Below are 225,836 nucleotides of genomic sequence, written 5' to 3' on the forward strand. Positions count from 1 at the left end.
GGACCCGCTCACGTGGTTGAGGGTCCACCAGTGCGGCTGGGTGAGCTGTTCGACCGCCAGCTGTCCGCGCAGGGCCCCGATGATCGCGCGTGCGGCAAGGTCGGTCCAGTAGCCCATCGGTTGGGCGGCAATCACGTCGTCGGGGTAGTCGATCATCGTCATGTCGTTTGTCCTCTCGGGTTTGTTGTTGCGCGGATCAGTAGGCGGCGGTGAACCGGACCCGGTGATGCCGTGGCCGTTCCGCCTCGTCGAGCAGCGCCACCGCCAGGTCCTCCATGGAGAGCACCGAGGCGCCGTCGGCGTCGACCAGCAGGTCATCCGTGCCGAGCCGGAACAGTCCGGTTCGCGTTCCCGGCTCGAGCAGCGCGGGCGGGCTGAGGTACGTCCACTGCGCCGCCGCGTCGGCTCGGCACACCTCGAGCTGGTCGGCGCACGCCCGGGCGATGCCCCGCAACGCGGCGGGGAAATCGGGTTCGTCCATCACGGTCACCCCAGCCGTGCCGGGAACGGTCAGGGTCGCGGCGCCGCCGACGACCAGCAGTCGCACTCGGGTCCGGGCCAGCCCCGCGAGCAATATCCTTGTGGTCGAGACCAGTTCGTCCTCCCGGCCCGGTGTCGGCCGGGTCGCGCTGATCACGAGGTCCTGGCCGACGCTGAGGTCGATGACGTCCTCGATGTTCGCCGCGTCGCCGATGCGGACCTCGGCTCCCGCCGGCACGTCGTGTGCCCGCGCGGGGCTCCGGAGCACGGCCGTCACCTCGTGGCCGCGATCGAGGGCCTCGGCAACCGCCCTGCTGCCGACCTGTCCTGCCGCGCCGAAAACTGTGATGCGCATGGTTGTTTCGCTCCTGTGTTCTTGTTGCCGATGAATGTCGAGGTGATCCGTTGCCTACAGTCAGGTCGTGGGGGTGGGGCCGCGCCTGGTGGTGCTCACGCGCTCGGCGACCCAGACCAGGAAGGTGGCGAGGGCGAGCGCGCCGCCGAGGGCGCTCACCCCGGCCCATCCGCCGCGTACCCAGGCGACGGCGGTCAGCGCCGAGCCCGCGGCGCCACCGACGAAGAAGGCCGTCATGAACGCGGAGTTCAGCCGGTTGCGGATCTCGGGGGCCAGGGCGTAGATGACGTTCTGGTTGCTGTTGAGCACCGACTGCTGCGCCACCGTCAGGGCGATCGCGCCCGCCAACAGCCACACCAGCGACGTCGCCCCCGCGGCGATCGCCAGCCAGGACATCGCCAGCAGTGCGGTGCCCACGCCGGACACCCACTGCACGTAGCCGCGGTCGGCGAGCCGGCCGGCTACCGGGGTGGCGATCGTCCCCGCGACGCCGACCAGTCCGAAGAGACCGATCACCGCCTCTGACCACGAGTAGTGATCCCCGACCAGCAGGAAGGTGACGGACGTCCAGAACACGTTGAACGAGGCGAGCGAGAGCGCGGCGATGACCGCCCGCCACCGCAGCACGGGTTCGGTTCGGAACAGGACGACGGTCGAACGCAGTAGCGACGGGTAGGACATCCCGGCGGGAGTGTGCAGGCGGGGCAGGACGCGCCACAGCAACACCGCGACCACGGTCAGCAGCACCGCGTTGACCCAGTAGACCGTGCGCCAGCCACCGAACTCCGACAACATCCCCGAGACGGTCCGCGCCAGCAGTCCGCCCAGCAGGAGGCCGCTCATCACGGTGCCCACCACGCGGCCGCGATGTTCCGGATTGGCGAGCGCCACCGCGAAGGTCACCAGCACCTGCGCGGCCACCGAGGTGATGGCGGCGAGTGCGGTGCCCGCCAGCAGGACCGCGCCGTTGGGGGCGGCGGCCGACACCAGCAGGAATACCGCGGTGGCCCCGAACAGCACCACCGCGAGGCGTCGACGCTCCAGGAGATCTCCGAGGGGAGTAGCAGGATCAGGCCGAGGGCGTAGCCGGCCTGGGCGGCGGTGACGACCATCGCCGCCGTCGAGGTGCTGAGCTGGAGGTCCTGGCGGATCACGTCCAGGAGCGGCTGTGCGAAGTAGTTGCCTGCCGCGACGAGTCCGGTCGAGACCGACATGAGAAGCAGCAGCCCGCGGCTCAGGCCGCCCGGGGCCTCGGGGGCGGCGGCGCGCGGTGTGGTTCGCGTCATCACGTTTGTCATGACCGAAAGCCTGGCCACAAAAGATCAATGAGTCCAACACATGTTTGTCACCGAAACAATCGTGATTCAAGATAGATGGATGGAGCTACAGCAGATGCGGTACGTCATCGCCGTCGCGGAGGAGAAGAACTTCACGCGAGCGGCCGAACGGTGCCTGGTGGTCCAGTCCGCGCTGAGCCACCAGATCGCGCGCCTGGAAAGGGAACTGGGCGCAAAGCTGTTCGACCGGACCAGTCGCCGGGTCGAGCTCACGCCCGCGGGCGAGGCATTTCTCCCCGAGGCCAGGCAGAGCGTGGAGGCCGCGGAACGGGCCCGCGCGGAGGTCACCGCCGCCGCGGGCGAGATCCGGGGGCGTCTGGCGATCGGTGCCATCCCGACTGTCGGGGCGGTCGACCTCGCCGCGTCGCTACGGGATTTCACGGCACGTCACCCGCAGGTGCAGATCAGTCTCCGAATGGGGGCGAGCGGCGATCACATCGACCAGATCCGCCAGGGCACACTGGATGTCGCCTTTCTCGGCCTGCCGCCCAGCATACAGCCGACCGGGGTCCGGGGCGTGGAACTGGGGCGAGGAGAACTGGTCGCGTTGATGGCGCCGGGTCACCCCCTCGCCGAGGCGAGGGGTCTCGACCTGCAGGGTCTCGCCGACCAGGTGTTCGTCGATTTTCCGGCGGGCTCAGCCGGTCGAGCGCAATCGGATCAGGCGTTCGCGGCGGTTGGCGTCCAGCGTCGCGTCGCCTTCGAGGTGATGGCGGTGGACTTCTTCGCTCGGCTGATCCGGCAGGGCCTGTGCATCGGGTTGCTCCCGGCGTCCATCGTGTCGGAGTTTCCAGACCTGTGCGCCGTCGAGCTGCGCGATCCCCCTACCCGGGTCGAGCACCTGGTGTGGAGTCCGCGGCGGCCCACACCCGCGGCTGCGGCCTACCTGTCCGGGCTGGGGGTCGCCGACGAGCAGCTCCTGTCGTCGCCGGGGCGCCGGTAGCGAGCCCGCTCAGCGCGCTCGAGCCGACTCGATCAGGCGTGACCGACTGATTCCCAGAAGCTCCAATGTTCTTGCGGCGGTTCCGTGCTCGAGTTCCGCGACCCCGGCGACCACGTCCGCGCCCGAGATCGGCCTGCGCTCGGACTTGGCCAGCGCGGTCGCGCTCCTGAATGCGGCCTGCGCGGGTTCGGCCAGTCGCAGCGGACCGGTCCTGGGCCGCTCGAGCGCCTGCGCACCGGAGCGACCGGTCTCGCTCAAACCCGCTGCGGTGAGGGCTTCTTCGTGCACCCGAGCGATCGCGTCGCGGAGCGCGTCCCTCGACACTCCTTCTTCGTCGAAGACGCGCTGCGCGGAACCGTCGGGTAGGGACAGGGCCGCGAGGAGCAGGTGCTCGGCTCCCGGGTTCTGATCGCCGAGACGGTCGGCCTCGGCCTCGGTCTCCGCGAACAGCTGCTTCATGGTGCGCATGTCACGTAGCGCGCGAGTGATCCTCATCGACTACTCCTTGTCTGCCTGGCGGTTGAGTCGCCGAGTGCGTGGGGGCCCAGTCGCTTGTGCGCGGCCTGGCCGGAAATGCCGAGCGCCAGCCCGATCTGGGCCCAGGTCCAGCCGGCATCGAGCGCCTGCTCGACGGCGTCGATCTCGAGCTGATCGGCCCGTCGCCGAAGGGCGACGACGGACGCGAACGCCTGATCGGGACTCTTGCTCATGCTCATCAACTTATGTTGATGAGCATGAAGCTGTCAACCTTTGTTGATGGTCTGGGGCTCGCCATCCGGGTCGTGCCACACGAACAGCAGTTGGTCCCGTTCGAGGGTCGGCCAGGCGCGGGTGGGCGTCGGGTGCGGGGATCCGCCGGCCGCCTCGCCGTTGCCGTCCCAGCGCCAGCGGTGGATCGGACAGTCGATCGTGTCGCCCACGACGGAGCCGTGACTCAGGTCGCCGCCCATGTGCGGGCAGCGGGCGTCGAGGATCCTGATCTCGCCCCGGCGGTCGGCGAACGCGACGAGCTTGGTGCCGAACGCCTCGATGGCGTGCGGCCTGCCGTCGCGATAGTCCTCGGCCGGTCCGAGGCAGTGCCAGCCGGTCTCGACAGCGGTCACGGTGCGTCCCTTCGTATTGCTCGGAGGCGCAACCGTGCCAATCCGAAGGCCGGGCGTCAACAGGGTCGATCCGCTGGGCGGGAACGCGCGAGGATCGGCGTCGAGTCCGACGTCAGCTCACCAGTCCCAGCGGGGCACTTCCTGGCAGGGATGCAGGTCGACGTCGCCGGTCGCATGCGAGTTCAGTACGGCCACTTCGGTGCCGAAGCGGAGGTAGTCGAGCAACGCGGTGCGGAATTTCGTGTCGGAGGGCAGCCCGGCGTCGTCGGCGGCGGTGAGGAACAGGTCGACGAACCGTTGGCGCTGCTCCTCGCTGATCTGCTTGCCGCGGTGCGCCTCGAGCAGCGCGGGGAATCCGCCCAACTGGTCGGTGTAGACGGTGGGACCGCCGAACACCTCGGCGAGGAAATCCGTCAGGTGGTCGATGTGGCTGGGGCTGCCCGCGCCGAACAGCGGGTGCAGGAGCGGGTCGGCGAGGACTCGCGGATACCAGGTCGCGACGAGGCGGTGCAGTCCTTCCCTACCGCCGACGTGCTCGAATAGGGATTCGGTGGTGTTCCTGTCCGCTGTCATGGCACTCCTCGGTGAGGGACGAGACGCTGATTACATGATTACAGAATTACCGTCGTCCCGCGAGGGAAAGGGTCGCGGCCGTCACCAGCGAAACATGGGCAGCGGACTCCATGGCCTGGTGAGTGCTCGTCTGCCGCCAAGCTCGAGCAATCGGCGATGGAAGCCGGCATCCGGGAACTCCCGCAGCAGTTCGCGGTAGTCCCTGCGCGGCAGGCCGAAGTTGCGCAGGCCCAGCGAGACATCGATCCAGTCGGCCCTGCGGAAGATCTCCGCGGCGTCCCGCGCTGCCCCGGCCGCGGTCACCTTGTGGTGCTGCTGAATCAACACGGTGACCAGGTCCGTCTTGTCGGCGTGGCCGTGTTCGCGCAGCCACCCGACGGCGCGCGTCGTCGAGGGGTCCAGGTAGTCGAAGGTTCCGTCGCTCCAGATGCCCAGGTCGTGATAGACGGCCGCCACCGGGAATGCGACCGGATCCGGCAGTTCGCCGCCCGCCAGCGTCGTGCAGAGACGAAGCACGCGCTCGACGTGATTGCGGTAGGCGTTGCGGTCCTTGCCCAGGGCCTGGTTCCACGGCTCGAAGAGACTGTCGAGATCGATCGGATCCATGACTGGGCCTCCCGGGCCTGCGGCGGACTATGAGACGGAGCTCCTGTCGAAACGGTAGCGGCCGTGCCACGGCATGGCCGCCTCCAGCATCGCCGCGGCCGTCAGCAGGTCCGCGTCGGCGCCCCATTTCGCCGAGATCATGACGCCGAGCGGGACCCCCTCATCGGTCCAGCCCAGCGGCAGGCTGATGGACGGGAAGCCCGTCGCGTTAGCGACGATGGTGTTTCCGGTGAAGGCAACCATGTCCGCGAGCTCGGTGGCCGGGTCGGCGTCGTTGCGCAGCTCGCCGAGGGCGACGGGCGGCAGGGTGACGGTCGGTGTGATCACCAGGTCCACGTCCTGGTGATCGAGGCTCCATCGGCGCGACCACGCCTGCACCAGCCCGACCGCGGCCGCGAGGTCGCCGGACGACGTCTCCCGCGCCCGAATCCGCAGGTGCCGCACGATGGGCCGCAGCAGGTGCTCGTATTCCTCCGGGATGGGCTTGGTGCCGGCCAGGGACGAGAACATCGTGATGAACGCGTCCGAGAACGCTGTGTCGACGGCCTGCGGACGCTCGACCACGGTGTGCCCCAGCGACTCCAGGACGGCGCCCACCCGCGTGACGGCGGCCGACACCTGCGGGTCCACGCGGCCCCGCGACACCGACCCCTGGGCCAGCGCGATGGTCAGCCTCCGCGACGATCCGTCGGCGCCGCGTACGACGGCGTCCTCGAAGGAGTCCGGCCGCGGAGGGTGCATGGTCCCCGCGCCGGGGCGGGTCGCGAGCACGTCAAGCAGTGCGGCGGCATCGCGCACCGTCCGGGCGATCGGGCCCTTGCTGGCGAAGCCGAAACCGTCGTGCCCGGCGTACCCCATGGTGAGCAGTCCCCGGCTCGGCTTCAGCCCGACCACGCCGCACGCGCTGGCCGGTGACCGCAGGGAGCCCGCGGTGTCGCTGCCCTGTGCAATCGGGACGAGGCCAGCGCCGACGGCGGCCGCGGCGCCGCCGCTGCTCCCTGCGGCACTGCGGGCGGGGTCGAACGGGCTGCGCGCGGGCGGGGCCACGTCCGGTTCGGTGTAGCAGGCGGCGCCGAATTCCGGGACGGTGGTCTTGCCGATGTCGACGAGCCCGCCGTCGCGGATCGCCTCGACGATCTCGTCGTCGATCTCGGGGACGAAATCGCGGAAGATGGCCGAGCCGAATGTTGTTCGGATCCCGCGAGTGGATTCGAGGTCCTTGATCGCGGTGGGGACGCCGAAGAGCCGAGGCAGGCCCTCCTCGCGGGCGTCGAGCCGGGCCTGTGCGCGATCGGCGAGTTCGAGCGCGTGCTCGGTCGCCACCGTGGTGAAGGCGCCGACGTCATCCTGCGTGGTCGCCCGATCGAGGAAGTGGCGCGTCACCTCGGGGACGGAGAGCTGCCGACGGGCGATCGCCTCGGCGAGTTCGACGGCGGAGAGCTGGTGCAGATCTGTCACGGCGGCCACCCTTGTCATTCCGTTACGCGTATCGTTATGGTGGAATGCATGGTAACCGAATCCGGGGACACCGCAAGGGTGGGACGACGAAAAGCTGTGAGCCACAGCGAGATCCTGGAGGTCGCGACCCAGATCGCCGATGACGAGGGGCTCGATGCCGTCACGTTCCGCGTGCTCGCGGACCGGCTCGGGACCTCACCGATGGCCGTGCATCGCACCTCGGGCGGCATCGCCGCGCTGCGGCATGACCTGGTGTCCACCCTGGTGGGCGAGGCCGTCGCGGCCATCGAGTGGCCCGAGGAGTGGCGCGCGGTCGCGCGGACCTTCGCCGACACCCTGCACGACCTGCTCATGCGGCACCCGCTGGTCCTCGAGGCGCACCGCCAGGCCGCGCTGGAGGCGCCGGGCGCCGACGACACCTCGCATCGCGTGGTCCGCGCCTTTCGCGAGGCTGGGTTGGGAGACGAGCAGGCCACCTATGCCTACGCCACGCTGCACGACTTCGTGACCGGGCACGTCGCCATCCGGCTCAGCCGAGGGGATTTCGGCACCGTCCCGGCCGAGCGCCGGGCGGTCTCGGTCTATGCCGATCACCACGACTACGACCGGCGCTTCGCCGCGGGGGTGAGGCTGATCCTCGATGGTGTCGCCGTCGCCGCAGGCGCCGAGGCCCGCTCGTGACCACGACGACGCCGAGCGTCGAGTTCCGCGATGTCGCCGGGCTTCATGCCGGAGACCCCGGGTGCCCGTGCGGCACCCGGGGTCTCCGGCAGGGCAGGGCTAGGCGACGAGCTTCGCCTTCAGTGCGGTGATGGTGTCCTGGCTCAGTCCGAGACCCTGGGTGAGGTAGTTGCTCACGCTGCCGTAGTCGGCGGTGATCTGGGCGAGACCGGCCTCCAGGTAGGTCGCGTCGACGCCGAGAGTCGGGTCAGGTTGGTGGCGACCTGCGGGCCGAGGGCGGCCGTGATCTGGGCGAGGGTCTTCTCGTTGGTCGCCTGGAGGTAGGTGTTGCTCAGCAGGTAGTCGCTCATGGTGGTGGCGGCGGGGACGCCGGCGATCGAGTGCAGCAGCATGGTGGTCCAGCCGGTCCGGTCCTTGCCCGAGGTGCAGTGGAAGAGCTGAACGCCGTCGCCTTCGGCGATGTCCGACAGCACCTGGGCGAAGCCCGCGCGGCGCTGGGCGTCGGTGACGAAGCTGCGGTTGGCGTCCATCATGAATTGCCTCGCCTGTTCGGGCGATTGGATGGTCTGGGCGAGCTGGATCAGGTCCGCGAACTCGATCGGGATGTTCTTGTACGCGACGCCATCCGGGAGCTTGTCCTGGCCACCGATGAACGGGTTGCTGATCTCGTTGGCGCCGCGCAGGTCGTAGACGTCGGCCAGGCTGAGGGTGGCGAGGGTCTGCTTGTCGGCGTCGCTGGTCGCGGTGAGCGCGTTGGCGCGGTAGACGATGCCGCGCTTGAGGTGCTTGCCGTCCGCGGTGGCGTACCCGGCGCCGTCATTGCCGGCGACGTCGCGGAAGTTGGAGACGGAGGCCAGCTTTGGGGTCGGGGCGAGGACCGGGTTGCTGGAGCCCGGGTCGAGCAACCCGCCGAGCGACCCGGTGTCGATCGAGCTCAGATCGATGGCGCCCGCGGTGGCGGGGGCGGTGAACAGGAGACCGCCGGCGACCAGTAAGGCGGCGGCCCTCGCGGTGCGGGTGGACAGCGTTCGGGAGCGTGTGGACATCTGAAGTTGCCTCTCTTTATCTGCGTGGAACTGACCGACGGAAGGGATTCCGGTCGGCGGTCGTACCCGGCGAGGGCCGGGCCGGTCAGGGTGCGACGTCACCGACCCCGGTGAACCCGTAGCGCTGGTGGGGCCCGATGACGGCTACCTCGAACAGGCCCTCCCCTGTGCGGGAAACGCCGTCCTCGGTGACGGTGAACCGGGCGAGGTTGTCCACCGGGCACAGCATCTTCTTCCAGGGCTCGATGTCCGGGACCTTCTCCCGCAGCCCCTGGACCACCAGCTCGCCCTGCCACATCCCGTGGCGCCAGTCCTGCTCGAGGCCGTAGCCGGTGCCGACGCCGATGTAGTTCGGCAGCACCGGTTCGCATGCGACCGAGAGCGTGTTGTCGGGCTCGCCGGGCGCGCCAGGGCGCCGGAAGTGCAGGGTTCCGGCGGCGATCTCGCGGGTGCCGGAGACGAAGGTCAGCTCGTGGTCGGGTCGGCCAAGCCACTCCGGTTCCCGGCTGCGGTCCGACCAGACCCGGGTCGCGTCCTCGACGATGCGGCGACCCTGCTGGTCCTCCTGGATGACCGTGACGATGCTGTAGTCGCCGAACTGCATGATCGAGTAGATCCAGAAGAAGTTCTGGCTCCCCGCGAGCGCCGGATCCGCCTTGCGCCCAGGCGGTTCCGCCTCGCCGACCGGCCGGACACCCCAGGAGCGGTCACGGTTGCCGCGCCAGGTGTCCGCGGTGACGGGCATGACCTCGCCGTCGACGGTGAGGGAGCCGGACCAGGTGCCGGTCTGCACGAACCGCTGGGTGTCGAAGGTGACCCGTTCGAGCTGGCGGTGGAAGTGCCTGGCCTCGAGGTTGGCAGGCCCGTCGGACTCGAAGACGAGATCGAAGCTCAGGTCGGGTGCCTCGGGGCTCGGGTCCAGCACCACCCGCAGGCGGTGCAGGCCCTCGAGGATCTCGATCCTCAGCGGCCCGACGGACAGGTCCATGCGATCGTCGCCCAGCGCGCGGGACGCCCGGAAGACGATGTGGTCGTCTCCGCGCCGCAGCACCGCAAAGCCGTCGCACACACCGAGATTGGGGTATTGGCCGAGTCCGATGATGAGAAACAGCGGCTCGCTGTCGCCATCGACGCCTGCGTGGCAGTTGAAGTAGTAGCGGTCGTAGAAGTTCCGATCGGAGGTGCCGACGTGCCGGATCGTCTCGGCGATCTGGTGCACCGGGTAGTCGTCGAGCGGGGACAGCGTCATTCGGTTCCTCCGGGTGTGATCGACGCCCAGTAGGTGCCGTCGAGCATGGCCTCGAGCGTGGCTCGGTGCAGGATCATCTCGTCCGGGTTCTCCGGCTGTGCGGCCTGGCCGAACGCCACGGCGCGACTCTGCACGCGGAACATGATGATCGCGTGCCGCAGCGCGGCGTAGAGGGTGTAGAAGTCCAGGTCTGCCGGTCGGTGCCCGGTTAGCTCCAGGTAGGTGTCCGCCACGTCCTCGCGGCGCAGGAAGTCCGGTAGCCCGGGGAGGCCGGCCATCCCGGCGAGATCCTCGAAGAACCTGTGCTGGAAGATCATCCAGCCGAGGTCGAGCTCCCTCGGTCCGAGCGTGGCCATCTCCCAGTCGAGCACGGCCGCGGGCTCGAAGTCCCGGTACATCATGTTGCCGATGCGGGAGTCGCCCCAGCAGAGCACCGCCGGACCGGCCTCGGTCGGGAGATTCTCCTCGATCCAGTCGAAGCCCCGCTCGATCAGCGGGGACCGCGGGCCGTCGGCGGTGGCCCACTGGTAGTAGTGCCGCTGCGCCTTTACGTGCGCGCGCAGAGCCGCAGCGCCGGTCGGTTCGGTGTCCTCTGCGAGGAGGTCCGGGCACGCCAGGTGCGGGTTCGCCATGGCGTGCAGATCGGCGAGCACCCGGACCGAGGACTGCTGGAGCCGGGACCGGTCCGCGGCCGAGGCCTCCGAGACCCAGGACCCGAAGGTATAGGGCATGACGTCGGGCGGGACCTGCCCGTCGAGCCGCTCCATCACGAAGAACTCGCCGCCGAGCGCGTCGGGTGTGCCTTCCGACCAGTACACCCGAGGGATCGGCACCGAGGTATGAGTGGCAACGGCCTCCATCACCCGGAACTGCCTGTCCAGGTCGTAGGACGGGAAGAGCGGCGCAGCGCTGACGGGCGGGGCGATCCGTGCGACCAGGCGGTGTTCGGACCGACGTCCATCCTCGGTCCAACTCGCGTCGAACAGCACGGTCTCGTTCGACATGCCGTTGGCGGCCGGGATCTCGACCGAGGACACCATCGGCTCCGCGTCGGGTGCGAGCACCGTCGCGAGCCAGCGTTCGAGGCTCGCCTTCATCACGGCGGGGTCGTTGCGGGATTCGCCGGGGCGGGCGAGTTCGGCGTAGTCGGGATCTACGCCGACAGTTTCAGAGGTCATCACCACTCCTCGTGGTTCGGGTGGCGCCGATGCGCACGTGGCGTTAGCCGATACACTTTGTATCGACTAAAGTCGTGACAGAATGTAACGGCCATCACACGAGGACGCAAGGGGTTTGTAGAAAATGCCGAAGGAACCCGAGGCCAAGCACCGGCTCGGACCGCAACGAAACCCGGCGATCGACGCGGCGGTGCTGGAGGCCACCAGGCAGTTGCTGGTGGACAAGGGGTACGCGGGGACCTCGATCGACGCCATCGCCACCCTCGCGGGCGTCGGGCGGCCGGCGATCTACCGGCGTTGGCCGTCGAAGGCCCACATCGTCAACGAGGCGATCTATCCGGTGCTGGATGCGGAGCAGGGCGCCGACCTCACCGAGCTCGGCGCCGAGGGCTCGATCGCGGACCAGGTTCGCGCGCTGGTCCAGGGGGCGGTCGCCCTCTTCGCATCCCCGGCCACCCGGGCTGCGGCCCCCGGACTGATGAGCGAGGTGCGGAGCAATGGGGAGTTGCGTGAGGTCCTGGTGGTGCGTCAGCTCGCCGGGGTGCGGGTGGAGCTGAAGCGCCGGCTCGAGGCGGCGAGGGAGCGGGGCGAGATCCGCGACGGGGTCGACGCGGACACCCTCCTCGACATCATGGCCGGCGCGGCCATCTTCGCGCTGTCCGTCCGCGATGTCGACGACCCCGGGCCGCTCGCCGACTCGCTTGCCGACATCGTCCTGCACGGCATCCTTCCCGTCGGGCGGTAGGCACGGCCGGGCGCACACCCGTTGCCGAGCTCGCACCCCTTCTGGCGCCGCAACGCGTGTGCGTTCGCGTCAGAAGGTGTGCGCGACGGGGCGTCCGCTGGACGGAAACTCGGATTCACCCGGCGCGATGGTGAAGAATGGATCGGTACCTCGCGGGAGAGTGCGCCCTGGCCGCTGGTCCGGCCCGGCGGCGTCGACATCCCGATCAGCAACGCCTGCGCGGCCTCCGGCCTCACCGCATCGCCGTCGAAAACGCTCGGCGCCGAGGAAGTTTCGCAACCTCCAACGGCGGTGCGACACCACGATTCTCGTGATCTCCCGACTCGTGCGAGCGCAGGAACCTTCGTCGAAGGGGGCACGATGAGATTCACCCGATCCGCCCGAGCCGTTCTGCTGGTGCTGACCATGCTCGCGACCGCGTTCGTGGCGGGCGTGGTGCCGGCCTCCGCCGCGCCGCGCCCGACGATCGTGCTGGTGCACGGCGCCTTCGCCGACACCACCAGTTGGGACGGCGTCGCGGCCGACCTGCGGGGGCGCGGCTACACCGTCGTCGTGCCAGACAATCCGCTGCGCGGACCCGGCTACGACTCCGCCGCGATCGAGAAGACCCTGGCCGGGATCTCCGGCCCGGTCGTCCTCGTCGGTCATTCTTACGGTGGCGCCGTCATCACCAACGCCCAGAACCCGAACGTGAAGGCCCTGGTCTATGTCGCGGCCTTTGCGCCCGCGCAGGGCGAGCCGGTGATGCTGGCCCTCGATCCGATCCGGTTCCCCGGCAGCCAGCTGCTCCCGCCTGCGCTGCAGGTGAAGGTGGTCGACGACGCCCAGGCGATCGGTGGGAAGAACCTCGACGGCTACATCGCCGACGACGCGTTCCATCGCGTCTTCGCGCCCGACGTCAGCGACGCGACGGCCGCGACCATGCTGGCGCACCAGCGCTCGATCGCGCTGTGGGCCAACCTCGAACCCTCCGGGCCGACCTCCTATTCGGCCACACCGAGCTGGTACCTGGTCTCCGCGGGCGACACGGTCATCCCGCCCGCCGCGCAGCGATTCATGGCCAACCGGATCGGCGCACGCACTAGCGAGGTCCAGGCCTCCCACGTCGCGCTGGTCTCCCAGCCGCGGGTCGTGGCCGACACGATCGTCGCCGCCGCCGACGCCACGTAGGCGGGCGTGGGCCGTCGAACAGGTGCCCGACACCTGCTCGACGGCCTGTGACCGCCGTTGACCTACCTGGTGCGGTAGCGCTCCTTGAGTGAGCGCGACAACACCTTGACCTGGCGTGTCCGTTCGGCCTGCAGGCGTGCATCGGTCCGCGCGGCCATCCACTCGTTCTCGCGTTGCAGCTTGCGGTAGCTGTCGAGCCGGCGCTGCGGCAGATCGTCACACTCGACGGCCTCGCGGACCGCGCAACCCGGTTCGGCGTCGTGGTTGCAGTCGCCGAACCGGCACTGCTCAGCGAGGGCGTCGATCTCGCTGAACGCCCGGCCGATTCCGTCGGCCGCGTCCCACAATCCGACGCCACGAAGCCCAGGGGTGTCGATGAGGGTGCCGCCGCCCGGCAGCGGCACCAGCTCGCGGTGCGCGGTGACGTGACGGCCCTTGTGGTCGCCGTGCCGGACCTCGCCGGTCGCGAACAGGTCCTCGCCGAGGAGTGCGTTCGCCAGTGTCGACTTGCCTGCGCCTGACTGCCCGACGAGCGCGACGGTTCCGTCGGCCGCCGCGATCAGAACGTCGAGGCCGTCCCCGGTCCTGGCGCTGACCGCGAGCACCGTGGCGCCGGGTGCGATCGCCGCGACGTCGGCGACTGCGCGGGAGACATCCAGGGCCGCATCGGCTTTCGTCAATGCGACCACCGGAGTCGCCCCGCTCTCCCAGGCGAGGGCGAGGAAGCGTTCGATGCGGCCGAGGTCGACGTCGGTGTCGAGCGCGGCCGCGATGACGACGGTGTCCACGTTGGCGGCGAGCACCTGACTCTCGGAGCGGATCGACGCCGAGGCGCGCACGATCGCGCTGCATCGGGGCAGGACGTCCACGACGACCGAGCCGCCGACGGTGACCCAGTCGCCGGTGCAGATCGACTGGGCGCCGGTGCGCGCACGGATCTGCCCGGATTCGGTGACGACGTCGCATTCGCCGCGGTCGACGCGGACGATGCGACCCGGTTCGTAGAGGTCGAGGTCGAGGGTGCTGAAGGCGTGGGAGACCGACTCGTTCCAGCCGAAGCGGACGAGGTGATGGGGATTGAACATGGGTGATCCTTCGACGAGGGCGCCGACCGGGTCACCTCACGTGGGGCCTCGGTCAGGCGGGAGGGCAGGGGAGCGAGACGGCGCACGCGGCGCCGAACGGCCATGCGGCCATGCGGTTCCCCTCCCTGAAGTCGACTGTCGGATCGGACCCATCGATGGTGCGGCAAGCGCCGGGGCTGCCGCAACCGAATTTTCTCCACCCTTGATGCCTCAGCGGGTCTAGGGCACTATGTCCAAAGCTGTACACCATGTCTATTAATGGTCTACGAGTCGTCAGGAGAGGCCTGAGCGACGGAATCAGTGGATGTTCGCCGGCGGAGAGAGAGATTGATCGTGAAGCAGCAGGGTGGGTCATGGAACAGGCGGGCGTTCCTCGCCAGGACGGGTGGAGCGGCAGCAGCCGCGGCAGCGGCGCTGGTCACGGTCCCGGCGAGCGCGCAAGCGGGCGTGGCCGGCGGTGGTGCGGCCGATGCGGAGGGGTTCGAGGCGGGCGGCGTCCGGCACATCCTGCCGTCGGCGACCCATGAGCGGTTCGTGGTGAAGGTGTCGTTCCGCGGTCCGCAGCAGGCGGAGCCGGTGTTGCTGGTCGACAACCTCCGAGTGCCCGGGCGCATGACCGACACCATGGGCGAGTGCTTCGAGTTCGATGCTCGCGGGTTGTCCGCCGACCACGAGTACACGCTGCGGATCGTGGACTCCGCCGGCGCTGCTGTGACCTCGACATGGCCGCTGCGGACCTTTCCCGCCCCGGACAGTCGGGCGTCGAGCTTCCGCCTGGCGTGCATCACCTGCGCGGGTGGGCCGGAGGAGTTCCTCGGTCCGAACGCGGGTGCGTTCCCGCCGCTCGTCCCACAGTTCCAGCCTCTTCGGGTCAAGCGTCGCCTGCTCGATCGCATGCTGTCGTTCGCGCCGGACGCCATGCACGCCAACGGTGACCACATCTACTGGGACACCCGCTCCATCCCGAGCAGCATCGCCCAGGGGCGTTCGCCACAGGCCGCGGTCATCGGCGGCGGATACTTCGACCGCAATCAGCCGGTCAAGGGCACCGCGAACGAGCAGATCCTCAAGCGGGATTTCGGTCCCCAGATCGCCGACCTGTACGGGGTCCAGTGGCGCTCCACCCCGGTCTACTTCGTCCGCGACGACCACGACTACCTCGACAACGACGAGGCGACCGATGCGGCGCGGACCTTCCCGCCCGATCGGTTCGCCTTCGATACCGCCCGCGCGACACAGGATTTCTACTACCCGGAACTCTTTGCGGGATACGACATGCCGTCCGAATTCGCGAACGCCGACGGCCGGTCACCGGACTTCGGGGTGCTGCGTTACGGCGATCTGTTCGAGGGCTGGATCTACAACGCCAAAGGCCTGCTGAACAACACCCGCGACCCGGCGCAGCCCGACTACAACAACAACCCGGGTCGCGACGGCCATCCCGAGTCCCGCCTGGTGCCGAAGCCGGTCGAGCAGTGGCTGATCGAACGCACGCGCAGCACCACGGCGACCCACATCGCGCATATCCCCAGCTCGCCGATTCTCTGGGGTGCCGGGAAATTCGCCGAGTGGTACCCGGACCTGCTCGGCAAGGACGGCGAACTCTCTGCCGATCTGGACAAGCCGTTCTGGCCCAGCGGCTGGCACGACCAGCACGATCGACTCGTGGTCGCTGCCTCCGAGCGTCGGGACCGAATTCCGTTGTGGGTCAGCGGAGATCTGCACTGTTCGGCGCTGGGCACGATTTCCCGGACCCGTGGCCACGATCTGTCCGCGAACCCCGTCGTGAGCCTGTGCGTGGGCACGCCAGGCAGCAGCACCCCCGGCTTTCCCTCGTCGTTCCGGGGAACGCCGCCGATACCGTCGACCACCCTCAGCGCGAAGGAGATCGTCCGACCGCTCGAGGAGAACGGTTTCACCCTCATCGATTTCACCCAGGAAGCGATCACCATCTCGATGTTCCGCTGGAATCACCGCACCCAGGCAGAGGAGGCGATCGATACTCTCGAGCCCTTCCTCGTCCACCGCATCCCGCGGCGATCCCAGTAGAACTCGGCGTGAACCTCGGTGGTCAGCAGGGCGGGGACAGTGCCGACGCTCTGTACGGTAGTGGGTACTCTGTCCAGCTCCGACCTCAGGCAACCCAGGGAGTACCGCGTGGCAAGCGAAGATCGTCGGGTCCGCAGGAGTCGCGGACTTCTACGGGACGCGCTGGTGTCGTTGACCCTGGAACGCGGCTACTCGGCTGTGACGGTCGAGGACATCACCGAGCGAGCAGACCTCGGCCGAGCCACCTTCTACACCCACTTCCCGGACAAGGACGCCCTGCTCGCGCAGGTGGTCACCGGCCTGATCGATGATCTGCAGGAGCGCCTTCGCTCACTGACCCCGGAATCGTCGGTGGGGTTCACCGGAAAGCCGGTGCTCGAGATCTTTCGACACGCGGACGAGGAACGCGACATCTATCGAATGATCCTGCGGGGTGAGGGGGATGGCCGTGCACTGCGGCGGTTCGTCGACGACTGCAGCGCGGCCGCGGCAGAGATGTTCGGGGCCAGGGCCGCGGCACTCGGCGTCACCCCGCGCTTGGACCTCACGGTGCTGTCACGGGCCTGGGTCGGGGAAGTGGTCGGCGTGCTGCAGTGGTGGCTCGACCTCGACCCACCACCCCTCACACCCGAGGAGGTCACCGAGATGCTCTTGAACCTGTCCCTGCGGGTCGGTACTGGGCGGCCGGGTTCGACGACGGCATCGACCAGTAGCTGCGACGCCGCTGCGGGAGGTTCGCCTATCCGAGCGGTCCGGCTCCCCGTTGCTCGAGCAGGGCTGTCATCAGCCCGGTCTCCGAGCCCTGTTCCAGAATCATGCTGCGCGCAGTTTGCTTGACCGGGCCGTCGTCGAGCAGGTGGTCCGCGGCCTGTGCCATGGCGACGCCGCCGAGGTGGTGGCGTTGCATCAGTTGCAGGAACAGCGTTTCGGCGTCGCGGCCGCGGGCGGCGGCGAGGGCATCGAGCTCGGCGGTGGTGGCCATGCCGGGCATGAGCGCCGCCGATGGGTCCGCCTGCTGGTCAGCGGGTGGGACTGTGGCGCGATGCGCATGGGCGCCGCCGGTTTCGTGGTCGGCCCCCATCCAAGCCATCGGTGCGGGGTTGGCGGCGGTGACGCCCGCGAGTCGGAGCCAGCCCAGCAGGGTGCCGACCTCGATGCGCTGGGCGTCACCGATCTGCTGGGCCAGGCGCGCGACGCCCGGATCGATCCCGGGGTCCAGCCGCTGGACCATCATCAGCGCCTGCTGGTGATGCCCCGCCATGTCCTGGATGAAGCCGATCTCGGTGTCGTTCAACACCGGGGTGGCGACCGGCGGCTCGTCGACGACGAGTGGACGGAGCGCCGCGCCAAGGGCGAGGAAGAGCAGCGCCGCCGCCCCGAACGCGGCGACCCGAATCCAGGTTGCCTTCGTCATGATCCGAGCGTGGACTTCTGGTTCGCCGGCGGATCGTAGACGTCGTTGTCGAGTTGCAGGGCCATGAATCCGTTGTCGGAGCAGGTGACCCAGAGCTGGGTGCCGCGCCACTGCGGCGGTGAGAAGCACCAGTCGGTGGTCAGGTCGCCGCCTGCGATCATCCCGGTGCGCGTGGTGAGCGCCTCGTCCATGTTGAACTTGCCCTGTTCCTGGGCCTGCATCGCGGCCGAGATGCTGAGCGCCGGGATTCCCAGGACCGATGCCAGAGCGTGCGGCGAGTTCCAGCGTTCGAGGTTGCGACCCTTCATCGCGGGCGGGTTGTAGTAGGCGATCTCCCGCACGTCGAAGGGGTCGCTGACATCGAACACCCGGATTCCGGAGGAGCTCCAGCCGCAGGCGAGGGCGGTCGGGTTGGTCGGCCGGTCGGCCGAGCAGTAGTGCGACTCGTAACCGAATGCCGAACCGCCGGAGGCGGACCCGATAGCCGAGTCCTGGTTCTCCGGGAGGTTGATCTCGAGCTTGATCGTGTTGACGATGCGGGGGTTGGCGTCCTCGGAGACATCGATCAGTTTCACCCCGCCGGAACCGCCCTCGTTGGGGGTGAACAGATAGGGCGTGCCGTCGTAGGTGACCGGGACACTGTGCTGCGTCGCCATGCCGTCGGTCCATGTCAGCTGAGCGAGCTGGGGGACCTGGGGATTGGGGTCGCGACGTTGCACCGCACTGGTGTCGAGCACGGTGATGCCACCGCCGTTGTCCGACAGGTACATCCGGTTGCCGTCGGGGGTCATGCCGAACCCGTGGGCGGACTGGCCGATCAGGCCCTGCCAGATGACGCGCGGGTTTGCCGGGTCGGTGAGGTCGACGGCGCTGACCGTGCTCGGGGCGATGCCCGAGGACCAGTAGGTGTTGCCGTCGGGGGAGAAGCCGCCTTCGTGGGAGGTGATGGGCAGGGGCATCTGCAGGTTCGTGCCCGGACCGGGGTTCAGCAGGCGCGGGTGGGCGCAATCCGAGATGTCGTACACAGAGAGCAAGCCGTTGCCGGTGAGCGCGGGGACGCCGGTGCCGACCAGGAGCTTGCGCTTCTCGTTGACCTTCAAGCTCTCCCAGGTGCCTGCGAGCATGGCGGGTTCGGTCAGGTTCGCGGTGGGGACCGGGTGGGCCGGGTCGGACACGTCCAGGACCTGCACACCGGGGGAGGGGCCGAGTAGGTCGCCGGGAAAGATCGTGCCCAAGTATGCGCAATGGTCGTAGGAGGCCGAGACGATGCCGGCCCCGCGCCCCGCGAACCCGCCGAGCGCGGAGGTGTTACATCGGTATCCCTTGGTGCTGCGGCCGTTGTCGCGCTCGGCGGCGGGGACGTCGCCCTGCAGTCCGGTTTCGGGCAGCGAACCCGGTCCGCAGTCCGCGGGCGTGGCCGTGCTGGTTGCGACGGTGTGCTCCTCGAGCACCTTGCCGGGCACGCCCGCCTGGGGTGCGGCGGCGCCGCTGACCATGGGCAGCAACAGTGCCGCGGCCGCGGCAAGGGCGACTGCTCGACCGGCGCGCACGACAGACCTGGAGTTCACGCTTTGTTTCCCCTCTAACCGGACACCGTTGTCCGGATGGTTCTGTAGTGTGCGTCACACCGGTCGCCGCGTCAAGCTTCGAATCACCGTTCAGTGCACTGCACGCGGCGGCCGATGTCGGAAATCCTCGCCTCCGTAGGGTGGTCGGCGTGAACACAGAGCGCCGAGTCAATCGAGGCCCCCAGGCCGCGGCGGGAAATCGCGCGGCGCTGGTCGACGCGGCCCGCCGGGTGTTCGCCGAGAACGGCGTCGACGCGCCGCTGAGCCTGATCGCGCGCGCCGCCGGGGTCGGCCAGGGCAGCCTCTACCGCCACTTCCCGAACCGGGAGAGCATCATCCTGGCGGTGTTCGAGGACAACATCGCCGAGATCGAGGAACTGGCCGCCCGGCCGGAATCGACGCTCGATGAAATCCTCGAGTTCATCGTCGAGCAGATCACCGCCTCAACGGCATTCGTCGCGATGCTCAGCCCCACCGGAATCGATGACCCCCGCATCCTCGAGATCAGCAGGCGGCTGACCGGCCTACTGGTCGACAAGGTCGAGGGTGCGCGTCGGTCGGGCGCCGTCGCCGCCGACGTGGACGCGGCCGACGTCGTGCTGGCGCTGGCGATGTTCGCCCCCATCCTGCTTCAGACCGACGAGTCCTCCCGGCGTGACGTCGCCGCCCGTGCGTGGCGATTGCTGCGTCGCGGGCTGGGAGCGTAGCGAGGGGCGGACGGCAGTTCGTCAGCGATCATCATCATGATGGGCCGCAGGTTCTTTCGGCCGTGCTCGCACCTGGGCCCGCTCGCCCTGCGGCCCGAACAGGTGGAGTATCTCGACCGGCTGATCGCCTGCCGGGCCGAACCAGTGTGGCTCGCTGGTATCGAATTCGGCCACCTCCCCAGGACGCAACAGCACCTCACGCTCGCCGAGGATCAGGCGAAGGTCTCCCGCGAGGACATACAGCCACTCGTATCCGGCGTGGGTCACCAGCTTTGGCGTGCAGGGCCCGATCACCTGCTTGAAGACCTGAACCCGGCCCGGGTAGTTGGTCAGCGAGATGACGACGCTGCCGTTGCGGCGTCGCCGCGGCGTGAGGTGGACGCGCGGATCACCGGTGGCCGGAGCTCCGACGAGCTGGTCGAGTGCCACCCGGTGCACCCGGCCAAGGGGCACAAGAAGGTCCAGGGTCGGGCGCCGCTTCCCCGATTCGAGCCGTGACAGCGCGCTGACGGAGATGCCGGTCGCGGCGGAGAGCACCTCGAGGGTCATACCGCGATCGCGGCGGAGCGAGCGCAGTCGCGGTCCGACGTCGGCGAGCATCTGCTCGAGCTCGGTGTCCATGCCGCCCATCTTTGCAGTCTTCGCAAATTTCCTACCGGGTCCGAGCCATCGGCTGCAACGATCCCCGACGAATGGGGATCGGCGCAGCGGGGATCCGCGCGCGGTCCGGACGAACCGACCGGAGGAATTGATCGTGCGACCTCAGCCCGGAATCAGCACCACGACGCCGCCGAACCCGCCACCGCATCCGCGGCAGGGACACTCGGCGGGGCCGGTCGATCCCGGGGGTAGCAGCGGCAGGAGGGGCTGGGTCGTGCTCGCCATCTGCTGCATGAGCCTCTTCGTGGTCGGGCTGGACACGACCATGGTCAACGTGGCCCTGCCGGCGATCGGGCAGGACATGAACACCGGCACCTCCGGCCTCGAATGGACGGTCAATGCCTACACGTTGGTCCTCGCGAGCCTCCTGATCTCGTCCGGCGCGGTGGCCGATCGGGTCGGGCGGCGACGGGTCTTCAAGCTCGGGCTGCTCGTATTCGGTGTCGCGTCTGCCGCGTGCGCGCTGGCGCCGTCCATCGGTCTCCTGATCGGTGCCCGGGTCGTGCAGGGCGTCGGCGGGTCCATGCTCAGCCCGGTCGCGTTGGCGATCGTGGTCAACGTGATCACCGATCCCAAGGAGCGGGCCCGAGCGATCGGGGTGTGGGCGGCGGTCTTCGGCGTCAGCATGGCCGCGGGGCCCGTGACCGGTGGCGCGCTGGTCGAGAGCTTCGGCTGGCGATCGGTGTTCTGGATCAACGTACCGGTGGTCGTGGCCGTCCTGCTGTTGACGGCATTCTTCGTCCCGGAGTCGAAGGGCCAATTGCCCAGAAGGCTCGACGTGCCCGGTCAGTTGCTGTTGATCGTCATGGTGGGCGGCACGGTGGCGATGCTCATCGAGGGCCCGCGAATCGGATGGGTTTCCCCCGTCGCGCTGATCGGATACGCGGTGGTCGCCGCCGCCACGGCCGGTTTCGTGTGGGCCGAGTCCCGGCGGCGCGAACCTCTCGTGGATCTTGGACTGTTCCGGCGAAAGCCGTTCACCGGAGCCGTCGTCGGAGCCGTCGTCGTGTTCGTGGCACTTAACGCGACCTTGCTGCTCGGTACGCTCTACCTGCAGGATTCGCGGGGGATGAGCGCCCTCGCCGCGGGCGCCGTCACCCTGCCGATGGCGCTCGGCGCCACGGTCTGCGCGCCGCTGTCCGGGATCCTCGTCGGACGGGTCGGCCCTCGGCGCCCGCTGCTGATCGCCGGTACCTTCACCACCCTCGGCGGCCTCTGCCTGGTGGCGCTGGACGACGACACCAGCATCCTGGTGTTGCTGGTGGCCTACCTGCTGCTCGGCATCGGCTTCGGATTCTCGAACGCCCCCATCACCAACACCGCGGTCAACGGCTTGCCGGCCGACCGTTCGGGAGTTGCGGGTGGGCTCACCTCCACCGCACGTCAATTCGGCGCCGCGCTCGGGGTCGCCCTCGCCGGTGGCGTCATCGCCACCGCCACACCCGCGGATCTGGCCCATGCCTCCCGGCCCGGCTGGATCCTCGTGGCCTGCTGCGGACTGCTGGTGCTCCTCGTCGCCCGGGTGTCGCCGACGGCGGGGAAGTCGAGCTGACCGACCCTGCGACGCCCGAACTCGGATCGCCGCGAAAAAGTTCGTGGCGGTGTCGATCCACGACCTTCCCCGTTCGACCTTTGGATGAGAGGGTCCGAGAGGGACCCGGACCACCGAGGGAGACAACGATGAAGTACATGCTGATCATGCGAGCCACCGACGAGGCCTTCGCGGGAATGATGAACACCGACTTCAACGAGATGCTCGAGACCGTCGGCAAGTACAACGACGAGATGATCAGGGCGGGGGTGCTGCTCGCCGCGGAGGGACTCGACGATGCCGCCGAGGGTGTGGTCGTCGACCACACCTCCGAGCAGCCCGTGGTCACCGACGGTCCGTACGGCGAGACCAAGGAGCTGTTCGGCGGGTTCTACCTCCTCAACGTGGCGTCGAAGGAGGAGGCGATCGAGTGGGCGAAGCGGTCGCCGATCACCGGCCCCGGCTTCAAGACCGAGATTCGCCGGGTCCCCACGATCGACGAGTTCCCGCAGGACAACGAGTGGATCAAGAAGGAGCGGGCGTGGCGCGAGGCCACGGGTCAGCTCTGAGTGGATCGACGGGCGATGGCAGATCCCACCGGCCGTGAGGCCGTCGCCGCAGTCTGGCGGATCGAGTCCGCGCGGATCGTCGGCGCGCTCGCGCGATACACCGGCGACTTCGCGCTGGCCGAGGATCTCGCCCAGGAGGCCCTGGCCGAGGCGCTCGTGACCTGGCCCCGCGACGGCGAACCCCGCAACCCCGCGGGGTGGTTGCTCACCGTCGGCCGTCGCCGCGCGATCGACGCGTTCCGCAGGCGCTCCGCCCTCGACGAGAGGTACACCGCCCTCGCCCACGACCTGGGCGAGGGTGGCGCCGTCTCGGGGAGCGCGCCGGTCGATCCGGCCCGGGATGCCGAGGACGTGCTGTGGGATCCGGACCAGATCGACGACGATGTGCTCGCCTTGATGTTCATCTCCTGCCACCCCGTGCTGTCGCGGGAGGCGAGGGTGGCGCTCACCCTGCGGGTGGTCGGCGGTCTGACCAGCGACGAGATCGCCAGGGCGTTCCTCGTCCCGACCGCGACCGTGCAGGCGCGGATCACCCGTGCGAAGAAGACCCTCGGGGCGGCCCGGGTGCCGTTCGAGGTGCCGTCGGCGCAGGATCGCGCCGAGCGGCTCGGCTCGGTGCTCAGCGTGGTCTACCTGATCTTCACCGAAGGGTCCTCGGCCAGCTCCGGTGGCGATCTGATCCGGTTCGACCTCGCGAGCGAGGCGCAGCGCCTCGCCCGGGTGCTGGCCCGGCTGATGCCGAAAGAGCCGGAGGCCCACGGCTTGCTGGCGCTGCTCGAGCTGACCGCTGCGCGATTCCCTGCCCGCACCGGCCCGGACGGCGAGCCGGTGCTGCTCGAAGACCAGGACCGCCGCCGCTGGGACCGCGCCGCGATCCGCCGGGGCCGCGCTGCTCTGGCCCGGGCGGGGCGGGTGGGCAGGGGACTGGGCGCCTACGGCCTGCAGGCGGCGATCGCCGAATGTCATTCCGTCGCAATATCGGTCGACGCGACGGATTGGGAGCGCATCGTGCTCATCTACGAGGCGCTGGGCAGGCTCGCGCCGTCACCGGTGGTGGAGCTCAACCGCGCGGTGGCGGTCTCGATGGCACAGGGCCCCGCCGCGGCGCTGCCGATCGTGGACGAGTTGGCGGCGGCCGGGGCACTGTCGACCTCGCAGCTGTTGCCGACCGTTCGAGGCGAGCTGCTCACCAGACTGGGACGCACCGAGGAGGCGCGCACCGAGTTGGAGCTCGCAGTTCGGCTGTGTGGCAATGCGCGCGAGCGGGCGGTGCTCGAGCGCAAGCTCGCCGACCTCGGCTGACCGCTCCGCCTCGACGTGTCCAGGTTGGCCGGATTGTCGCAATTTGCTCGTAATCTACTCGCCGACAACATAAATCGCATGCCCGGTACGACCCTCCATCGGCTGCGGCCGGGCCTGTGGTCCGGTAGGTTCCCGTGCTGTGACGAGCGCCAGCCAGAACCTTCCGTCCGTACTCATCTGCGGCGGAGGCATCGCCGGCAATGCCCTGGCGCTGCAGTTGACGCGCGCGGGCTTCCTGGTGACCGTCGTCGAGCGCGCACCCGTGCCGCGGCCAGGCGGTCAGGCCGTCGATCTGCGCGGCCCCAGCCGGGACGTGGCGGAACGGATGGGCCTGATGCCCGGCATCCGTGACCACCAGCTCGACGAGCGGGGCATGGTCTTCGTGGGCGACGACGGCCGTGAGCTGCTGCGGATGCCCGCCGAGATGTTCGGCGGTAATGGGGTGGTCGCGGACATCGAGATCACCCGCGGGGACCTGAACCAGGTGCTGTTGGACGCGATCGATGCCGCTGGCGGCGAGTTGGAATACCGCTACAACGAGTGGGTGGAGGAACTGAGGCAGGAGCCGAGTGGCATCGAGGTCACGTTCGCCTCCGGCGCCTGCGCGCGCTTCGACCTGGTCGTCGGTGCCGATGGCGTGCACTCGGCGACCCGTCGGCTCGTGTTCGGAGCCGAGGACGAGTTCGCGACCTACCTCGGCGGCTATATGTCGTTCTTCACCGTGCCGACCCCGGCCGGCATCGATCCGCACTGGTTCGCCATGCACTCGGTGCCCGGTGCCAGCAATGTCGGCCTTCGTGCCGATTTCGACCCCGCGACGTCGAAAGCCGTTGTCATGATCCGGATGCCGGCGGATCCGGCGTTGCACCGTGACACGGATGCTCAGCAAACGCTGATCCGCGAGCGCCTCGCCGAAGCCGGCTGGGAAGCGCCAGCCATTCTCGATGCCATGGCCGTCACGCCGGACTTCTACTTCGACGAACTGGCCCGGATCGACATGCCGACCTGGTCGAAGGGGCGGGTGACGCTGCTCGGCGACGCCGGTTACTGCGGTTCACCGCTGTCGGGCCAGGGCACCGCGATGGCGCTGGTCGGCGCCTACGTGCTGGCCGGGGAACTCGTCGCCTCCCCGGACGACCCGGCACGGGCGCTGGCCCGCTACGAGGAGGTCCTGCGGCCGTTCGTGGCCGAGGCCCAGAAACTGCCTCCGGGTGGCCTACGCTCGATGACGCCCAAGTCCCGCTTGGGGATTCGCGCCGGGAGGATGGTCAGCAAGCTGATGATGTCCCGTCTGCTGCAGCCCGCGATGGCCAAGGCGATGGCCAAGGCCGAGACCTACAGCCTTCCGGAGTATGCGAGCGCACCCGTCAGGGAGTGACCGGATCGACCTGCGGCGACAACAAGCCAAAACCACATAATGGTTCTGTGAAACCGGCTAGCGGTCTACTGTGAGGTGATGGTTGAAGCGGGACTGGCGGCGGACAAAGTGGACGGCGGGGTGCGCAGCATCGCCCGGGCAGTCGACGTGCTTCAGTTGTTCGACGTCGATCATCCGCGCCGCACGCTGCGCGAGATCGTGGCGCTGACCGGGCTGCCGAAGACCACCGCGGTGCGGGTGCTGGCCACCCTGGACGCCCTCGGTCTGATCGTCGATTCACGTGATTCCACCTACAGCCTGGGCGCGGGTTTCCTGCGCTGGGTCGATCTCGCGGGGTCCTTGTGGGAGGTCGGTGCGGACGCGCGACGCGTGATGACCCGTCTCGTCGACACCTGCGGTGAAACGGTCAACGTGTACATCCGCCGGGACCTCAGCCGAGTCTCGATCGCGCAGGTCGAGGGAACCGCCACCGTGCGCAGCGTGGTGAAGACCGGCGTCCCGTACCCCTCGAATTCGGCGCAGCCGCGAAGATCCTCCTCGGCGGTGCGCCCGAGTCGGTCCTGAGCCAGCTCGTCGAGTGCCGCACGGACCTCGATCTCGAAGCGCTTGGCAGCGAAGTGCTCGGCATCAGGAAAGCCGGATACGCGGTGACCCACGGCGAGCGCGAACTCGGCGCATCGGCCGTCGCGGCACCCATCCTCGCTGCCGATGGACGCGTGCTGGCTGCGCTGTCCATCGGCGGTCCCACCTCCCGATTCACCGCCGATCGGGTGGGCAGCTACGTCGACGCGGTCACCGAGTCCGCGGCAGAGATCAGCAGCATCGGTCTGGGAAGTGTGGAGGCGTTCCTGTGAACGAAGAGCACGAACACGACATCGAGGGCCGGGACTCGGGCACGAGCGTCGGACTGCTCGCGGGCGTCCGGGTCCTGGACATGACGAACGTCCTCGCGGGCCCGTTCGCCGGCTATCAACTCGCGCTCATGGGCGCCGATGTCATCAAGATCGAGACACCCGGGACCGGTGATCTCGCGCGCCAGCTCGGCGACAGCGCCGAGCTGAGCAGCGAGCGTCTCGGGACGTCCTTCCTGGCGCAGAACTCCGGGAAGCGTTCTGTCACGGTCAACCTCAAGACCGCGGGCGGCAAGGCAGTGTTCGAGAGGCTGGTGACGGGCGCCGACGTCCTGCTCGAGAACTTCCGGCCCGGTGTCCTCGAACGACTCGGATTCGGTTGGGACCGGCTACGTTCCATCAATCCCCGCCTGGTGTACTGCGCAGTCTCCGGGTTCGGCGCCGACGGACCCATGCGGACCAGGCCCGCGTACGACCAGGTCGTCCAGGGGTTATCGGGGATCATGTCGGTCACCGGCACTCGCGACACCGCGCCGCTGCGGGTCGGCTACCCGGTGTGCGACAGCTTCGGTGGTCTCGCTGCGGCCTTCGCCGTGTCCTCGGCGCTGGTGCGGCGACAGCGCACAGGGCAGGGTGCCTACCTCGACACCTCGATGCTCGATGCCGCCCTCACCTCGATGGGATGGGTGGTCTCCGATCACCTCATCGCCGGCCGCGAACCGACACCGATGGGGAACGAGAACATCACTTCGGCGCCGTCCGGCACCTTCCGGACCGCCGACGGAGCCCTCAACATCGCCGCGAACAAGCAGGAACAGTTCGAGATCCTGTGCCGAATCCTCGACCGCCTCGAGCTTGTCGACGATCCGCGCTTCGCCACCCGCGAGGACCGCAAACTCAACAGGGACGTGCTGCGCGAGGAGCTCGAGACATCGCTCAAGGCCAGGTCGGCCGCGGAATGGGACGAGATCTTCCTTGGCGCCGGAGTCCCCGCGGCCCCGGTGGTGTCGGTACCCCAGGCCCTGCGCTCGGAACAGGTCGCCCATCGCGGTCTGGTTGCCACCGTCGAGTCGCCGGCTGTCTGCGGCGGCACCTTGCAGGTTCTCGGGCTTCCCACACATGTCGACGGACATCCGGTGTCACCCGCCTCGCCCGCACCGAGGCTGGGTGAGCACACCGACGAGATCCTCGCCGAGATCGGCTACGGCCGGTCCGAGATCGACCGTCTCCGTGAGGATCACGCGATATGAGCGACGCGCGCGACGACGCGCTGTCCCGCACCAGCACCCGTGACGTCGTCGGCTGGTGGTCCACCGCGATCAGCGACATCGAGCCGGGCATCATCCGTCTGCGTGGGTACCCCGTCGAGCAGCTCATCGACGGGGTCGGATTCGTCGAGATGATCTGGCTCATGGTGCGGGGCGACCTACCGGCGCGTGGGCAGGCATCGCTGCTGGAGAAGGCGCTGGTGTCCGCGGTCGACCACGGTCCGCAGGCGCCGTCGATCGCGGCGGCCCGCATGGCCGCGACCTGCGGGGTCGGCCTGCACGGCGCCATCTCCACGGGAGTGGGCCTGCTCGGCGACGACCATGGCGGCGCCGGGCAGCAATGCGTGGAGGTCCTCGACGGGATCCGCCGAGCCACCCTCGAGGGTGCAGGCCTCGGGCAGGCCGTGCAGCGTTCCCTCGACGAGTTCGCTTCCGACCGCCGTTACGTACCCGGTTTCGGACACCGCTTCCACCCACGCGACCCCAGGCGTGACCCCCTGCTCGCCGCGGTGCGGCGTCATGTCGAGCTCGGCACGGTCACCGGGGAGCACCTCGTCGTCGCCGAGGAGATCGAACGTCAACTCGCGCAACGACATGACCGCCCGGTGCCGATGAACATCGATGGGGCCACCGCGGTCATCTACGCGGAGCTCGGATTCGCGCCGGAGCTGGCCCGCGGCCTGTTCATCCTGTCCCGATCGGTCGGGATCCTCGCGCACGCCTGGGAGGAGCGCGAGGGCGGTCGCCGCATCAAGGGGCCGCTGCCACCGCCACTGCTCGCCGCCTACACCGGGCCTGGTGCACGGGCGGTGCCCCGTCGCGAGAATGCCGACCACCGCGCTGGCTAGCCTGGGTGGGTGCCCGGAAACTCGAGCTTTCGAATCACTCGCCTGCGAACGTTGATCGAGCATCCACGCACCGGCGCCGGTGAACGGGCTGCGGCGCAGCGGATGCTCGATCGGGTCCTTGCGAAGGACAACCGGAACGGCGCCGGTGGCCGCGCCCACGGTGCGCGGCACGATCGAGTCGGCAGGCATGCGAGTCTCTCGCACATCGCGGACGCGATCCGCGACGACATCGCGTTCGCGCGAGTGGTCTTGGCGACGGACACCGCGCCGGGGCAGCTGGCCGTGCACGATCCGATTCGCGATGCCCCGCCTGGGATCACCTACCTGGTCGAGACGCCGCACGATGCCGGCGTCGTCATCACGATCGACGACGTCCCTCGGGACTGGGGGTGGGTGTCCGAGGACGGCATCGAGACCGTCAGCCCGGCGCTGCGGGCGCTCGCCGACGAACTGGCCGAGATCATGAACGGCTACAACCGCGGTGGTGCGGGCATCGAGCGGCGGTTCTTCGGAAGTGTTCGTGTGCGCGGCGAGACGCTGGTGTGGGGGTCACCCGGCTCCTGACGCCGTCACCGCACGCTGGAAGTGCGCGCACTGACTGAAATCCTCGTGGTCACAGCCCAATGCGCATTCGATGAGCTCGAGTGAGGCCTGGGCCGCGGAGATGCGGGCGCGCAGGGCGTCGGCCTCCGCGCGCAGCAGGTCTCGCCGCGCGGCAGGAGAGGTCGTGGCCACCAGTGTGCCGATGGTGTCCAGGGAGAGACCGGCGTCCTTGGCCCGCAGGATGACGGCCACGCGGGTGAGGTCGGATTTGTCGTAACGGCGGCGGCCGGCGGCGTCGCGTACCGGGCTCAGCAGTCCCATCGCCTCCCAGTGCCGCAGCACGTGGCCGGCCAGGCCGAAGCGCTCCGCGAGCGCGCCGATGCTCATGGTCTCGTCGTCCGTCACAGTGCTTCGCCCCCTTGACTTCATGTCCACCTTAAGTCGCAGCCTGGCAGTCATGAACACGGAAACTCAACAGAAGCAGCGATCGACCGATCAACTGATCGCGCTGCTCGACGCTGCCGACCGGCTGCCTGCTGCTGTGGAACTGCGCGAGCTGTCCTATCGGTTGCTGGGCGCAGGCCCGCACCTCTCCGTCGTGGATGTGGGCTGTGGCGCCGGCCGTGCGGTCGCGGAGCTGGCCGAGCGCGGGGCGCACGCGCTCGGCGTGGATCCGGACGTGCGAATGATCGCGGCCGCGCGTGGCCGCTGGCCCGAGGCGGATCTCCGGATCGCGGGCGCGTACGAGCTGCCCCTCGCGGATGCATCGATGGACGGCTACCGGTCGGACAAGGTCTTCCATGAACTGGCCGAGCCCGAGCGGGCCTTGGCGGAGGCGAGGCGGGTGCTTACTCCGGGCGGACGGATCGTCCTGATCGGACAGGACTGGGACACCTTCGTCGTCGACTCCGACGACCCTGGCCTCACCCGCGCCATCGTGCACGCCAGGGCCGACCTCATTCCGGGCCCGCGCGCGGCCCGCCGCTACCGTAACCTGCTGCTGGACGCCGGTTTCGGCGGTGTGACCCTCGAGGTACACACCGGGGTCTTCACCGGGACGCAGATGTTGCCGGCGCTGGTCCGGCTGGCTGAGGGTGCTCGCTCCGCCGGCGCGGTCACCGCCGAGCAGGCGGATTCGTGGATCGGTGAACAGCGTGCTCGCGCAGATGTGGATCGGTTGTTCCTGGCCCTGCCCGTGTTCGTGGCCGCCGCGACCGCCCCTCGCTGAGCGGTCGGCCTAGGCGGGTTCCTGGCCGGAGCCCCAGCCCTGTCGGTGTAGCCGCTCGACACCGTCGAGCAGGAGATCGAGGGTGAACTCGAACTCGAACTGGTCGTCGCAGCCGGTGCCCACCACCGAGTGCTCGTCGTGCGGGCGGCTGGCGGCGACCGCCGCGATGTGGGGGTAGGCCTCGGCCAGCCGCGCGGCGGCGGCCGCGGGGACTTCCTGATCGGCGCGGGCGGGGTCGTCGTAGAGCTCCTGGGTGAACCCGAAGATGCGGCTGCCCAGTGCGTGCATGACGTGATGGGTGAGGTCGATGGACAGGCCTCCGGCGATGAACGCCGCGATGGTGGAGTCCATGTAGGCCAGCACCGCCGGGGTCGGGGCGGTCCTCGACTCCATGACGCGTCGCGCCCACGGATGCCGGAGCAGCATGGCGCGGGCGGACAGGATGCGGGATCGGATCGCCTTCCGCCACGGCAGGTTTGGGTCCGGGGCGTCGATCTCGGTCACAACGGTGTCCACCATGGCGTCGAGGAGCTCGTCCTTGTTGGCCACGTGCTTGTAGAGCGCCATCGGGACCACACCCAGCTCCTGCGACAGTCGGCGCATGTTCACCGCCTCGATCCCGTCCGAGTCGGCCAGGGCAATGGCGGTGGCCAGCACGCGATCTCGATTCAGGGGCGTGCGGCGGGCATCCGTCTTGCTGCGGGCCATCGGCTCCGTCCTCTCCTGCAGGCCACCCGCCATCGGTTGACAGGTGTACTTCGTACACCTTAGCGTTCTGGCTGATGGTGTACTACGTACACCTCTGGATTCCTAGGGAGTTGCGCAATGACCTCAGCACGAAGGACCGCAATGGCCGCCGGTGTGTGGTTCCTGATCACCGAGGTCTCGGCGATCGCGGGGCTGGCCCTCTATCAGCCGGCACTCTCGGATCCCGGCTATGTCGGCGGCGCCGTTGCCGACGGCCGGGTGCTGCTCGGCGCCCTCTGTGAACTCGTCCTGATCGCGGCCATCATCGGCACCGCCGTCACGCTGTACCCGGTCATCCGCAGGCAGAACGAGGGCCTCGCCCTCGGTCACGTCGCCGGTCGCATCCTCGAGGCCGCGATCATCACCGTCGGCATCGTCAGCGTGCTGTCGCTGGTGACGCTGCGGCAGGGCGGCGCGGCCGCAGGCGCGGACGAGGGCGCACTCGTCGCGGTCGGGCAGTTGCTGGTCGCCATCCACGACTGGACGTTCCTGCTCGGCCCGAGCGTGGTGCTGGGTGTGAACAGTCTGCTGCTGGCCTACCTCGTGTACCGGTCTGACCTCGCGCCGCGACCCATCGCCGTGCTCGGGCTCGTCGGCGGACCGCTCGTCACCGTCTCCGCGATCGCCGTGCTCTTCGGGCTCTATGGCCCTGCCGCCCATGCCATTTCCGCGCTACCGGTATTTGCCTGGGAGGTCAGCCTCGCCGTCTACCTGATCGCCAAGGGCTTCAAGTCGATTCCCGTCGCGGATCGCACCGTCGGCTCGGGCAGCCTGCGCCCCGAGCCGTTGGTGGTGTGAGTTCGGTGCCGTTTGGCGGTGGGGCTGATGGTCCGGCGGCCGCGCGACTAAATAGTTAACTCTTGGCATTGCCAATCATTGGTTTGCATGTGTACCGTCGCCTCGGAACAACCAAACGTCGGGCATGACGCGACTACTCAGTTGGATGGGTAGAGCTGTCGCTGCCCTCGAGCGGAGGAGTCGGTCGCATGATTCAAGAGTTGTCCTATGTCGGAATCGGCTCGCCCCGGTCCGAGGAATGGCGGACTTACGGTACGAAGCTCCTCGGGGCGATGCTTGCTTCGGACGGGCCGGACGGTGCGGTCCGTCTGGCGGTCGACGACATCAACTTCCGGATTGCGATCCACCCCGGCGAGGAGGACGAGTTCCGTTACGCGGGATGGGGAATGGCGAATGAGACAGACCTACACGCATTCGTGGAACACCTCGAATCGCACGGGGTGGTGGTCCACGCGGGTGATCCCGAACTCCTGGCCGAGCGAGAGGTTGCCGAGCTGGCATGGTTCGAAGACCCCTGGGGCATTCGGCACGAGCTGACGTGGGGAAAGGCGGCTACGCCCCTGTCGTTCTCGACTGGCCGGACGATGCGCGGGGGCTTCGTCACCGGCGACCAGGGGCTTGGGCACGTTGTGTTTCAGGTTCCGGACATCGAGAAGGCCAATCGGTTCTACGTCGATATCCTCGGCTTCCGGCTTTCGGATCGGATCACGACCAAGTACTTCAGCGTGCGCTTCTATCACATCAACGGTCGCCACCACTCGCTCGCGCTGTCGGAGTTTCCTGGTCACGTCGGCTTCAATCATCTGATGCTCGAAGTCGAGCACATGGATGACCTCGGCCGTCTGATCGATCTACTCGACACACGCGACACCGACGTGATGCAGTCCCTGGGCAGGCACACCAACGACCTCATGACTTCCGTCTATATCGGGAGCCCTTCGGGATTGCAGATCGAGTATGGATACGGAGGGTTGACCGTCGACGACTTGAGTTGGGTCGCTCGGACCTACGGCAGGCCCAGCTATTGGGGGCACAAGCTCTCTGATGTCGCGAAGTCTCGCCTACCGGGAATCGTCAAGCCCATCGCCGCTGGTGCCTAGTGGCAACGAGGTCCCGGCATATCCGATGTCCACGCCCAGCGTCGAATGTCGCCAAACTCCGCTGCGTACAGAGCTATCGCGTGGCGCTGACCTCTGCGGCCGCGTCATAGATCCGAGCGGAGAGCTTGTCGAGGAGCGTTCGATCCCGGGCGGTCAGGGAAGCGAATATGGTGGCCTCCACCTCGTCCAGCGCCTTGTCTGCCTCACTCAGCTTGGTACGGCCGGCTTTGGTGATCGTCACGATCTGGCGGCGCCGGTCAGCGGGATCGCGCTCCCTAACGATGAACTGGCTCTCTTGCAGGCCGTCGAGATAGGCCACGATGTCGCCCGGGTCGATTACGACGCGAAGCGCGAGTTCCTTTTGGTGAGAAGGGCCGAGTTCGTGCAGCGTGCTGAGAATTGCGTGGTGGTTCGGCAGTAACCCCGTGCCTGCCAGCGTGTCTGCATAGCATTGGCGAACCCGTAAAGCCGCTCTGACCAGCACGTACCCTGGCCGACTTGAAAGCTGGGGTGCGCTGGAGTGGTTAGACGAACTCATGCAGGCATTATAGGGATGCCAAGTATTGGAGCAGCCAATTATTGGTTGACCTGATGCTGGCCATGGGTCGGGCATTCCGCCGCGAGTCTGGCAAGCATGCTCCATTGTCGATCTCGGTCATGCCGCAGCGCTGATGCTCATCTCCGTGCACAGGCGACTGTCTTATGGTTCAGTATGGTGAATCATTTACTGCTTCGATCGGAGTTGCTATGGACCTGTTGATGGCCGGGGTGACCGGCGGCACGGGGAGGCTGGCGTTGGAGCGGGCGCTGGACGCCGGGCATCGGGTGGTGGCGGTCGCCCGTAGGCCGGAGTCGGTGGCGGCCCGGCCGGGGCTGCGGGTGATCGGGGGCGACGTGCTGCAGGGCGGGCAGTGGCAATCGGAGGTCGGCGACTGCCGGGCCGCCCTGTCCTGCCTGGGCAGCACGGATCGCAAGCATCCGACGACCGTCTACTCGCAGGGAACCGCGAACCTGTTGGACGCACTGGCCGGCGGGCCGGAGCGGCGGCTCGTCTGTCTCTCCTCGGCGGGCCTTGAGATCGCCCCCGGCACCCCGTGGGCCCAGCGGATGGTGACCCGGCTGGTGATCCAGCCGCGGTTCCGGCACGGATACGCCGACATGGCCCGGATGGAGGAGTTCGTCTCGGCGCAGGACGTGCGGTGGACCATCATCCGACCGCCGATGCTGACCGATGCCGCCTCGGCGGGTGAGGCCCGGGCGGCCGTGAACCGGCACCTGGACGAGCCGCGGTCGATCGGCCGTGCCGCCCTGGCCGACTATGCGGTTCGGATCCTGGGAGACCCCACGACCTGGAAGGGGACGGTCGAGGTCTCGGCCTGACCGAAACGTCGGCCCTGCGCCGCGCGACGCTTTCCGTCGCGCGGCGCAGGCGGGTGGGGCAGGCGGGTGGGGCAGGCGCGGGCCGCTCAGGATTGGGCGCGGTAGCCGGGGTGCACGTCCGGCTCGATGCCGTGACTGGTGGCCACCTTCGCCAACAACTCGCCGAGGGTGTGTTGCTCCTCGGCCGACAGCGCCTCGACCAGGTCGGCCTCGTGTGCCTCGCCGATCTCACGCATCTGCGCCATCACCGCGCGGCCGCCCACCGACAGGTGCAGCTCGTAATTGCGACGATCCCGGGCGCTGCGTTGACGCTCCACCAGCCCCTTGGTCTGCAGGCCATCGACCAACGCCACCACCCGACTCGGCACCACGCCGAGCTTGGTCGCCAGCGCCTGCTGGCTCATTCCGGGATCGGTCGCGATCAGCCGCAGCAGGCCGACGTCGCTGGGCTGCAACTCCAGCGCGGACAGTCGCTCCGCGAACCGGGCGGTGGCGTACATGCCGAGCTGGGACAACAGGAAGCTCACCCGCTGCGCGGGCGGTCGGAACGGCTGCGCCGCGGGGTCGGTGGCCATGTCCGCACCATACCATTGACACGCAATCATTCTGTGCTATGAATGATTGCATGACTGGAATCAATAAGCTCGACGGAGCCGACCTCACCGGTCGGGTGGCGTTGGTGACCGGCGCGTCCGGATCGATCGGGGCCGCGGTCAGTCGCGCCCTCGCCGACCGCGGCGCGGCGGTGGCCGTGCACGGTCGCACCGAGGATCGGCTGACCGCGCTGGTGCAGCAGATCCGCGGGTCCGGCGGCACGGCCACCGCTCACCTCGGCGACGCGCGCGATCCCGACCATCTGGCGGAGCTGACCGAACGGGTGTCCGCGGACCTCGGGCCGATCGACATCGCGGTCCCGCTGGCCGGGGGTGCGGGCGCGCCGGAGCCGTCGGCGGCGATGAGCGCGCAGCGCTGGCGCGAGGTCATCGAACTCGACCTGACCTCGACGTTCCTCACCCTGCGGGCCGTCCTACCCGGAATGGTCGGGCGCGGCGACGGGCGGATCGTCACCGTCGCCTCCAGCGCCGGACGCCGAGCGTCACAGGCCAATGCCGCCTACGCCGCGGCCAAGGCGGGCGTGGTGATGCTGACCGAGCACCTGGCAAAGGAGCACGCAGGCAACGGCATTCGGGTCAACTGCGTGGCGCCGTCCATCGTGGAGACCGACACGCTGCGGGACCGAATGCCCGCCGCGCAGCTGGCCGCCATCGCCGGACACGTGCCGCTGCGCCGCATCGGCCAACCCGCCGACATCGCCGAGACCGTCGCGTTTCTCGTCTCGGACGCGGCGGGCTGGATCACCGGGAACACCATCGACATCACCGGAGGGATGACGCTGTGAACGAGAACGCGTATGACACGAATAGTGCCGTCGGACAGCGACCGAGCGGACCGTCGGGCGGCGTGCAGACGCTCGACCGGGTTCCCGGTCCTGCGCCCGGGAGGCGGCCGCAGGACGGGCCGCCGCTGCCGCCGGTGGCGATCGCCGCCGTCGCGCTGTTCATGGCCTCGCTGGTGCTGCCGATCGTCCTGGGTGGCGGGGCCGTCTACCCCTCGCCGTTCGCCTCGGGGGAGGAGATCGTCGGCTACTTCCGGGACCACTCGGACCAGGTGCTGGTCGCGAGCCTGCTGCAGTTCGCCGCCTCGCTGCCGCTGGCCGTCTTCGCCGCGGTCGTGTCGGTTCGGCTCAATCGTCTCGGGGTGCAGGCGCCGGGGCCGCGGATCGGTTTCGCGGGCGGCATCCTGGCCGCGGTTGCGCTGGCGATGTCGGCCGGCTTCAGCTGGGCGGTGACCCGGCCGGAGGTCCTTGCGCACGAGGAACTGATCCGGCTGCTGCACGACCTGGCCTTCGTCACCGGCGGGGCCGGGTTCGTGGTGCCGCTGGGCCTGCTCGTGGCCGGCATCGCAGTGCCCGGGCTGCTGGCCCGGTTGCTGCCCCGCTGGCACGCCTGGGCGGGCCTGGTGATCGCGGCGGTGGCGATGGTCGCGACGCTGTCCGTGGCGTTGCCCGGCCTGTCGATCCTGCTGCCGATCGCTCGCTTCCCGGCCTTCGCCTGGATCGTGTCGGCGGCCTTCTTGTTGCCGCGCCGGCGAGCCCGGCGTGGCGAAATCACTGCGAATCAAGGGAGTTCACGATGAGCAATCCGATGTTGCCCAAGCTGGTGCGGTTTCAGCGGCCGGATCGGGCGCTGCCATGGGCGCGGCCGGACCGGGCCACCGAGGCTGCGGTGTTCGGTACCGATCTGGCGGGATATGAGGCCGCGTTGGCCGATCTGGATCGTCAGCGGGACGAGGCCGCCGACCGGCTTATCGCGGACGCGGGGGTGGCGGATCGGTTGCGTCGCCTGCCGTTCGCCGCGGGGGAACGCATCGTGGCGATCGGCGAGAGCACCACGGCCGACCGATTGTCCTGGTTCGAGGTGCTACGCACACTGATCGCTCGGCACCGGCCCGACCTGGGGTTGGAGCTGACCAACCTCGCGGTGTCGGGGGCGTCCACCGCAGGGACGCTGGCCGGACTGGCCGGGATCCGCAGGCAGCCGGCCGATCGGGTGTTCATCCTGTTGGGCGGCAACGACATCCAGCGGTACGGTGTCGACGGGCCACGGCTGGTCAGCGAGGCCGAGACCGAGCGGAACCTGAGGCTGCTCCGCGAGCGAGCATCCGGCGATGCGGCGCAATGGATCTGGCTGACCCCGCCGCCGGTGGACGAGGCGGCAGTCGCCGCGTTCCCGTTCTTCGGCGGCGCGGGACTGCACTGGTCCAACGACGACGTCCGACGCACCTCCGGTGCGGTCCGCCGGATCGCGGGGACCGGGACCTGGTGATCGACACGAGCCCGGCCGTCACGGGGCCCGAATCGTTGCTCGAGGACGGGGTCCATCCCCAGGCCGCGACCCAGGCGGCCGTGGCGGGCCTGGTCTTGGACGCATTGACCCGGTGACGAGGTGGCGGATGGGTCAGGATGGTCCGCATGCGTGAGATCACCCTCGACCTCGACGAGGTCCGGTTGCGGGCCCTGACCTGGGGCCCGCAACCGGACGGTTGGCGGTTCTGCTGCACGGCTTCCCGGACACCGCGCACACCTGGCGGTACCTGGGACCCGCACTGGCCGAGGAGGGTTGGCGGGTGGTCGCCCCGTTCACCCGCGGCTACGCCCCCTCGGCGGTGCCGGCGGACGGCAGCGGACACATTGCGGCCCTGATGGACGACGCCGTCGCCATCCACGCCCGGCTCGGCGGCGGGTCCGACGCCGCGCTGGTCGGACACGACTGGGGAGCGGTCACCGCGAATGCGCTGGCCGCCCACGCCGAGAACCCCTTTGTCGCCGTGGCGGCGCTGTCGGTCCCGCCGTTCGCGACAATGCGGACGCCTGCCGCGCTCCGGGTGCTCCCACGCCAGCTGCGCAACAGTTGGTACGTCCTGTTCAACCAGATCCCGATGCTGCCCGAGCGCGTCGCGGAGCCGCTGATCCGCCGGTTGTGGGCCGACTGGTCACCCGGGTACGACGCGAGCGAGGACCTGCCTGCCGTGTTGGGGGCGATCGCCCTTCCTGCGCACCGCCGGGCCGTCTTCGCGTACTACCGGAACGTGGCCCGGCCGTTCCCGCGCCTGCCCGCGCGTTACCGGCGCTGGGCCGGTGCCGAGATGCGGCTGCCGTTGATCCCGACGCTCTACCTCCACGGCGAAGACGACGGCTGCCTCGATCCGCGGCTCGCTGCCCTTGTGGGGCCAGGCCTCCCACCGGGCAGCGAGGCCCACCTGATCGCGGGCGCGGGCCACTTCGTCCAGCTCGAGGAGCCGGCGGCGGTCAACGCCCGCATCCTGGAGTTCCTCGGCCGGCGGTGAGGCCGTCAGCTCGAGACCACGCGCAGCCCACCGGGCGAGCGGTCCCCGTCCTCGCGTGATCTACCGAGCGAAGTCGATCTGCCTGCGGCCGTTGGACAGCGCGGTGACGACGCAGGTGCCGAGCGGTCCGGTGCGGTCGTAGAGGGTGGCGGTACCGATCGAGACGCCCTCGGAGGTGACCGTGTTCTCGGCGCGGAGGCCGAGTTCGTACCCGACCGGGAGTCTCGACAGGGTGAGTGTCATGTCGGTGTTGATGTAGCCGGCGCCGTGGGAACCCCAGTGGCAGACGTGGTTCGTGGTGTCGCCGAGCACCGCAGCGCGCTGGAACGGCGAGATCGGTTCGCCGTCGACGAGCGGGGGAAGGCTGTGCCACGAGGTCTTGCGGTCGGCGTTCTGGTTCGCCGCGAAGTCGTGGGTCCACTCCCGGTCGCCGCTCTTGAACAGCGGCGGAGCCCCGTCCGGGGACACGCACCCCTCCGACGGCACCGGCAGGTCCGCCTCCGGGCTCCACATCCGGCCTGCGGGCTCAGGGCCGGTGGTCAGGAACACCGCCGAGGCGCGTGTCCGCACCTCTCCGTCCTGCACGATGGAGGCGTCGGCGACGGTGATCCGTGTGCCCTGACGGACCACCTCGCTGCGCACCTCGATCGGGGCGTTGAGTACCGGCCTGAACAGGTCCGCGGTCATCCGGGCCGGGACGAACCCAGCGGGACAGTGCGTTTCGAGGCTCCGGGCGAGCAGGCCGCACACGGCGTGACCACCCACCTGGGTCGGTGTCCAATGGCTCACCGCGAACTCTTCCGCCTCGAACCGATCTCCACGTCTGGTGAAGAAACTGACCATCGTCGCCAAACCCCCTGTTGGATACGCCTCGAGTGTATGTCTGTCGCCTAACTCCCTGCGGGCGAACGTGTCTGGGCGCTGATGGTCGTTCCCATCCAGCGGCGCAGGTATCCCCGCAGCTCCTCCTCGCTGCGGGGCGGGTCGCTGGGCGAGATGAAGAACGACTGCATGGTCCGCAGGGCGTACTCGACGAGCTCGCGGAGCGAGTTCTCGTCGTACCCGTGGCCCTCCCAGTCGACGTCGAAGCGCCGGATCATCGTCATGCCGAAGGCGCGCGCCTCGTCCGACGTGAGCCCGTAGGCGCCGACGTTCGAATGCGAACCCGAGAGCAGGATGCCCAGGTGAGGGATGCGATGTACCTCGTCCAGCGTGTAGATCACGCCCTCGGTCATCGCCTCGGCGGGGTCATTGAGGCCGTGCACGTGCTGCGTCAGTCGATCGAGGAAACCGTCGACGGATGCGATGGCCGCGGCCCGCATGAGGGCCTCGGCGCTGGGGAAGTAGCGGTACACCGTCTGACGAATGACGCCGAGCGACTCCGCGACGTCCGCGATGCTGATCGCCGACCCGGTGCGCGAGATCACCTCGACCGCGGCATCGACGATGCGGCGCGCGGCCTCCTCATCGTCGACCGGCGGCCGGCCACCCCATCCACGTCTGCGTGCCACCGAGCGGACGGTACCAGCACCGCATCCGGCCGCCTCGCGAACAGCGGTGGATTCGACCAAAGTGATCATACACAAATCGGATAGTTTGTATGATCACTGCGAATGCGACCCCACCTGCCCTGACAGGGGTTCGCCGGCGCCAACGGAAACGAGGAATCGCGCATGACAGATCTGAAACCCCGGAAGATGGACTTCGGGTTCGAGGGCGAGGACGTCCCATTCCTGTGGAACCCGGACAACCCGGCGTGGTCGAGCATGTCCAACGCGGTCTCGTTCCTGGCGATCGGCTTCGAGAAGATGATCGTCAAGCTGATTCTGCAGGCGAAGCCGCTGATCACAGATCCGGAGGTCGCGGCGGAGGCAGTCGCGTTCATGCGTCAGGAGGGGCACCACTCCACCGCACACCGCCAGCATGTGAACGCGCTGATCCGGCGCTACCCCGGCCTGCAGAACACCCTCGACGCGGTGACCGGCGAGTTCGACCTCCTCACCGAGCGGACCTCGATCAACTACAGGCTGGCGTACACCGCCGACCTGGAGGCCACGTTCACCCCGGTGTTCAAGCTGATGCTCGACAACGAGGCCACCCTGTTCCGGCCCGGCGACGACCGGGTCGCGTCCCTGTTCATCTGGCACTTCGTCGAGGAGGTCGAGCACCGCAGTTCGGCGCTGATCATCTACGACTCCGTCGTCGGAAACGAGCTGTATCGGATGCGGATGGCTGCGTCGATCTTCGCGCACGTGATGAAGTCGATCCGGATTGCGTGCGCCGGCTTCAACCAGCACGTTCCGCTGTCCGAGCGGAAGGTCGACTCGATGTCGATGTTCGCCCGGCACCGGGCCAAGCAGAAGGTGCTGACCGCCTTCGCGCCGTACCTGACCAAGGGGCCGATGCCGCGCGCGTTCGACGGCCTGCCGATCGGTGAGCAGCTCGCCGCCCTGTCCGGCGCCGTCCGCAGCCAGATGCCCGGACACAAGCCCGAACACGAGAAGCTGCCCGTCCTCGCCGACGAGTGGTTCACCCGCTACGACGCCGGCTACGACTGCACCCGCTGGTACACCGCGGACTCGCAGAAGCCCGAGGCCGAGCCGGTCTCCGCGGGGGCGAACTGATGTCGGACCACTGTTCGCCCACCTTCTCGGATCTCGCGACCCGCCTTGGCTTCTCGTGTGAGGAGGCCGGTGGGCTGGTCGAGGTCCGCAACCCGTTCGCGCTGGAGAACTGGACCCTGCCGGTCCTCGAGTTCACCATTGTCCTCGGGGCGGTGCTCGCGCTCGTCTACGCGATCCTGCGGCTGCGCAGGCACGGTGATCCCACCAACCTGGTGCTGTGGTTCGGTGCCACCGCGTTCCTGTTCGTCATCGAGCCGCCGATCTACTTCCCTGCCACGTTCGGCACCGAGGACTACCTGGGCACGATGTTCGCGCACAACGTGTTCACCGTGGACTTCCTGTGGGGTCGCCTGCCGCTGTACATCGTCGCGATCTACCCGTTGATGGCCACCATCGCGTTCGAGATCGTCCGGATGCTCGGAGTGTTCCGGAAGTACGGTGTGCTCCTCGGCGCGGTGTGCGTCGGCTTCGTGCACCACGCGTTCTATGAGATCTTCGACCAGCTCGGGCCTCAGCTGCGCTGGTGGGAGTGGACGCTCGACAACAAGGTCAACCTGCCCTTCTTCGATTCGGTTCCGCTGCCGAGCGTCGTGGTGTTCGCGGCGCTGTGGCCGATGTCGTTGGCGCTGTGCGTCCAGTTCTTCGTCGGCAGGCACGTCGATGCGGGCCGGCGCTTCTCCGGCCTGCAGCTGGTGTGGCGCACCGTGGTGATCGGCCTCGCCGCCTCTGTCGGGGTGTTCGTGCTCCCGCTGCCTGCGACAGTCTTCGGCATGGGGAGCGACACGGCCCGCGGGTTCCTCTACGCCGCGGAGTTGGCCGTGCTCTCGGTCGTCGCGGTCATGGTCCTGGTGCGGCAGTGGTCGCACCTGCGGCAGGAACCGTCGGATGCGCCCGGGTACCGGGATGGCTTCGCCCAGTGGTACGCCGTCGTGTACCTGGCCGTGATGGGGGTGTTGTGGATGTCGGCGCTACCCGACTTCTTCGGCGCCGTCGACGGGGTCACCACGAACGGCGATCCGGTCGGGAACCTCTGGTACACCATCGCGTGTTTCGCCGTCGCGATCCTGTGTGTGGCGGCCACTTTCACCGTGGCGCGCGGGCAGTCGAAGGACGGTGGAGAGCCGGTGTCCGGCGAGAGCGCGGTGACGCAGCCGGCCTAGGTCGGTGTGATGCGTGGACACGGTTCGAGGCCCGTCGCGTGTGACGGGCCTCGAACCGTGTCCCGGGCCGTTCTCGGTCAGTCCGCGCACATCGCGGCGTCGACGACCTGCTGCGCCGCGCCGACGGAGTCCTCGCTCATCGGGATGTGATTGAGGGTGAGCGTGACCGCACGGCCGTTTGCGTCGACGCCGCCGGAGGTGCCGAACCCGGGGATACCCCCGCCGTGCCCCCAGATCTCGTTCCCACACGAGCTGTGCACGCGGACGAGTCCCAGGCCGTATGCGTCCTTCGGGCCGCGGTCGAACGGCACGGTCTGCTTCATCTCGGCGAGCCGGTCCTGCGATACGAGGTCGCCGCGAAGCAGCGCCGCGAAGAACGTGTTGAGATCGGCGCCGGTCGCGACCATGGCGCCCGCGGTATCCGCCCACGACACGTCGCCCACGGTGACGTCGACCTGCTGCTCGCCGATCCGGTGATATCCGTTGGCGTGCGGTCCGCGGATCTGTGTCTCCCCGGAACCCGGGAAGTAGGTGTCCTTCAGCCCGAGCGGATCGATGATGCGTGTGGCGATCTCCTGCGCGGCGGGGCGGCCCGTGACCTTCTCGATGAGCATCCCGAGCAGGATGTAGTTGGTGTTCGAGTAGACGGCCTCGTTCTTGGCGGCCGGACCGGGCGGCAGAGCCATCGCGATCCTCACGAGCTCGGTGGGCGTGTAGTGCCCCACGGGTTCGTCGTTCATCGCGATCCGCAGCTGTCCTGGCTTGACGTCCTCCGGCTTCGCTCCGCCGGGCGCGAGGTAGTCCGTCAGTCCGCTGGTGTGCTGCAGGAGATCGCGGACGGTGACCCGGTTACCGTCGTTCCCGTTGCCCGCCACGATTCCGGGCAGGTAGTGCTCGACGCTCGTGTCGAGGTCGACCGTTCCCTCGTCGACGAGCTGCATGACGACGGTCGCGACGAAGGCCTTTGTGTTGCTACCGATCCTGGCCCGTGCGTCATCGGGGATCGGCTCGCCGGTGGCGGTGTTGCCCACACCCGCGCGGAGGACGCGCGTGCCGCGGTCAGGATCTGTGATCACCAGCTGCGCGCCGGGAATCCCCCGCTCGGTGACGGCGTCGAGCCTCTGCTGTATCGGGGCATCGGGCGACGGGGCGGACTGCGCGGAGTCACCGCAGGCGGTCGCCCCCAACGCGAGGGCGGCGGCGGTGGTCACGGCGAGCACGGCGCGACGTCGAGAGACGGGCATCTGCACTGGTCCTCCTGGTCATCGGATCTCGAGGTGAGATCCGCACGACCAGAAGAGTATTGACGCGTGAGGGCGCTTCCCATGGTGCTGACCACCGTCTTTCCGGTGGACCTGCCTGGAGCATCCGGGGGTGGAGCGGGCTGTACCCCCCGGACGCTGCGGGCCTGGGCGATCAGCGCGCGAGGAACCCCTTGTCCACCGGGATCTGTGCGCCGGTGATCACGGCGGAGGCGTCGTCGGCGAGCCAGACGACGGCTTCCGAGATCTCCTCCGGCTCCACCAGCGCATCGGTCTTGAGCAGGTTCGGCGGGTAGCTGTAGACGTACGTCGGGTACTGCTCGAAGAGCTTGTACATCGAGGTGTCGTTGCCGAGTGCCGTGTTGGTGCCGTACGGCAGAACGACATTCGCGCGAATGCCGAACTCGCCCAACTCCACCGCCAGTGCCTTCGTCAGGCCGACAACCCCGAACTTGGCCGCGGCGTAGTGGCCGCAGCCGGGAGGCGCCTTCACGCTCGCCGACGAGCCGACCGTGATGATGGACCCGCCGTTGCCTGCCTCGATCATCGCGGGCACCGTCGCCTTGATCGTGTTCCACACCCCGGTCAGGTTCACGTCCACCGTCTCCTGGAACTGCTCGGCGGAGATCTCCCAGAGGCGGCCCCAGTTGCACACACCCGCGTTGGCGACCACGACGTCGAGGCGACCGAAGGTCTCGATGGTCTCGGCCACGACGGCCTGCTGGCCGGCCAGGTCGCGCACGTCGACCTGCCGGGTCAGCACCTTGCGCCCCTCGGATTCGATCAACCGCGCCGTCTCCTCGAGGTCGCCGGGATCGGCCATCGGGTAGCCACTGAACTCGGCGACCTGTGCGCAGACATCGACGGCCACGATGTCCGCCCCCGCCTGCGCCATTCGAACCGCGTGCGAACGGCCTTGTCCCCGAGCCGCTCCCGTCACATAGGCGACTTTCCCCGCGAGTGAGCTCATGTCGATACCTCCGTGAATGTGTAGTCGAATGTGTAGTCGTCGACCGATGAGAACCGGCTGAACCAGAAGGCGCCGCTGATGGTCTGCGGCCGGTAGTAGAGGGCCTCACCCTGCGAGTTGACGAAGTAGGTGCGCAGCCCCGGGTTGCTGTCCACGGTGTAGGCGCTGATCGCCTTGCCGTGGCGGCGCATCTTGTGCACCCATCGGGAGAACGCCTCGGTGCGCACCTGTGCCACCGTCGCACCCCTCCGCCCGGTCTCGGTGATCACCCGCACGGCGTGCCGGGCGGTCAGGTCCACGAATGTGTGCCACGCGATGCCGACGTATCCCTGAGGCGCGACCAGCGACCAGCGGTTCGGCAGGCCAGGGTGCGCGCTGCCGCCGTAGCTGCGCAGTCCGTTGCGTCGGTAGTCGTCGGCCAGGTCGAACCCGTCGCGACCGACGATGGCGCCGCTTCGGTAGGTCTCGGGGTCGGTGAACAGTTCGTATCCGGTGGCCGCGACGATCAGGTCATATGAGCGCTCGGTGCCGTCCGACGTGCGGATGCCGTCGGCTGTCACCCGTTCGATCGGGTCGATCACCAGCGACACGGACGGATCCGCGAGGGCCGGGAAGAAGCTGCTCGACAGCACCGGCCGCTTGGCGAGGATGCCGTAGTCGGGAACCAGCGCGGCACGGATGCTCTCGTCATCGACGCTGCGCCGCAACAGGCGTCGGTAGATCGACTGCCAGATCCGGTCGTACTGCGGCATGACCGTGGCGAGGAACCTGCGCGGGAGCAGCGGCAGCACATTGCAGAGGAACTGCATCGGCAGCTCCATGGCGGCCAGTGCGGCCCCGTTGATGAGGGCACCCGCACCGGGAATCGAGAGAAGGCGGTGGGCTCGTTCGGACAGCTCGACGTCGGGCTTGGGCAGGATCCAGGACGGCGTCCGCTGGTAGATCTCGACGCTGCGGGCCTGCTGATAGATCGTCGGCACGATCTGCACCGAGCTCGAGCCGGTGCCGATCACCGCGACCCGTTTGCCGGACCAGTCGTAGTGGGGTCCCAGGAGTTCGGGCGAAGGACTGTTCCGGTGAAGTCGTCGATTCCCTCGATGTCGCCGGCCGGCTTGGCGTTGACGTAGCCGCCGACGGCATTGATGACGAACCGTGCGCGGACGGGGGCATCGTCTTCGATGTGCAGTACCCACAGGCGCTCCGCGTCGTCCCACACCTCCCGCTCGACGGTGCAGTTGCCGCGAAAGTACTTGTGCAGGTTCAGGTCTTCGGCGACCTGCTTGTTGTACTCCTGGATTTCCGCGCCCGTCGGAAAGAGGCGGGACCAGTCGGGCTTGCGCGCGAAGGGGAACTGATAGAACAGCGTGGGCACGTCCACGGACAGGCCTGGGTAGACGTTGTCGCGCCAACTGCCTCCGACTTCGTCACTGCGTTCGAGGATGACGAAGTTCTCGATGCCGGCCCGCTGCAAATGGTGCGCGGCGGTGATGCCGCCCGGCCCGGCGCCGATGATGGCGACGTCGACGTACTCGTGTGTCATTCCAACTCGCTTCTGTTGGTTGTCAGTGACGTGGTGCCAGCCCGTCGAGCATGAGGTCACCGATGCGCGTCCGAGCGTCATCTGCGCTGCTGAACCCGGCCACCGAGAACGGCAGGATCTCCAGACTCAGGAGAACGCGAACGATCAAGTCGCCCGCATGCATCGTGTCCAGGCCCGAATCGACCTCGCCTCGCCGCTGGGCATCGGCGACCAGCGTCGCCCAGAACGCGGCCCAGGTGCGGCACAGCGGATCGCCGTAGTGCTCCAGCAACGTCGCGATGATGCTGTCGGTGCGGAGCGGTGGCACGAGGGCCTGCGGAGTGGTGGCGTGTTCGTAGATGAGAGCGGCCGCCTCGCCGACCTGGCCTCGCAGCGTCGGTATGGGTGTCACGGCCGCGGCCAACCCGTCGATGAAGGCGCTGCACAGGTAGGCAAGGCCGGCGTTGATGGCGGCCTGCTTGTCGCCGAACGCGTTGTACACCGTGCCGCGGGACACCCCGGCCGACATGGCCACCTCGCTCAGTCGAAACCCTCGAACCCCGTTGCGCCGCACGCATTCCCCGGCCACCCGAACCAGTTCGAGGGTCGGTCCGGCCGCGGGGGCCCCATCGCTCTCATTGAGCATGTTGAACAAATTACGTCAAAGTGTTCAAGGCGGTGCCCGATTCGAAAAGAATGCCCCGCCACCGAGCCCTCGCCGTTTCAGGCAGCGGGCTCGGTGGCGGGGCATTCGTGACCATGCCCGGCCTTACCGCGAGGGACGGTGGGCCGGGGATGGTCTACAGGCCGGCCCACCGCGAGGGACGGTGGGCCGGCACGGCCTCGGGCCGGGTCGACAGCTGAACTGTCAGACGGCCGCTTCGATGGACAGGGTCAGGGGGCAGTCTGCGGAGGAGCCGCCGACCGTCAGGTCATACGCACCGGGGCGGTAGGCCCACTTCCGGCTCGTCTCCTCCCATGCCTCGAAGGCGCGCTGCGGCAGGGTGACGGTCGCCGTCACGGTTTCGCCTGCAGCTGCCTCCACGCTCGCGAAGCCGGCCAGCGCGCGAGCGGGCCGGGACGGGTCGCCGTCCACCGGGGCGAGGTAGACCTGCACGACTTCGCGTCCCGGCCGGGATCCGGTGTTGCGGACCCGGACCGTGACGGCGTCGCCGTCCCACTCGATGTCCTCGTATTCCCAGGTGGTGTAGCCGAGGCCGTGCCCGAACGAGTACGCGGGCGCGGCGTCGGACCGGTCCCAGGCGCGGTACCCGATGAACAGGTCCTCGGTGTAGACGAGCTTTCCGTCGGTCGGGGTGACCTCGGTGACCGGGCAGTCCGAGAGGGTGGCGGGCCAGGTGGTGGGCAGCCGGCCGCCGGGCTCGGCCGCGCCGGTGAGCACCTCGGCCAGCGCCGAGCCCGCCTCCTGGCCGGGGAACCAGCTCAGCAGCACCGCGGCAACATCGTCACGCCACGGCATTTCCACGGGGGCGCCGGAGTTGACGATCACAACGGTGCGGGGGTTGGCGGCGACGACGCGCGAGACCAGCTCGTCCTGACGTCCGGGCAGCTGGAGAGTTGTGCGGTCGAAGCCCTCGGACTCCACCTTGTCGGTGGTCGCCACGACGACGACGGCCACATCGGCCGCGGCCGCGGCGGTCTCGGCCTCGGCCATGAGCTCCTCGGGGTCGCGCTGCGGCTCGAGGTGCCCCAGGGCGAAGCTGACGACGGCGATGGGGGCGCCCTCCATCTTCATCGGGTCGTACCGCAGGACGACCTCGACGGGGCGCCCCGCCTCGAGCTCGACGACGGCGCGGTCCTTCGGCGAGCCGAAGAACATCTCGAACGGGTCGAAGCTCTCCAGTGCCTGGTCGCCCTCGAACACCGTCTCGCCGTCGACGGTCAGGGTGAACTGGCCGATTCCCTTGGTGCCGAAGCGATGCGGGCCGGACAGCTCCGGCGTGAAGGCGCCGAGGATCTCGACGGTCTGCAGCGTCGGGTAGTCGATGCCCTCGGGGAGGTCGCCCATCCACATGATGTTGCCGTCCGCCAGCGGGAGCTCGCGCTGCAGCGAGCCGTCGGCAGTGAGGCAGCGGGCACGCAGGTCGAACCCGCGGCCGGCGACACCCATGTCCTCGCTCAGCACCGTGCCGACGTTGTAGCTCAGCGCGCCCTCGGGCAGCGCGGCCGTCAGCCCGTCGAGCGGGGAGACGACGGTCTCGGGGAAGACCATGGCGGAGCCGCCACCGAGCACCCGGGCGTCGCGCGCGGCCAGGCCGATCAGGGCGACGGAGGTCCCTGCGGCGTCGATCGGCAGCACGGGATCGCCGTCGACCTCGGCGTTGCGGGCGAGCACGAAGGAGCGCCGGGCGACCTCGCGCGCGATCTCGCGGCCGTCGACCGCGGTGGGGAGCTCGGTGACGGCGGGCGCCGCGCCCTCGAGCAGTCCGACGCGAGCCGCGAGCAGCAGGACGTGACGGACGGCGTCGTCGACGACGGACTCGTCGACCTCGCCGTCCTGGACCGCCTTGACCAGGCGCTCGCCGTAGACCGACTGCGGGCCGGGCATCGCGACGTCGAGGCCGCCGATGATCGCGCCCACCGTGGAGCGCGTGCCCATCCAGTCGGAGACCACGATGCCGTCGAAGCCCCACTCGTCGCGAAGCACTCCGCGCAGCAACTCGGCGTGCTCGCTCATCGTGGTGCCGTTGACGCTGTTGTAGGCGGACATGATGGCCCATGGGCTGGCGTCCCGCACGATCGCCTCGAACGGGGCGAGGTACAGCTCGCGCAGGGCCTCGGGGGAGACGATGTTGTCGACGAACATGCGGTCGGTCTCGGCGTCGTTGGCCACGAAGTGCTTCACGGTGGCGCCGACGCCGCCGGACTGCACGCCGCGGACAAAGCCGGAGCCGATGGCGCCGGTGAGCAGCGGGTCCTCGGAGTACGCCTCGAAGTGCCGGCCGCCGACCGGGGTGCGGTGCATGTTCACGGTGGGGGCGAGGAGCAGGTGCACGCCCTTGCGGCGGGCTTCCTGCGCGAGCAGTGTCCCCGCCCGGGCGATCAGCTCGGGATCCCAGGACGCGGCCATCGCGGTGGGCGAGGGCAGCAGGACGGACGGGTCCTCGGGGCCCCAGCTGGACCCGCGCACGCCGACCGGGCCGTCGGACATCACGACGGAACCGAGCCCGATCTCGGGAAGCGGCGGCAGCGTCCAGATGTCCTGCCCCTGGAGCAGTCGTGCCTTCGCATCCAGATCGAGCTTGGCGAGCGCCGATTCCACGGCCTCGCGCGTTGCTTCGTCTTCCATCGTGAACTCCTTCGTCATCGGCCGGGTGTTGCCCGGCGTGCCGGCAGGGAGAAGTGGCCGTCGGCTCGCCGGCCCGCCGGAAGGTGATATTGCCAGTCTACCTTGTGGGCACTAGGCGTTGTTATCAAAACGTTATCTGCGGCGAGGGGAGTGCGCGGGGTCTAGCTCTGGTCGGCCCGGTTCCCGACGTGGTCGCCCGCGCTGAGTAGGGAGATGAAGTTGCGGAAGGCGGCGGTCATGTCCACCTCGTCCGGGGCCAGCAGCCACTGGATCTGCATGCCATCGAGCATGGCAATGAGCATGGGCGCGGCCTGGTCTGGCGTGAGTCCGCCCGGCAGGCGGTCGCCGAACTCCTTGCTCAGCAATTCCGCGAACGCACCGCGGGCGGCGGCGTAGCGCTCGGTGAAGTACTCGCGCGCCGGGTGCTGACCGGTCGTGCTCTCCGCGGCCAGTGCCGTGTAGGTCTGGACGACGCCGGGGCGTCCGGCGTTGAACTCCACGATCTGTTCGAGGTGGGACAGTCGCACGTCCGTCGACCTCGCGAGAAGGGCTGCGGTGTCCCATTGGTCGCGGGCCTCGAGTACGCCGATCAATAGGTGCTTCTTGCTGGGGAAATAGTGCAGAACGCCCGGCTGCGTCAGTCCGACGCGCTCGGCAACCGCGGCGAGGGTGGTGGCGCGGTACCCGCGCTCCGCGATCTCGGCCATCGCGGCGTCGAGGATGGCCTCGCGCCTGGCCTCTGCCCTGGCCGCACGTCCGCCCCGCTGTCGCTCCGTCACGAGGCGAGCCTAACGACGAGGGCGCGGCTCCGGCGCGGCGACCTGCATTGTTTGGGATATATAACGATTGCGTATCAAAGCCTTAGGGTCGTTAGGTGCTGTCGTTAGTCTCGGCCCATGAGAAGTCGCTTGAGTAGAGGCGTAGTCCTCCTCGCCGCAGCAACCCTGGCCGTGCTCGGTGCCGGCGCCACGGCGCAGGCCGGTGCGCCCGCACCGGGCAACGAGCCGGCCGCGTCCGTCGAAGCCACTTACTCCGAACGCGGACCGTGGGAGGTGACCAAGCAGCAGGGATTCGGTTGTTGCGACTCCACCGGCCACAAGTTCGACGTCTGGTACCCCACCGACCTCGGCGCGAACGGGGATCTGCACCCGATCATCACCTGGGGCGACGGCACCTTTGCGCACCCCTTCCAGTACGACTACCTGCTCTCGCACCTGGCGTCCTGGGGTTTCGTGGTGATCGCACCCGACACCACCAACTCGGGCTCCGGCCAGGAGATGCTGGACGCGGTGGAATTCCTCAAGCGCCAGGACAGCGATCCCACGAGCGTCTTCTATCAGACGCTCGACACCGAAAACGTCGGCGCGATGGGGCACTCCCAGGGCGCGATCGGCTCCATCAACGCCACTGTCCGTTCCGGCGGCACCGTCAAGACCACGGTCCCCATCGAGCTCCCCGGCCAGTACATGTGCACGCTCAACATGCCGAAGCCGGACGCGGCGATGACCATCTGCGCGGACCCTAAGGCGCTGACCAGTGGCTCCGTCCTGTACGTCAACGGCTCCGGCAGCCCCATCTCGCCGTCCACCCAGCCGCTTCCGTGGGAGCAGATCGGACCGCAGTCCGCGCAGGGTTACTACGGCGCCACCCCCGACTCGGTGGAGAAGGCGATGGCGACGCTGAACGGCCCGAACCACAACGACATTCAGGGCCAGCCCGGCTGCCCCGCGAACGATCCGGGCTGCGTCAGCGGCGTGCAGGGCTTCCTCGGTGTTCTCACCGCCTGGAACATGGACAAGCTGCGCGGCGACGCGCACGCGCACAGCGCCTTCGTCTCCGGGACCGGTGAGCTCTTCGGTCAGACCGCCTGGAGCAACCAGGCGAGCAACATCACCGGCTGATACCTGGTCGGCCGCACTCTCACAACTCCCACGCGATCGGTTCCCCCCCTCCCGAATGGATGGTGGGAACCGATCGCGTGTTTTGTCCATGGTCAGCGGGGCGCCATGCGGATTCCGCCGTCGAGCCGGATGGTCTCGCCGTTGAGGTAGCGGTTCTCGAGGATCGACACGGCGAGCTGGCCGAATTCGTCCGCGCGCCCCAGCCGGGACGGGTTCGGCACAGAGGACTCGAGGCCGGCCCGCATCGCGTCGGGCATCCCGGACAGCAACGGCGTGTCCATGATGCCCGGCGCGATGGTGCACACCCGGATGCGTCGTGTCGCCAGGTCGCGGGCCGCGGTCAGGGTCATGCCAACGATGCCGGCCTTGGACGCGGTGTAGTTGATCTGGCCGATCTGCCCCTCGAAGGCCGCGACGGAGGCGGTCATCACGATCGCCCCGCGTTCGCCGTCGACCTCGTCGGTCTTCGCGATGCGCTCGGCGCCGAGGCGTAGTGCATTGAAGGACCCGACGAGGTTGAGGCGGATGACGTGCTCGAAATCCTCGAGCGAGCCGGCGTTGCCGTGCTTGTCGAGGATCCGCATGCCGCGGCCGCTGCCCGCGCAGTGGACGAGGCCGCGGAGTTCTCCGTCCTCGGTCGCGGCGTCGAGTGCGGCGGCGAACTGTTCCGGATCGGTGATGTCGGCGGGTGCGAAGCGTGCGTTGGGTCCGAGATCCCGCGCCGCGGTGTCGCCGTCGGAGGTCGGCAGGTCGACGAGGGTCACGAAGGCGCCTGCGTCGATCAACCGTCTCGCTGTGGCGTTGCCGAGTCCGGAGGCGCCGCCGGTGACGGCGACGGAGGTTCCCTTGAGTTCCATGGTGGAGTTTCCTTCGAGGTCAGAGGAGTTCGACGATGGTTGCGTTGGCCATCCCGCCGGCCTCACACATGGTCTGGAGTCCGTAGCGGATTCCGTTGTCGCGCATGTGGTGGACGAGCCGGGTCATGAGAATCGCGCCGGAGCCGCCGAGCGGGTGCCCGACGGCGATGGCGCCGCCGAGCGGATTCAGGCGCTTCTCGTCAGCACCGGTCTCGGACAACCATGCGAGCGGTACAGGGGCGAAGGCCTCGTTCACCTCGAATGCGCCGATGTCCTCGATGGACAAGCCCGAGCGGGAGAGGGCCTTCGCGGTGGCGGAGATCGGGCCGCTGAGCATCATCACCGGATCGTCGCCGGTGACCGCGACGGTGCGGATACGGGCGATCGGGTCGAGGCCCCTCGCCGCCGCGATCTTACTGGTGGTGACGAGCAGCGCTGCCGCCCCGTCGGAGATCTGGGATGCGTTGCCCGCGTGGATGACCCCGTCCTCCTTGAACGGCGTCTTCAGCGTCGCGAGCTTCTCGAGCGAGCCGCCGCGGCGGACGCCCTCGTCGACGGCGAGTAGGCCGTCGATCGGCGCGAGCTGCGAGTCGAAGGCGCCGGTCTCGATGGCCTGGGCGGTGAGTTCGTGCGAGCGAAGCGAGTACTCGTCGAGGGTGCGGCGGTCGAGGTTCCAGCGCTCGGCCATCATCTCGGCGCCGAGTCCCTGACTGAAGCTCTCGATGCCATAGCGCTCCTGCACGCTGGGCGGCGTGGCCGAGCTCCCCTCCTTGGCGGCGCTGCCCATCGGCACCCGGCTCATGGACTCGACGCCACCGGCGACGACGAAGTCCGCGTGTCCGGCGATCACGGATGCCGCCGCAAAGCTCAACGCCTGCTGGCTGGAGCCGCAGGCGCGGTTGACGGTGGTGCCGGGGACGGACTCGGGCCAGCCGGCCGCCAGCGCCGCGGTGCGCGCGATGTTGCCCGCCTGCTCAGCGGCCTGGACGACGCATCCCCAGATCACATCGTCGATCTCGGCGGGATCGATGCCGACACGGCCGGTGAGGGCCGTCAGGACGTGTGCGGACAGGTCGGCTGGGTGCAGGTCCGAGAGGGACCCGCCTCGTTTCCCGATGGGCGTTCGAACGGCATCGACGATGACGGCGTCTTGCATGGGTGTTCCCTTCTTCGTATGGACTCTGTGGCTGTGTCCGGAGCGGACGGCGAGGTCTGTCAGTGCTTGATGACGCGGAGGTGGAGGAACTCGTCGATGGCGCGGCCACCGCGCATTCCGAATCCGGTGGCCGCGGCCGACTCGTGTGGTGCCGGGGTGTCGGTGATGTCGTGCCGGTTGACCGATACGGATTCGGCGTCGACGCGTTCGGCCACCTGGTCTGTCCGGTCGAGGTCGGCTCCCCACACCGACACGCTGAGAACACGAGAGTGCTCGTTGATGCGGTCGACGATCTGGTCGATGTCGGCGTACCCGATGACGGTGAAAACGGGGCCGGCTTTCCCCGCGTCCTCGAAGTCGGTCGATCCGTCGTTGTCCCGCAGCAGGGTCGGCTCCAGGAAGTACCCGGGCAGGTCGGTGCCGCGACCACCGCCGGTCACGAGCGCCGAGCCGGCCGTGATGGACTGGCGGAGAAGTTCTTCGGCGATCGACAGCTGGTGCGCGCTGTGCTGCGGGCCGACCGTGGTCTCCGGGTCCATTCCATCGCCGACGGTGAGCGTTCGCATCGCCCCGGCGAACGCCTCACAGAAGGCGTTGACCATGTCGACAGGTACGTAGGCGGATTTGGGGGCGCAGCGGGTCTGCCCCGAATTGGCGAAGGCGCACTCGGCCAGCGCGATCGCCGTGTTCTCGACGTCCGCGTCCGCGAGGACCAGCGCGGTTCCGCCGCAGGCCGTGGCCGCCGCCACGGGAGTGAGGGACCGGGCCGCTTGGCTGATGATCCTCCGCGCGTCCCCTCGGGAGCCGACGTAGGAGATCCGGCGGATCTTCGGGTGTGCGACCAGCGGGCTGCTCGCATCGCGGGTGCCGACCGCGATGTCGAGCACTCCTTCCGGGAGTACGGCTTTGAGGATGTCGACAGCGCGCGCGACGGACAGTGCGACGGTGCACGGGGGCTCGACGACGACGGTGTTCCCGGTCGCGAGGGCCGGGCCGACCTTCGCGGCCATGCGGAGGATCGGCAGGTCCCAGGGGGCGAGGACGGCGACGACCCCGACCGGGCGGTGTTCCATGACTGCCGCGCGATCGTCGTAGCTGTGTGCCGGGGCGTCATCGTCCCAATCGAAGTCGGCGGCCTCGGCCAGGAATTTGGCCGCCAACCGGATCTCGCCGTCGGCTTCGTCGAGCGGCTTGCCCTGTTCCATGGTCAGGAGGGGCGCGAGCGTGTCGGCCGAGCGATAGAGCTCGCGTGCGCAGTCCGAGAGAAACCTCCGCCGGGCCTCCCGGTCGGTGCGCCAGGCTGCGAAGGCGCCGTGCGCGCGCGCGACCGTGCCGTCGACCTGGGTGGCAGTGGTGATCGCGACGGTGCCGATCTGTCCGAGGGTCGCGGGGTTGAGGCTGCTCAGCGATCTACTCGACGGCCGCGGGTCGAGCCTCGGAATGTCGAGCGTTCGCACGGTGTGGGCGGAATTCGCGAGTTCGTTGTTCAACGTCTTCTCCTGGGTGCAACCACCACGGTCGGGGCGGAATCGAGGGTCGGCCGGGGTCTTCTCATGTCACGACTCCTAGGGGCGAAGGGCGAAGCGCCGCGACGACTAACGTAACGAGTTACTATGTAATAGTGAAGCATGAGAATCCGCCCCGCGCCGGGCGTCCCCGTGATCTGAGCAAGGACGAGGCGACGCTCGTCGCGACCCGCCGCCTCCTGGCGGAGGTCGGCTACCAGCAGACGACCGTCGCCGCGATTGCGCGGATGGCAGGCGTCAACACCCCCGCCATCTATCGCCGATGGCCCACTCGCGAGGCGTTGATCGAGGAGGCCGTCCACGGGACCGGGGGACACCCGCTGCCGGAGGAGTCGGGCGACCTACGAACGGACCTCGCAACGTGGGTGCGGATATTCCTGGTTCGTGCCGCGCGTCCCGCAGCGCGCGCCGGGGTGCCGGGCCTGCTCGCCGACTCCCAGACTCAGGAGGCGCGCCAGCGCCTGCTCGCCATCGGGGCGCCGGTGCGCAAGGCCTTCCAGGATCTGCTGGACGGCGCCGTCGCTCGGGGGGAAATCGCCGCCGGGGTGAATGCGATGTTCCTGTTCGACCTGCTCTCGGGCACCACGACAATGCGTGGGCTCACCCGGGAGTGGAGGACGAGGAGGACTTCGTCGACGCGCTCGCAGGCTCCCTGTACGTGCTGGCCGCGCACGCGACCGAGGCGGCGGACATCAAGTCGGTGCGCCGATGAAGGTCGACGTGCAGTTGGACGGCAGGCCCGAGGACGCGGCCGCGCGGGCGCGTGAGCTGGTCGCGCTCGGCGCGGACGGGCTGTTCACCTTCGAGGGGGCCCATGACGTGTTCGTCCCGCTTGTCGCGGCGTCGGGCGTCGTCGAGGCGGACCTGATGACGAACGTGGCCATCGCGCTGCCCCGCAGCCCGATGCACCTGGCCCACACCGCCAACGATCTGCAGACCCTGAGTCGCGGGCGGTTCCGGTTGGGCCTGGGCTCACAGATCCGGCCGCACATCGAGCGTCGGTACGGTACCGAGTGGTCGAAGCCCGCCGCCCACATGCGCGAGATGGTGCTCGCGATCAAGGCAATCTTCGCCGCGTGGGAGGGCGGTGGCCCGCTCAAGTTCCAGGGCGAGTTCACCACGCATACCCTCATGCCCCCGACCTTCAACCCCGGGCCCAATCCGTATGGGCCTCCGGAGATCTGTCTCGGGGCGTTGGGGCCGCTGATGACGCGGGCGGCCGCGGAGGTCGCGGACGGTCTGCTCGTCATGCCGTTCAACAGCGCCAGGCACTTCCGGGAACGGACCCTGCCCGCGATCGAGGCGGGTCTCGCGCTCGGCGGACGTTCACGATCGGACCTCGCGATCTACCCGCAGGTCATCGTGGGAACCGGCCGCACCCCGGAGGAACTGGACGCGGCGGCGCGTGGCGTGCGGCGCCTGCTCGCGTTCTACGGCTCCACCCCGGCATACCGGCCGGTGCTGGAGGTCGAGGGGTGGGCGGACGTGCAGCCGGAACTCAACGTGCTCTCCAAGCGCGGCGAGGTCGCCGCGATGACGGAGTTGATCGACGCTGACATGATGACCACCCTCGCGGTGCACGGGACCCCGAGCAGTGCGCGGCGGAGATCGTCGCCCGGTTCGGCGACCACGCGGACCGGGTGTGCTGCTACTTCCCCGGCTATCCGGTCTCGAACGAGCATGTCGCCGAGTTGATCTCGGCCGTGCAGGCGGCGCGGCCATGAGCGGGGTATCCGTGCAGGTGGACGGCGGAGTCGCAGTGGTGACCCTCGACCGGCCCGACCGGCGCAACGCGTTCACCAGCGCGATGGGCCGCGCGCTGGGCGAGGCCTATCGGACCCTCGACGAGGACGATTCGATCCGGGCCATCGTGCTCACCGGTGCGCCCCCGCCTTCTGTGCGGGCGCGGATCTCGCCGGTGGTGCCGACACCTTCGACGCTCCAGCTGCCGAGTTCACCGCCTCGCCGGTCAATCCACCGGCCTTCGATCTGCGTAAACCGGTGATCGCCGCGGTGAACGGGCATGCCATCGGAATCGGGTTCACGCTCGCGATGCAGGCCGACATCCGGATCGTCGCCGAGGACGCCAAGTACGCGATCCCGCAGGTCCGCCGAGGGGTGCTGCCAGACGCGATGTCCCATTGGACCGTTCCGCATTTCGCCGGCATGGCGGCCGCGGCGGATGTGCTGTTGACGGGCCGCACCTTCGACGGCGCCGAGGCTGTCCGGTTGGGTCTGGCGAGCCGGTGTCTGCCGTCCGGCGAGGTGCTGTCCGCTGCTTTGGAGGTGGCTCGTGACATCGCGGTGAACACCGCGCCGATGTCGGTCGCGCTGTCCAAGCGACTGCTGTGGCAGACCGCTCGACACGGGTACGGCCCGGAGAAGGTTGCGGTACTCGAGACGGACCTGCACCTGCGGGTGATGGGCAAACCCGATGCGGCCGAGGGAGTTCGCGCGTATCTCGACCGCCGCGACCCCCGGTGGACCTCGCGGCTGTCCACCGACTGGGAGGAGGTCTCGCCGGAATGACACAGCAGGGGGCAACCCTCGGCAGCGCGAGCACCACGGACGAGGTCCTCGACGGCGTCGACCTGAGCGGGCGCACCGTGCTCGTGACCGGGGTGACGAGCGGTCTGGGCGCCGAGACCGCCCGCGCGCTGGCCGGTGCGGGCGCACACGTCATCCTCACCGCCCGCGACATCGCAGCTGCCCACTCGGTGGCGACACAGATCCGTGAGGCGCATCCCTCATCGGAGCCGGAGGCGTTCGGGCTCGACCTCGCGGACCTGGAAAGCGTTCGTGCCCTGGCGGATAGGCTGTTCGAGCGGCGGACGCCGGTGGACATCCTGATCAACAACGCCGGGGTGATGTACACGCCGTTCGAACGCACCCGTGATGGGTTCGAGCTCCAGTTCGGCACCAACCACCTCGGCCACTTCGCGCTCACCACCCTGCTGCTGCCGTCGATGTCTGCCTCCGCCGATCGATCCGATGTCCCGGCCCGCGTGATCACGGTGTCCTCGGACGCGCACCGTGCGTACCCCGTCGATCTCGTCGATCCGAACTTCCAGAGCCGCACCTACGACAAGTTCGTCGCCTACGCCCAGTCCAAGGCCGCGAACGTCCTGATGACCGTCGAGATCGAGCGACGGGTCGGCGGCCAGGGCGTCCAAGCCTTCTCGGTTCATCCGGGAGTGTGCGCCACCGGCCTCGCGCGCCACATGTCCCGGGACGACATGGCGGAGATGAAGCGCATGTCGGCGGGCTCACCGAACGCGCTGACGAACCTCAAGTCCATCCCCGCCGCCGCGGCGACGTCGGTATGGGGAGCAACCGCGCCGGAGCTCGACTCGGTGGGCGGTGCCTACCTCGCGGACTGCGGGGTCGGCGCGGCCGCCGACCACGCCACCGATCCCGCCACCGCCGCTGCCCTGTGGGAACTGTCGGACGAGCTGACCGCCCCCAGCGCGCGGCAGCCCTAACCCACACGAACTTCGTTCCAGGAGGACACATGTCACTATCGATCGACGAGGATCAGCGGGCGCTCGCGGACTCCGTCGCGGCCTTCGCCCGCCGGACGGTGCCGATTACCGCCACCCGCAAACAGTTCGACGCCCTCTCCGCCGGTACCTGCCCCGCCTCGGTGTGGGATGCGGTGGTGCGGCAGGGCCTGCACAACATGCACCTGCCGGAGGCCGTGGGCGGTTCGGACTGCGGGCTCCCGGTGCTGGCGGTCGTGGTCGAGCAGCTCGGGAAGGCCATGTTCCCCGGCCCGTACCTGCCCACGGTCCTGACGAGCGCCGTGGCTGCGACGGCCTCGAACGGCGCCGACGATCTGCTCGCTGCATTCGCCGGCGGCGCCACTGGCGCGCTCGTCACCGGTAACCGGCTGACCGCACAGCCGGTGGCCGGCGGTTGGGAGGTCGAGGGGGCCTCCGATCCCACCATCGGGCTGCCGGGCGCCGAGCGGGTGTTGGTGCGTGCCCCACTCGAGGGCACCTCCGGCGGAAACCTGTGGTTCTGGCTCGAGCGGGCGGATCTCGACGAGGCCACGACCACCGCGAAGGTGGCGCCCTGCGAGGCGCTCGACCTGACGCGCTCGGTGGGCCGGCTCGAACTCGCCGGTCACCGGATTCCTCACGAGCGGGCGTTGTCCGGACTCGATGCGGATCGGGTCGACCTTGTCGCCACCTCGCTGCTGGGGGCCGAGGCCAGCGGGATCGCCGCGTGGTGTGTGGAGACCGCCGTGGACTATGTGCGCACCCGCCACCAGTTCGGACGCCCGGTCGGCAGCTTCCAGGCGGTCCAGCACAAGGCGGCGTTGATGCTGGTGCGATCCCAGGTGGCCTGCGCCGCCGCGTGGGACGCGGCCCGTGCGGCCGATGCGAGTGCCGATCAGCAGCGGCTCGCGGCGGCGCAGGCGGCGCTCACCGCGGTTCCGGCCGGTGTCGACCAGGCGCTGGACTGCATCAGCCTGCTCGGCGGGATCGGGTTCACCTGGGAGCATGACGCGCACCTGTACTGGCGCCGTGCCATCAGCATCTCCTCCGCGGTTGGCGCGCAGGACATCTGGGCGGCACGACTGGGAGATGCGGCCCTGCACACCGAACGCGACTTCTCGTTCATCGACGGGGATTCGCTGCCGGAGTTGCGGGAGCGCGTCGGGCGTGCGTTGGACGAGGTGCTGGCGCTTCCCGACGACGAGATCCCGTCGGAGGGATGGGCCCCGGCCCGGGGTGGATCCCGTCGCGCCCGGCTGGCGGCGGAGGGTCTGACCGCGCCGCACTACCCGCAGCCCTACGGGCTCGACGCCGGACCGGTGGAGCAGGCGGTTATCGGCGACGAGTTCGCCCGGCGTGGCCTCACCCAGCCCGACATGGGAATCGCCGAGTGGGTGCTGCCCACCCTGGTCGCGCACGGCAGCGAGGAGCAGCAGAAGCGGTTCGTCCCGGCCACCCTGCGCGGGGAGCTCATCTGGTGCCAGTTGTTCTCCGAGCCCGGTGCGGGATCGGATCTCGCCGGCCTGTCCACCCGTGCCCGCAAGGTCGACGGTGGCTGGGTGCTCACCGGACAGAAGGTGTGGAACTCCCAGGCGCAGGAGGCGGATTGGGGAGTGTGCCTCGCACGGACCGACGCGGACGTGCCGAAGCACGCCGGTCTGACCTACTTCCTCATCGACATGCACGCTCCCGGCGTCGACGTGCGGCCGCTTCGCCAGGTGACCGGAATCTGGGAGTTCAACGAGGTCTTCCTCGACGAGGTGTTCGTGCCGGATGACGGCGTCGTCGCCGGCCCGGGCGACGGCTGGCGGCTTGCGGTCACCACGCTGTCGAACGAGCGACTGAAGATGGGATCGGCCAAGCTGGGCCACGGATCGGCGAACATGGTTCGTCGGCTGCTCGACCGCGACGAGTACGGGAGCACCCGGGACGAGGCCATGCGTGTCCTCGGCCGAAACACCGCCCGCGAGCTGTCGGTGGCGGCGCTGAACCTGCGGAGCGTGCTGCAGCGACTCCACGGGTCGGAGGACACCACCGGGTCCCTGAACAGCGTGCAGAAGGTGTTCCACGCCATCGCCCAGCGCGAGGGTTCCCGCGCGGTGGTCGCCCTGCTCGGACCGCTCGGCTGTGTGGGCAGCCCGGAGGAGCCGTATGTCCGTGACTATCTGGGAGTCCCGGCCGTCATGTTCGGGGGCGGAACCATCGAGATCCAGCTCAATGTCATCGCACAGCGCGTGCTCGGCCTGCCGCGCTGAGCCATGTTCCGTGAACCCGGATCGGCGGGCGGTGCCAGTACGCCTAGCGCACCACCAGGTCGTGGTCGGTGGCGCTGAGGGTGATGGGTGACACCCGCTTGCCCTTCGACCAGTCCCGAACGAACGCATCGAGAGTCGGATCCGAGCCACGCGCGTCGTAGGCGGCGCGGGGCACCTCTATCGCACCGACCAGGTGCCTCGGCTGATCGTCGAGGCCGGTACCGCGTGGCCCCATGCGCAGGCCGTCGGCGGTGTGCAGGAGCACCGGGATGGTCTTCCCATCGGGTGCTGTGACCGTGGCGGGTCGGGTGGTCGTGGCCGGATCGAAGTGCTCGATGGACAGCCTGTACCCGGACGGCCCCGCCTTCAGGCCGGCCTGGTCGAGCAGGCGTGGGTCGAGGATCGAATACGGAACCTGCCAGTCGACGAGTAACTGCGCGTCGACGACGGTGTCGCGGCCGGGCAGGGGTGCAGACAGGTTCCACGGCGCAGGGGGCGCAAGGGTGTCCGAGGATCGGTCGGCAGGCGAGTTTCGCAGCGCGATGCCGGGTAGAGGCGCGCCGGTGGGTGCGAACTCCCACACCGGGGCCGTCACATCCTTGTGCCAGAATCCGGTGCGTCCGTCCTTCTCACCGGCCACGCGCAGCTCCCGGCGGTCCGGGCCTACGCCGGTGGAGTGCACACTGATCGCGGAGGTGATCTCGCCTGGGATCTTGGGCTGGTGCACCCAGTCCTGCGCCGGCAACTGGATTGCGGCGTAGTTCTTGAACCACGCTTCGAAGGCGGAGTTCGGCGCGGTGGGTTTGCCGCCTTGGTCGTCCCAGCTGTAGCGGAAGAACACCGAGTCCCCGCCGGTGCCGTCGATGTCGTAGTTGCGGGTGTACATGTCGCCGTACTTGTTCATCACGAAAGTGGTTGAGGCCGAGGAGGAAAGCGCGATCGACTGGAAGCGTCCGCCGACGGGACCGCCGATCTCGTAGCTGTCGTCGTCGGGTAGCCACGGGTCGGCGTAAGTGATGCGGCTGCCGTCCCCTGTCAGCGTGGGCACCATCGTCATCTTCGCGAGCCCGAAGAAGTGGATCCGGCCGGCGACATCCGCGTAGGTCTGGTTGTCCCATGGCGATCCGACGCTCAACGCCCAGGTGCCCGGATCGCCGCCGGGAAGCTTCTTGCCCTTGCCGGTCCACAACGGCGCCCCGAACGACGAGGTCCAGTTCCAGAAGACGGGGGCCTGTGAGGCGTTGTCCATGGTGTAGATCCAGCCGTCCTCGTCGACCGCGATCAGCTCGTCGTCGTCGACCGAGATTCCGACCAGGCGGTCACGCAGGCACGTCGGCAGCGGCGCGTATCGCCACGGTTCGGGACTGGCACCATTCCGCACTCGAGGCCGGGTGAGCAACGCGTTCCCCGCCAGCGCGTAGTCCCAGAACTTATTGAACTGGGTTGTCTGGGTGCGCAGTTCCACGCTCTCGGGGGCTCCGGAGTCGCGGAACTCCGGGAGATTCACCAATCCGTCCCTGGCTCCGAACGACGGTAGGCCGGGCGGCACCTGTGCGGTGCCGAAGGGCACGCAGTCGGCGGGTGCGCTCGAAGCCGGCGCGGCCATCACGACAGGTGCCGACGCGATGAGCGCCATAACCGCCATCGAGCAGGTGAGGGCGGTGCGAACGCGAAACCGTGGGGTGCCGTCGAGATAGGAAGGAATGCTCACGATCTGAAACATCAACTGACATTGATGATTTGTTACTTGCCGCAGGCAGAGGGTTTCGCTCGCCCTGACCTCCGACCCGATTCTCTCGGTGGTGGTCCCTGCTCCACATCCCCACGCCGACGACGTGACGGTGGCATGTTCCAATGGGAGAGGTTCGGCCAGGGGGAAATGGTCGAGGCAGGAGCGAGGTGTGCCGATGCGGCCGACTTCGCCACAGGGGAGGGGTTGTAGTGCGCATGGTCCTTCGGGGGCGGAAATCGCGGGTCGTCCTCGCGGCGGGGTCCGCGTTGCTCATCGGGTTCGCCGGGAGCGTCACTGCGACCGCGGCACCGGCGCCGGAGCTGGAGCCGGGCGTCCCCGCCGGGTATGCCGACCAGGAGCTCCGCTGGCATCCGTGTCCCTCGGACCTCCTCGACCACGCGCTGGCCGGCGACGGCTACGCGGCGGCCCGATCGGCGGTACTGCCCGGTCTCGACTGCGCCCGTATCCGCACTCCGCTCGACTGGGCGCATCCCGCCGACGGGCGCGAGGCGACCTTCTGGATCTCGAGGCTCCCCGGCACGGGCGGCGCGACCACACCGCTGCTGACAAGCACCGGCGGTTCGGGCGCCGGTACCCTCCTCGACCCTCATAGCTTCTCCGGCGGAATGCCGAAGCTCCGGGAATCGTTCGACCTCATCGGTTTCGACGCGCGGGGAACATCCACGTCGTCGACGGCGCAGTCGTGTGATCCCGCCGTCTCCGGGGATCCCGGTCTCCTCGCCACCGGCCCACGGGAGGGCTACGACGTCCTCGACTTCTCGGCGCCGTCCGTGGCCCGTCAGCTGGACGACGCGCGGCGGTGGACCGAGCGATGCCTCGCCGGGGCGGCCACGACCCCGGATGGCGCGTCGACGGCGCCCTACATCACCTACTGGCAGACGGTGCGCGACCTGGACCTGGTGCGGCAGCTCCTACGTGCGGACAAGTGGAGCTACCTCGGGGTGTCGCAGGGGACGGCGCTCGGGAGAGAGCTGGCGCGGACCTTCCCCGGCCGTGTCGACCGGTGGGTGCTCGATTCCGTCGTCGATCCGCTCAGGAGTCCGAACGAGGTTCTGCAAGAACGGTATCGGGCTCGGCAGCGGGCGGTGGAGGCCGAGTTCGCGCCCTGGGTGGCGACCCGCGGAACCGCTCTCGGCGACTCCGCGGAGCGGGTGCTGGCATCGATCACGACGCTCCGCGCCGACCTCGCGGCCCGGCCCATCCGGCTTCTCGGGGTCAGGCGTTCACCTCGAACGACCTGAACTCGATCCTGTTCGGGGTCGGGAACGCCGTCAACGAGGCCGTGTTGTCGAAGCTCCTCACGGTTCGCGCAGCGGTGTCGGGCGATCCGTCTCCCGCATCGGTCCAGGCGGCCGTCGGAATGATCTCCCAGTTCCAGCTCTCGCCGCTGATCGACCGCGAGCTCGGTGCGGTGCTCTCCGGCGGCCCGCGGCAGGGTTGGTGGACGGCCTACAACTGCAATGCCGCGGAATGGAGCCACGACACGAATGCCGTGCTCGCGGAGCAGCAGCGGGCGGCCGAGCAGGCGCCGCTGACGTACCTCGGGATGGGGTTCTCCGCCGTGTGCGCGCAGTGGCCGTTTCCCGGGCAAGCGGATTCGCGGTCGGGGTTGGGCGAGGTGCCGGGCATGCTGCTGGTCACCAACGAGCGCGACGCGGTCACACCGGCCGGCGGCGCGCGCGCCCTCCGCGACCTGGTCGCCGGTTCGCGACTGGTCACGGTGGAGGGCAAAGCCGCCCACCTCGTCCTGCCCCAGCGGACGCCGTTCGGGCTCCCCGGCGGCATCCCGGGAACCAGCTCGTGCGCCACGGACGTCGCCGTCCGCTACCTGACGACCGGTGAACTGCCGCCGAAAGACCAAACCTGCACACCCAATTGAGCCTGGAGGCCACAGTGAACAGCGTGACGTCGAAGCGATCCCGGCCGCGCCGCGTACTCCGTGTGGTCGGGCGGGTGATCGCCGGCGTCGTCGCATTGGCCGTCCTCGCCGTTGCGGTCTCGGCAGGCTTCCATCGGTGGCAGACACCGCGCGACAAGGCGGCCATCGAAGAAGCGATCGGCCCCGTCCATCGCTATGTCGAGGTGGACGGGCGCCGGATGAGTGTCGCGGTCCAGGGATCGGGACCGCGCACCATTGTCCTGATGCCCGGCCTGGGCACGCCGGAACCGATCCTCGGCTTCGCCCCGCTGGCTCGTCGCCTGGCGGAAAGAAACACGGTCGTCACCGTCGAGTACTTCGGGCTGGGCCTCAGCGACGGCACCGATGCCCCGCGCACCAGCGAAGCGATCGTGGCCGAGACGCGGGCCGCGCTGGAGGGCCTAGGACTGAGCGGTCCCTATGTGCTGATGCCCCATTCGATTTCGGGTCTGTACGCGACGTGGTGGGCCACGCATCTGCCGGGCGAGGTCGCCGCAGTGGTGGGCCTGGACGACGAGCGTTACACCTCGGAAGGTGCCCAGGGCGACGCGGACTGGCCGGGCTGGATGTCCACGGTCACCTCTGTCGGCGGCATTCGGGACCTGCTCGCCCTGGACAAGCGCACCGACTACCTGGGGCTGGTCGCCGACTACCGGGAGAGCCTCGGCGACGCCACCGACTACACGCCGGACCAGCAGGACCTGTACCTGGGGGCGTACTCGTGGGTGTTGAACCCGACCATGCTGGATGAGGTTGCCCGAGGAGCGGAGAACGTGCGAGCGGCCGAGGGGGCCGTGTTCCCGCCGACGCTGCCGGTCCTGTCGATTCTGGCTGCCTCCTCGCTCGAGCTGGAACCGGAATGGGAGTCCTCGCACCACGCGACGATCAGCAACCCCGCGATCCAGCAGGTCACGATTCTGGACGGCCATCACTATCTGTTCCACGCTCAGGCGGCGACGATTGCCGCGCTGACGGAGCGCTTCCTCGATGACCACGTCAAAGCGCCCTGAGCCGTCGAATTGTGGTCTTGAGGTTTGAGTGATTCTGGGCCTGTCGACGGTACCGGAAAGTGGGCACGATCTGGTGCATGGAGCAGATCAGGAGATATACCGACCTCGCCAGAAGTGACCGATCCGATCTCGACGCTGTGCTCGATGCCGCGGCGGTGGGCACCCTCTCGACCGTGGTGGACGGACTGCCGTGGGTGGTGCCCATGCTCTACGCCCGCGACGGTGACCGCATCGTGCTGCACGGGTCGACGGGCGCCGGCGCCCTACGGCACGTCGCGGCCGGCGCGCCGGTGGCGTTCTCGGTGACGATGCTCGACGGGATCGTGGTGGCGGACACCCTGTTCGACTCCACTGCCAACTACCGGTCGGCCGTCGTGCGGGGTCGCCTGACCGCGTTCAGCGGGGACGGTGCGGTGGACGCCCTCGACTTGTTGTCCGATTCACTGATCCCCGGCCGGAGCTCGGAGGTGCGCACCCACACGAAGAAGGAGCTCGCGGCGACCCTGGCGATCGCGTTGCCGATCGAGCCGGGCTGCTGGACGGTCAAGGTGCGCGACGCGCCGCCGCCCGCGCCGTCGGCTGCCTCCGGCGACTGGGCGGGCGTGGTCCCGCTGCGGACCGTGGCCGGTGAGCCGGAACCCGCACCGTGGGTGGGGGAGGGCGTCCCGGAGCCGGTGTCTGTGCGCCGACTGGTCGCTGCGGTGAGGGTGTGACGTATGCCTACCACAGTGACAGCATGCTGTCTATATGACAGAATGCTGTCATGAGGAATCAAGTGGTGCACCTGGCCGTCTACGACACCCTCGCGGACTGGGAGACCGGTCACGCCATCGCGCACATCAACCAGCGTCAGTGGCAGCGCGAACCGGGTCGCTACTCGGTGTCCACCGTCGGGCAGACCCTGGACCCGGTGACCACCGCCGGCGGCGTGCGCATGATCCCGGACCTCGTCCTGGCCGATCTCGACGCCGAGGACAGTGCGATGCTGATCCTGCCCGGGGCCGACGCCTGGATCGGCGGCGACGCCCTGGCCCCGTTCGCGGCCAAGGCGCGCGCGTTCCTCGATGCGGGCGTGCCGGTCGCTGCGATCTGCGGCGCGACCTACGGGCTCGCGGGCGAGGGCCTGCTCGACGACCGTGACCACACCAGCAACGTCGCGTACTTCCTGGCCATGACCGGCTACGCGGGCGGCGGCCGGTACCGGGACGAGCCCGCAGTGACCGATCGGGATCTGATCACTGCGGGCGCGACGAACCCCGTCGAGTTCGCCCGCGAGATCCTGGGGCGCCTCGATATCTACACCCCGGAGGTGCTCGACGCCTGGTACCGGCTGTACGCGCGTTCGGACGCGAGTGCGTTCGAGGTGTTGCAGGCGGCGACCGCGCAATGACCGAGCCGAAGCCGGCCGAGCTGCTCGCCGGCGCCGCCCTGACCGCGTTCCGGCTCAACGGCCAGTTCCTGGCGGTGGCGGAGGATCTGGCCCGGCCCGCCGGTCTCACCGCCGCGTGGTGGCAGGTGCTCGGCGCGGTCGTCGACGAACCCCTGCCGGTCGCGGGCATCGCGCGGGCCATGGGCATCACCCGGCAGAGCGTGCAGCGGATTGCTGACCTGATGGTGGACAAGGGATTCGCGGAGTACCTGCCGAATCCCGCCCACCGCCGGGCCAAGCTGCTGCAGCTGACCGCCGAGGGTCGGGCGGCGATGCAGCGCATCACGCCCGACCAGCGCGCCTTCGCCGACCGGCTCGCGAATCAGCTGGGGGTCGAGGAATTCCGTCGGGCCCTGGAGGCGCTGGGGCAGCTTTCGGCGGCCCTCGACGTGCTGGCGGACTGACCCGTCAGCGGGGTACGTCGCTTGCGTTGCGCAGCACGGCACGGTTCGATCCGATATCCACGCGCACCAGCGGCGGCGCCCCGTCCGCGTCGTCCTCGCGATGCATCAGGGACACCTGGCGCTGCTCGAACTCGTGATGCTTCGAGCCCTGGAACACCGCCGTGACCTCCTCGAAGCCGGTGGCCGACACCGTGCGGTGCCCACCGCGGCGGGTCCACGGCAGGAAACGGCCGCCGGTGAGGCGATTGAACAGGGTCTCGGCGAACGCGGCCAGGACGAGCAGGCACACCAGCCCCGGAATCGTCATTGCGAACATCATCCCCATGTGGTCCGAGTGTAGGCGCGATCTCGAGGATGTGGATCGGACCTCGGCGGTTCGGCATGCTGTTCCGGTGAGCACGCGATACCCGCCGATCGAGCCGCACGAATCGGGCCTACTCGACGTGTCCGACGGGCATGTCCTCTACTGGGAGAGCGTCGGCGACCCCGGCGGGGTGCCGGTGCTGTTCCTGCACGGCGGTCCTGGCTCCGGCGCTGCCGCCGGTGCCCGACGGTATTTCGACCCGTCGCGGAGCCGGGCGGTGCTGTTCGATCAGCGTGGCTGCGGCCGCAGCCGCCCGCTCGCGGACGGACCGGACGTGGACCTCTCCTCGAACACCACCGCTCACCTGGTCGCGGACATCGAGCGGCTGCGCGAACATCTGGGTATCGACCGGTGGATCGTGAGCGGGGTGTCGTGGGGCGTGACGCTGGCGCTGGCGTACGCGCAGCAGCACCCCGGCCGGGTGCTGGCGATGGTGCTCGGCGCGGTGACCGCAGGCACCCGCGTCGAGATCGACTGGATCACCCGCGCGATGGGGCGGGTGTTCCCGGAGGAGTGGGACCGATTCGTCGAGGGGGTTCCCGAGGCCGAGCGCGGTGGTGAACTCGCGGCGGCCTACACGCTGCTGCTGTCCGACCCGGACGCGGCGGTTCGTGAGGAGGCGGCCAGGAAATGGTGCGAGTGGGAGGACACGCACGTGTCCCTGGTGCCCGGCTGGCAGCCGAGCCCGCGGTACTCGGATCCGGTGTTCCGCAGCGTCTTCGCGCGCCTGGTCACGCACTACTGGAGCAATGACTGCTTTCTCGAGGAGGGGCAGATCATGGCCTCGATGGACCGGATCGCAGCGATACCGGCCGTTCTCGTGCACGGTCGATACGACGTCTCCAGTCCGTTGGACACCGCGTGGCAGATGGCCCGGCTGTGGCCGGCGAGTCGGCTCGTGGTCGTCGACGACGCGGGACACGGCGGCGGTGGCTTCGTCACGGAGTTCACGGCAGGCGTCGACGCAATGCTTGCCCACGTTCTGAATCCCTAGCTGATAGCCTCCGTGAGTCGCCGAAAAGACGACCGTGACACATTCGAGGAGGTGAGACCCGTGAACGCTGTATCCACTGGGTGCTCCCCCTCTTCTGCACGGTCGGGCGACTGAAATAGACGTCGCCGGGAGCGCCCCACAAGGCAATCCCGAAAGGCAACAACCTATGCATTTCACTGCGGAGACATCGTCGAACGGTGTCGTCGAACGCAATTTCACTCTGGGTGAGGTCACCGGCCTGCTCTGGTCGCCCGCATCCGGCTCCGAACCCGCGCCCCTGGTGCTGATGGCGCACGGTGGTGGCCAGCACAAGAGGGCTCCGGGAATCCTGGCCCGTGCGCAGCGCTTCGTGACGGCCTGCGGTTTCCACGTCGCCGCCCTTGACGCGCCCGGACACGGTGACCGGCCCCGAACTGCGGCGGACGAGCAGCACCTTGCCGTCTTGCGGCAGGCTCAGGCCGCGGGCGAGCCGCTGGGCCCGGTCGTCGTGGAGATCCACAAGGACCTCGCGATTCGTGCCGTGCCGGAATGGCAGGCGACCCTGGACGCCCTCCAAGCGCTGCCGGAGATCGGCGCCAATGGCCCGGTCGGATTCTGGGGCATCATGCAGGGCACCGGGATCGGGGTGCCGTTGACGGTGGCCGAGCCCAGGATCACCGCCGCCGTCTTTGGTTGCCTCGGGCATGAATCGCTGACCGATGCGGCGGCACAGATCACCGTCCCGATCGAATTCCTGCTCCAGTGGGATGACGAGCTTGTCGAACGTCAATCCGGTCTCGCGCTGTTCGATGCCTTCGCCTCGAAGGAGAAGACGTTGCACGCCAATGCGGGCGGGCATGTCGACATGCCCAGATTCGAGGTCGAAAGCGCGACCCGCTTCTTCGCCCGTCACCTCGGGCAGGTCGGTACGTCGCCGGCCTGACGTGACGGGAATCGGCTGATGCTGGTCGGAATCCGGCCCCGGGATTCGGCCGCTTAGGTATAAATGGGTCGTCCCTCGAGTCAGTCGAGGCGGCAGATCCCAACGGTAAGAAGGAGTCTCGATGCTGGTGTTCGACCCCGTCATCTCGTTCTTCAACGAGATCGCCAGTGCGCTCGGTTCTAGCGACTCGGTCATCGAGACCTAGGAACCCTCCGGGAACGGTGGGTCGAGTCACTGGATTCGACCCACCGTTTCCGTGTTCGGGGTGTCCGCGGTCGCGTCGCCCCGCGAGTTCAGATGTCGAAGTACGTGCCGGGCACCGGCGTGTGCAGGAGTGCGTCGAGTCCGGCTGACTCGAAGGCCGCCGTGAACCGGTCCGCTCCCTCGGTGAAATGCGCCCAGCCGTCGGTGTGTACGGGAATGACCACGGACGGGGCGAGGATTCGGGCAACCTCGACCGCCTCCGCCGACGTCAGGGTGACCGGCACCGGAAAGCGGCCTGGATCCGCGGCACCGGCGAAGAGGATCGCGATGTCGACGGGGCCGAGCCGCTCCCCGATCTCGCGGGTGAGCTCGACCGAGGCGTTGTCCCCGGAGACGTAGATCGTGGGAATTCCCTTGGCGCTGAGTATGAATCCAGTGACCGTGCCGGTGATCGGTTCGCATCCGGCGGGGCCGTGTAGCGCCGGGACCGCCGTGACGGTGAGCTCGCGGCCGTCCGGGGTGGCGATCATCGTGTGGTCCCACGGCGCGAGTCCGGTCACCCCGGGCAGCCGCCCGGCCGCCTCGGGCGTGGAGAGCACCGTCTCGACCCGGCCGAGCAGCCGGCGGCCCGCGTCGTCGAGGTTGTCCGCGTGCTGATCGTGAGAGAGGAGAACGAGGTCGATGGGGCCGAGCGACTCCTCGGGGAGCGCAGGCGGGGTCAGCTTGGTCAGGGTGACCCCGCCCTCGTAGCTGCCCGGCTCGTCGAATGTCGGATCGGTGAGGATGCTCAGGCCGGCCACCGTCAGGTGCAGGGTGGGGCCACCCACGAGGACCGCCCGAACGCCTTGCGCCGCTGTGGAACCGGTCGATGTCGTGCTCGCTGTTGTCGAGGTCATGTCACAAGCATCGGCCGATCGCCCCGGCCGGACCAGTGGCCCTCAGGACATGTTTCGCTAAGATCGGGCCATGGTCAGTTCGGTAGCGGTGATTGCCTTTCCCGACATCAGCCCGTTCCACCTCTCGGTACCCTCGCTGGTCTTCGGGCACGCGGAGAACCGCGGCACCGCGCCCCGCTACCGGGTCACCATCTGTGCAGAAGATCCGGGCATCCTGCCCACCAACGCCGGCTACGACATCGCGGTGCGCAGTTCCCTCGACGCGCTGGTCGAGGCGGACACGGTGGTGGTCCCCAGCTGGGTGCAGGCCCGTCGGCCGTCGGATGCGCTGCTCGAGGCGATCGGGCGGGCACACGGACGCGGGGCGCGCATCGTCGGACTGTGCTTGGGCGCCTTCCCGATTGCCGATTCCGGAATCCTCGACGGGCGCGAGGCGGCGACCCACTGGCATGCCGCGGAGGACCTCGCGCGCCGGCATCCGCAGGTGACGGTTCGGTCGGACGTGCTGTGGTCGGACCTCGGTGACGTGGTGACCTCGGCCGGCACTGCCGCGGCGCTCGACTGCTGCCTGCATCTGGTCCGATCGGACCACGGTGTCTCCGCCGCGACCGCGCTCGCCCGGCGGCTGGTGCTTGCTCCCCACCGCAGCGGCACCCAGGCGCAGTTCATCCCGGTCCCCGTGCGCGAGCAGGACGGTGAGGACGAGATCGAGCGGGCGATGGCGTGGGCCCGGATGAACCTGTCCGAGCCCGTCGACCTCGATCACTGGTCGCGCGTGGTCCTGATGACCAGGCGCACCTTCACCCGGCGGTTTCGCGAGCGCACCGGGTCGAGCCCGCAGCAGTGGCTGCTCGTGCAGCGGCTGGATCGGGCTCGGCTGCTGCTGGAAACGACGGAACTCGGCGTCGACGCGGTGGCAGGCGAGTCGGGCTTCGGGTCGACGGCGTCGCTGCGGCTGCATTTCGGGCGCGCGTTCGGAATCAGCCCGTCGGCGCATCGGGACCTGTTCTCGACCGCCGATCGATGACGCGCCCTCACATGGCTTCGTGCCCTTCCGGTAACTCGATCAGAGTTCCGGCAGCGCCCGCTGTCGCACCCGCCCATCTGTGCGGCAACCGATTGTCGATCGGTCACGCGTGTAGCGTTCCGGGTATCCCGCTCCGACATCCGGGGCGGGCGGTCGGAGGTCAAGGGGACGACGGTGGACCGGGCGCGAGAACGACGGCCGACCAGCGCAGACGTCGCGCGTCACTCCGGGGTGTCGAGGGCCACCGTGTCCTACGTGCTCAACGGCCGAGACGATCACCCGATCAGCGAGCAGACCAAGCGACGCGTGCTGGCGAGCGTCGACGCCCTCGGGTACACGCCGAATCTCACGGCGAGCGCCCTGCGCGCCGGGCGCAGCAACATCGTGCTGATGCCGATGCCCGACATTCCGCTCGGGTTCGCGGTCGACGCGATCCTGCAGGGGCTCGATCGCGGCCTGTCCGAGCGGGGGCTCCGGTTCCTCCTGCACGGCGACCGCAAGTCGGGCGGCGTGACCGGTGCCCGTGCGTGGGCGCAGCTCCGCCCGGCCGCGATCTTCACAGACACCGCGCGCTGCGACGCCGAGGCGACGGCCTTGCTGCGCAGGGCCGGGGTTCGGGCGGTGCTCCTCGCCGGGCCGGAGACGGTCCCGTACGCGCCGACCGCGCGGTTCCAATTCGATTCGCTGGCCGACTGTGCGGCAAGGTATCTCGCGGGCCGGCGCGGCCATCGACGACTCGCATGCCTGGTGCCGGGCGCCGAACTCGCCGAGCTCGGAGAGCGCCGGTTCGGGGTGTTCGTGTCGGCGGCCGCGCAGGAAGGGGCCTCGGTCGAACGGGTCGACTGCGCCCTGTCGATCGACAGTCTGCTTCCCGTCCTCTCGGCCTGGCGTGATCCGGGACGGCGCCCGGACGCCGTGTACGCGTACGACGACGAGTTCGCGTTGGTGCTGATCCAGGCCCTGCGGGAGGTGGGGCTGGAGGTGCCGCACGACATCGCCGTCGTCGGGTCCGACAACCTGCCGCTCGGCGCGATTCTGCGACCGCACCTGACGACGACCTGTGTCGACCTGCCTGCGATCGCGTCGGGCCTGGCGGAGTCGATTCACCGTCTGGTCGACGGGCTCCCCTTCGAACCGCTCGGCGATCTGTTTGCCCCGCGGGTGGTGGTCCGGCAGTCGGCCTGACGGGTCACCGAGAGGTGATGACGGCCCGGTTCCCGGTCTCGGCGCGGACGGCGATCACCCGGCTCGTCAGCGCCCAGCCGGTGTCGGTCCGGGTCCACGAATCGTTGTAGTCGCCGAGGCATTCGTAGACCGCGCCCTCATTCGTGCCCGCGCCGACGTGGAACGCGCGGAAGTACGACCGAGTCCGGGCGGTGTCCCCGTCCAACTGCACCTGCACGTTGCCCATGAGGTGTTGCGTCGGGCCGCACACGTCCAGGTGGGCCCGGACCACGGCGAGAACCGCGTCGGCGCCCTCGACGAAGTAGGCGCGGGCGTCCTCGGTCATCGCCGACCGGAGCCCGGGCCAGTCCTTCGTGTCGAGCCGGGCCTGAAACCGGTGCAGGCTGTCGACCACCGCCAGGTGATCGAGCAGCTGCCCGAAGTCGGCGGGCGGGGTCGATCGGAACGTCGAATCTGGCCCATCGGTTCGCACAGCCGCGCCGCCCTTCCCTGGTTGATGGTCATGTTTCCCCTGGCCCAGCGGGTGACACGTGTAACACTCTATGCGCCCGCCTCCCGGCGCCACGGGGTTTCCCGCTGAGTGAGACGGGTCACATCGGGTCCGGGTGTTCGGCCGCAATCTGGTGCACGCACCTGACCTCGACGGCCGACTCAGTCGTCTGCGCCGCGGTCCACCCGAACACATTGGAGGACTCCCATGACCCATCCCGATGTCCTGGCACCTGCGAAGCTGGGCCCGATCACCCTGCGCAATCGGATCATCAAGTCCGCGACGTTCGAGGGCAAGACGCCGAATGCTCTGGTGACCGATGAGTTGATCGAGTTTCATCGTCGTCCGGCGGCGGGCGGGGTCGGCATGTCGACGGTCGCGTACTGCGCGGTTGCGCCGGAGGGGCGGACGGAGCGCGGGCAGTTGTGGATGCGGCCGGAGGCCCTGCCGGGGCTGCGGCGGCTGACCGACGCGATCCATGCCGAGGGGCGGCGGCGTCCGCGCAGCTGGGGCATGCCGGGCCGGTGGCGAACGAGAAGTCGACGGGATTGCCGGCGTTGGCGCCGTCGCGGTCGTTCAACCCGATGAGCATGCGGATGATCCGGTCGGCGTCGAAGGATGACATCGTGCGGATCACCGAGGCGCACGGGACGGCGGCTCAGCTGGCCATCGACTCCGGGTTCGACGCGGTGGAGATCCACTTCGGCCACAACTATTTCGCGAGCTCGTTCCTGAGTCCGAAGCTCAACCATCGCAAGGACTCCTACGGGGGGTCGCTGGCGAACCGGGCGCGGGTGGTGCTCGAGACGGCGCGGACCGTGCGGGCGGCCGTCGGCGACAGGGTTGCCATCTTGGCGAAGCTGAACATGGATGACGGTGTGCCGGGCGGTTTCTGGGTGGACGAGGCGATCCAGGTCGCGCAGTGGTTGGAGGCGGATGGCAGCGTCGACGCGCTGGAGTTGACGATGGGCAGTTCGCTGCTCAACCCGATGTACCTGTTCAAGGGCGATGCCCCGGTGCGGGAGTTCGCTGCGGCGATGCCGCAGCCGGTGCGGCTGGGCGTGCAGTTGATCGGTAAGCAGATGTTCCACGCGTATCCGTATCGGGATCTGTTCATGCTCGAGCAGGCGCGGCAGATCCGGGCCGCGGTGAAGCTGCCGCTGGTGTTGCTCGGTGGGGTGACGGACAAGGCCGGCATGGACACCGCGATGGCGGAGGGGTTCGAGTTCGTGGCGATGGCGCGGGCGTTGCTGCGGGAGCCGGATCTGGTCAACCGGATCGCCGAGGACGCCCGTGCGAAGTCGCTGTGTATCCACTGCAACAAGTGCATGCCGACGATCTTCTCCGGCGCGCGATGCGTGCTGGTCGAGCGCGCCGGATAGTCGCAGCGCAGCTCGCCGACGGCGTCCAACGGCCGCCGGACACCGCGAGGGGGTCGACGTACGTGCGACCATGGAAGGGCCGACGCTCTACACCCGATAAGGCTGACCGGAGGCCGTGGCGATGGACGACCGGGCGAAGGACGAGCACCAGCGGGTCGTGGTCGAGACCGATCACGGCCGTACAAGCTACGGCGCGGGCACGGCCGTACGCATCGGCAGGGATCCGCAATTGGAGATCACGATCGTCGATCCGTTGGTGTCGCGGGAGCATGCACGGCTCAGGTGGGACGAGGGATGGCAGCTCGTCGACGCCGGCAGCAAGAACGGGATCTACGTCGACGGCGAGCGCCGAGAAAAGGTGCCCGTCACGAGCAACGTCCTCGTCCGCCTGGGGGACGCGGTCGAGGGGCCCGTCGTGCGGATCTCGATCGAAGATCCCGACGCGACGCGACTGGACGTGGGCGGTCGATGGGACGAGTCGACGATCGAGGTAGGGGCCTCGAGCGCCCCGCCCCCGACACCGCACGAGGCGGTCCCGGCGGGATCCCTCACGGTGGGACGGTCGCCCGACAACGACATCGTCGTCCGAGATGTGCTGGCCTCACGCCGTCACGCCATCGTCCACAACGCGCCGGCCGGCCTCGAGATCGACGACCTGGGGAGCGCCAACGGAACGTTCGTCGGCGGCGCCCGAGTGTCGCGCGCGCAGCTGACCGACGGCGACGTCGTCACGATCGGCAACACCGATTTCAGCGTGCAGGAAGGCCGGCTCGTTCCACGGCAGGCGGTGGCCCCGACCGCAGGGGGCTGCGGGTGGACGGCGTCGGACTCATCATCGAAGGCGGGCGGCGACTGCTCGAGGACGTCACCTTCACGGCGGGACCCGGCAGCCTCACCGCGGTGATCGGGCCCTCCGGCGCGGGAAAGACCACGGTCGCCAAGATCATCTCCGGTTCGGAAAGCCCCACGGAAGGCGTCGTCGAATTCGAGGGCCGCAGCGTGCACACCGACTATTCGGTGCTGCGCTCCCGCATCGGCATGGTCCCCCAGGACGACGTCGTCCATCGCCAGCTGACCATCCGGAGGGCACTCGGCTACGCCGCGGAGCTGAGACTGCCGCCGGACACGAGCCGGGCCGACCGTGAGGAGGTGATCGCAGGGGTACTCGACGAACTGCAACTGACCGAGCACGCCGACACCCGCGTCGATCGTCTCTCCGGCGGACAGCGCAAACGCGCATCCGTCGCGCTGGAGTTGCTGACGGGTCCATCCCTGCTCATCCTCGACGAACCGACCTCGGGTCTCGACCCCGCGCTCGACCGGCAGATCATGGCGACGTTGCGCCGCCTCGCCGATTCGGGCCGCGTCGTCGTCATCGTCACGCATTCGCTGTCGTACCTCGAGATGTGCGACCAGGTACTGCTCCTCGCACCGGGCGGCAAGACCGCGTATGTGGGCCCGCCCGACCGAGTCGGGGCCGCGCTCGGCAGTACCGACTGGGCCGACATCTTCGCCCGTGTCGCATCCGACCCGGACGGGGTGTTCGCCGAATATCGCGCCACCCGCCCCGAGGCGGTGCCGCCACCGAGCCCGCCCGGGCCTCTCGGTCGCCCCGCACACACGTCGGGGCGTAAGCAGCTGAGCACCGTCGCCCGCCGTCAGGTTCGGCTGATCCGCGCCGACCGGGGCTACCTGATCTTCCTGTCGCTTCTGCCCTTCGTACTCGGCGGGCTGGCCTTGCTCGTGCCGGGCGACACCGGGTTCGGGCCGTCGGGTACCGACGTATCCGGTGAACTCACCCAGATCCTGGTGGTGCTGATTCTCGGCGCCGCCTTCATGGGCTGTTCACTGACCATCCGCGACCTGGTCGGTGAGCGCATGGTCTATCAGCGCGAACGTGCCGCCGGGCTGCTGCCGTCCGCCTACCTGACGGCGAAGATCGTCGTGTTCTGCGCCGCCGCGATCGTGCAGTCGGTGATCATGGTGCTGATCGTCTTCGCGGGCAAGGGTTTCCCTGGCCGCGGCAGCTTGATCCCTTCCGGCTCCGTCGAACTGATCGTGGACATCGCCGCCACCACCTGTTGCTGTGTGCTGGTCGGATTGGCGTTGTCGTCGGTGGCGCGCTCGAACGAGCAGGTACTGCCGATGCTGGTGGTCACAATCATGGCGCAGCTGGTGATGTGCGGAGGATTGATCACGATCACCGGACGCGCCGTACTCGAACAGGTCGCGTGGCTCTTCCCGTCCCGCTGGGGGTTCGCGGCCGCGGCCTCGACGGTGGACCTGGTGACGAATTCCACCGGCACCGAGCCGGACACGCTGTGGCAGCACACCGCATCGTGGTGGCTGCTCAGCATCGCCATGCTGGTGCTCATCAGCTGTGTGCTCGCAGTCTTCACCTACAGCCGGCTCCGGCTGCGCCGTCCGCGCAGGGGCTGACCGCCGGCGCCGGGCCGACCCGGCCGGTGCAAGTGAGCGTTATCGCGGTCGGCCGGGCTCCACCAGAGCCGCGGCTCAATGCACGGCTGGACCGCGATCGCCGGCTGCTGCGACGGCATCGCGGACGAGGGCATCCGGATCCGTCGCCAGGCGGCGCAGATCGGCGTTGTACCGCTCTCGCAGGTTCGGGGTGAGCGCCGTGTCCGCCAGTACGAAGACGCCGTGCCGCCGCACCGCGGCCCAGGGCGAAGCGAGTCCCACGAACGCGGCCTCGGTCTCGTCCGTGTCGATCGTGCAGTACCCGCTGCCGGGAGACAGCCGATCGCACACCGCGTCGTGCAGCGCGGGATGCTCGGTCAGTGCAGCCTCCAACGGGCCGTAGTCCAACGGTTGGTGGACGCCGACGTCTCGGAAGGAGGTGTACGGGGCGGTGAGCCCGCGGACGGCGACCTCCCGGGGCAGCCGATCGAGTCGGGCCGTCACCAGATCCATCCGGCCGAGACGTGAGAGCGCCGCCGCTGCCCAGGCTCGGTCGGGTTCTCCCAGTCGACGGTTGCCCACGATCGCCTCCAGTGCGCTGACCACTTCCGTTGTGGGGATGCCGAGTTCGCCGAGCAGCTTCGCCCACAACCACTTCTCGCGGGCCACCGGAAGATGTTCCAGTATCGCGGGCACCGCATCGGGTCCCAGCTCACGGAGCCAGGCGCACGCGCGCTCGGCACCCGGGGCCGCGGGCACGGGGGAGTCGGCGATCGCGATCAACTCGATCACCCTCAGGTCGGGCGGCAGCGCGGTCAGCCGGTCCAGCGCCCGCTGCTCCTCGTCGAGTTCTGGGAAGTGCCTGCGTACCTGGGTCTTCGTCAGGCTCAGCGGAATCAGCTCCCACGCCTCGTCCATGGCCACCGCGACGAACTCCCGGCCGACGACCCCCTCGTCGATCAGTGTGCGGCGCGCCGCCTTGCAGGCCTTGGCGACAGTGCGCTCGAACCGGTCGTGGACGGCATGCCAGCGCTCGCCGTCATCGGCCGTCGCGGCTGCCTCGACGCGCTCGGCCAAGCGGTCCTCTGCCTCGCCCGGGTCTAGCTGCCACGGCCAGTCGGCCGGGCTCCATCGCAACGCGTCGGCATCGTGGTGGTCGGTCGCGACCGACGCGAGGGATTCCTCGCTGGCGACCCCGATCACCGGCCACGCGATCACGCCGCCGGCTTCGGCATAGAACTCGTGCACGGCGGCGCCGTAGATCCGGTCGTCGGGGTGTTCCACGCGCATCAGGCGCACGAATGCCACGATCTGATCCCGCACGGCCGCTTCCATGCTCGCCCAGTCCACCCGTCCGACCGTAGTGGAGGGCACGGGCGTCCCGGATAGGCTGCCCGGGTGAGACCGGATCTCGAACAGCTGCGTGACCTGCTCGAAGCATCGCCCGGACTGGCGAAGCGCCCGGCCGGTCCGGCGCCGCGGGAACTGATCGAAAGGGCGCAGGCCCGCCTGGGGCCGCTGCCGCCGTCCTACCGGTGGTGGCTCGGCGAGTACGGAGCGGGCTGGCTCGGTGGGGCCCCGATCGCGACAGCAGCGGCCGCGGAGGCCGACGACGCGATAACCGCCGCGTGGCGGTCTACGGGGACCCGGCTGTGCTTCCACGCCGAGGAGGACGGCGACACGCACCACTTCGCGCTCGATCGCCGGGGCACAGACGGCGAGTGGCCGGTGGTGCGCCGAGACCCGTTCGACGGCGCCGAGTACCCCGTGGCGGAGAACTTCGCGGGATTCCTCGCTGTCCAGGCCGCCCTTGCCCGTGGGCTCCGGGACGGCCCGAATCCGACGATCGCCGCGCTGTGGCGGTCGACGGCCGGGGTCCTGCGCGACGATGGCCTGCTCCTGTACGGACCGCACCAGATCCAGGAGCGCAACGAGACATTCGAGGTGCGAGAGTATGCACCCGACTGGGTGCTGGTCGGCGACGACAGTGGGGGGCGGGGACTGTTCATGCGGCGCCACGGACGGGACCGACGCAGCGTCTACCTGCTCGACCTCGGCGCGATCGGCGGGAACCTCGCCGTCGACGGCGAACTGCTCACCGACGACCTGCTCGGATGGTTGGCCATCGGGTGAACGGACGTCCGGGCCGCTCGGCCGTTACCGTCAGACGGACGCCAACGCTCGGGCGGCCCAACGACCATGATGCGCGCTGATCTCGATACCATGTTCGAAACATTCACTGATTCGGACGCTGGTGAGGACCTCCCCGATTGGTCCCTGCGCGAGGACCTGGCCCCGACGAATGAGGATCGCATGGGTGGTGGATGCCGGGATCTCCTCGATGTGATGGGTGACGAGCACGCTTGCAAGCCTGGGATTTTCGCGCCGAACCTGGTCGAGGGCCGTCAGTAGCTGTTCTCGGGCGGCGAGGTCGAGACCGGTGGACGGCTCGTCCAGCAGGAGCAGTTTCGGCTCCGGCATCAGGGCTCGGGCGATCAGCACTCGTCCCCGTTCGCCCTGGGAAAGGTTCGGCCATCGGGCATCGAGGTGGTCGGCAATGCCGAACGCCGCGATCAAGGCATCGGCCCTGTCGAGCTGCTGGGGGTTGGTGCCCAGCGTTGAATGAGCTCGGTCGTGTTGGTCAGGCCGGTGAGGACGACCTCGCGAACCGTGAGCGGATACTGCAATGGATGCCGGGGGTTAACGTGCCCGATCGCCGCGCGAAGGCTACGCATGTCCACCCGGCCGAGCCGATGACCGAGCACTCGGACGATTCCGCTCGTCGGATGGGTCTGGGCGCCGAGCAGGCTGAGTAGGGTGCTCTTCCCCGCCCCGTTCGACCCGAGCAACACCCAGTGCTGACCGGGCTCGATTGTTGCCGAGACATCCGAGATGAGCGCCCGCCCGTCCCGTACGACCGTGACGGCCTCGGTGGAAACGATCGGCGAAATCATGCGTGGTCCTCCATCTGCAGTGCCGTGATCACCGAGTCGATGTTTGCGGCCACTGCCGCCATGGCCGCGGCTCCGTCCTGCGCTTCGATGGCGGCCAGGAGATCGTCGTGCGCGCTCGAGGTGTCCGGATGTTCGGGCTCGTCCTTTTCGAGTTCGATGAGCGCGTCACGGAGCAAGGGGCGGACCGAGGCGAACAGCGACGCCAGGACGGCGTTGCCCGACAGTGCAACGATCGAGGCGTGGAAATCGAGGTCGGCATCGACGAAGTCCTCGATGTCGTTCCCCAGCAGGGAGTGCCGGACCGCGAGCCCCGATCGGATGGCACTGAGGTCGTGTGATCGGGCGCGCGCCGCGGCGAGCCGGGCCGCCTCGACTTCCAATGCGCGCCTGACTTCGAACACCTCGAGCAGGCGGGCGCGGCGCAGCAGCCGGGGGAGATCGGAGGCGCTCGGTGCGGCGCCGGACTCGGCGACGAACGTGCCGACGCCGTGACGCACGATCAGCTGGCCGTCCTGTGCCAACAGTCGGACAGCTTCCCTTATCGAGGATCGGCCGACCCCCAGCTCGGCGGCCAGGTCCGACTCGCGGGGCAGTCGTTGCCCCGCCGCCCAGTGGCCGCTCGAAATGCGGTCGCGCAGTAGTCGTTCCAGCTGTGGAACGAGTGGGCCGCTTCGCAGCTGAGAGTTCACAGGTGTCCTTTCGGTGGCACAGCCAGGCTACCAAAGAGATCAGACCTCTGATCTCTTTGGTGGGTGCCAAGCCCGTGTGCTCCCTGAGGTCGGTGAGAGGCGCACGCGGATCCTGGTCCGGATACCACGTGACCTGGCGGGTACCGCGCTGACGCGGCCCCGCCAGGCCCGGTGACTCAGACGATCGCGGGCAGCCGGACGACCTGGCCGGCGTAGGCCAGCCCGGCGCCGAAGCCGAGCAGCAACGCGGTGTCGCCGGGCTTGGCGCCGCCGGAACGGAGCAGCTGTTCCATGGCCATCGGAATCGATGCCGCGCTGGTGTTGCCGGTCTCGACGATGTCGCGGGCGACCGCGACTGTCTCGGGCAGTCCGAGGGTCCGGATCAGCGCGTCGGTGATGCGGCTGTTGGCCTGGTGCGGCACGAAGGCGTCCAGGTCGCCCGCCGTGATCCCGGATTTCTCCAGGGCGTCGCGGCACGCCTTCTCCAGGAAGGTCACCGCCCACCGGAACACCGCCGAACCGTTCATCCGGATGTAGGGCCGCTCCGTGGTGCCGCCGCTGGCTTCTGCGGCCGCGACCTCGGCGAAGTACTGCTTGAAGTCCTTGTCCTGCTTGATCGCTTCGGTCTGGGTTCCGTCCGAACCCCAGGCGACCGGACCGATTCCCTCTGCGTCGGCGGGACCGACCACGACCGCGCCCGCGCCGTCGGCGAAGATGAACGCGCAGGTCCGGTCGGTCGGATCGAGAAGGTCGGACAGTCGTTCGACGCCGATCACCAGGACGTGGCGGGCCTGCCCGGCGCGGACGAGGCTCGCGGCGTTGCCGAGCGCGTAGCAGAAGCCCGCGCACCCGGCGGAGATGTCGTAGGCCGCGGTGTCGTGCATGCCGAGCTCCGTGGCCACCACAGCGCCCGCCGACGGTCCCAGCACCATCTGTGAGGACGTCGCCAGCACCACGGCGTCGATCTGCCCGGCCTCGAGGCCCGCGGCGGCGAGCGCGTCGCGGGATGCCGCGACGCTCATCGAGACGATGGTCTCGTCGAGGTCGGCCCAGCCTCGGGACTTGATGCCGGAGCGGGTCTGGATCCATTCGTCGCTGGAGTTGATGGCGTCCACGATCTCGGCGTTGGGGACGACGCGTCGGGGTCGGTACGCGCCGAGGCCCAGCAGGGCCGTGTGCGTGACGGGATTGGCGGTGGCGATGGGGGCGGGCACAGCATCCTCTCCATGTGAACCGATCGGTCCATATAGTTGAGATCATCTAACATGAACCGATCGGTTCACACAAGCGCGGGAGGATTCGCATGACCACGGCACGACCGCGAGCTCGACTCCTCTCGAGCACCATCGCCACGGTGCAGGAGCTCGGGGTGAACGCGGCTGGGCTGACCGAGCTGCTAAAACGCAGCAATGCGTCGCGCAATTCGCTGTATCAACACTTCCCGGCCGGCAAGGGCCAGCTCGTGGAGACGGCGACACGGATCGTGTCGAGAGTGGTGCATTCCCACGTGAGCGTCATGGCGGAGAAGCTGGCGAGCGCGCCGTCGGTGGAGCAGTGGCTGGACGAGCTGTTCGCATTCTGGCGCGAGCCGCTCGAGTCCAGCGAGTACCGGCTGGGCTCGTTCATGATGGCCGCCGCGCTGGACGAGCAGAACCCGGCGGTGCAGGCCGCCGCGGGTCAGGCGTTCACCGATTGGACCTCCCGGCTCGCCGACGGGATGGTCGCGGCCGGCATCGAGGAAACGGCCGCGCGCTCGATGGCGGGGCTGCTGCTGTCGGTGATCGAGGGCGCCATCGTGCAGAGCCGCGCGCTCGAGTCGAGTCAGCCCTTCGTCGATGCACGCGCCCAGCTCGGCGTCCTGATGGGACATCACCTCACGCTCAGATGAGCGCCGGTGGTGCCGTCCGGTTGGCGGCACGCCGCCAACCGGACGGTCAGAAGCTATCCCCGCCCGGGCACTACCGAGATCGTGCCCTTGCAGACGGCCTTCTGGGTATTGATGAACCGCCATCCCCCACCGGTCTCGACGGTCACGGTGAAATCGACCGCTCCGACTCCCGTCCAGGTCCGGTTGATCGGGATTCCGGGCTTCTGCTGCAGGGCTGTCTCGTCGCTGACGCTGTGGCCGGTGGCTCCCGTCGTCGTGTTGGTCCAGTCGACCAGCACCCGTGTGCCGTACCAGTTGACTCCGATGCTCGGCAGGAGACCGGGGGGCGGCGCGGGCAGTTCGTTCCCGCCGCTCAGCAGGATTGCCGGCTCCAGCGCGGATCCGCCGGGTCGGAGCGACTCTCCCGACGAGGCATGGACGGTCCAGGTGAACGACGGCGCCCAGAAGAGCGGGTTCGCGCTCCCGCACGTCATGGTCGTCGACGTCGGCGGCGCGGGCTGAGCGTTCGCGACAGCGCCCCCGCCGGTCGCCACCGCGATACCCAGTCCGACAGCAGCGAGGGTCGCAGCGCACCCACGCCGCACCGATTGATTGCTCATGATCACTCCCCTTGATCCGAGAATGCGCGAACCGAGACGTCCGTCGCACCCTTCATTTCGGTTGCGCAACAGAATTCGTTACAAATCGTGCAACCTGGACCATACTCACACAACGGAATTCGGCAATCCCTGGCGCCCACGCGGTTGAGGTTTACCTGGGAGTGATCACCTGAGTCAGGGGGGTGATCCACCGCTATCGTGTCCGCAGCTTCGACGGAGGAGTTGACGATGAAGGCCGTTCTCTGTACCAACGCACAGCTGAGGGTGGCCGAGGTTTCGGCGCCAACACCGAAGGCGGGGCAGGTGCTCATCGACGTGCTGCGGTGTGGGATCTGCGGCTCGGACCTGCATGCGCGCGTCCATTGTGACCAGATGGCGGATCTGGCCGCCGAGTCCGGCTACGACGGGTTCATGCGCCCGCATCAGGATGTCGTTCTTGGCCATGAATTCTGCGGAGAGATCGTGGAGTACGGGCCTGGCTGCCGGAAGCGTTGGCCGGTCGGGACCCGGGTGGTCGCCATGCCGATCATCCGCCAGAACTCCAGCATTCACCTGACCGGGCTCTCTGCCGCGGCTCCAGGAGGCTATTCGGAACAGGTCGTCGTCCAGGAGGCGGTGATGATGGCGGTGCCGAACGGCCTGTCGGCCGAGAAGGCGGCCCTCACCGAGCCGATGGCGGTGGCCTGGCACGCGGTACGCAGGGGCGAGGTCGGCAAGCGGCAGACCGCTATCGTCATCGGCTGTGGACCGATCGGCCTGGCGGTGATCAGCATGCTCAAGGCGTCGGGAGTTCGCACCGTGGTGGCCAGTGACTTCTCGCCCAGCCGGCGAAGGCTGGCCGCGCAGTGCGGAGCCGACGTCGTGGTCGACCCCGCGACGCAATCTCCATGGACCTCGTACACCCAGCGGAACGAGTTCGTCCGGGTCCCCGACCTCCTCGATCTGGGTATCGGCACGATGGAGCGGCTACAGAAGGTGCCGAAACTGCCGTGGTGGCATGTCTTCCGGCTCGCCGACGCGGTCGGCGCGATGCCGTCCGGCCCGATCGTCTTCGAGTGTGTCGGTCTGCCAGGAGTGATTGACCAGATTCTGGCAAGCGCCCCGCTGCTCTCGCGTGTCGTCGTGGTCGGGGTGTGCATGGAGGTCGATCGAATCCGGCCGGCGATGGCGATCAACAAGGAGATCGACCTTCGATTCGTACTGGGTTATGACCCGGGGGAATTCCATCACGTGCTTCACATGATCGCCGACGGCAAGGTTGACCCGTCACCGCTGATCACCGGGACGGTCGGGTTGGCCGGGGTCGAGAACGCGTTCGCGGCGCTCGGCAACCCCGAGGAGCACGCGAAGATCCTGATCGACCCGAAAAGCCAAGCCGTCACGCCGTAGTCGGGGGCGCGCACCCTCTGGCGCGCATCCGATGATTGGCGGGAGGGATCCGCAGCGCAGGTGGATGACGCTCAACCGAGGCGCTCGACGATGAGGACGTTCGCGGTGCCGCCGCCCTCGCACATCGTCTGAAGCCCGTATCGTCCACCCGTGCGCTCGAGTTCGTTCAGGAGCGTTCCGAACAGCTTGGTGCCGGTGGCGCCGAGTGGATGCCCGAGCGCGATGCCGCCGCCGTTGACGTTGACGCGCTCCGGGTCTGCGCCGGTCTCGGCGAGCCAGGCGAGGACGACCGAGGCGAATGCCTCGTTGATCTCGATCACGTCGAAGTCGTCGATGCTCATGCCCGTCTTCCCGAGCGCGTACTCGGTGGCCGGGATCGGAGCGGTGAGCATGAAGACCGGGTCGGCGCCGCGTGCGCTCAGGTGGTGGATTCTTGCGCGCGGCACCAGGTTGTGTGTCTTGAGCGCTGCCGCGGACGCGACGAGTACGGCGCTGGCGCCGTCGGAAATCTGGCTCGCGAGTGCCGCGGTCAGGCGCCCACCCTCTCGGAGTGGTGGCAGCGCAGCCATCTTCGCCAGACTCGTGTCGCGGGGGCACTCGTCCACCTCGAACGAGCCGACCGGGACGATCTCGCCGTCGAATCGTCCGCCCGCGATCGCATCCCGTGCGCGCTGGTGGCTGCGCAACGCCCACTGCTCCATCTCCAGGCGGCTGATGCCCCACTTCTCGGCAATCAGCTCGGCGGCCCGGAACTGGGAGATCTCCGTGTTGCCGTAGCGGCGGCGCCAGTCTTCGGAGCCCGAATAGGGGTCGTCGAAACCGAACTCCCGGCCTGCAGTCATGGCTGCGGAGATCGGGATCCGGCTCATGCTCTGCACGCCGCCCGCAACGATCAGGTCCGCCGTTCCGCTCAGCACCGCCTGGGCGGCGAAATGCAGTGCCTGCTGGCTGGATCCGCATTGGCGATCGACCGTCACGCCAGGGACGCCCTCCGGCAGTCCGGCGGCCAGTGCCGACGTGCGTGCGATGTTGCCTGCCTGGCCGCCGATGGTGTCGACGCAGCCGAACATCACGTCGTCGATGGCCGCGGGGTCGATCGGGTTCCGGTCCGTGAGCGATCGGATCACGCTCGCGCCCAGATCGATCGGGTGGACGGCGGACAACGCGCCGTTCTTCCTGCCGACTGCGGTGCGAACTGCGTCGACGATATAGGCCTCGGCCATCGCGGGTTCCTCGTTTCCTCGGTCGCTTCGGGCATGTGTCAATCAGTTAGATGATTGCACCCTATCGCGGGCGGCTAGGTCGAGGGGGTGACCGGTGGAGATCGACCCGCGGCTGCGCACCGGGAATGCTCGCGGGAGGGGAGGCGTTACCGACGTGGAGTACCTGTCAGCGCGAAATGAGGAGTGGGGACATGGGTTCGCTTGAAATCATGGAGTGGCTTCGCGAGGGAGCAAACGCTGGAGACCCGATCCGGGGGCCGCTCTACGTCGTGACGTTCGTCGTCGGCGGACTGGTGAGCGTGCTGTTCGGTGGAGGAGTGATCTGACCGATCGACTGGTTGGACAGGACGGCCGCCGCCGGCTGCCTCGTCGGAGGCGATCGCGACGGCCGTCCGGTCCGGCAATCGCCGCACCCCAGGGCACATCCGGTCCCTAGGGTGTGCGTGCGAGCGTGACTCCGAGCCCGTCGATGCGGAGGTCGCGATCGGTGACGTCGACACCCGTGTCGGTGAAGCGCCGACCGCCAAGTGCGCCTGTGAGGAAGTCGCGGATCGGACCGTGCTGGGCGGCATTGGAATTGAGGGCATCCGGCGGTACCTCGATGGTGCCGTCGAAGTGACGGGCCTGCCCGGTGATGCCTGCCGGTTGCGGTGTCTGCCTGAGCGCGTCGACGGTGTGGAGGATCAGGTCGAGTCCGACGCCATTGCCGAAGTCCAGGCGCAGCGGCGTGCGAGAGCTCGCGACGTCGAACGATCCGACGGTGGCGGTCCAGCCCGCGGGGGAGCGGCCCGCGTAGCTGTACGGCGAGGTCGGTACGGACGGGTCGACGCTGCGGTCGTCGGCGGTATTGGCCAGACGCTCCCCGCTCAGAGGCACGTCGGTGGCGACGAAGGTCCACTTGTCCGCGGTGAGTTGCTTTGTCCAATAGCCGGTTCGGCCGCCGCTGGCGCCCTCGACGCGGAGTTCACGGGCGTCGGAACCGACGCCGGTCTTGTGGATCGAGATGCGGTCGGTGATCTCGCCGGGGACCTTCGGTTGGCGCAGCCAGTCGGGGGCGGGGAGCGAAATGGCGGCGGTGCCGACGTCGATGCGCTCGCTGAGCATGTCGGCGGCCTCGCGTAGGCCCGGCTGGTCCTCGTAGGAGTAGCGGAAGAAGACCTTGTCCGCGCCGGAGATGTCGAAGTCGTAGAGCCGGGTGTAGAGGTCGCCATGGCGATTCACCACGAGAGAGGTCGAGCCGCTGGTGGAGAGGGCGACCGCGCGGAAGCGGCCACCGGCGGGCATGCCGACTTCGTAGCTGTGATCGACCGGGAGCCAGGGGTCCACGTACCGAATGCGGGTGCCGCCGTCGGTGAGTGCGAAGACGTGGGAGACCTTGGCCAGGCCCACGGGGTGGTTGTTGCCCACGGCGTCGCGCCAGACATGGTCTTCGTTCGCGGACAGAACCGACCAGGTCCAGTCGAGCGTGCCCGGGGGAGGGTGTTTCCGGGGCCGGTCCAGAGCGGGGTGCCGTAGCGGGTGCTCCAGTTCCAGTCCTTGGGGGCCCTCAGGGCGTGGTCGAGGGTGTAGAAGCGGCCGTCGCGGTCCACCGCGAGCACCTCGTCATCATCCGCGGAGACCCCGACGACCTTGCCCGCCAGGCATCCGGGCAGCGGCATGGAGCGCCAACCGCCCTGCGCGGCGGCCTCCTTCACATAGATGCCGCCGTCGCGCGCGGTGAAGGACCACCGGCGGTTGAAGGTCTCGGTCGAGGTGCGGAAATGGATCTGATCGGGGAGTGCCGCGGTGGCGGGCGAGAAGGCCTCCAGCCCCGCGGTGCTCGGGTCCGCACCGATTTCGGGTGTGCCCACCGTGCCCACCAGCACGCATCCGGCCGGGTCGGCCGTCGCGCCGGGATGCACCGTGAGACCCGTGAAGACGATTCCGGCAACCGCGACGAGGGCGCCTCGCTTGGTAATTCGCTTCATCACACCCAGCCCAGGGTTCCGAAGATGATGAGGGCGAGGGCGTTGATGCTGAAGATCGTGCCGACGGTGATGGCCTTGGCGCGCACGGTCGCCATGTCGTGGACCCAGAAGCAGACGGCGAAGAACGGTACGTAGCCGATCAGCCAGATGAGGTAGGGGAAGCCCGGCTGCCACCACGACCAGTCCCAGGTCAGCACGCCCATCTTGTTCAGGACCACCTCGACGCCCACGGCAGCGGCGGAGTTGATCGCGATGAGGATCGGCCGGTTGGGGAGGCCGAAGATTCGGGTCTCCTTGGGCGGCAGCATTTTCGCCGCCGCGACGCCCATGACGGCGAACATGAAGCAGATCTCGATGTTCAGGCCGATGAGCAGCTGGTAGGCAGTCGGTCCGGTCGCGGCCCATACCGGCGCGCGGCCCGTGGCGTGGAAGACCAGCGAGTTCCAGATCTCGTTGAACAGGTCCATGCCCCACAGCGCGAGCCCGGCAAAGAAGACGTTCCAGTTCCGGCGCTCCACTTCCGTGGCATACACGTAGATGACCAGCAGCAGCAGCGGAATCACGTACCACTTGAATTGGCTGCTGTCGCGCAGCAGTTCGAGCGCCATCTTGGCGTGCTCGGTCATTCGCAAACCCTCTCCCCCGAGACCATCAGAAATCCCGAAGGAGTGTTACACATTGACGTCAGTTGTCACCCTGTAACTGTGAAACTGGGTTACGCCCAGTCAGCCCGGTGCGCGGATCAGGCCGTCGTGACCCTCTGCCACACGGTCCGAACCGGATCGGGGGAGGAGAGTGCCGTGGCCCCGGCTCGGAGCAGCAGAACGTCCTCGTTTCGGCGTGCCGCGAGCAACCCGGACTCCCAGAGCAGGATGCACTCCGTGGCGATGGCGCCGATCGCGTCGGATCTCTCGCCGCCGCCGAAGAGTCTGAATTCGGACTCGCACCCGGCCAGGCGCGCCAGCTCCGTGATGATCGGATACCACTTCAGTCTCGCGCCGGCGGCGCTCGTGTTCTTCGCGCCGAAGGCTCGCACGAACAGGTGCGCCGCAACGAGGGTCGGCTCGGCCGAGTCCAGCTGAGCGAATCCGTCGAATTCCGGTGGTGGGCGCTTCATGGTTCGATCGTCGCATCCGGAGGAAAGGACAGGGCAGTGAGTGTGCGCACCACCGGCCACTTCGACGGCGTCGACTTCGAGGGCTTCTGGGACGACGGCGACTACTCGCGGGAGAACTACGTCGAGCCCGCACCGACCGATGAGCTGATCGCGTCGCTCGAGGAGGAGCTGGGCGGGTATCGGCTCCCGGACTCCTACGTGGAATTGATGCGGATGCACAACGGCGGCATGGTCGAGCGACCGTGCCACCCGATGGACGAGTCGACGAGCTGGGCCGAGGACTACATCCAGATCAGCGGTCTGTATGCGATCGGCCGTACCGCCACCTGGTCGCTGTGCGGGGAGCTCGGCTCGACGTTCATGCGGGATGAGTGGGGCTACCCGGACATCGGCGTCGGTATCGCCGACACCCCGAGCGCCGGGCATGAGCAGATCGTGCTCGACTACCGTGCGTGCGGCCCTCACGGTGAGCCTCGGGTCGTGCACGTCGACCAGGAGGGCGACTACCGCATCACCGTGGTCGCGCCCGACTTCGCGTCCTTCGTCCGGGGCCTGGTGAGCGAGGACGAGTTCGACGACAGCGAGGAGACGCTGCAGGCCGATCTCGCGGTGGTGCGGCACGGCACGTTCTCGCCGATCGTCCGCCGCGCCCTGGAGGCGGCGGGACTGCGGGATGGCGAGGCACTGGTCCGCGGCCTCGCCGAGCGGATCGTGACGGAGAAGGGGTTCTTCGCGCTCCACGCGGACGGCGACTCGTGGCTGATGTACGACGTCATGTTCTGGCTGTACTCGCACCTGGCCGCCGCGTCATCGTTCGAGGACTTCGTGAACCGGGCCGAGGGGCAGGACGACTATGAGCGGCCCTGCTACACCCTCATGGTCACCACGTCGTTCGTGGCCGACCCATACGGTTTCTGCACGGGCGGATACGCGGAAGGGTTCCTGCGGGACTGGTGGGAGGCGAAGGTCGAACGCGGGAACCTCGTCGCCGCCGACGGCGGGTACCGGTTCGATCCGGAGTATGCGACACAGCTGCTGAGGGTTCTGCGTGCGACCGGCGGGATTCGCTGAGCGGCCGACGTCGGCGGACGGTCACGGTGATCCGATCCACGCTCGGGCGACGGTGCTCGAGCGTGGATCGGATCGTGTGCGACTAGGAGGTCGCCATTGCCGTCGCCCAGCGATAGTCCGCCTTGCCGGCTGGGGTTCGCTTGACCTCGTCCACCTGCACGATCGAACGCGGGACCTTGTAGCCGGCCAACGTCTTGCGGCAGTGCTCCTGAACCTCGTCGAGGGTCAGTTCGGGCGATCCGGGATAGGTCGCGATGACCGCGGCCACCTGTTGGCCCATGCGTTCGTCGGGTGCGGGCACGACCAGCGCGTCGGCGATCGACGGGTGCGCGTGCAGGGCGGCTTCGACCTCTTCGGCGAAGACCTTCTCGCCGCCTGTGTTGATGCACTGCGAGCCGCGGCCGAGGAAGACGATGGTGCCGTCCGCTTCCACCGTGCCCATGTCGCCGAGCACCGACAGGCGGGTGCCGTCGGCGCGAGTCGGGAACGTCCGGGCGGTCTTCTCCTCGTCCTTGTAATAGCCGAGGGGGACGTTGCCGATGCGGGCGATGTAGCCGATCTCGTCGGAGCCGGCCGGGATCTCGTTGAGCCGCTCGTCGACCAGGATCATGTTCGGCGAGGGCGGCATTCGCAGATTGCCGGCCTCGTCGATGGTGAAGGCGCCGTCGTTCCCGGACTCCGAGGCGCCGAAGTTGTCCCGCAACAGCAGGTCTGGCTTGACCGCCAGCATGCGGTCCCGCACGCTGGTGGACCAGATCGCGCCGCCGGAGGTGATCGAGAACAGGGAGCTGAGGTCGACCTCGCCCTTGCGTCGTTCCATCTCGTCGACCAACGGTAGCCCCATGCCGTCGCCGACGATGAGGATCACCTGGACCGAGTCCTTCTCGATCGATTCGACGACCTTCTGCGGGTCGAAGTCCCGCCTGAGGACCACGCGAGCACCGAGGGTGAAGAAGGTGAACAGTGAGTACAGTGCGGCGCCGTGCATCAGGGGTGCGGCGATGAGGAAGGAAAGTTCGGGGAATTCCTTTGCAGCGCTCGCAATCTCGGCGAGGTCCTGGCGCGTGCCCTCGCCGTACGGGTTCCCGCCGGAGAGCGGCTTGCGGAAGAAGTCGTCGTGCCGCCACATGACGCCCTTGGGGTATCCGGTGGTTCCTCCCGTGTAGAGCAGGTACAGGTCATCGCCCGTGCGGGAGTCGAAATCTGCCGTGGGCGACAGCTCGCGAGACTCGGCGAAGGAGACCACGGAAACTGTGCGCGCATTCGCGGCGGTGAGCAGCTCGTCGGCGATCTCGCCGACCACGAACACCGTCCGGATCATCGGGCAAGCATCGAGGAGGGCGGCGAGGGTGCGCTGATGCTCGGGGAGTTCGACGACCACCGCGGCCGAGTCGGAGTTGGTGAAGATGTACTCGAGCTCGGCGGGCGTGTACCGGTAGTTGACGTTGATCGGCACCGCGCGGATCTTGATCAACCCCAGGATGGACGTGACGTGCTCGATGCCGTTCTTCAGGAACAACGCCACGTGGTCGCCCCGGGTGACGCCGGCCTGGGCGAGCAGGTGGGCGGTCCTGTTGGCCTCTGCGTCCAGCTGGGTGTAGGAGAGGTTCTCGCCCTCGTAGGTCAAGGCAATGCGATCGGGTACTGCGCTGGCGACCGTCTCGAAAACGTCCGCGAGGTTGAACTGCATCTTCATTCCTTTCATGGCCGGTCCGCGATGTCGAGGGCGATGACCCGAACCTAGAACACGTTCCATCCCACCTGGGGGAAACGAATCGATTGGTGCATTTTCGGTGGTTCGGCTGCCGAACAGCGAGCTGCCGGTACTGGTGCCGGCGGCGGAGCTCGGTCCGCGCGAATCAGGACGAGCCAACTCCCGACCTACCAGTCGAACCCTCTGACCTGGCCCGACGCGTCGTTTGGTCTACTCTTGAGGCCTTGGCGGGGGCTAGTCCTCGGTGTCAATTTCTGGCGGCGACGATGCGGGTGGGCGATCAGTGAGTAGTGAGGGTGCGGACTCGGCCGGCTCCGCGCGTCGTCGAGCACGTCCCCAGCGCCACTACCTGCCCGGTGAGGCCAGGCGGGATCGGATACTCGACGTCGCGGTCGACCACTTTTCGCGATTCGGCTACGCGGGCTCGTCTCTGGCTCGGATCGCCGCAGGCGCGGGCGTCAGTGACGCAGGCGTGCTTCACCACTTCCGGACCAAGCGGGAGCTTTTCGACGCGGTGATCGACCTGCGGGAGCAGGCTTTTGTCGGAGAAGGTTTCGAGTTGCCGCAGACGGTGCACGACCTCTTCCGTCAGCTGGCCCGTTCTGTCCGCAACAGTGTTCAGCGGCCCGAGCTGGTGCGCTTGCGCGCGGTGCTCAGCGGCGAGGCGTTGCTCGAGTCGAACCCCGCCGGTGAGCGCCTGCGCGGCAACCTGGCGTGGATCATTTCGCATCTGGTGCCCATCGTCGAGCGCGGCGTCGAGAGCGGGGAATTACGACCCGAGGTCGAACCCCGCCAGGTCGTCCTCCAGCTGATGGCCCTGAATGACGGGCTGCGAAACCAATGGGTCACCAGTCCCGAGATCGTCGACCTGCCAAACGATTTCGAAGCGGCGGCGGATGCGCTTCTGCGCAGCATCACTGCCGATGGATCGGGCCTGTCCTCCTGAGTCAGTCCGGAGCTGTGCCGCCGGAGGCCGTTGACGGGGCCTCCGGTATCCGAATCATGCGGAACGAGTTGAGCAGCCCGAGGAGACCGGCCAGGATCGGAACGAGCAAGGCTAGTTGAAGGGCGAGGGGTCGTGCGTCCGTGTTGATGCGGATGATCTCGTCCTGAATCTCCTGGGGCTGGTCGACGAGCAATTCTTCGAGCTGGGTGTTGCTCATGACCTCCGCATCGTCCTCGAGCACCTGTGCCACGTGCTGCTGGTCTGCAGGCGGGAGTACGGTGCTCGATTGCGCCATCGAGGTGAACGCGATGGACAGCGTTGCCAGCAGAATGGCTCCGCCGAACGCCAGCCCGAACGAGAGCCCGAATGACCCTGCCGCCGAGTTGGTGCCTGCGGCCTCGCTGACCCGCTCATCCGAGATCGGGGCGAGCGTGTAGTCGTTGAGCTGCGACACCAACAATCCCAAGCCCGACCCCGCGACGATCAGGGGACCACCAGGGCCCAGCCGAATTCCGCCCGGGGCACGATCGGGATCAGCGCTGCGATCCCGATCGTCAGCAGAACGAATCCACACAGGATGATGCCGCTGGGGCGTCGATCGCCCGCTTTCTTCCCCGCGAGCACCGCCACCGCGAACATGCTGAGGGAGAGGGGGGCGAGGGACAAACCCGCCTGCATCGCGTTGTACTCGAGCACCATCTGCAGGTAGATCGGCAGCGCAATCATCGTGCCGCCCAGCGCTATCTGCTGCAGCATTTGCTGGGAGATCCCCAGCCTGAAGATCTTGGACCGGAACAGATCCGGGTCCAGCAGGGTTGTTTCGCCCCGTCGCTTGCGCCGCACCAGCCAGTACGCCAGTCCGGTCAGCGCGGTCGCACCGATCACGAGGAGAGCGGCCACCGCTTCGCCGCCCTCCTGCCACACCAGGATTCCCAGCACGATGCCGCCCATGCCCAGTACGGAGAGAGTCGCCCCGATCGTGTCGACGCCCCGAGATCCCGTGTACGGCACGTCCTGGACGAGTTTGATGCCGGACAGCACGATGGCGATGATGACGACCTCGAGTACGAACGCGATGCGCCAGGACAGGTAGGTGGTGATGAAACCTCCGAGCAGCGGTCCGACCGCCGCGGCGATGGCGGCCGCCGCCCCGACGAGGGCGTAGACCTTCTTCTGGGCGCCTCCTTCGAAGTTGCCGTGGATGAGGGACTGCATGGCGGGCAGGAGGAGTGACGCGCCGATCCCACCCAGCACGGCCCAGAAGATGACGACCGCTGTCAGGCTCTGCGCGAAGGCCATCGCCGACGCACCGACGGCGTAGCCGAGGAGGCCGAGCACGTAGGCACGTTTGCGTCCGATCAGGTCGCCGACCTTGCTGCCGATCAGGATGAATGCCGCCGACACCAGTGCCTCGAGGGCGATCGCCGCCTGGACGCCGCTGACAGTCGTGTCGAGATCTCGAACCACCGACGAGATCGACACGTTCATCAGGGACGTGTCGACGACCAGGACGAACATCGCCATTGCCAGCAGGACGGCGAGCACGCGTTGGCTGCCTGCCAGCTGCTCGGCACCGCTGTCAGTCGAGCCTTCTATCATCGGACACCACCATCTCGGCAGTCACTGTCGACGAGCAGTCTGAAGAACGAGCCAGGGATCCGCAGTATCGCATGTCGGGGACGACTGCGGCCCGGGCAGCAACCGAATCCCCGTCAGATAGATGGCCAACATCGACAAGGGCTGGGTGAGCCTGGAAGGTCGGCCCTCGTCGGTAACCGGGTCGCCGATTCCATCACGGCGCGACGATGCAGCCGGGCCCGATCGGCGTACCCGGGTTGACGGTGACCGTCTCGATCGGTCCGCCCGCCGATGTCTGGTAGGCCATCAGGGCGTGCTCTCCTGGCGCAGTCGGTGTCCAGAGCGAGAAGGCGTGACCAAGCACCACAGGCGGGACGTAGTAGGGGTCGACGGTGTCCCAGATCAGCTCGTGTGGGAAGAAGGTCGACGCGCGGTTGAGGTCGACGATCCCCACGCCGGGCTCGGCGAGGGTGCCCGTCCTGGCCACGACCAGGTAAGTGCAACCGGCCCCGTATGGCGTCGTCTGGCCCCCGCTGAGCCCGGGGACGACGGTGACGTCGACTACCTCCGCTGCGGCCGAGGGCGCGGACAAGGTGACCACCGCTGCGCAGACGGCCGCGGCGAGCGGGGTGGCGCGGGCGATCCTCGAAAGTTTCATACCAGTGGGTCGGTTTTGTGGGCAGCGCTGTTACAGAATCGAATCGGTCAGGGCCTGGCACCGGCCCGAGCCGGCAGCCCTTCGGCAAATGTGCGGGCGGACTCCAGGTCCGCGGCGTTCGGTCGTCCCTTTCGGATGCCGCCGACCAGCCTGAACGGAAGATAGGTGTCGAACGCGCGACAAGAGAAGGTGTCGATCACCTCGAAGCCCTTCTGTCCGAGACGACGTACGAGGGGGCGGGAGAAGGCATGGGGCCGCGCATCGGGAAATCCGCTGGTGGCGAAGACAAATGCCTTGTGCCGTTGCCCCTCCGGGAGTGACTCGACGAACTCGAGCAGCCGCGAGTGGAAGGACCCCAGGTAGATCCCTGACCCGAATCCCACGAGGTCGTAGGCGGCGAGTTCCGCGATGTCGACCTGCTCGGGTTCGACAACTCGGGCATCCAGCACCTGGCCCATGACGTCCGCGATCCGCTTCGTGTTTCCGTGAGACACGGAGGTGCACATAATGATCGACTTCATGAAGACGCTCCCCTCGATTTCGGGATGGCGCCGACACGCTCGCCTTCCCCACCCCGTCCCCTTCGAGCTGCGTCGTCAGACTAGCGGCTGTTGCGCTCGGGAGGACGCGGTGTTCGCATCGTCACAGAGGCCATCAGCGCGCACGGTCGTAGACCATCGCGATCTCGCCCAGTTCGCCGGTCTCCCGGTGCGTGAGCGTCCATGTCGAACTCGGCAGTCCGTCATCGAGCAGCCGCTGCCCGCCCCCGGCGATACCGGGGCAGATGTTCAGATACAGGCAAGCAATGAGTCCGGGTGCGACGAAAGCCCCGCCGTCTCCCCGGCCTCGGTTCAGGGGTGTCGAGCCTTTTGATTCTCGGCAATCCAGGCCGCGATCTGTGTCCGCGAGGTGAACCCGAGCTTGGACAGGACGTGCTCGACATGGCCCTGCGCAGTGCGGGGCGAGATCACCAACGTTGCGGCGATCTCCTTGTTGGTCAGTCCCTCTGCGACGAGTTCGGCCACCTCGGCTTCGCGGCGGGTCAACAGCGGAGCGGCAGGCGTCGCCCGGGGCTTGTCGGGCTGGCGGTCCCCGAGTGCGTAGGCGACCGCGTCGTCGACACCCATCTCGATGCCGGTGCGGAAGGCCTCGCCGTACGCGCGGGTCCCCAGTGCGTCGCGGGTGAGTCGCTCACATTCGTCGTGATGGCCTTGCAGGTACGTGAGGGTCACCGACTCGCTTCCCACCGCCTTCGCGAGCGCCTCCGCGGCGCCCATCAGGACGGCGGCACGCGCCGGCTTGTCTTCGCGTCTCTCCTTCCAGGCCAACGACTCCAGGCACCAGCCCGTCATGGCCGGGTCGTTGATCTTCCGGCTCAGCCGCAACGCCTGGGCCGTGAGGGTGGCAGCCCTGTCGTCGTCCCCCGCCTGCAGCGCTGTCTGTCCGAGAGCCCACGACGAGTGCGCGCGGAAGAAGGACTCCTCTCGCGGGGTGGTGATCGCCAGGATCTGCTCGTGACAGGCGACGGCCGTCTCCTCGTCCCCCAGCAGTCCGCTCGCGCCTGCCAGGCCGAGGAGGCCTCCCAGCTGTCGGGTGATCTCGTACCCGGCTCGCCTTGGGGCGGGCCCGATCTCGGACCGCACGCCTGCGCTGGCGAGAGCGGCGCGGAACGGTTCGATTGCGGCGGCGAGGTCTCCGGTGAACAACGCCATATAGCCGCTCGCGTAGTTCGCGGTCTCGAGCGATTCCGGGTCACCCAATTGATCTGCGAGCGAACGGCATTGCGCCGCCCTCGCCGCAGCCTCGTCGGGTTTTGCCTGCATCCCCGCCAACACGGTGTCGTCGTACAACGAGTTCAGGCGTTCCTCGGCCTGCGCGGTGACGGCGGTTTTCAGAGAGCGGTCCATCCAACGTCTGGCCTCCGCCAACTGGCTGCGGCACAACCAGAACGCAACAAACATGGCATTGGTGAGGCGCGCGTTCACATCTGGATCGGTGGTGACGACCGGCTCGGTCAGGCTGAACGCCAGCGCCTCCCGCAGGTTCGGCTGTTCGCGATCGAGCCGGGCGATCCAATCGGTCTGGCGAGGGCCGATCCACTCGGACTCCGCCCGCAGCACCAGTTGTTCGTACCACAAGAGGTGCCGCCGCTGAGCCCTGTCTAGGTCGCCGGATTCGCGCAGCTTCTCCCTGCCGTAGTCGCGGATCGTCTCGACCATGCCCAGGCGCACGACCTCCCCGACCTGCTCACGCACCAGCACCGACTTGTCCACCAGCGAGGCCACCGCATCCAGAAATTCTTTGCCGACCAGTTCCTCGGGACAGATGCCCTCGGCCGCATCCAGCTCGAAACCGCCCACGAACACCGACAGCCACGCCCAGAGTTGCTGCTCTCGCGCCCCGCACAGCTCATAGCTCCAGTCCACACACGACCGCAAGGTCTGTAGCCGGGTCGGCGCCACCCGGGATCCGACGGTCAGCAGCCGGTACCGGTCGGTCAGGCGGTCCATGATCTGTCCGGCCGACATCGCCCGGATCCGCACCGCCGCCAGCTCGATCGCCAATGGAAGTCCGTCCAGCCTGCCGCAGATTCCTGCCACCGCAGCACAATTGGCCTCGGTGAGCGCGAAGTCCGGCTGCCGGGCGGTGGCCCGTGTGACGAACAGCGCCACCGCCTCGTACTGGGCCATCGCCTCGAGCGGTGGGGTCTGCTGCGCGTCTGGAACGCTCAAAGGCGGGACCCGCACCACCCGCTCCCCGTCAATCCCGAGGACCTCGCGGCTCGTCGTGAGGATCCGCAGCCGCTGACATGCTCGCAGCAGGACTTCCGCCAACTCCGCGACGGCGCCGAGCAGATGTTCGCAGTTGTCCAGGACCAACAAGGTCTGCCTGGTGGAGAGGTGATCGATCAGCAGGTCGGACATCGATCGGCCAGGCTGATCCGGTAGTCCGAGTGTGGCGGCCACGGTCTCCGCCAGCAAGGCCGAATCGCGCAGTTCGCCGAGCTCGACCCACCAGACTCCGTCGGCGAAAGCGCGCCGCGAATCCTCGGCGACCCGCAACGCCAGTCTGGTCTTGCCCACGCCGCCGATGCCGGTCAACGTCACCAATCGGGAGGTGGACTGCAGCCGCCTGACCTCGGCTATCTCGTGGCGCCTGCCGATGAAACTGGTCAACTCCGACGGCAGGTTTCCTGCCTTCTCCTTCACGGAGGTCGTCATCGAGCAGGCCTCCCGTCTCGCAGGTCTCCGGTGTCTAACGCTACGCCTGTCGGGCTTCCGACCGGCTCATGGTGGCGATGTTTGTTGCCGATCGGAGCTTGACCGGACCATGGCGCCGCCCCGAATCGGGAGACGGCCTGCACGGTTGGGTATCGACCGGGTGTTGGGTGACGTTACGTGCCTCAGGGCCATGGGGAGGCCATTGGGTGATTTGCCTAAGGCTCAGCGCGGGGCCAGGTTTCGTAGCGCAAGGGCGAGAACGCGGTGCATGTCCTCGGTTTGATAGCCCGTACCGGGCTCGCATGTGTGGTCGGCGACTAGGTAGTTGGACATGGCCAGTCCGTGCAACAGGACCCAGAGCAGAGGGCCGACTTCTCGGATGTCGCCTGCGATGAGGGTGTTGCTCTGCTGTGCCTCGACAACGAGCTCGTTGAAGTAGTCGGTGAAGTCGTTTGCGGCGTCTACCAGCACCCGGCTCGGTTTGATCGTGTAGTCGCCTCCGAACTCGAGTCGGTAATGGTTCGGGTATTCCCAGGCGACGCGGACGTAGGCGAGGCAGGCGCGAAACAGCGGGGTGGAGTCCGCCGCGGTGTCCGCGACCGCGCGCTGCATCTCCGCCCTCAGCGCGGCCAGTTTCTCGGCGACCACCGTGCTGAGCAGGTCGTCCTTGTCCTGGAAGTGACGGTACGGTGCCGTCCGCGACACGTCGGCCGCCGCGCCGACTGCCCGCAACGTGACGTGAGCCGGTCCGCCCCGCGCCAAGAGGTCGCTGGCCGCGGCGATCAGGGTGCGGCGCGTGTCCCGGGTTCTGTCCTGCATCCCCTGAGGGTAGAAGCTTGTTGACGCCGTCAACAAGCCGCTGTTAGGTTGACGCCGTCAACCTGGTTTGTCCTAGATGGGGGCTCAATGGCATCGACAGCGCAGGCGAATCCGCTCGAACTACTCTGTTCGGATGTTGCTGCCTGGAATTCCCAACGGGCGGTTCGTGACTCGGGGAGCATCAGCCTCTTCGACGCCGATCTGGCGGGTGCAAGCCTCGCCGGTGCGAACCTGGCAGGCGCCGACCTCACCGGCGCCGACCTGTCGGGAGCCGACCTCACAGATGCCAGTCTCGTGGGAGCGAATCTGACCTCCGCCGAGTTCGTCGGGGCCGTCCTGACGAGGGCCGATCTCGCCGGTGCGGTCGCCCATGATGCCAACTTCACCGGCGCCTTTCTCACGCGGGCCGACTTGCGGGAGGCCGACCTGACGATGGCCTTTCTGACGTCAACCTTCCTCGGGCACGCGGATCTGACCGGAGCGGATCTCTCCGGCGCCTACATGACCAGCGCATTCCTCGGTGATGTCAACCTGACCGGCGCCACCCTTGTCGGTACCTACCTGGGCAAGGCCAACCTGACGGGCGCAAACCTCGCCGCTGCCGTCCTGGACGGCGCCGATCTCACCGGCGTCACGATGCCGGACGGCACGGAGGCCTGCTGACCGATGCATCCGACTGTGAAGACCGCATTGGCGTTCGTCAACCGAGTGACCGCCGCCCTGTACCGGAAATCAGACGGTCGTCTCGGTGGGAAGTCGGTAGGACTGCCCGTTCTCCTGTTGACGGTGCCCGGTCGAAAGACCGGAATTCCGCGAACCGCCCCCGTCATCTACCTCGAGCACGGTGATTCGTACGTCGTGGTGGGTTCCGCATTCGGATCGAAAACCGACCCCGATTGGATGAGGAACCTTGCGGCGGCCGACTCCGTCCGGATTCGGATCGCCGATCAGGAGTGGGAAGTATCGGCACGGATCGCGACGGGTCAAGAGCGAGACAGCCTCTGGCGAAACGTAATTGCGCCCGAACTGCCCTCGCTCGCGAAGCACGAGGCGAGGTCCGGGCGTACGTTCCCGGTGGGCGTCCTGACGCGACCATGAATCAGCTTGCGGGAGTGCCGATACCAACGGACCCGTCCCCGCCGGGCTGACCGGGCCCCGCGCCGCCGGCAGGTTCGCGCACGTAGGCGTACATCTGCGATGGGGCGGTCGACGTGCCGCCGAAGTAGAAGCCGGCGTACCACTTCCCGGTGCTGGTGGGGTTGGAAGGGCAGGACCGGGGGAGCGTGGCGGTTTCGTGGATGTCCCGGCCGAGGATGGTGCCATCGATGGCGAATCGGTAGGCGGACCCGTCGATCTGGATCGAGTACCTCAGGGGCGCAGCGGCAACGAGGTCGTCGTGGGAGAGGGTGACGAGCGCGCTTTCCGGGTATTGATGCACGCCATTGGCATTGGCATACGGCACGATCTCGAGTACGCGGGGCGACGTGTCAGTACGCCATCGCCAGCCGAACATGGCGCCGTTGCGAGCAAGGTCGAAGTCGCCGCAGTCCGAGAAGCCGGGCAGCTTGTTCCAGTCGAACTGGTCCTCGGGCTGGGTCGGCGCGGTGAGGACATACTCGGCAGTCGGGGTCAGTACGAAGTCGTAGGTCCGCGACGCGCCACCGGGGCTGACCCAGCCCTCGAGGGGACCGGTTACGCCGGACGGGCGACCCACCGACGCACTGTGTGCGCCCCGCTCGATGGTGTAGCTCGACCAGCCGGGGGCGTGCCCGGGGCCAGGCATCCGCTCAGCCCAGTGGCCGCCATCAACACGACTGCGGCGATGCCGGCCTTTCGGATGATCGTGCGGCGCATGGTTCTCCCTCCGGGTTTCGTCCGCACACCCTCCCATAAGCTCCGTTTGCCCGCCCCCATTTCCGCAGTGGCCGATCGTCGGTGGCCACCGCTTCACCGGTATTCGCCGGCATGGTCAGATCGAAGAATTGCAACCGCCGTCCATCACGGTCTGCCACCAGTCGTTGAGGGGGCTGGGTTCCGGCCATTGGATCTGCTCCTCGGCGGGCGGAACGTGGGGGTCTCGGCGGCTCGTATTCGACTCACCGACCCGGGTCTGCGTGTGATCGTCCTCGCGGGGCACAGCGCTGCACCTCCCTGCCGCCGGTGCGCCCGCCGAGCGCGAGCGCGGCCATTGTGCACTACGAAGCTAGCACCAAATGTGGGCCACCAGTGGGACCTGGGACCTGGGTCCGATTCTACGCCTGCACTATTCGATGATGCCTCGAAGGGAATGGCGTGCAGGCGCCGCGCTCAGCGCGGGGCGAGTGCGCGGTCCGCGAGTGCGGTGACGACCGGCGTGAGCGCCAGTGCGTGCTCGAGCGTCAGGTGGTTGTCGTCGCGGAACACCAGGTCTTTGCCGACGATGACGGGGCATCGGTCCGCGGTGCAGAACAACTCCGTGAGATCGGCGTACTGCCCGCCGCCTGCCGCGGTCGCCGCGGCCTCCGCCGCGACGCCGGCGGCATTCACCGCGACCGGGCGGAGCGGCGAGCATGCGGTCACGTCGTCGAGGTGAGCGGATAGGCACGTCGGCACGGTCGAATGCGGATCGGGCACCGGGCCGAGGACGAGGACGGCCGCCCCGGTGGCCCGCAGCTGCACCACCATGCGGGTCAGGCTGTCGAGCCAGGCGGGGCCGTAGACGTCGAACCCGAAGTCGCCGCCGTAGCGCCGGGACATGCTCAGCACGATCAACCGCGGCCGCTCGGCCTGTAGCCGCGCGACGACCTCGCCTCGCCACTGCTCGCACTCGCTGTACTCCCGACCGAGGTAGGGGCTGGTGAGCGGCAGGTCCAGCAGCGGGCAGGTCACCTTGCCCAGGGTCTGGAGCCGCCAATGTCGTTGCTCGGCAGCCGATTCGAATGCGGGATCCCACATCGCGGCGTGCGAGTCGCCGACCAGGGCCACCGTCGTCGTCGAGGTCGGGTCGCCCGAGGCGCACTCGATCGCACCGACCTCGAGCCAGGACCGCACGCAGCCGTTGACGAACACCTCCGGCTTGTCGGCCGGCGCATCGGCCAGCGTCGGGGAGAGATTCGACGGCACGGCGAGCGTCGCGGCCGACTCTGTGACCGCGGCGTGCACCTGCGCGGTGAGCTGCTGCACCGCGGCGTCGTGCGGGTCGACGGCCGGGGTCGCCGCCGCGGGCGCGGCGTTGACCGTCAGATCCGCGGCCGCCGCGCCGTGACCGACCGGGACGGGACGCGCGACCAGGAGCAGCAGCCCCGCGCACACGGCGACGGCGGTGATGGCGCCGCCGAGGGCGAGACTGCGCGATGCCGAATCCTGTAGCGGCGCGGCGAACCGGACCGGATTCTCGACGAGGTGCAGGGTCAGCATGGCCAATCCGGCGGACAACGCGACCGCACCGAGCCGCCCGAGCAGGCCGAGTGGATGACCGAGGAGTGCAGGCATCAGCAGGAGCACCGGCCAGTGCCAGAGATACCAGGAGTACGACACCCGGCCAACCGCTCGGATCGGCGGAAGTGAGAGCCCGCGACCGACCCCCAGTCGCGGTGCGGCGCAGCCGGCGCCGATCACCAGGACGGTGCCCAGCACCGGAAGCAGCGCGGCGGTGCCGGGATACGGGGTCGCCTCGTCCAGCCGGGTACAGGCGAGGACGAGCAGGGCCAGGCCCGCCCACCCGGTGACGGCGGCCGCGGCCGGGGGCAGCCGACTCCACCCGCGGACCGAGAGCGCCACCAGTCCGCCCGCGGCCAGTTCCCAGGCCCGCGACGGCAGCGAGAAGAACGCCCACGGCGGCAGCGTGTCGGTCCAGGCCGACGAGACTGCGAACGATGCCGCCGCAACCAGCGCGAGCACGAGCAGGAACGGCGCTGCGGAGGTCGTGCCGTCGCGACGCGAGATGCGCCTAACCAGCCACGCTGCCCCGATGATCAGGGCGGGCCACAGCAAGTAGAACTGCTCTTCCACGCCGAGCGACCAGAACTGCTGGAACGGCGACGGCGGCGCGTCGGCGGCCAGGTAGTCGGTGCCGTGCAGGGCGAACCGGTAGTTGCCGACGTAGAGCGCGCTCGCTATCTCGTCGCCGAGGACGTCCCGTGCCTGCAGCGGAGGCAGCAGCAGCGCCGAGCAGATCGCGGTGACGACCAGAACCAGCCCCCCGACAGGCAGCAGTCGGCGGGCCCGCGCGCCGTAGAACCGGGCGAGGCCGACCGTGCCGGTGGTCGACATGTCGCGCCACAGCATCCCCGTGATCAGGAAACCGGAAACGACGAAAAAGGTGTCGACACCGACGAACCCGCCGCCCACGCCGGGAACGCCTGCATGGAAGAGGACGACCATGACCACGGCGACGGCCCGCAGACCCTCGATGTCAGGGCGGAAACTCGTCCCGGATCGTATTGCAGCGGGATCGGTGCGGCGGTCACCGTCGGATCGGTGTTCTTGCTCTGCAGTGACAACGGTGCTCACCCCGACCAGCCGTCCTCCCCGAGAAGATCCAGCTACCCGTACATCCGGGCAGACGCACCGCACCGGAGTCCGGTGCAGCGGCCGGCCGCAGCGTTGGCGAAATCATTCCACCGAGATCCCCTCAAGGTCCCGAGCCACGCCGGGACCACTTTCCGGTCTGGCGGGCTTCGCTCAGCGGCTCGCGCGGCTTCGCGAGGAGGTCGTCCGTCGACGGCGGGCGACGAAAGCAAAGGCAGGGAGGTTGCCCAGTCCCTGCCACTCTCAACATATAGCGCGATGGGGGTCTTGCGGCAAGACCCCCATCGCGCGGCAGAATCGCCGGGCCAAGCCGGGACCTGCGGAAATCGCGGATTCACGAAGTATGTGTGCTCTTGTCGAGGGGGATTCCATGATCGATGTGATCATTGTCGGGGGTGGACCGACCGGCATGATGCTGGCCGGCGAGTTGCGGCTGCACGGCGTGCAGGCGCTCGTGCTGGAGAAGGCGGCCGAGCCGACTACGCATGTCCGGTCGCTCGGCCTGCACGTGCGCAGCGTCGAGGTGATGGACCAGCGCGGTTTGCTCGAGAGGTTCCTCGCACTCGGCACGAAGTACCCGGTCGGCGGCTTCTTCGCCGGCATCACCAAGCCGCGGCCCGACCGGCTGGACACCGCCCATCCGTACATCCTCGGCATCCCGCAGCCCGTCACCGAGCGCCTGCTGACCGAGCACGCCACCGAACTCGGCGCCCCGATCCGGCGCGGCTGCGAACTGGTCGGGCTGACCCAGGACGGTCACGGGGTGACCGCCCTGCTGGCCGACGGCACCCAACTGCGCTCGCGCTACCTCGTCGGCTGCGACGGCGGCCGCAGCACGGTGCGCAAGCTGCTCGGCGTCGGTTTCCCAGGCGAGCCCACCCGGGTCGAGTCGCTGCTGGGCGAGATGGAGGTGGCCGCGCCGCCGGAGACCCTGGACGCCGTCGTGGCCGAGGTCCGCAAGACCAACAAGGGATTCGGCGCCGGACCCTCCGGGGACGGGGTGTACCGCGTCGTCGTGCCCGCCGAGGGAGTGTCCGAGGACCGGTCGGTCCCGCCGACCCTCGAGGAGTTCAAGCGACAGCTGTGGGTGTTCGCAGGCACCGACTTCGGCGTGCACTCACCGCGTTGGCTGTCCCGCTTCGGCGACGCCACCCGGCTGGCCGAGCGCTACCGGGTCGGCCGGGTGCTGCTGGCCGGCGACGCGGCGCATGTCCACCCGCCGCTGGGCGGGCAGGGTCTCAACCTCGGCGTCCAGGACGCGTTCAATCTGGGCTGGAAGCTGGCAGCCGAGGTGGGCGGCTGGGCGCCGGAGGGGCTGCTGGACAGCTACCACACCGAACGGCACCCGGTGGCAGCCGACGTGCTGAACAACACCCGCGTGCAGTCCGAGCTGATGTCCACCGAACCGGGTCCCCGGTCCGTGCGCCTGCTGCTGTCGGAACTGATGGACTTCGAGGAGGTGAACCGGTTCCTGACCGAGAAGATCACCGCGATCGGGGTCCGCTACGACTTCGGCGAGGGGCATGAGCTGCTCGGCCGGCGTCTGCGGGACATGGGGCTGAAGAACAGAGGCCGGCTCTACGGGCTGATGCACGCCGGCCGCGGGCTACTCCTCGACCAGGCCGGCGGACTCTCGGTGGCGGGCTGGGCGGACCGCGTCGATCACGTCATCGATGCCAGCGAGGAACTCGACGTGCCCGCCGTGCTGCTGAGGCCGGACGGCCACGTGGCCTGGGTCGGTGAGGATCAACAGGATCTGATCGGCCAGCTGCCCACGTGGTTCGGCGCTGCGGCCGGCTGAGCGCGTGTGACCCGGGTATCCGCGTTCCGCTCACACCATCGGACCGTGCCAGAGGCGCACCACTCCTGATGGCCAGTCACAGCTCGCGCACAATCCGTTGACGCCACCGACAAGAGTGGCATCGGGACCGAGGCCGGACGGGAGATCGAGCCGCGTCCATGAACCGAGATCTGCTGCGCTGGAGGTAAATACCTGGTAGTCGTCGTCTCCGACGCAGACGACGAATCGATCCTCGGCACCAACCACCCAGTGGAATGGCATGCCCTCGTCGATGCCGGAATCGATGTCTTCAGAACGTATCGACATGAACGAATCCGAGTCCACGGTCGGCCGCACGCGCATGATGTCCGACTCGTGTGTCAGCGTCACCACCGAATCGACTCGGCCGACGTCCAAGACGATCTCTTCGTCGTAGACGAGCGGGTCGAGACGATCGCCGAGCCGAATCGGGTCGATCCAATAGACCGCACAGCCATCCTGCCCCGCGCCGATCGAGAGCCCGAGATGCCCACTGCGGGTGCGGGAAACGTGTGATCCTCCCGCTGTCAGGTCGGTGAGTTCGACGGATGCGACCATCTGCCCGGCGCGGACAAGGCACCAGCGATCACTGTCGTCACCCGGCTCGGTGAACGCGAATGTCTCGCTGGCCGAATCCCAGTACGCGGAACCGGTTCCCCACTCCGGCCAACCGTCGTGGACGTGCTCCCAGACGACTGATCCGTCCAGCCTGCGCAGCTGCGCTCGGTCTCGAAGACTGACCGCCGCATAGTCGAGCGCGCCGGACACCGTCGAAGCGCCGCATCCTTCGAAGTCGGCTGCGAACAGAGATCGACCGAATGTCGCGTCGAACACCTCCAGCCGTTCGGGCGACGAGACGAGCCAGCCGGCCGGATGTGAGGTGACCGTGCTTCGCTCCGGCATCGTCAACTCGGCGCCCGCAGGTGCCAGGAATGCGTTCGACATGGCGCCGAGCCTACAAAGCAGTAGCTGGCTCTCTGGCGCAGCCAGCCATGTCCCCCTTGCTAGCTCCGGGGGACCCGGAGGCGGTTCTGCCGCGCAATCAGTTCGGCAACACTGATCGTCGGTGCGCCTGCCGAACGCCGACTCCGCCGTGCTTCGGAAGCAGGGAAGAAGGACGGACCCGACTCGGCACCAACGGTCTTCAGCGGGATCGCGGTTTCCGAGCCGACTTCCAGTACGGGCGCCGGGCCATAAGATGCGGCGAGATCCGGGATGTCGGACGGCATCCGCTCGTCCGCGAGGACCGGCTCGCCCATGCCCAGCTTCTCCTGGATACGCTTCATCCATGCCGGCGCCCACCAGCAGTCCTCGCCGAGCAGCTTCATCGTCGCGGGCACCAGGAACATCCGGATCAGGGTGGCATCGATGATCAGCGCGGCGATCATGCCGTAGGCGATGTACTTCATCATCACCAGCTCGGAGAACGCGAACACACCGGTGACGACGATCAGGATCAGGGCCGCAGCTGTGATGATGCGGCCGGTGTGCGCGGTGCCGACCCGGACGGACTCGGTGGTGCTCGCACCTTGCGCCCGCGCCTCCACCATCCGGGACAGCAGGAACACCTCGTAGTCGGTGGACAGGCCGTAGACGATCGCCATGATCAGCACCAGGACCGGCGACATGATCGGGCCGGGGGAGAAGTTCATGAAACCGGCTCCGCTGCCATCGATGAAGATCCACGTCAGGATGCCGAGGGTTGCGCCAAGGCCCAGCGCGGTCATCAGCACCGCCTTGATCGGCAGCACCAGCGATCCGAAGGCCAGGAACATCAGCAACGTGGTCAGCAGCACCACCATGCCGATCATCAGCGGCAGGTTGTCCAGCAGCGCGGCGATCGAGTCCTGCTCGATCGCCGGGGTCCCGCCGACCATCATCGTGACCCCGTCGGGCACGTCCATCGCGCGGAGGTAGTCGATCGTCGCCTCGGAGTCGTTGCGGTCGACCAGGCCGGCCTTGAAGACCGTCACGCCATCCTTGGTTGCGTTGTTGATCGTGAACTTCTCGACCAGACCGGGCGCTCCGTTGGCCTCCTTGACGATCTGGGTGATCTGCTGCGTGCCCTGGGCGCCCTCGAACACCAACTTGATCGGCTCGGTGCGATAGCTGGGGAACAGCTCGTCGAACTGTTCCTGCGCGAGGCGGGTCGGGTTGTCCGGCGGCAGGTAGGTCTCGTTGATCCCGCCCAGCTTGATCCCCGAAATCGGGATGGTGAGCAGCAGCAGGCCGATCACGATGGGGATCGCGACCTTCAGTGGGCGCTTCATCACCCACTGGGTCAGCCGGCCCCAGATGCCGTTCTCGATCTCCTCGGTGGTCTTGGTCTTGCGAATCGACTTGAGTCCGAGCGCATCGACACGAGGGCCCAGGGTCCCCAGGATCGCCGGCAGCAGCGTGATCGAGATCAGTGCGGCCAGGATGACCGCCGCGATCGCGCCGTACGCCATGGATTTGAGGAAGCCCTGCGGGAAGATCAGCAGGCCGCCGAGGCTGGCGACGATCATCGTCGCGGAGAAGACGATGGTCCGGCCGGCGGTCATCACGGTGCGTCGCACGGCGTCGCCGGTGTCGTAGCCCTCGGCGATCTCCTCGCGGAAGCGGCTGACCATGAACAGGCCGTAGTCGATCGCCAGGCCGAGGCCGATCAGCGAGACCACCGACAGGACGAACCCGTTGACCTCGGTGAGTTGAGCCAGTGCCTTGACGACACCGTTGGCGGCGATGATGGTCAGGCCGCCGACGATGAGCGGCAGGGCCGCGGCGACGATGCCGCCGAAGATGAAGAAGAGCAGGACGCCGACGGCCGGGATGGCCAGGATCTCCATCCGGTGCAGGTCGTTGGCCATGGTGTCGTTGAGCGTGCCGGTGACCGGCTGCAGTCCGGTGAGCTGGACGTCGACCCCGTCGATGTAGAACTCGTCGCGGACCTTCTTGAAATTCGCGGCGACCTCGGTGTCGTTGTCGCCCTTGATCGCAACGCTCGCGATGGCGTGTTCCTTCGAGGGATCGGCCATCATGGCAGCAGCGATCTTGGTCTGCCAGTAGCTGGCGTTGATTTTGAGGATCTCGTCCGGGTTGTTGACAGCCAGCTCGTCGAGGCTCTTGGTGATCCTCGCGCCGAACGCCGGGTCGTCGACGGTCTTGCCCTCGGGCGCGGTGTAGAGGAGCACCACGTCCGCGCGGGTATCGCGGCCGAAGGTGCCGTCGGCCAGCTCTGCGGCGGCCACGGACTCCGATCCCGGGTCGACCAGACCGCTCTGGCTCAGCTGCTTCTCGACCCCGAGGCCATATGCCCCGAGCGCGAGCATCAGACCGACCATCAATCCGATCACAGTGAACCGCAGGCGATAAGCGATCCGTCCCACGTAGCGAACACCTGCTGCGCTCCCCCCTGGTGGTGCACGTACCGGCCTCACGAACGCCGAGCCCGATATGCCCCGCGCATGTCGAGGCGACTGTCCCCACCGGTTCTCGGCCTGCTCGGTACTGCGAGGCTCACGGTACGCAAGGTCTCCGGTTCTGGAGGGCAGTCAAATGCTGATCGGGCGGGGTCAGCCGACCGAAGCGCCGGCGGAAGGTGCACGGCGAAGGGTGAATTCCCTGGTGGTCAGGTGTCCAAGAGTGATTCACGGACGTCCTCTAAGAAGGTTCTGAGAATCCCGACCAACCGCCGCGCCTCTTTGTCGGGGCGAAGTGTCACGTGCGGCTGTCGGTGATCGATCGTAGGGTCGGCGCGACGGGCCGAGCGGCCCGCGGATCAGGAGGAGCGAGGCGTGGGGACATGGGGTTCGGGACCGTTCGAGAACGACGGAGCGGGCGATCTGCTCGTGGCGCTGCGGGCAGGTGACTTCGAGATCGAAGACTTCAGCGGGCATGTCGACGAGGGGTACCTCGAGGCCGACGACGCGCAGGCGGCCATCGCTCTTGCGGAGATCGTCGCGGTGGCCCACGGACTTCGGCAGGCGCCCCCGCAGCTCGAGGGCATCGACGCCGCCGCGTACGTCGGATCGTTGCCCCGGAGCAGCGCGCATGGATCCTCGCCACTCTCGAACGCGCGATCGCCGACAGCGACACCTCGGAGCTGTACGAATTGTGGGCTGAGAACGGTCCTGAGGATCTCGAGACGTGGCGGGCGCCGATCCAGAGCAGGTTGGAGAGCCTCATGGCGCTGAGCTGAGCACGGTCGATCAGCCCGCTGCCGCGGCACGGGGTCCAAGAGGACCCCGTGACGCGCTGCGGCTGCGTGGGTCTGCATCCGATCAGGCGGCGTCGAGGGCACCGGTGATCTTGCGGGCCATCTCGGTCATGGTGGGGCTGGGCTCGCCCTGATGGATCTGGGCGGCATCGATGGTGACGTTGATGGTGCTGCGGAAGTTCTCTGCCTCGGCCGGAGCCTGCTTCTCGAGCAGGCTCATGGCCGCCGTCAGCGCCGGGAGCACATGGTCGGCGAGTTCGGCTACGGACTTGCCGTTCAGGTCCTTGATCGAGGACTTCTCGGCGAGCACGCGCCCGACGAGGCCGGTCGCGGAGGAAAGGGCGATGGTGCCGTTGGTGGCGATCTTGTGGGGCGAGCGACCGGCGGCGGCCAGCAGCGACACGGCGCCGTAGGCGGCGGTCCGCAGGGTGATCTTGTCCTGGTCGGTGAGGGTGGTGGGCATGGTTGTGTGCTCCTTCGAATCTGTTGTGGTGAAAATGAATTGACTAGACGATGGTGGAAAGTGTTGAGCCCGTCCGCTGACGGACCGATCAGCCCGCCTGGTCGGCCGCCGTCGCACGGGCAGCATCGGCGACGGCCCGGAAGTCCTTCCGGAGAATGTGGGAGTGGTTGCTCGCGACCTTCGCGCTGACCTGGATGTTCGGGTTCCGGTCGAGCACGGGATCGAGTGAGGCCCGCACCGCTTCCATCTCCTCCTCGCCTCCGCCGAAGTTGGAACCCGTGGCCAGCACGTACCGCACTGGGCAGGTCACGCGGTCGAGGACCGGGGCGATGGCGTCGACGATCTCGTTGATCTCGATGTTGACCTCGGCGTGCTGGTCCGCCGTCATCCTCGCGGCCATACCGAATGGGCGCGCCAGCGGCAGGAAGAACCGCATCTTGCGGAACAGCTTCCGGATCCGCTCCTGGCCTTCCTCGCCGGTCAGGCCGTAGGGCATGGCGCCGTCCACGCACACCACGCCTGCGGCGCGCTCGGGATTGCGTTCGGCCCAGTGCGCGGCGAGTGTCGCACCGTAGGACCAGCCCACCAGAATCGGTCGCTCCACCCCACGCGCCGCGAGGATCGCGTCGACATCCCGGAGGCACGCCTCGAAGGAGTAGTCCGCCGACTGCTTCGACTTGCCACGGGCCCGTTCGTCGAAGGTGATGTGCCGGTAGCCGGGGCCGAGGTCGGCAATCACGCGCCGCCAGTGCGACTGGTCGGCGTAGGCACCGTTCAGATAGACGATGGGAGTGCCTGGCCCACCGGTGTCGGTCACGGCCAGCGCCGTGTCGTCGACGGAAACCATGCCGGTCCAGCTCGAAGTGGTCGAGTTCGCAACAGTCATTCTTCTCATCCTCCTTGCGGCGCCACCGGCACCCCGTCGATGTTCGGGAATCTCTGAACGATTGAGACAGTACGTTGCGTTTATAAATTCGTCAACAAACGGATTCGGATTGTTTAGGCAGTTCAGTTGGGTTTGGTGAGTATCCATTGCAATGAATGTGACGGTGAACGCAAAGGGTGGTTTGCCTTGATCTTTGCAATGGGCTGGGGCTGAATGCATACTGGGGCGGGTGCGGGCGCCGCGCTCAGCGCATGTCGACACGGAGGAGACCGGCACCGATGCCCGGAGGCAGACTCACCAATGAGGACCGTCAGCACATAGCGGCGGGGCTGGCCAAGGGGCTCGGATACGCAGAAATCGGCCGCCGTCTGGAGCGGCCCGCCTCGACCATCATGCGGGAGGTAACCCGCAACGGTGGACCCGACGATTACCGCGCGGACCGGGCGCACAAGGCCACCCGCCAGCGGGCGCGCAGGCACAAGCAGGCTCAGCCTCCCGCACCGCCGATCCCCGACAGCGGCCACGGGCGCGACCCCAAAGCGGTCCAGGAAGTCGCAGAATCCTTCACCGAACTGCTGATCCAGCAGGGTCTGCCCCGGATGGAGGCCAGGGTGCTGGCATGCCTGCAGATCACCGACTCCGGCGCTCTCACCGCCGCAGACCTGGTCGAGCGGCTTCGCGTCAGCCCCGCGTCCGTCTCACACGCCGTCGCATTCCTCGAACAGCAGGGAATGCTCCGGCGGGAGCTGGTTCCCGGCGGGCGTCGCGAACGCTACGTCATCGACGACGAGATCGGGCTCCGGAACCTCCTCGCCGCTGTGCAGATGAGCGTCGCGCTGGCGGCCGCATCGCAGCGTGCAGCCGAGATCCTCGGGCCCACGACCCCGGCGGGCGCCCGCTTTGAATCCTCCGCCGAACTGACTCTCCTTGTGAGCGAGGCCCTCCGGCAGGCCATGGAGCAGTGGCGGCAGCGCCTTGCCGCCCGCAGCGCCGGGCGAGAGTAGCTTTCCCTCGCTCGTGGTGACCGCGCGGACGCCCCAACTCAAGCGGAGGCGGAACACCCGGGCATCGTTGGGCTCGATGCCCGGGTGTGTCCGCTCAGCGGAGCAACAGGTCGGCAAGCGCGATCCACTGGTCCGGATGGACGAACGCCACCACAGTGTCGTGGGGGATGCCCGCCTGCGCGAAGGCATCATCCACCCCTCGGTGCCGCGTGGACAACGACGCGTGCAACGAGCCGCCGACGCCCGAGAAGCCCAGCTCCACCATGTCCCGGTAGGCGGGGCCCTCGGCCAACAGAGGCTCGGGCCGTCGCTCGATCCGGAGGATCGCCGAGTCGACCGAGGGCACCGGCCTGAAGCTCTCCCTGTCGATCCGTCCGAGCAACTCCCAGGTGAACCACGGCCAGCTCTGCACCGTGACCAGGCTCCAGCGGCCGTAGTCGCCGGACCGCTTGCGCGCGTACTCCAATTGGGTGACCAGTGTCGCCGATGTCAGCGACGGGGCCCGCAGGCACCAGTCGACGATCCTCGACGTGATCGAGAACGGGATGTTGCCGACCACCGCGAACGCCTCGCGCGGCGGCCGGGCGGCGGTGAAGTCGCCAGTGACGACCTTGAGACCGGTCCTGGCCTTGAGCATGACGGCCAGCAGCGGGTCGATCTCGTAGCCGACGACCTCGGCTCCGATTCCGGCAAGGGCGACGGTGAGCGCGCCCTTGCCGGAACCGGGTTCCAGGATCAGTCCCGCCGGTCTGGCCGCCTTGACCACCAGGTCGACGGCGTGCCGGTCGGTCAGGAAGTTCTGCGAGAGCTCCCGCCTGGCTCGGTCTCTCGGCGTGCGACCGCCCTTGGCCCGAGCCTTCTTCTGCGTGTGTGAGTAGTTTCCGTGTGCGAATGACTGTGACGCCACAGCTGCTGCCCTTCCGGGTCCTCGAGTGAAAGAAGGTCTCGAAGGGCCCTGGGCGCGCCAGCGCGACCGGGAGTCCGCTAGCGGGCCAGAGCCCGGCTGTGGCGGATGCGGATGAAGTGGAGGCAATGCATGCGACAGAACCTACGGAGTTGTCCCTCTCGCGGCAACGCAATTAATTGGGCTGCCGTGGGACGCAGATCGGATGAGTTCCAGGTTGTTCTATCGCCGTGCGGGGAGCGGTAGCCACACCGGCTCAGCCGGGATCCGTTCCAGCACACCGCCCGCGAAGACGTCGTACAACGGAAGCTGTTCGGCATGCACATAGCCGATGTGGCAGTCGCACACGTCCAGCGGGCAGGGTCGCGGCCGCAACGCGTCCCGGAAGGAGTCGTCGTAGAGGTTGCCCAGCACCTCGGGGACGAAATGACAGCGCCGGACGGTGCCGGCACCGTCGACGGACACCACCGAGTCCCCGGTACGACAGCCGCGCCCTCTCGTGCGATGCGGCCGCTGGCTGAACTCGAAGAGCGGGTCGATCCCGATCCAGCCGGCCGCGTCGGCGTCGGTGTACTCGTGCCCCTCGGCGGCGTTGACCCACAGGTATACCGAATCGGGCAGCTCGGCGCGCAGCCGACGGGCCGCCTCCAGGTGCTCCGGCAGTCCGACGACGCCAACGCTGAAGCGCACTCCGAGCGCGGTCAGCTCGGTGGTCTTGGTCAGGAACCGGTCGTGTGGCGTCTGGCCGGGGTGGTAGGTGCACCACAGCGCGACCGCGTCGCGGTCGGCGTCGTCGAGCCAGCCGGTGCGGCAGCTGAGGTTGGTCTGGATCGCCACCCTGCGAACCCGGGGAGCTGAGACAGCGTCACCAGGGCCCGCCGGTACCAGGATCGAACCAGGCCTTCGCCCCACGGCGTGAACAGGATCGACAGCTCCTGATCCTGATCCGCCACCCACGCGCAGAAGCGTTCCAGCGCGGCCCGGTCGGCGCGCAGCTGCTCGGGGTGTCCCGGCGTTTGGCGAACGGGCAGTACGGGCAGTCGTAGTCGCAGGACGCCAGGGGCCTCGGTACAGGATGGTCAGCACGTCAGCGGCCCTCGTACTTGGCCATCGCGGCCCGCACCTCCGGTGAGAACAGCTCCGGTCCGAGGGCGTCGGAGTACGCCAGGCCCAGTGCGGTCAGCCGCAGTCGGTCACCGTCGGAGAGAAGCCATCCGCGCTCCGTCCACCGGCTCAGCTCGTCGCCGAAATGCTCGTGCGGGTCGGCGCCGAACCGAGAACGATAGTCCGCCAACGGCATTCCCATTGCCTGCAGGACGGATTGCAGCAGGTGTCGGCGTCGGGCCTCGTCTCCGGTCATCGCGTGGCCCACCGCGGCGCGCCGGAAGTCCTCGATGGTGCCCGCGACGTAGTCGTCGATGATGGCCCGCACCTCGGTCGCGTCGACCGCGTAGTCGAAGGAGTAGTGCAGTTCTCGGGTGTACGACCTTGCGCCACAGCCGAGTCCGATCATGCCGTCGGTCTGACAGGCGTAGTCGTTCGGACCGAGATCGGGTGCGTCGGCGCGGCGGAACATGCGCATCGACTCCTGGATGTAGCCCGACGCGATCAGATGATCGCGGCCGCGCCGGTAGAGGTCCAGTCGGCGGGCGTCCCATTCGCGGTCGGGGCCGCCGCCGCGGCGGGCCAGACCCGTCAGCGGCCGCACGTACAGCGGGTACAGGTACAACTCCTCCGGGCGCCAGGCCAGTGCGGCGTCGAGGGAGGCGATCCAGGATTCCGTTGTCTGGCCGTCGATCCCGTAGATCAGATCGATGTTCAGGACCTCGATGGCGGCGTCTCGGATGCGCTGCAGGGCGGCCTCGACGTCCGCGCGTCGTTGCGGCCGGACCGCCGCCCTGGCATCGGTGTCGTCGAAGCTCTGGACCCCGAGGCTGAGCCGGGTGGTGCCGCGCTCGGCCAGCACCGCGAGCCGGTCGGCGGTGGCCGTGGCCGGGGACGCCTCCACGGACAGGGGGACGGCCCGCAGGTCGGCGCCCATGCTCTCGGCGATGTCGCACAGCCGGTTCAGTTCCGCCGCGGTCAGGTAGGTGGGGGTTCCGCCACCGAACGCCGCGGTCGCGAACCGGGCCGACGGCGCCAGGGCCTCGCGCACCGCCTCGGCCTGCCGCTCCAGAGCGTCCAGGTATCGGGTGGTCAGCGCGTCCGGCGCGCCGACGCGGGTGAAGAGGTTGCAGAAGCCGCACCGCACCTCGCAGAACGGCACATGCAGATACAGCGACAGTGCGTCCTGCGGTTCGCCCGCCCACAGGTCGGTCAGGGCAGGGCGCGGGTGCAGCGTCCGGTACGCGGTCTTGTGCGGGTACGCGTACACGTAGTTCTGGTACGGCGGAACGTATCCCGCCGGAGCCACGCCGGTCGGCAGGGGTAGGTCGACGGCGGTCATCGTGGTCCCTCGAGGAAGAAATGGGCGTAGGGCACCGTCCACACCGCGGGATGACCCAGCCGGTGCCCGGTGTACCCGTCCTCGCCGTACGTGGTGCCGTGGTCGGAGCACACGATCGCGAGGCACCGGCGCCTGCTGGACATGGCGGCGAACAGCCGCCCGATGTGCCGATCCACGTACTCCAGCGCCGCCGCGTGCGTCGCCCGGGTGTCCCCGTGCTCCGCGCAGGCTCCCTCCGTGAAGAACCAGTTCGGCTGGTGCAGCGCCGAGACGTTGACGAACAGGAACAGGCGGCGCTCGGCGGGAAGTCCGGCCACCACCTGCGCGGCCAGGTCCACCTGCGCCTCGAACGAGGTGGGCGACGTCACGCCCAGCTCGGGAGACCAGTGCGCCTCGTCGAACATGTCGGGCAGCACCGAGCCCAGCGCGCCGCGGCGGTTGAAGAAGCCGACACCGCCGATGCACACCGTGCGGTAGCCGGCGGCGGCGAGGCCGGCGGCCAGATTCGACTCCGCGAACACGAAGGTCCCGTTGGCAGTGGACTCGCTCCCGGCGAATTCGGCCGCGAACAGCCGCGGGTGCGGCCCCTGCCCGACCGGGGTGGGGAGGAATCCGGCGAACATCGCCTGGTGCGAGGCGTAGGTGAAGCTGCCGGGGGCATGGCGTTCCTCCCACCGGCCGCCGGGCAGATGTTCCGCCAGGTTCGGGATCCGCCCTGCGGCAGCGAGCTCGCACGCCACGTCGTAGCGCAGGGTGTCGAGCGTGACCAGCAGGATGTCGTCGGAGCCCACGACCGTGATCATGTCCGGCTGTGCCGCAGTCGATTCCGGCTGCGCGGCGGCCGCCCCGTCAGGCCGCGACATGGTCGGTCCATCCCTCGATCGCGGCCAGTTGCGTCGCGTAGGTGTCGAGGCCGTCGGCGCGGCCCGGGAGCCCGCTCAGGCCTGGGAGCAGGTCACCGAAGGCGTTCACCTCACCGACCGCGGCGCCGCGCCAGTTCGCGGAGGGCAGCAGGTCCACTCCGACGCACAGGGTGTGTGGGAACCGGGCGGCGGCACGTTCCGCAACGGCGAGCGCGTTGTCCCAGCCGTATCCCGCGGAGTCGAAACCCGCTCGCGCGGTGTCCAGGTCGCCGCGCTGCCCGCCGAGGTGCAGGTTGGTCATGGGGTGGGCGCTGGTGCGGAGCACCGCGTGGGTCGCCCGCCCGGCGACCACCACTATCCGCAGGTCGGCGGCGCGGCCCCGCCATGACGGCTTCGGCAACCACGCCTCGATGTGCAGGTGCTCGCCGGCTACTGCGTCGACCAGGGCGCCGACCTCTGCTTCTCCCGTGAGTCGGCGGACGCGCAGCGAGTTGTAGACACCGTCCGTGGTGAGCTCCGCGCTGCTGCGGGCCTGCACCCGGCCACCGGGCGCGGTCTCCACCGCGACCACCCCGGCCGCGGAGGATCCGTGCGCGGGTTTGACGAAGAACCGTCGCAACCCGGTGGCCGCGGCCAACTCGCGCACCTCCGGCCAATCCCGCGGCAGCGGTGCGTCGCCGCCCGAGGTGGGGGAGGGCGGTACCGGGACGCCCCCGGCCGCGAGGACCGCGTGGCACTGTCGCTTGTCGAACAGCACGGCCAGATCCTGTGGATCCGTCAGATGCCGCCCGCCGCGCAGCGTTCCGACCGCGGCGAGCAGCGACGCGTACCAGCGTGGGCCGCCTGCGATGCGGGTCGGGTCTCCGGCTCCACGAAGCAGCCCGTCCACTTCGGGGTCTTCGCCGGGCGAGTCGAGGCGCACCAACTCGTCGGGGTCGAACCGCGCCCCGCGCTCGGCGAGCACCTCGCGCCAGGACACCACCCGCGGGGCGGGAATGCCGTTGCGGGCCGCGGCATCCTGCAGCATCGTGACGCGTCGGTTCTCCGGGTTGCCCACGACCGCCAGGCGGAGAGGGGTCATTCGCTAACCGCGACCGACCGGTAGATCGTTCCGTCGTATTCGTCCTCGTCGGCGTCCTCGGCTTCGAGGTTCAGTTCCACACCCGACGGCTGGAGTGCCGCCCGAAAACGTTCCCGCATACCGTCGCTGAGGTAGTTGTGGTGCAGGTCGAGCGATTCGAGGTGGGTGAGCGACTGCCCGGTGAGCAGCGCCTCGGCGCCCGCGTCCAGCAGCACACCCTTGGACAGATCCAGGGCACGCAGCTGCGGGAGGATCGGTGCCGTCGAGACGGCGGCCGCGATCGCGTCCTGTTGGTCACTGTTCGAGAGTGCGAGGCGGGTCAACCGTGGGAACTTCGCGCCGGCAAGGATCGGGGCGAGGTCGTCGACGGTCGAATCCGCACCGTATTCCTCTGTGCCCAACCACAATTCCAGCTCGGTCAGGCTCGGTAGATCCGAAGCGGCCACTGCCCGGACGACGTCGGCGGGGAGGCCGCCCGTCTCGATCACCAGGCTGCGCAGGTTCTCGTGACGGACCGGGTTCAGCACCAGTTGGTTGCCGCCGCGCACCCCCAGGTGCTCCAGCCGAGGAAAGGCCGTCAGCAGGGCGGTGACGTCCGACTGCACGATCCACGAGATCTCGCAGTCCTCGGAGGTCATGTCCCCGATGAACAGCGACCGCAACGCGGGCAGTTCGCCTGCTGCCGCGGTGAGAGCCTCCACCACATGAGCTGAACTGTGGTCGTCTTCGTACGGATCGGACCAGCCGCCGACGACGATCGCCTGCACGGTCGACGGATCGACCGCGGCACGGAACTTCGCGAAGGCCTCCGGCCACTCGAAGGGCGGTTCGTACGTGGGGACGGAGATTCGCCAGGCGACCGGGCCCTGCGTGGGCACGGTGGGGCGGTGTCGATGGGGAACTCCACGACGGGAAGGCCGTGGACCTCGTTCTGCAGCTCGCTGATCACCTGGGGCGCTCCTGGTCTCGGGTGGGGTCGACGGGGATTATGCCCGACTTGCGAAGGTCGCGATGAACCCGCCGGGTCGACGCGGGGTGGGCGATCACCACCCCTCGGGGCACTATTCGCAGGCCGGGTATTCGACGGACGCTGGGATCTCGGAAATCGACCACTCGTTGAGAGAGCCACGGCCGAAAGGAACCCGCCGCCATGCCCCGCATCTTCGGTACGACCACCCCCGACGTGCACGAACACAGCCCGCCGGGCGCAGCCCTGCCCGCTGTCGACTCCGTCAGGAAGGCGGTCCGGCACCACTGGACCTTCGCCCGGATCGGCATGTACCTGCTGCTCGCGTCCCTACCGCTGCTCGCGATCTCGGCGCACGTCTTCGGCGTCGTGTCGATGAATGCCACCGGACCGCTGCTGATCATTCCGCTCGCGGCCACCCTCATCGTGTTGTGCGTGTTCGCTCCGCACCCGATCGACCGCATCGTCGGCCATGGCCTCGGCTGGGGGATGTTCGCGTGTCTGGTCTATGACGTCTTCCGCCTCGACACCGTGTACCTGCTCGGCCTCTGGGGCGACTTCATCCCGAAGATGGGTACGTGGCTCCACACCGGAACCGACGCCCGCACCGGCGCGATCGTCGGCTACCTGTGGCGCTACCTCGGCGACGGCGGCGGCATCGGGATCGCCTTCTTCCTCATCGCCCTGGCCCTCGGCCTCCAACATCGATCACGCCGCACCGTCCTCCTCGCGTTCGTCGCGTTCGCGGTGTTCCCCGTATGGTCCGGGCTCATCGGAACGGTCGCCTTGTCGCCGCACGGGCAAGATGACATGTTTCCGCTCACGCCGACGACGATCACGCTGTCGCTGATCGGGCATCTGATCTTCGGGCTCGTCCTCGGCCTCGGCTTCCTGCATGTGCGGGGCCGCCTCGGCCAGCACTGGCCGTGGCCGCCGCTGATCCCGGTGCGGTCGCCTGCCGGTGCGGAACAGCGAAACGGTTGACTTCGCTCTGTCCGCGCCATCAGATGGGCGTACCGCCGTTCGGTAGTTGAGACGCGGGCCTCACCTCGAGTCGGGGGTGAGGCTTCGCGCGGTCACCGTCATGAGCGCCTTGGCGAGTCGCTGACGGGGTAGCGCGGTGGTCTGCGTTATGTGTTCGGTGAGAACCGATTTCAGCGCCGCAATGAGCACATAGAGGTAGGCCTCCACGTCGAGATCCGGTCGGAACTGGTCCGGGTTGAGGGCGATGTAGGTGCGGCCGACGTCCTGGGCGCGCGTGACGACCTCGCTGATCATGTCCATGACCTTGATGTGCGGGGCCTCCATGAGCAGCGGTCGCAGCATCGGCCCGCGGTTCTCGAGGGCCTCGAAGGTCGCCGACAGCACCGCCTCCCCGAGGCTCTGCCAGTCGTCGCCCAGTCCGCGGTCGATCGCATCGCCGACATCCTGGTTGATCTCGGCGGCCATCCGCTCGGCGAGCGCGGTCAGCACCTCGTCCTTGTCGGCGAAGTACTGGTAGAGCGAGCCCTTGCTCACCCCGGCCCGGTCGGCGATCCGATTGGTCGAGCATCCGATGTACCCGTGCTCTGCCAAAACCTGACCGGCGGCGTCGAGAAGGCCGCTCTCGGTCGCGATCGAGCGGGCCTGCTGCGGTCGTTTCCGCTGGTTGGACTGCCTGGCCGTGGCCACCGGCTACCCCCTCCAATTATGCGACTTATATGCGTCCGCCATCGTCACGTTAGCTGGCCTCGAATCCACACGTACACGAGGAGACTTCAGATGACAGTTCTCGCGAACCAAGGCGATGTTGTCCGGGCGCGGCCGGAGCGCAGGCCCTTCACGCCGGGCACCCATCTGTGGGACGACGTCGGGCTGATCACCTTCTCGCTGACCGCGGGCAGCGCCTTCCTGCTGCAGACGATGCATCCCACGGTGGGGACGGTCGTCGCCGAGCACTCGACGTTTCGCACCGATGCGATGGGCCGGGCGCAGCGGAGCATCGCCTCGGTGATGACCTGGATCTACGGGGGCGAGGAAGCGCTCGCCGAGGCGGATCGGCTGCGGGTCATGCACAAGACCCTCAACTCGACGGACGAGCACGGCACGGCGCACCATGCGCTGGCCTCCGGTCCGTGGGCCTGGATCATCCTGACCGCGCCGTACGCCTACATCTCGACCTCCACGTACTTCGCGCGACGCCCGTACACGCGAGCGGATGCCGAGGCCGTCTACGCCGAGGTCGTCCAACTCATGCGCAACCTCTACGTCGCGGAGAAGGAGATCCCGCAGACGTATGGGGAGTACCTGGAGCGGTTCGATCAGATCATCGATGAGACCCTGGTCGCGCACCCGACCGCCTTCGCCTTCCTCGACACCCTCGAGGTCGTCCCGCCGCCACTGAACCTGCCGCGGTTGCTGCACCCGCTGTGGCGGGCTGCTGCGCACTACCCCGGCAAGGTGCAGCGCTTCGTCACTGTGGGGACCCTGCCGGAGAAGGCGCGCGCCAAACTCGGGATCGCGTGGACACCGGCGGACGAGCGCCGGCTGCGCGCGCTCGGCTGGGTGATCGCGCGGGTGGTGCCGCTGCTGCCCGAGCGGCTGCGGTACTTCCCGATCGCCTTCCGTGCCCGCCGGGCGGCGCGCGAGCAGCAGCGTCTGTCCGAGTTGCTCGTGCACCGGCCCATGTGATCGCGGTCGGGGCTCGGCCTCGCGGTGGTCAATCCAGGAGAGGCTCGGTGACCCCGAGCGATAGGGCGCCCATGATCTTCGGGGCGCCCTTCTCGTAGAACGTGTCGAGATCGCGGATCTCGAACCCGGATGCCCGCACGAGAGCGGGGATGTCGCGGGTGAGGTGGCAGCCGCCCGCAATTGTCTTCTGGATCGGTTCGAAGCGGTGCTGCCACCGTCGGACCTTCTCATGCGGGGCGCGGCCGTGTTCGACGAAATGCAGGGTGCCACCCGGCTTCAGAACCCGCCGCACCTCGCGCAACGCGGCGTCGACGTCGGGGATCGTGCACATCGTCCAGGTCGACAGGGCGGTATCGAAGGTGTTGTCGGGGAAGGGAAGTGACTGGCCGTCCAGCCCGGAGCGTTCGACACGGACCGGGGAGGTTGCGAGTCGCTTGCCGGCCAGTTTCCAGGCCAGGTCCGCCGGTTCGACGGCGCTGACGGACTCGACGGCGGCCGGGTAGAACGGGACATTGAGACCCGACCCGAACCCGATTTCGATCACGCGACCGTGCAGGCCGGAGCACACCCGTTCCCGTGACGGTTCGGTCAATGACATCCCACATGAGCTGTTCACCAGCCGCGGAACGATCTGATCCTCGTAGAACCCCATGACAGCCTCCCCAACGCTCGCGATTCCCGTCTGTCCCAGCATCGCACGGGTCACGCAGGGCACTGCGCGGTTCAGCCCGTGCCTGCGTACGGTCGTGCGGCCGGGTGCGGGCGTGCCCGCTCGGGTCGATGTGTCCATATCGACATCCACTAGCGTGTCGCCATGACCTCTTTGTCCTGTTTGCCCGGACCTCCTGCTGTATCGGCGGCGAGCGCATGAGTCGCGGAGTGAGGATCTCCCTGGCTCTGGTGGTCGTTTTCGTTGTGGGAGTGGCGGCGATCCTGCTGATCAATCGGTCCGGAAGCGGAGCCGACGGGTCCGCCTCGGATGCCGGAGCGAACACGGCGGTGGTGGTTCGGCCGGACAGCCACCGGATCTCGTCGGCGCCGGAGGGCAGTGTGACGTTCGTGGAGTTCCTCGACTTCGAGTGTGAGGCCTGTCGGTCGGTGTATCCCGCGATCGAGGAGCTGCGTGCCGAGTACGGCGACCGGGTGAGCTTCGTTGTGCGCTACTTCCCGATGCCTGGCCACTTCAACGCCGAGAGAGCGGCGCGGGCGGTGGAGGCCGCCGCGCAGCAGGGCAAGTTCGAGCCGATGTATCAGCGGATGTACGAGACCCAGGCCGAGTGGGGGAACAGCGCATCCCGAAGGACGACGTCTTCCGCGGATTCGCCGTCGACCTCGGGCTCGACATGGCGGCCTTCGACGCCGCCTACTCCGACCCGGCGACCGCCGAGCGGATCGCCGCGGACGTCGCCGACGGCGAAGCCCTCGGGGTGCAGGGCACCCCGACCTTCTTCCTCGATGGGCAGCGATTGAACCCCACTGCACTCCAGGACCTCACCGATGCGCTCGACGCCGCTCTCGGCTGACGTCGCCACCCCGGCGGCAGCAACGCGGCCCGGGGACAGTGTGCCGTTCGATCGATCACTGCCCTGGCTGCTGCTGATCGGCGGCCTCGTCGGACTGACGGCCGCCTTCGTGCTCACCGTGGAAAAGTTCTCCCTGGCAACCGATTCGAACTACATCCCGTCCTGCAGCCTGAATCCGGTGCTCAACTGCGGCTCGGTGATGTCCACAGACCAGGCATCGGTTCTCGGATTCCCGAACTCACTGCTCGGCATCGCCGGATTCGCGGTTGTCGCCGCCACCGGCGCCGGGTTGCTCGCCGGCGCCCGCTTCGCCCGCTGGTACTGGCTGGGCCTGCAACTCGGCGTGACTGTGGCGGTCGTCTTCGTGCACTGGCTGATCGCGCAGAGTCTCTACGTGATCGGCGCCCTGTGCCCGTACTGCATGGTCGTGTGGACCGTGACCGTCCCGATCTTCTGGTACATCACGCTCCGGAACCTGCACCACGGCACCTTCGCACGACCCATCCGCGCGGAAGCGGTGTCCGCGGGCGGGAACCACCTGGTCCCCGTGACGGTGTGGTTTCTCGCAGTCGCTGCCCTGGTGATCTACCGCTTCTTCTCGTACTGGTCCACTCTCCTGTGACCGCTCGCCGGTGAGCGCTTGACCCTGACACAGTGACAAGGACTCGAATGGTCGACGAAGGAGGTGGTTGTCGTGAACACAACCAACCATGGTGGGTCGAATGCCCATCTCGTCGACGCCCTGGCCGCCGCGGACCCGTCGGGTCGGCTGAAGGCGGCGCTCGCTGCGGGCACGCGCCCTGATCCCCAGCTGACGGAGGCCCTCGTCGCGCGGTGCGCCGTCGAACCGGACTTCTTCGTCCGCGACATGCTGACCTGGGCGCTGTGCCGCTTGCCCGCCGAGATCACGGTGCCGCGACTGGTCCACGAGCTGGGGTCCGACACCGCGCAGGCCCGCAGTCAGGCGCTGCACACCCTGTCCAAGATCGGGGACCGGCTCGCTTGGCCCGCGGTGTCGGCACTGTTGCACGACGAGCACGACGAGGTCGCGCGCAGCGCGTGGCGGGCGGCCGTGGCGCTCGTTCCGCCCGGCGACGAGGCCGCGCTCGCGGCCGACCTCGCGACCGAACTCGGGCGGGGCGACCGGCAGATGCAGCTCAGTCTGAGCCGGGCGCTGGCGGGGCTCGGGGAGGCGGGGCTCCCGGTTCTCGACGTGGCCGGGACGAGTTCCGATCCGTGCATTCGTGCGCATGCGGAGGCCACGAAGCAGCTCTGTCACGACCCCGACAGCGGGTTCACCGTCTCGCTCGAGATGGCGAAGCGCGTCGCGGTCGCCGGTCCGGACACGTAGGAGGAGGAGAGGGAATGTTGATCGGTGAGGTCTCGCGTCGTTCCGGTGTCAGCACGCGGATGCTGCGTCACTACGACTCGCTGGGGCTGGTGCAACCCACGGGCCGCACCTCGGGCGGCTACCGCGAGTACTCCGCCGACGACATCCGACGGCTCTTCCACGTCGAGAGCCTGCGAACCCTGGGGCTGTCGTTGAACGACGCCAAGCGTGCGCTGGACGAGGCCGATTTCGCACCGACCGATCTGGTGGGTGACCTCATCCGGCACACGCGCCGGCGGATTGCCGCGGAGGAGGAACTGCTCGCGAAGCTCGAGCGTGTCGACGCGGCCGCGCCTGTGGAGTGGGACGATGTCCTGCGCATCGTCGCACTGTTGCGCGCGCTGGAATCGGAGTCCGGGGCCCGCCGTCAGCAAGCGGTGTTGTCCCACGACGAAAGCGCCCCGCTGCCGGTCGAAGCGCTGGTCGAGGCAGCCCTGTCCGAGGACGACCCCAATGTGGCCGGGGCACTGCGTTGGTCGTTGGCGAGGGCCGCCGGTCGGGGACTCGCGGACCTGGCCGCCGGTCTCGAGTCGGAGGAGGTCGACGTCCGGCGCCGTGCCATTGCCGCGATAACGGCAGTGCACACCGCGGAGGCAACGGCACTGCTGAGAGGAGCCCTCGATGATCCCGACGCCACGGTCCGCGGACGGGCGGCCCTCGCCCTCGGTTCTCGGGGCAGCGCTGACTCGATTCCGGCCCTCCTCGACATGGTCGTGGCGGGGCACAACGATGTCGAGGCGGCGGAGGTGTTGGGCCTGCTGGCGGAGATCTCGCCGCGGGCCGACGACGTCGTCGGGGTCCTCCAGGGCAATCTCGACAACGCGGACGACGCGCCAACGCGGTTGCGGATCACGCAGGCGCTTGCGGAGATTCCCGGCCCGGCGGCACGGGAGGCCCTGGTACGGCTGACCCACGACGGTGACCCGACGATCGCCGCCACCGCGGCAGCGATCGTGAGTACGCAGGACCGCGGACGGGGATCCCGCCGACAATCGGAATGTTAGGGAAGGCCGACTCGACACCCAGTAGCTTCGGCTCGGGCTCCTTGTATCACCTGAGGGCGGGGCCTGATTCTCCTGTCATGTGAGGACCACCCATCCTGACCGAGCCATCCTCGTATGACAACGGTTCAGCAATGTCAGTTCCCATGCCGCGTAACAGGCTTCGCGTCAGCGAGCCCACTACCCGGGCCTGAAGTTCGAGTGCTGCATCTACAGCCGCGAGCGAAATCAAAGCAGGGCCGCCGATCCAGAGCGGAATCTTCATCGCTCCTCCTTTGGCATGGTGCCGTGCGGTGCCGGCTCCCGGGGCGGTGCATCCATCGGCGTCGATCCGGTGTAGATCCGCGTGACACGGCCGCCGATCCGGGCGAGGATCTCGTAGGCAATCGTCCCGGCAGCCTCTGCCCAGTCGGTGGCTGTGGGTTCGCCGTGGTCGCCCGGGCCGAACAGCACGACGTCGTCCCCCGCCACGGCGGGCTCGTTGCCGATGTCGATGACGAACTGGTCCATGCACACCCGCCCCGCCACCGCGCAGCGCCGTCCGTGGGCATGTACGGGCCCGATTCCGCTCGCGGAACGGGGCACTCCGTCCGCGTACCCGAGCGGCACCACGGCGAGGGTGGTGGTGTCGGAGGTCGCGTACGTGTGGCCGTAGGAAACCGGGGTGCCCCCGGTACTCGCTTGACCTGAGCGAGGCGGGCCTCGAGCGTCATCGCCGGGCGCAGCGCGACAGTGGGCGAACGATGTTCGGTGGGAAGTGGATCCACGCCGTACACCGCGATTCCGGGACGCACCATGTCGTAGTGGCTCTCCGGCAGGTACAGCGTCGCTGCCGAGTTGGCGATGTGCCGAACGTCGGGCCGCACCCCGCCGCGCGCGGCCACCTCCAGCGCCTCGTCGAACACCATGAGCTGCCGCCCGATGCTGGGTTCGCCAGGTTCGTCCGCGGTGGCCAGATGCGACCAGATGCCCGCGACCCGCACCAGTCCATCGAGCTCACGCGCTCGGGCCTGCTCGACGAGTCCGGGCCAGTCGTCGGTGGCTGCACCACCACGCCCCATCCCGGTGTCCACCTTGAGGTGAATCTGGGCAATGTGTCCGGAAACTGCTACTGCACTGGAAATCTCATGTAGCTGATCGATGGTGTGTACCGCCAGGTCGATGCTCTCGTCGATTGCCCGTCGGTACGGGGCGCCGGGGACCGCAAGCCAGGCGAGCACCGGTGCGGTGACACCTGCGCTGCGCAGCGCGAACGCCTCCCCGAGCACCGCCACCCCGAGTCGGGTTGCACCGCCGGCCAGGGCGGCGCGGGCGGACGGAACCAGTCCGTGGGAATAGGCGTCGGCCTTCACGACGGCCATCACCTCGCAGGTGCGGGCCCGCGACAGGAGTGCCGCGACGTTGTCTCGGATGGCATCGAGGTCGATGACGGCGCAGGCTTGCGGCGCAGCCGGCATCGCAGGGGATCTGTTCTCGTGGACCATGATTGCCTACTCTCGAGATCGAGTGCGGTCACCTTCGGTGGTGCCTCCCCAGACTCCGAACGGTTCTCGGGCGCGGAAGGCCTGGAGCCGACATGCCTGCAGGACAGGGCACCGAGCGCAGACGGCCATCGCGGCGCGTTCGCGGCGGGCTCGCGCTCCGCGTCCCTCGTCATCGCGGGGAAGAACAGGTTGGTGTCCATGTTCCGGCATCGTGCGCGGAGTTGCCAGTCCCACTCTTCGCTGACAGGGGCTGGGAGCTGCGGCACCGATCGTAACATCGTGGCGTTTGCGCGTCAGTGGCTGTGACGGAGTCCGGACTGAGCCAGCCGAGTGATGCAGAGGGTATCGAGTTGGTGCACTACATGTTCCGGCAGATTTGGGGCTGAGCCGCTGTGCAGGTAGTGGCGGAGACGCTGGAAGTACATGGTCGGGGTGAGGCCGAACTCCACCAGGATGTCGCCTGCCGAACCGCCTCCCCAATGCCTCCATTTCAGGGCGAATGCGAGGAGGTGGTCGTTGTCGGTCATGGTGCCTCCCATGGGTTTGTGATGCCAGCGATTCGGCGAATGGCGTCCGGATGGCGGTGTCGGACAGGTGATCGGGCCGCCCGACTGGCCGCAGGCGGCCCGATCGGGCGTGCGTCTCGGGGTCACGCGCGCCGGTAGGGGATAGCCGTTCGGCTGGGTGCGGCGCGTCAGACGGCGGCGGCCGCGTACCCGTGGGGCTTCCGCGACCTCGGCCAACGAGTCGCACGAATCGTCCGGGCGACCTGCGAGATGTGCGGGTCAGGCGACCTCGACGACGAGTTCGACCTCGACGGGTGCATTCAAGGGTAGTTCCGCGACGCCGACAGCTGAGCGCGCATGTGCCCCGGCGTCACCGAAGACATTCACCAATAGTTTCGAGGCCCCGTTGATTACGGCTGGCTGGCCGGTGAAATCGTCCGCGGACGCGACGAACCCGACCACCTTCACAACACGCACAACGGCATCGAGTCCAACGAGCGCATCGATGGCAGCGAGTGCATTCAGTGTGCAAGTCTCCGCCGCCCGCGACGCATCAGTCACTGAGACGTCTCGACCAACCTTTCCCGGCCGCTCGATCATTCCCTGAACCAACGGCAGCTGTCCCGAGGTATAGACCAGATTGCCAGCCCGCACGGCCGCCACATACGCACCGATCGGTGCCGACGCTACCGGCAGGGTGTACCCGGACTTGCTGAGGATCGCCGCTCCTGATGTCAAGCGCGCAGGGGCGGCACTCTTCGCGTCGCGGGGTGTATCGGGGGCGGATAGGTCCTCGTACATACATTGCTCCTGCTTCGAGTATTGTTGTTATTTAGGGGAATTGGTCCTTCGGACGAAGGACGTGCGCTGCCTGAGCTGGATTCAACATTCAGCGCCCATTGCCGTCGTTCGATGTGTCAATTGTGCTGCTCGTCACCCAGAATCGCATCGTCCCATCGGCACCAATCGCAGCGGAGATCTAGTGCGGATTCAACAATGAGAAGGGCTTTGGTCCGGGACCTGGCGACTGTGGTCAGTACTAGCAGTGGGGCCCCTGCCTGATCTGAAGCGCGCGTTGCGTTTTGCGTCCGGGGTTCCTGGCACGTAGCCGCTACGGTATGTCCTCGGACGTCTGGTCGCTCGGACCTTCAGATACCGCCCCATCTTCGGATGATCCAGCGGTGACGTCCCCGGCTGTGAGGTCCTTCTTGGCTTTCGTGTCGTTTCGGGCGTCCAGGATTGAGGTGAGATGGATTGCGATAGCAAGGCGGAGTCGGGTCTCAGTCAGGTCGAGTCCGGTGAGTTCGGTGATGTGCTTCATTCTGTAGCGCAACGTATTCGGATGGATATGGAGCGAGTGTGCGGCCCGCTTCGGTTCGCCGTAGTGCGCGAGGAATGTGGCCAGAGTGGTCACGTATTCGGTTCCGCGCTCTGCATCGTGCTCGACCAGCGTCTGGACAGGTCCCTCGCCGAGCGGCGTTCTCCCCGTGAGCAGAGCTGCTCGGGCTCTCGCGAGAACGATTTCGTGCCAGGCTTCTTCGAAGGTCGTCGCCGGAGACGCTACGCGCCCGGTGCGGGCCAGATGAATGAGTTCGGTTGCCTCGGTACGTGATCGGGGGAGATCCTTCGTCGTGTGCGCGGGCCTTCCGGCGAGGACCGCCACGCTACTGTCGTACGAGGAGGTCTCGGCGGCCAGTCCACGGAGCCATGCCCAGCTCCCCGTGGCCCGCGGCGCCCCATTTTCTGTGACCACGGCTATCGGAACGCCGTCTATGGCAGTGAGGAGTGGCTGTGTCCATCCGTGCCGGCGCATGACCGACTCCCACAGTTCGACCCGATAGTCCGGCGGCTCATCGGTACCGGTATCGGCCAAAGCGACGACCCGCCATGGGCCGGGAGGCAGTCGTAGGCCGGTTTCGTGGTCGGGTGTGAGCAAGGCGGCGCGAAGGCGGTCAGCCATCATGCGGCGTGCGGAACCAGATTGGGCGCGCAATCGCAGCAGGTGCAGGGCGATCACCGAAGCGGTTCGGGTCAGCTCGCGTACCTGGTCGTCGGGGACGGGTCCGGGGTCCACGGCCCAGATGGAGCCGAGCAGCTCGCGACCGGCGCGGATAGGAATGATGAGGCGCGGCAGCACGCCGTCGGGGCCCGCATCGACCCAGATCGGTTCGTCGGACTTTTGAAGTCGCCGGAAGGTTCCGCGGGAGCGAAAGTGGCTGATGATCCGGTCAGGGACGCGACGTCCGACGATGGTGGAGATGCGGGCGGGGTCGGCGGTGTCCTGGAGTTCGGAGTAGGCGAGTACGCGCGAGTCGGCGTCCTCGATCGTTACGGGTGCGGAGACGATCGCGGCGGCAGCGTCGGCGAACGCGAACAGTTCGCCGTAGCCGCTGGGATCACGCTGAATCTCCGATCCCGCGAGTGTCGTGGAGTGATCGAGGACGCTGCGTGTCAACCAGACCAGGTGTGTCCACGATGCCTGCGGCTGCAGCTCGACCAGTCCGATGCCCAGTTCGGTGGCGAGGCCGGCCACGTCCGGGTCGTCGGCGAGGGGTGCCTTGAGGATCACGGCAGCGGCGCCCGTGCGGTCTGAGCGATTCAGGAGGTCGACGGCGGCGGCCGTGCTGTCGATCCCGAGTCCCAGGACGAGGCCGCCGGAGTGCTCGAAGGACGGGTCGCCAGAGAGGGTGACGTCGCTGATCTGGTCTCGGTGACCGGAGACAACCTGGCGAAGCAGGGCTCCGCCGAGAGAGTCGATCAATGCACTGATGTGGATCATCGGTACTCCTCGGTGCCGGAGGCAACTCAGCTGGGCCTGTTCTCATTCGCTCAAAGGTGCAAGTCATGATCGAAGCCCAGCCGGCCGAACTGGTGTTCTTACGGTAGTGCCCAGCGGCTCGCTGCCGGTAGTCCGCTCGTACACCGCTGCTCCTGGACCGGGGGTCCGATCGCAGGCACATGTTTCAGCTCGGAATTGTGCCGTCACCTCGACACGACCTGACGCCTGGCACGGGAGATCGCCAAGCCGGAAGGCGCGTCGAGGGCGACGGCATGTGCCTAGTAATTAACCGCCGCTCGACTTATCGCAGGGGATTGAACGGTGCCAGCTCGGGCGCGATTCGCCCGGTGGTGATGGTGTCGGCAAGCAGACGCCCCGTCGCGGGCCCGAGGGTGATCCCCCACATGCCGTGACCGCCGGCCGCGAACACGCGCGGCGATCGGGTCGCTCCGATCACAGGCAGTCCGTCCGGTGTGCACGGTCGTGAACCCACCCATTCGTCGCGCCGCGCATCGAGGTCAGCGCCACGCAGCAACGGCCGCGCGGCCCGCACGATCGCGGCAATCCGCCGCCGATCCAGGGCAGCATCGGGGGCGCGGAACTCCATCATTCCAGCGACCCGGAGGCGGTCTCCGAGGGGGTGCAGGCCACCCGCTGTGCCGGGAAGTAGACGGGCCCGGCCGGAACGTGATCGATCGCGACGCTGAAGCTGTATCCGCGTCCCGCCTGTACAGGAATCCCGACGCCGAAGTCGCGGGCGGTGTCGCCGAGCCACGTCCCGGTCGCGAGGACGACGGCATCGAATCGCCTAACGTCGCCAATCGGACTCGAAACACGAACGGCGCCAACTTCATCGACGACACTAGAGACATCGTAGCCTTCGTGGATCGTGCCTCCGCGCTTGCGGACCGCCTCCGCAAGACTGTTCACGAAGTCACCGGGATTCATGAATCGCTGGCCGTGTAGCCGGATAGCGGCTCCGATCTCGTCGGACAGTGACGGCTCAACTCCGCGCGCGTCGTCGCCGGTCAGAACGTCGAATTCGATGCCCTGACCGGCAGCCCGAATGTGCTCGATCTCCTCGAGCAGGATGGCCCGTTCCGCTGGCGTCCGGTACGCAGCCAGAAAGGACTTCGCCTCATATGCGCTCCCCGTCACGCCGCCGTCCGTGAGTTCGTCGAACGCGGACAACGCATGTCGGTTGATTCCCACCAACGACTCCATCGCCACGCGCCACCGTGCGGCGGTGCTGTGTCGGGCGAACGATGCAAGGAACCGAATCAACCGAGGATTCAACGTAGGTGGCACATAGACGGGCGAGGACGGGCTGAGCATGGCGCGAATGCCGTATCGGAGCACCGCAGGTTCGGGTAGCGGAGTGCTGATGCCGGGCGTGATCCACCCGGCATTCCCCCACGATGCGCCGGCCGCAATTCCCTTGCGGTCGAAGACCGTAACCTCGATTCCCCGCTCCTGCAGGAACCATGCTGTCGACAGCCCGACCATTCCTGCACCAACGATGCCGACGCGTTGTGGGGCCGTGGAACTGAGCCTCATGAAGTACCTCTCCTCGAACGTGGTGGCCGTCACACAATCTTCGAGTGGGTCGTGCGGTAAGTCACGGTGCTGTCCTTCCAACACTTCGCCTGCAGTCAGTGCCGACAGCACAATCAGTCCCCTGACCAGCGGTGACACGATCGAGGTCTACGGCAGCGCCGCGATGCGCCCTTTGGTGATGCGCCTATGAAGGTGCGGGCCGCGACTGCACCGATTCGGCCGCCTGTGGCCAAATCGGTCCGCTGTGGGGAGGTTGCCGAACCCGTCGCTGGGGTGGAAGGAATGGCGCCGTCATTGGTATCGTAAGGCATTGTTGCACTGTGAATTTGGCCGGAATTGGGCGCAACCTCCGTGTGTTCACAACGAATCGATGTGACCTCGCGATTTGAATCGACCGTTGCGCTACAGCCCCGCCCGCCCTACAGTGTGATCCGCGGCACATGACTCAGGTGCGAGGCGCTGAGGCCAAGGGCCGGAACATCCTTCAGTCGCAGTGAGGGCTTGCGACCATTCTCCATCGGGCTAGATGCCGGAGAAATCGCGATGGGCAATGCCGGCGTTGTCGAGGACCATGGCCGTTCCTTGGCATCCGAGCAGTTGGGAAGCGTACCCGGGCTCTCCCACGACATCCCAGCTGCGATCGATCCGACCAGTCGAGTCGGGCCGTGTTTCGGCCCCGCCGTGGGCCCAGAGCTGTCGCTGTGCAGCACCCATCCCAAGCTAGGAGCATCTTGTGTCCGAGTACACGAAGCCAAGAGTCGCATCTGAGCCACCTACTGGCGCAGCCGATGAGTCACACGAGCCGGGACTGTCCCGGCAATTGTCCAACCGTCACATCCAGCTGATCGCGATCGGTGGGGCGATCGGCACTGGCCTGTTCATGGGGTCCGGAAAGACGATCTCCCTGGCCGGCCCATCGGTGATCTTCGTATACATGATCATCGGCAGCCTGCTGTTCTTCGTCATGCGGGCGATGGGGGAGCTGCTGCTGTCCAATACAAACTACAAATCGTTTGCAGACTTCGCTGCGGACCTGCTTGGACCGTGGGCCGGCTTCTTCACCGGATGGACCTACTGGTTCTGCTGGATCGTCACCGGCATCGCCGATGTCATCGCAATCGCAGGATATGTGTCTTACTGGTCGGGTTCGCTGCCGTTGTGGATCCCGGCCCTCGTCTCGGTAGCGCTGCTGATCGGCCTCAATCTGCCCACCGTGAAGGCGTTCGGCGAAACCGAGTTCTGGTTCGCGTTGGTCAAGATCGTCGCGATCGTCGGCCTCATCGTGGTCGGCCTCGCGATGGTCTTCAGCCACTTCACCGCGCCCGGCGGTGCGGAGGCCTCCTTCACCAATCTGTGGAATGACGGTGGGTTCTTCCCGACCGGCTTCATGGGCTTCGTCGCCGGCTTCCAGATCGCGACGTTCGCGTTCGTCGGAATCGAACTCGTCGGCACGACCGCCGCCGAGGCCAAGGATCCGGAGAAGAACCTGCCGAAGGCGATCAACTCGATTCCGGTCCGCGTGATGTTGTTCTACGTGGTCGCCCTCGTCGTGATCATCTCGGTCACCCCGTGGCGGGAGATCAGTGCCGACCGCAGCCCGTTCGTGGCCATGTTCACTCTCGCAGGGCTCGGCATCGCCGCGTCGGTGATCAACTTCGTGGTCCTCACCTCCGCCGCGTCGTCGGCGAATTCGGGTATCTACTCGACATCGCGAATGGTCTACGGCCTCGCCCAGCAGGGTGACGCACCCGCCTCGTTCGGCAAGCTCACCACCCGCCGAGTCCCGGCCAACGCCCTGTACCTCTCGGGGGTGTTCCTGTTGGCCGGTGTTGTCATGGTCGCCGTCGGAAGCTCGCTCATCGAGGCGTTCACCATCGTGACGACCATCTCCTCACTCTGCTTCATCTTCGTCTGGACGATCATCCTGATCAGCTACATCGTCTACCGCAAGCGCCGCCCGCACCTGCACGAGGCCTCCACGTACAAGATGCCCGGCGGCATCCCGATGTGCTACGTCGTGATGGCCTTCTTCGGATTCCTGATCTGGGCGTTCACCCAGAAGGAGGACACCCTCCAGGCGCTGCTGATCACCCCCGTGTGGTTTGCGGTACTGGGCGTCGCATGGGCGATCGTCCGCCGTCGACCCGTGCAGATGGCCCGCGCGGCCGCCTTCCAGGACGGAACGGACAAGCAGTGATCCGTCGGCTCCACCAGGCATGGATGTCATACCCCAGTCTGATGACGGGACACGTCCGCCACAGCAACCATGTCGGTGCAGACACGAAATGCCCACCCGGTGGGCCGACAAGAGAAGGGCATCAACATGTTTGACATCACCGCGTTCGGATTCGTCGTGATCGCCGCCTGCGCAGCCATCCTCGGCTATGCCGTGGCACAGGTCTTCTCATCCAGATCAGGACGACGGTCCTGGGCGGCCAGTGCAGCGATGATCGGAATCGGTGTGCTCGCGTTGACGGTCTACGTGGCCAACCCTGGCGAGGTGGGGCCGGACGGCGTACTTCACGAGCCGTTCTTCGCGCTCGCGCCCCTCGGGTACCTGCTGATGCTTGCCGGGGCAGGAGCCGTTCTGGCTCGGTTGGGTCGCCAGCTGGGCCACCGCATGCCGGCTACCGGTTAGGGTTCCCATCGGTGAACACATCCGAATCCCCGTTCGTCGCCGGACCCGGCGATGTCTTCGCCTTCCGCCTCGAACGGATCGGCCGCTTCGGAGCGTGCCAGGTCGTCGCGGTCGACCAGTCCCAGGATCTCGCGACGGTCGCGGTCCTCGCCTGGACGGGCACCGAGGTTCCGGACGTCACCAGGCTGGCAGGCGTGCCGCGGATGGTGCGGGACTACATGTTCTGGACCCCGGAGGAGATGCTCAGGAATGTCCCCCTCACGGTTCCCGACTCCTACCGCAGGATCGGTTCGCTCCCCGTGACCGGCGAGACCGTCTCCCGCGCGTACTTCTCGTGGGAGTTCGACCGCGACGTCGAGCGGCAGTACCGCTGGGACTCGATTCCCAGTGAGACGAGGACTGCGTTCGCGGCCGCGCTCAACGGCGAAGCAGTGGCTTCGATACCGGGCCTCACGGACTCGCGCAGCGGTGAACGGTACGAGGCCCGCCTGGCCCATTCCCGCCGATTCAGCGACGACGCCGGCTACCGGATCGGCGACGACTTCCGCCTGGAATCGCTGCGCGCCTGGCCCACCCTCTACCAGGTGGAGCTCCACGCGTGGCGCGACGACCTCCTGCCGTTCCTGGAATCTTCACCTCTGGTGAAGGAACTGAACCTCACGGGCCACGGGCAACGGGAACTGGATTTCTCCGGCACGCACCTCGACCAACTCGCGATCGACATCACCGGACTCCATCGGCTCGTGCTCCCGCAGAGCCTCGACCAGCTGATCCTGCGCGGTGACGGCGCGGTCAACAGCTTCGACTCGCTTGACGCGCTGGTCGACGAGCTGAGCGCGGAGGCGCCCACAGCGGAGCCGATATTGCAGGTGGTTGCCGAGCAGGACGGCCGTTGGATCACGGTGAACCTCACCGGCACCGTGCCGCCCGTGTGCGGCCTGGAGCGCACGCACGGACTGCGGATCAGTGTCATCGAGGAGCTCGAGCTCGGCGACGTCGCCGAGCATTTCCCGGACGTCTCCTGGTTGCATTTGTTCGGAGCCCCCGGACTACTCGACGAACTCGACGAACTGCGGAGGCTGCCGCACCTGACGACGCTGTGGATCTGCGACCTGTTCGGCTACGACCCCTCCGACTTCCCGGGCCCCGACGAGCTCCCGTCCCTCACAAGCCTCGACCTCGACAGCATCCCCGCCGCTGTCGCCATCGGCGTGCGCGCCCAGTACAGGAAGGTGCCCCGGGTCGCCCTCACCGTCCGCAAGGCTCGCAAACCCGAGTGGCTGGCCGAGAACCTCGAGAACCCGCTCCGCCACTGGGACGGGCGGGACGGCATCCCCGGCGCGGTCTCCAAGAAGGCCCGCACCGCCTTCGTCGCTGCGCTCCGTCAGGTCCGCGACGCGTCCGGCGGCGCCGAGCCCCCGCACACCGAAGCGGTCACCACGGCGGTCATCGAGTTTCTCGACACGATCGCCACCCTCAACCGCAAGCATCAATTCCTCTACACCCTGGAACGCGACGAGGTCATCGACGCCGTCGACGCCCTGACCGAAAGCCTTTCCCCCGAAGCCAATCGCGCTCTCGAACCGCTCATCGAGGAAGCGCTGGACGACTGAAGGGCAGATCGCACGGCAAGTTGCCGGCGGTCGTGGCACCCCATCGGCGATCATCGACGGCATGGAGACCAACACGAGCACGCAGCCAGGCGCCATCGTCCGAGAGTCATACTCGGCCAGGTCCCAGGAGTACGTGGATCTGTTTGGCTCGATGACTTCGACACACCCGTCCGATAGGGCCCTGGTGAGCAGCTGGGCCGCCACCCTGACAGGTCCCGTACTCGACGCCGGGTGTGGGCCGGGGCAGTGGACTGACTTCTTGGCCGAGTGCGGGTCGGCTGTGAGCGGGATCGATCTGGTTCCTGAGTTCGTTGAACGAGCTCGGTTGCAGTATCCAAGCCTCTTGTTCGACGTCGGCAGCTTCGAGGCGTTGGACGCCGCGACGGATTCATTGGGTGGCGTGCTGTCCTGGTACACGCTCATTCACCACCGTCCGCAGGACATCCAGACTCCGCTCGCCGAGTTCGCGCGCGTGATCCGGCCGGGGGGCGGGTTGTTGGTGGGCTTCTTCGAGGGAGAAGTCGTAGGGCCATTCGACCACGCGGCGACCACTGGTTATCGATGGCCGGTTGCTGAACTCAGCGGCGAGTTGGTCGCGGCCGGCTTCGAGGTGATCGAGGCGCATACCCGTACGGCGGTCGGCGCCAGGCCTCACGGCGCAATCACCGCACGCCGCCAGAGCACCCGGTGAGGGATCGATCGACGAAGGCCACGTCGGAGCGATCCCGCCTCACTGCCGATCGGCGGAACGTCGGTGGTGTCTGTTTCAATGTGGCCAGAATCGGACACGGGAGGGCGCGGACACCATGGGGACTTGGGGCAGTGGCAATTTCGACGACGACACCGCCGCCGATCATCTCTCGGACCTGACCGGCCGGCTCGTCGACGAGGTCGCCAAGGCGATGTCCGGCGACCCGGTCGAGATCGAGCCGGACGAATACTGGGGTGCCGCGGTGCCGTGCAACCTGGAGCTGCTCCACCTGATCGCGCAGCAGCCCTACGTCGGGGTCAGCCTGCCCGACCCGGAGACCATCGCCGGCTGGAAGGACCGGTTCCTGGCCGTCTGGGACGGCGCGATCGACGGGCTGGAGCCCAAGCCCGGCCACAAGGAGCGGCGACGCGAGGTCCTCGTGCGGACCTTCGACCAACTGGCCGAGGTGGCGCGGCGTGAGGGATGAGGAGCCTAACGGCTGATCATGTCGGGGTGGGCCTCCACGACGATGCGGTAGCCGATACCGACGGGAACACTGCCGGCGACGCGGACAGTGAGCTGCACCCAGCGCAGCTGAGCGCCCCGTGGGTCGGGCACGAGTTCGGCCTGTCCGGCGACGATAAAGGCATCCGGGCCGCTCGATACCCACGTGTGCGTGACGACCGTCGCCTCGCCGTCGAGGTACGGCAGGGAGTCAGGCAAGAACACCGACGCCACACGGGGCTTGGATGCCAAGACAGTGCGACGGAGGTACAGGCCGCCGGTGGGTGGCTGACCGCCGATCCACACCACACCGCCGTACTCGGTGCTGCGAATGGCCTGCCCTGTCGCAGCATCGGTGACCATATGGTCAATCCGGGGTTCGGTAAACAGGGGCGAGGTCATGCGCCCACCGTAGCGACGCGGCGACCTGCTCATGGCCCCAACTAGTGGCGATAGAAGTGCGAGGCGCCGAGCTGCTGTTGGCCGACCGAGAATGTCGAGGCAGCCTCGAACCGGTCGAGCGCTGAGGAACGCACCGAATTGACCAGTGCGGCTGGCACGCCGTGCAGAGGAGGTGGAGACATGGCAGGCGGGTTCCCCGTGTTTCGGCTTTTCGCCGCTGCGTCTGGGAGCGCGGTCCTTGTCAGATTTCGGATGCCGGACTTTTCGTCCAACAACGCTGACGATGAAGGCCACGCACACAACCAGGCTGACCGCATCACCGGTGACCTGCTGGACGCCATGCCTTCCGGGTGCGGGCCGTTCACCTTCATCGGCGCGCTGGAGGGTTACCCCGTCGGTGACATCCTCTTCGACGACACCGTGACATCCGCCGAGCTCTGGTGGGCGCCAACTCGATACGGATCCACGTGGCTGGTCCTCGGAACCTCAGTCGACGAATCGAGTTTCTGGCGCCTCGTCAACGACGACGATGACCTCAACACGCTCGGAGCCCACCGGCCCGCAAAGCGTCAGCGCGTCACCATCATCGGAACACTCGCCGCCCAAACCAACTGAAATTTCGGTGAATCGGTCTCAGCCGAGGAGGTTGACCGCGTTGGCGACGACCAGGCTGAGAATGACGATCGACAGGATCGATTGCACGGACATGGTGAGCTTCGCCCACCGCGCGAGCGGCATGACGTCGGTGGGGCTGAATGCGGTCGCGTTCGTCAGGGCCAGATATAGGTAGTCGACAAATACCGGCCGCCATCCGGGTGCCGCGAGGCCGGGATCAAGCTGCTGGGGGAACGCCAGATCTGGGTGGGGCCGGGGCTGCAGATGCCTGGTCACCGGTCCTCCGCCGTCGAGTTCCCAGTACAGGAATCCAAATGCGAGGACGGTCTGCGACCACACCAGCGCCCCCGATACGAGTAACTCGTTCGCCACGGTCGTTTGCGGGGCGCCGTGCAGCAGATCCCAGACGAGCCGCGCCGAACCCCACGCTGCGCCCGCGGCGATCGCCACCACGAGCGCTATCGACAGGGCCCGCACCCACCGTCCGGGCCGGTCGATGCGTCCCGGGTCGACCACGATCAGGGTGAGGAGCACGAACCCCTCGATCGCGGGCAGCAACCAGTCGGTGCCCGGTGAGTAGCGCGAGGGAAGCAGGAACGGCACGGCCATCGCAACCAGGACGAACGCCGACGCGGTCCAGCGCCGCTCTGCACGGGATTCGCCGACAGCGGGGGCATGGGAATCGTCGCTCATAGGGAGCCTCGTTCCTGGCGATGGGAGCCTTCACTCGGGTGATCCGAATGAAGGTTCCCATCACCGGTCGGTGAGGTCCAGCTGAATCTGCAGGGGTATGGACGGCCCCGTCTATTGGGGTGCCTCGCCGACAGCGGCGATCACGGTAGCGGGAGCCGTGACAAAGGGGATGCCGGTTCCTGTCGCCCGCCCGCATCCGTCGAGTTCGATGTCGATCCGCGCGCCACCGGAACCGTCCGCGCGGAACAACGGGATCTGTGCGGTTCGCGTGGCGGTGAGCGCACATGGCGGCGCGGGCGGCGCCTCGATCACCTCACGCACCAGATCGATGCTCTGGTCGAGCGTCAGCCGCGACCGTGATTGTTGGATTGAGCTGTCCGCTGATTCGATGAACCGGCATACCTGCAGCCGTCCGACATCTTCGATCGGAAACGCCAGCGCGTAGGTTTCAGCGAGCCGGGTACGCCGGTCGGCGCTCTCCGCTCTTTGCGTGTCTGTGTCGGTGGTGGTCATGAAGCCCGACCCGTATTTCTCGCTGCAGACGCCCGGGTTGTCCGCGGGCAACGGCTTCGCCTGCTGCTGCCGATCGACCTCGTGCAGTTCCGCGAGTACGACGATCGGGTGATCCTGGAACCCACACGGGGCGGCGGGCCAGGCCGGGCGCATCGCGCGGCCATTCGCGTCGACGAACCACAGGCCGGCTGGCACATTCTGGGCGACTGCGCAGCTGGCCTGAACGTTGTCGGGGAACCGCTTCGAGTCGACTCGGAACGCATCCCACACCGCCTCGACGTCGCCCTCGAGCCGGACACTGTCGATCGTCAACTCGCCAGCGGCGTTTGCGCCGCGTTCACAGCGCACGACAGCGACCGGCTCGAAGCGTCTGGGCGGATACCCGACCCCCACAGCGGAGGGGCGGCCCGGATCGATGCTGCTGAGGTTCAGCGCCGAGAGCCTGCTCTCGATGTCCGGGGCGTGACAATCGGCTCGTTCGGCGATCTCAGCCGTCGGCGGGCGGTAGGACACGGAGTCGCCGTTGCATGCGATGAGGACGGCGCCGGTAACTGCCAGGATTGCCAGCACCGGAGCGAGTCTGGCTACCCCGGCTGGAAGCGAGCGCGTCATGTCCATGGTCCGACCACGCACCTGACGGGCAGGCTGGCGGCCGCGGCGGCGGACTTGCGCCGCTCGTCAACATGATTGACGCCGACACACGGATCAGGGCCTACGCAGGCGAGGTCAAACCTGGGGTCGCCGGTCACCACGTCACCGTACGTGGCAGATCGCTCGAAGCAGGCAGTACGCCGATTTCTTCGACCGGATTCGTGGCCGCGAGAAGCGCCCAGAGAATACGATCCCCACTGAACACTTCAAGGGGGGGAGCTGCCCGCTGGCGGGAACAGCTGACAGTGGAATGGAAGTCGCATGAACACCATCGCGCGCGCGGACAGCGCCGAACGGTCCGAGATCATCCAACAGGCGAACAGTCTCTGGCGACGCGCCGGAGTCCGCGGGGCGGATCGCAGGACGCTGATTTCGGAACTCGAGGCCGAACTCCGCGGCGCCGATCGAGACGGTCATGGTTTCCCGGCGGTCCCGGATCCGGTGAGTGAGCAGATGCTCCAGGAGCGGGCGATCGAGCGGGGTATGTGCGGTCGCGCTATGCGGCTGGAATTGGCTGTTCCAGCCGCTCTTCTGGGCCTCGTGGCTGGTCTGGTAATTCCTTCGCTTGTGCTCTGGCTCGTGCTCTCGCTTTCGCTCTCGCCTCTATCGGCGATCCAGATGGGACAGTACGAAGAGATGGCGAATGCCTCGTCCGGGATCCTGGGGTATCTGGGCGCGCTGCTGTTCGTGTGGCGTTTCCTTCACAACTTCGGGGATCCTCGCGCAACGTCGACCGTGCGGTGGCTGGCTGTGCTGCTTCCGATTGGTGCCGCGTTCAGTGCAGGCGCGGTGGTTGTCATCGTGCGGACGACGAACTTCTTCGTGTCTCTCACGGCATACTTCGTCGGTGTAGGGCCGTCGTCGGAGTTGTGGTGGTCGGTATCGGGCTGACTGTTGGGATCGCTCGGTTCGTTGCGGTCAGGAACCCAAGCGATACCGAGCCCAATCGCATCTAAGGTCTCGACATGCCCACCACTCAGCTCCTCGAATCGCTCCCGGCGCCCCGCGGAAATACGGCGCCGCAGCATCGTGCTGGCCGCGCTCGACGCAGTCATGACCACAGGCTCTCCCAAGTACATGTATCGCCCCGGCTGGCGCGATGATGAGTCTCTGGCATCGATGGCCAACGGCGCCGGCGACGAATATTCAATCGTCTTCGGTCCCCACGGAACCTATATACGGGGATTCGACCATGAGTCAGAGATGAACACCTACGACCGGGCTGACGCTGCTCTCTGGCCGGGGCTCACCGACCACCTGCCCGCTGTATTCCGTTCCTACATCAACGATTTCACCCTCGATGACGTGCCGACGATGACGGTGTGCCTGTGGTGGGCGGTGGGCGACTCGTCGTGGAACTGCTCGGACTTCACCTATCCCGATGGGGATGTCTACTCGGATGGGGCCTCGTGGATGTTCGGGGCATTGACTGACTGGACCCTGGAGGACTTCCTCGACCACGCGACCTACTACGGGTGCGAGTTGAGTCCGGCCATCGCGCAACACCTCATGTCGTCGCTCCCGCTCACCGAGGAGCATATTGCCGCACTGAATCCCACGGCGGACGCCACCGGAGTCCTTGCCCAGGTCGCGGCCCTCGGGTATCCGGTGCAACCTTCATAGTCGTCAACTGGGTTCGCGCGGGACCAGGTGACGGTCGTCCCGACAGTTACCGTGAGTGACTGGGGGCAATCCGAACTTCGCTCGAGTCGACGCGGGTCTTGACACAGTGTCAGTCACGGCGTTTGACTGGGACGCAAGCTAGTTGCCTCGCCCGATGGTGTTCTGGGAGGTTGCCGTATGCGCGGCATAGGATTCGCGGGTTCGGGGCATCGACGCGGAGCAACCCCCGCCGCAGCACCACCTCGGTGCTGGCACTGGTTGGAGTGTGCCTTCTCTCCCTGGCGGCTACCCAGACAGCGAGCGGCGAACCAGCGGCAGACGCCGTCGACACCGGGTTCGCGATCCCCTTCTCCGGGGCGCCCGGCTACGAGCACCTCGCACCGACGCAGATGACCAGTCCGGGTCAGCTCAACCAGCCCCTCGGTCAGCAAGCGGCGGACGAGATTGCCGGCCAGATCGGGCTCAACAGGGCCGACGCCTTATCCGAGCAGCAGTATCGCGACCTCACTTCCGGCGGTGGAGTCGGCGGCAGCTTGGAAGATGCCGAGGTGATCAATGCATGCGTCCAGATCCTGACCAATACGAACGGCCGCCCCGTCTATTCCAACGTCGACGGCAACTCCACACCGTCGGTTCTTGCCAGCTACGGGCTTTACGTGAACCCCAGCGGACTGCTGGAGAGCCCGGCCAATGCGGACGCGCCGACGAGGCAGGTGAACCCTCTGCTCGCTCCCGGCGGGTTTGTGGGCACATGGATGCGGAACAACGGTGCGACCCAGACCCTGATAGCGCTCTACCAGTCGGCATACACGGTACAAGCGGTCTATGGCTTTGCATCGCAACAGATTTCGGGCGCAGCTCAACTGGTCGCCAACACCAAGGGGGTGTGAGTTCGGAGGTGGGCATGTCGATGGCGCCGCCGCTCTGGATAGTGAACTTCGCCCTGCTCTACATATTGAATCCGTCCCTGGCGGCCGCGATGCCTGCCCACTGGGCTCCCATTCCTTCGGCGGTTGCCGACGCCGTGAGGTCGAGCCCCACCGGCCAGGTTCCTTTCAGCGACTATGCGTCTTACTTTCAGTGATCGATCACGGAGCCCCAGGCCGCACACAGCGGCGACCGTTGGGGCCATCCTGACTTCGGAAACTTCACCAGCGGGTGACGCTACGTCGACCTGATGGAACGGCTGATCGCGCCGGAGGCCGCCGGCCTGCGCGGCCGACGCGACGGCACCGACCAGCCGGCCGAGTCGCGTTGTATTCGATTCGTGTCGACGCCAGGCCGCGCACGGTTCATGCGGGAACACATCCCAGTGATCCCAATCACGGGGATGCCATTAATGTGACCGAGTCGAGCAATGTGAAGCAATGGGCGAGCGAGTCGAGGCGGGGTGGCGATGGACGCGGATGTGATCGTCGTAGGCGGCGGCACCAGCGGTGCGGTTTTGGCCGCGCGGCTGTCTGAGGACCCGGATCGGCGCGTCCTGCTGCTGGAGCAGGGCCCGGACGATGCGGCGTACGACGACTCCGTTCTGCGGCCAGCCGCGGCGGGGACGTATGGGCCGGAACGCCTTTCGCTCGGTCGTTCCCGATGCAGGCCGGTCACACCACGGTCCAGATGGTGCGCGGGCGCGTCCTGGGCGGCACCTCGGCCGTGAACTACCTCGCCACGATGCGTGGTCAGCCGGCCGACTACGACGCGTGGGCCGCGCGGGGGCTCGACGGGTGGAGCTGGCCCGACGTCCTTGCGACGTTCCGGGCCATGGAGAACGATCTGGACTGCGGCCGATCGGAGCTGCACGGCTCCGACGGGCCACTCGTCGTACGCCGCTCCACGCCCGACCAACAGACAGAATCTCAGCGGGCGTTCCTCGCGGGACTGCGGGAACTCGACGTGCCGTGGGCCGACGACGTCAACAACCCCGGGCAGCTCCCTGGCGTCGGGATCTTCCCGCTGACGGTGTCCGAGGACGGCGAGCGGCTGACCGTGAGCCAGGCTTACCTGACCAGGGAGGTCCGGTCGCGACCGAACCTGACCATCGAGACCGGGATCACTGTCGACCGGGTCATCGTCGAGGAGGGACGGGCGACCCGCGTCCTCACCGCTGATGGCCGGGAACTGTCCGCCGGCGAGATCATCGTCAGCGCCGGCGCAACCGGGTCACCCGCACTACTGCAGCGGTCGGGCATCGGCCCGAAGGATCTGCTCGACGGCCTCGGTATCCCCGTCGTCGCCGACATCCCCGGGGTCGGGGCGAACCTGCAGGATCACCTCGGCTTCCCACTTCTCTACCACCACGCGGGCGGCGGGCCGCTGCGCGGCGGTCCGGTCCAGCCGGTGTGGGTGGGCCGGACGCCGCAGTCCGACACGATCGACTTCCACGTTCTGAACCTGCCGATCGGCGAACCGACCGCCGACGGCGCGTACTTTTCGGTCGTCCCGTACCTGCTCGATGTCACCGGGCGGGGAACGGTTCGGATCTCCTCGGTCGATCCTGACGCCGAGCCGGGTGTGGCGATGCCGGTGCTGGCAGCGCACGACCTGGAACGCCTCGACTGGATCCTGGGTCGCATCGCCGCGCTGGAGTCGGCCGGGCCGTTCGCGGAACTCGGCGCCACCCGCGTCCAACCGATGACCGACCTGAGCGTCGACGGCGTCGCGGCCGGCCTGGTCGACGGCGGCGTGATCAGCTACGCACACCTGGGCGGTACGTGCGCGATGGGTCCAGACGGAGACCCGAACGCCGTCCTGGACGCACGATGCCGCGTGCGCGGGGTCGAGGGCCTGCGGGTCGTGGACGCCTCGGCGATGCCAGTGCTGCCTGCGGGCAACACGTACCTCGGCTGCGTGATGATGGCCGAACGTGCCGCGCAGCTGATCTGAGGTCTTATGTGGTGGTGGGTGTGCGTTCGGGTGTCCAGCGGATAGAACTAAGCGGAATCACGGCGCCGGAGGAATATGTCCAGTGCGGCTCCGACATTCTCGCGCACGAAGCCCTCTTGCTCCGCTGCGATCACGGAGCGCATCGTCTCGAGTTCGCGCTCGGCGCCGGGCAGGTCGAACACCGCGCAGCCGGCAGCGTTGCGGACATCCCAACAACGCCACACCGGCGACGCCCGCCAGGCCCGCGTCGTCCGTCCGTGCCAGGTGGATCAGCGCTCCGCGGCATCTCTCGGCAAGGGAGTCGTCATCGATCCGAAGGATCGCGAAGACCCCCACCGCTTCGATCCTCACCAAGTCGTCTTCTGACACATCAGCCGCTACCGCGAGCAGAAATGGGGCCAGCAGGGGTCCGTCGCCATCCTCGGGAACGAATGTTCGCAGTGCGGAGAAACGCCTATCCGCGCTCCACTGCGCGAAGTTGCTGACCAAGTCACGTGCGGCTGCTGATTCGGAACTCATGAAGCTCTCGACTCACCAGCCCTTGACCGCGGTCCCATCCCACCGTGGATCGGCCAACAGCTCCGGTGCCGGACCGACGAAGGCGCGCGCGGCGTCGGTGTCGCCGGTGAGGGTGAAGCGCAGCCACGCGGTGAGGTAACCGCGAAATCCACCGCCGTCGGTGGGCCAGTTGTGCCCCACCCCGAGCAGTCGGCCGCGGGCCGCGGGCCCCGGGCTCACGGCGTGATAGGCGGCCTGCGGTATGGCCGTCGAGACCGGATCCTCGGCCCCGGTCAGGTAGAACACCGGACCGGTCAGCCGAGCCACGTCGATCTCGTCGACGGGACGGGTGGCCCACCAGGGATCGGGCAGGTCGAGCACGGCCGTGGAGGTGATGAGCCCGTCGGAGTCGGTGCTGGCATTGATCGATCCCCCGGCGCCCTGCGAATGTCCGACCGCCGCGACGTGAGCGACGTCGATGCGATCGTGAAAGACACTCTCCAGGTTGTCGTTCTGCGCCAGGATGTAGCGCGCTGCCGCCAGGATCTCGGTCCCGTCGCCGGTGACGCTGCTGTCGGCGACCACGACGACGAACCCCCAGGAGGCCAGGTGGCGCAGCAACTCCTCGTACTGCTCGTACGTCGCGTGGCTTCCGTTGCCGAAGGTGACCACCGGATGGCGGTCGGGGCTGGTGGCGATGTCGGCGGGGTGGAACACCTGGTATCCCGGCACCGCAACCGATGTGACGGCGTGGGTGCCGGTGGCCGCGAAGCGTTCGCTGACGGAGTGCCCTTCCGGGGCGGCGGGAGCCGCAGGCGCCGCGGCACCTGCCGCGGGAGCCGATGCGAGGGCCGGTGCCGAGAACCCGGACGCCAACGGCATCGCGATCAGCGCCGCGAGGAGCAGTATCCGGGTGCGTCGGGTGGTGGGCAGCAGAGGTCGCCGTATCGTCACGAAAACGCATCCTAGCCAGCGTCGGCGCGTGCGAACATGGCCGCCATGCCCAATTTCGTCAAACCCCGGCGGAGCGCCCCGGCCACCAGCACCCCGGCTCCGAACGCCGAGACCCTGCCCCGCGTGTGTGTGATCGGTGCGGGAGCCTCGGGCATCGCCGCGGCCAAGGCGCTCCACGTCGCGGGAATCCCGTTCGACTGCTTCGAGCAGGGCAGCGTGATCGGCGGCAACTGGGTCTACGACAACCCGAACGGGGTGTCCGCCTGCTACGAGACATTGGAGATCAACACATCCTGCCCGCGGATGGCGTTCTCGGACTTCCCGATGCCCGCCGACTATCCGCCCTACGCGCGGCACGACCAGGTCCGGGCCTACTTCGAGTCCTACGTAGAGCATTTCGGGTTCAGGCACCGCATCACCTTCGGCACCACCGTCGAGCGGGTCGAGCAAGCCCAGGACGGCACGTGGTCGGTACGCACGACCGGCCCCGCCGGCGAGCGCGTGGAGAGCTACGACGCCGTGCTGGTTGCGAACGGGCACCACTGGGACCCCCGCTGGCCGGACCCCACCCCGGGGACCTTCACCGGCGAGCAGATCCACGCCCACGACTACCGGAGTGCCGACCAGCTCGCCGGCCGCGACGTGGTGGTCGTGGGCATGGGGAACTCGGGTCTCGACATCGCGGTCGAGGCGTCCAAGGTCGCGCGCAGCACCACGCTGGCGGTGCGGCGCAGCCACTGGGTGATGCGCAAGATGCTGCTCGGCAAGCCCGCCGACCGAGTGGCGATGCCGGGCTGGGCACCGGGCTGGGTGATCTCGGCCGGGCTTCGTGTCGCCGCCCTCACTGCCGGTGACCTGACCCGCTACGGGATCCCGCGGCCGACGCATCGGCCCGGTCAAGCGCACCCGGTGCAGTCCGGGCAGATCCGCGCGCGACTACGGGCCGGCGCGATCAGCCCACGCCCGCAGATCGACCGGTTCGAAGGCGACACAATCGTTTTCGCGGATGGGACCAGGTCCCGGGCCGACCTGATCGTGTGGGCCACCGGCTATCGGGTGAGCTTTCCGTTCTTCGATCCGGAGCTCGTCGCCGCGCCCGAGAACGACCTCCCACTGTGGAAGCGAACCGTGCACCCGGATCTTCCCGGCCTGTACTTCGTCGGGCTCCTGCAGCCGCTCGGCGCGGTGATGCCGCTCGCCGAGGCACAGTGCGCGTGGATCGCAGAGACCCTGGCCGGCCGGTACCTACCGCCGCCCGACACCGAGATCCGGTCGCAGATGACGGCCGAGCACGATCGCGCAAAGCGGCGGTTCTACAACTCGCCACGGCACACCATGGAGGTCGACTTCGACCACTACCTCTGGAGCCTCGAGCGGGAGCGCCGGCGCGGTGCCCGCCGCGCCCGGGCCGCGCGCTGACGGTTTTCCTAGGATTGGTGGGTGTCCGACTTGAGTTCAGTTACCACCCGAGCACGGGACCTCGACCGTTCGCAGACCTGTACTTTGCTTGACGCCGCGTACAGCGACGGCCAACTCGGTGTGGACGAGTACGAGGCCCGCACCGCGGCCGCGATGCATGCGGCAACGATCGGTGACCTCAGCAGGCTGACTGCTGACCTGCAGATCCCCGCTCACCTTCTCGAGTTGGCGAGTGCACCCGAGGCCCCGGCCCGCCGCTCCGGCCTGCGGGGGCGTGGACTGGTCGCCGCGGTGGCCGCGGTGGTTCTCCTCGGCGGCTTCGGCTTCGGCTATCTGCTGTTCGGCCGCGCCGCCGGCAGCGATCAGTCGACCAGCGCGTCCGGATCGACCCCTGCTCAACCTGTGGCTTCTGGTGAGCCGGTCGACACCCTGACCGCCGACGGTATCCGCGAGTTCCTGCACCGCTTCGAGCAGGAATTCCGCGACACCACTGCTGACGATGTCGACCTTTACCGTGACGATGCTGTCGTCGTCCGGGTGATTTCCGGTCAGCCGCACCGCTCGCAGCGATGGATGTTCACCGGCGGATTCGAGCCATGGACGGAGCCCACGAACCGGGATCGGGACCAGGCCACAGTCGACCTCGCGCAGCTCGAGGTCGACCGCATCGGCCAACTGATTGCCGACGCTCCCCGTATGGTTGGCCTGCCCAGCGGCCGCATTGATCGAGTAGGGATCCGCGCCTCCAACGCCGAGCCTCGCGTCACGGTGTACGTGAAGGAGGGCGACGCCTACAAGGGATGGGTGACAGCGACACTCCGCGGCGAGATCCGCGACGTCCAGGCCGCCTGACTGCGCCCGGACCATGCCTTCCACGTTGCCTGCGGGCACCGACATCGTGGCCGAGACCGAGGTCAAACACTCCCGGTTCATCGCGGTTCTGCGGCGCGTCGACCGAGCAACCGAGGCGCAGGACTTCCTCGACGAGCAGCGACGCCGGTATCCCGATGCGCGGCATCACTGTTGGGCCTACATCGCCGGAGACGAGCCCTCGGAGCGGGCCGAACGTGCGGGGGACGACGGGGAACCCGCCGGAACCGCCGGGGTACCGATGCTGCAGGTAATGCGCACCCGGGACCTGGTCGACGTCGCAGTGGTGGTGACGCGGTACTTCGGCGGTGTCAAACTCGGCGCAGGTGGGCTCGTGCGTGCGTACTCGGGGCGGTGGCAGCGGTGGTCGACGCGGCGCCACTGGTCGGCCGCGAACGCCTCGAGCTGCTGACGCTCGAGATCGGTCATGACACCGCCGGCAGGGTGGAGGCCGAACTGCGCGGTCGCGGAGTCGCCGTCGTCGACACCGCCTACGGCGCGGCTGCCACCCTCACCCTCGCCACCCGGGACCCCGCGCGGTTGGCCGACACGGTCGCTGAAATCACCGCCGGCGCAGGCGAGCTCGTCCCGGCGGGTGCGCGGTGGGTGGATGTGTGAGCAGGCCGCGGCAAGGCGTCTGATCGAGACCAGGTCGTTCGGGTCGCGCGTGATCTACGAGCGCCACCGGCGCGTTCGCGATGACTCGGACTGACACCTCCGACGGCTCCCGAGACGATGCTCAGGGCGCCGCGAGGTAGTTTTCTCACCTTTCAAGGTGATCAAGTACCTCACGGAGACGCGGCAAAGTAACCTTCCATCCCCGCTCCAAGGCATTGCGTGCCATTCTCTGCCGTCGGTCGTCGATATCAAATCCTGTTTGCGTCAACAGAAATCGCGTGCCATGGCCCTGTCGCCGGATCCTCCAGTCAACGATCCACCGCGCAGGATGCTCAGCTCGCAGATCGACCCAACTCAGGGTCAACTGCTCATCTGGCCGAGCCGTCAGGACTTCGCAGGCGATCTCGGCGGTCGGCTGACCCGGTACTGCGAAAGTGAAATGCGTACCGACAGAAGCGGCGAGCCCGATTGGTCGCATCAACCATCGCTCTAGCAGAGCTTGTTCTGTCAGAGCACGCCAAACGGCGTCCGGTGAATACGGGAAGAAACTGCCGATCTCGACCGCTGCGGGATCCAACTCTGCATCAGCTATCACCGGCGCACCTCCTCAACGAATCCAAATATGATCGCCGCGACGGGCTTGACGCGGCGGGTCGCTCCCTGCTCGACCGCTTTTGATCGACCTTCGTCTTCAGCCCGGCCACACGTGAAACGGGCCCTCGCTGTTGGTCAGTTCGTCGCGGGATCCCAGAAATAGAGCTGACTCGCAAATGCGCCGATCAAGAACCCTGAGGGCGGGTTGAGGGCGTGCCTTCTTCCTTGTGGATCGAGCTGGTGCACAGCGGTCATTCCGTGGAAGGAGACGCAGTGGATGTTGTGGGATCCGAAGGGGCTGAACGCAACCTTGTTGATGCCATTCCATGCGTCGAGTGCCCATGGCACCCGGAATTGGTCGCTGCACGGGTACTCGCGTAAGCCGATATCTTGCGCCGCTGCGTTGGGCGCCAAGACGGTTCCGAGGCCGACTGCCAGTGCACAGGCCGCGACGAGCATTGTGCGGTTCATCTCGAATTGCCTCCCCCAGCAATAGGTGATCGACAATTTGTCTATACGGGCCGGCGGGTGCCGCGTTACAGGTCAGCCTGGCGTGGCCGGCCCAGGTTGATGCCGCTCCTTATGGCTGCAACTCGGTCCGGTTGTCGTCACCGCCGGCGTGGTGGCGTTGGCGATCCCCGGCACGTACCGAACCGTGGTCAGCCGGACACACGACTGGCGGTTCAGAAGCGCGAACGCGCGCGCCTTCCGCTCAACTTCGCGGACAAGTGCCCGGCTGAATAGAGAAACGTCCTAGGTTGGGTGGATGTCGATGACGTGGCCGCAAATACGAGGTTTGAACTACAGCACGATGGGGCGGTCCGTCCGCGCCGACATGTGGTGCGACGACACCTTCACGGGGCGGGTGTGGTTCTTGCCGCCCGCGACGTGGCGTATCGAGGACGCAGCCGGCGAAGCGACCTACATCGAGAACGACACTGATGAGTACCGCCTCGCCGACGACGGAGTGATGGTCCACACGGCCAAATCTCCGAATCGGTTTGTCATGACCAGCGGTGCCGCGCCATGGCAACTCCTGAAGGCGTATGCCATGTGGCCACTGGAAGATTCAGGGACGGAGCAGCGGCTGGTCCCGACGAGTCTGCCCCGTCCAGTGGAGGTCCGCGGCCGCGCAGGCTGGCAGGTCCAGTTCGCCGATGCTACGCCAGGTGGTGAGGTGACCTACGTGATCGACGCAGAACTGGGCATCGCCCTGTCGAGGTCCATAGGTTCGCAGGTGATGGATCTGGCGAAACCCCATTTCGATGAGGACTTCGATCCGGCGTTGTTCACCTGGATCGGCCCGGTCCGGGAGGAAGAGGATCGGTTCGTCACCCCCGCTCAGCGAGAGTATGAAGCGAAGGCACGGGCGCTAGCGCAGATGCCGCGGCCGCAGGTCGCCTGGTTGCCGCGGACCATCGAGGTCCAACCGGTTGACGGTGATCCACGAACCGGGGCCATGGATCTGCAGGTGACGGCTCAGTACAGCTACCTCACTCTGCGCCAATGGGTCACCGAGATCGGCGAGCCCGAGATCACCTGGATGCAAGGGCAGACACCGTTGCGTCACCGCGAAGCAGTCGGTCCGTGGACGTTTGAGATCCGCAGCCACAACCTGATCGACTCCGACGACTGCGCACGAATCATCGGCTCGATCGTTCTGGCTGACCCGCCGGCCGCCACCGCCGCGCAGATCCGCGAGATGCTCGACCGTGACACAGCCGAACGGGCCGACGCCGAACTCAGTGAGATGTTGGGGACAGGTCGCCACCTCGACGACTACCTCGGCGATCGAGGCGGGGATTCATTGTTCATCCGAACCGATTTCAGCGACGGCGCCGCCTGGCGCGAGGTGGCCGCCGCGGCGATGGCGGCCGGCGAGGGCGACGAAACCGAATTCATGGCGTGCCTGACCTGTATCGACAACCCTGCGAACGACGGCCTGTCGATCTCAGATCTGCTCGAACGGATCGGTGACAGGCCCCCGTACTACGTGTTCATCGCAGACACCACCACGATCACCGACCCCGAACATCCGATCCTCGCCGTGGACACCGGACCCGCGCACTCAGGTCATGGCAGAGGCCAGACCGTGAGGGTGATCCCCTCACAGATGTGGTCCATCGAGAACAACCTCTCCCTCGCCAACATGGACTTCGAGGACTTCGCCGATTCTGCCGGCCCCGACGGGGTCTATCGCGGATTCTCCTGAACGAGCAAACGGCTGTGCGGGCCTCTGATCTCGATGGGGCGTGGCTCCGCTATGAGCCCTGGCTGTTGTCGACGACTTCCCAGAACAAGGCGCCATTTTCGATGACTGGCACCCAATATCCGATTGGGAGGGAGTCGGTGATGCAGGTTCGGACTCCAGCGAGCATTGCGCTGATGGATGACCAGGCGGGCCCGTGGCTGTCTGCGGAGTACTTGTCGAATTCGCGTACGCAGCCGTGGTGTTCACCCGGGCGGGTGTCGCAGAAGTACGCGTATGCGTCTAGTTCGGCGATGGGAATTTAGCTCGGGAGGAACATCATGGCGGTTGAGCCGGCGTTCGGGTGTTCGACGCACACGCCGTCGTATCCGCCACCGTAATAGTCGGTGTCCGCATCTGCGAGCTCGCGCCACACTTCGGCTGACATCGCGTGCCAGTCGGCAACCCCGTCGAGGCTGAGAAGATGCTGCATGGGGAGCAACTCTCCCGAGCCGGCACCCGCCGGAGAATTGTCGATCTGACCGTCATGCAGCGAAAAGAACTCGCGCAGTTCAGATGGCCAAACCGTTCCCGTACGGGCTTCGATTCCGGCTAGCGCCTCGGGCGAGGCGGGTGGGCGGAACGAGTTCGCGGTGCTGGGCGCGACCTCTCGAAGGACGTCAAGCAGCCTTGCCCACTCGGCGGCGACAGTCATGAGCGAACCCTACGCATACGGGGCTCCTGACTAGGCATACGAGTCGTGGACGCACCCGCGCCGACCGCCGTGCAGGCAACTCGAGTTGTTCGCGTTGCCCGGTGGTACAGCTCCGACTTGCAGGAATGCGAGCTGGGGAACTCGGCGTGTATGAAGGTGGCGTCGTCTAGCCGCGCAACGTATTTCGCTGGCCGCTGGTACGACATCCCATCCATCAACAAAGGAGTACAACCATGGGTTCTTCGGACGAACAGCTCGGCCAGATCGGCACCATCGCGGGAGTCGGCGCAGTCGGGCTCCTCGCGATCTGGGGTGGCGCCGGCCTCGTTTCGATGTCGTAGCGCTCAGCCGAGTCCGCTATCGGCAGGTCCAGCCCGTTCCAGATCGGGGCGGGCTGGACCGCACGGTGCTGCAAGATCTGGGTCGTGCGTGTGTATCGAGTGGTTGGCGTTCCCCGGCACGCCCTACATTGAGTGGATGGTCCGTGAGGCTGCTGCCACCCATTCGACGGCCGCATCTGTCCCGCGCCGGTTGCGTGTTCTGGGGACGTCCGGGGCCGGCAAGAGTCGGCTCGCGGCGCGAGTATCGGAGGTTCTCGGCGTTCCGCGCCTAGAGCTCGATGCGGTCTTCTGGGACGCTGATTGGACGTATCGCGATCTCGACGAGGCGCGTTCGCTCGTTCGCGGTTTCACGGCCGAGCACCCGAACGGGTGGGTGATCGACGGCAACTGGACGTCGCGTTTGGATGGCTTACTTGACCCGGGCACGCCGGGTGGCGCCGACGCGATCGTATGGCTCGATCACCCCCGGCCGATCGTGATGGGCAGGGTTGTCCGGCGCACGCTTCGGCGCGGTCTCTTGCGCGAGGAGCTGTGGCACGGCAACCGTGAGAGTCCGCTGTCGTGGGTTAAGCGCAATCCGCAGGACAACATCATTCTCTGGGCATGGACACAGCACGCTGTCACTCGGCAGCTGATGGCAGCGCGAGTCGCGTCGGGGTGGCCAGTGATTCGGCTTGCCCGGCAGCGTGAGGTCGATGCGTGGCTCAGGTCGCTGGGCGGGCGTCACCTCGACATGTGACGACAGGGGTTGACGCGCGTTGTTCAGGCCTGGCCGTCTCACGCAGGTAGCGGACATCGCCTTCGGCCACCGGCATGTGGGGAGAGCAGCCGCCGCTGGCGGGCAGCAGCCGCGGATAGTCGGCGATGACGACGCGGGCGTGTGGTGTCTTGGCCTGGATGTCGTGTAGCGCGGTGAACAGCGCGGCTGCCGGTATGTTATTGTTCTAGAACACTAGAACACTAGAACACTAGAACGTATTGGGGTGGGGCGTGGCCATGTCACCAATGGGCGACCCTGGGTTGTCCGGCAGGTTCGGCCGATTCGGAGGGCGATACGTCCCCGAGGCGCTCGCGCCGGCATGCCGCGCGGTCGAAGCAGGGTTCCGCAATGCGTGGGCTGACCCGGAGTTCCGGGCGGAACTCAGTCGACTCCTGGCCGAGTACTGCGGGCGACCGACGCCCGTCACGCGGGCACTACGGCTCTCCGAGGCGCTCGGTGTCCGCGTCCTGCTCAAGCGCGAGGACCTCAACCACACCGGCAGTCACAAGCTCAACAATGCTCTGGGCCAAGCACTCCTGGCCCGCAGGATGGGCAAACGCGAACTCATGGCGGAAACCGGCGCCGGTCAGCACGGCGTCGCCACGGCAACGGCCGCTGCACTGCTCGGCATGAAGTGCACCGTGTACATGGGCGAGGTCGACATGGCCCGGCAGGAGCTCAACGTCTACCGGATGGAGACGCTCGGCGCGCAGGTGATTCCGGTTCGAACCGGTGCAAGGACGCTGAAGGATGCCACCAGCGAGGCCTTTCGGCATTGGGTCACTCGGGCGGACGAGAGCCACTACTGCCTGGGCTCGGTGCTTGGGCCGCACCCCTATCCGTGGATCGTTCGCGAGTTCCAGTCCGTGATCGGGATCGAGGCGGCGGCGCAGTGCGCGCAACTGCTCGCCGGCGGAGTCCCCGACGTCGTCGTTGCGTGCGTCGGTGGGGATCCAACGCGGCGGGAACGTTCGCCGGGTTCGCCTCGTCGCAGGCGCGACTCGTCGGTGTCGAGGGTGCGGGTGGCGCCGGCGCCACCAACGGCACCCTGGGTGTGCTGCACGGCTCGATGTCGTTGTATCTGCAGGACGATGCGGGCCAGGTGCTCGAAGCGCATTCCGTCGCTGCCGGTCTCGACTATCCGGGGTTGGGGCCCGAGCACGCCCACCTCGCCGAGCTCGGTCGCGCGGACTACGTGACCGTCACCGACGAGCAGGTCCTCGACGCGGCCGGGCAGCTCGCGCGACTCGAAGGAATCTTCCCGGCCCTGGAGTCCGCGCACGCGCTCGCCTGGGTCGCGCAGGCCGCCAGCGACCGACAGTTCGCCCCCGACTCCACCGTCCTGGTCACGGTGTCCGGCCGCGGCGACAAGGATGCCGAACAAGTCAGGAGACTCGACCGTGAACGTGCTTGAGACGACGCTTCGCAAGGTCCGCGACAGCGGCTCCACATGCCTGATCGGCTATGTCATGGGCGGGATCCGCGAGGATTGGACCGATCTCGTGCAGGCCATGATCGACGGGGGTGCCGACGCCGTCGAGATCGGACTCCCGTTCTCGGACCCGATGCTGGACGGAGCAATCATCCAGCGCGCCTCCCTCGCCGCGCTGCAGCGGGGTGCGCAGGTGGAACGAATCCTGGACGAACTCCCGGGCGTGTCCGTGCCGCTGATCGCCATGACCTACAGCAACCACCTGGTCTCGCGCGGCGTCCCGAACTACCTGGATGCGATCGCTGCCGCCGGCATCAGTGGGTCCATTGTCGCGGATCTGCCGTTCGAGGAATCGGCGGACTATCTCACGGCGGCCCACGCCGCGGGGGTGGCCCCGGTGCTCATGGCGGCCCCGTCGACTCCGGCTGACACGGCGCAGCAAATCGCCCGGGCCAGTGGCGGATTCGTCTACTCGATGGGCGCGATGGCGCCGACCGGGCCGCACCGGACCACGGACGAGGGCGGGTGGGAGTTCGCCCGACGCCTCCGGTCGGCGGACGGTCTGCCGGTTGTGATCGGGTTCGGAATCGACTCACCCGAGCGCGCGGCACGAGCCGCTCGGCACTCCGACGGCGTGGTCGTCGCCTCGGCGCTGATGGACCCGGTGCTCGACGGTGCGAGCGCGGCGTCGATCATGGGAACCGTCCAAGACTTCCGCCAACGACTCGACGAGGCAGCAATTCCGTGACCAGGCAATCTCGACTGCCCAAGTACCTGGCGATCTACGACGACCTGCGGGCCAGGATTGACACCGGCGAATGGCAGTCCGACGATGCCTTGCCCGCGCAGCGTGAACTCGCGGCGTCCTACGGTGTCACGATCATGACCCTCCGGCAGGCGCTGCAACTGCTGGAGAACGACGGGCTGATCGAAACGCGTCCGGGAGCGGGCACCTTCCCGGCGAACAAGCGGTACACCTACAACCTGCTCCACCTATCGGGATTCGCAGACGATCTCAGGGCACAGGGCGCCAACGTCGAGACGCACATTCTCGGCTCCACATGGGAGATTCCGCCGCCCGAGGTCGCCCGTTCCCTGCACCTCGGGCCCGCAGAGCAGGCGCTCGTGGTCACGCGCCACCGCGTGATCGACACGCATCCCTCCGTGCTCCAGTACTCCTACATCCCGCGGGAAATGGGCATCGCCCCGGATGAGCTGGTCGACGCGTCGCTGTATCAGGTTCTCGCACAACACGGTTACCCGGTCGCCTCGGCCGACGAGTCGATCACCGTCACCGCGCTCGGTGCTGCCGAAGCCGAACTGCTGGCGCGCCCGGAGCAGAGCCCGGCGATGCTCAGTCGCCGGACGAACGTCACCGAGGACGGCACCCCGGTCCTTCACGACACCGCCCTGATCCCGTCCGACATCGCAGAGATCCACATCGACCGCGGGCCCCAGCAGCTTCGCGTCACCTATCGGATCAACGACCGGCGCACCTGACGACGTGGGTACGGCGGGGTTCAGTCGATCTCCAGGTCGTGCAGGATCGGGCGCAGGCGGGCAACGGTGCGTTCATCCTCGACAGCGATGTCGCCGCTGGAGTCGAAGCGCTCGTCGCGGTCCACGAGGGAACGGAGCTTCTTCGCCACCGCGCGGCGGACCGTTGCCGGTGCTGCCGCCAACCGTTCGGCGAGCCGGAGGCCAACATCGCGCGCCCACTGGTCGGTCACGGCACCCGCGACGACCTTCACGATTCGAGCGGGAGTGCCGGGCAGGGGCAGCCCGAGGTCGAGGAGGGTGACCGCGGCGGCGGCGCTGGCCTTGACGAACGGGCCGTTGAAGCTCTTGCGGTCGATGACGACGAGGTCGGCGAGCAGCGCCTCGAAGTCGGTGTGCGCCTGGGGCGGTAGCAACTGCTGGGCGCGCCACTCGAGCGCCAGACCGATGGCTTCTTCGATCGGGCCGCGACCGGCGTCGATGATGCTGCGAAGCACAGGCCAGCCGGTTGCGGCCTCGCCCGCGTCGAAGGCGGCGAGAATGCGTAGTGAGGCGAGCTGGTCATCTCGCTGGTAGTCGCTCGTCGCGGCTTCCGTGCCGACGAGGCTGCGGCACCAGTCGAGGAACCGCGGGTCGGTGCGGTCAGCCCAGTGCGCGAGTACCGCGGACTCCTTGTGTTCGAGGTCTGCGTCGAGGACGCGATGGAAGTCTTCCGGGTCCTTCGTCAAGCGTGCGAGAGCGAGCAGCACGGTCGCGTCGCCGGAAACGCTCGCCTCGCGGACGCGGTCGGTGCTGGCGGTGTCGTTCCACGTCGCGAGCGCGTTGGCGGACTGCTTCGGCGCGACCGCGAGCAGCTCCCGCACCTCGGGCAGCGCGTCGGCGGTCGCCTCGGGCCAGGAGCCGAGCAAATCGATGAGGTGTCCGGCGCCGTCGCGGGACGGATCGGCAGGCGGCTTCTGCCGCAGCGCCTGCCGGATGCCGACGATGAGCATGGTGGCGGACGGTGCGTGCTCGCGCACGAGCGCGTAGCCGAGCGCGGAACGTCCCGACGCGGAGGTGGCAACCATGAGGCCGCGTGCGGCGGGGTTCGTGAGCAGGGCCTGAGCCATCGGGCGAGCCCACCGTCCGTCGCCGGCCCGCAGCAGAGCGAGCGCGGAATCTGCCCGAGCATCCGTGTCGAAGGTGCTCGACCCGATGGCGGAGGTGCCGCCGGTAGTGACCCGCTCGGCGAGGGCGACGAGCAGGTCGCAGACCTCGGGTGTCGGTGGGCACTGCCGGAGCGCAGCGATCATCGCCTCCGGCGTGGCTTCAGGCAGCGCCGCGAGTGCGAGCAAGCGACGGACCGCCGCCGGAGCGTTGCTCCGGGAACCGATGACGACATCGACGAGCCCTGCGATCGTCGCCTCGTCCGGCGTCGGCAGCGCAGCGAGTACGACAGCCGATGCCTCCGGGTTGACCTCGCTCAACCACTCCGGGAGGTTGCCGACACCGAACGCGATGCGCGGCGCAACCTCGACGGCGAGCTCCCATCCCGCTACGAGCGCGTCGAGATCGGTGGTCTCGGTGCCCCCGGCTGCGATCCGCGCAAGCGTCGCCGCCATGACCAGGCCAGGATCCCCGTCAGCGAGAGCGGCCGAGACATCGACACCGAGCGTCGTGAGCGCGGCGACACATGCCTGCTCGACCTGCCCCGCCGGGCGTGCGCTCGCCCGCGCTGCGAGCATCTCGACGGCAGCGGAATCGGCCGTGCGTGCCGCGGCCTGCAGCAACGCCGCGGCCGCGGCCTCCGCGCCGTCGTCGACGATCAGTGGTCGCACGAGCGCCGCGATCCCGATCAACGAGTCTCGGGCCGACCGGACGAGGGTGGCCGTCTCGACGTCGTCCACCTCGACCTGTTCATAGGCGCGCACCACGTCGTCGAACATCAGCAGCAACCACGCCGTGCTCTCCGCATCAACGGTCTGCCGTGCGCCGAGCACCGCCGCGATCGACGTCATCGCCGGAGCGGTCGAGTCATAGAGGGTGCCCTGATGCAATACCGCCGCCCACAGCTCGTGCAGCGACTCTTCGACTGTCTCCGCGCCGGCGAGCGCCTCGATCCAGCCGGGCACATCGCTCGCATCGCCGTACGCGTGTTCCAGTGTCGGCCAGTCGACCTCGGCGAGGTGGGTGCGCCAGTGCACGCTGTTCATGGGTCTCCTTGTCAGGGAACAGCCCGATCTCGGGCAGGCCGTTGCAAGCTTCGCTGCGTCCAGGACGGGCTGGGTCGGGTCGGCGTAACCGCCGCCTCAGGTCGCGATGCGGTTGCTCCCACTCGGCCGGGGCGCTACGCCTCGATCGGGGTGTACCAGTCGGCGTTCTTGAGTAGCACCCGCGTGCCAAGGTCGCGGTTCCATTCCGGCTCGATGCCGTGCCTCCGGAAGACGGGAAACATCACGTCGTCGAGCAGGCGCGTCACGTCGGCCGTGTAGAGGTCTTGCTTCGTGTCATCGCTGAGCGCGTCGTAGGTGGCCTCGTCGAAGTCCTCGGGCGGGAACGCGCCGTAGCCGATGTAGGTTTCACCGTCCTCGACGAGACCGCTGGTGTCCTGCTGGTGGAAGTAGGCGTAGCCCTTCCAGTGGCGGCTGTCGTCGGCCTCGCCCCAGATCTCGCCGGACGCGCAGCTGCCGCAGCAGGAGAAGTCCGCGCGGGCGACCACGCCGTTGGCATTGAGCTCCTCGAACGCCGCGACCGTGCGGGAGGTGTACGCGCCGATCTCCGTCTGCTGGAGCAGCCGCGCGGTGCGGAGCGCGGCGAACGCCGCCCCAAGCTGCTCGTCCGTGAGGTCGTAGTCCGCGCCGTAGGTGTCGATGAATTCGTCGGCGTCGCCTCGGCCGGTGATCAGCTGATCCCAGATCCGCCGGGTCAGCTCAGCGCGGCCGTCCTCGTCGAGGGGCAGGTCGGGCAGGGTCGCGTAGGGCGGGAACGTGTTTGGGTTCGACAACGCGCTCACAGCGCCACCTCCAGGTTGCGAACGGAACCGGGCAAATCGCCCGGCAGCGACGATGCTAGCTTTCATCGATCCACAGGTGGCTTCGACGTCGGGGAGCGGTACCGCGTGATGTCATTGTGCGAGTGCGTTGAAGACCTGTGCCCAGTTACCCCAGCAGCATTCATCACATTCCGAGTCTCACGGAGAACGTCCCGAGCGATCTGCTCGAGCGTGGTCCCTTCGGCAGCGCCCTCAGTGCCCTTGATGGACCTGATGCCCTCTGTGGTTGCGGTGAACCGCTCTTTCCATTGCCCGGCGGAGGCCAGCAGGAATCTGAGGTGATAGGGGTAGTTGAAGTCGGGCGCCGGTGCCCCGGTTTCTGCAGTATTCCTCAGCGAGGTGATGATCAACCGCAGCTGCTCGGCCTCGAAGGAGCAAGATTCCTGCTCCGCCAACGCTGAGTATTCGAGTGATTCATCAACGAGACCCCGCCAGTACTCGCGATCGTGAAGGCCGTCCCGTTGCTCCATGTGTGTCTCCGCGAAGACCGACATGAGTTCGTGGTCGTTGATGAGTGGGGACAGAACCAGATCTTCGCTGAAGTCATACCCGAAAAAGTATCGAGTGCCGTCGATCTCGATCGATTCGATGCCTCCGATGTGGCGGTAGTCCCGAAGCAGCGGAGCGGGGATCGCTTCCTCACCACGGGGGGTTCCGCTCTCGCTGGATGCCTGGATTCCCATCACCGCTCCATTTCATCTGCGAATCTGATCCTGTTGATCGAAGTGGGTAGGAGGGTAGCGGTTCGTGGCGACAGGATTCCCGGCCGACGCCACGTAGCGGAACTCCTGCCGAGCCGCTGTTGATTGATCGTTATCATTTTCGGGTGACTGATCATCTCGATGCTGGTGAGCGCGATGCTGATGGGCAGTTGGCTCCCCGGCTCGTAGCGATAGCACATGACGACTACCACGCGGCGTTTGTCGGGACGACTGCTGACGGCCGCCAGTTCTTTGTCACGACCCCGTTTGCTTGGGCGATCGATGACGCGTCCGGGGCGGAGTTCGCAGCCAGATACCTGTTCGATGCGGTTGGGGTGCTTGTGGATTCGACGATCGTTCCGCTGGGAACCCGACCCGGGGATGGTGCGCTTCCGGGCAACGTCGCGCACTTCGAGGAGCAGGAGAATGCCGTCGAGCGCCTGCTCTCGGAGATTCAACCCGTCGTGTTTTGTGACATCACCGTCGCCCCGTTCTCGGTCATGGCGCACGGGCACGAGTTCGGCTTGATCCTCAACGGACCGGATTCGGAGGACGACCATGAGTGGTACTGGAATGTCACGGTCGAACCGGGCGACTATATGGCCTTCTACGCCCCGTGGGACGACGGAGAATATGACACCTAGCTCGTAAATTCGTCCACCGGCCGCGCGGGTGGCTTTCGACTGTCGCGATCAGCGTCTAGAGCGTGCCGTTTTCGATGTCATGCTGCAGGGCCTGCTGGTTCGCGATGTGCGAGGACACGCCGTTCTGCACGGTGTAGTCGATCAGCGCCGCCGGCGCCGAGAACGTCAGGTGCTCGGTGACCGTGGTCGCGTCGCCGGCCTCGGCGAAGGTGACCTTCTGATGGGTGATCACGCCGGGCATATCCCAGGTATCGGTGCTGTACCAGTGGTCGGCGGCGTACACCCGCTGCTGCCCGACGGTGCGTCCCGGGATCGACACCGGACCTGCCGGGATGTCCTCGAGGGCGATGAACTCCCAGACGTCGGCTCCACCCTCGGTATAACTGCGGCGGTCGAGCACGCCGCGCAGGAACGGGTGCCGTCCGAAGCTGTTGGAGAAGTTCGAATACGCCGGGAACACCCGATCGATGGGCGCATCGATGGTGACCGGCAGTACGACGTTCACGGTCGCCAGTGCCGAACCGGCCTGGCTCTCCTCGAACTGATAGGCCGCCCACGAGGCGTCCCATTCCGCGTCCAGTCCGGAGGAGGAACCCGAAACAGGCTCGGCCCCGGCAATTCCGGTACCGGACAGCGCGATGCCGGTAGTCAGCACGCAGGCCGCGAGAAGCTTGGGTGCCGAGGTCTCGGCTCGCCGGCCACAGGGCTGCTCTGGACGTTCGACCATTCGTGTTTCCTCACCCGTCGATACCGTTGTCGCCTTCGGCAACCGGGCGAATGATACGCCGCCCGCGCCTTCAAGCGACCTCGTTTGGGATCAGTTGGGTTCTGCTGCGCGAGTGGGATATTCGGTCTGGACCCACATCTGCTGGACCGATCCGGCGCTCGAGAATGGGGCCGAGGCACCTCCAATGAGCGTCTGCGCCCAGCGCCGATGCGGGGGCCGCTCAGCCACGGCGTTCTGGTCGGAGCGCCCGTTGCGCCATCTGGACGATGAACGACTTCGGGGGCTGCCAGACGTCGCGGTCCTCGAATGGCCATGCGTAGGTCGGGGCTCCATCCCGGATGCAGTCCAGCAGGCCCGGCGCTGCGAGCTCGTGAGATGACCACTCATAGAGCTGCTGCACCCTGGGGATGATCACCCCATAGTCCAGGAGTCGGCCGAATCCGAGCTCGGCATCGAGGTAGGACCGTGCCCCCTCGCCGAGTGGGTACTCGTCCGGAAGCACGCGAGACAGCTGTAGGAAAATCCCGGCCATGCCCAGTCTCGGGTCACCCAGGAACGGGGCGAGTGGGCGTAGCCATCCAAGCGAGATTCGCGGGCCGCGACGAGGGCGTGGCTGTACAGCACACGGCAGAGCACGACGTTCATGAAGAAGCGCTCGGCCTCGTTCTCGGCCCCCGCCTGGTCTCGGTGCTCGAGGTAGGCAGCGACCACGCTCCCGTTGTGCGCCCGATACCAGGCCCGAGCTGTCGGGTAGTCAGCGAAGGACATCCAGAAGTCAACCGTCTGCGAGGAGGTCGGCCCGGGAAAGTCCCCGCTCAGGGCCACCGCCTCACATCCGTCACGAAGGATGCGCTCGTTCACTGCACGCCACCATGGACTACCAGGGCGGTCGCTGGACAGTGGTTGGAGCAATCCTCGCCGGAGCTGCCATCGCATGAACGACATCGCCGCCCGTTGGAACGGGAGATGCCGCGGGGCCTTGCCGTACGGGCCGTAGTAGCAGCGCTGCATAAGCGCGATCCGTCCTGCCGGATCGTCGCGCACAGAAGCGATCTGCTGCTCAGCCCAGGCCGCGGCAGTAGCCCCAGCACTCACATCACCATGATCGCACGCGCTACAAGGGCTGGATCCCAGTAGCCAGGAATCGACGGCCAGCCGTGCCCCGCGCCGCCCTTGTCTCGCGGACATACTCGTCGCCCAGGCCGAGGTCGCCGAGGCCACGGGCTACTGCGCGAACCTGGCCTCGACCTCCGGGGTCACCGGAACCTGGTGCACGATCCGTTCTCTGAGCGGCAAGGCGTCGATCGCGGTGATCGCATCCCACTTGAACTCACCGCACCGCCCGGTCGGTACCACCGGTCGCATGCCCAGGCCTCGGTCGTCGACGAGCCAGACGACCGGCGGCAGGGGCTGATCTGTGAAGCACGTGCCGTCCTGCTCGGACGGCAGCGCAAACTCGGCCATCACGGAGTCCAGATTTCCCTGTCGGTGTTCCTCGACCCAGGACACCGCATGGTCGGTGACGCCGGCGCCCCAGTCGCCCTCACAGGTGATGGCGGAGGTGGGGACGAAGTCAGCCGGGATGGTGGTGGGCTCGGGGACAGTGACTCCGTTGCCGATATCGAGGAGATTCTCCCCGAGGCACGTCGGCTTCGTCAGTGCCGAAGCCGATGCCGACGCGGTCGAAGCCCTGAACTCCTCGGTGGCAGCATCGTCCGTCGCACCGCAACCCGACAGCAGTGCAACGGCAATTAGTCCCGCCGATACTCTCCGCATCCCCATCGGCCGAACCGTACGGCAGTGCCCACATGGACTCGGCGAATACGGCAAACCGACGCCTGAGTGGATGGATGCTGATGGGGCGAGCGGGGGTGTGGAGAGAAGGGCGTTCACCAATGCCGGTTCGTGCTGGGCTGCATGCGGATTGGATCGGTCGACCAGTCGGTGATCACGCGTGACTCAGCGCGGAGCCAGGATGGGGTCACAAATTGTCTGGAATACAGGCTGCTAGCGGCTCGCCGGTGAGCAGCCTGCACAGCACTTCAAACGGAGCCAAGGCCACACTGTTCGCGAGATCGGTGGATCCGGAGTTGTGGCCAGGGGCTGCATGGAAGAAGTTGCTGCTGCCGGAATCGGCGACATCAGCCGGATTTCCGAGGTCGACGGGCGCGGCCGTTGCCGAAGCTGCGGTGCCGAGGGCGATGGTTGCGCTGGCCAACGCAACGATGATTGAACGCTTCACGATGATCCTCTCCGCTAGTGCTGTTTCGACGCCGAGCACGTCGTGGAAACCATATATATCGATCGTCCGGTTGGTGTCTGATTCGATCGCATCGGTGGCATCGAGAATCTCGTTGTCCCGGTGTCGATTTCTCTACACGGAATGATCGCTTTCGCGAGCCCTGAGTCCTCGTGGTTCAGTCAGATGTCCCGGCGTCAAGGCTGACGACGTCCTCTGTGCATCCTGACCGCAGCCGCACGATGGCACCGGGGCCTGGCCCTGTCCGCATGGTGGGGTAACGGGCGTTGAGGCCCCGCCGAGGACCGGGGCGGATTTGGGCTACCCCTCGGCTCAGTCGCCTCGCCGGTGGGGCGACGAGCCATCGTCTCTAGAAGCACCACGAATAGAGAAATTCGTTAGCCTTGCAACCCACGTCGGCCCGACCGAGAATAGGGTTAAACACCAAGCGGCCCGGCCGAATCAAGAAAGTTCGGGGTCGGCGAGGCCGACGCACGCGGTAGGAATTCGACCAGTTATATTCCCCCGATGTTGAAAGTGCGCCTCGGTGTCCGAGCCCGGATCCTGGCCATCGCCTTGGTTCCAAGCCTGGCGTTGCTCGGAATCGGTGTAGGCACGGCGGGATACCTGATACGTGAGGGCCGACAGTCCGAACAATGGGCGGCAGCGAACGGAGATGCCGTGAGCCACGCTCGCGACGTGGTTGCCGGGGTAGAACAGGAACGGATGCTGTCGCTGTGGCACCTGTCCGGTGAACAGAGCGATCCGGCCGCGCTCGCCGCAGCACGGAACAAGCTCGACACCGCGTTCGCAGAGCTGGCCCCCTACTCAGCAAGGCTGCAGAGCGCGTCGCAGGGCACCATGGGTGCCGACACGGGCGGATTCGACACCTTGCTAGCTCGCCTGCCCCAGATTCGCGGTCAGATCGATGCAGGAAGAATGCCGATCGAGGACACATACGCCCTCTACAACACCATTCTCGATGCAGTTGCGCTCGGCACCAACCTCATCACCGGCAACGCGCCCAACGCCCAGGTCGGCGTCGCACTCATCAATGGCGTGCGCGTCCTGCACGCGATGGAGGGAATGTCACGTTCCGCCGCGCTCACCGCTGCCGAACTACAGGGACAGCTCAGCAGCAGTCCATTGCGCAACGATTATCGAAATCTGGTCGGGTTCTACCGGACCGCACTGCCGCAGCTCGCCGCCGACCTGGGCGCTGATCCAGCAGCTGAGAAGATCCAGGCAGCACTGGCCTCTCCCAGCTGGCAGCAGGTGGCCGCGATGGAGGACTACCTCATCAATCCGCCGAAGTCGGACAAGAACGGTGTCGTACCGTCACCGCCAATGACCTTCGCCGAGTGGCGGACCGCGCAGGAACAGCTGTCTGAAGGCGTGATCGGCGCATGGAAAAGCCTGAACGACCATGCGAACCAGATTGCTGCCGACGAGGGCAAACGCACCGCGGCGAACTCACTGTGGGCGGGTGCCGCTGTGCTCGCGCTTGCGCTCGTGGCGTTCCTGCTGTCGCTGTGGCTGGCCAACCGACTGATCGGGCGGCTCACGCGCCTACGGAAGGAAACGCTGGACCTGGCAGAGGTCGAACTGCCCGAAACCATGCGCAAGCTGGGCGCGGGCGAGAAAGTCGACCCGAAGGCTGCGCACCTGGACTTCGGTGACGACGAAATCGGATCGGTGGCACAGGCCTTCAACCGCGCACACACAGCGGCCGTTTCCGCCGCGGTCACCGAGGCCCGCACCCGCGAGGGCGTGCGCGCGGTGTTCCTCAACATCGCCCACCGAAGCCAGTTGGTGGTGCACCGGCAACTCGAGGTCCTGGACGAGGCCGAACAAAGCCAAGAGGATCCCGCCCTGCTGGAGACATTCTTCCGACTCGACCACCTGGCGACCCGCGAACGCCGCAACGCCGAGAACCTCATCATCCTCGGTGGCGGCGAGCCCGGCCGCCAGTGGCGGAGTCCGGTGCCACTGGTCGATCTGGTGCGTAGCGCGACCGGCGAGAGCCTCGACTACACGCGGGTGCACACCCGCCGCATGCCTCAGGTGTTCATCGTCGGCAATGTGGTCGCCGACCTCATCCACCTGCTCGCCGAACTGATCGACAACGCGACGGCGTTCTCCCCGCCGCAGTCGCGCGTCGAAGTGAGTGGCAACGTGGTCGGTAAGGGGGTCGCGATCGAGATCACGGATCAGGGCATGGGAATGTCCGTCGAAGAACTCGACCGCGTCAACGAGATGCTGCGCAATCCACCGGATTTCGGAGTCGAAACGCTCTCGGCGACTTCACGCCTGGGCTTGTTCATCGTTTCACAACTGGGTGGACGGCACGGAATCTCTGTGCAGCTAACCGAATCCGAGTACGGCGGCGTTCGCGCCATCGTGCTGGTGCCGAACTCGGTGGTCGCCGCCGATGAGACACCTATAGCTGGCCATCAGCCAGATCGGTTCGCGGGACATCGGCCCGAGAGGCGGATGGCCAGCGCGATGCCGGAACTTGATTCCGCCGAATCTGTCTCGGCTGCAGCGGGTGTCGCAACACTGGCGCCGCCGGCTCCAGCGCCTCCCGCCGAACAGCCAGTGCAGTCGGTGGCCCCGCCGCAGGCGTGGTCGAATGTCGAGCGCATCGATAGCGCGCCGCACGCCGAGTACACGGAATCTTCTGTGGCAACGCCGTGGCACGAGCCGCCGACCCCCGCCGTCGAACCGGAGTCCCTTGCCCCGCAACCGTTGCCCGACAACGGCAGTGGCGTTCGCCCAAGCCTGCCTCGCCGTCGTCGGCAGGCCAGTCTGGCACCGGAGCTGGCGCACGATCATCAACTCGAGGTGGACGCGCAGCAGCCGTCACGATCGGCGGAGCAAGCGCGAGATCTGATGTCCGCCATCGCGTACGGTACCCAGCAGGCTCGGCATTCGGAACCCCCGCAGGGGTATACAACCAGGGACGAAATGGAAGGTGAAGGAAGGTGAACGTGACGACTACTAACACAGGTGATCTGAACTGGCTTCTCGACGATCTAGTCAATCGTCTTGCCGGGGTGCGCTACGCAGTCGTGCTTTCCACCGATGGGCTGCTGCTGGGCCGATCCACCTCCATGAGCCGTGAGGACGCCGAGCACTTCGGCGCCATGTCGGCCACCCTGTACGGGCTAGCGCGCAGCGCGGGACAGCGCTTTCAAGGCGGCGGCGTTCGCCAGGCCGTCATCGAACTCGAGAATGCGGTGCTGTTCGTGACGGCGGCCGGAAGCAACGCATGTATCGCATTGCAGGCCATCGACACCGCGAATCTGGGTATGGTCGCGTATGAAATGAACCTGACAGTGCAGCGTGTCGGTAGCTATCTGTCCGCCCATCCCCGTAACGGTGTGGCCGAGCAGGGAGCGTAGGTTGCCGTGACAGGTAAAGGTCAATCGTGGTTCGACGATGCGGCCGGTCCCCTGGTCCGCCCGTACGCCGTCACGCGGGGCCGCACGATGGGCGCGGGACACGATCTCGACATGCTCACGCTCGTGGTGACCGTGTCCCCCGCTCCGCGGCTGCAGCACATCGAAACGGAGTACGCGGAGATCGTTCAGCTGTGCTCTATTGCGCAGTCGGTGGCCGAGGTCTCGGCGCACCTGAATCTGCCTCTGGCGGTTACCAAAATCCTGGTCGGTGATCTCATCGCCGAGGGAATGCTGAACTTCCGGGCTCCCGCCAGCAGCGACTCCTACAACGACATTGCCGGGATCGGCGACCTGAACATCTTGCAAGCAGTGCTCGATGGAATCCGAAAGCTGTAGACAACTATGCATGACAATGCGTCCTCAGCCGACCTGGCTGCTTCGGTCAAAATCCTCGTAGCCGGCGGCTTCGGAGTCGGTAAGACCACGATGGTGGCCTCCGTCAGCGAGATCGCACCACTACGTACCGAGGAAACGATTACCGAACTATCCACCGGCATCGACGATTTGTCGGGCGTGGAGGGTAAGACCACGACCACCGTGGCCCTGGACTTCGGTCGTATCACCCTCGATGAAAGCCTGGTTCTGTACCTGTTCGGCACGCCTGGACAGGACCGATTTTGGTTCCTTTGGGACGAACTGGTGCGCGGGGCCCTCGGCGCCGTCGTTCTCGCAGACACCCGTCGGTTGGAGAACTCGTTCGCCGCCATCGACTTCTTCGAACGGCGCGGAGTCTCGTTCACGGTCGCGGTGAACTGCTTCGACAGCTCCCAGGCCTACACAACTGACGAGGTTCGCGAGGCACTCGACCTCGACGCCAATACCCCCGTCGTGCTTTGCGACGCTCGCGATCGCGATTCGTGCAAGTCTGTACTGATAACGCTCGTCGAACACCTCATCGCCCAGCTCAGCACCTCGGTGGCCTGAGCAACCGGCCGTCGCCAGTGCCTTGGCGCTGGGGCGGCCGTCGCAGTTGGTGTCCGGGCCCGCGGTGAGCGCGCGGGCTGATGACGAGGCGCCGCTGCCGCCGGATAAGTCCCGATCCCTGGCTGGACGTCGTCGATGACGAGTGGGGCGGTGATCCGTGGGACAGCAATCGGCGATAGGTTGACCAGCTGTGTCGAATCAGATGATCGCTGTCGCGTATGTAGGCGGGGTGATGCTGTTCGCAGGGATTCTGCTGCTGGGTATCTTTGCGGCCGGACGTCGTGCTCGCGTGGGACGCAAGGCCGGCCGCTACACGTCGCGACCTGGTAACTCGTCGTCCAACTGGTAGCCATCATCATCGTCGATCGCATCGGCGGTTCCGAGGTGAGTCAACCGCGGTGTTGACCTCCTACTGCTCGAGGTGCGGTTCGGGGATCGAGTTCAGCAGTGGGTCGAAGTCGTCGTGGTCAGTCATGGCTGGATCGAGCCAGTCAGGTGCAGTTCGCGATGCCTGGTCACGGCCCGTATTCGATACTTCGTAGATCAGCTGCGACTCTGTCCTGTTGACCGATCGCCACTCACGTTCTGATATGACGGATGCCGACTGCGGCCCGCCGGAGCTGATAGCGGACGGGGTCCAGGCGGTCGTGTGCCAGGCGTAAGTCCGTGCGTGCCGCAATGTGCTCCACTACGTCGTCGACGGCGCGATCGTCGGTATCGACATGTTCAGTGAATCATTCCGTGGCTAGCGCGGTCACGCACCGGCTGATCTGTTGCATAGCCCAGGTTTCATCGCTTCCCGCAGCGCGACCCAGCCAGTAACCGGTGCGGGTTTGCAGTCGACGTCGGAGGGTGTCTGGTGACGCGACGAGGGAGAAGTGCCTGACGTCAACCCCTTCGGTGGACAGACCCTCCATGATCTCGTCGAAATAGTCCGGGTTGACCAGCGTCATCGGGACGATCACTGGACCGTGGTGGGCAGCCACCGCGTCGGCGAGCGTCGCGACTACAGCTGATCGCCACTGGGGTCGGTCCTGAAAGTCGCGTCGCGCGGAGGCCGGAAGCATCTTGTGGATTGCGAATCCGATGAGTTCAGGATCGGCGACGTGAGAGCGAGAGACACGTCGATTCAACTCGAACGCAGTCTGAGTCTTTCCTGCACCGAACGCGCCGTTGATCCATATGAGCATTGCGCCGAGCCTAGCGAGCACGGCCGACTCGTGTCGGCGCTGACCTCGTAACAGTCTCACCTGATTCGGAGAGAACGACTGGACCAGCCGTGACCAGCGGACCGATCCGTGCAACGAAACGAACAAGGCCACCGCTCTTGCGAGTTCGCGATCTCGTTCGTGGCAGTTCGTGGATCGATGGATGGATGGAGGCGTGTTCACCCATGACGGGTCGTGCTGGGCCTCATGTCTGGATGAGGTCCATTGAAAACGCCGGTCTACGGGACTTGTAGGACCACGACGCCCGGGCTGACGGGGCGGTGATCGGGGGTCCGCGCGTCGGCGGTCGCGGTGACAACGCCGCTGCCGGTGTCCACTGTCGAAGGGGTGTACGCGCAAAAGTCCTGCGGCGTTGTGCGGCTGTAGTCGATCGGGACGCGTCGGACCTGGGTGGTGCCAGTGTCGCCGGTTGTCAGGTTTCGCCAGTTCACGGTCACGCCAATGCAGTCGTACGAGTCGATCTGGTACGTGGTTGGACGGGCAAGCTGAAAGGTCACCTCGCCCGGTGCTCCCGTCGTCGCAGTGGGGGTCAGGGGCACCAGCGGCGGCAAGTAGCACCGGAACCCGACCCCGCAACCGGAGAGGAACGTGACCGGGATCTGGAACGCCGTGGTCGAAGCCGCTGGGCCGGGCGGCGGGTTCGCCGTCGCCGCGGCCGTGGAGCCGAGGAACGGCATCAGTGTGGTCGCCGACGCAATGGTTCCGGCGATGAGTAGGCGATCACTCGCTGTACGGCGCATGGCGTGCCCTCCAACGTGGGATCCGCCCCGACCCTGCTGTAGTACCAGCGTAGGCCGCGAGCGCCAGCTGCTCTGCCGAATTCCAGGACGATGCATCGCCCGGCCGCAGACGATCATGGCCCCCAGGTAACGGTCGTTTGCGGTCGGGCGTGGCGGATCTCTTTACTCGCGGCGGCGCCCTCGCCGGCCGCGGACCTCTGGTCCGCTCATCCGGGGGGTGCCAGCCACAGCGTCAGCGAGCATGGTGCCGGGCGTGCTTGATCCGACCGACCGAGCTTCACATCGTGAAGGTGGCGGTGGCGGCGTCCTCGAACCATCGCTCCCAGCGATCGCCATTCCAGCCTCGTTCGCCGACCAGCAACAACCACCACCGACGATTGGCCAGTACCCACATTGCATCGATGACGTCATCATGCGGTCGATGCCCAACAATCAGGGTCGACGCATGTGCGACCTCGTTCCAACGGGCCGATTCCCTCTCGGCCAATCGGGCTGCCGCGTCGCCGTCGGTCACCGCCGCTTGATCGAGGACATACTGGATGGCCGCCGATCGCTCGTGCGCACCTCGCAACCAGTGCCCGCCGGCGCGAATGCGAGTCGCCTGGTCGCCGATACCCATCGCCTGAAACGTCGGTTGATCACGCACGCGCAAACCGTCTCCACCAGCGAGGGCGTGTGCAATACAGGCGTCGAGGAGCGCGAGTTTTCCATTGAACTGCTGGTAGACCGTTTGCCTGGTTAGGTGAGCGGCGTCGGCGACGTCGGCCATTGTCGTGGCCACCCATCCGCGGGCCGTGAACATCTCCGTTGCCACCACCACCACGGCTTCACGGTTGGCCAGGGCGAGCTGCTCCCGAAGTTTCGACCTGTACTCACGCACCACACTGACAGCCTACCGGTATTCACCTTACGTAAGGTACGTTGAAATCTAATTTCAGTTTACTCTGAGTAATGCAGAATTCCCGGGAGGCATCAATCCATGACAACCGATGAGTGGAAGACCGCACTAATCCCCACCGACCTCGGCAATCTCGCGGTACACATCGTGGGCGAGGGGTGTCCGGTCGTGGCCTGGCACAGCATGTTCGTCGACTCGTCGAGTTGGTCCCGCCTGGTGCCTCACCTACCTGGTCGACGCTTCTTCTTGATCGATGCTCCATCATGTGGCGCGAGTGATGCGCTCAGCGAGCCAGTGGACATCAGTGCCTGTGCGCGTGCGGCGGCACAAGTCATTACGGCGCTCGCCGTCGAACTGGGCGGACAACCGATCGACTGGCTCGGCAACGCCTGGGGCGGGCATGTTGGCATGGAACTCGCAGCAGTCCATCCCGACATGATCCGCAGCCTTGTCGCGATCAGTGCGCCGACATTTCCCATCGGCTTTGCGTTGCGGCTGAAGGTAGGCCTGTTGCTACCGCTCTACCGCGCTTTCGGCCCGCACGGCCCGGTCCGATCGGCGATTATGTCGACCATTTTGACCGACGCCACCCGAAAGGATGATCTGGAGGCAGTCGCGTTGATCGACGAGTGTCTCGCAAAGTCGGGGAACGGCGCGACCATCACCGCGATCCGGTCGGCCATCCTGAATCGCACCGACCTACTGTGGGCAGCGCGTGCGCTTCGGTGCCCCACCCTGTTCGTCACTACCGACGACCGAGGCGAATGGACACCCGAACAGGCACGCGCCGTGGTGGCGCAGATGTCGTGTGCGACAGAGGTCACGATCACGGACACGCGCGTGATTCCAGCCCTGGAGCAGCCGGCGCAGGTAGCTGCCGCACTCCGCCAATTCTGGGCCCGGCCGCGAAATTCCACATCTGAGCTCACCTGCGAGTAGCCGTCGCCGCGCACGAAGCAACCCCGCACGAGAACTCATCTCCCCAGAACCACGCTTCCTGGACTGGAGTGCAAGACCGGCGAGGAGATCCACCGCGCACGCTTCGGCGCGCAGTAGCCTGCCTTGACCTGCCGGTAGGGGCCTTGGAAGGCCCCTACCGCGACGTCCCAGTGGTAGGTGGTGTTCCAGCGCCAGGAGGCCCACACCGCGGCACCGAGGCAGATGGCTCCGAACAGGACGGGGACTGCTCTTGGGTTCACGCTTGCTGTTGGGCGCGAACGGTTTCACGGTCCGGGCTGGTCGCCACGGTCGCCGACGGTGCGGTGCGGGGCCAGGTCCAGGCGTACCGCACGATGAGGGCGAGAAGGATCAATTCCAGCACGATGCCGAGGCCGTAGAAGTACAGCCAGGACGCGCCCACCGCGTTGAATGCCGTGACGGGGACGTAGAGCGAGGCCACGATGAGGTTCGTGATGCGGTTCGCCCGGGCGGGCAGCGTCATCGACAGCACGACCATGAGGATCGGGATGGCCATGAGGGTCAGCGCCGTGGTCGAAAAGCTCTGGGAGAGGTCGAACTCGAAGACCTTGCCGTCGAGGATGTCTTCGATGACCCCGGGCGTGAAGAAGTTGAGAATGTCCACGTAGGCGTACAGGAACATGAAGCTTGTCCACGTTGCGGCGAGCTTGGCTCTCACCGGGATCGGCTGGTCTTCCAGTGTGGCGGTGGTGGGTTGACCTGTTCTCATCATGGGCTCCGTTGTTGTGGTGAGGATCGGTAGGTCTACGATCGCTGAGCCCGGCGGCGGGCGCCTCGGCCCGGAGGCTGGGGTTCGCCTGGCCGATGGCATGGTCTCTCTCTCGTTCTTTCGGCGGGTACGCCGAGGCGCGCCAACCCCTAGGCTGGGGTCGTGGTCACTGTCCGGCGCTCCATCTGGCATGAGCCGCGGCCTGCTGACGCCCCACCCATCGGTCGGCTCGACTGGCTGCTGGTGGGCGGGTTCGCGGCCGCCGCCTTGGTCGAGGGCATCGCTCGGCCGGGCTTGGCCGGGCGACCCTTGTGACGGTGCTCGCCCTGGCGCTGATGCCTGCCCTGCTCTGGCGGCGGGATCGCCCCCTGATGGCCGCCCTGGTCGGGTGGGGCGTCGCCGGGCTGCTCTCGGTCCTCCAGCTGACTGCGCACGCCGGGGACCTCGGCCTCTACTCCATGATGGCCGTCCTGATCCTGCTCTACTCCCTGGTGCGGTGGGGCTCGGGCCGGGAGATGGTCTTGGGGACGGCGTTCGTGACGGTCGTCGTCGCGCTGGGGATGTACGTCTCCTCCACGGGCTGGGCCGACGTTTTCGGCGGGAGCGTCCTCTTGCTGTTGTTCGTCGCCCTCGCGGCGGTGTTCCGCTACCGCGCGGACCTCTGGCATCGCCAACAGCGCGAGATCCGCAATCAGGAGCGGGTGGGGCTGGCTCGCGAGCTGCACGACACCGTGGCCCACCACGTCTCGGCCATCGCGGTGCAGGCGCAGGCAGGTGGCGTGGTTGCCGGCATCGAGCCTGAGAAGGCTGCCGAGATCCTGGCCGCGATCGAGTCTGAAGCGTCGCGAACCCTGGCGGAGATGAGATCCATGGTGCGGGTGCTGCGTGAGGAGGAAGCCGTCGCCTACTCACCGCAGCTGGGTGTCGCGGACCTGCCTGCTCTGGCGCGCGCCGACGCGACGCCCACCGTCGAGGTCTCGCTGGACGGTTCGTTGACCCGGCTGGCACGACCCGTGGATGCCGCGCTCTACCGGCTCGCGCAGGAGTCGCTGACCAACGCCGTACGGCACGCCCGGAGCGCGACCCGCGTCGGGATCGACGTACGCCGGGAGGGCGACGCCGTCAGGCTGCGTGTCAGCGACGATGGACAGACCGAGCCGGGGCCGGCCCCGGAGCCCGGGTTCGGCCTGCTGGGCATGGCCGAACGCGCCCAGCTCCTTGGCGGATCGCTCTCCGCGGGGCCGGGGCCCGAGGGTGGCTGGGTGGTCGAGGCCGTGCTGCCGGTGGAGGCGCTGGCATGAGCATCCGTGTTGTCGTAGCCGACGACCAGGACTTGGTCCGGACCGGGCTGGTGATGATCCTCGGCGCGCAACCCGACCTCGAGGTCGTGGGGGAGGCAGCAGACGGGCTCGCAGCGCTCGACCTGGCGACCCGGCTGCGTCCCGATGTCCTCCTCGTCGACATCCGGATGCCTGGGCTCGACGGCGTCGAGGTGACGCGGCGCCTGGCCGGGCCAGACGTAACGGACCCGATGGCGGTCGTCGTGATCACCACCTTCGACCTCGATGAGTACGTCCTCGGCGCCCTGCGCGCCGGCGCCCGCGGCTTCCTGCTCAAAGACGCTGGGCCGGAGCTCCTTGTGCAGGCTATCCACGCGGCGGCCAACGGGGATGCGCTGATCGCCCCCAACGTCACCCGTCGGCTGCTGGCGACCTTCGCCGACCAGGCGCCGGTGGTACCGGTCCAGCCCATCGACCCGCTCACCGAGCGCGAGAAGGAGGTGCTCGCGCTGGTGGCACGGGGCCGGACCAACGCCGAGATCGCCACCGAGCTCTTCGTCGGCCTGAGCACGGTCAAGACCCACGTCGCATCGTTGATGACCAAGCTCGGCGCCCGCAACCGCGTCGAGATCGCGATGTGGGCATACGACACCAGACGCGTGAGAGCCGATTAGTGGTACCCGCTCGACCAGCCCGGCCAGACATTCACGGGTGTGCTCGTCCACCACCGACAGGATCTTGACCGGCCGACCGTCGGTGGTGGAGTCGAACTGGAAGTCGATGACCCACACCATGTTCGGGCCGGTCGCGGACAGCACCAGCGGCACCGTGGAGGACCCGACCCGCTTGCGGCGTCGCTACACGACCACGCGGAGGCCTTCCTTGCGCCACAGCCGCTGAATCTTCTTGTGGTTCAACAATGCCGGTTCTTACTGGGCTCCATGCGGATTGAGTAGGTCGGCGTCATGCCTTCGCGGTGCCGGCGATGTGGGTGTTGAACGGGAGGAATGGGGTGTGAACCCGGTAGCGGTCCATGGTGACGCTCGCGAACCCGGCGGCGTGCACGGAATGCTCCAGGTCTCGTTCGCACGAGCAGCCCTCGAAGGTCCAGGCCCACGGACGGCGAAGGATCCGTTGCGCGGCGCGGGTCGGCGTACCGCTCCTGGCCACCACGTGTTCGACGAAGCGGAAGGTGCCACCGGGGCGCAGGATGCGCCGGATCTCGGTGAGCACGGCCACGGGATCCTGTACCGAGCAGAGCACGAGCGAGGAGATGACGCTGTCGACACTGTGGTCGGGGAGGCCCGTCTGCTCGGCCGTGCGCTCGCGCAGGTCGAGCTGCACGCCGTGCCGGCGCGCCGCGGCGTGCAGCCGGCTGTGCATGTAGCGGTTCGGTTCGATGGCGACGAGGGCGCCGTCGGCCGGGAGATAGCGGAGGTTGGCGCCGACACCCGGCCCGATCTCGACGACCTCGCGCGGAAGCCCGGCGAACACGCGTCGTTTGAGTCGGCGGAGGTTCCACTCCAAGTACGGTCCCATGACCTGGAAGAACGCGGCATTGAACCGGCCCCGACCGCCGTGTGGCTCGAAGCTGGTCGCTGACTGGGTGGTGGTAGTCCTGTCGATCATCTCTGCTCCAGGTGTGTCTCGTTGTGTTGATCTCACAACGATGCGCGACACCGTCAGGTCTGTCAGGCGTGGAACTACCTCACCCCGCCGCTTCCGGCCGGTCGCGCCGGGCGGCGTACCACGCAGCAATCTGGGCTCGCGAGCGGAACCCGAGGCGCAGGCGGATCCGTTCGACATGACCCTCGGCGGACCGTTCATCGATGCCCAGCCGCGCGGCGAGCTCACGGTTCGTGCACCCCTCGCTGATCAGCGCCGCGACCTCGCGCTGCCGAGGCGTCAATGTTCGGGCGCCCCGCGTGGCGCGCAGGCCGAGGAACCGGCGAACCGTCGCCACAAGCGCGTCGGCGTCACCCACGTACGGCAGATGCGAGCGGCCGGGCAGCACCATGAGCTGCGCACCGGCGATGCCGTCGGCGAGCGCTGCGGCCTGCTCGACGGGAGCGGCCCGGTCGTGGGCTCGGTGCACCACCAACGTCGGGGCGCGCACCTGAGCGAGGAGGTCGCTGACGTCGAGCTCGTAGCTCATCGCCAACAGCGCCCGGGCCGTGGCGGCGGTCGAGCAGGCCCGCTGGTAGCGACCGAACTCCTCGCGCGTCGTGGCACCGGCGTCGGGGGCGAAGATCTCGGTGAGCACGTCCGAGCCGAGTCCCCAATGCGACTCGACCAGTCCGAGGACGTGTTCCCGCGCACTGGGCGGGGAAATATTCGCGCCGGACACCCAGCCGCCGTAGAGGACCATCCGCCGGACGGTCTCCGGGTGCGCTGCCGCCCACGCCACGGCGACCGGTGCGCCCATCGAGGTGCCGATAAGGTCGAAGGGCTCCGGGCCGAGCGCCGAGGCGACCGCGGCAAGCTGATCGAGCTCGTACGCCAGCGAAGGCGGCCGCGCCGATGGCGCCGATAGCCCACATCCAGCGCGGTCGTAACGCACGAGCCGGCACCCCTGCGTCAGACTCTCGTAGAACGCCCGCTCCTCCGGCAGCTCCCAGCTCAGCTGCAGATGACTGAGCCAACCGGAGACGTAGACGAGCGGCCGGCCGGCGCCGATCGTGGCGTACGCCAGGTCGTGGCCGTCAGTCGTCGTCACCCGACCAACGCGTTGCTGCACGCCCCTATTCTGCAAGGTCGCATGCACTGCATCAACAGTCATGCCGCCCGAGGCGCCACCCGAACGGACCCGATCTTCCTGCGCCACTGGGCAATATTCAGTGCAGTTGGGCGATTTCTTCGGCTATGAAGGCGCCTGGCGCGGAGGACGCCCCCTTCCTGTTGTCGAGTACCGGGCCGGTGTGGCCATCGGTCCGGTCCTTGGCCTCGGCCGTGGTCATGTTGTTGTCCGCATACGAGGGTCACCGGGACGGAGCAGCCACACTCTCTCGCCTGGCCGCATCCGGTGCTCCGTCCGAAGTGTCGGCAAGTTCGAGAACGGCGATCCGTCGGGAGAACACGACCAGAACGACCAGGCCCACAGCGACATTGACGAGGGCGCCGAACTCTTCGGCGACGAAGTCGAATACCTCGGTGAGGAGCATCGTCACGAGTGCCGCCGCGCGCAGCGCCCGCACCGGCCAGATCCGTCCGGTTCGGAGCCACGCGATCGCGACCCAGCACAGAGTGAATGCCGCCGCTGATCCACATAGCTGACCGATCGTGGTGACGTCGGTTCCCGTCCCGCTATTCAGGTCGTCCGAGAGGGTGACAGCCGCACTGACCACACCCGCGGTCGAGAAGGCTGCGAGAACGAGTGCGGCGACCCAGGTTGCGCGGGGGCCGTCGAATCCCACGGACAGGCGGTTTCGCACGCGCACATCAAGGCCGGCGAATCGACCCGCGCGGCGCGGCTGGCATCGGCCGAGCAGCTGAGTGACGTCCGCGACCGTGCCCGGATCCAGCCCTGCGAGCGCGGCGCGATGGAGTTGCCTGCGGACCTGCGCCCGGCGCATTGGGCTGAGACCGTGAACGAGACCCACAGCGACCTCACCGGCCGCGTTGACCAGGTCCTCTGCCGGAGTTTGTGGACGAAGGTCGTGGACTGCGCGGTTGATCAGAAGCAGCGCCACCACCACCACGTACATGATCGCGATCGCGGGCTGGTAGAAGTAATCGTTGGTCTTCGTGACGAACTTGCCGACCTCGTCGAGGAACAGCCCGAACCCGACGCCAGCGATGACCACTGCAGCGGTCCTGGGCCGGTCTCCGAGAAACGAGAACGCGACGACCAATGCGGCCACCATCGCCAGCCCTCCCCACAGGACGTGTGCGATGTGCAGGGTCGTGCCGCCGACCTGGGGATAGCCGGTGGCCTTCAGATAGGCGCGGGTCACCAGAATGGTGATGACTCCGATGATGACGAACGCCTCCACCCGGCTTCCCGCCCCTGCGGATCGCAGCGGTCCCGGACTCGTCGAGATGGATCGTGAGGCGGCGCAGGGAGCAGTTGTGTTCTCCATCGGTGCGTCCTTCGGCGGTTGTCAGGCCGAAATGCAACCTGAGTCGGATCGGTTTTGATGTTGAAGCTGTTGCACGGAAATGACTTTCGAGCGAATCTGCTATTGATGTGTTTCCTGATCTCAACCCGGTCGCCCCAATGGCGGCAGGCGCAGTCCCGGGTTGGCCGCGGCCGCAGGCGGATCCGCCGCCCAATCGTGCCCCAGCGCGCCGAGCGGATCCATGCAAATCCGCTCGGCGACTACGACGGACAGAAGCTCTGGGCCGCAAGCTAACCCGTGAACCTGGTTCGTGACGTGCCGGTGATGGTCGGTCGAGACGCACGCGTGGCTCGTTCAGATATCCAACTACTCGACGCAGCCACTCGCCTCGAACTCGGACTTGGACGTGTACTGCCCCTCCGGTAGGTACTGCCCCATCACGGCCTTCTCGTCGCCTGGCGTCTTGGTATCCTGCGCGGCATGGCTGAAGTCCTTGGACGGCAGCATGTTTCGCACAATGAGGAGGGAATCGTCGGTATGCCCGGCGCCATCGCCAGTGGGCGAGAGCGGCAGCCACGACACTCCACACTCCTTGGTGGCGTTTGCGGGTCGGTCTGCAGGCAGCGATGCGATGATTGTGAAACGACCAGCCGCATCAGTAGCCACCTGCTCGTCGTACAGGCACGCGATCACCTTCGTTGTCGCCAGTGATTCGTTGCTGCACATCGACCAGAACCGCATGTCGACAGCGCCGTTCATATGCTGCTTGCCCGTCGTCGTCTTCGGAGTCTGCGGCAGCTCCCCGCGCAGCACCAAAATCTCGCCGAACCCGCGGTTGGCCTCGGCTACGACGTAGCTGTTATCGATGTTGGAGTACTGTCCACCCACCCGCTGGGGTGTGCCATCGCACTTGCCGAGGTAGGTGCAAGCGAGCGTGAACTCGCCGTTGTAGTAGGCCCGCCATACAGGTGTGTGCTCGGCAGGGAATGTCGCCGGCTTGCCCGGCTGGTCGCGCAGAGCCTTGTACGTGTCCAGCGGCAGGGGCGTGGGCTTCAAGATCGCATTGTCCGCGTTGACCGCCGAGCACAGTGCGTCGCCGCGTAGCACCTGACCGTCGGAGAGGTGCAACTCTGGATCCGGTAGTCCTACGCCGCCGGTGAGATCGCGTCCATTGTCGGGAAGGTAGATGCGGTAGAGGAGGCTGATCCGATCCTGTCCTGGCACACCGGCATACAGAGTGTTGTGTCGCGGCTCAGCTGGCGGGGCCTCGTTGAGCACGGAGACCGTGTACGACCTAGCGTGTTCATTCAGTCGGTCGGTTCCCGGGAGATAGGGATTCTGCGAGCCGGCGTCCGGAGCGGTCGAAATGTCGTTGAGGGCGGCGGTGGGTACAGCGGTGCCGGCGTTGTACGAGTTCAACGACTGATAGCGCGCATGCGCGTACTGCCCCCGGATGACCAGTTCGGCATCCTTCGGGACAGTGAACTGCGCAGCCCAATAGAGCGCCGAGGTGTCGGGGAAGGCGTAGTTGAGCTGCGGGTCCGCGAGCTCTGGATTGACTGGCACGGACCAGAAGCAGGTTGACACCGGATGCTCGGGATCGGGGCCGCTCGAACCGGGATCGGCGGACCCGAATCCGGAACCGCTCGAACCGAGATCGACGGACCCGAATCCGGATCCGATCGACGAACCGGGATCGACGGGTCCGATCGCCGGCGCAGCGACTGCTGACCCAGTCCCGGGCAACGCTGTGATCACGATCAGCGTCGCCGCAGCTACGAACGTTCTCAATGAAGGCATCGCGCTCCTTGTGAGGTGGCTGACAAATGGTGGTAGATCCCCGTTCAGGTCTGACAGGCGCTCAGTCCGCTGACGGGGCTGCCGGAAGAGCGGTCCTCGGCGAGGAGACGGTGCCGCTGGACGGTATGAGTGACCATTGGCATTGGCATTGGCATTGGCATTGGCGAGTCGGGTGGGATCGCATGCCGGTGCGGCCCCACCCGGTGGGGCAGTGGCCCCGCTCCCGGCTAGAGCGCTTCGGGACGCGGCGCCGTCCAGGTACCGTCGAGCACGGAAGGGCGGGGGCGGTACAGCCGCAGCACGTAGTTCCAGCCCGGCATGATGGGCAGCGCGTTCGCGACACGGTCAAGGTGTACGCCGAAGCGGATGGTGGTACCGCCGTCGGCGTCGGGGGTGGCGGTGAGGCTGTTGATGCTGTTCACGCCCAGGACGTTCTCCTCGAAGTAGCCGGCCGCGTTGTACAGCGAGACCGACCAGAACGCATCCACCGGAACGTCATTCAGGCGGAGGCGATATTCCTCGACCGGGAGGCGTTCGTCGAAGTTGACGTAGGTGGCCTCGTACTCGGGGAGGCCACCCCAGCCGGAAGCGGTGCCCAGCAGGTGCATGATCGGATCGACTTCCGCCGCGGTGCCGAATGAACGGTCGTACGTGGTGATGCCACGAGCGAGGGCGAGGAGCGCGTCGCGGGTTTCTGTCTGCGACTGCTCGTCGTAATCGGGCAACGGGAACTCACCTGTTCCGCCGCCGTCGATGGTGAGGGCGTCCTGCAACCGGTTCACCTCGGCGACGTCTTCGGGGCTGTTCGGATCGACGAGGATGCGCACGATGAGTGCGGCGTAGTCGGTGCCGACCAGTTCGCGTGTGAGCAGGTGCTCTCCCGGATCGCGCAAGATGATCGGACCGTAGTGATCCTGATTGATCACCCACACGGAGATGTAGCGCTTGTCGGTATCCGGCACCGTGATCGTGACGCCATCGCGCACGTCGATGATGGTGCTGCTGTACAGGGTGTCGCGGTTCTGGCGGATGATGGGCTGGTCGTCGAGCGGCTTGAGCTCACGCGTGTGGTCCCACGCGCCCAGGCCGACGCCCGCGGCCAGGCGGGCGAACATGAGATCGGATTCGGCCCGATTGAAGTTCAGGACGTTGACGGGGATTGCGGACATAGCGGGTTCCCTTCGGTGTCGGGTACGGAACGGGAGCGGGAATCCCTCGCCCCGTCGGGGAATTCAGCCGAGCAGTCGCGCCTTCGCGACTGCGAACTCCGCATCGCTCAGCAGGCCATGTGATTTGAGATCGCCGAGTTTCTGCAACTCGGCGACGAGATCGACCGGGGGAGCGGGCGCGCATGTGGTCATCGCGCGTGCGGCCTGCTGCTGGGCCAGCTCGTACTGCGCCTGCTCGTACTCGGCCTGAGCCTTCCTCTGCCGGCGGGTGGCCATACCGTCGCTGACGGCGGTCGCGGTACCGGTCACGACCGCGGTGCGCGCGGCAAGGCCCAGCAGTCCGGGTCGACCGGTTCTCGGGATGAACGGCATGTCAGTCCTCCAGTTCCGGGGTGATCGTGTCCATGAGGGCATTGACGATCGGGGCGGGTATCCGCTCGTAGCCCAGTAACACCGCACCCGACTCGGCGGTCCGGGCGGCGAGCTCGCGCTGATAGACCAGCTCGAGCGCGACCAGCAGCGCCGCAGCGCCGGCGGGGATCGCCGCCGCGAGTTCGGTGATGTCTTCCTGCCCGAGGAGACCGGACGCGCCGAGCATCTCGACACTGATCTCGAAGCCGTTCGGCAACTTCTCGACCTCGATGAGGGTGAGTTCGCCGTCCTCGGACTTGGAGATGACGATCAGATCGAGCAACTGCACCAGGCCGGTGTCTGCAAGCTCGGTGAGCGCGGAGAGTGCGGCCGGGTCGAGGCCCTCGCCAGGCAGGCCGAGAAGATAGAAGTCGACAGGTCCGAAGCGCGCGGCACTCACATCGGCGGCGGTCACGACAGGACCTTGAGCTTCAGCGCGGTGAACTCTTCGTCGCTGATCGCTCCGGATTCGAGAAGCGCCGCGGCCGCGGCGATCTCCTCGCTGGGGCTCTTCCCGGCGACCTCGCGGATATACGATTCGGCAGCATTCTCCGCGTCGCGTGCGGCCTTGTTGCTGCGTTCCGTCATCCCTTCGCCGCGGGCGACGAGATAGACGAGCGCTGTGACGATGGGCAGGAAGAGCAGGAAGAACACCCAGAGGGCCTTCCACCAACCGTTCAGCCTATGGTCGCGGAACAGGTCGGCGATGATCGCGAACAGCGCGAGGAGATATCCGATGAAGACGGTCGCCCACAGCATCCAGCCGAGGCCTTCCCAGAAGTTCATGTGTGTTGTCCGATTCTTGCAAGGGGCGCGGGGTTCGCGGCCGATGGATGAGGGAAAGTGGCGAAGCAGAAGTCAGAGGGAGGCGACGGCCTTGCCGAGCATGAGTGCCGCCATGAATGCCATGAGTACGGTCATGACCACGTTGTTCTCGCGGACGAGCCACCGGTGCAGGGCATCCAGCGGTCCCCGGAGCTGCCCTGAAGCGACAATGAACGCCGAGACCAGCACCCACACCGTCGAGGTGGCGCACAGGACGAAGACCCCCGCCGCGAGACTTGCTGGGAGGGCGGCGAGACCGGCGTCTCCGATGGTCACTCCGGCGCTCGCGGCGATGAGCAGGTTCTTCGGGTTGAGTGCCGAGAGTAGAAGGCCGAGGCCGAATGCGCGCTTCAACGTGAAGCCGTCGATGGCCGCCATCCATTTCGGGAGTGCGGGATCCACGCCCGGTTTCGGTCGGCCTCGCCATTGCCTGACCGCGAACAGCAGCAATAGGGCCGCAAGCAGGAGCTGCACGATTGCACGCGGCACGTTCGATCCGCCCGAATCGCCGTGGGGCGTGAGCAGGCCGGCGAGCAACACGAACGCCGTCACCGCGATGGCGATCCCGAGGATCCAGCCGATCAGGAATCCGGGGCCGGTGCGGCGAGCGCTCGAGGAAAGCAGCATGAGAATGGCCGCGATGATCGTGAAAGGGCTGATCGCGATGCCGAGCGCGAGCGGCAGCGTCTCCCCGATGACAGAACCCAACATGTTCAGTTCTGCCCCCGACATTCCGGCGGCTCAACCCGGCAAGCATTCGGTACATTCCGGCAATTCTCACCGGTTTCCGCAGGCTTCAATTGCGGTCTCATCCGCAGCGGATGAGACCGGACTTCCACGGCCGTTGAATGCTGGTCTCAAGTATCTTCGACACATGATCGAAGCCGTGCGTGAGGCACTCGCCTCCGGCGACGCGGAGCAGGCACGAAGCGTCCTACGGAAGAACTGGCTCCGTCTGATTCTCGAATCTCACACCGGGGAACTGGAGCAGCTCTGCCTTGCCCATCCTGATCCGCACGATCCGCACATCCTGCTGATACGGGCGTGCTGCCGCGACCTCAGTGGGGACCCGTACGGTGCGGAGTTTCTCCGCGGACAGGGTCTGCGGGTCGCGTCTGACGACTTCGTCGTCTGCTTCACTGATCTGCTGCTCGCTCCGGACACCTCGACCAAGGCCGTCATCGCCGATCGCGCTCGCCACGCGCTCTCCCAGTGCGAACAGGAGGACGATTACCCGTCCGCGCTTTTCCTCCTCGGATGGACCGAGGTCAGGCTTCGTCGTGATCTCCCTCGTGCCATCGCGCTACTTCGCTCTGCCAGCGAGGAGGCGCGGCTGCAGTCGCGTGCGGAGACGTTGCGTCTTGCGCAATCCAATCTGGCCTTTGCGCTCACCCACGCGGGAGCATTCACCGAAGCCGAACAGATCCTCGACGGGCTCCCTTCCCGGGAGGCGGCGTCTGACTGGGAACGGTTCGAAGGCGGTCTCCCACAGTCGAATCGAGGGTGCATCGCTTTCTGGCGCGGTGACTTCGAGGAGGCGATCGCGCAGTTCGACTCCATCATCGTAGAGGGCAGCCCCGGAACCGACTTCGAGGCGCTCGCCCGTCTCTACTTGGTGATGAGCCTGATCGCTCTGAGCCGGGAAGACCGGTACCACTACGCGGCGCTTCTGCTGCGAGGCGTGAGTACTGCGGACAAGCATGGCATTCCGTGGGATACGCTGCGGCGCGTCACCACGGCCTGGCTCGCCCACGCGCAAAGGCAGGACGAGCAAGCTCGGCGCATCGCAAGGCCTGCGCTTGCCCGCACGGGGGCTGCGGTCGCTCACGCGCTTCTCGCCGAGCTATACCGAGTCTTGGGGGATCCGGTACCGGCGACTCAGGCGCTTCGCCTGGCCACGTCGGCCGGGCTGCCACGATATGCGCTGGTGAGCACACTCGTCACCTCAGCCGCACTGAGCTCCATATCAGGGCATGGACTCCAAGCGCATGAGCAGCTGGATCGTGCGCTGGAGGCTGCAATCCCCGAGCGGATTCTCGCCCCATTTCTCGCTGACGATCCGGTGATTGTTGATCTCTTGAACGCACACGCAATACGGGGGTCGAGACATCACGGGCTCCTGCGGACGATCCTGGAACGACGGAACCAGCTGTCTGCGCTGCTCGTGGGAGTCCTGACGGAACGAGAGAAGGAGATACTCGCATATCTGCGTACCGCGATGACTGCAGATGAGATCGCTGCGCACCTCGGCATCGCTTATCCCACGGTGAAGACGCACATTCGCTCGATCTACCGCAAACTAGGCGTGACCAAACGGCGTGATGCTGTTCAAGCAGCCGACAGCAGGTAATGGGATCATCCAATCACTTCTGGCGCCAACGCCTTTGGTTGCGTGGCGGTCCAGGACTATCCGGATAACGGTGGATCCGGTCTTGGTCTGAGACGCCTGGCGGGAGGGTCGATGATGACCGAAACACTGGAACCCATGGCTACCGAGGTGGGTCAACTGGCGTCCGATGTCGGGCGAGGAGTACTGCCGGATCCCTGCAGTGTCCGGACACGAACGCGTCGTGTTCCTGGTGTGGGACTGACGGTCGCCGCCTTCACTCCATCTGGCTCCAGGGGCGTGGCTCCAGGCACCCGACCATAATCGAGTCATGAGTGTCCCCGCGCCTGAATCCCCCTCGTTCGAGCATGTCGACTTCGAGGCACTCGATTCGTTCCGTTTCCCGGACGGCGGCGGGTACCCCCAGAGCTACCGCGAGTTTGTTCGCTCCTGCGGCTGGGCCCGTACGTTGGGCCTGTGGCTCATCTACCCGCCCGTGCAACCCGGTTTCGCAGACGGGCGGGCCCGTGCAGCGAACCTCACCGAGCACTTCCACACGGTCTTCCGCGACGGCGAAGAGGAGGAATTCGACTGGATGATCGAGCCCGACGGTAGCTGGGACCTCGCCGAACGACTCGAAGTATTCGGCTGGAGCGAGAACGGCGACCTTCTCCTCTGGGACGTCGCAAGCCGCAATGCCGACGAGGAGTTTCCGGTGTGGGAATCGCGCGGTATGAACACCCTCCACCTGCTCGGCTCGAGCCTTGACGAGGCGCTTCTCAAGCTGCGCGAGCGCTCCGAGGCCCAGGTCATTGAGCCGCTGAGACCTGCGCGTCTCTGACCCACAGCTCATCCGGATCCGCTCGAGGCTGAGATCCGCCGGGACGCCACGCCTGCTTCGGCTGGTCACAGGCAGAGCGAGCCACGGAAGTGTTCTGCGAACTCGCCGCCGAGCACAAGGTCGCGGTCGCACTGGTCAGCGACAACTCCCCGGGCCCCCGATCATCCGACCGCAGTAGGTACTTCCCCATCCAGGTTGGCGCGCACTCTTGCGATGCGAGGCAGCTGAACCAGCCTGCTCCACCATTGGTGAGCACCCTCCGCCGCCCCGCCCAGACCGAACGCCTCGCGGGCCTGGGCCGGTGGGGGTTTCGGAACTGGGCGGCGACCGCGACCGCGTCCGGGATGGTCGGCTGCAACGTCAACGTCGCGAACGTTATCGGCGGCATCTTCGCCGCAACCGGCCAGGACACCGCGTGCGTTCATGAATCGTCATTGGGCCAGCTGCAGAACGAACCGGAACCCGATGCCACACGCCCAGCGGTACGCGGCCATCGGTGAGCGGCCGATCTCCGTTGGCGGCACCGCATTGCCGATGAGCGTGGCTGTCAGGCCTGGGTTTGCGGACCTCTATTCCAGGGGTCGCGGATGCGCCCTTGGACTGTTCTCAGTCAGGGCCCGTGGTGGGCGGAGTCGTGCCTGTCACGAAGTTCACCCACCGGTGCCCACAACCACGCCAGATGGCTGTGGGCACCGGCCCACCCGATCCCGTCGAGGCGAAGCGGTCAGACGGGCCGGTAGCTCGCACGCGCGAGCACCGCAACTTCCCCTGAGACCGTTGTTGAGAGATTGATCGTGCAGGAATCTTCGGCACCATGTTCAACGACCGCGGACAGATCCACTCGAGTGTTCGGCGGGATGAGTGCGCGCGTGTCGATCAGTTCGGATGATTCCAGGATCGCCCTCCGCCCTGCCAGGATTTCGGACGCCAGGATCGCCCCGAGTTCGAACTTCGCGCTCAGCAGGTAGGCGATCGGCATCGCTGGGTAACCGGAGAAGTGGCCGATGCACTGCTCGGGAGATACGCTCGAAACTGCTGTCGCTGAACTTGTTTCGACATGCACGTCCTGCATCGGCATCGGGGTACTGTACGGATTCGAAGGCAGATGATCATCCGTGTCGCGCCTGAGATACCCAAAGAACTTGTCGAACGCCGACTCAGTGAAAACGCTGTAGCCGATTTCCATGCGGACCTCGGAGCGCCCGCCCATTGTGACAGTGCATTGCGCCTTCGCCGTTCGCTGGGAAGTGAGCGCGCCGGTCGCTTTGGCCGAGATGGCCGCCCCTGGTACGTATGCCGTGTCGCTCAGGCGCGTCATGGTTCCGGTTCGCGCGAGGTAGTAGCGTCGATCGCCATCATCAAATGAACTCGCGACGGCGCACAAACCCGCAATTGCAGAATGCCGGGCGAGTTCGGCCATGGTGATCGGCCCTTCATCGCCGGGGTCGACTTCCGTCGGGAAGTTGCAGGTCACTGTTCCGTCAGAGGGGACAACGAAGTCTTGTAGCGCGAAGTATGGTGCCCGAACGCAAATCCGATTCAACAGTGTGTCGACACCTTCGTTCACAAAAGACGTTGAGAGTGGGGAGAACTTCACGGCACTGCTCAAATCTTCCACGGTAACCTCCGCTGGTTAGTAACCAAACATGGGCTAAGCAGGAGAAACGGATTGTGGCTGGAATGGCGATACGCGCGTCAGATCGAGGCTGGCATGCCAAACCGCAGATGTCAAACATGACCGCCCCGGGTTGCTGAACTCGACCGCGCTAGATTAATCCGATCGATTTCAACCAGTGTTACGCGTCAATGCCCAGAAGCCGCCGGGCGGGATATTTGGAGTTGGTGTCAGCATTTAGCACATTGGATCGCGAGAAAGGACCGCGATCGGGCAGCCAGCTGAGCCCGTCCAACCTGCGGCGAACTGACGAACAGAGTTTCCCGGCACCCAGTTGAGGGGCGAGCCCCATGTTGGGGCGCGTTGTCGTCTCTGATGCTCGTGCAACGAGCACGACGACGGCATCCGCCTGGATGCCGAGGAAATCCTCGGTGAAGTACCCAACCATGCGGTAGTTGCCAACGCGCTGCGTCACGGTAGGCGACAGACGCCTCGCCATGACATAGCACGCGGCTGGGATGCGAGGGTCGAGGTGGATCGGCATGCTCAACGTGAGTACCCGTCACCTCCGGCGCCGTGGGGCAACCTCTGCTCTGGTGCGGTGTGGTCGAGTGACTGGCCCTGCGGGATGCAGCTCCTGGTGCCCTTTACTGCTTTCGAAGCAGCCGTTCCACTGCGGAACAAGGAAGCGCTCTCCAGCTGCCCAAATCGCAATAGCCGTCACGAGAGTCAACAAGGCGCTCCATGGTGGAAAGCCCAGCAGAGACGAAACGAACCCGGCAACGAACACGACTGCGCTCACCGCCCACATCTAGTAGCGATGAGGGCTATCGGGTTCGAGGCTTTCCTGATTGTTGAAGGTTGCGTGGTTTGTGGCTCTTAAGGGCATCTTCGGCGGTCTATTCCCCGCCTGCACGTAGTTCAGTGTGGCAGCCGCGATCAGCAGCGGAGTCCCAGGGATCATTGCGAAATTGCAGCCGCAAACGGTATGCGAGTCGGAGGCTACGGGAATCGTGGGCGGATTTCCTGACCGAAAGAACGGATAGTCTTGCCGGAAATATTGTAAATCAGTTCCAACTGGGAATCGGTCATCGTTTCACAAGAAGATTCCACACAATCCTTGCTTGATTCTTGTGAATGCACCCTTGGTGGGTCAGCCCCGGACCGGAACTTCGCAACCGAAGCTGTCTAGCGGACATCTTCAGTCCGTCCACGAAAACGCCAGCGCCTGGAAGCGGCTCTCTCGGTTGCTTTACAAGAAGGGTGCCGATGATCAGGCCTGTGGCGGCGCCGGCCAAGGGGCCGAAGGCCGCGAACGGCATCGCGATGGACGTGAACTTGCCGCCGTCGAGTCGCTGAAGTCGTTTCCGTCCTGCTCGAGCCCCAATGACAGCAGGACCCGGCAATGGATGGCGGTTGGTCCTGGAGTGGATGGAGGGAGTGGATGGAGGGGTGTTCACCAATGGCGGAGCGGTGCCCGACAGCGGAGCTCGCGTAGAGGGCGTTCATAGCAGATCACGGTCATTTCCAGGAAGATCCGACACCGTCTTGACTTCCACCCAGGGCCGGTCTACAAGCGACTGTTGTGGATCACATAGGGAACGGTCGCGGTGATCGCCATGACCGCGAGGAGGGCGACCATAGGCCACGAGCCGCGGTCGCGCACGCCGACGATGAGGACTGCGCCTCCGACCACCAAAGAAAACCCGACTCCGGCAAACAGATCGAACCGACGCGGCCGCACCGGTGGCGAACCCAACATCGGAATCCGGTGGCCAGCATTCTCATGCAGCGTCCGCGCTATCGACATGCCCACGCATCCCATGCCGACGATGACCTCGAGAATTCCGACTGTCCATGCGATCGCGGCACCTGGGGTCACCATCAACGAGTAGATGAACGCTGCCTGGGACAGAACCATCGCGGTCACTACTCGCCACCACGGCGCATCCATCGACGGGTCGTAGCGCACCTCAACTGGCCGCATCGGTGGCAGTTCGCTCATGGCCTCCCCTGTCTCGCTTGCTGCCCCGCGACAGCCAGGCAGTCCGTCGGTATGGAACGGCCGCCGACAGCATCTACCGGGTGACAGGAGCGCCGATCGGTGCACTGCCGACTGCGGTGTCCACCGTGCCAACTGTCTATGCAATCTCGGCGAGCAGCGCGCGGGTGACTACGGAGGTGTCGGCGAGGACGGCCCGCAAGGCCACCCGCACGAGGGTGCCGGTGCGCCGCTGACCGAGCGCGGATCGGATCGCCCGGACCTGCTGACCTGGCCCTTCGGTGAGTTTGACCGGGATCGGTCGTCCAATGGGCACCCGGCGCCCGACCCATCCGCTTGCGTTCAGTCACCCGCCGAGCCTCCCATGCCATGCCTGGCCTGGCGTCTGAGCGACCTGGGCCGCGGCATCGCGCCTGGACGCCGTCGATCCGGCGGGCATACGGTCTCGAGGATGGGGATTCAGGGCTGGCTACGGGCGAGGGAACGCGAGCGACGTCGCGCGTGGGCGCAGCAGGTGCTCGAGGTCGCCACGGCGATGATCGAGGCCGACGAGAACACCGATCTGGTCTCCGCCGTGGTGGACGGCGACCCGGTATTCGTCCGGATCGTGTACCGATCGCGGTGGTGGCCCCGGGTTCTCGGCTACCGCGGCCACGTCCCCGCTCCCGGTCGCCGCGACAGCTCCCGCGAGTACGCCGAGCAGCTGTCCCGGCTCGCCGTCTGCGAACCGCTCGGAAGGCAAGCCGAGGTGCTGACCGTCGACGGCGGGATCGAGTGGTGGGGCGACGGATACCCGACCCTCCATCTCTCGCCCGACCTCGCCGGAAGCACCGCCACCGCAGACGCGGCCGCGGCCGATGATAACGAAGCCTGGGCCAGGTGGCGGGAGCGTCGCCTGACACCGCTCACCGACACCGGCCCGGCGCGCTGGCTGGCGCAGTCCACCCGGACGGCCCACGTCGCATATCCGGCGCGGGCGGTGCTCCGTCACCCAGACGGGCCGAATAGCGGAATCTCCGGCCTTCCTGCTCCCGTGCTCGACGCACTGTGCACTGTCCTGGCCCGGCACACCAGCACCCCGGACGAGTGCTGGTTCTGTGTCTGGGACGGCTACGCATGGGTCCACGACACCCCCGGATCGTTCACTCCGTATCTGCGTGAGGGCGAAACCGCTCCACCACCGCCCAAACCCGCTCTCCCCTCAATGATCCGGAGCGGCCCACGCGCCACCATCGCACAGTTCGACTATGTGCTCTTTTCCGGGCCGGTCACGGCCGCACCACGGATGGGCTGGTACGGGACACCAGGGTGGTTCTGGGTCGAGTGGCCGAACCTGATCTGGCCGACCGACCGAGTCTGGCTGGCCGATTCAGGGATCGACGACGACTGGCTCGAGATCTCAGGTCCGCGAGGGCTGGTCGACGAACTCGACACGATCGCGGGCGTCACCCTTGAGCGACTGGACTGACCGGCGGTCGCCGCGCGCCCTGACGGAACTGTTACCGAAGTCGCTCTCCCCGCCCTGCTCGAGTAGACCGCGGTTCGCGTGGTAGGTCCCGAGAACCTCACTCCACCAGGCGAAACGTCATTATCACCCCTATTGGAAATGAGTGCAGGTTAGCAATTGGGTGGCTGGAGGTCGTACACCGAGTTGAGCTGTTCTCGCAGATTGTGTTTCCCTCTGGCGCCGCCCGGTCCGGCAGGTGTGCGGTGGCCGAACGGGTCGTGCGGCGCAGGGCCTCTAGCCTGCGAGGCGCCGGATCGGACCGAGTGGATACCTGTTCGGCAGTTCTCTGTGACGGACCCGATAGGCGGGTCCGGTAGTGAGCTTCGACCGATGTGGGCGCTTTCGAATCCAAACCGACCGGTTTGCCGGGTTGGATGAGAGCATGAATAAGAAGTCGCTTTTGGCGGCCGCTTCCATCGGAGCTGCACTGCTCACAGGCTGTTCATCGGCGGAATCGACCCCTATTGCTACTGTCACTGTCGCATCACCGACCGCGACAACGATCCAGTCAAGTAGCCAGACCACGACTGGCGCAGCCCTTTCCACAGCTGGTCCAGTGCACGTAGCCGGGTCGCTTGAGCACTCAGCGTACGGCGACGCATGCGCGGCGACCCGCGAGTACATTGGCTGGACAGAATCGAAAGGCGCGTCTCGGGCGTCGATCACGGCCGACGAGTTCATGCAGTGGCCCGCGCACGGATCCGAATGGGAGTCGGCCAGCTCGGCCGATCGAGCTGAATTCCGGCGCGGCGTCGAGGACGCTATCAGCGGAACCTGCTGACCTGACGAACAGGCGCCCGCCCGCGACACATCCTCGGTGCACTCGTGCAGATGGAACGACGCACGATGGCCGGCCTCGACGACGCCCGCCGGGCGGGCCGGGGGTCGACTCAGGCGTCGGAAACCGACCGCTACCGGTAAGAACGTTGATAGTCTCTGCTATCGACTACATGAATACTTCTGTGCAGCAATAGGTTTAGCTTCCCTTTTGGAAGGCCACCCAGGCGCCTGTCCCGGTTGCCGGGGGTAGTTGAGGTCGGTAAGGAACTCCCGAAAAGTCGCCGACAGCTTCCGTTCCCAAGCTGGGGACTGACAGCGCATCTAGCCGGAAAGAACCCTGCATCTGTCCGATGCAGGGTTCTTGGCGTGAGTCATGTCTAAATGCATTGTTGCAGTGAATGTTCTGGGACTCTAGGCATGGTGAGTCGGCGGGTTGAGGCTTAGCGGAAGATCCGTCGGCAATATTCCTCTGACCCCCTACCGGTTGGCTCGGGGGGCGCCGGGGCCAGGGTTGATAGTGATGGGTCCGGCGGCGGTCGGGACGACAGGGAAGTCGAATATGGCGGTCGGAATGTAGACGGTGGCGCAGGAGTTGGGGATGTCGACCACCCCGGAGAAGCGTCCTTCGATCGGTGCGGCCCCGAGCAGCAGGTAGGCCTGCTCCGGGCTGTAGCCGAACTTTGTGAGGTAGTCGATAGCGTGCAAGCAGGCACGTTGGAAGGACAGCTGGGAGTCGAGGTAGCGCTGTTCGCCGTCGAGGGTGACCGAGGTGCCGGAGAAGGCCAAGAATTCGGTGTAGTTCGGGCCTTCGTTGCCCGGCAGGAAGATTGCGTTCTCGGCGACGCCGTAGAGCTCCATGCCGTTCTTGATCAGGTCGACTCGTAGGTCGATGAAGCCGCCCATCTCGATGGCGCCGCAGAAGGTGATTTCACCGTCGCCTTGGGAGAAGTGAAGGTCGCCGACGGATAGGTTCGCGCCGTCGACGAACACCGGGTAGAAGACCCGGCTGCCGCGGGTGAAGTTCTTGATGTCCTGGTTGCCTCCGTTCTCGCGCGGTGGGGCGGTGCGTGCGGCTTCGGCTGCGGCCCGGCCGACCGCGGTACCGGTCAGTGATCCGAGGATCGCGTCTTGCGGCTCGGGTGGCAGCGCGAGCGGCGGTACCCGCTGCGGGTCGGTCGCGATCAGTGCGCCTTCTCGGCTGTTCCATTTTGCCAGCAGCGCAGCGGAGGGGCGGTTCCCATGAGTCCGGGGTGCGTGATGCCGGTGAACTGCACTCCGGGGATGTGCCGGGAGGTGGCGGTGTGGCCGCTGAAGTCCCAGATCGCCTTGTAGGCGTCGGGAAAATGTTCGGTGAGAAATCCGCCGCCGTTGTCGGTGGCGAAGATGCCCGTGTACCCCCAGCCCTGTCCCGCGAGGGGGCCGGAGTCTTCTTGGGGATCGGTCCGATGTCGAGGATGTCGACGATGAGGAGGTCACCTGGTTGGGCGCCTTCAACTGCGAATGGGCCGGAGAGGCAGTGCACGGTGCTGAGTGGGGCATGGAGGATGTCGTCAGCGGAGTCGTCGTTGTGGATGGCGCCATCGAACCATTCGCGGACGTGGACGCGGAACTCGTCGCCCGGCTTGACGGTGACGGCGGCGGGGATGTCGGGGTGCCAGCGGTTGTGGCCGACGAGGTGTTGATCGGTGAACTTTTTGGTGGAGTCGAGAGGAAAGATCAGTTCGGGCATGGCGGGCCTTCTCTCGGTGTTAGGGGCGGGGGAGTTTGCGGTGCAACGGGTTTCGGGTGAAGGCCCGATTTCCGGTGCTGGGCGGTGGCGCGCCGACGACTGCAGGCTCACTCGCGGTCCGTTTGGTTTGGTCGATCAGTCGTGCGGCCGCGGACTGAGTTCTGATCAGGCTGGCGCCGCCGAGGCTTCGTGCACTGGGGTTTGCGCAGTGCGGGCAGGCGGACTCGAGTGGGACGTCGGCCATCGCGTAGTTGCTGTCGAAGCTGCCGCAGCTTCGGCAGGTGAACTGGTAGTAGGGCACGGCCACCTCCATTAGTTTCATACGGGGCTATTCCGTATGGCGACGATATTCGCCGCGGTAGGTCACCGCGGCGAATCCGTCAGGTGAGCTTCGTGTTACGTGCGCGGCGTCTTGTGGCGGTCCCGTTAATTTCCATATGGAGTATCTCCATTTGGGCCTATTCCCCTTAGCGTCTTGCCTACTGCAGCTCGTGGACACGCCGCAGCTTCGACAGCAAGAGAGGACGCAGATGAGCACCGTCTCGCCAACACCCGCCGGGCAGCAACCGACGGACACGGGCACACGAACAACCTGGTCCAGGTTCCGGGAGTGGGCCGAGAAGGACAACATCGAGGACTATTCGCTGCGCTACGCACCGAAGTCGTTCCGCCGTTGGAGTCCGATGGCCTGTTCCGTGACCGCACTGGGAGGCATCGCGTATCTCGCCGACTACTCCATCGGCGCGTCGATCGCAGTCAGCCATGGCGCTGCCAGCGCGATCGTGGCGATCCTCGTCGCAGCGGTAACCATCTTCCTGACCGGTATCCCGATTGCGTACTACGCCGCGAAGTACAACCTGGACATGGACCTACTCACCCGCGGTGCCGGGTTCGGCTACTTCGGGTCTACTCTGACCAGCCTGATCTACGCCAGCTTCTGCTTCATCTTCTTCGCGCTCGAGGGTGCGATCATGGCCCAGGCGATGCATTTGGCCTTCGACATGCCGCTGCCGGTCGGCTACCTGATCGGCTCCCTCATCATCATTCCGCTCGTTCTGTACGGCATGTCTGCCCTGGCGAAATTCCAGGTATGGACACAACCGTTGTGGCTGATCCTCTTCGCCGCACCGCTGGTGATGATCGCGATCGCCGACCCGAGCGGCTTCGATGGGTTCCTCTCGTGGGCCGGAGACGGCGGCAGTGAACGGGTCACTGCAGTCGCGGTCGGCGCGGGCGCCGGCGTTGCACTGTCCCTGATCGCACAGATCGGCGAGCAGGTCGACTACCTGCGATTCATGCCCGAAAAGTCGGAGACACCGCCGCTGCGGTGGTGGGCCGCCGTACTCGCTGCCGGCCCCGGATGGGTGATTCTCGGTGCCGCCAAGCAGATCTGCGGAGCGTTCCTCGCGTTCTACATCGCTGGAGAAGTGGGCTTCACCCGGGCCACCGAGCCGATCGAGCAGTTCCTCGGCAGCTACAGCACGATGATCCACAACCCCACCGTGGCACTCGCGATCGCCACCGTCATGGTGCTGCTCTCCCAGATCAAGATCAACGTCACCAACGCCTACTCGGGTTCGCTGTCGTGGTCGAACTTCTTCAGCCGCGTTCTCCACGTCCACCCCGGTCGGGTCGTCTGGCTCGCCCTGCACATCGCGATCGCGCTGACACTGATGCTGGCGAACATGTTCACCGTCCTGAACACTATCCTTGGGTTCTACTCCAACGTGGCCATCGCCTGGATCGGGGCCATCGTCGCGGATCTCGTCATCAACAAGGGGATCCTCAAGATCAGCCCGCCCTACATCGAGTTCAAGCGGGCGTACCTCTATCCGATCAACCCGGTCGGATTCGTTTCGATGCTGGTCGCATCATCGGTCTCGATCGTCGCCTACTTCGGCGCCTTCGGCGCCTTCCTGCAGGCGTGGTCGCCCTACCTGGCTCTGGCGATCGCACTGGTCCTCACCCCGCTCATCGCGGTCCTCACCGGCGGCAAGTACTACCTGGCCCGGCCGAACCCGCTCCGTGAAGAGATCGAGAAGGAACCACTGTGGGCCGGGCAGACCCTCCTCGACGTCGTGGACGGTAAGCGTTACGAACTCCCCGACATGGTGCACGACTGCCCGTTCCACGGCGGACCGATCTCCTCGCTCACCTGCACACTCACGAAGAACTGTCACGAGCAGTGTCAATCCGCGTCCTACGAGAATGCCGTCGACGCTGACGGACTCGGCCTTCGGAAGGCGCAAAGCGTCGTGTGATTGCCGTGGATGTCCCGGCCAGGTCGTTCATCCGACCTGGCCGGGACTGTTACGTCACGGCTTGCCTGTTCTCCCTGGCGTGAACGACTTGGGCTTACATCGAAGAGTCTCATTTCAATTCGGCGAGAACGTTGAACTCGAGTTCGTCCGCGGCGGCGAGATAGACGGGCTGGGTGGTGTGGGTTCCGCGTACCCGGACCTCACCCCGCGGACCGCCGTAGGTAACGGTGGGGGCATGGCGTTCGATCGCACGCAGGTCGAGGCTCCGGGCCGCCTGCGCCAAGGCCGCGAACAGCAGGATCCCCTCGTAGCAGGATTCGCCGATGTTGTTCAGCGCAGGCGCCGCCGGACCGTGGTGTTCGAGGTAGCGGGCACCGAAATCCATGCCTGCCGAAGAGACCACGCCCTCAAAGTAGCCGCTGGCGGTGAACAATCCGCGCGTACTGTCCGGTCCGCCCGAGTAGAGCACGTCCTCGCCGATCATCATGCTCAACCGGATCCGGTCCGCGTCGAGGCCGGCCCGCGCGAACGCATCGTTGAAGGCAGCGCAGTCGGCGCCGACCATCAACAACAGCACCCCCTGCGCCCGCGAGTGCCGAACCATCTCGAGCGCCGCGGCGAAATCGCGTCCACCGAGCGGGACGAACGATTCCCCGACGATGTCCATGCTTGTTGAGCCGGCGAAGTCCCGTGTTGTCCTTGCTGTTTCCCGTGGCCACACGTAGTCGTTGCCGACCAGACACCAGCGGCGGATTCCCAGTTCGGCGCGCAGCCAGCTCATTGCCGGGAACAACTGCTGCTCCGGCGTCTCGCCGACCATGTAGACACCGTCGGAATCCTCGCCGCCCTCGTAGAAGGTGGTGTAAACGTATGGCACCCGACCCGCGGTCGTCGGTGTGATCACCTTGCGAGCATTGGACAAATGCCAGCCGACGACGCCGTCAACCGACCCGGAGCTGACCATCGCGTCGATTTGCGCCGCCAATACCGGCAGCGGCGACCCGGCGTCGACGGGGTGCAGCCTCACGGGCCGGTCAAGAATGCCACCTGCCGCGTTGAGGGCTGCGACGGCCAGGTCCGCGGATGCCTCACAGGACGGGCCGAACATTCCAGCCGCACCGCTGCGTGGCACGACCAGCGCAATGTCGATGCTCTGTCGAATGCGACCGAACGCCGAGATCGAATTCGTCATGGGTTTCACCGCCGCCATATATTTCTATCTGAAACATTCCCATACGGCGCTGTATAGTGTCGTTGTGGACAATAGCACCGGCGCCACCGCACTCGAGGAGTTGACGCGACTGGTGCGGCAAGCCTCACAAGAACTGGAACGGTCCATCTCAACCTGCCTCGGAGAAACCTCGACCGCCCGCTGGCATGTACTTGTCGCCGTGGCGGACTCCGCCGGCCACCCGATGACGCAACTCGCCGACGCAACACAGCTCACCGGGGCCAGCCTGACTCGGCTGATCGACGCGATGATTGCCGACAACCTCGTGCACCGCAAAGTCGACGACACCGACCGCCGGCGCGTACTCGTCTTCCCCACCAGGCGAGGACTCGCCACCCATCAGAAGATGACCCGCGCCATCGAGGCCGGCGGCCTGGACCAGTTCGCCGACGACAACGGCCGGCTGGCACGGTCATTGAGTGCATTCCTCGAACAACTGCACGACCCCGAGCCTGCCCGGATCTAGAGCCAGGAACGCTGGGGCGACTCACCGACTGGAAGGCTGGTTCGCCGGACAGTCAAAGTCGGTTTCAGAATAGATATGGGAACCGCAGATGGCGCGCCCTGTCAGTCTACAGTCTTGGAATTGCTGACTGGCGAGGCGAATTGGCAGCGGGCGCCAGTTTCCACCCTCACGATCCGAACAGTGACCCGACGCTCCCGACCGAGTCGGAACTGTCACCGCCACCGTGCGGAGGCAAACCGGCCCAGTGGCCGACACGAGGTTCGGGTCATCGAAAACAGCAGCGACTTTGTGAGTAGCTCGCACCTACGAGATGGCCTTCGTGGCGGCAAGAACTGGACCCTAGGCAAGCCCAATTCTTCGTCCGCGCAAGGGTATTTGGCCGTTACGCCACGCTCATGCCACCGCACTCATCGGTGGATCCAGGTCAAGCCGAGGCTGTCGTGGGCAGCCAGCCCGGCCTGCTAGCAGGCGTAGCGGAGTGGATGCGTGAACGTCACGGGCAAGAATTGGTGGACACCCCATTTGATGGAGGGGTGTTCACCTATGCCGGTTCGGTCTGGGCTGTAAGCGGATTGGATAGGTTGACCAGTCGGTGATCACACTTGGCGAGGACTCCAAATCACGAGAAACTGGATAGATTCCATGCTGGGTATGTGATCAGGTGTGCGAGCAGGTCTCCTCAGCTCGGAGTGTCCCATCGTGGCGTTGACCGGCCATGGAAGGCGTGCCCCCGGCCGAGGCAGCTCTCTGTAACGCTCCTCACCGCACGCGATATATACCGACCGTCCATTACTTTTCTGGGGGATTAGACATGCGCCGATCGATCTTGATGACCGCTGCCGTCTGCGCGGTCGCACTGGTGGTGGGCGCGGCGCCGACCGCGGCTGCACTGGCACCGGCTACCGCCGTGGGTGATGCGAGTCTTGCGGCGGTCGCTCGACCCATCCTGGAGCGGGCACCCCACGATCAGGCCGGTATCGCGTATATCGACTCGTCGGGAACCCGTTACGCGTATTTCGGCGCGACGGAGGATTGCGAGTACGAGATCGGCTCCATCACAAAGACTTTCACCGCTGGACTGTTCACTGAGGCGATTTCTCGCGGCGAGGTCCGTGAGGACACCAGGGTCGGCGAACTTCTTCCCGTGGGCGGCACCCCGGTCGCGGACGTGATGCTGATCGAGCTCGCAAGTCACAAGTCCGGTCTGCCACAGTTCGCCCTCACGCCCGACATGGCAGCCGGCGGGATCGCGTGGCAGCTGGAGGGGAAGAATCCCTTCACCTTTGACCGGGAAGCACTTCTGAATCAGGCACGCTGGTCACCCCTCGTCGGGCGCGGCCTCGTCGTTTCGTACTCCACGCTCGGATACGCACTTCTCGGCCAGGCGCTCGCCGCGGCCGCACACACCGACTACGCAACCCTTCTGCGCGAGCGGATGCTCGAACCACTCGGCCTCGCACACACCTGGCTGCCGTTGACGGCCGCCGACCTCCCTCCCGGCGTCAGCGCCGGATTCAATGCCCAGGGCAGGCCGCAGGACCCTGGGCCATCGACGCCTACGCACCGGCCGGTGGACTGCGCTCGACCCTTCCCGACATGGTCCGCTACACGTCGGCACTGCTGGCCGGGACGGCCCCCGGTTCGAGTGCGATGACGCCTCGATGGGACAAGATCGGCGGCACGCGAGGAGGGATGTCGTGGACGGTCTTCAACCGCGACGGTGTTGAGTACACGACGCACGCGGGCGGGACAGGCGGCTTCCAGGGCGTCATCATGATGGACCGAGCCCGCGGCCGAGCGATCGTCATCCAGACCAATCAGATCGCGAACATCGAGAGGGAGGGACTCGATCTGCTGAAAGCGCTCTGATGCCCTGGTACGCCAGAAGCTGACGCGACGTGCAAGTAGCTTCTGTTCGGGCATCGTCAGGGCAGTCGATCATCGCCCGCCCCTTCGGCACGAACGACATCTACTGCGCCTCCTACAAGTCCACCATCTGCTACCAGCTCGATCCCGCCGGTAGCCGGCACGATCTGACAACGCTCAACGCCTACATCCCACGACGCTGGGTACTGAATCCGGTCCAGAGCTAACACAACCAACAGGGGGATCTCCATGAATGCACGCAAGGTGACGCAACTGCTCGCTGCGACAGCTCTTTCCGCGGCAGTGGTCGCAGGTGCGGCGGCACCCGCATCGGCAGCGCCGAACTCGAATCCGCTTGCGCCGATCACTGCGGCCGCATCGTCCGGCAGCCTAGGGGCCCCGGAGGGGCTAACCGTCGATGCCCTCATCGCCGCCCGCAATGCGGGTTTCCCGATTTACGAGGCCGGCCAGACTGTGGTCGTCTCGGCATCGAAAATGGGCGCGACCAACGCAACCGAGTACCGGCGCGTTTACGCGATCGATGCCCTGGGCTCGCCGACAACGAAGTTCGTCACCGTCGGCGCCGTCGCCCCCGAGCGCTTCTACACCATCTCCGGATACGGCGGTGACTCCATTGTTGTCAATATGCGCCCCGTTGAGAACCCGCTCTTCCAGCGGCTCACATACGACGTGACCCCGCAGAAGTGGCTGAACAGCCCACTGATCCAGCTCCCGGGCGGCGGCCCCAGCGCCGGCATCGCCCTCGTTCGCTGACAACACCCACAAGCAACGCGCCCCGATCGAGTCCGGCGGCGTTCTGTCGCCATCGGCTGCGGAATATCGGTTTCAAGCCGAGTTGACGGTGAAGGCCCCGTTGACGGTGAAGGCTTGTTTGGCGAAGCGTTCTCCGATGAGGCGGTGTGTGGCGGCGTCCGGGTGGAGCTGATCGGGTAGCGGCAGTTCCGCGTAGTCGGCGGCACCGTAGAGCTCGCACCCATCGAGGTAGTGCAGATTGGGGTCTTCTTTGCATCGCTGCGCAACGATGCGAGCCAACTCGTCCCGGATGACGCCGAGTGTCAGCTTTCCGGCTGCCCGTTCGGCGGGGTCTCCTGTCGCCACGAAGCGTAGTTGTCCAGTGCTGAGGGCATCGAAGTCGAAGGCGCCGGGTCCGGGGGTGTCCTCGTGGATAGGGCAATAGATAGGCGAGACAACCAACAGTGGTGTGGTGGGGTGACCTTCGCGGATGGTGTCGAGAAAGCCGTGTACGGCTGGGCCGAACGCGCGCAGGCGCATCACGTCGGTGTTGACCAGATTGATGCCGATCTTGACGCTGATCAGGTCGGCCCGGGTGTCGCGTAGTGCGCGGGCGGTGAACGGGTCGAGCAGGGCGCTTCCGCTCAGGCCGAGGTTGATCAGTTCCACGCCTCCGAGGGAGGCTGCCAGGGCCGGCCAGGTGGTGGACGGGCTGGCGGCGTCGGAGCCGTGGCTGATCGAGCTGCCGTGGTGCAGCCACGCGCTGCGGCCCTCGTCCAAGGCCGACTCGACGACTGCATCTGTACGCAGGCCGACGAGTTCTGTTGTTTCGTTGTGTGGAAGCCAGATTTCGACCTTCTTCAGGCCGGCCGGCAGGTTGGCGAAGCGCACCGTTCCGACGTGTCCATGCTGCCTGTCACTGGCTCCGGTGGCCAGATCGATGGTTACCGTGTTGCCGCCCGACACGCTGGCCTGACCGGTCAGTTGGCCGTCGACCAGGAGGTCGTACACACCTGCTGGACGCGGTGGGGCGCCCACGTAGATCCGTGTGGTGGGCAGCGTGTCCAATTCGACAGAGGTGGCGCGCGTTCGGAACACCAGCCGCACGCCGGAGGGCTGAGCTTCGGCCATGGTGAGTTGTCCGTCGGCGCATTGGGCGCGCGCACGAGCAGGCAGGCGGTGGGGGAGTAGGCCGTGCTCGGTGTATTCGAGCTCGAAGGCGCCGCGCAGGAGGTCCTCGGTGATGGCGGTGGTTATCCAGTCGTTCTGGCTGTGCATGGGGTTCACCTGTAGGTCGATTCTCGTATGTTGTGGCGCCGACGTGTCCGGTAACGGGTCCGGACACAGGGCTCACTTGCTATACGAAACCATATTTTGCCTATAGGGTTTAGGCAAGCGGGTTAAGGAATCGACGGAATGGGACGCAGGACATGGCACGTGCCGGACTGACTCCGGAGCGGCTGACGCAAGCCGGCGCGGAGCTGGCCGACGAAGTCGGCTTCGAACAGGTGACGGTCTCCGCCGTCGCCAGACGCTTCGACGTCAAGGTCGCCAGCCTGTATTCCCATCTGAAGAGTTCGCATGAACTCAAAACGAGGATTGCGCTACTCGCGTTGGAGGAGATGGCCGATCAGGCTGCCGATGCCGTGGCGGGGCGCGCCGGCAGCGATGCTCTGACTGCGTTCGCGAACGTCTACCGCGATTACGCCAGGTTGCATCCGGGCCGATACACCGCTGCCCGGATGCAGATCGATCCTGAGGCCGCAGCCGCGAGTGCAGGTATGAAGCACTCACAGATGATGCGGGCAATTCTGCGAGCCTACGACCTCCCGGAACCGGACCAGACTCACGCTGTTCGGTTGATGGGGAGCATCTTTCACGGTTACGCCAGCTTGGAGATGAGCGGAGCCTTCAGTCACAGCGCCCCCGATTCTCAGGAATCGTGGTCCCGAATCCTGGACGCCCTGGACTCTCTCCTGGTCAACTGGCCCGCGAAGAAGGCGGTATGAGCTCGATGGCCGATGTCCTCCGGCCGGTTGACATCGGCCAACGAGCGCGCGGCTCGCGTCGGTTCAGGTGGTGATGGTGGCGACGGGTTCGACGCCGTAGGTTCGGGCGTAGCCGTTCTCGGTGCCGACGAGGAGGTCGACGACCTCGAAGTAGCGATCTCAGAACGGGGTTTCGCGCAGTGCGTCGATGAGGAGCTGGTAGGCGTGGTGGTCTTCTGCTTCCCATACCCAGACGTCGGTGACGCGTGCGGAGTAGAACTCGGTGTCGTAGAAGCGTGACCGTACGCCGGTGGTCTTGGCCTCCACGGCGGGTAGGACCTGGGTGGTGAAGGCGTTCACACGTTCCTGGACGGTCAGAGCCAGCCACTCGGGTGTGGTCTTGACGAGCATGAACGCCGTGACGGGTGGTTCGGTTCTTTCAGCGGGCATCAGGGTGCCTCCAAAGGTGTTGGTGCGCTGGGCGATAGGGGTTCCTGGCGACGGGTGGTGGGCCTCAGGAGCGGACAGCGGGCTCGAGGGTCTGGGCGCACCACTGCTCGAAGCTGGTGGGGGACGCGGTGTCTGGGGTGCGGGCGACTCCGGCGTCGAGGCCCTGGTCCTTGGCCCGCTTCATGTCGACGACACCCTGGACGAACGCCTCGTTGAGGCCATAGCCGACGAGGGTGGCGTGCAGCTCATCGAGCGGCTGGCGTTCGTAGCGGACGGGGCGGCCGAGCTGTTCGGTCATGATGCGGGCCAGGTCGTTGGGGGACAGGTCCTGCGGCCCGAGGACGGGAACGCTGTCGATGCCGGTCCACGAGCGGTCCAGCAGCAGGCCGGCGGCGACGGCCGCGATATCGGCGACAGCGACGATGGGAGCTTTGCGGTCGCCGTCGACGACGTCGGTGAACACGCCCTTGTCGCGGATCGAGTCGGACTCCTCCAGGAGGTTCTCGAAGAAGGACGGGTTGGCCAGGGCCCGGTAGGCGACGCCGGTGCCGGCGATGAGGTCGTCCATGGCGAGGGAGGCGGTGACCAGGCCGGCGCGGTCGGCGACCGGGGTGCCGCGGCCGAGCGCCGAGACCCCGACGACATGGCCGACGCCGTGGGCGGCGAGCGCCGCCGCGGCGGCGCGGCTGAAGCCGCTGTAGCCGTCGTGTGGGGTCTGGGAGGCGTCCGGGGGGACGAGCCAGAAGACGGCGTCCGCGCCCTCGAAGGCCCGGTCGAGGACCCTCGCGTCTGCGTGCGAGCCGGTGATCACCTCGATGCGTCCGTGCGCCGCGTCCGGGAGCCGCGCGGGATCGCGCACGATCACCCGCAGTTCCTCGCCCGCGGCGGGGGCGGACTCGAGGAGCTGGGAGAGCAGGGGACGGCCGATGTTCCCGGTAGGAGCAGTAATAACGATCATGAAAGCCTCGCAGGTCGTGTTGGATCGGACACCCGTCATCCTGCGGAGAGTCAGGCATTGCCACAATGGGAACTTCAGCACTTAATCATTGACTGAAATGGAATGATGCTGGTGAACCGCCCAGATCCGGTCATCGACGCCAATCTCGCCATCGCGCTGGACGCCCTGCTGGCCGAGCACAGCGTCACCCGCGCCGCCGCCCGCCTGCACACCTCGCCCGCCGCCATGAGCCGCGCCCTCGCCCGCCTGCGCCGCATTCTCCAAGACCCCCTCCTGGTCCGGGCCGGACAGACCATGGTCCCCACCCCGCGTGCCCAGGCCCTGCGCGACGAAGCCGCCGCAGTGGTACGCAGCCTCGGAGCACTGCTCAGCCCCGGGACGGGCGTCGACCCCGCCGGCCTGAGCCGCACCTTCACCCTCCAGGCCGCCGACCTGGTCGGCGCGGCACTGGCCCCCCGACTGCTGCAACTGGCCCAGCAGGAGGCGCCGGGGGTCTCGTTCCGGCTCCTGGCCGAAGAGCTGGAGGCCGGATCCGCACTCCGCGACGGCCGGATCGATCTGGAGATCGGATCCATCGACCACGTAGATCCCGAAACCGAGGTCGAAGAACTGGTCAGTCTGCGCATGGTGGCGGCCGTCCGGCCCGGCCACCACCTCACCGAAGAACCCTTGACCCCGGCCCGGCTCGCGGCGGCCCAACACGTCGCGGTCAGCCGCCGTGGCCGGTTCACCGGCCCTCTCGACACGGCGCTGGCCGGGCAGAACCTCCGACGGCGGGTCAGCGTCGTCCTCCCCAGCCACCTGGCCGCCATGACCCTCACCGCCCGCAGCGACATGGTCTGCCTCGTACCCGCCGCACTCCTCGGTGCCGACCCGTCGCCCCTCACGGACGACGCGACCGCCCTCGGACTGCACCTCCTCGAGATCCCCCTGGCGCTGCCGCCATTGACCATCGGCATGGCCTGGCACCCCCGACACACAGCCGACGGAGCCCACCACTGGCTCCGCAACACCATCCGCCGGACCCTTCGCACGCCTAGGAGCCCAACCACACCATCTGACTGAGGCATCCCTTGCCTCGTGCTCATTTCTGAGGCTCAGGAACCTCGTATCAGGAGCGTTTCGTATCCCGCCGGCCTCGCGACGAGTCGGTGCTGGGGACTGCAGGCGTGCGTTCATCGACGTTTTCGTTTGCCAGGGGTGTGAGCTGCTCGGGGCGCACCGGCGTTGTGTCGGCTGTTAGTGGGCGCCCAGTGCGTCTAGGATCATCGGCCGGGCCTTGGCCAGCTCGTCTTGCCAGTAGCCCCACGAGTGCGTGCCGGTGGCCGGGAAATCGAATTGGGCCGGCAGGCCGAGGGTGTTTAGTCGGATCTGGAACGCGCGAGTCTGTGCGAGAGACAGGGCCTCGAGGGCCATCGCGCTGGCGTTGTTGACGTGCCCGCCCACACCCTGTGGGTTGTCATGCTGCCCGGGTAATCCGCTGGCCGCGGACACGTAGATCGGTAGGCCTGCGAGCTGAGGAGCGAACATGAACGGGTCGTTGCGCAGCCAGCCCGTGCCCCACGGCGGGCCCCACATGGCGTCGGCGTTGAACCCGCCACCGCTGAGCATCGCGACGCGAATTGCCTCCCGCATGCCCGGGGCCGACAGGTTCAGGTAGCCGGAGAGGGAGCCAGCGGCCTTGAACTGGTCCCGGTGGTGCGCAGCGAGCGACAGTGCGGCCGAGCCGCCCATAGATAGCCCGATGACTGCGTTGTTCGTGCGGGAGACCCCACGGGTGGCCAGGTAGTCGGGAAGCTCGTGGGTGAGGAACGACTCCCACTTGTACGTCGTCCTCTGACCGTTGAGGTTGGACGGCGCGATCCAGTCTGTGTAGAAGCTCGACTCACCGCCGACGGGCATCACCAAGGTGACGTTGTCGCCCGCGAACTGCCGGGCGGCATCGGTTTCGAGGTTCCACCCGTTGACGTCGTCCCGGGCCCGCAGCCCGTCGAGCAGGTAGAGCGCGGCGTCGCCGCCGCGCCTGGCCCACTGGATCTGGACCTTGACCGCTCCCATCGCCGACCTGATGGTGACTTCTTCGTAGCCGCCGGTCGGTGCGCGGTGCGTGATCGGCACAGCCGCGGCGACGGCTGGCCCAGAGGTTCCGAGTGCTCCCGCCATTGCCACGACGAGCGCTCCAGCTGTAACCGCGACTCGACGCGCTGGTGAGGTTGTGTGCCTGCGCACCATCTGATTTCGCCTCTTCGTCTCTCTGGTCAGCAGTTCGAGGTCGGGGCGATGCCGGCGAATCGGTCCTCGAGGAACTTCAGTGCGCCGGGAAGGCCGATCGCCGCGGCCGAGAGGTGTTCCGGGCTCGAGACCACCTCGGACTGCACCGGCACACCCGCGTCGCAGTAGCGGCGCATCGTGTTGGTGATCGAGTCGACCGGGATCAGAGGGTCGGTCCCGGAGTGCCACTCGTACACAGGCGCATTCGGCACCGAGGCGACGTCCTCAACGCTGTTCTCGGCGAGCACCGCCTGCACCGGCGGGCTGTCGAGCAACGCGCGTCCGATGGCCGGGTCGGCGACATCGGCGATGCTGCGTCCAACGCCGTAGAGCATGATCTCATTGGTGCACGCGTTGGCGATGCGGTCGCGCAGCTCCTGCCCGGCCGCATTGAGCTGGGACGTGATCGGCATCCGGTCCGGGTACTCGCGCTCGAGGCCGAGCGCGGCGGCCATCGCAAGCCCGAACGCCGGATGGCGGACTTCGCCGAGGGCCTTGGCCATCTTGTCGATGTTCATCGGCGCACCGCCGTATGCACTGCCGGCGAGCTTGAGCTCTGGGGCGTACGTCGGGGCGATCGCCGCGGCCATCGCGGTGGCCATTCCGCCGCCGGAGTAGCCGGCCATTCCGACCGGGCTGGCGGCGAGCCCGAGCGCGGCGTGCCGCTGGACGGCCCGGATGCCGTCGAGAGTGATCTGTCCACCGACCTTCGCCGCGCCGTATGCACTGGTCGGCCCGAGGTGGTCCGGGACGGCCACTGACCAGCCCTTCTGGATTGCGACGTTCAGTCCAGGCGCCTCCCGGATCGCGAGCTTCGGGTCGTCGGTGTACATCGCCGTCGACGGCGCGCAGCCGAGTCCGAGGGCGTTGATGATGTGTTGATAGGACAGCAGCGGCCGCCCCGGTGCCGCGTTCCGCGGCGAGAACACCGTGGTCACAGCCGAAATGGGCTTACCCTCCGAGTTCGTCGACCGGAACTTCAGCTGCACGGCGTCGGTGTCGATGAACCCGAACGGTGCAGGGACCGGCCGCGCGGCCAGTACGTCACCGGGCTGGCGGTCCGCGATGTCGGCCGGCGCGTCGTAGAAGCCGTCCTGGAGCGAGGCCGGGTAGATGATCGGGCTCGCGCTCGCGGCCGGTGCCGCGGCCAGGACCGCCGTGGCGGCGGCCGCAGAGGCGGCGATGGCGGTACCGACCCTCCTGGTCCGGGATCCTGAAGTGGCAGTTCGCATTCTCATCCTTCGTCGGGGTGCCCAGCACCGTGCGCCCCAGCAGCGACGCTGGCACAAGGCAGATACGTCGTTCGCCCGGCCAAGCGGTGCATACAGCCCGCATTGGCCAGGGCTGTGGCCGTTTCGGACGGGTACACCGGTCGGGTGAGGTGGACACTGTGGCTGGTTTCCACAGCTGAACTCAACGGGGTGTCTGGGACAACTCGATCGAGTAGGGCCGCAGCCAGGTCCTCGTGGGGGTGTCATGGCGGCCTGCGGCCATGCGCTAGCAAGGTTATCGAAGAATGTGTGACCACACGGCCTAGAATTAACAGTGTCAACCTGTCAATGTTTCGCAAACTAGTGTTTGTGTTCAGAAGCACTCGACGGTATGCGCGAACTTTAAGCTGGCTCAACTACTCTGGGATCGCCAAATAGGCTCAGTTTCTAATCCGTCTGGGGTGCAGTGGATTTGAGGCAATGGTGCCCCACGGCTGTGGCATGGAGAAAGGTTGGGATCGTGCGCGGAAGGTCGCAATCCGGCCAACTTGCCCATCTCGGCTGACGAATTGGTTTGCAGCCCAGAGGTGCCCCCGTGTCACATGATCTCGGCGGGGGTCTACGTGGGGATCACTGATCGCTACAGCAAAGCTCAGTGTGAACGTCACGCATGATGCATTGTGTTATACGAAATCAACTGTTGAGCAATAAAATGGGGGTTTCATCGCAAACACTCTGGTGACCTGCGGAAATATGTCGACCGTGTGACTTGTTTATAGCTGCGGTTTACGGTCCAAACCCGCGCCAAAGCGGTGCCGATCACGACCGAAGTGGGGGAGCTGGTCCTCGCCTGACCAGGCCGGCCACGGCGCCCGCGTACCCTCAGGTGTCGGGGCCGTCGTGGTGACCGGTCCGCCAGCCTGGCCTCCGCGACCACTCGCCAGCTGGCTTGTGTGCGATGTGCGTCAGCCTGTTTCGCGGCTGACCGATCCGGCCGCCAACGAACTCCGAGATGGACCGCGGGATCCCCGAACGGGCTCTGACCACTACCCGATCACAATGACCTTGAGCTTCCGCCAGAACCCGTGCGTCGAGGCCACCTTTTGACGCCAGCGAGTGTGGTACTTATAGCTCTGGCTCGTAGCTCCTGCGTACCCGCGGGCGGCGATACCCTTACCGACCGCGGTCTCAGGCGAGTCGCCGCCCAGCAGCGATGCGCCGGCCCCGCCATACATCGTCAGTTCTTTGTGCGTCAGCTTCCGAGGCTGTGCGGCTGGAGCCTTCTCGGACTTGGCTTTGTTACTTCGTCGCATCTCCACCAACCTCCCTTTGCCATCGAGTCTGTCACGTGGTCATCGATCGCGGTCGAGCCATCCGACACGCGCCCCGAGGGGATCAGCGGCCGGATTACCGTCCAACCGCCGATCCCCAGGGCGCGGCTACACGGCCGACAACTCAGCCTGTGACGCAGATGGGTCCGGAAACATCGACCCAGTTCCCATTCCCGCCTTCCCAGAAGCGTGCGCACCAGAGCGCTCCCGCATTGCCTGGTGCGTATCCGACCCAGGTGTCACGCTCACCCGGACCCCAACCGCGGTTGACGCCGTTGTACACAAAGCCGTTCGGCCCCCAGAATTGGAAATGCCCGACGCGGGAGATCCCACCTTCGAGCCGACCCTGCATCTGCGCGACGTCGTGCGCCCACGGATTGAAGCTGTTGAACACCGTTGTGTTGCAAACCTTCACGCCACCACCGCACACCTCTCGCACCCAGTTGGAGCGCGGAGCTACCTCCCCTGGCTCAGACAGAGGGGGCAAGATCCCGCATGGATCGAAGTTCTGGTGACGATGGTTGACGGCCCGACGACCCCGGTGCAGGGGATCGTGCGGCCCTACCGGCCGAATGACGAACCGGTTCGCGTCAAATGCGCCACATACGGGGAGGATCCGGTGCTGATGTGCCTGAATCCCGACGGTGCGTGGCTGACCCGCGACGGATGCAAGGCCCGCCTCGAAACCCTCGACGGCACGGTGAAGTTTCTGTACGACGGGCAGACGGCGTGGTATTTCGCCGAGGGGTCGGACCGGGGCGGCAGTCCTCCCGCAGCGGGGTCGTATTCTCCCGGTCCGGGAGAGGAGTTGGTGTTCACGCCGCCGGAACGGCATTGGGTGGGCCGCAACTTTGCCCGCCCGACGGGCCCGGTGGTCGATGTCGAGTTCCTCGGGCGCCACTGCTGGTAGGTCGAGCCGGCACCCGCAGAGAGTCCGAGCCCACCCGTCGGCGGGTGTCGATGCTGGGTGGAGGCCTGATGGATGGTCTCCTGGATGGATGGATGGAATGGAGGGGTGTTCACCAATGGCGGAGCGGGCTGGGCTGCATGCGGATTGGATAGGTTGACCAGTTGGTGATCACACTTAGTGATGGCTCCAGATCACACAAATCTGGAAGGTTTCCAATCTCAGTTGCTCGCAGAACCGGATGGGGAGGACTAACTGGACGAGCTGCCGGGCGTCGGGGTTGTGGGCTGAGGCGCGGACGTCCCGATCTCGACAAGTTGCACGGTCGGTCCTACCTGTAGATCGGCCTGAGGACCGGACAAGGAGCGGGTTCTCATGAGCCCGTCTTGTCCAAGCTCATGAACGGCGCGCGCGCTCGACCCTTCCGGCAGAGTCACATGCAGGGGTGCAGCCGGCACCTGTACCTCGCGATCAGCGTTGACGTCCCAAACGGGTGCAGCGCGCCAGACGGCCAAGAAGAACGTGCCGTCAGACTTTTGGAGCAGCGAGGTCTGGATGTCGCGCGCTTGAGTTGCGAGCGAGTAGTCGAGCCGGCCCGGCTGGAAGTTCGCCCCCTGTGGGTCGGACAGAAGGTGAATCAGGCCCTGAAGAGCCTTGAAGGACTCCTTCGGCTTACCCGTGGAGTCGAGCAGCCCGAAGTTCGCCTCCTTGTCGTTCGGATTGGCCTTCTGGTCGGCCAACTCGTACAAGAAGGCCCGCCTGATCCCCGCGTCGTAGCTGCCGAGAAGGAGTCGCGGGATATAGGTGGCTGCAGCTGTTCGGCTCACGCCTGAGTCAGATGTGGGGCTGTTGTAGTAGCCGGTCTCGGTGCTTATCACCGGCCGCTGCGCTGTGACGGGTCGTGCGATGTAGTTGAGGTTCCAGAGCAGGCTCCCATAGCCGTTCGGGCCCCATCCTTGCGTCTCTGGGTTTCTGTCGGACGGGTAGTTGTGGATGTTGCCGTAGTCGGAAAGGCCACTCAGATCGTCTAGGGCCCGAGTGGATTCGGTCTTGGTCAACGAGGGCCCGATGATTCCGATGCCATTCAGGGTCGGAGTAGATCGCACCGTTGAGGCCAGTTGCTCCTGAACGGTGCGCGTCCTTGCCGCCCAGTCTGAGACTTTTTGTGCATCTGGTTCGTTGACGCCTTCGAGTGTTCTGACGGCGTTGTTTCCGCCAGACCACGCGACGACATCAGCCAGCTTGTTGAAGTCGGTGGCTTGGCCCCGAGGTGTCTGCATGGAGGAAATGAGGTTGAACTTCATGCCGGACTGAGCGAGGTCGCGCAGGCGCTGATAGTAGGTCGAACTAGCGCTAGCTGCCGGATCGGTAAAGATCCCGTCACGGAGGTTCTTCACCCCCAGCTCGAGCAGCCTGGGCTTGATGATGTCGTTGTATCGGTCATAGATGGTGTCGGTGTAGTGCAGGTGGACATTGACGCCGATCGAGTCGACGAACGCCGCGGCGGAGGATGCCTGCTGGCCAGGACTGGAGGTCGAAGCAACCGGAGTGGCGGCCGCGCTCGGCGCGGATACGAGCAGGGACGTGGCAGTGAGGGCCGCCACGACAAAGCCGACCACGACGCGAGTTGGTGAGGTGCGATGCATGCCCATGCGACCATGATGTCGGCTTCGGACCGTTACGTCCGCACAGGGCCGCGTGGGCCTGGCAGCGAGGTCTTGTCCAGACGTCTGGACAAGTTCGATACTTAGGCTGCAGTCCCGCTGCGGTGCGCGCCCTTCACCCGGCTTCGGCCTGTTGGCCCACGATGGGCGCCCCGACGGCACTCGTACTCGGGCTTGGTGCGGGTTAAGTGCCGTAGAGATGTCAGCGGTGACCGGCGCAGCGGTTCGTACGCGACGACAATATGTGCTCATCTCGGTGCCAGGTCAGCGGGCGCGCATCGTACCGGTTCTGGACCGGTAGGCCCCGACGGTGCTTGAAGCTGCGCACCGTGTCCGCACTGGCCAGCAGATCCGGACGATGACCACAGATGGCCGGTATCTGTCGGAAATGATCTCGAGCTGTTCAATACCAGTTGCGCTGCAGTCAGTTACAGCTTCTCTGCACTAGTCAACGGAGGGCTGGGTGCGAAGCGGCACGGGACGCAACGCACAGACACTGGCTCTCGTTGTCACCGCTGACTCAATCTCGGTCGCACCCGCCGTCCGAGAATAGACGAGGAATCCGTGCGCTACCTCCAAGCCCGAGGTTCCCCTCGGGCCCGAGCCTTCGCGCCAACAGGCGTAGCGGAGAGCATCGCCCGCCACAACCCGCGAAGGGCCCAGATTCCCTGGACTGACATGCAGGAGGTGTCGCCGGAACGCCTGTGCCGGCCTCACGTTGTCGAGATGCGGGAAGGGGCAACGGAACGCCGGGTCGCTTTGCCGAAGTTCGGACATGTCGAATGATTGCACCAAATAGTTGAACCCCTTTGTATTCGACGAGCCTGCGAATGTTGTCCTGGATCGCTCGGGGATGAGCACCTCGCCCGGGATTTACAAGAATCCCGTGTGGATTATCCCTGATTTCGGTGTGACGACATGCGGGAGATTGACGCACATTGTTCGTTAGGGGCCCGTACTGTTGGCCGCCAATCAGCTGTAGCCATGGCTGATTTTGCATAGCGAAAGGGTGTTCACGAGTGGCGATCTAGAAGACGAAGGGCGCGGGCAGCTGTCGCTGCTACGTCACGCTCGCCATGGGCTTGGGGGTAGCCACCCTGATGCCGGGGATGGCTCGAGCGCGCATGATCGGCAACTTCAACGTCGACGGCGCGATCGAGTACGAGTATGAACCGTCCCGGGTTGATGCACCCAAGTAGCCAACGTGTGCATCAACCCGGGACGGTCCACGTCCGCTCAATTGAGAAATGGGGAGGACAGGCCAGGGCTCCGCATCTGGTCTGTCCCATAATGATACGAGCGACCGATCCGCCACACTGTGGTCGATTGACTCGACGAAGACCACTGATGGGGACGAGTCCGTAGCCTGTGAGGATCTGGGGGAAGTCGAGCGGGCTGCATGATGGGGGAGAAGCGCGTGATCGAGGCACACCGATTGACAAAACGTTACGGGTCAACGCGTGCCGTCGACGACTTGTCGTTCACCGCGCGAGCGGGTCGGGTCACGGCGCTCCTTGGCCGCAGTGGGGCAGGGAAATCGACCACCCTGCGGATGTTGCTGGGACTCGACCACCCCACCAGCGGCCACGCGCTCATCGGCGGACGCCCATTGCGGGACCTGGAACGACCGTCCACAGAGGTGGGGGCGATACTCGATGCAGACTGGATATATCGATACCGTTCTGCCCGCACGCATCTGCGCTGGGTGGCACTGACAGGCAGGATCTCCCTGCGACGTGTAGACGCCGTGTTGGAGCAGGTCGACCTGACGTATGCGGCGGACGAGCGGATCGATACCTTCTCCGATGGGATGCTGCAACGGCTCGGTGTGGCGGCGGCGCTTCTCGGAGACCCGTCCGTGGTGATCGCTGACGCGCCCTTCGACGAACGTGGGCAAGGAGATGTCGCGTGGATCCGAGGGATGCTCGCACAGTGTGCCCGCGACGGGCGCACGGTACTGGTGTCCGGCCGTTCGGTCCCTGAGATCGCGATACTCGCCGACGACCTGGTGATCGTCCATCACGGCCGCGTTGTCACGCAGTGCACGACCGACGAATTCATCGCACAGGCAGGCGGCGGCATGTTGAAGGTGCGATCACCACAACTGTCGAAGCTCGACGACGCGCTGCGCGCCAAGGGAATCCCAACGTTCAGCAGCCCCGACCTGCACGTCGAGTCTGAGACAGAGCAGGCACCGAGCCTGTTGGTCGCGGCCACCAACCGCCGCGAGGTGGGGACGATCGCCGCAGTACACGAACTCGAACTCTCGGAGGTCGCGACGTCCGACAGCTCACTGGAGGATGTGTTCGTGAATCTGATCAGCGACGCCGACGGTACGACCGCCCGTGACTGACATGCGAGGGCGAACCTCAGAAACGGAACTGGTGCACATGCTCGCCGCTGAAGTCGTCAAACTCGTCTCCATGCGATCGACGCGGTGGTGCGGCGCACTGATCGTGGTCTTGGCGTGCAGTTGGGCCGTGGTGTGGGCGGGAATACACCGCAGGGCAACCGATCTAAGCATGCCCGAGTTCGCGGACAACATGCGAGCATCAGTCAACAACACACAGGCCGGCTGCATCGCTGGCCTTGTGGTCGTCATGATCATGGCTGTCCTCGCGGCGACCACGGAATACCGAACTGGGACAATCAAACTCACATTCCTAACGACTCCTAGTCGCGGCAAAGTGGTGTTCGCCAAGACGGCTGCCGTCGCTCTCTTGGCAGCGCTGATCGGCGAAGGCACCGCCTGGCTCGCCTACGGAACTGCCAAGCTCGTCAATCCCAGCGGCGTCGCGTCCATCACCACAGGTGCGCAGTTGCGCGCGGTCGCAGGGGTTGGACTGGTTTACATGGTCGGTGCCGCAACAGCTGTCGCAGTCGGGATGCTCATCAAGAACACCGTCGCCGCTGTAGCGCTCATCGTGCTCTACCCCTTGCTCATCGAGAACGTCGTCTCCGCTATCCCCGGTGTCGGATCCGCCATCGAGCCGTGGCTGCCCTTCACGGTAGCCCTGCACTTCCTGTTCGACAGCACCCCGGAGTCGCTCGAGAACGCCGCGATCCTTCCAGGCTGGTGGGCGTTCGCGTATATCACGACGATCGCCACGGTCCTCACCGCAACTGCGTCGATCGTGATCACAAAACGCGACGCTTAGGCGCCACCCCAGGTAGGCGCAAGCTTGTCCCTCCGCAACGCTGGATACGCCCCGACTATCGGCTACGTAGGAAGCTGACCCCATGCGACACACCTTGACCCGATCCGCAATCCTGACCATAGGGAGCTGACCACCATGCGACTCACCTTGATCCGATCCGTATTCCTGACCGTGGGGCTATTCCTGGCCGCAGCCCCTGTAGCCGCCCACGCCCAAGACTCCATCGGTGGCGGGATCCTTCCCGCAAGCGGCAGCTCCGTCCAGTCGGGTTCCGCTACTCTCTGGGAGGCCAATTGGTTCAACCGGACCTTCAGCCCGCAGCAGATCAAGGAGTGCTGGGACGCTGTCGCTGCCTCAGGCGGCGTCTCTACCGGGAACATGCCAGGCCCGTGCCCCAATCAACCGATCACCGACATGGACCTCGCATTAGGAAACCTGATGTTCGGCTCCGCGGTTTGATTCAGCGCACCGCCTGTCGGGTCGGCACCACGTCGCGTGGTGGTGGTGCCGGTATCCGCTCGATTGTGGCTTGATCGCCCGGCCCTCGTAACGGCGCTGCCGCAGGAAATGCCTGGAACTGATCCCCGATGCCTCGCATCAGCTGCCTGAGCACTCCATATTCTTCCGCCGGGTCGAGATGAGGGGCGACCTCAGCGATCGTTTCGACAGGTCGTCGCCCATGGGTCGCCGCCCAGGTCATCTCCAAGGGAACCGACCGCATCGCGCACCAGCGACTCCAAACCTCCCGGTAGCCGCCGTAAGAGTCGATCAGCACGCCATCAACGTCAAAAAGTACGGCTCGCACGTCAGGATGCTAGTCGCCGCTGGTAGCCACCCGAATCGGTGCTCGACTGCGCGCTGTTCAACGATCCCCAAACGGGACACGCGAGTGATGGCAACCTTTCGCATGCTCTCGAACGTCTACATGGTGAGGACGGTTGAAGGGAGGGTTGTATGGGTGTCGAAGATCTGGAGTCGTGGGTATCGGGACAGTTCGCCGGGGCGGCGCGCCGGTTACAGGTTCGGCTGGGCGGTTGGGCAGATGGCGAGGACGCGGTCCAGGAGGCGCTGGTCCGCGCCTGGCTGAGCACTGAGCGTGGAACTCCCATCGGTTCGCTGGCGCCGTGGATCTCGACCGTCGCACACAACGCGGGCATGGACGAGCTGCGTCGCCGCCAACGGGAAGAGGCTGCTCTGCTGCGTACCGCGCTGTACGCGCAGCCAGCGGTCGTCGACGCCGATAGATTCTCCCGCTTGGACGAGGTAGCGGAGGCGGTCAAGGCGCTTCCGTCACGACAGGCACAGGTACTCGTCCTGCACTACTACAGCGACCTGAGCGTCGCCGATATCGCTGCCCGCCTCGGAATCTCGGCGAGCATCGTGAAAAGCACCCTGCACCGAGCACGCGCGACGCTTGCGACCGTTTTGCCCCACCCCACACGAGACAGGAGCACAAAGATGAACGGCTGGACTATTGCGGGAAGCCACCCCGCCGACTACACATTCGACAAGACGACCGAATCTGTCGGTGGCAAAGCCATTGCTCAACTGCGGTGCACCGCTGATTCGCCACAGGGCTTCGGTACCGCGACGCAGAACATCGCCGCCGACGAGTACGTCGGGTGTCGGATCAGGTTCGCCGGCTCCCTCCGCGGCGGTGACGTTGGAGGGTGGGCCGCACTGTGGCTGCGTATCGACGGGCCCGCCGGGGTCGAGGCATTCGACAACATGCAGGACCGCGCGGTGCGCGGCACTACCGGGTGGATGAGCGCGGAGATCGTGCTTGACGTCGTTCCGCAGGCGCGCGGCATCGCCTTCGGTGTCCTGCTGTCAGGCGCGGGAGCGGTCGACATTTCAGGCCTGACATTCGAGAAGGTCGGAACCGATATACCCACGACCGGCCCAACAATCACCGAACCAGTCAACCTCGACTTCAGTCGCTGACCACCGTCCTGATCCAGGTAAAACCGGTGATGCAGGACGGGAGCTACCATCGGGATACGAGGGCGCATCGGATCCCGGATTCGACGGTTGATCCTCCGCGGCCTCATGGGGGACCGAAAGCCAAGTGCCTACTCATGCATCTCGCCGCGGCGCCCGGATGAGACTCGTGGGCCGATCTTCGGGTGAACACCCTATGGGATGGATGGAATGGACGGCTGGATGGATGGAGGGGTGTTCACCTATGCCGGTTCGATCTGGGCTGCATGCGGATTGGATAGGTTGACCACTCGGTAGTCACACTTAAGGACGGCTCCAAATCACACAAATCGGGATCCGTTCCAAGTTGGTGGCCGTCAGGACGCGACTAGGGCGTGTCTCCTAAAGCCGGTGATGGTTCGCGCGATGGTTCTTGAGTGAGTCGCGAGTGGGGACGCACCCTAGAGTCCCCGGAGCCCGAGCAGCCGACTCGCGAGGCGAGGTGGTCGATCCCCTCGCCCCCTCAGTCGATCTACGACCTCAGGCGTGTGGGGTGGGAACGAGTCGAGGATCTCAGCGGGCCCGAACGCGATGGATTCGCCTGGTTTCGCGCGGTCTTGAGCATCCGTCCAACCCGTGATGAGGAGATACCATCCCGCTTCCGCGACTACTGGCGAGTCTGAGGTCAAAACCGCTTCGATCTCCACGACGCCGTCGCTGAGCGTGGCGACATCCTCGACCGTCCGAGATATCACCACGATCTTCGCCGATGGATCGCTGTTCCATACCGTCGCGTTGGCCCACCGCTTGAAGAGCTCGGCTTCCTTGCGTTCTCGGGCATCTTGACGCCACCAGAATGCGAGGAGCCCAGCCACGATGAGTCCAGTGGAGCCCCAGAGTACGAACTCGAACATGTCCGCATCATAGGGATCGATACGCCAGCCTCTCCGAGAGGCGGGCGTATCCGAGGAGAGCTGCCGAGGTCGGCGACTAGCGCGTCAACGAGCACGATCAGAAGGCGATGAGTGTGAACAGTCCGAAGCATCCTGGCGCCGCCGTGGGCGATGACCAAGCATTTAGGGGACACGCCTTAGGCGTCCGATGGGAGCAGCTCCACGATGGATGGAATGGATGGAAAGGCATCGATGGAGGGGTGTTCACTCATGCCGGTTCGATCTGGGCTGCATGCGGATTGGATAGGTTGACCATTCGGTAATTACACCTAAGAAGGCTCCAGATCACACAAGTCTGGATCAGTTTCAGGCTGTTGGTATTCGGGTGATTGACAGTCGCCGGCACCTCGCCGCCGAGTCGCCACCGGGACGATCCTGGAGAGACTCGGTGCGAGGTGCCCGAGACATCGCGGTCAGAGGTGGTGCCGAAGGAAGGTGAGAGTCGGGTCGAGCGCAGCGTCGGAGTAGGCGACCGCGTGCTTCGATCCTGGTAGCACTTGGGTTTCGGCCGGCGTCCCCACGTCCCGCAGCCGCTCGGCGAATGCGGTCATCTGCTCGACAGGAATGAGCTCGTCAGATGAATTGAAAAGGAGCACCGGCGGATTCCCCTCCGACACGTGCCGGATCGGAGATGCCTCGGCAGCGTCGTCGGCGCACCGGTTCACGGACTCGCTCGATACCCCGGACAGGGCCGGGGTGGGGACGCAGCCGAGGTAGGCGGCGGATGCGCCGAGCATGAACGCGTCGCCCTTCGGAGAGATCTGCGCGGTCAGGTCGTAGGGACCGGACCACCCGACCACTGCCTGCAGTGGGGCGTTGCCTGCGGTCACGGCCTGCATCAGCAGGTGCGCGCCCGCAGAGGTTCCGAGGCCACCGATTCTGTCGGCGTCCATCCCGAAGTCGTCCGCGTGTGTGCGGATGTACTCGATCGCCGCTGTCACCTCCAGGAATTGGCGAGGATTCCTGGGCGCATCGAGGTTGTAGTCGATGTTGAACACGACGAAACCGTCCGCAGCGGCGCGGCGGGCCTGACTGTCTAGCAAGGTGCGTGAGCCTCTCGCCCATGCGCCACCATGCACCATGACGATTGCCGGCGCCGGGGACGCGGACGGGTCCGCGGGGGAGTAGACGGTCATCGCCTCGGAGCCCCCGGTGGTGGGGTACTCGAGATCGACCGTGGTCACCGACTCGGGTGTCGAATCGGTGTGGACGGGCGGTTCGGGGATGCCTGCGGAGGCGACCTCCGATCCCAGTGCCGTGAGCGTGACCGCGAGAGCGGCCGCCTTCAGCAGGCCGATCGATTGCCGCCGCGCGGCGGCTAGCATGATGTGCGCCTGTTCATGAATTCCATTTGATTCCTTTCATTTCCCACGTGTATCGGGGCCTAGTGGGGCAGCCGAAGCTTGTTGCCGTTGATCTCGGATTCGATGTATCCGAGCAGCTGCGTCCCGTCGGGTCCCTCGCTGGGGAGTTCGGGGTCGTCCGAGCCGACGCCGGGAATCGCCGTCGCGTCCGCCCGCAGATAGCCGTTGTTCCGGCCGCGGCTCGTGAGATCGGCGGTGTAGTGGCTCTGGCCGATCATGCCGACAGTGGTGTAGACGGCCCGTTCGGTTCCGTTGATCGTCGATGCACCGTCGTCCGAGAAGTCATGGTAGGCAACATCGATGATGGTCTCCTTCGGGTTCTCCGGGTTCTGCTGCGCGGTGATCGCGACGGACCCGCTGTGCTTGCCTGGGCGAGATTCCGGCAACTCGGTGGCCGCAGGAACGTGATTGTGCAGCGGGGGTGCCCACGTAGGTGTCGGAGCAGTGTCCGGCCGGGGCAAAGGCGGGGTCGTTCCGTGACCGCTCAGGTGAGCAACGACCATCCGCGACGGCAGGTTGAGTTCGGACCCGATCCGCTTCTCCCAGAACAGGATCTTGCTCCCGTCCGGTGACCAGTGCAGCTTCATGCGTCCGTCCCATCCGTCCGGTACGGAGTCCGGTGTCAGGGGCTGGCCGAGGCCTCCGTTGGCTTCGGAGCCGGTACGCACCAGCCACGGTTCGAGCAGGTGCGGGTACTGCCGCCGCTGCTTGAAGAGTGTGTAGAACAGCTGTTGGGTGCCCGGTCCGATGAAGTTGGGGCGCTCGAGTTGCGAGACTGTCTCGAACAAGCCCGCGGTGCGGCCGGTGCCCACGACGTACCATTCGCCGTTCGGGGAGAAGGTCATGTCCTCGTCGTAGTCGAGCGCGTATGTCACTCTCGACTGTTCCCCGGTGGCGAGATCGATCTTTACGTTGTCCGGATTGTTTGACTCGAAAGGACTGCGGGTGAATGCCGTGACGATCACCGACTTACCGTCCGGTGTGAAGTTCTTCACCTCGCCGAGTTCGGAGACCACCCGCGCGTCGCTGATGGTGTAGCCGTCGTCGTGGCGCTGGAGCTGCCCCACTGTCGACAACATCACAGGCTCACCCTTGGTTGACGCCCGGAGTTGCGTGAACGCGACCTGCTTGCCGTCGGGGTTGATCCGGAATTCGCGTCCACCCTGAATGACGTAGCCGGTGCCCGGATCCGGCACTCGAATGGGCAACACCTCGGGATCCGCGCAGTCGCCGATGTCGTTGTGGCACTCCAGCACAGCGACGCCTTGGGCGTTGAGCCCGGTGTTGAACAGGATCCGTGTGTTGTCCGGGAACACTTGTGGTTGGCTGAGGGGCTTGGTGATGTCCGGTACCAGGCCGCAGCTCAGACACGCGAATCCTGTTCCGTCCTCACGGATCCTCATGATTTCTGCTCGTGGTGCGTCGTCGAGCCACCCCGAGAACACGACCCATTTGCCGTCACGACTGTACGAGGGGTTCTGTGGGTTGCTGACGTTCGGAGGGACTGAAATCGTCTCAAGCCTGACCCCTGCTTCTCCGGGAGCCGTCGATCCCGAGCCGGTCGAGCCCGTGTCCGTCGAACCCGTCGCCGTCGAACCGGCGTCCACGAAGCCGGCGAAGGGCAAAGCCCCCGGAGCCGGAGTCGCACTGATCGTGATGCAGAAGAGGGCAGCGCCAACCGCTGCCGACCTGGTTCTCCATTTCATGGTTCTGCTCCTGAATTGGGCGCGTAGGGGAAGGTGGTGCGTCGCGGTGGGGACGGTGGTTGCCATGGTCTCCGTCCGAAGGTCTCTGGCCCCGGGGGCCCACGAAGCACCTCATATGTACCTAGGTATATATACCTTAGTACATATGAGAAACTTCGGTATGGGAATCGACAAGGTGCTTCTCGGAGTGCTCGCCATTCGGCCGTCTACGGGATATGACCTGCACAAATGGTTCGACGGGCCCGGCCGATTCGTCGGGTGGCGAGCCCAGCTTCCGCACATCTACCGCACGCTGGCAAAGCTGCTAGACCAAGGTTGGGTGCGGTTCGAGGTCGAGGAGCGCGACGGCAAGCCCGATGCCAAGGTGTACCGGCTCACCGACACCGGAACAGAGGCGCTGATTGCGTGGGCGCGGTCGCCGTTCGATCCGGCACCACGGCCGATGGACCCGGATTTCATGCTTCGCTTCGTCTTCGGAGGGCAACTCGACCGCGAGATCGCACTCGCGGTGCTGCGCAGGGAACTGGCGTACAGGCGCGAGCAGGTCGAGGGGCGCACGTCCCTCACCGATTCGTCGAGCGAGATCGAGACGATTCCCGAAATCGACCAAGGCTGGGCGTTCCAGGTCTATGCCCTCGCGATCGAGCGCGGGCAGGGCGTCATGGACGGGTACCTCACCTGGCTGGAGGCGGCTCTGCAACGGCTGGAGGGTGAATCGGACTGATCCGTTCTCGACAGCGGTGGCGCCGAACCCGGGAGTTCCGGCAGCGACGGCCAACTCCGCGGTGGCAGGACGTCGATGGGCGCCGGCGCTGTTGTCACATGTCGTCTGCCAGACCTTCGGCGAGTCCTTGCCGCGGAACGCGGCGTCGATGCCGCCGTCGACGAATACGACCGAGCCGACGATGGATGGACGGTTGGAGGCTGGAGCTATGGATGGATGGGTGGATGTGCGCGTGTGAGGGTGTTCACCAATGCCGGTTCATTCTGGGCTATAGGAGGATTGGATAGGTTGACCAGGCGGTGACCACACTTGACGAGGGCATCTGATCACACAAGTTTGGATGAGTTCCAGGTTGGCAGCCAGGTTTGATGTGGTCGTTCTCGTGCCAGTCCCACGGGATAGCTCACTGACCCGTCGCCGTCACGGTCGACGGAACGTCCGCCACAGCTTCTTCTCGGTAATCGTCCTCGGAGCTGCCTTTCTGACAAGGGAGAGGGTCTCGGCGCCGATCTCGAATCGCTGGCCTCGCTCCGGTAGGAGCTACGGCACTGTCCAGGTACCGCCGCCCGGCAGCAGCGTTGCCGGGGTCAGTGGATAGCCCGGCGCACCGCCTGCCGTGACCGCCGCAACCAGGATCCCGGAACCGGTCTGGGTCACGTGACCAGGGCTCGGCGTGAGCGCATAGGCCGAGTGCCAGACACCGGCCACACCGGCTGAGCCGGTCGTGAGATTGCGCCAATGGACAACACATACGCAGTACGGCGTCTCGGTGCCGAGGAACACGGTGGTGCCCGGGGCGGCCGGATCGGTTCGGGCGGTGACGTGCTGGGCGAGTGGTGGACCTGGGAATCCTGTCGGGCCTGTGGCGAGGCCGACGACCGGGACCGGGAGGACTGCGTCGGTCGGGGCGGCCCCAGCGGTCGGTAGACCGGTAGACAGCGACACGAGGAACGCGACCGGGATCGCAGCGGTGGCGGCTGCCCCTCGACGTCGAAGTGCGGTGCGAGACATGGCCCCACCTCCTACGAGGAATGTTCTGAGCGTAGACGGTCCAGCCTCCAATTGTCGCTCAGTTGGTCGTGGAGTAGGGGTAGATGGATTGGAACCGACCGGATGGGGTGGGTGAGTCAGTCAGCCTGGCGGTCCAGATGGCGTGCTGGCGCATGGAGCAGGTCCGTCCGTCCGGGGTGTTCACCTATGCCGGTTCGGTCTGGGCCGCAGGCGGATTGGGTAGGTTGACCAGTCGGTGATCACATTTATCGGGCGCTTCTAATCACACAGATCTGGATTGATTCCAGTTGATGGCATTCAGGTGCGGCGGTCAACGCCGCGGAAAGCGAATCGTGCGCCCCACACCTTCGGGTCGGCCAGCCGCACGCTGGTCAGCAGCGAAACGTGTGAGGCGGGCGAGGACGTCCGGGGCATCGGAGTAGTTCTTCTCGTCTCGAGGTCGACGTGCAGGTCCAGCTGCTCGGAGACCGCTACCCGCGTTTGGTCGCCGAGATTGTGCACTTCGTGGAAGAAGTGCAGCCGTTTGGCATCCACACCCAGCAGCCAGGAATCCACGGCCAGCCGCGCCCCGCGCCGTACCTCTCGTTCATAGGTCATTGCGGTCTGCACGGCGACCTTCCCGAACCTCGTCTCCCGGACGTACTCGTCGCCCAGGCCTAGAGCGTCGGTGAACGCGGCGTGTGCGCGATAGACCACGATGTGGGTCGACTGGTTCAACACCCGCTGACTGCACAGCACTTGGGCTACATCACGCCCGATGAATTCGAGGCGATCTACTACGCTGAGCCATCGACCCTCCAACTGGAGTTGTCGCCAGAATAGGAGCGGCAAGAAACCCCGCACGGTTCACTGGTTCAGACAATGCACTGGCATGATTTCCAGCGGGTGGCATTCCAGCCCTCTACCCAGCTATCAACAAGGAACGAGAGTACTTCTGTGACGAGACTTGCCGCCCGTGTAGCAGTCGCTGCCCTGGCTGCTACACCGCTTGCGCTGTTCGCCACCGGAACCGCAGCGGCAACTCCGGGCGTGGCCCTCCTAGATGGAGTCACCTTCACGGTCACTGCCTCTGGCAACACTGTGACGCCCAAAATCGCCAATACGACCGGAGCAGACGTCTATTGCTTCGTGCTCGGCCAGAAGCCGGCCGACGATCCTACAAGTGATGAACCTGACTTCAGTATTGCCTACCCATACGGATACACGGCCGTCCGGCTCAATAGCACGTTCCAAACCGACGTCATGAACGTCCCCGACGGCGACTATCTCGTCTACTCGGCATGTGTGAACGACGCTCCCCCGCCGACTCCAATAGAATCGTCCAGATCTGGCTGGATGCCTTCGCAAGTGGTCGCGTTCAAACGGTTCCGGTCGCCGTGCCTGGTTCGGTCGCCGTGCCTGGAAAGAATGATTGCCAGGGGCTCGAGTGCCTGCTCGGCAAGTTCGGATCCTGATCCAATAGTCGCGTGTGCAGATACCCGACCTCATGGAGGTCGGGTATCTGTGTGTCAGAGGCGGCACCTTTCGCCGGGCGGGCCCGAGGAATCCACTCCCCGCCGACTTGCCTGGGGGCCGAATGTCTTTGGGCTGACCTCGATGGGATCCCGTTGGGTTTGCGGGACGCGACCCACTGTCGACCCGGCTACCGCAGGTGTTCGTTCCCTGTCGCACCACCACGCATGCAAAGACCTCCACTGACACCGGAGAACGCCTCCGCGAACGCCTCTAGGTCATCGACGACCACGGGACTACCTGGAGAAGTAACCGAACACCCCCGCCCATCGGGGCAAGCCATCTCAGATGTCACCAGGTCGTGCAGCAGACCCTTGCCGCCCGGTAGTCCGCTCGCGGTGTATTCGCGGCGTTCCGGGGAATGAAGAAAGGCGCTCACGCGAGTGGAAGCGCCCTCTACCTGTTGGAACTGTGGGTGGATGGAGCCGGTGAATGGATGGAATGGATATGGATGGATGGAGGGGTGTTCACCTATGCCGGTTCGGTCTGGGCTGTAAGCGGATTGGATAGGTTGACCAGTCGGTGATCACACTTAGCGAGGACTCCAAATCACACAAATCTGGATGAGTTCCAGGTTGGTTCGCGCTTGGCCTTCGGGTTGGCGAGGAGCTTTGGGGATCGCGCAGTGCTCGGCGCCTGGAATCTGATCCACCGCTGAATTCGCTGGGGGTCTGAGGAGCGGGTCGAACTCGAAAGCGCCCAGGCCCGTCGTGTCGAGTCAGTGAAATGCATTGCAGGGAAGCCCATTACGGTCCGCCCTGCAGTGTGTATGGAAGATATTCGCCTGGCTGCACGGCCAGGAAGAGGATTGTGGGGGTGCCTGGCCCGCTCACTCCGTAGACGTCCCAGCCGGGTGAGCCGACATGCGTTGCGACGGCATACGGGCGACCCTCTCTCTCATGGATCGCAGCAGAAGGTAGTTCCGATGCAGTTTCATCGGTATTTCCACTGACGTATTGCCGGCCATTGAGCTCAATTTCTCGTGGGTATGTGGAACCGCTCGAGAAGAACAGGAAGTAAGAGCCAATCCCCAGGGCTGCGACCACGAGCATGCACGACACGATGAGAGCAGGTGGTTGACGTAGAGGAAACTTCGCCAGGGGCATCCCGACAGAGTACGGGCGCCGTCTGGATCGGCAGAGCGACACAGCGTGGCCGTTCGCGACAGTCCATCCGTGGACTGAGCGCGTCCGATGTCGCGTTCATGTCGCGGATCTTCCAACGGGAAGGCGAATCGTGCGCCCCACACCCTCGGGTCGGCCAGTCGCAGACTGTTCAGCAGCGAAACGCGTGAGCCGGGCGAGGACGTCCGGGGGCATCGGAGTAGTTCTTCTCGTCTCGAGGTCGACGTGCAGATCTAGCTGCTCGGAGATGGCTACCCGTGTTTGGTCGCCGAGATTGTGCACTTCGTGGAAGAAGTGCAGGCGTTTGGCATCCACACCCAGTAGCCAGGAATCGACAGCCAGTCGTGCCCCGCGTCGTACCTCTCGTTCGTAGGTCATTGCGGTCTGCACGACGACCTTCCCGAACCTCGTCTCCCGGACGTAGTCGTCGCCGAGGCCCAGAACGTCGGTGAACGCGGCGTGTGCGCGATAGACCACGATCCCGTAGTACTGGGCGTTCATGTGGTCGTTGATATCGATCCACGTTGCATCGACGTCACATTCGAGGGTTCGCAAGTCGCCACCTTCTGTATCTAATCGTCGTTGGGGCCTTCGGCCAATCAGTGCAGTTGTCCTTGTGTCGGGTGGCTGCGATCGGACAGCGGGGATCTTCGTCGGTGACGCAGTTGCCCCGTTCCAGCACGTTCAGCAGGGTTGCTCACAGTGCCGATTGCGCCAAGGGGATGGCCCAGGGCGATGGCGCCCCCGTTGCCGTTGCCGTTGACCTTGTCGGGTTCGGCGCCGACCTTATTCAGCCTGGCCAGCATGACTCGCCGCGAAGCCAGTCAGCGTCCGGCGAACAGCCAGGCCGCCCGGGCCGGCAGCTTATTGCGACGTGCGGACTCGGATGCCTCGGCGACGGTCACTCGCCCATCATAAAACCAAGCATTTGCTTGGCGCAAGCACACTGCACCGATTGGCGCAGCGGAGCGGCAAAGGCGGCGGGTCGAAGCGGAACTCCCGGGAATTCCGCACCTGTCCGACGCGGGTGAACCCTGCCTACCCACAGACGAAGAGAGCTGAACATCATCCGGAATCTGTTGGATCCCAGGGCCTTCCGCGAGAAGGAAGTGCAGGCATGAGTCAGTCATGGCCAGCGGCGGCAGCGGAGCTGGCCCGGCCGTGTTCTACGCGCGCGATGGGTGCCCGCTTCGTGCTCACCAAGGATTCCGACGGTCTGCTTGTGGGCGGCCCAAGCCATGTCACCGGGGTTCCCGAATGGGGAATCGACGGTCGGGTTCCTTGCGTTATTGCAGCGGCCTGCGAATACGTCCCGGGAAGCCTGAGCCTGTGACTGGAGCGCAGACTACGGGCCGGGCCCGATCCGCCCCGGCTGATCCCAGTGCCCTGACAGTTGAGGCTGACCAGTAGCTGCGGGCTTGACTCTCGACCTTGTCGAGCCTGGAGACTCGTTGACGTGAAGAGCAACATGTTGGGAATCGGGAGCATGGCGCGGGCAAGCGGGCTTAGCGTCAGTGCCCTGCGGTTCTACGACAGCGCCGAGGTTTTCGTTCCGGCGCTGGTAGATCGCCAGACCGGGTACCGCTGGTACGGCCACGATCAGGTCGATGAGGCCCGACTAATCGCTCGGCTTCGTCGCGTCGGTATGGCATTGCCGGCAATAGGCCGTGTCCTCGACCATCGATCCGATCCGGCAGCTGTGGTGGCGCTACTCAATGCCCACCTCCGGCGCCTTGAAGAGGGCCTTTCCGACGCCCGCCGTGAACTCTCAGCGGTCGAACAACTCATTCTCGGGAAGGGAAGAAGCGATATGGCAGCAACCGAATCCCAATTCAGGCTCTCAGTTGATGGACCGCGACTGCTCGAGGCTTTGACCGCCGTCCGTTTCGCTGTCAGCACTGACCCTGAATTTCCGATGCTCGGCGGCGTCTTGCTCGACGCCGCCGACAACGAGCTTCGCCTGGTGGCCACCGACCGGTGCCGGCTCGCGATCGCCTCCACGCCGGCGACTGACTTCACTGCGAGGGGCCTTAACGTTGTCGCACCGACTGCATTCATCGACGACCTCCTTGCTGCCCTAGAAGGGCAAGCAGGCGAACTCACTATCAGTGCGGACGAAGACCAGATCATCGTCACGATCGGAACGCACGCCATCGCCAGCCAACGACTGGACCACGACTTTCCCGACTACCGACGACTTCTCCGCGCGCAACGGGGCCACCGCATAGAGATGGATGCGGCTGCGCTCCGTGAGATGGTGCGCGGTGCTGCCGCGGTCCGTGGCATGACGGACGAACGACATGGCGCAGAATCTGGCGTCACTGTTTTGGTCCTCGATGAGACAGGCGTTCTCTCTGTCGACCCAGAAGTAGTAGGTGGGCACCTCCGGATTGGTGTCAATCGGGAGTTCCTCCTCCAGGCTGTGGATGCCGCTGCCGGGAACCAGCTAGTTCTAGAGCTAGATGGACCCATAAGCCCCCTCGCAATTCGCAATCCCGCTTCCCCTAGCCGTCTTTCGATCCTGATGCCTGTCGAGCTACCCGCTACGAAATAGACGCCCACGCCAGCCCAGAATCGGACCGTCGGTCCAAGAGCTCCCAGGTGGGCGCTCACCGCATCCGACCCTGCGGTGATCACCTACGTCGGCGGGAAGGAAGTCAGATGCGGTCGAGGTGGGTTGCATCACCAAGGTGTTGGCTGGTGCTGGCGATCGTGCTCTTCGCCGCAACTGGCTGCGGCGAAGACCCCACGGGCCTTTCCTCCAACCGCATGGAACTGGGCGCGGAGTATCTCCACAGCCCCAGTGGTTACTGCACCGTCGGCGAGCGGCAGACCCATTCTGCCCCTTGGGAAGTGCGCCCTTCGATCGGCACAGGCACAGAGTTTGAGCGGGAAGGGGATCGCGCGGAGCCCTTCCGTCTCGGGCAGTTCTTCATCGAATGTCGGATATTCGACGAACGCGCACCCGATCCTGAACCGGCACCGTCGGATGACCAACGCCGATCGGGTGGGATCGTTCCAGGTGCCCATGGGTGAACCCAAATGGGCATTTGGGTGAAGCCCTGGCGACTCCACTTCTACTGTTAACCGTCCGAGGTGGAGCGGGTATCGAGACGCGACGACCACCGTTCGGACCAGTCCCAGACTTGCTGCAAGGCGGCGCCGAGCTCCATGCCGGCGACGGTCAACTCATAGTTCTTGTCGGCCCGCTTCTCAATCATTCTGGCGTTCTGCAGTTGTTGCAGCCGCTCTGAAAGCGTGCTCGACGAGCAGTTTCCCATCCGACGGCGTAGCTCGAGAAAGCCCAACGGGCCGGGCTCTAGCTCCCAGAGTGCACGCAAGATCCAGCGCTGTCCAAGGAGCTCCATCGCCGCAAGTATCGGCTCGGGGGAGGGCTCGCTCAGCTGGCGGGATCGTTGCGGTTCTCTTGCGCTTCTCATTTCGAACCATCATAGTGGTTCGAAATTAGAAGCGTTTGCGGTATGAGGAGGGG

General features: G+C 66.9%; 209 protein-coding genes and 22 pseudogenes (1 of these 231 only partly in view). 108 read left to right on the forward strand and 123 right to left on the reverse strand.

What is annotated here, in order from left to right; all coding sequences use genetic code 11:
* The 4 genes in view from BTZ20_RS27565 to BTZ20_RS27570 are tightly spaced (at most 60 nt apart) and all read right to left on the reverse strand, a layout consistent with a single transcriptional unit that may run on beyond the window.
* A protein-coding gene (locus tag BTZ20_RS27565) for a hypothetical protein (RefSeq protein ID WP_223263581.1) crosses the window boundary here: on the reverse strand, positions 1-162 show its 5' portion. It extends 135 nt beyond the left edge of the window; only the first 162 of its 297 coding nucleotides appear in the window; the start codon lies at positions 160-162; its stop codon lies off the left edge, out of view.
* A 34-nt stretch (positions 163-196) separates the two neighbouring features.
* Positions 197-835, reverse strand: a complete 639-nt coding sequence (locus BTZ20_RS02410; RefSeq protein ID WP_077040250.1) for an NAD(P)-dependent oxidoreductase — start codon at positions 833-835, stop codon at positions 197-199.
* Positions 836-895: 60 nt separating this feature from the next.
* Positions 896-1,852, reverse strand: a complete 957-nt coding sequence (locus BTZ20_RS02415; protein ID WP_223263874.1) for an MFS transporter — start codon at positions 1,850-1,852, stop codon at positions 896-898.
* Positions 1,735-2,133, reverse strand: coding sequence for a hypothetical protein (locus BTZ20_RS27570; RefSeq protein WP_223263582.1), 399 nt, complete (start codon positions 2,131-2,133; stop codon positions 1,735-1,737). Before BTZ20_RS27570 ends, BTZ20_RS02415 begins: the two co-directional genes overlap by 118 nt.
* Positions 2,134-2,212: 79 nt before the next feature.
* On the opposite strand from BTZ20_RS27570, the gene BTZ20_RS02420 reads away from it, so the two are divergent.
* Positions 2,213-3,115: a LysR family transcriptional regulator gene (locus BTZ20_RS02420; RefSeq protein ID WP_077043416.1), complete on the forward strand. Its 903-nt coding sequence runs from the start codon at positions 2,213-2,215 to the stop codon at positions 3,113-3,115.
* A gap of 9 nt (positions 3,116-3,124) precedes the next feature.
* Here BTZ20_RS02420 and BTZ20_RS02425 read toward each other — a convergent pair whose 3' ends face one another.
* The 6 genes from BTZ20_RS02425 to BTZ20_RS02450 form a co-directional block, all read right to left on the reverse strand.
* Entirely contained in the window at positions 3,125-3,610 is a 486-nt protein-coding gene (locus BTZ20_RS02425) for a Clp protease N-terminal domain-containing protein (protein ID WP_077040251.1), read from the reverse strand.
* On the reverse strand, positions 3,607-3,831 hold the full coding sequence (locus BTZ20_RS02430; protein WP_077040252.1) for a hypothetical protein: 225 nt from the start codon (positions 3,829-3,831) through the stop codon (positions 3,607-3,609). Before BTZ20_RS02430 ends, BTZ20_RS02425 begins: the two co-directional genes overlap by 4 nt.
* A gap of 27 nt (positions 3,832-3,858) precedes the next feature.
* A complete protein-coding gene (locus tag BTZ20_RS02435) occupies positions 3,859-4,218 on the reverse strand; it encodes a Rieske 2Fe-2S domain-containing protein (RefSeq protein ID WP_077040253.1) in 360 nt (119 codons plus the stop codon).
* A gap of 117 nt (positions 4,219-4,335) precedes the next feature.
* Positions 4,336-4,791 (reverse strand): group II truncated hemoglobin, encoded by a 456-nt coding sequence (locus BTZ20_RS02440; protein ID WP_077040254.1) that lies wholly within the window; start codon positions 4,789-4,791, stop codon positions 4,336-4,338.
* 81 nt (positions 4,792-4,872) lie between these two features.
* Positions 4,873-5,397, reverse strand: a complete 525-nt coding sequence (locus BTZ20_RS02445) for a hypothetical protein (RefSeq protein ID WP_077040255.1) — start codon at positions 5,395-5,397, stop codon at positions 4,873-4,875.
* A gap of 27 nt (positions 5,398-5,424) precedes the next feature.
* Complete coding sequence (locus BTZ20_RS02450; RefSeq protein ID WP_077043417.1) at positions 5,425-6,855, reverse strand: amidase; 1,431 nt, start codon at positions 6,853-6,855, stop codon at positions 5,425-5,427.
* Positions 6,856-6,903: 48 nt separating this feature from the next.
* On the opposite strand from BTZ20_RS02450, the gene BTZ20_RS02455 reads away from it, so the two are divergent.
* The gene (locus tag BTZ20_RS02455) at positions 6,904-7,536 is read left to right on the forward strand and encodes a TetR/AcrR family transcriptional regulator (protein WP_077043418.1); all 633 of its coding nucleotides are present in this window, start codon (positions 6,904-6,906) and stop codon (positions 7,534-7,536) included.
* A gap of 99 nt (positions 7,537-7,635) precedes the next feature.
* On the opposite strand, the pseudogene BTZ20_RS02460 reads toward BTZ20_RS02455, so the two are convergent.
* From BTZ20_RS02460 to BTZ20_RS02470, 3 genes and pseudogenes are all read right to left on the reverse strand, one after another.
* Positions 7,636-8,582 (reverse strand): annotated as a pseudogene (locus tag BTZ20_RS02460) (tyrosine-protein phosphatase).
* Positions 8,583-8,667: 85 nt separating this feature from the next.
* Complete coding sequence (locus BTZ20_RS02465; protein WP_077040256.1) at positions 8,668-9,831, reverse strand: hypothetical protein; 1,164 nt, start codon at positions 9,829-9,831, stop codon at positions 8,668-8,670.
* The gene (locus BTZ20_RS02470; protein WP_077043419.1) at positions 9,828-11,009 is read right to left on the reverse strand and encodes a phosphotransferase family protein; all 1,182 of its coding nucleotides are present in this window, start codon (positions 11,007-11,009) and stop codon (positions 9,828-9,830) included. Before BTZ20_RS02470 ends, BTZ20_RS02465 begins: the two co-directional genes overlap by 4 nt.
* Positions 11,010-11,133: 124 nt before the next feature.
* On the opposite strand from BTZ20_RS02470, the gene BTZ20_RS02475 reads away from it, so the two are divergent.
* Together BTZ20_RS02475 and BTZ20_RS02480 are read left to right on the forward strand one after the other, a co-directional pair.
* Complete coding sequence (locus BTZ20_RS02475; protein ID WP_077040257.1) at positions 11,134-11,754, forward strand: TetR/AcrR family transcriptional regulator; 621 nt, start codon at positions 11,134-11,136, stop codon at positions 11,752-11,754.
* A 360-nt stretch (positions 11,755-12,114) separates the two neighbouring features.
* The gene (locus BTZ20_RS02480; protein ID WP_077040258.1) at positions 12,115-12,924 is read left to right on the forward strand and encodes an alpha/beta fold hydrolase; all 810 of its coding nucleotides are present in this window, start codon (positions 12,115-12,117) and stop codon (positions 12,922-12,924) included.
* A gap of 62 nt (positions 12,925-12,986) precedes the next feature.
* On the opposite strand, the gene rsgA is transcribed toward BTZ20_RS02480, so the two are convergent.
* The gene (rsgA, locus tag BTZ20_RS02485; protein WP_077040259.1) at positions 12,987-14,009 is read right to left on the reverse strand and encodes a ribosome small subunit-dependent GTPase A; all 1,023 of its coding nucleotides are present in this window, start codon (positions 14,007-14,009) and stop codon (positions 12,987-12,989) included.
* A 333-nt stretch (positions 14,010-14,342) separates the two neighbouring features.
* Between rsgA and BTZ20_RS02490 the strand changes: the two genes are divergently transcribed.
* On the forward strand, positions 14,343-16,058 hold the full coding sequence (locus BTZ20_RS02490; RefSeq protein ID WP_145982172.1) for a hypothetical protein: 1,716 nt from the start codon (positions 14,343-14,345) through the stop codon (positions 16,056-16,058).
* Positions 16,059-16,166: 108 nt separating this feature from the next.
* A complete protein-coding gene (locus BTZ20_RS02495; RefSeq protein ID WP_317616070.1) occupies positions 16,167-16,895 on the forward strand; it encodes a TetR/AcrR family transcriptional regulator in 729 nt (242 codons plus the stop codon).
* Here the strand turns inward: BTZ20_RS02495 and BTZ20_RS02500 are convergent.
* Together BTZ20_RS02500 and BTZ20_RS02505 are read right to left on the reverse strand one after the other, a co-directional pair.
* Complete coding sequence (locus BTZ20_RS02500) at positions 16,798-17,472, reverse strand: DUF305 domain-containing protein (RefSeq protein ID WP_077040261.1); 675 nt, start codon at positions 17,470-17,472, stop codon at positions 16,798-16,800. The two genes, BTZ20_RS02495 and BTZ20_RS02500, sit on opposite strands and share 98 nt — an antisense overlap.
* Positions 17,469-19,040 carry an LVIVD repeat-containing protein gene (locus BTZ20_RS02505; protein ID WP_077040262.1) on the reverse strand — a complete coding sequence of 524 codons (1,572 nt, stop codon included), beginning with the start codon at positions 19,038-19,040 and terminating at the stop codon, positions 17,469-17,471. Before BTZ20_RS02505 ends, BTZ20_RS02500 begins: the two co-directional genes overlap by 4 nt.
* A gap of 149 nt (positions 19,041-19,189) precedes the next feature.
* On the opposite strand from BTZ20_RS02505, the gene BTZ20_RS02510 reads away from it, so the two are divergent.
* Positions 19,190-19,747, forward strand: coding sequence for a TetR/AcrR family transcriptional regulator (locus tag BTZ20_RS02510; protein WP_077043420.1), 558 nt, complete (start codon positions 19,190-19,192; stop codon positions 19,745-19,747).
* A 21-nt stretch (positions 19,748-19,768) separates the two neighbouring features.
* On the opposite strand, the gene BTZ20_RS02515 is transcribed toward BTZ20_RS02510, so the two are convergent.
* Positions 19,769-20,368, reverse strand: a complete 600-nt coding sequence (locus BTZ20_RS02515) for a helix-turn-helix domain-containing protein (RefSeq protein ID WP_077043421.1) — start codon at positions 20,366-20,368, stop codon at positions 19,769-19,771.
* Positions 20,369-20,639: 271 nt separating this feature from the next.
* Here BTZ20_RS02515 and BTZ20_RS02520 point away from each other — a divergent pair, with 271 nt between their 5' ends.
* The 9 genes from BTZ20_RS02520 to BTZ20_RS02555 all read left to right on the forward strand — a co-directional run bounded on the left by BTZ20_RS02520 (position 20,640) and on the right by BTZ20_RS02555 (position 28,718).
* Positions 20,640-21,959, forward strand: a complete 1,320-nt coding sequence (locus BTZ20_RS02520; RefSeq protein ID WP_145982173.1) for an MFS transporter — start codon at positions 20,640-20,642, stop codon at positions 21,957-21,959.
* A 128-nt stretch (positions 21,960-22,087) separates the two neighbouring features.
* A complete protein-coding gene (locus BTZ20_RS02525; RefSeq protein WP_077040263.1) occupies positions 22,088-22,507 on the forward strand; it encodes a YciI family protein in 420 nt (139 codons plus the stop codon).
* Positions 22,508-22,522: 15 nt separating this feature from the next.
* Positions 22,523-23,809 (forward strand): RNA polymerase sigma factor, encoded by a 1,287-nt coding sequence (locus tag BTZ20_RS02530; RefSeq protein WP_077040264.1) that lies wholly within the window; start codon positions 22,523-22,525, stop codon positions 23,807-23,809.
* Between the two features lie 139 nt (positions 23,810-23,948).
* Entirely contained in the window at positions 23,949-25,187 is a 1,239-nt protein-coding gene (locus tag BTZ20_RS02535) for an FAD-dependent monooxygenase (protein WP_077040265.1), read from the forward strand.
* A gap of 78 nt (positions 25,188-25,265) precedes the next feature.
* A complete protein-coding gene (locus tag BTZ20_RS27575) occupies positions 25,266-25,751 on the forward strand; it encodes a helix-turn-helix domain-containing protein (RefSeq protein ID WP_223263584.1) in 486 nt (161 codons plus the stop codon).
* Positions 25,718-26,041, forward strand: a complete 324-nt coding sequence (locus BTZ20_RS27580; RefSeq protein ID WP_223263877.1) for an IclR family transcriptional regulator C-terminal domain-containing protein — start codon at positions 25,718-25,720, stop codon at positions 26,039-26,041. Before BTZ20_RS27575 ends, BTZ20_RS27580 begins: the two co-directional genes overlap by 34 nt.
* Positions 26,038-27,288: a CaiB/BaiF CoA transferase family protein gene (locus tag BTZ20_RS02545; RefSeq protein ID WP_223263585.1), complete on the forward strand. Its 1,251-nt coding sequence runs from the start codon at positions 26,038-26,040 to the stop codon at positions 27,286-27,288. Before BTZ20_RS27580 ends, BTZ20_RS02545 begins: the two co-directional genes overlap by 4 nt.
* Positions 27,285-28,154: a citryl-CoA lyase gene (locus tag BTZ20_RS02550; protein ID WP_077040266.1), complete on the forward strand. Its 870-nt coding sequence runs from the start codon at positions 27,285-27,287 to the stop codon at positions 28,152-28,154. Before BTZ20_RS02545 ends, BTZ20_RS02550 begins: the two co-directional genes overlap by 4 nt.
* A 51-nt stretch (positions 28,155-28,205) precedes the next feature.
* Complete coding sequence (locus BTZ20_RS02555) at positions 28,206-28,718, forward strand: hypothetical protein (protein ID WP_223263586.1); 513 nt, start codon at positions 28,206-28,208, stop codon at positions 28,716-28,718.
* On the opposite strand, the gene BTZ20_RS02560 is transcribed toward BTZ20_RS02555, so the two are convergent.
* Positions 28,704-29,102: a MerR family transcriptional regulator gene (locus BTZ20_RS02560; protein ID WP_223263587.1), complete on the reverse strand. Its 399-nt coding sequence runs from the start codon at positions 29,100-29,102 to the stop codon at positions 28,704-28,706. The two genes, BTZ20_RS02555 and BTZ20_RS02560, sit on opposite strands and share 15 nt — an antisense overlap.
* A 52-nt stretch (positions 29,103-29,154) precedes the next feature.
* Here BTZ20_RS02560 and BTZ20_RS02565 point away from each other — a divergent pair, with 52 nt between their 5' ends.
* Positions 29,155-29,925 carry a methyltransferase domain-containing protein gene (locus BTZ20_RS02565; protein ID WP_077040268.1) on the forward strand — a complete coding sequence of 257 codons (771 nt, stop codon included), beginning with the start codon at positions 29,155-29,157 and terminating at the stop codon, positions 29,923-29,925.
* Positions 29,926-29,934: 9 nt separating this feature from the next.
* Here BTZ20_RS02565 and BTZ20_RS02570 read toward each other — a convergent pair whose 3' ends face one another.
* A complete protein-coding gene (locus BTZ20_RS02570) occupies positions 29,935-30,633 on the reverse strand; it encodes a TetR/AcrR family transcriptional regulator (protein WP_077040269.1) in 699 nt (232 codons plus the stop codon).
* A gap of 117 nt (positions 30,634-30,750) precedes the next feature.
* Here BTZ20_RS02570 and BTZ20_RS02575 point away from each other — a divergent pair, with 117 nt between their 5' ends.
* On the forward strand, positions 30,751-31,470 hold the full coding sequence (locus BTZ20_RS02575) for a DUF4386 domain-containing protein (RefSeq protein ID WP_077040270.1): 720 nt from the start codon (positions 30,751-30,753) through the stop codon (positions 31,468-31,470).
* A 188-nt stretch (positions 31,471-31,658) separates the two neighbouring features.
* Positions 31,659-32,570, forward strand: a complete 912-nt coding sequence (locus tag BTZ20_RS02580) for a VOC family protein (protein ID WP_077040271.1) — start codon at positions 31,659-31,661, stop codon at positions 32,568-32,570.
* A 73-nt stretch (positions 32,571-32,643) separates the two neighbouring features.
* Here BTZ20_RS02580 and BTZ20_RS02585 read toward each other — a convergent pair whose 3' ends face one another.
* Positions 32,644-33,108, reverse strand: coding sequence for a MarR family winged helix-turn-helix transcriptional regulator (locus BTZ20_RS02585; RefSeq protein WP_189636568.1), 465 nt, complete (start codon positions 33,106-33,108; stop codon positions 32,644-32,646).
* A gap of 209 nt (positions 33,109-33,317) precedes the next feature.
* Here BTZ20_RS02585 and BTZ20_RS02590 point away from each other — a divergent pair, with 209 nt between their 5' ends.
* Complete coding sequence (locus tag BTZ20_RS02590) at positions 33,318-33,950, forward strand: NAD(P)-dependent oxidoreductase (RefSeq protein ID WP_077040273.1); 633 nt, start codon at positions 33,318-33,320, stop codon at positions 33,948-33,950.
* 86 nt (positions 33,951-34,036) lie between these two features.
* Here BTZ20_RS02590 and BTZ20_RS02595 read toward each other — a convergent pair whose 3' ends face one another.
* Entirely contained in the window at positions 34,037-34,525 is a 489-nt protein-coding gene (locus tag BTZ20_RS02595) for a MarR family winged helix-turn-helix transcriptional regulator (protein WP_077040274.1), read from the reverse strand.
* Positions 34,526-34,575: 50 nt separating this feature from the next.
* On the opposite strand from BTZ20_RS02595, the gene BTZ20_RS02600 reads away from it, so the two are divergent.
* The 4 genes from BTZ20_RS02600 to BTZ20_RS02615 all read left to right on the forward strand — a co-directional run bounded on the left by BTZ20_RS02600 (position 34,576) and on the right by BTZ20_RS02615 (position 37,856).
* Complete coding sequence (locus BTZ20_RS02600) at positions 34,576-35,349, forward strand: SDR family NAD(P)-dependent oxidoreductase (RefSeq protein WP_077040275.1); 774 nt, start codon at positions 34,576-34,578, stop codon at positions 35,347-35,349.
* Positions 35,346-36,146, forward strand: a complete 801-nt coding sequence (locus BTZ20_RS02605) for a hypothetical protein (protein WP_223263588.1) — start codon at positions 35,346-35,348, stop codon at positions 36,144-36,146. The genes BTZ20_RS02600 and BTZ20_RS02605 overlap by 4 nt, the downstream gene beginning before the upstream one ends.
* Positions 36,143-36,835 carry an SGNH/GDSL hydrolase family protein gene (locus BTZ20_RS02610; protein WP_077040276.1) on the forward strand — a complete coding sequence of 231 codons (693 nt, stop codon included), beginning with the start codon at positions 36,143-36,145 and terminating at the stop codon, positions 36,833-36,835. Before BTZ20_RS02605 ends, BTZ20_RS02610 begins: the two co-directional genes overlap by 4 nt.
* A gap of 217 nt (positions 36,836-37,052) precedes the next feature.
* Positions 37,053-37,856, forward strand: a complete 804-nt coding sequence (locus BTZ20_RS02615) for an alpha/beta fold hydrolase (protein WP_317616071.1) — start codon at positions 37,053-37,055, stop codon at positions 37,854-37,856.
* Between the two features lie 60 nt (positions 37,857-37,916).
* Here the strand turns inward: BTZ20_RS02615 and BTZ20_RS02620 are convergent, their stop codons facing one another.
* Both BTZ20_RS02620 and BTZ20_RS02625 read right to left on the reverse strand, forming a co-directional pair.
* A complete protein-coding gene (locus tag BTZ20_RS02620) occupies positions 37,917-38,645 on the reverse strand; it encodes a thioesterase family protein (protein WP_223263589.1) in 729 nt (242 codons plus the stop codon).
* 101 nt (positions 38,646-38,746) lie between these two features.
* A complete protein-coding gene (locus BTZ20_RS02625) occupies positions 38,747-39,367 on the reverse strand; it encodes a TetR/AcrR family transcriptional regulator (RefSeq protein WP_077043426.1) in 621 nt (206 codons plus the stop codon).
* Positions 39,368-39,529: 162 nt separating this feature from the next.
* Between BTZ20_RS02625 and BTZ20_RS02630 the strand changes: the two genes are divergently transcribed.
* Both BTZ20_RS02630 and BTZ20_RS02635 read left to right on the forward strand, forming a co-directional pair.
* Positions 39,530-40,480: a metal-dependent hydrolase gene (locus tag BTZ20_RS02630; protein WP_077040278.1), complete on the forward strand. Its 951-nt coding sequence runs from the start codon at positions 39,530-39,532 to the stop codon at positions 40,478-40,480.
* Entirely contained in the window at positions 40,480-41,640 is a 1,161-nt protein-coding gene (locus BTZ20_RS02635) for a hypothetical protein (RefSeq protein ID WP_077040279.1), read from the forward strand. The genes BTZ20_RS02630 and BTZ20_RS02635 overlap by 1 nt, the downstream gene beginning before the upstream one ends.
* Positions 41,641-41,717: 77 nt before the next feature.
* Here BTZ20_RS02635 and BTZ20_RS02640 read toward each other — a convergent pair whose 3' ends face one another.
* From BTZ20_RS02640 to BTZ20_RS02665, 6 genes and pseudogenes are all read right to left on the reverse strand, one after another.
* Positions 41,718-42,884: a serine hydrolase domain-containing protein gene (locus tag BTZ20_RS02640; protein WP_077043427.1), complete on the reverse strand. Its 1,167-nt coding sequence runs from the start codon at positions 42,882-42,884 to the stop codon at positions 41,718-41,720.
* 172 nt (positions 42,885-43,056) lie between these two features.
* On the reverse strand, positions 43,057-43,872 hold the full coding sequence (locus tag BTZ20_RS02645) for a mycofactocin-coupled SDR family oxidoreductase (RefSeq protein WP_077040280.1): 816 nt from the start codon (positions 43,870-43,872) through the stop codon (positions 43,057-43,059).
* Positions 43,869-45,412, reverse strand: a pseudogene (locus tag BTZ20_RS02650) (flavin-containing monooxygenase). Before BTZ20_RS02650 ends, BTZ20_RS02645 begins: the two are co-directional and overlap by 4 nt.
* Positions 45,413-45,434: 22 nt before the next feature.
* Complete coding sequence (locus BTZ20_RS02655) at positions 45,435-46,037, reverse strand: TetR/AcrR family transcriptional regulator (protein ID WP_077043428.1); 603 nt, start codon at positions 46,035-46,037, stop codon at positions 45,435-45,437.
* Between the two features lie 222 nt (positions 46,038-46,259).
* Positions 46,260-48,701 (reverse strand): beta-glucosidase, encoded by a 2,442-nt coding sequence (locus BTZ20_RS02660; protein WP_223263592.1) that lies wholly within the window; start codon positions 48,699-48,701, stop codon positions 46,260-46,262.
* Between the two features lie 161 nt (positions 48,702-48,862).
* The gene (locus tag BTZ20_RS02665) at positions 48,863-49,480 is read right to left on the reverse strand and encodes a TetR/AcrR family transcriptional regulator (protein WP_077040282.1); all 618 of its coding nucleotides are present in this window, start codon (positions 49,478-49,480) and stop codon (positions 48,863-48,865) included.
* Positions 49,481-49,609: 129 nt separating this feature from the next.
* Here BTZ20_RS02665 and BTZ20_RS02670 point away from each other — a divergent pair, with 129 nt between their 5' ends.
* Positions 49,610-50,602, forward strand: a complete 993-nt coding sequence (locus BTZ20_RS02670) for a hypothetical protein (protein WP_189636569.1) — start codon at positions 49,610-49,612, stop codon at positions 50,600-50,602.
* Positions 50,603-50,694: 92 nt separating this feature from the next.
* Here BTZ20_RS02670 and BTZ20_RS02675 read toward each other — a convergent pair whose 3' ends face one another.
* Genes BTZ20_RS02675 through BTZ20_RS02685 form a run of 3 tightly spaced genes read right to left on the reverse strand, consistent with a single transcriptional unit; the run spans position 50,695 to position 54,105 of the window.
* Complete coding sequence (locus BTZ20_RS02675; RefSeq protein ID WP_077040284.1) at positions 50,695-51,459, reverse strand: SDR family NAD(P)-dependent oxidoreductase; 765 nt, start codon at positions 51,457-51,459, stop codon at positions 50,695-50,697.
* A gap of 19 nt (positions 51,460-51,478) precedes the next feature.
* Positions 51,479-52,615 carry a thiolase family protein gene (locus tag BTZ20_RS02680; RefSeq protein ID WP_077040285.1) on the reverse strand — a complete coding sequence of 379 codons (1,137 nt, stop codon included), beginning with the start codon at positions 52,613-52,615 and terminating at the stop codon, positions 51,479-51,481.
* A 59-nt stretch (positions 52,616-52,674) separates the two neighbouring features.
* The gene (locus BTZ20_RS02685; RefSeq protein WP_077040286.1) at positions 52,675-54,105 is read right to left on the reverse strand and encodes an aldehyde dehydrogenase family protein; all 1,431 of its coding nucleotides are present in this window, start codon (positions 54,103-54,105) and stop codon (positions 52,675-52,677) included.
* Positions 54,106-54,236: 131 nt separating this feature from the next.
* Here BTZ20_RS02685 and BTZ20_RS02690 point away from each other — a divergent pair, with 131 nt between their 5' ends.
* The 5 genes and pseudogenes from BTZ20_RS02690 (at position 54,237) to BTZ20_RS02710 (ending at position 59,896) form a co-directional block, all read left to right on the forward strand.
* The gene (locus tag BTZ20_RS02690) at positions 54,237-54,908 is read left to right on the forward strand and encodes a TetR/AcrR family transcriptional regulator (protein WP_223263593.1); all 672 of its coding nucleotides are present in this window, start codon (positions 54,237-54,239) and stop codon (positions 54,906-54,908) included.
* Positions 54,850-55,865, forward strand: a pseudogene (locus BTZ20_RS02695) (TIGR03617 family F420-dependent LLM class oxidoreductase). The gene BTZ20_RS02690 and the pseudogene BTZ20_RS02695 overlap by 59 nt, the downstream one beginning before the upstream one ends.
* Positions 55,862-56,670 (forward strand): annotated as a pseudogene (locus BTZ20_RS02700) (enoyl-CoA hydratase/isomerase family protein). Before BTZ20_RS02695 ends, BTZ20_RS02700 begins: the two co-directional pseudogenes overlap by 4 nt.
* Positions 56,667-57,623 carry an SDR family NAD(P)-dependent oxidoreductase gene (locus BTZ20_RS02705; protein WP_077040287.1) on the forward strand — a complete coding sequence of 319 codons (957 nt, stop codon included), beginning with the start codon at positions 56,667-56,669 and terminating at the stop codon, positions 57,621-57,623. The pseudogene BTZ20_RS02700 and the gene BTZ20_RS02705 overlap by 4 nt, the downstream one beginning before the upstream one ends.
* A gap of 29 nt (positions 57,624-57,652) precedes the next feature.
* A complete protein-coding gene (locus BTZ20_RS02710) occupies positions 57,653-59,896 on the forward strand; it encodes an acyl-CoA dehydrogenase (protein ID WP_077040288.1) in 2,244 nt (747 codons plus the stop codon).
* 43 nt (positions 59,897-59,939) lie between these two features.
* On the opposite strand, the gene BTZ20_RS02715 is transcribed toward BTZ20_RS02710, so the two are convergent.
* Complete coding sequence (locus BTZ20_RS02715) at positions 59,940-61,541, reverse strand: hypothetical protein (RefSeq protein WP_189636660.1); 1,602 nt, start codon at positions 61,539-61,541, stop codon at positions 59,940-59,942.
* 302 nt (positions 61,542-61,843) lie between these two features.
* On the opposite strand from BTZ20_RS02715, the gene BTZ20_RS02720 reads away from it, so the two are divergent.
* From BTZ20_RS02720 to BTZ20_RS02745, 6 genes are all read left to right on the forward strand, one after another.
* Complete coding sequence (locus tag BTZ20_RS02720; RefSeq protein ID WP_189636570.1) at positions 61,844-62,890, forward strand: alpha/beta fold hydrolase; 1,047 nt, start codon at positions 61,844-61,846, stop codon at positions 62,888-62,890.
* Between the two features lie 44 nt (positions 62,891-62,934).
* Positions 62,935-63,528, forward strand: a complete 594-nt coding sequence (locus BTZ20_RS02725) for an alpha/beta hydrolase (RefSeq protein ID WP_145982175.1) — start codon at positions 62,935-62,937, stop codon at positions 63,526-63,528.
* 74 nt (positions 63,529-63,602) lie between these two features.
* A complete protein-coding gene (locus BTZ20_RS02730; RefSeq protein WP_223263594.1) occupies positions 63,603-64,577 on the forward strand; it encodes an alpha/beta fold hydrolase in 975 nt (324 codons plus the stop codon).
* A 77-nt stretch (positions 64,578-64,654) separates the two neighbouring features.
* Entirely contained in the window at positions 64,655-65,290 is a 636-nt protein-coding gene (locus BTZ20_RS02735) for a pyridoxamine 5'-phosphate oxidase family protein (RefSeq protein ID WP_077043430.1), read from the forward strand.
* A gap of 50 nt (positions 65,291-65,340) precedes the next feature.
* Positions 65,341-65,967, forward strand: a complete 627-nt coding sequence (locus BTZ20_RS02740) for a DJ-1/PfpI family protein (RefSeq protein ID WP_077040292.1) — start codon at positions 65,341-65,343, stop codon at positions 65,965-65,967.
* Positions 65,964-66,410 carry a MarR family winged helix-turn-helix transcriptional regulator gene (locus tag BTZ20_RS02745; RefSeq protein ID WP_077040293.1) on the forward strand — a complete coding sequence of 149 codons (447 nt, stop codon included), beginning with the start codon at positions 65,964-65,966 and terminating at the stop codon, positions 66,408-66,410. Before BTZ20_RS02740 ends, BTZ20_RS02745 begins: the two co-directional genes overlap by 4 nt.
* A 4-nt stretch (positions 66,411-66,414) precedes the next feature.
* On the opposite strand, the gene BTZ20_RS02750 is transcribed toward BTZ20_RS02745, so the two are convergent.
* A complete protein-coding gene (locus BTZ20_RS02750; protein WP_411269103.1) occupies positions 66,415-66,717 on the reverse strand; it encodes a DUF6191 domain-containing protein in 303 nt (100 codons plus the stop codon).
* A gap of 85 nt (positions 66,718-66,802) precedes the next feature.
* Between BTZ20_RS02750 and pip the strand changes: the two genes are divergently transcribed.
* Together pip and BTZ20_RS02760 are read left to right on the forward strand one after the other, a co-directional pair.
* Positions 66,803-67,768 carry a prolyl aminopeptidase gene (gene pip, locus BTZ20_RS02755; RefSeq protein ID WP_077043431.1) on the forward strand — a complete coding sequence of 322 codons (966 nt, stop codon included), beginning with the start codon at positions 66,803-66,805 and terminating at the stop codon, positions 67,766-67,768.
* A 286-nt stretch (positions 67,769-68,054) separates the two neighbouring features.
* Positions 68,055-68,690 carry an alpha/beta hydrolase gene (locus BTZ20_RS02760; RefSeq protein WP_411269136.1) on the forward strand — a complete coding sequence of 212 codons (636 nt, stop codon included), beginning with the start codon at positions 68,055-68,057 and terminating at the stop codon, positions 68,688-68,690.
* A 293-nt stretch (positions 68,691-68,983) separates the two neighbouring features.
* Here the strand turns inward: BTZ20_RS02760 and BTZ20_RS02765 are convergent, their stop codons facing one another.
* Entirely contained in the window at positions 68,984-69,790 is an 807-nt protein-coding gene (locus BTZ20_RS02765) for an MBL fold metallo-hydrolase (protein WP_077040296.1), read from the reverse strand.
* 70 nt (positions 69,791-69,860) lie between these two features.
* Between BTZ20_RS02765 and BTZ20_RS02770 the strand changes: the two genes are divergently transcribed.
* Entirely contained in the window at positions 69,861-70,817 is a 957-nt protein-coding gene (locus BTZ20_RS02770) for a GlxA family transcriptional regulator (protein ID WP_077040297.1), read from the forward strand.
* 174 nt (positions 70,818-70,991) lie between these two features.
* Positions 70,992-72,002, forward strand: a complete 1,011-nt coding sequence (locus tag BTZ20_RS02775; protein ID WP_077040298.1) for a LacI family DNA-binding transcriptional regulator — start codon at positions 70,992-70,994, stop codon at positions 72,000-72,002.
* Between the two features lie 4 nt (positions 72,003-72,006).
* Here BTZ20_RS02775 and BTZ20_RS26065 read toward each other — a convergent pair whose 3' ends face one another.
* The gene (locus BTZ20_RS26065) at positions 72,007-72,474 is read right to left on the reverse strand and encodes a nuclear transport factor 2 family protein (protein WP_223263595.1); all 468 of its coding nucleotides are present in this window, start codon (positions 72,472-72,474) and stop codon (positions 72,007-72,009) included.
* 225 nt (positions 72,475-72,699) lie between these two features.
* On the opposite strand from BTZ20_RS26065, the pseudogene BTZ20_RS02785 reads away from it, so the two are divergent.
* Both BTZ20_RS02785 and BTZ20_RS02790 read left to right on the forward strand, forming a co-directional pair.
* Positions 72,700-73,874: pseudogene (locus tag BTZ20_RS02785) on the forward strand (NADH:flavin oxidoreductase).
* A gap of 121 nt (positions 73,875-73,995) precedes the next feature.
* Positions 73,996-76,313 (forward strand): annotated as a pseudogene (locus tag BTZ20_RS02790) (FHA domain-containing protein).
* Positions 76,314-76,388: 75 nt separating this feature from the next.
* On the opposite strand, the gene BTZ20_RS02795 reads toward BTZ20_RS02790, so the two are convergent.
* Entirely contained in the window at positions 76,389-77,642 is a 1,254-nt protein-coding gene (locus tag BTZ20_RS02795; protein ID WP_223263596.1) for a DUF4303 domain-containing protein, read from the reverse strand.
* A gap of 48 nt (positions 77,643-77,690) precedes the next feature.
* Between BTZ20_RS02795 and BTZ20_RS02800 the strand changes: the two genes are divergently transcribed.
* Entirely contained in the window at positions 77,691-78,425 is a 735-nt protein-coding gene (locus BTZ20_RS02800; RefSeq protein WP_077040299.1) for an SMI1/KNR4 family protein, read from the forward strand.
* A 30-nt stretch (positions 78,426-78,455) separates the two neighbouring features.
* On the opposite strand, the pseudogene BTZ20_RS02805 reads toward BTZ20_RS02800, so the two are convergent.
* From BTZ20_RS02805 to BTZ20_RS02815, 3 genes and pseudogenes are all read right to left on the reverse strand, one after another.
* Positions 78,456-79,246, reverse strand: a pseudogene (locus BTZ20_RS02805) (ABC transporter ATP-binding protein).
* Positions 79,243-79,935, reverse strand: a complete 693-nt coding sequence (locus BTZ20_RS02810; protein WP_077040300.1) for a FadR/GntR family transcriptional regulator — start codon at positions 79,933-79,935, stop codon at positions 79,243-79,245. Before BTZ20_RS02810 ends, BTZ20_RS02805 begins: the two are co-directional and overlap by 4 nt.
* Before the next feature lie 176 nt (positions 79,936-80,111).
* Positions 80,112-81,149 (reverse strand): beta-ketoacyl-ACP synthase III, encoded by a 1,038-nt coding sequence (locus tag BTZ20_RS02815; protein ID WP_077040301.1) that lies wholly within the window; start codon positions 81,147-81,149, stop codon positions 80,112-80,114.
* 89 nt (positions 81,150-81,238) lie between these two features.
* On the opposite strand from BTZ20_RS02815, the gene BTZ20_RS02820 reads away from it, so the two are divergent.
* Positions 81,239-81,823 carry a TetR/AcrR family transcriptional regulator gene (locus BTZ20_RS02820; RefSeq protein WP_077040302.1) on the forward strand — a complete coding sequence of 195 codons (585 nt, stop codon included), beginning with the start codon at positions 81,239-81,241 and terminating at the stop codon, positions 81,821-81,823.
* Between the two features lie 53 nt (positions 81,824-81,876).
* Here BTZ20_RS02820 and BTZ20_RS02825 read toward each other — a convergent pair whose 3' ends face one another.
* Positions 81,877-82,422, reverse strand: coding sequence for a hypothetical protein (locus tag BTZ20_RS02825; RefSeq protein ID WP_077043434.1), 546 nt, complete (start codon positions 82,420-82,422; stop codon positions 81,877-81,879).
* Between the two features lie 228 nt (positions 82,423-82,650).
* Here BTZ20_RS02825 and BTZ20_RS02830 point away from each other — a divergent pair, with 228 nt between their 5' ends.
* Positions 82,651-83,811, forward strand: a complete 1,161-nt coding sequence (locus tag BTZ20_RS02830) for a zinc-binding dehydrogenase (protein ID WP_077040303.1) — start codon at positions 82,651-82,653, stop codon at positions 83,809-83,811.
* Between the two features lie 71 nt (positions 83,812-83,882).
* On the opposite strand, the gene BTZ20_RS02835 is transcribed toward BTZ20_RS02830, so the two are convergent.
* Complete coding sequence (locus BTZ20_RS02835) at positions 83,883-85,034, reverse strand: acetyl-CoA C-acetyltransferase (RefSeq protein ID WP_077040304.1); 1,152 nt, start codon at positions 85,032-85,034, stop codon at positions 83,883-83,885.
* A gap of 191 nt (positions 85,035-85,225) precedes the next feature.
* Between BTZ20_RS02835 and BTZ20_RS28830 the strand changes: the two genes are divergently transcribed.
* Positions 85,226-85,360: a hypothetical protein gene (locus BTZ20_RS28830; protein WP_257017466.1), complete on the forward strand. Its 135-nt coding sequence runs from the start codon at positions 85,226-85,228 to the stop codon at positions 85,358-85,360.
* 106 nt (positions 85,361-85,466) lie between these two features.
* Here BTZ20_RS28830 and BTZ20_RS02845 read toward each other — a convergent pair whose 3' ends face one another.
* The 4 genes from BTZ20_RS02845 to BTZ20_RS02860 form a co-directional block, all read right to left on the reverse strand.
* Positions 85,467-86,318, reverse strand: coding sequence for a hypothetical protein (locus BTZ20_RS02845; protein WP_077040306.1), 852 nt, complete (start codon positions 86,316-86,318; stop codon positions 85,467-85,469).
* Positions 86,252-87,001, reverse strand: a complete 750-nt coding sequence (locus tag BTZ20_RS02850) for a hypothetical protein (protein WP_077040307.1) — start codon at positions 86,999-87,001, stop codon at positions 86,252-86,254. Before BTZ20_RS02850 ends, BTZ20_RS02845 begins: the two co-directional genes overlap by 67 nt.
* Positions 87,001-87,627, reverse strand: coding sequence for a hypothetical protein (locus BTZ20_RS02855; protein WP_077040308.1), 627 nt, complete (start codon positions 87,625-87,627; stop codon positions 87,001-87,003). The genes BTZ20_RS02850 and BTZ20_RS02855 overlap by 1 nt, the downstream gene beginning before the upstream one ends.
* 116 nt (positions 87,628-87,743) lie before the next feature.
* Positions 87,744-88,118, reverse strand: coding sequence for a hypothetical protein (locus tag BTZ20_RS02860; RefSeq protein ID WP_077040309.1), 375 nt, complete (start codon positions 88,116-88,118; stop codon positions 87,744-87,746).
* 36 nt (positions 88,119-88,154) lie between these two features.
* On the opposite strand from BTZ20_RS02860, the gene BTZ20_RS02865 reads away from it, so the two are divergent.
* Positions 88,155-89,189 (forward strand): SMI1/KNR4 family protein, encoded by a 1,035-nt coding sequence (locus BTZ20_RS02865; RefSeq protein WP_077040310.1) that lies wholly within the window; start codon positions 88,155-88,157, stop codon positions 89,187-89,189.
* Between the two features lie 82 nt (positions 89,190-89,271).
* Here BTZ20_RS02865 and BTZ20_RS02870 read toward each other — a convergent pair whose 3' ends face one another.
* A complete protein-coding gene (locus BTZ20_RS02870) occupies positions 89,272-90,879 on the reverse strand; it encodes an AMP-binding protein (RefSeq protein ID WP_077043435.1) in 1,608 nt (535 codons plus the stop codon).
* Positions 90,880-91,186: 307 nt separating this feature from the next.
* Here BTZ20_RS02870 and BTZ20_RS02875 point away from each other — a divergent pair, with 307 nt between their 5' ends.
* Positions 91,187-91,849 (forward strand): TetR/AcrR family transcriptional regulator, encoded by a 663-nt coding sequence (locus BTZ20_RS02875; protein WP_189636571.1) that lies wholly within the window; start codon positions 91,187-91,189, stop codon positions 91,847-91,849.
* 1 nt (position 91,850) lies between these two features.
* Here the strand turns inward: BTZ20_RS02875 and BTZ20_RS02880 are convergent.
* The 5 genes and pseudogenes from BTZ20_RS02880 to BTZ20_RS02905 form a co-directional block, all read right to left on the reverse strand.
* A pseudogene (locus BTZ20_RS02880) lies at positions 91,851-93,448 on the reverse strand (MFS transporter).
* A 193-nt stretch (positions 93,449-93,641) separates the two neighbouring features.
* Positions 93,642-94,085, reverse strand: coding sequence for a hypothetical protein (locus BTZ20_RS02885; RefSeq protein WP_077040311.1), 444 nt, complete (start codon positions 94,083-94,085; stop codon positions 93,642-93,644).
* A gap of 47 nt (positions 94,086-94,132) precedes the next feature.
* On the reverse strand, positions 94,133-94,606 hold the full coding sequence (locus BTZ20_RS02890) for a flavodoxin family protein (protein ID WP_077040312.1): 474 nt from the start codon (positions 94,604-94,606) through the stop codon (positions 94,133-94,135).
* 330 nt (positions 94,607-94,936) lie between these two features.
* Positions 94,937-97,306 carry an ATP-binding protein gene (locus BTZ20_RS02900; RefSeq protein ID WP_077040313.1) on the reverse strand — a complete coding sequence of 790 codons (2,370 nt, stop codon included), beginning with the start codon at positions 97,304-97,306 and terminating at the stop codon, positions 94,937-94,939.
* Positions 97,307-97,528: 222 nt separating this feature from the next.
* Positions 97,529-98,125 (reverse strand): TetR/AcrR family transcriptional regulator, encoded by a 597-nt coding sequence (locus BTZ20_RS02905; protein ID WP_077040314.1) that lies wholly within the window; start codon positions 98,123-98,125, stop codon positions 97,529-97,531.
* 87 nt (positions 98,126-98,212) lie between these two features.
* Between BTZ20_RS02905 and BTZ20_RS02910 the strand changes: the two genes are divergently transcribed.
* Both BTZ20_RS02910 and BTZ20_RS29655 read left to right on the forward strand, forming a co-directional pair.
* On the forward strand, positions 98,213-98,788 hold the full coding sequence (locus tag BTZ20_RS02910; protein WP_077040315.1) for a pentapeptide repeat-containing protein: 576 nt from the start codon (positions 98,213-98,215) through the stop codon (positions 98,786-98,788).
* A 3-nt stretch (positions 98,789-98,791) separates the two neighbouring features.
* Positions 98,792-99,223 (forward strand): nitroreductase/quinone reductase family protein, encoded by a 432-nt coding sequence (locus BTZ20_RS29655; protein ID WP_077040316.1) that lies wholly within the window; start codon positions 98,792-98,794, stop codon positions 99,221-99,223.
* 1 nt (position 99,224) lies between these two features.
* On the opposite strand, the gene BTZ20_RS02920 is transcribed toward BTZ20_RS29655, so the two are convergent.
* On the reverse strand, positions 99,225-99,908 hold the full coding sequence (locus BTZ20_RS02920) for a hypothetical protein (protein ID WP_189636572.1): 684 nt from the start codon (positions 99,906-99,908) through the stop codon (positions 99,225-99,227).
* A 524-nt stretch (positions 99,909-100,432) separates the two neighbouring features.
* Complete coding sequence (locus BTZ20_RS02925) at positions 100,433-102,547, reverse strand: acyltransferase family protein (protein ID WP_411269137.1); 2,115 nt, start codon at positions 102,545-102,547, stop codon at positions 100,433-100,435.
* Between the two features lie 457 nt (positions 102,548-103,004).
* Here BTZ20_RS02925 and rox point away from each other — a divergent pair, with 457 nt between their 5' ends.
* Positions 103,005-104,435 (forward strand): rifampin monooxygenase, encoded by a 1,431-nt coding sequence (rox, locus tag BTZ20_RS02930; RefSeq protein ID WP_077040319.1) that lies wholly within the window; start codon positions 103,005-103,007, stop codon positions 104,433-104,435.
* Between the two features lie 30 nt (positions 104,436-104,465).
* On the opposite strand, the gene BTZ20_RS02935 is transcribed toward rox, so the two are convergent.
* Both BTZ20_RS02935 and BTZ20_RS02940 read right to left on the reverse strand, forming a co-directional pair.
* On the reverse strand, positions 104,466-105,398 hold the full coding sequence (locus BTZ20_RS02935; protein WP_077040320.1) for a hypothetical protein: 933 nt from the start codon (positions 105,396-105,398) through the stop codon (positions 104,466-104,468).
* 128 nt (positions 105,399-105,526) lie between these two features.
* Positions 105,527-107,776: pseudogene (locus tag BTZ20_RS02940) on the reverse strand (MMPL family transporter); the annotation flags it as partial.
* Positions 107,777-108,283: 507 nt separating this feature from the next.
* Here BTZ20_RS02940 and BTZ20_RS28835 point away from each other — a divergent pair.
* Both BTZ20_RS28835 and BTZ20_RS28840 read left to right on the forward strand, forming a co-directional pair.
* Positions 108,284-108,361, forward strand: a pseudogene (locus tag BTZ20_RS28835) (DUF4259 domain-containing protein); the annotation flags it as partial.
* A 152-nt stretch (positions 108,362-108,513) separates the two neighbouring features.
* Positions 108,514-108,633, forward strand: coding sequence for a hypothetical protein (locus tag BTZ20_RS28840; RefSeq protein ID WP_262982580.1), 120 nt, complete (start codon positions 108,514-108,516; stop codon positions 108,631-108,633).
* Between the two features lie 82 nt (positions 108,634-108,715).
* On the opposite strand, the gene BTZ20_RS02950 is transcribed toward BTZ20_RS28840, so the two are convergent.
* Together BTZ20_RS02950 and BTZ20_RS02955 are read right to left on the reverse strand one after the other, a co-directional pair.
* The gene (locus BTZ20_RS02950; RefSeq protein ID WP_077040321.1) at positions 108,716-109,114 is read right to left on the reverse strand and encodes a hypothetical protein; all 399 of its coding nucleotides are present in this window, start codon (positions 109,112-109,114) and stop codon (positions 108,716-108,718) included.
* Between the two features lie 88 nt (positions 109,115-109,202).
* Positions 109,203-110,000, reverse strand: coding sequence for an alpha/beta fold hydrolase (locus BTZ20_RS02955; protein ID WP_077040322.1), 798 nt, complete (start codon positions 109,998-110,000; stop codon positions 109,203-109,205).
* A 278-nt stretch (positions 110,001-110,278) separates the two neighbouring features.
* On the opposite strand from BTZ20_RS02955, the gene BTZ20_RS02960 reads away from it, so the two are divergent.
* Positions 110,279-111,004: a GbsR/MarR family transcriptional regulator gene (locus BTZ20_RS02960; protein WP_077040323.1), complete on the forward strand. Its 726-nt coding sequence runs from the start codon at positions 110,279-110,281 to the stop codon at positions 111,002-111,004.
* A gap of 94 nt (positions 111,005-111,098) precedes the next feature.
* Here the strand turns inward: BTZ20_RS02960 and erm are convergent, their stop codons facing one another.
* The 6 genes from erm to BTZ20_RS02990 form a co-directional block, all read right to left on the reverse strand.
* Positions 111,099-111,911, reverse strand: a complete 813-nt coding sequence (gene erm, locus BTZ20_RS02965) for an ErmE/ErmH/ErmO/ErmR family 23S rRNA (adenine(2058)-N(6))-methyltransferase (protein ID WP_077040324.1) — start codon at positions 111,909-111,911, stop codon at positions 111,099-111,101.
* Between the two features lie 219 nt (positions 111,912-112,130).
* A complete protein-coding gene (locus tag BTZ20_RS02970) occupies positions 112,131-112,994 on the reverse strand; it encodes an STM4011 family radical SAM protein (protein WP_317616072.1) in 864 nt (287 codons plus the stop codon).
* Position 112,995: 1 nt separating this feature from the next.
* Positions 112,996-114,354 (reverse strand): STM4012 family radical SAM protein, encoded by a 1,359-nt coding sequence (locus BTZ20_RS02975; RefSeq protein WP_077040325.1) that lies wholly within the window; start codon positions 114,352-114,354, stop codon positions 112,996-112,998.
* A complete protein-coding gene (locus tag BTZ20_RS02980; protein ID WP_077040326.1) occupies positions 114,351-115,217 on the reverse strand; it encodes an STM4013/SEN3800 family hydrolase in 867 nt (288 codons plus the stop codon). Before BTZ20_RS02980 ends, BTZ20_RS02975 begins: the two co-directional genes overlap by 4 nt.
* Positions 115,204-116,298: an STM4014 family protein gene (locus BTZ20_RS02985; RefSeq protein WP_077040327.1), complete on the reverse strand. Its 1,095-nt coding sequence runs from the start codon at positions 116,296-116,298 to the stop codon at positions 115,204-115,206. The genes BTZ20_RS02980 and BTZ20_RS02985 overlap by 14 nt, the downstream gene beginning before the upstream one ends.
* Positions 116,295-117,176 (reverse strand): STM4015 family protein, encoded by an 882-nt coding sequence (locus BTZ20_RS02990; protein WP_189636573.1) that lies wholly within the window; start codon positions 117,174-117,176, stop codon positions 116,295-116,297. The genes BTZ20_RS02985 and BTZ20_RS02990 overlap by 4 nt, the downstream gene beginning before the upstream one ends.
* A 272-nt stretch (positions 117,177-117,448) precedes the next feature.
* Here BTZ20_RS02990 and BTZ20_RS02995 point away from each other — a divergent pair, with 272 nt between their 5' ends.
* On the forward strand, positions 117,449-118,249 hold the full coding sequence (locus tag BTZ20_RS02995) for a hypothetical protein (protein WP_077040328.1): 801 nt from the start codon (positions 117,449-117,451) through the stop codon (positions 118,247-118,249).
* Positions 118,250-118,309: 60 nt separating this feature from the next.
* On the opposite strand, the gene BTZ20_RS03000 is transcribed toward BTZ20_RS02995, so the two are convergent.
* A complete protein-coding gene (locus tag BTZ20_RS03000) occupies positions 118,310-118,936 on the reverse strand; it encodes a TetR/AcrR family transcriptional regulator (protein WP_077040329.1) in 627 nt (208 codons plus the stop codon).
* A gap of 90 nt (positions 118,937-119,026) precedes the next feature.
* Here BTZ20_RS03000 and BTZ20_RS03005 point away from each other — a divergent pair, with 90 nt between their 5' ends.
* The gene (locus tag BTZ20_RS03005; protein WP_077040330.1) at positions 119,027-119,935 is read left to right on the forward strand and encodes an oxygenase MpaB family protein; all 909 of its coding nucleotides are present in this window, start codon (positions 119,027-119,029) and stop codon (positions 119,933-119,935) included.
* Positions 119,936-119,963: 28 nt separating this feature from the next.
* Here BTZ20_RS03005 and BTZ20_RS03010 read toward each other — a convergent pair whose 3' ends face one another.
* Positions 119,964-120,587 (reverse strand): class I SAM-dependent methyltransferase, encoded by a 624-nt coding sequence (locus tag BTZ20_RS03010; protein WP_077040331.1) that lies wholly within the window; start codon positions 120,585-120,587, stop codon positions 119,964-119,966.
* Between the two features lie 215 nt (positions 120,588-120,802).
* Between BTZ20_RS03010 and BTZ20_RS03015 the strand changes: the two are divergent.
* The 4 genes and pseudogenes from BTZ20_RS03015 to BTZ20_RS03030 all read left to right on the forward strand — a co-directional run bounded on the left by BTZ20_RS03015 (position 120,803) and on the right by BTZ20_RS03030 (position 123,852).
* Positions 120,803-121,458, forward strand: a pseudogene (locus BTZ20_RS03015) (DsbA family protein).
* The gene (locus tag BTZ20_RS03020) at positions 121,433-122,080 is read left to right on the forward strand and encodes a vitamin K epoxide reductase family protein (protein WP_077040332.1); all 648 of its coding nucleotides are present in this window, start codon (positions 121,433-121,435) and stop codon (positions 122,078-122,080) included. Before BTZ20_RS03015 ends, BTZ20_RS03020 begins: the two are co-directional and overlap by 26 nt.
* A gap of 63 nt (positions 122,081-122,143) precedes the next feature.
* Positions 122,144-122,809, forward strand: coding sequence for a HEAT repeat domain-containing protein (locus tag BTZ20_RS03025; protein ID WP_077040333.1), 666 nt, complete (start codon positions 122,144-122,146; stop codon positions 122,807-122,809).
* A 14-nt stretch (positions 122,810-122,823) separates the two neighbouring features.
* Positions 122,824-123,852: a HEAT repeat domain-containing protein gene (locus tag BTZ20_RS03030; RefSeq protein ID WP_077040334.1), complete on the forward strand. Its 1,029-nt coding sequence runs from the start codon at positions 122,824-122,826 to the stop codon at positions 123,850-123,852.
* Between the two features lie 46 nt (positions 123,853-123,898).
* On the opposite strand, the gene BTZ20_RS26070 is transcribed toward BTZ20_RS03030, so the two are convergent.
* The 8 genes and pseudogenes from BTZ20_RS26070 to BTZ20_RS03060 all read right to left on the reverse strand — a co-directional run bounded on the left by BTZ20_RS26070 (position 123,899) and on the right by BTZ20_RS03060 (position 130,175).
* Positions 123,899-124,114: a hypothetical protein gene (locus BTZ20_RS26070; protein WP_083742483.1), complete on the reverse strand. Its 216-nt coding sequence runs from the start codon at positions 124,112-124,114 to the stop codon at positions 123,899-123,901.
* Positions 124,111-124,461: an alanine racemase C-terminal domain-containing protein gene (locus BTZ20_RS27590; RefSeq protein WP_223263598.1), complete on the reverse strand. Its 351-nt coding sequence runs from the start codon at positions 124,459-124,461 to the stop codon at positions 124,111-124,113. Before BTZ20_RS27590 ends, BTZ20_RS26070 begins: the two co-directional genes overlap by 4 nt.
* Before the next feature lie 119 nt (positions 124,462-124,580).
* Positions 124,581-125,333: pseudogene (gene alr / locus BTZ20_RS03035) on the reverse strand (alanine racemase); the annotation flags it as partial.
* 6 nt (positions 125,334-125,339) lie between these two features.
* On the reverse strand, positions 125,340-125,543 hold the full coding sequence (locus BTZ20_RS29360) for a WhiB family transcriptional regulator (protein WP_223263599.1): 204 nt from the start codon (positions 125,541-125,543) through the stop codon (positions 125,340-125,342).
* A gap of 83 nt (positions 125,544-125,626) precedes the next feature.
* Positions 125,627-125,860: a hypothetical protein gene (locus tag BTZ20_RS03045; RefSeq protein ID WP_077043437.1), complete on the reverse strand. Its 234-nt coding sequence runs from the start codon at positions 125,858-125,860 to the stop codon at positions 125,627-125,629.
* A gap of 258 nt (positions 125,861-126,118) precedes the next feature.
* A complete protein-coding gene (locus BTZ20_RS03050) occupies positions 126,119-126,577 on the reverse strand; it encodes a RidA family protein (RefSeq protein WP_077043438.1) in 459 nt (152 codons plus the stop codon).
* A gap of 373 nt (positions 126,578-126,950) precedes the next feature.
* The gene (locus tag BTZ20_RS03055; protein WP_077040335.1) at positions 126,951-128,618 is read right to left on the reverse strand and encodes a PucR family transcriptional regulator; all 1,668 of its coding nucleotides are present in this window, start codon (positions 128,616-128,618) and stop codon (positions 126,951-126,953) included.
* Between the two features lie 301 nt (positions 128,619-128,919).
* Positions 128,920-130,175, reverse strand: a pseudogene (locus tag BTZ20_RS03060) (NAD(P)/FAD-dependent oxidoreductase).
* Positions 130,176-130,983: 808 nt separating this feature from the next.
* Between BTZ20_RS03060 and cycA the strand changes: the two are divergent.
* The 5 genes from cycA to BTZ20_RS03085 all read left to right on the forward strand — a co-directional run bounded on the left by cycA (position 130,984) and on the right by BTZ20_RS03085 (position 135,604).
* Positions 130,984-132,372: a D-serine/D-alanine/glycine transporter gene (cycA, locus tag BTZ20_RS03065; RefSeq protein ID WP_411269138.1), complete on the forward strand. Its 1,389-nt coding sequence runs from the start codon at positions 130,984-130,986 to the stop codon at positions 132,370-132,372.
* A 69-nt stretch (positions 132,373-132,441) separates the two neighbouring features.
* Complete coding sequence (locus BTZ20_RS03070; protein WP_083742485.1) at positions 132,442-132,813, forward strand: DUF3955 domain-containing protein; 372 nt, start codon at positions 132,442-132,444, stop codon at positions 132,811-132,813.
* Positions 132,814-132,824: 11 nt separating this feature from the next.
* Entirely contained in the window at positions 132,825-134,426 is a 1,602-nt protein-coding gene (locus BTZ20_RS03075) for a hypothetical protein (protein ID WP_077040338.1), read from the forward strand.
* A gap of 61 nt (positions 134,427-134,487) precedes the next feature.
* Complete coding sequence (locus tag BTZ20_RS03080; protein ID WP_189636574.1) at positions 134,488-135,117, forward strand: class I SAM-dependent methyltransferase; 630 nt, start codon at positions 134,488-134,490, stop codon at positions 135,115-135,117.
* Positions 135,118-135,232: 115 nt separating this feature from the next.
* Positions 135,233-135,604, forward strand: coding sequence for a DUF4259 domain-containing protein (locus BTZ20_RS03085; protein WP_077040340.1), 372 nt, complete (start codon positions 135,233-135,235; stop codon positions 135,602-135,604).
* 5 nt (positions 135,605-135,609) lie between these two features.
* On the opposite strand, the gene BTZ20_RS03090 is transcribed toward BTZ20_RS03085, so the two are convergent.
* Entirely contained in the window at positions 135,610-136,023 is a 414-nt protein-coding gene (locus BTZ20_RS03090) for a hypothetical protein (RefSeq protein ID WP_145982177.1), read from the reverse strand.
* Positions 136,024-136,203: 180 nt separating this feature from the next.
* Between BTZ20_RS03090 and BTZ20_RS03095 the strand changes: the two genes are divergently transcribed.
* Positions 136,204-136,638, forward strand: coding sequence for a hypothetical protein (locus tag BTZ20_RS03095; RefSeq protein WP_145982178.1), 435 nt, complete (start codon positions 136,204-136,206; stop codon positions 136,636-136,638).
* 18 nt (positions 136,639-136,656) lie between these two features.
* Here the strand turns inward: BTZ20_RS03095 and BTZ20_RS03100 are convergent, their stop codons facing one another.
* Complete coding sequence (locus tag BTZ20_RS03100; protein ID WP_077040343.1) at positions 136,657-137,331, reverse strand: hypothetical protein; 675 nt, start codon at positions 137,329-137,331, stop codon at positions 136,657-136,659.
* A 111-nt stretch (positions 137,332-137,442) separates the two neighbouring features.
* Positions 137,443-138,414: a hypothetical protein gene (locus BTZ20_RS03105; RefSeq protein ID WP_189636575.1), complete on the reverse strand. Its 972-nt coding sequence runs from the start codon at positions 138,412-138,414 to the stop codon at positions 137,443-137,445.
* Positions 138,415-138,756: 342 nt separating this feature from the next.
* Between BTZ20_RS03105 and BTZ20_RS03110 the strand changes: the two genes are divergently transcribed.
* From BTZ20_RS03110 to BTZ20_RS28855, 5 genes and pseudogenes are all read left to right on the forward strand, one after another.
* Positions 138,757-139,386 carry a hypothetical protein gene (locus BTZ20_RS03110; RefSeq protein WP_077040344.1) on the forward strand — a complete coding sequence of 210 codons (630 nt, stop codon included), beginning with the start codon at positions 138,757-138,759 and terminating at the stop codon, positions 139,384-139,386.
* Between the two features lie 138 nt (positions 139,387-139,524).
* Positions 139,525-140,118, forward strand: coding sequence for a hypothetical protein (locus tag BTZ20_RS03115; RefSeq protein WP_145982179.1), 594 nt, complete (start codon positions 139,525-139,527; stop codon positions 140,116-140,118).
* A 177-nt stretch (positions 140,119-140,295) separates the two neighbouring features.
* Positions 140,296-141,202: pseudogene (locus BTZ20_RS03120) on the forward strand (hypothetical protein).
* A gap of 312 nt (positions 141,203-141,514) precedes the next feature.
* The gene (locus BTZ20_RS28850) at positions 141,515-141,775 is read left to right on the forward strand and encodes an NAD(P)-binding protein (RefSeq protein WP_077040346.1); all 261 of its coding nucleotides are present in this window, start codon (positions 141,515-141,517) and stop codon (positions 141,773-141,775) included.
* Positions 141,709-143,001, forward strand: coding sequence for a GMC family oxidoreductase (locus tag BTZ20_RS28855; RefSeq protein ID WP_077040347.1), 1,293 nt, complete (start codon positions 141,709-141,711; stop codon positions 142,999-143,001). The genes BTZ20_RS28850 and BTZ20_RS28855 overlap by 67 nt, the downstream gene beginning before the upstream one ends.
* Before the next feature lie 531 nt (positions 143,002-143,532).
* Here BTZ20_RS28855 and BTZ20_RS03135 read toward each other — a convergent pair.
* Positions 143,533-144,453, reverse strand: a complete 921-nt coding sequence (locus tag BTZ20_RS03135) for a chlorophyllase/cutinase-like alpha/beta fold protein (protein WP_223263600.1) — start codon at positions 144,451-144,453, stop codon at positions 143,533-143,535.
* Positions 144,454-144,498: 45 nt separating this feature from the next.
* Between BTZ20_RS03135 and BTZ20_RS03140 the strand changes: the two genes are divergently transcribed.
* The 4 genes and pseudogenes from BTZ20_RS03140 (at position 144,499) to BTZ20_RS03150 (ending at position 147,360) form a co-directional block, all read left to right on the forward strand.
* The gene (locus BTZ20_RS03140; RefSeq protein ID WP_077043441.1) at positions 144,499-145,872 is read left to right on the forward strand and encodes a flavin-containing monooxygenase; all 1,374 of its coding nucleotides are present in this window, start codon (positions 144,499-144,501) and stop codon (positions 145,870-145,872) included.
* A 21-nt stretch (positions 145,873-145,893) separates the two neighbouring features.
* Positions 145,894-146,064, forward strand: a pseudogene (locus tag BTZ20_RS27605) (DUF1707 domain-containing protein); the annotation flags it as partial.
* A 99-nt stretch (positions 146,065-146,163) separates the two neighbouring features.
* The gene (locus tag BTZ20_RS03145) at positions 146,164-146,724 is read left to right on the forward strand and encodes a hypothetical protein (protein WP_223263891.1); all 561 of its coding nucleotides are present in this window, start codon (positions 146,164-146,166) and stop codon (positions 146,722-146,724) included.
* 13 nt (positions 146,725-146,737) lie between these two features.
* Positions 146,738-147,360, forward strand: a pseudogene (locus tag BTZ20_RS03150) (IMPACT family protein).
* A 145-nt stretch (positions 147,361-147,505) separates the two neighbouring features.
* Here BTZ20_RS03150 and BTZ20_RS03155 read toward each other — a convergent pair.
* Both BTZ20_RS03155 and BTZ20_RS03160 read right to left on the reverse strand, forming a co-directional pair.
* Entirely contained in the window at positions 147,506-147,838 is a 333-nt protein-coding gene (locus BTZ20_RS03155) for an SRPBCC family protein (protein WP_262982581.1), read from the reverse strand.
* Between the two features lie 251 nt (positions 147,839-148,089).
* Positions 148,090-148,425, reverse strand: coding sequence for a hypothetical protein (locus BTZ20_RS03160; protein ID WP_077040350.1), 336 nt, complete (start codon positions 148,423-148,425; stop codon positions 148,090-148,092).
* Positions 148,426-148,720: 295 nt separating this feature from the next.
* Between BTZ20_RS03160 and BTZ20_RS26075 the strand changes: the two genes are divergently transcribed.
* Entirely contained in the window at positions 148,721-150,166 is a 1,446-nt protein-coding gene (locus BTZ20_RS26075) for a DUF6924 domain-containing protein (RefSeq protein WP_145982180.1), read from the forward strand.
* A 298-nt stretch (positions 150,167-150,464) separates the two neighbouring features.
* On the opposite strand, the gene BTZ20_RS03170 is transcribed toward BTZ20_RS26075, so the two are convergent.
* A complete protein-coding gene (locus BTZ20_RS03170) occupies positions 150,465-150,857 on the reverse strand; it encodes an SMI1/KNR4 family protein (protein ID WP_077040351.1) in 393 nt (130 codons plus the stop codon).
* A 477-nt stretch (positions 150,858-151,334) separates the two neighbouring features.
* Between BTZ20_RS03170 and BTZ20_RS03175 the strand changes: the two genes are divergently transcribed.
* From BTZ20_RS03175 to BTZ20_RS03190, 4 genes and pseudogenes are all read left to right on the forward strand, one after another.
* Complete coding sequence (locus BTZ20_RS03175) at positions 151,335-151,937, forward strand: toxin (RefSeq protein WP_077043443.1); 603 nt, start codon at positions 151,335-151,337, stop codon at positions 151,935-151,937.
* A 266-nt stretch (positions 151,938-152,203) separates the two neighbouring features.
* Positions 152,204-153,372 (forward strand): annotated as a pseudogene (gene trpB / locus BTZ20_RS03180) (tryptophan synthase subunit beta).
* Positions 153,359-154,138 (forward strand): tryptophan synthase subunit alpha, encoded by a 780-nt coding sequence (gene trpA, locus BTZ20_RS03185; RefSeq protein ID WP_223263601.1) that lies wholly within the window; start codon positions 153,359-153,361, stop codon positions 154,136-154,138. Before trpB ends, trpA begins: the two are co-directional and overlap by 14 nt.
* Positions 154,135-154,890: a GntR family transcriptional regulator gene (locus tag BTZ20_RS03190; RefSeq protein ID WP_083742487.1), complete on the forward strand. Its 756-nt coding sequence runs from the start codon at positions 154,135-154,137 to the stop codon at positions 154,888-154,890. The genes trpA and BTZ20_RS03190 overlap by 4 nt, the downstream gene beginning before the upstream one ends.
* A 20-nt stretch (positions 154,891-154,910) precedes the next feature.
* Here BTZ20_RS03190 and BTZ20_RS03195 read toward each other — a convergent pair whose 3' ends face one another.
* The 3 genes from BTZ20_RS03195 to BTZ20_RS03205 all read right to left on the reverse strand — a co-directional run bounded on the left by BTZ20_RS03195 (position 154,911) and on the right by BTZ20_RS03205 (position 158,601).
* Complete coding sequence (locus BTZ20_RS03195) at positions 154,911-157,079, reverse strand: hypothetical protein (protein ID WP_145982181.1); 2,169 nt, start codon at positions 157,077-157,079, stop codon at positions 154,911-154,913.
* A gap of 134 nt (positions 157,080-157,213) precedes the next feature.
* A complete protein-coding gene (locus tag BTZ20_RS03200) occupies positions 157,214-157,879 on the reverse strand; it encodes a DUF6891 domain-containing protein (RefSeq protein ID WP_077040353.1) in 666 nt (221 codons plus the stop codon).
* Between the two features lie 62 nt (positions 157,880-157,941).
* Positions 157,942-158,601 carry a hypothetical protein gene (locus BTZ20_RS03205; protein ID WP_223263602.1) on the reverse strand — a complete coding sequence of 220 codons (660 nt, stop codon included), beginning with the start codon at positions 158,599-158,601 and terminating at the stop codon, positions 157,942-157,944.
* A gap of 143 nt (positions 158,602-158,744) precedes the next feature.
* Here BTZ20_RS03205 and BTZ20_RS03210 point away from each other — a divergent pair, with 143 nt between their 5' ends.
* Positions 158,745-159,263, forward strand: coding sequence for a hypothetical protein (locus BTZ20_RS03210; RefSeq protein WP_083742488.1), 519 nt, complete (start codon positions 158,745-158,747; stop codon positions 159,261-159,263).
* A 55-nt stretch (positions 159,264-159,318) separates the two neighbouring features.
* Here BTZ20_RS03210 and BTZ20_RS03215 read toward each other — a convergent pair whose 3' ends face one another.
* The 4 genes from BTZ20_RS03215 to BTZ20_RS26505 all read right to left on the reverse strand — a co-directional run bounded on the left by BTZ20_RS03215 (position 159,319) and on the right by BTZ20_RS26505 (position 162,271).
* The gene (locus BTZ20_RS03215; protein ID WP_077040354.1) at positions 159,319-159,990 is read right to left on the reverse strand and encodes an SRPBCC family protein; all 672 of its coding nucleotides are present in this window, start codon (positions 159,988-159,990) and stop codon (positions 159,319-159,321) included.
* A gap of 220 nt (positions 159,991-160,210) precedes the next feature.
* Positions 160,211-160,492, reverse strand: a complete 282-nt coding sequence (locus tag BTZ20_RS27610; RefSeq protein WP_223263603.1) for a hypothetical protein — start codon at positions 160,490-160,492, stop codon at positions 160,211-160,213.
* 722 nt (positions 160,493-161,214) lie between these two features.
* A complete protein-coding gene (locus tag BTZ20_RS03225; protein ID WP_077040355.1) occupies positions 161,215-161,772 on the reverse strand; it encodes a hypothetical protein in 558 nt (185 codons plus the stop codon).
* A gap of 199 nt (positions 161,773-161,971) precedes the next feature.
* A complete protein-coding gene (locus tag BTZ20_RS26505) occupies positions 161,972-162,271 on the reverse strand; it encodes a hypothetical protein (RefSeq protein ID WP_145982182.1) in 300 nt (99 codons plus the stop codon).
* Between the two features lie 486 nt (positions 162,272-162,757).
* Between BTZ20_RS26505 and BTZ20_RS03230 the strand changes: the two genes are divergently transcribed.
* The 4 genes from BTZ20_RS03230 to BTZ20_RS03245 are packed head-to-tail and all read left to right on the forward strand — an operon-like array spanning position 162,758 to position 166,617.
* Positions 162,758-165,217, forward strand: coding sequence for a nitrate- and nitrite sensing domain-containing protein (locus BTZ20_RS03230; RefSeq protein WP_077040356.1), 2,460 nt, complete (start codon positions 162,758-162,760; stop codon positions 165,215-165,217).
* A gap of 2 nt (positions 165,218-165,219) precedes the next feature.
* The gene (locus BTZ20_RS03235; RefSeq protein ID WP_077040357.1) at positions 165,220-165,633 is read left to right on the forward strand and encodes a roadblock/LC7 domain-containing protein; all 414 of its coding nucleotides are present in this window, start codon (positions 165,220-165,222) and stop codon (positions 165,631-165,633) included.
* A 6-nt stretch (positions 165,634-165,639) separates the two neighbouring features.
* Positions 165,640-166,029, forward strand: a complete 390-nt coding sequence (locus BTZ20_RS03240) for a DUF742 domain-containing protein (protein WP_077040358.1) — start codon at positions 165,640-165,642, stop codon at positions 166,027-166,029.
* A 6-nt stretch (positions 166,030-166,035) separates the two neighbouring features.
* Positions 166,036-166,617, forward strand: coding sequence for a GTP-binding protein (locus BTZ20_RS03245; RefSeq protein WP_077040359.1), 582 nt, complete (start codon positions 166,036-166,038; stop codon positions 166,615-166,617).
* A 734-nt stretch (positions 166,618-167,351) separates the two neighbouring features.
* On the opposite strand, the gene BTZ20_RS03255 is transcribed toward BTZ20_RS03245, so the two are convergent.
* The 3 genes from BTZ20_RS03255 to BTZ20_RS03265 all read right to left on the reverse strand — a co-directional run bounded on the left by BTZ20_RS03255 (position 167,352) and on the right by BTZ20_RS03265 (position 169,469).
* Complete coding sequence (locus BTZ20_RS03255) at positions 167,352-167,807, reverse strand: AAA family ATPase (protein ID WP_317616073.1); 456 nt, start codon at positions 167,805-167,807, stop codon at positions 167,352-167,354.
* 257 nt (positions 167,808-168,064) lie between these two features.
* Positions 168,065-168,586, reverse strand: a complete 522-nt coding sequence (locus BTZ20_RS03260) for a hypothetical protein (RefSeq protein WP_077040361.1) — start codon at positions 168,584-168,586, stop codon at positions 168,065-168,067.
* A gap of 277 nt (positions 168,587-168,863) precedes the next feature.
* Positions 168,864-169,469, reverse strand: a complete 606-nt coding sequence (locus tag BTZ20_RS03265; protein WP_077040362.1) for a TetR/AcrR family transcriptional regulator — start codon at positions 169,467-169,469, stop codon at positions 168,864-168,866.
* A 96-nt stretch (positions 169,470-169,565) separates the two neighbouring features.
* On the opposite strand from BTZ20_RS03265, the gene BTZ20_RS03270 reads away from it, so the two are divergent.
* Positions 169,566-170,423 carry an alpha/beta fold hydrolase gene (locus BTZ20_RS03270; protein ID WP_077040363.1) on the forward strand — a complete coding sequence of 286 codons (858 nt, stop codon included), beginning with the start codon at positions 169,566-169,568 and terminating at the stop codon, positions 170,421-170,423.
* Positions 170,424-170,679: 256 nt separating this feature from the next.
* Here the strand turns inward: BTZ20_RS03270 and BTZ20_RS03275 are convergent, their stop codons facing one another.
* Positions 170,680-171,171, reverse strand: coding sequence for a DUF6326 family protein (locus tag BTZ20_RS03275; RefSeq protein ID WP_077043447.1), 492 nt, complete (start codon positions 171,169-171,171; stop codon positions 170,680-170,682).
* A 317-nt stretch (positions 171,172-171,488) separates the two neighbouring features.
* Between BTZ20_RS03275 and BTZ20_RS03280 the strand changes: the two genes are divergently transcribed.
* The gene (locus BTZ20_RS03280) at positions 171,489-172,472 is read left to right on the forward strand and encodes a sensor histidine kinase (protein WP_223263604.1); all 984 of its coding nucleotides are present in this window, start codon (positions 171,489-171,491) and stop codon (positions 172,470-172,472) included.
* Positions 172,469-173,125 (forward strand): response regulator, encoded by a 657-nt coding sequence (locus tag BTZ20_RS03285; protein ID WP_077040364.1) that lies wholly within the window; start codon positions 172,469-172,471, stop codon positions 173,123-173,125. Before BTZ20_RS03280 ends, BTZ20_RS03285 begins: the two co-directional genes overlap by 4 nt.
* A 6-nt stretch (positions 173,126-173,131) precedes the next feature.
* Here BTZ20_RS03285 and BTZ20_RS27615 read toward each other — a convergent pair.
* The 11 genes and pseudogenes from BTZ20_RS27615 to BTZ20_RS03335 all read right to left on the reverse strand — a co-directional run.
* Positions 173,132-173,368 (reverse strand): annotated as a pseudogene (locus BTZ20_RS27615) (IS3 family transposase); the annotation flags it as partial.
* 46 nt (positions 173,369-173,414) lie between these two features.
* Positions 173,415-174,080 (reverse strand): class I SAM-dependent methyltransferase, encoded by a 666-nt coding sequence (locus BTZ20_RS03295; RefSeq protein WP_189636577.1) that lies wholly within the window; start codon positions 174,078-174,080, stop codon positions 173,415-173,417.
* 79 nt (positions 174,081-174,159) lie between these two features.
* Positions 174,160-175,188 (reverse strand): alpha/beta fold hydrolase, encoded by a 1,029-nt coding sequence (locus BTZ20_RS03300; RefSeq protein WP_083742491.1) that lies wholly within the window; start codon positions 175,186-175,188, stop codon positions 174,160-174,162.
* A 97-nt stretch (positions 175,189-175,285) separates the two neighbouring features.
* Positions 175,286-175,408: a hypothetical protein gene (locus BTZ20_RS28860; protein WP_262982540.1), complete on the reverse strand. Its 123-nt coding sequence runs from the start codon at positions 175,406-175,408 to the stop codon at positions 175,286-175,288.
* A 21-nt stretch (positions 175,409-175,429) separates the two neighbouring features.
* On the reverse strand, positions 175,430-176,530 hold the full coding sequence (locus tag BTZ20_RS03305) for a hypothetical protein (RefSeq protein ID WP_223263605.1): 1,101 nt from the start codon (positions 176,528-176,530) through the stop codon (positions 175,430-175,432).
* A 345-nt stretch (positions 176,531-176,875) separates the two neighbouring features.
* Positions 176,876-178,309, reverse strand: a complete 1,434-nt coding sequence (locus BTZ20_RS03310; RefSeq protein WP_077040365.1) for a hypothetical protein — start codon at positions 178,307-178,309, stop codon at positions 176,876-176,878.
* 227 nt (positions 178,310-178,536) lie between these two features.
* Positions 178,537-179,478, reverse strand: a complete 942-nt coding sequence (locus BTZ20_RS03315) for a DUF1214 domain-containing protein (protein ID WP_077040366.1) — start codon at positions 179,476-179,478, stop codon at positions 178,537-178,539.
* A 63-nt stretch (positions 179,479-179,541) separates the two neighbouring features.
* On the reverse strand, positions 179,542-179,850 hold the full coding sequence (locus tag BTZ20_RS03320; RefSeq protein ID WP_077040367.1) for an SHOCT domain-containing protein: 309 nt from the start codon (positions 179,848-179,850) through the stop codon (positions 179,542-179,544).
* A 1-nt stretch (position 179,851) separates the two neighbouring features.
* Positions 179,852-180,304 (reverse strand): DUF6325 family protein, encoded by a 453-nt coding sequence (locus BTZ20_RS03325; RefSeq protein ID WP_223263606.1) that lies wholly within the window; start codon positions 180,302-180,304, stop codon positions 179,852-179,854.
* Complete coding sequence (locus BTZ20_RS03330; RefSeq protein WP_077040368.1) at positions 180,301-180,675, reverse strand: PLD nuclease N-terminal domain-containing protein; 375 nt, start codon at positions 180,673-180,675, stop codon at positions 180,301-180,303. The genes BTZ20_RS03325 and BTZ20_RS03330 overlap by 4 nt, the downstream gene beginning before the upstream one ends.
* A gap of 72 nt (positions 180,676-180,747) precedes the next feature.
* Positions 180,748-181,425, reverse strand: coding sequence for a GAP family protein (locus BTZ20_RS03335; protein WP_223263607.1), 678 nt, complete (start codon positions 181,423-181,425; stop codon positions 180,748-180,750).
* Here BTZ20_RS03335 and BTZ20_RS03340 point away from each other — a divergent pair.
* From BTZ20_RS03340 to BTZ20_RS27620, 3 genes are all read left to right on the forward strand, one after another.
* Positions 181,409-183,064, forward strand: coding sequence for a LuxR C-terminal-related transcriptional regulator (locus BTZ20_RS03340; RefSeq protein ID WP_223263608.1), 1,656 nt, complete (start codon positions 181,409-181,411; stop codon positions 183,062-183,064). The genes BTZ20_RS03335 and BTZ20_RS03340 overlap by 17 nt on opposite strands.
* Positions 183,065-183,371: 307 nt before the next feature.
* Positions 183,372-183,881 (forward strand): hypothetical protein, encoded by a 510-nt coding sequence (locus tag BTZ20_RS03345; RefSeq protein ID WP_077040370.1) that lies wholly within the window; start codon positions 183,372-183,374, stop codon positions 183,879-183,881.
* A gap of 248 nt (positions 183,882-184,129) precedes the next feature.
* Positions 184,130-184,381 carry a hypothetical protein gene (locus tag BTZ20_RS27620; RefSeq protein ID WP_223263609.1) on the forward strand — a complete coding sequence of 84 codons (252 nt, stop codon included), beginning with the start codon at positions 184,130-184,132 and terminating at the stop codon, positions 184,379-184,381.
* 224 nt (positions 184,382-184,605) lie between these two features.
* Here the strand turns inward: BTZ20_RS27620 and BTZ20_RS03355 are convergent, their stop codons facing one another.
* The 3 genes from BTZ20_RS03355 to BTZ20_RS27075 form a co-directional block, all read right to left on the reverse strand.
* Positions 184,606-185,499, reverse strand: a complete 894-nt coding sequence (locus BTZ20_RS03355; RefSeq protein WP_145982183.1) for a hypothetical protein — start codon at positions 185,497-185,499, stop codon at positions 184,606-184,608.
* Positions 185,500-187,066: 1,567 nt separating this feature from the next.
* Positions 187,067-187,501, reverse strand: coding sequence for a hypothetical protein (locus BTZ20_RS03360; RefSeq protein WP_145982184.1), 435 nt, complete (start codon positions 187,499-187,501; stop codon positions 187,067-187,069).
* A 136-nt stretch (positions 187,502-187,637) separates the two neighbouring features.
* Positions 187,638-187,814 carry a hypothetical protein gene (locus BTZ20_RS27075; RefSeq protein WP_189636578.1) on the reverse strand — a complete coding sequence of 59 codons (177 nt, stop codon included), beginning with the start codon at positions 187,812-187,814 and terminating at the stop codon, positions 187,638-187,640.
* Positions 187,815-187,949: 135 nt separating this feature from the next.
* Here BTZ20_RS27075 and BTZ20_RS03365 point away from each other — a divergent pair, with 135 nt between their 5' ends.
* Positions 187,950-188,966, forward strand: a complete 1,017-nt coding sequence (locus BTZ20_RS03365) for a hypothetical protein (RefSeq protein WP_077040374.1) — start codon at positions 187,950-187,952, stop codon at positions 188,964-188,966.
* 1,296 nt (positions 188,967-190,262) lie between these two features.
* Here the strand turns inward: BTZ20_RS03365 and fmdA are convergent.
* Together fmdA and BTZ20_RS03375 are read right to left on the reverse strand one after the other, a co-directional pair.
* Positions 190,263-191,514: pseudogene (gene fmdA, locus BTZ20_RS03370) on the reverse strand (formamidase).
* 19 nt (positions 191,515-191,533) lie between these two features.
* Complete coding sequence (locus BTZ20_RS03375) at positions 191,534-191,836, reverse strand: FmdB family zinc ribbon protein (RefSeq protein WP_317616074.1); 303 nt, start codon at positions 191,834-191,836, stop codon at positions 191,534-191,536.
* Between the two features lie 208 nt (positions 191,837-192,044).
* Here BTZ20_RS03375 and BTZ20_RS03380 point away from each other — a divergent pair, with 208 nt between their 5' ends.
* Entirely contained in the window at positions 192,045-193,775 is a 1,731-nt protein-coding gene (locus BTZ20_RS03380) for a purine-cytosine permease family protein (protein ID WP_077040375.1), read from the forward strand.
* 109 nt (positions 193,776-193,884) lie between these two features.
* On the opposite strand, the gene BTZ20_RS03385 is transcribed toward BTZ20_RS03380, so the two are convergent.
* Positions 193,885-194,967 (reverse strand): substrate-binding domain-containing protein, encoded by a 1,083-nt coding sequence (locus tag BTZ20_RS03385; RefSeq protein ID WP_077043454.1) that lies wholly within the window; start codon positions 194,965-194,967, stop codon positions 193,885-193,887.
* Between BTZ20_RS03385 and BTZ20_RS26085 the strand changes: the two genes are divergently transcribed.
* The 4 genes and pseudogenes from BTZ20_RS26085 to BTZ20_RS26525 all read left to right on the forward strand — a co-directional run bounded on the left by BTZ20_RS26085 (position 194,936) and on the right by BTZ20_RS26525 (position 198,112).
* Positions 194,936-195,472: a MarR family winged helix-turn-helix transcriptional regulator gene (locus BTZ20_RS26085; RefSeq protein WP_189636579.1), complete on the forward strand. Its 537-nt coding sequence runs from the start codon at positions 194,936-194,938 to the stop codon at positions 195,470-195,472. The genes BTZ20_RS03385 and BTZ20_RS26085 overlap by 32 nt on opposite strands.
* 829 nt (positions 195,473-196,301) lie before the next feature.
* Positions 196,302-197,341, forward strand: a pseudogene (locus BTZ20_RS03395) (serine hydrolase domain-containing protein).
* Positions 197,342-197,370: 29 nt separating this feature from the next.
* Positions 197,371-197,565, forward strand: a complete 195-nt coding sequence (locus tag BTZ20_RS26520) for a hypothetical protein (RefSeq protein WP_145982187.1) — start codon at positions 197,371-197,373, stop codon at positions 197,563-197,565.
* A 22-nt stretch (positions 197,566-197,587) separates the two neighbouring features.
* Positions 197,588-198,112, forward strand: a complete 525-nt coding sequence (locus BTZ20_RS26525; RefSeq protein WP_145982188.1) for a hypothetical protein — start codon at positions 197,588-197,590, stop codon at positions 198,110-198,112.
* A 72-nt stretch (positions 198,113-198,184) separates the two neighbouring features.
* Here BTZ20_RS26525 and BTZ20_RS03405 read toward each other — a convergent pair whose 3' ends face one another.
* The gene (locus BTZ20_RS03405; protein WP_077040377.1) at positions 198,185-199,369 is read right to left on the reverse strand and encodes a GDSL-type esterase/lipase family protein; all 1,185 of its coding nucleotides are present in this window, start codon (positions 199,367-199,369) and stop codon (positions 198,185-198,187) included.
* Positions 199,370-199,521: 152 nt separating this feature from the next.
* Here BTZ20_RS03405 and BTZ20_RS03410 point away from each other — a divergent pair, with 152 nt between their 5' ends.
* On the forward strand, positions 199,522-200,100 hold the full coding sequence (locus tag BTZ20_RS03410; protein ID WP_077040378.1) for a TetR/AcrR family transcriptional regulator: 579 nt from the start codon (positions 199,522-199,524) through the stop codon (positions 200,098-200,100).
* Positions 200,101-200,163: 63 nt separating this feature from the next.
* On the opposite strand, the pseudogene BTZ20_RS03415 reads toward BTZ20_RS03410, so the two are convergent.
* Positions 200,164-200,529, reverse strand: a pseudogene (locus tag BTZ20_RS03415) (darcynin family protein).
* A gap of 64 nt (positions 200,530-200,593) precedes the next feature.
* Positions 200,594-201,487 (reverse strand): NAD(P)H-binding protein, encoded by an 894-nt coding sequence (locus tag BTZ20_RS03420; RefSeq protein ID WP_077040379.1) that lies wholly within the window; start codon positions 201,485-201,487, stop codon positions 200,594-200,596.
* Between the two features lie 111 nt (positions 201,488-201,598).
* Here BTZ20_RS03420 and BTZ20_RS03425 point away from each other — a divergent pair, with 111 nt between their 5' ends.
* Complete coding sequence (locus BTZ20_RS03425) at positions 201,599-202,552, forward strand: LysR family transcriptional regulator (RefSeq protein WP_223263610.1); 954 nt, start codon at positions 201,599-201,601, stop codon at positions 202,550-202,552.
* Between the two features lie 174 nt (positions 202,553-202,726).
* On the opposite strand, the gene BTZ20_RS03430 is transcribed toward BTZ20_RS03425, so the two are convergent.
* Positions 202,727-203,650, reverse strand: a complete 924-nt coding sequence (locus BTZ20_RS03430; protein ID WP_223263880.1) for an alpha/beta hydrolase — start codon at positions 203,648-203,650, stop codon at positions 202,727-202,729.
* 95 nt (positions 203,651-203,745) lie between these two features.
* Entirely contained in the window at positions 203,746-204,990 is a 1,245-nt protein-coding gene (locus BTZ20_RS03435) for a lipase family protein (protein WP_077040382.1), read from the reverse strand.
* 1,620 nt (positions 204,991-206,610) lie between these two features.
* Between BTZ20_RS03435 and BTZ20_RS03445 the strand changes: the two genes are divergently transcribed.
* The gene (locus tag BTZ20_RS03445; protein WP_145982189.1) at positions 206,611-207,210 is read left to right on the forward strand and encodes a hypothetical protein; all 600 of its coding nucleotides are present in this window, start codon (positions 206,611-206,613) and stop codon (positions 207,208-207,210) included.
* Positions 207,211-207,458: 248 nt separating this feature from the next.
* On the opposite strand, the gene BTZ20_RS03450 is transcribed toward BTZ20_RS03445, so the two are convergent.
* On the reverse strand, positions 207,459-208,859 hold the full coding sequence (locus BTZ20_RS03450) for a hypothetical protein (RefSeq protein WP_145982190.1): 1,401 nt from the start codon (positions 208,857-208,859) through the stop codon (positions 207,459-207,461).
* A 1,429-nt stretch (positions 208,860-210,288) separates the two neighbouring features.
* On the opposite strand from BTZ20_RS03450, the gene BTZ20_RS03455 reads away from it, so the two are divergent.
* Complete coding sequence (locus tag BTZ20_RS03455; RefSeq protein ID WP_077043456.1) at positions 210,289-211,224, forward strand: ABC transporter ATP-binding protein; 936 nt, start codon at positions 210,289-210,291, stop codon at positions 211,222-211,224.
* 37 nt (positions 211,225-211,261) lie between these two features.
* The gene (locus BTZ20_RS03460) at positions 211,262-212,029 is read left to right on the forward strand and encodes an ABC transporter permease (RefSeq protein WP_189636580.1); all 768 of its coding nucleotides are present in this window, start codon (positions 211,262-211,264) and stop codon (positions 212,027-212,029) included.
* A gap of 460 nt (positions 212,030-212,489) precedes the next feature.
* On the opposite strand, the gene BTZ20_RS26530 is transcribed toward BTZ20_RS03460, so the two are convergent.
* Positions 212,490-212,834, reverse strand: a complete 345-nt coding sequence (locus BTZ20_RS26530) for a hypothetical protein (RefSeq protein ID WP_145982192.1) — start codon at positions 212,832-212,834, stop codon at positions 212,490-212,492.
* 149 nt (positions 212,835-212,983) lie between these two features.
* On the opposite strand from BTZ20_RS26530, the gene BTZ20_RS03470 reads away from it, so the two are divergent.
* Positions 212,984-213,973 (forward strand): RNA polymerase sigma factor, encoded by a 990-nt coding sequence (locus BTZ20_RS03470; protein ID WP_077040388.1) that lies wholly within the window; start codon positions 212,984-212,986, stop codon positions 213,971-213,973.
* A gap of 437 nt (positions 213,974-214,410) precedes the next feature.
* On the opposite strand, the gene BTZ20_RS03475 is transcribed toward BTZ20_RS03470, so the two are convergent.
* The 3 genes from BTZ20_RS03475 to BTZ20_RS03485 form a co-directional block, all read right to left on the reverse strand.
* A complete protein-coding gene (locus BTZ20_RS03475; RefSeq protein ID WP_077040389.1) occupies positions 214,411-214,863 on the reverse strand; it encodes a hypothetical protein in 453 nt (150 codons plus the stop codon).
* 452 nt (positions 214,864-215,315) lie between these two features.
* Complete coding sequence (locus BTZ20_RS03480) at positions 215,316-216,227, reverse strand: alpha/beta hydrolase (protein ID WP_077040390.1); 912 nt, start codon at positions 216,225-216,227, stop codon at positions 215,316-215,318.
* A 59-nt stretch (positions 216,228-216,286) separates the two neighbouring features.
* Positions 216,287-217,669, reverse strand: coding sequence for a hypothetical protein (locus tag BTZ20_RS03485; protein WP_077040391.1), 1,383 nt, complete (start codon positions 217,667-217,669; stop codon positions 216,287-216,289).
* A 463-nt stretch (positions 217,670-218,132) separates the two neighbouring features.
* Here BTZ20_RS03485 and BTZ20_RS27625 point away from each other — a divergent pair, with 463 nt between their 5' ends.
* Positions 218,133-218,696 carry a PadR family transcriptional regulator gene (locus tag BTZ20_RS27625; protein WP_077040392.1) on the forward strand — a complete coding sequence of 188 codons (564 nt, stop codon included), beginning with the start codon at positions 218,133-218,135 and terminating at the stop codon, positions 218,694-218,696.
* A 1,308-nt stretch (positions 218,697-220,004) separates the two neighbouring features.
* On the opposite strand, the gene BTZ20_RS03500 is transcribed toward BTZ20_RS27625, so the two are convergent.
* The 3 genes and pseudogenes from BTZ20_RS03500 to BTZ20_RS27630 form a co-directional block, all read right to left on the reverse strand.
* The gene (locus BTZ20_RS03500) at positions 220,005-220,427 is read right to left on the reverse strand and encodes a thioesterase family protein (RefSeq protein ID WP_189636582.1); all 423 of its coding nucleotides are present in this window, start codon (positions 220,425-220,427) and stop codon (positions 220,005-220,007) included.
* Between the two features lie 1,994 nt (positions 220,428-222,421).
* Entirely contained in the window at positions 222,422-222,898 is a 477-nt protein-coding gene (locus tag BTZ20_RS03505) for a thioesterase family protein (RefSeq protein ID WP_077040394.1), read from the reverse strand.
* Between the two features lie 119 nt (positions 222,899-223,017).
* A pseudogene (locus BTZ20_RS27630) lies at positions 223,018-223,152 on the reverse strand (acetyl-CoA C-acetyltransferase); the annotation flags it as partial.
* Positions 223,153-223,799: 647 nt separating this feature from the next.
* On the opposite strand from BTZ20_RS27630, the gene BTZ20_RS03515 reads away from it, so the two are divergent.
* Both BTZ20_RS03515 and BTZ20_RS26535 read left to right on the forward strand, forming a co-directional pair.
* Positions 223,800-224,897 carry a MerR family transcriptional regulator gene (locus tag BTZ20_RS03515; protein ID WP_223263611.1) on the forward strand — a complete coding sequence of 366 codons (1,098 nt, stop codon included), beginning with the start codon at positions 223,800-223,802 and terminating at the stop codon, positions 224,895-224,897.
* Between the two features lie 146 nt (positions 224,898-225,043).
* The gene (locus BTZ20_RS26535; protein ID WP_145982195.1) at positions 225,044-225,379 is read left to right on the forward strand and encodes a hypothetical protein; all 336 of its coding nucleotides are present in this window, start codon (positions 225,044-225,046) and stop codon (positions 225,377-225,379) included.
* A gap of 47 nt (positions 225,380-225,426) precedes the next feature.
* Here the strand turns inward: BTZ20_RS26535 and BTZ20_RS03520 are convergent, their stop codons facing one another.
* Entirely contained in the window at positions 225,427-225,711 is a 285-nt protein-coding gene (locus BTZ20_RS03520) for a winged helix-turn-helix transcriptional regulator (protein ID WP_083742498.1), read from the reverse strand.
* Positions 225,712-225,836: the final 125 nt, after the last annotated feature.

The sequence above is a fragment of the Rhodococcus sp. MTM3W5.2 genome (assembly GCF_001984015.1).
Lineage (GTDB): Bacteria > Actinomycetota > Actinomycetes > Mycobacteriales > Mycobacteriaceae > Rhodococcus_G > Rhodococcus_G oryzae.

Excerpts from the sequence above, each read along its gene's own strand:
- BTZ20_RS02410 (WP_077040250.1), bottom strand. The coding sequence starts at position 835 with ATGCGCATCACAGTTTTCGGCGCGGCAGGACAGGTCGGCAGCAGGGCG.
- BTZ20_RS27570 (WP_223263582.1), bottom strand. The coding sequence starts at position 2,133 with ATGACAAACGTGATGACGCGAACCACACCGCGCGCCGCCGCCCCCGAG.
- BTZ20_RS02420 (WP_077043416.1), top strand. The coding sequence starts at position 2,213 with ATGGAGCTACAGCAGATGCGGTACGTCATCGCCGTCGCGGAGGAGAAG.
- BTZ20_RS02425 (WP_077040251.1), bottom strand. The coding sequence starts at position 3,610 with ATGAGGATCACTCGCGCGCTACGTGACATGCGCACCATGAAGCAGCTG.
- BTZ20_RS02430 (WP_077040252.1), bottom strand. The coding sequence starts at position 3,831 with ATGAGCATGAGCAAGAGTCCCGATCAGGCGTTCGCGTCCGTCGTCGCC.
- BTZ20_RS02440 (WP_077040254.1), bottom strand. The coding sequence starts at position 4,791 with ATGACAGCGGACAGGAACACCACCGAATCCCTATTCGAGCACGTCGGC.
- BTZ20_RS02445 (WP_077040255.1), bottom strand. The coding sequence starts at position 5,397 with ATGGATCCGATCGATCTCGACAGTCTCTTCGAGCCGTGGAACCAGGCC.
- BTZ20_RS02455 (WP_077043418.1), top strand. The coding sequence starts at position 6,904 with ATGGTAACCGAATCCGGGGACACCGCAAGGGTGGGACGACGAAAAGCT.
- BTZ20_RS02465 (WP_077040256.1), bottom strand. The coding sequence starts at position 9,831 with ATGACGCTGTCCCCGCTCGACGACTACCCGGTGCACCAGATCGCCGAG.
- BTZ20_RS02470 (WP_077043419.1), bottom strand. The coding sequence starts at position 11,009 with ATGACCTCTGAAACTGTCGGCGTAGATCCCGACTACGCCGAACTCGCC.
- BTZ20_RS02475 (WP_077040257.1), top strand. The coding sequence starts at position 11,134 with ATGCCGAAGGAACCCGAGGCCAAGCACCGGCTCGGACCGCAACGAAAC.
- BTZ20_RS02480 (WP_077040258.1), top strand. The coding sequence starts at position 12,115 with ATGAGATTCACCCGATCCGCCCGAGCCGTTCTGCTGGTGCTGACCATG.
- rsgA (WP_077040259.1), bottom strand. The coding sequence starts at position 14,009 with ATGTTCAATCCCCATCACCTCGTCCGCTTCGGCTGGAACGAGTCGGTC.
- BTZ20_RS02500 (WP_077040261.1), bottom strand. The coding sequence starts at position 17,472 with ATGACGAAGGCAACCTGGATTCGGGTCGCCGCGTTCGGGGCGGCGGCG.
- BTZ20_RS02515 (WP_077043421.1), bottom strand. The coding sequence starts at position 20,368 with ATGGACACCGAGCTCGAGCAGATGCTCGCCGACGTCGGACCGCGACTG.
- BTZ20_RS02520 (WP_145982173.1), top strand. The coding sequence starts at position 20,640 with ATGAGCCTCTTCGTGGTCGGGCTGGACACGACCATGGTCAACGTGGCC.
- BTZ20_RS02525 (WP_077040263.1), top strand. The coding sequence starts at position 22,088 with ATGAAGTACATGCTGATCATGCGAGCCACCGACGAGGCCTTCGCGGGA.
- BTZ20_RS02530 (WP_077040264.1), top strand. The coding sequence starts at position 22,523 with ATGGCAGATCCCACCGGCCGTGAGGCCGTCGCCGCAGTCTGGCGGATC.
- BTZ20_RS27575 (WP_223263584.1), top strand. The coding sequence starts at position 25,266 with ATGGTTGAAGCGGGACTGGCGGCGGACAAAGTGGACGGCGGGGTGCGC.
- BTZ20_RS02550 (WP_077040266.1), top strand. The coding sequence starts at position 27,285 with ATGAGCGACGCGCGCGACGACGCGCTGTCCCGCACCAGCACCCGTGAC.
- BTZ20_RS02565 (WP_077040268.1), top strand. The coding sequence starts at position 29,155 with ATGAACACGGAAACTCAACAGAAGCAGCGATCGACCGATCAACTGATC.
- BTZ20_RS02570 (WP_077040269.1), bottom strand. The coding sequence starts at position 30,633 with ATGGCCCGCAGCAAGACGGATGCCCGCCGCACGCCCCTGAATCGAGAT.
- BTZ20_RS02575 (WP_077040270.1), top strand. The coding sequence starts at position 30,751 with ATGACCTCAGCACGAAGGACCGCAATGGCCGCCGGTGTGTGGTTCCTG.
- BTZ20_RS02580 (WP_077040271.1), top strand. The coding sequence starts at position 31,659 with ATGATTCAAGAGTTGTCCTATGTCGGAATCGGCTCGCCCCGGTCCGAG.
- BTZ20_RS02585 (WP_189636568.1), bottom strand. The coding sequence starts at position 33,108 with ATGAGTTCGTCTAACCACTCCAGCGCACCCCAGCTTTCAAGTCGGCCA.
- BTZ20_RS02590 (WP_077040273.1), top strand. The coding sequence starts at position 33,318 with ATGGACCTGTTGATGGCCGGGGTGACCGGCGGCACGGGGAGGCTGGCG.
- BTZ20_RS02595 (WP_077040274.1), bottom strand. The coding sequence starts at position 34,525 with ATGGCCACCGACCCCGCGGCGCAGCCGTTCCGACCGCCCGCGCAGCGG.
- BTZ20_RS02600 (WP_077040275.1), top strand. The coding sequence starts at position 34,576 with ATGACTGGAATCAATAAGCTCGACGGAGCCGACCTCACCGGTCGGGTG.
- BTZ20_RS02610 (WP_077040276.1), top strand. The coding sequence starts at position 36,143 with ATGAGCAATCCGATGTTGCCCAAGCTGGTGCGGTTTCAGCGGCCGGAT.
- BTZ20_RS02630 (WP_077040278.1), top strand. The coding sequence starts at position 39,530 with ATGACAGATCTGAAACCCCGGAAGATGGACTTCGGGTTCGAGGGCGAG.
- BTZ20_RS02635 (WP_077040279.1), top strand. The coding sequence starts at position 40,480 with ATGTCGGACCACTGTTCGCCCACCTTCTCGGATCTCGCGACCCGCCTT.
- BTZ20_RS02640 (WP_077043427.1), bottom strand. The coding sequence starts at position 42,884 with ATGCCCGTCTCTCGACGTCGCGCCGTGCTCGCCGTGACCACCGCCGCC.
- BTZ20_RS02645 (WP_077040280.1), bottom strand. The coding sequence starts at position 43,872 with ATGAGCTCACTCGCGGGGAAAGTCGCCTATGTGACGGGAGCGGCTCGG.
- BTZ20_RS02655 (WP_077043428.1), bottom strand. The coding sequence starts at position 46,037 with ATGCTCAATGAGAGCGATGGGGCCCCCGCGGCCGGACCGACCCTCGAA.
- BTZ20_RS02660 (WP_223263592.1), bottom strand. The coding sequence starts at position 48,701 with ATGGAAGACGAAGCAACGCGCGAGGCCGTGGAATCGGCGCTCGCCAAG.
- BTZ20_RS02675 (WP_077040284.1), bottom strand. The coding sequence starts at position 51,459 with ATGGAACTCAAGGGAACCTCCGTCGCCGTCACCGGCGGCGCCTCCGGA.
- BTZ20_RS02680 (WP_077040285.1), bottom strand. The coding sequence starts at position 52,615 with ATGCAAGACGCCGTCATCGTCGATGCCGTTCGAACGCCCATCGGGAAA.
- BTZ20_RS02705 (WP_077040287.1), top strand. The coding sequence starts at position 56,667 with ATGACACAGCAGGGGGCAACCCTCGGCAGCGCGAGCACCACGGACGAG.
- BTZ20_RS02710 (WP_077040288.1), top strand. The coding sequence starts at position 57,653 with ATGTCACTATCGATCGACGAGGATCAGCGGGCGCTCGCGGACTCCGTC.
- BTZ20_RS02715 (WP_189636660.1), bottom strand. The coding sequence starts at position 61,541 with ATGGCGGTTATGGCGCTCATCGCGTCGGCACCTGTCGTGATGGCCGCG.
- BTZ20_RS02720 (WP_189636570.1), top strand. The coding sequence starts at position 61,844 with ATGGTCCTTCGGGGGCGGAAATCGCGGGTCGTCCTCGCGGCGGGGTCC.
- BTZ20_RS02735 (WP_077043430.1), top strand. The coding sequence starts at position 64,655 with ATGGAGCAGATCAGGAGATATACCGACCTCGCCAGAAGTGACCGATCC.
- BTZ20_RS02740 (WP_077040292.1), top strand. The coding sequence starts at position 65,341 with ATGAGGAATCAAGTGGTGCACCTGGCCGTCTACGACACCCTCGCGGAC.
- BTZ20_RS02745 (WP_077040293.1), top strand. The coding sequence starts at position 65,964 with ATGACCGAGCCGAAGCCGGCCGAGCTGCTCGCCGGCGCCGCCCTGACC.
- BTZ20_RS02750 (WP_411269103.1), bottom strand. The coding sequence starts at position 66,717 with ATGACGATTCCGGGGCTGGTGTGCCTGCTCGTCCTGGCCGCGTTCGCC.
- BTZ20_RS02760 (WP_411269136.1), top strand. The coding sequence starts at position 68,055 with ATGGCGCACGGTGGTGGCCAGCACAAGAGGGCTCCGGGAATCCTGGCC.
- BTZ20_RS02765 (WP_077040296.1), bottom strand. The coding sequence starts at position 69,790 with ATGACCTCGACAACAGCGAGCACGACATCGACCGGTTCCACAGCGGCG.
- BTZ20_RS02770 (WP_077040297.1), top strand. The coding sequence starts at position 69,861 with ATGGTCAGTTCGGTAGCGGTGATTGCCTTTCCCGACATCAGCCCGTTC.
- BTZ20_RS02820 (WP_077040302.1), top strand. The coding sequence starts at position 81,239 with ATGACCACGGCACGACCGCGAGCTCGACTCCTCTCGAGCACCATCGCC.
- BTZ20_RS02825 (WP_077043434.1), bottom strand. The coding sequence starts at position 82,422 with ATGAGCAATCAATCGGTGCGGCGTGGGTGCGCTGCGACCCTCGCTGCT.
- BTZ20_RS02830 (WP_077040303.1), top strand. The coding sequence starts at position 82,651 with ATGAAGGCCGTTCTCTGTACCAACGCACAGCTGAGGGTGGCCGAGGTT.
- BTZ20_RS02835 (WP_077040304.1), bottom strand. The coding sequence starts at position 85,034 with ATGGCCGAGGCCTATATCGTCGACGCAGTTCGCACCGCAGTCGGCAGG.
- BTZ20_RS28830 (WP_257017466.1), top strand. The coding sequence starts at position 85,226 with ATGGGTTCGCTTGAAATCATGGAGTGGCTTCGCGAGGGAGCAAACGCT.
- BTZ20_RS02845 (WP_077040306.1), bottom strand. The coding sequence starts at position 86,318 with ATGCCCGCCGGTGGCCGCTTCCGCGCGGTCGCCCTCTCCACCAGCGGC.
- BTZ20_RS02850 (WP_077040307.1), bottom strand. The coding sequence starts at position 87,001 with ATGAAGCGAATTACCAAGCGAGGCGCCCTCGTCGCGGTTGCCGGAATC.
- BTZ20_RS02855 (WP_077040308.1), bottom strand. The coding sequence starts at position 87,627 with ATGACCGAGCACGCCAAGATGGCGCTCGAACTGCTGCGCGACAGCAGC.
- BTZ20_RS02860 (WP_077040309.1), bottom strand. The coding sequence starts at position 88,118 with ATGAAGCGCCCACCACCGGAATTCGACGGATTCGCTCAGCTGGACTCG.
- BTZ20_RS02870 (WP_077043435.1), bottom strand. The coding sequence starts at position 90,879 with ATGCAGTTCAACCTCGCGGACGTTTTCGAGACGGTCGCCAGCGCAGTA.
- BTZ20_RS02885 (WP_077040311.1), bottom strand. The coding sequence starts at position 94,085 with ATGAAACTTTCGAGGATCGCCCGCGCCACCCCGCTCGCCGCGGCCGTC.
- BTZ20_RS02890 (WP_077040312.1), bottom strand. The coding sequence starts at position 94,606 with ATGAAGTCGATCATTATGTGCACCTCCGTGTCTCACGGAAACACGAAG.
- BTZ20_RS02900 (WP_077040313.1), bottom strand. The coding sequence starts at position 97,306 with ATGACGACCTCCGTGAAGGAGAAGGCAGGAAACCTGCCGTCGGAGTTG.
- BTZ20_RS02905 (WP_077040314.1), bottom strand. The coding sequence starts at position 98,125 with ATGCAGGACAGAACCCGGGACACGCGCCGCACCCTGATCGCCGCGGCC.
- BTZ20_RS02910 (WP_077040315.1), top strand. The coding sequence starts at position 98,213 with ATGGCATCGACAGCGCAGGCGAATCCGCTCGAACTACTCTGTTCGGAT.
- BTZ20_RS29655 (WP_077040316.1), top strand. The coding sequence starts at position 98,792 with ATGCATCCGACTGTGAAGACCGCATTGGCGTTCGTCAACCGAGTGACC.
- BTZ20_RS02920 (WP_189636572.1), bottom strand. The coding sequence starts at position 99,908 with ATGCCTGGCCCCGGGCACGCCCCCGGCTGGTCGAGCTACACCATCGAG.
- rox (WP_077040319.1), top strand. The coding sequence starts at position 103,005 with ATGATCGATGTGATCATTGTCGGGGGTGGACCGACCGGCATGATGCTG.
- BTZ20_RS02935 (WP_077040320.1), bottom strand. The coding sequence starts at position 105,398 with ATGTCGAACGCATTCCTGGCACCTGCGGGCGCCGAGTTGACGATGCCG.
- BTZ20_RS02950 (WP_077040321.1), bottom strand. The coding sequence starts at position 109,114 with ATGCCCACCACCCTCACCGACCAGGACAAGATCACCCTGCGGACCGCC.
- BTZ20_RS02955 (WP_077040322.1), bottom strand. The coding sequence starts at position 110,000 with ATGACTGTTGCGAACTCGACCACTTCGAGCTGGACCGGCATGGTTTCC.
- BTZ20_RS02960 (WP_077040323.1), top strand. The coding sequence starts at position 110,279 with ATGCCCGGAGGCAGACTCACCAATGAGGACCGTCAGCACATAGCGGCG.
- BTZ20_RS02975 (WP_077040325.1), bottom strand. The coding sequence starts at position 114,354 with ATGACCGCCGTCGACCTACCCCTGCCGACCGGCGTGGCTCCGGCGGGA.
- BTZ20_RS02980 (WP_077040326.1), bottom strand. The coding sequence starts at position 115,217 with ATGTCGCGGCCTGACGGGGCGGCCGCCGCGCAGCCGGAATCGACTGCG.
- BTZ20_RS02985 (WP_077040327.1), bottom strand. The coding sequence starts at position 116,298 with ATGACCCCTCTCCGCCTGGCGGTCGTGGGCAACCCGGAGAACCGACGC.
- BTZ20_RS02995 (WP_077040328.1), top strand. The coding sequence starts at position 117,449 with ATGCCCCGCATCTTCGGTACGACCACCCCCGACGTGCACGAACACAGC.
- BTZ20_RS03005 (WP_077040330.1), top strand. The coding sequence starts at position 119,027 with ATGACAGTTCTCGCGAACCAAGGCGATGTTGTCCGGGCGCGGCCGGAG.
- BTZ20_RS03010 (WP_077040331.1), bottom strand. The coding sequence starts at position 120,587 with ATGGGGTTCTACGAGGATCAGATCGTTCCGCGGCTGGTGAACAGCTCA.
- BTZ20_RS03020 (WP_077040332.1), top strand. The coding sequence starts at position 121,433 with ATGCGCTCGACGCCGCTCTCGGCTGACGTCGCCACCCCGGCGGCAGCA.
- BTZ20_RS03030 (WP_077040334.1), top strand. The coding sequence starts at position 122,824 with ATGTTGATCGGTGAGGTCTCGCGTCGTTCCGGTGTCAGCACGCGGATG.
- BTZ20_RS26070 (WP_083742483.1), bottom strand. The coding sequence starts at position 124,114 with ATGAAGATTCCGCTCTGGATCGGCGGCCCTGCTTTGATTTCGCTCGCG.
- BTZ20_RS29360 (WP_223263599.1), bottom strand. The coding sequence starts at position 125,543 with ATGCCGGAACATGGACACCAACCTGTTCTTCCCCGCGATGACGAGGGA.
- BTZ20_RS03045 (WP_077043437.1), bottom strand. The coding sequence starts at position 125,860 with ATGACCGACAACGACCACCTCCTCGCATTCGCCCTGAAATGGAGGCAT.
- BTZ20_RS03055 (WP_077040335.1), bottom strand. The coding sequence starts at position 128,618 with ATGATCCACATCAGTGCATTGATCGACTCTCTCGGCGGAGCCCTGCTT.
- BTZ20_RS03070 (WP_083742485.1), top strand. The coding sequence starts at position 132,442 with ATGTCGGTGCAGACACGAAATGCCCACCCGGTGGGCCGACAAGAGAAG.
- BTZ20_RS03080 (WP_189636574.1), top strand. The coding sequence starts at position 134,488 with ATGGAGACCAACACGAGCACGCAGCCAGGCGCCATCGTCCGAGAGTCA.
- BTZ20_RS03085 (WP_077040340.1), top strand. The coding sequence starts at position 135,233 with ATGGGGACTTGGGGCAGTGGCAATTTCGACGACGACACCGCCGCCGAT.
- BTZ20_RS03090 (WP_145982177.1), bottom strand. The coding sequence starts at position 136,023 with ATGACCTCGCCCCTGTTTACCGAACCCCGGATTGACCATATGGTCACC.
- BTZ20_RS03095 (WP_145982178.1), top strand. The coding sequence starts at position 136,204 with ATGGCAGGCGGGTTCCCCGTGTTTCGGCTTTTCGCCGCTGCGTCTGGG.
- BTZ20_RS03100 (WP_077040343.1), bottom strand. The coding sequence starts at position 137,331 with ATGAGCGACGATTCCCATGCCCCCGCTGTCGGCGAATCCCGTGCAGAG.
- BTZ20_RS03110 (WP_077040344.1), top strand. The coding sequence starts at position 138,757 with ATGAACACCATCGCGCGCGCGGACAGCGCCGAACGGTCCGAGATCATC.
- BTZ20_RS28850 (WP_077040346.1), top strand. The coding sequence starts at position 141,515 with ATGGACGCGGATGTGATCGTCGTAGGCGGCGGCACCAGCGGTGCGGTT.
- BTZ20_RS28855 (WP_077040347.1), top strand. The coding sequence starts at position 141,709 with ATGCAGGCCGGTCACACCACGGTCCAGATGGTGCGCGGGCGCGTCCTG.
- BTZ20_RS03140 (WP_077043441.1), top strand. The coding sequence starts at position 144,499 with ATGCCCAATTTCGTCAAACCCCGGCGGAGCGCCCCGGCCACCAGCACC.
- BTZ20_RS03155 (WP_262982581.1), bottom strand. The coding sequence starts at position 147,838 with ATGCGACCAATCGGGCTCGCCGCTTCTGTCGGTACGCATTTCACTTTC.
- BTZ20_RS03160 (WP_077040350.1), bottom strand. The coding sequence starts at position 148,425 with ATGAACCGCACAATGCTCGTCGCGGCCTGTGCACTGGCAGTCGGCCTC.
- BTZ20_RS26075 (WP_145982180.1), top strand. The coding sequence starts at position 148,721 with ATGTCGATGACGTGGCCGCAAATACGAGGTTTGAACTACAGCACGATG.
- BTZ20_RS03170 (WP_077040351.1), bottom strand. The coding sequence starts at position 150,857 with ATGACTGTCGCCGCCGAGTGGGCAAGGCTGCTTGACGTCCTTCGAGAG.
- BTZ20_RS03175 (WP_077043443.1), top strand. The coding sequence starts at position 151,335 with ATGGTCCGTGAGGCTGCTGCCACCCATTCGACGGCCGCATCTGTCCCG.
- BTZ20_RS03195 (WP_145982181.1), bottom strand. The coding sequence starts at position 157,079 with ATGAACAGCGTGCACTGGCGCACCCACCTCGCCGAGGTCGACTGGCCG.
- BTZ20_RS03205 (WP_223263602.1), bottom strand. The coding sequence starts at position 158,601 with ATGGGAATCCAGGCATCCAGCGAGAGCGGAACCCCCCGTGGTGAGGAA.
- BTZ20_RS03215 (WP_077040354.1), bottom strand. The coding sequence starts at position 159,990 with ATGGTCGAACGTCCAGAGCAGCCCTGTGGCCGGCGAGCCGAGACCTCG.
- BTZ20_RS03225 (WP_077040355.1), bottom strand. The coding sequence starts at position 161,772 with ATGGGGATGCGGAGAGTATCGGCGGGACTAATTGCCGTTGCACTGCTG.
- BTZ20_RS03230 (WP_077040356.1), top strand. The coding sequence starts at position 162,758 with ATGTTGAAAGTGCGCCTCGGTGTCCGAGCCCGGATCCTGGCCATCGCC.
- BTZ20_RS03245 (WP_077040359.1), top strand. The coding sequence starts at position 166,036 with ATGCATGACAATGCGTCCTCAGCCGACCTGGCTGCTTCGGTCAAAATC.
- BTZ20_RS03255 (WP_317616073.1), bottom strand. The coding sequence starts at position 167,807 with ATGCTCATATGGATCAACGGCGCGTTCGGTGCAGGAAAGACTCAGACT.
- BTZ20_RS03260 (WP_077040361.1), bottom strand. The coding sequence starts at position 168,586 with ATGCGCCGTACAGCGAGTGATCGCCTACTCATCGCCGGAACCATTGCG.
- BTZ20_RS03270 (WP_077040363.1), top strand. The coding sequence starts at position 169,566 with ATGACAACCGATGAGTGGAAGACCGCACTAATCCCCACCGACCTCGGC.
- BTZ20_RS03275 (WP_077043447.1), bottom strand. The coding sequence starts at position 171,171 with ATGAGAACAGGTCAACCCACCACCGCCACACTGGAAGACCAGCCGATC.
- BTZ20_RS03285 (WP_077040364.1), top strand. The coding sequence starts at position 172,469 with ATGAGCATCCGTGTTGTCGTAGCCGACGACCAGGACTTGGTCCGGACC.
- BTZ20_RS03295 (WP_189636577.1), bottom strand. The coding sequence starts at position 174,080 with ATGATCGACAGGACTACCACCACCCAGTCAGCGACCAGCTTCGAGCCA.
- BTZ20_RS28860 (WP_262982540.1), bottom strand. The coding sequence starts at position 175,408 with ATGACCACGGCCGAGGCCAAGGACCGGACCGATGGCCACACCGGCCCG.
- BTZ20_RS03305 (WP_223263605.1), bottom strand. The coding sequence starts at position 176,530 with ATGGAGAACACAACTGCTCCCTGCGCCGCCTCACGATCCATCTCGACG.
- BTZ20_RS03310 (WP_077040365.1), bottom strand. The coding sequence starts at position 178,309 with ATGCCTTCATTGAGAACGTTCGTAGCTGCGGCGACGCTGATCGTGATC.
- BTZ20_RS03315 (WP_077040366.1), bottom strand. The coding sequence starts at position 179,478 with ATGTCCGCAATCCCCGTCAACGTCCTGAACTTCAATCGGGCCGAATCC.
- BTZ20_RS03320 (WP_077040367.1), bottom strand. The coding sequence starts at position 179,850 with ATGCCGTTCATCCCGAGAACCGGTCGACCCGGACTGCTGGGCCTTGCC.
- BTZ20_RS03330 (WP_077040368.1), bottom strand. The coding sequence starts at position 180,675 with ATGAACTTCTGGGAAGGCCTCGGCTGGATGCTGTGGGCGACCGTCTTC.
- BTZ20_RS03340 (WP_223263608.1), top strand. The coding sequence starts at position 181,409 with ATGACAGAACCCAACATGTTCAGTTCTGCCCCCGACATTCCGGCGGCT.
- BTZ20_RS03335 (WP_223263607.1), bottom strand. The coding sequence starts at position 181,425 with ATGTTGGGTTCTGTCATCGGGGAGACGCTGCCGCTCGCGCTCGGCATC.
- BTZ20_RS03345 (WP_077040370.1), top strand. The coding sequence starts at position 183,372 with ATGAGTGTCCCCGCGCCTGAATCCCCCTCGTTCGAGCATGTCGACTTC.
- BTZ20_RS03360 (WP_145982184.1), bottom strand. The coding sequence starts at position 187,501 with ATGAGCGAACTGCCACCGATGCGGCCAGTTGAGGTGCGCTACGACCCG.
- BTZ20_RS03365 (WP_077040374.1), top strand. The coding sequence starts at position 187,950 with ATGGGGATTCAGGGCTGGCTACGGGCGAGGGAACGCGAGCGACGTCGC.
- BTZ20_RS03375 (WP_317616074.1), bottom strand. The coding sequence starts at position 191,836 with ATGAAACTAATGGAGGTGGCCGTGCCCTACTACCAGTTCACCTGCCGA.
- BTZ20_RS03380 (WP_077040375.1), top strand. The coding sequence starts at position 192,045 with ATGAGCACCGTCTCGCCAACACCCGCCGGGCAGCAACCGACGGACACG.
- BTZ20_RS26085 (WP_189636579.1), top strand. The coding sequence starts at position 194,936 with ATGCGACCGAACGCCGAGATCGAATTCGTCATGGGTTTCACCGCCGCC.
- BTZ20_RS03385 (WP_077043454.1), bottom strand. The coding sequence starts at position 194,967 with ATGACGAATTCGATCTCGGCGTTCGGTCGCATTCGACAGAGCATCGAC.
- BTZ20_RS26525 (WP_145982188.1), top strand. The coding sequence starts at position 197,588 with ATGAATGCACGCAAGGTGACGCAACTGCTCGCTGCGACAGCTCTTTCC.
- BTZ20_RS03405 (WP_077040377.1), bottom strand. The coding sequence starts at position 199,369 with ATGCACAGCCAGAACGACTGGATAACCACCGCCATCACCGAGGACCTC.
- BTZ20_RS03410 (WP_077040378.1), top strand. The coding sequence starts at position 199,522 with ATGGCACGTGCCGGACTGACTCCGGAGCGGCTGACGCAAGCCGGCGCG.
- BTZ20_RS03420 (WP_077040379.1), bottom strand. The coding sequence starts at position 201,487 with ATGATCGTTATTACTGCTCCTACCGGGAACATCGGCCGTCCCCTGCTC.
- BTZ20_RS03430 (WP_223263880.1), bottom strand. The coding sequence starts at position 203,650 with ATGGCGGGAGCACTCGGAACCTCTGGGCCAGCCGTCGCCGCGGCTGTG.
- BTZ20_RS03435 (WP_077040382.1), bottom strand. The coding sequence starts at position 204,990 with ATGCGAACTGCCACTTCAGGATCCCGGACCAGGAGGGTCGGTACCGCC.
- BTZ20_RS03445 (WP_145982189.1), top strand. The coding sequence starts at position 206,611 with ATGCCCGACGCGGGAGATCCCACCTTCGAGCCGACCCTGCATCTGCGC.
- BTZ20_RS03450 (WP_145982190.1), bottom strand. The coding sequence starts at position 208,859 with ATGGGCATGCATCGCACCTCACCAACTCGCGTCGTGGTCGGCTTTGTC.
- BTZ20_RS03460 (WP_189636580.1), top strand. The coding sequence starts at position 211,262 with ATGCTCGCCGCTGAAGTCGTCAAACTCGTCTCCATGCGATCGACGCGG.
- BTZ20_RS03470 (WP_077040388.1), top strand. The coding sequence starts at position 212,984 with ATGGGTGTCGAAGATCTGGAGTCGTGGGTATCGGGACAGTTCGCCGGG.
- BTZ20_RS03475 (WP_077040389.1), bottom strand. The coding sequence starts at position 214,863 with ATGTTCGAGTTCGTACTCTGGGGCTCCACTGGACTCATCGTGGCTGGG.
- BTZ20_RS03480 (WP_077040390.1), bottom strand. The coding sequence starts at position 216,227 with ATGCTAGCCGCCGCGCGGCGGCAATCGATCGGCCTGCTGAAGGCGGCC.
- BTZ20_RS03485 (WP_077040391.1), bottom strand. The coding sequence starts at position 217,669 with ATGAGGATCCGTGAGGACGGAACAGGATTCGCGTGTCTGAGCTGCGGC.
- BTZ20_RS27625 (WP_077040392.1), top strand. The coding sequence starts at position 218,133 with ATGGGAATCGACAAGGTGCTTCTCGGAGTGCTCGCCATTCGGCCGTCT.
- BTZ20_RS03520 (WP_083742498.1), bottom strand. The coding sequence starts at position 225,711 with ATGGAGCTCCTTGGACAGCGCTGGATCTTGCGTGCACTCTGGGAGCTA.